Source organism: Phytohabitans rumicis (assembly GCF_011764445.1).
GTDB classification, from domain to species: Bacteria; Actinomycetota; Actinomycetes; order Mycobacteriales; family Micromonosporaceae; genus Phytohabitans; species Phytohabitans rumicis.
Genome location: NZ_BLPG01000001.1, coordinates 5668918 through 5840000, shown reverse-complemented (window position 1 = coordinate 5840000; position 171083 = coordinate 5668918). Strand labels below are relative to the sequence as shown.

Here is a 171083-nt window from a genome sequence, read left to right as displayed (position 1 = left end):
AGCGGCCACATGCCGGCCTCCGCGCTCGACTGCCCGAGCAACGCGAAGAAGAGCCCGAACAGCGCCCCGGCCAGCAGCGACAGGCCGATCAGCCGCGCGGTGACGGCGGACCGCCCAGCACCAGGGCCCAGGCTGACGAGCGCGATGGCAACGACCGCCAGTCCGGCGCCGCCGAGGGCCATCGCTCCAGGGGTACGGTCCGTGAGCAGTCCCGCCGCGATAGGTACGACTGCCGCGGTCACCGCCGTCACCGGGGCGACCACGGCCATGGCGCCTGCGGCGAGTGCCCGGTAGAGCAGCACGATCCCGGCGAAGCCCGCCAGGCCGGCGCCGGCGCCCCAGGCCAGATCGGCTCCCGTGGGCGTGCCCGGCACGAGCAGCACGCACACCAGCAGCGCCGGCAGGCAGAGCAGTTGCGAGACGACGGTGACCGTGAGCGGCCGCGCGCGCTGCGACGCCTTGCCACCGGAGAAGTCGGCGGTGCCCCACACCAGGGCGGAAACGGCGGCGAGCACAATGGGAGTCACCGTGCAGTCGTACCATAATGTTGACCGCGAAGGACAATGAATTGACCGATACTGTGGCGGCCCTCACCGCGGCGGTCGCGGGGCACGTGCGCGCGATGCGCACCGCCCGCGGCTGGTCACTGGACGAGCTCGCCGGCCGGTCCGGGGTCAGCAAGGGCATGGTCGTGCAGATCGAGGCGGCCCGTACCAACCCGAGCGTCGGCACCCTGGTCCGGATCGCGGACGCGTTCGGCGTGACCGTGGCGCGGCTGCTGGAGCCGGCCGAGGAGCGCACCGTACGCGTCTCTGCCGCCGCCGACGCACCGCTGCTGTGGCGCGGCGGCCAGGGTGGGTTCGGGCGGCTGCTGCGCGGCATGAACGACCCGAACTTCGTGGAGCTGTGGGAGTGGTCCTTCGCCCCCGGCGAGCGGCACAACTCGGCCGAGCACGCGCCCGGCACCCGCGAGGTGCTGCATGTGCTGTCCGGCGAGCTGAGCGTGACCGTCGACGGCGGCGAGCACGTGGTGAGCACCGGGCAGACGATCGACTTCCTCGCCGACCGGTCACACGTCTACCGGAACAAGGGCGCCGAGCCCGTACGCGTGCTCATGGTCGTGGTGGTGCCGTCCGGCGAGTGGGACCGGCGAGCCTAGCCAGAGCTAGGCGGTCTTTTCCTCGCGGTGCTCGCGCCGGCGGCGGCCGGTGAACTCGCGGGGCACGATCGTCGGGTAGACGTTTTCCATCACGACCTCGCGGGTGATCAGCACCCGGGCCGCGTCGGGGTTGCTGGGCACCTCGTACATCACGGAGAGCAGGACCTCTTCCATGATCGCCCGCAGACCACGGGCGCCAGTGCCACGGAGCATGGCCTGGTCGGCGATGGCCTCCAGCGCGGCGATGTCGAACTCCAACTCCACGCCGTCGAGCTCGAAGAGCCGCTGGTACTGCTTGACGTAGGCGTTGCGCGGCTCGGTCAGGATCTTGATGAGCGCCTGGCGGTCGAGGTTGCGCACCGTCGTGATCACCGGGAGCCGGCCGATGAACTCCGGGATCAGCCCGAACTTGAGCATGTCTTCGGGCATGACCTGGCTGAAGATGTCGTCGGTCGACCGGTCGGAGACCGCCCGCAGGTGGGCGCCGAAGCCAAGCCCGCCCTTGCCGACGCGCGACTCGATGATGCGGTCCAGCCCGGCGAACGCGCCGCCACAGATGAACAGCACATTGGTCGTGTCGATCTGGATGAACTCCTGGTGGGGGTGCTTGCGACCGCCTTGGGGCGGCACGTTCGCGACGGTGCCTTCCAGGATCTTCAACAGGGCCTGCTGCACGCCCTCGCCAGAGACGTCACGGGTGATCGACGGGTTTTCGCTCTTTCTTGCGATCTTGTCAACCTCGTCGATGTAAATGATGCCGGTCTCTGCGCGCTTGATGTCGTAGTCAGCCGCCTGGATGAGCTTGAGCAGGATGTTTTCGACGTCTTCGCCGACGTAGCCGGCCTCGGTCAGCGCCGTGGCGTCCGCGATCGCGAACGGCACGTTGAGCATGCGGGCGAGCGTCTGGGCCAGGTGCGTCTTGCCGCAGCCGGTGGGGCCGATCAGCAGGATGTTGGACTTGGCCAGCTCGACCGTCTCGCCACCGGACCCGGGCGCGCCGGCCGCCTCGGCCTGGATGCGCTTGTAGTGGTTGTAAACCGCCACGGCGAGGGCCTTCTTCGCCTGGTCCTGGCCTACGACGTACTGGTCGAGGAACTGGCAGATCTCCATGGGCTTGGGGAGCTCTTCCCACTTGACCTCGCCAGACTCGGCCAACTCCTCCTCGATGATCTCGTTACAGAGATCAATGCACTCGTCGCAGATATACACGCCGGGGCCCGCGATGAGCTTCTTGACCTGCTTCTGCGACTTACCGCAGAACGAGCACTTGAGTAGGTCGCCACCGTCGCCGATCCGTGCCACCTACGTTCTCCCTGCGCTCATCGGCCGGTGTGCCGGCCCTGGCCTGAGGACGGTCTTGCCTCATTGATCACGATCGCCTGTGCTGTGCACCTCGACGTTACCCGCTGCTCGGGGTTTCTCCGACCCCCAAATTGGGTGTGTCAGGGGCCGCCAGTGTAAGCCCACCGGCCGACCCCTGACTCCAGGTCGCGTCAGCTCGCGCTGGACGCGGCGACGAGGCCCTTCTTACGGCTGGCGAGCACGGTGTCCACCATGCCGTACTCCTTGGCCTCATCGGCCGTCATGATCTTGTCGCGGTCGATGTCCTTGCGGACCTTCTCGATCGGCTGGCCCGAGTGAGTCGCGATCATGTCCTCGAGCTGGGTGCGCATCCGCATGATCTCGCGGGCCTGGATCTCGATGTCCGAGCCCTGCCCGTAGCCGCCCTCGGTGGCCGGCTGGTGGATGATGATCCGCGAGTGCGGCAGCGCCATCCGCTTGCCCGGCGTACCGGCGCCGAGCAGTACGGCCGCGGCACTGGCCGCCTGGCCCAGGCACACCGTGACGATGTCCGGGCGGACGTACTGCATGGTGTCGTAGATCGCCGTCATCGCCGTGAACGACCCGCCGGGCGAGTTGATGTACATGGTGATGTCGCGGTCTGGGTCGGTGCCCTCCAGCGTGAGCAGCTGCGCCATCACGTCGTTGGCCGAGGCGTCGTCGACCTGCACACCGAGGAAGATGATCCGGTCCTCGAACATCTTGTTGTACGGGTTGGACTCCTTCACCCCGTACGACGTGCGCTCCACGAACGAGGGAATGATGTACCGGTTGTGGACCTCGCGGAGGCCCGCCGGGATCTGAAGCTCAGTCATGGTGTCTTCCTCAGCTCAACGTGCCGGCGCCGGAGGGGACCTGGGTCGCCCCGGTGATCACGTGGTCGATGAACCCGTAGTCCCGGGCCTCCTGTGCGGTGAACCAACGGTCGCGGTCCGAGTCGGCCTCGATCTGCGGCTGGGTCTGCCCGGTGTGGAACGCCACCCGCTCCTGGAACATCCGCTTCGTGTAGAGCATCTGCTCCGCCTGGATGGCGATGTCGGACGCGGTGCCGCCCATGCCACCCGACGGCTGGTGCATCATGATCCGCGCGTGCGGGAGCGCGAACCGCTTGCCCCGGGTGCCGGAGCAGAGCAGGAGCTGGCCCATCGACGCCGCCATGCCCATCGCGATCGTCTGCACGTCGTTGTCGATGAACTGCATGGTGTCGTAGATCGCCATGCCCGAGTAGACCGAGCCGCCTGGCGAGTTGATGTAGAGGTAGATGTCCCTGGTGGGGTCCTCCGCCGCGAGCAGCAGGAGCTGCGCGCAGATGCGGTTGGCCACCTGGTCGGTCACCTCGCTGCCCAGGAAGACGATCCGCTCCTTGAGCAGGCGGTTGTAGACCGTGTCGTCGAGGTTGCCACTGAGTGCGTCGCCACCGCGGGCCTCGATCGCCCGCGTGGGCATCGCTGGGAAGTGCTGATCGGTCATGGCAAGCCCTTCGCAATTGTCTCCGTACGACCGACCTTATCCACTGTTGGTAGCCACGGCCGCCACGTTCGCTCTCAGCGCACGCGGCAGGTCGTACCCGTCAGTGGTCGTGGTCGTGATCGTGCTCGTCGGCGCTCCCGCCGCGCAGCTCGTCCATGCTCAGCTCGTTGCCGGCGGAGTCCTTGATCTTCACGCGCTCCATGACCAGCGCGAGCGCCTTGCCCCGACGGACGTCGCCGAAGACGGCGCCGGCGGTGCCGGACCGGACCAGCTGGTCGTAGTACTGCTGCGGCTGCACGCCGGCGCGCTGCGCGCGGTGCATGATCTCGTGGCCGAACTCGTCGTCGGAGACCTGGACCTCTTCGGCGTCGGCGAGCGTGTCGAGCAGCAGCTGGATCTTGACGCCCTCGGTCGCCGCCTCGGTGAGCTCGGTGTCGACCTGCTCCTCGGTCTTCTCCTCGGCCGCCAGGTATTCCTCCAGCGAGGCGCCGATCCGCTCCAGCTGGTCGACCATGGCCTGCTTGCGGTGGTCGACCTCTTCCTTGACTACGCCCTCCGGCGCCGGCACGTCGGCGGCCTTGACCAGCTCTTCGAGGGCCTTGTCGCGGGCCGCGTAGAGCTGCTCCACCTTCTTGACCCGGGTGACCCGCTCGCGGAGGTCGTTGCGCAGCTCCTCCAGCGTGTCGAACTCGCTCGCCAGCTGGGCGAACTCGTCGTCCAACTCGGGCAGCTGCTTCTCCTTGACCGTGCGGACCGTCACCGAGACGTCCGCGTCACGGCCGGCGAAGTCGCCGCCCACCAGCTGCGTGACGAACGACGCCGACCCGCCCGCCGACATCCCGACGAGGACCTCGTCGAGGCCCGGGAGCAGCTGCTTGCTGCCCACCTCGTGGGAGATGTTGGTGGCCGAGCCGCCCGGCACCTCGGTGCCGTCGACGGTCGCGGCCAGGTCGATCTGGACGTAGTCGCCGTCCTGGGCCGCCCGTTCCGCGGTCTTGAGGGTGGCGAAGCGCTCCCGCAGGCCGTTCACCTGGTCGTCGATCTCGGTGTCGCCGACCTGCAGCTCGTCGACGGTGATCTCCACGCCGGTCAGGTCGGGCAGCGTGATCTCCGGCCGCACGTCGATCTCGGCGGTGAACACCAGCGGCTCGCCGTCCTTGACCTCCGGGAACGCCTCCAGCTCCGGCCGGCCCAGCATCTTGACGTCGTGCTCGCGGACGGCCGCGAGGATCTGCGCCGGGATGGCCTCCTGGATGGCCTCATTGATCACGGCCTCACGGCCGACCCGCTGGTCGATCACGGCCGCGGGCACCTTGCCGCGGCGGAAGCCTGGGATCTGGACCTGGGATGCGATCTCCCGGTACGCCTTCTTGAGGCTCGGCTCAAGCTCGACGAACGGCACCTCGATGGCGAGCCGCACCCGAGTCGGGCTCAAGGTCTCGACGGTGCTCTTCACAGGCGTACTCCTCGATGGATCTTCTGACTTCCGGCATGCGTCTGGCGTGACGACGGCTCGGTCGAGTGTAGAACCGACTCGCCGGGCACGCGGCGGCCGGGCTCCCCCCGCACGGCCGCACAGATCACAGTCGGGGTGGCGGGATTTGAACCCACGGCCCCTCGCTCCCAAAGCGAGTGCGCTACCAAGCTGCGCTACACCCCGTGCGCGACAAAGTGTATGCGGTCCCCCTCCTCCTCCCATCCCGCACCCTCCTCCCTTCCTCCCCGCTTCCCGGCCCCTGTCCCCGGCCTCCCGCCCCTTTCCACGGCCTCCCGCCCCCTTTCCACGTCGATCAAGGCCCCTTTCCACGTCGATCAAGGACTTTCCACGTCGATCAAGGGCAAATGATCGTGCTTTGATCTCCGATCCACGACCTTTTGCCCTTGATCGACGGGAAAGTCCTTGATCGACGTGGCGGCGCGCCCGGGGTGGCGCCCCGGATACCGGACGCGCCGGCGCACACCGACCCAGTACGCTAGGTGCCGCACCCCGGACGGTCGGGGCGCACGCGGGCGTAGCTCAATGGCAGAGCTTCAGTCTTCCAAACTGACGGTGCGGGTTCGATTCCCGTCGCCCGCTCTCTTGCTCCTGCAGTGACCCATGAGGTGCGTGTGGGACGCGACGGGCGAGCCTGTCAGCGCCCGGCCAGCACGGCAACGATCGTGACGAGTGCCCCCACGATCGCGGCGACCTCGGCCGCGATCGTCAGCCTGCTCCGGCCGGTGCGGGCCTCGGTTGACGCCGTGGTGCTGGAGCCGGCTGCCGGTGGCGGGCCGACGCTGGCGGGACCTCTGCGCCGAACGACGCTCCTGACCAACAAGACCACCAAGATCACCAGCAGGACGAACGCGAGCGAGAAGATCCATCCGCCGAAGATGTCCATGCCTCGCCCCTCGATCCGACGCGCTCGGGCTTACCGTAGCCAGACCTGACGCCGAAAGCAGCCCTGCGCAGGACGGTCGCCGTCGGCGCGCTGCGGGCGGGTGGGAAGCCATCGCCGGCCGTCGGCGACGCCGGAGTAGATCGGGGCGCCCCTCACCGGCATGGGGGGCGCCCCGATCGCCGGTGGGTCAGGCGGCTCGGTGGGTGAGTTGGTAGGTCGCGTCGACGCCGTCCGCCTCCAGGATGACCGTCGCCGGGCCCGCCGGCAGCGGGCACGTGAACGTCCGGTCGGTCGACGGTGCGCTGCGGCAGTACCGGATGCCGGTGCCGTCGAACACCGACACGGTGGCGTCGCCGGTGCCCGCCGTACGCCGGAAGGTGAAGACCTCCCGGGCCGCGTGCTCGTCCGCCGGGATGGAGAAGCAGGCGGCGAACCGGGCGGCGCTCGTGTCGACCGTGGCGCCGTCGGTCGTACGCGGCAGGACCGGGCAGGCGGGTGCGCCGTCGATGCGCGGGAAGGCCACCTCGTACGCGCCGGTGGGGTACCCGCCGGCCGTACTGAGCACCGCGTAGAACGGCGCCGTGCCGGTCAGTTCACAGGATGCCTGGCGCAGGCCGTACGACGAGTCGCAGACCCAGTTTCCGGTCGAGTCCATCACTGTCACCATCGGTTGTCCGGCGCCGGTGGCGTTGCCGGGCAGGAGCTCGATCACCTTGGCGCCGGCCGGGCTGGACAGCTCCAGGCACTGGATCTGTCCGGCGCCGGTGAATTCGCCCCGATGTCCGGCGATCGCGGTGGCGTCGTCGGACACGCGCGGGCAGAGCGACGGAACGGCCGGCAGGAAGACCGTGGCGTACTCGAAATCGTTGTCGATCACGGTGTTGGTCTGCGAGCCCAGCAGGACCATCGTGTACCTGCCCGGCGTGGCGAAGTTGCACTGCGGGCTGCCGCAGACCCGCTGGCCCGCGCTGTCGTACACCTGGGCGTAGGTCTCGTAGTTCCGCACGTCGACGGCCTTGACGAGGTAGCTGCCCGGTGCGGTGACGTCCAGGATCCGGCAGCGGATGCCGCTCGGGACGGGGGTCAGGCCGTACGAGCCGGCCGTCCGGGTCGGGCACCCCTCGGGCGTGGAGAGGCGCCGGACCTGCAGCTTGTACGTGGCGTCCGCGCCCTGCTCGCCCCACTCCATCACGTACGAGATGACGCGGTAGCGGCCGGTGGCGGGGAGCACGCACCCGTCTTCGCCAGTCCAATCAGGACAGACCTCGGTGCCGGTGCTGTCCACGAGCCACGCGTAGACCTGGCTGTACACGGTCGGGGCGTAGTACGTGATGATGCGGTCGCCGGCGGTGCCGCGGATCGGCTGGCAGTTCGTCTGTACGCGCGAGGTCTGGTGCACCAGCAGCGCGGCCTGATCCCAGGAGGTGCCGGTGGTCGTGGCGCAGCCGGCGTTGGCGTAGAGCGCCGGTACGGCCACCTGGTACGTGACGGGGTCGCCCCACGTGTTCTGGTTCCGCACGAGCAGGGTGTAGCTTCCCGCGGCCGGCAGCCGGCAGGTGCGGCCGTTGGGGAGCTGGTACTTCTCGCAGATCGGCTGGCCGGCGTCGTCGTACAGGATCCACGAGACGTCCTGCAGCGGCTCGATCCGCATGCCGATCAGGCCGGCGGCCGGCGCCCTCAGCTTGTGGCAGGTGACGTTGGTGGACACGGTCGCGGTGGCGGCGGCGCTGCCCGGGTCGCCGAACCTGGTGGGCCGGATGACCGGGCAACCGACGGACTGGGAGAGCCGGGACAGCTTCAGCGTGTAGTCGCTCGCGTTCCCGTACGACTCGGCCAGGATGACCCGGTAGGGCCCGGGCCCGGTGAGCGTGCACGTCGTGGGCGCGTCGATGGGGCAACCCATCGGCTGGTACTGCGCGTCGAGGATCTGGCCACGCACGTCGCCGGCGCCACCGGGGTCGGACAGGTAAAGGACGGACCCGGCGGGCTGGTTGAACCGGAAGCAGGTGGCCGCCGTCCCGAACGGCAGCGTCCCCGTGACGCCCGGCGAGGCGAAGGAGAAGAACGCGTTGTCCAGCCGGGTGCAGGTGGACGGGGTGCGCGCCGACTCGACGGAGAGCGTGTAGCTGTTGGTGCCGAACCCCCACGCGAGCGACACCGTGATCGTGTACGTGCCCGCGGCGCCGACCTGGCAGGCCGAGGCGTAGTCGTCGGCCCTACAAACAATCTCGCCGTCGGGGCCGGTGAGCGGGGCGCTGAGCGGGTCCCCGGACCCGTCGATGAGCCTGGCGTAGAGCGTGTCCGAGTCTCGCCGGGTGGTCACCGTGAAGACGTGCTGCTGGTCGTCGGTGATCGCGGAACAGGTCACGATCTGGCCGAACGGCAGGGCTCCGCCGCAGTCGTCGGCCTGCCGGGCGGAAGCGGGAGCGGGAGCGGATGCGAGAAGAATCGCGAGCAACGCGAAAAATGACAGGGCAAACCGACTTATTCTCATGTGGACTCCCCGTTTGCTCCACGCCCCTGCGCGGAGCGAGAGCATGATGTCACGGCTGTCTATCGATGGAACACCCCCGATCGATCGCCCGGACGGTCGGATGATCGGGCGGGCTCACCCGACCGTCATGGCCGGGCGAGCCCGCCCGCGTTGACCCTGGGGCCCTAGCTACAGGTCAGGGTCGGCACCGAGTTGGTGCCGTTCCAGCTGCCGAGGAAGCCGAACGTGGTGGACTGGCCGGCCCCCAGGTTTCCGTTGTACGACAGGTTGCGCACGGTGTGGCTCGCGCCGCTCGCGGTGTCCGTCGCGTTCCAGATCTGGGTGATGGTCTGGCCGTTCGCGAACGTCCAGGCCACCGTCCAACTGGTCCGGGCGGTGGTGCCGTTCGTGACGGTCACGCCGGCTTGGAAGCCGCCGGACCACTGGTTCGCGATCGTGTACGTCGCGGTGCAGCCGCCGGTGCCGCCCCGCCGCCGGTCGTCGTGGTGACGGTGACCGCGGGCGAGAACGCGGATGTGTTGCCGGCCGCGTCCCGGGCCCGCACCTGGTACCGGTACGTCGTGCTGGCCGTCAGGCCGGAGTTGGTGAACGACGTGGTGGTCGACGTGCCCACGCTCGCGAACGCGCCACCGCTGGCGCCGGGCGCGCGGTAGATGTCGTACCCGCTGACCCCGACGTTGTCGGTCGACGCCGTCCAGGACAGGGTCGCCGCCGACGCGGTCACGTTGGACGCGGTGGGCGTACCCGGTGTGCTGGGTGCCTGGGTGTCGGTGCCGCCACCGCCGCCGGCGTCCAGGGCGGCGTTGACCGCGTCGTACACCGATTTGCGGTTGTAGCTGGCGTCCCACAGCAGGGCCGCGCCCTGGCCGCTGAACGTGCTCGGCACCCAGGAGTGCCCATCGTCGATGCCCCAGATCGTGATGCCGGCGCACGCCGTCACCGCGATGCAGGCGTTCACCACGTTGGTGTAGTAGGTGATCTGGGTCTGCGTCTTGGTGGCGTCCATCGGCAGGACGCTGCGCACGTCCAGTTCGGTGACGCGCACCTGCACGCCGAGGTCGGCGAAGCGCTGCATGTTCTGCTGCACCTGGCTCGGGAAGCCGTACTGGGTGCCCAGGTGGCCCTGGAAGCCAACGCAGTCGACCGGCACGTTCTGCGCGCGCAGCGACTGGACGAGGTTGTACATGGCGTTGCTCTTCGCGCCGATGCCCTCGACGTTGTAGTCGTTGATGCACAGCCGGGCGTCCGGGTCCGCGGCGCGGGCGTACCGGAACGCGTCCGCGACGTAGCTGTCACCGAGGGTGTTCTGCCAGAAGGACGCGCGGCGCGTGCCATCCTCGTTGAAGATCTCGTTGACCACGTCCCAGGACTGCACGGCCGGGTTGCTGGCGTACCGGCCGACGACGGTCGCGATGTGGTCCTGCATCGCGGTGCGCATCGCGGTGGCGGACAGGCCCTGCACCCAGCCCGGCGTCTGGCTGTGCCACACCAGCGTGTGACCGTGCACGACCTGGGAGTTGGCCTGGGCGAACGCAACGACCTGGTCCGCGCCGGCGAACGAGTACTGGTTGTCGTTGGGCTCGGTGGCGTCCCACTTCATCGCGTTCTCGGCGGTGACCTGGTTGAACTCGGTCTGCGCGATGGAGCGGTAGGAGGCGTCGTTCGTCAGCAGGTTGGTGGCGGCGGCGAAGCCGATGAACTTGCCGCGCGTCGCGGCCGCGAGGCGCAGCGTCGCCGCGGCGCTCGCTGACTGAGTGATCAGGAAGGGCGTGACGAACGCGGCGGCACAGGCCAGCGCGAGGACCGGGATGGCAAGCCGGCGTGTTCGACCGGGTTTGAGAGGCATGATGTTCCTCCGAGGACATGGGAGCGTTCCCATATCGTCGTGGGTCAATATCACGCCTGTCAATCGGCCAGAGACTCCTCCAGCGCGTACACGGCGTGCGCGCGGTGCAGGTCGAGCGCCTCCACGGCACCGTCGGCGTCCCGCCGGCGCAGCGCCCCCAGCAGGGAGCGGTGCTCGTGGACGACCCGCTCACGGTTCTCACTCGCGCCGTAGTACATGGACCGGTACGCGTCGGTCGCGTCCCAGAGGCTCCGGATCAACCGGAGCAGGCGCGGCATCTTCGCGTGCTCGAAGAGCATCAGGTGGAACCGCCGGTTGGCGGCCGCCATCTCGGGCACGTCACCCAGCAGGCTGGCGCGCTCCACGTCCAGCTGCGCCTCGTCGAGCGCGTCGAGGTCCGCGGGGGTGAGGTTAGGCACCGCCTTGCGGATCGCCTCCGCCTCCAGGATCTGGCGGATCCGGTACGCCTCGCGAAGGTCCTCAAGGGACAGTGTTTCCACGAAGTACCCGCGGTGCGCCTGGTAGTTCACGAGCCCCTCGCCCTGGAGGGTCTTTAGCGCCTCGCGCAGCGGGACCCGGCTGACGCCGAGCTCCTCGGCGAGCGCGTCCTGCTTGATCGGGGCGCCCGGACGCAGCACGCCGGCCGTGATCGCCCGCCGCAGCTCCTCCAGGACGAACTGCTGCGCGGTCGGCGGCCTCCGAAGTCCCTCACCCAGACTCATGGATCCAACATCTCACGTATTCGCTCGCCGTCCTGCCCCAGGCGCGGCGGCGCGAGGCGGTACTCGGGCGGCGTCAGGTCCAGGCCGATGGGGTTGGCCACCTGCCGTACCGGCTGGTCGCGGCGCGGGTCGGCCACCTCGGCGACCGGAGCCAGGCCGAGCGAGTCGGCCAGGTCGAAGGCGGCCGCCAGGTCGTTGATCGGGCCGCACGGCACCCCGGCGGCGGTCAGCGCGGCGAACCACGCGTCCGCCGTGCGCACGGACAGGGCCTCGGACAGCGACCGCACCAGCGGTGTACGCGCGGCCACCCGCCCGGCGTTGGTCGCGTAGCGCGGGTCGGCCGCGAGGTCGGGCCGGCCGAGCACGCGACACAGCGCCGCGAACTGGCGGTCGTTGCCCACCGCGATCACCAGCGGGCGGTCCGCTGCCTCGAACACCTCGTACGGCGCGATGCTGGGGTGCTGGTTGCCCATCGCGCGGGGCACGACGCCCGCCGCGACGTACGCCGAGGCGTGGTTGGTCAGCGCCGACAGCAACGACGACAGCAGCGAGACGCTGACCCGCTGACCCGCGCCGGTGCGGTCCTTGTGGCGCAGCGCGGCCAGCATGCCGAGCGCCGCGTGCAGCCCGGTGATGACGTCGACGAGGGCGACACCGGTCTTCGTCCCGGAGCCGTCCGGCTCGCCGGTCACGCTCATCAGGCCGCCGACCGCCTGCGCCAGCAGGTCGTACCCCGGCATGGCCGCGCCCGGGCCCGCGCCGAAGCCGGTGATCGAGCAGTAGACCAGGCCGGGGTTGACCGACCTGAGCTGCTCGTAGCCGAGGCCGAAGCGGTCCATCGCGCCGGGCCGGAAGTTCTCCACCAGGACGTCGGCGCGAGCCGCCAGCCGCCGGGCCACCTCGTTGTCTACTGGATCCAATAGATCCAATGCGATAGACCGCTTGTTGCGGTTCACGCCGAGGAAGTACGTCGCCTCGCCGTCCGCGTACGGCGGCCCCCAGGAGCGGACGTCGTCGCCGCCGCCCGGCCGCTCCACCTTGACCACCTCGGCACCGAGGTCACCCAGCAGCATGGTCGCGTACGGCCCGGCCAGCACCCGGCTGAAGTCCGCGACGAGCAGGCCAGCGAGCGAGCTCATCCGGGGGCGCCGAGGTAGACGGTCACCGTGTGGGTGAAGAACTCCCGGGCCGCGCGCCCCTGCTCCTTCGGGCCGTACCCGCTCAGCCCGCGCCCGCCGAACGGCACCCACGGGAACGTCCCGGCCGACTCCGAGTTGACGTGCAGCACGCCCACGTCGAGGTGGTCGACGGCCTGGAGCGCCACCCCGAGGTCGCGCGTGAAGATGGCCGCGGACAGCCCGTGGTCGCTGAGGTTGGCCAGGCGCAGCGCCTCGTCCGGGCCGCTCGCGCGGACCGCGCCGACGACCGGCCCGAAGAGCTCGTCGCGCCAGAAGTCCAGACCGGTGCCGGGCAGGTCGAGCACCGTCGGCGGGGCAAACCACCCCGTCGCGAGATCTCCATCCGGGTACGGTGTGCCGCCCGCCAGCGCCGTGGCGCCCTGACCCAGCGCCCGGCTCACCCCGGCGGCGACCCGCTCGCGGGCACCGCCGCTGACCAGGGGGCCCATCTCCACGCCCGCATCGAGCGGGTCGCCGACCACGAGGCTCTCCGCTCGGCGGGCGACTTTATCCAGGATCTCGTCGGCGACATCCGCCTCGACGATGAGCCGCGACGTCGCCGTGCACTTCTGCCCGGTCGACCGGAACGCCCCGGCGCAGATCTGCTCGGCCGCGTGGTCCAGGTCGGCGTCGGCGAGCACCACGGCCGCGTTCTTGCCGCCCATCTCGGTCTGTACGGGCTTGGCCAGCTCGCCGCAGCGGGCGATGACCGCCCGGCCCACCGCGGTCGAGCCGGTGAACGAGACCGCGTGCACGCCGGGGTGCTCGATGATCGCCGCGCCGGCCTCGGCCTCGCCGTACACCAGGTTGAGCACGCCGTCCGGCAGCCCGGCGTCGACCAGCGCCCGGGCCAGCCGGTAGGCCAGCAGCGGTACCAGCGAGGACGGCTTCCACACCACCGTGTTGCCGTACGTGAGCGCGGGCCCGATCTTCCACGCCGGGATGGCGATCGGGAAGTTGAACGGAGTGATCACGCCGGCCACGCCGATCGGGCGGCGCACCACGAGCAGCCGCTCGCCGGGCCGGGGCGAGGCGTAGATCTCGCCGCTGTCCCGGTCCGCCTCGGACGCGTAGTAGCGCAGGATCCGCGCCGCGCCGCGTACCTCGGCGACGCCCTCCGGCAGGGTCTTGCCCTCCTCGCTGGTCAGCTCCCGGCCCCACGCCTCGGCGTTGCGCTCGATGATCTCGGCGGCGCCGGTGAGCACGGCCGCCCGCGCGTGGTGCGGCGTGGCGGCCCACCCGGGTGCGGCCTGCGCCGCGGCGCCGATCGCGGCCTCGACCTCGTCCGCGCCGGCGAAGTGGCCGCGCGCCACGATCTGCGCCGGGCGGGCCGGGTTGGCGTCGGTGAACGGGTCACCGGATCCCTCGATCCAGCGGCCGTTGACGAGATTCAGCAGGTCCATGACTACCGGACACTACGTCACGGATCTTGGCTATTCAATACTGGATCCAATATTCGATCTATGGTGTAGTGGCTCCATGAGCACCCATCCCGCCGCCCTCTTCGGCATCGACGACCTGCTCACCGACGAGGAGCGCGAGATCCGCCAGGCGGTACGCCGGCTGTGCGACCGCGAGGTGCGCCCGCACGTGGCCGAGTGGTTCGAGCAGGGCCAGATTCCCGCGCGCGACCTCGCCCGCCAGCTCGGCGAGTTGGGCGTGCTCGGCATGCACCTGGACGGCTACGGCTGCGCCGGGCTCGGCGCCGTGTCGTACGGGCTGGCCTGCCTCGAACTGGAGGCCGCCGACTCGGGCCTGCGCAGCCTGGTGTCCGTGCAGGGCTCGCTCGCCATGTACGCGATCTGGGCGTACGGCTCGGAGGAGCAGAAGCGGGAATGGCTGCCGGCGATGGCGGCCGGCGAGCGCATCGGGTGCTTCGGGCTGACCGAGCCGGATTTCGGATCCGATCCGGCCGGGATGCGCTCCCGGGCCAAGCGGGACGGGAACGACTGGGTGCTCGACGGCACCAAGATGTGGATCACCAACGGGTCGGTGGCCGACGTCGCGGTGGTCTGGGCGCGCACCGACGACGGGATCCGCGGCTTCCTCGTACCGGCGGGCACCCCCGGCTTCACCGCCCGGGACATCCCGCACAAGCTGTCCCTGCGCGCGAGCGTGACCAGCGAGTTGGTGCTGGACGGCGTACGACTGCCGGCGGACGCGCTGCTCCCCGGCGCCACGGGCCTCGCCGGGCCGATGGGCTGCCTCAACGAGGCCCGCTTCGGGATCATCTTCGGAGCGATGGGCGCCGCCCTGGACTGCCTGGAGACCGCGCTCGCGTACGCCCGGGAGCGGGAGGTCTTCGCCCGGCCGCTGGCGTCGTACCAGCTCACCCAGGAGAAGCTCGCCGACATGGCGCTGGAACTGGGCAAGGGCCTGCTGCTGGCCGTCCACCTTGGACGGCGCAAGGAGGCCGGCACGCTCACCCCCGAGCAGGTCAGCGCCGGCAAGCTGAACAACACCCGGGAGGCCATCCAGGTCGCCCGCACCTGCCGCACGATCCTCGGGGCGAGCGGCGTCACGCTGGAGTACCCGGTGATGCGACATGCGAACAACCTCGAGTCGGTGCTGACGTACGAGGGCACCGCCGAGATCCATACCCTCGTCGTCGGCCGTGCGCTGACGGGCATCGCGGCGTTCCGCCATGGGTGAGCTGACTCAGGTGCGCCGGCTGGTCACGTCCGTGCCCGGACCGCGCTCGGTGGAGCTGATGGCCCGCCGGCAGCGGGCGGTGTCGGGCTCGCTCGGTCACGTGCTGCCGGTCTTCGCCGCCGCCGCGAGCGGCGGGGTGCTGGTCGACGTGGACGGCAACTCGTTCATCGACTTCGCCTCCGGCATCGCGGTGACGAGCGTCGGCGGCTCCGACCCGGCCGTGGTCGCCGGCGTGTCCGCGCAGGCGGCCGCCTTCACCCACACGTGCTTCCTGGTCACGCCGTACGAGGGGTACGTCGAGGTCTGCGAGCGGCTGAACGAACTGACGCCGGGCGACCACGAGAAGCGGTCGATCCTGGTCAACTCCGGTGCCGAGGCGGTCGAGAACGCCGTCAAGATCGCACGGGCGTGGACCCGGCGCCCGGCGGTCGTCGTCTTCGACCACGCGTACCACGGCCGGACCAACCTGACGATGGCTATGACGGCCAAGAGCATGCCGTACAAGAGCGGCTTCGGCCCGTTCGCCGGCGAGGTATACCGCGCGCCGATGTCGTACCCGTTCCGGGATGGGCTGAGTGGCCCGGAGGCCGCGAGGCGCGCGATCGACCTGATCGAGGCGCAGGTCGGCGCGGCCAACGTGGCGTGCGTCGTGCTCGAGCCCATCCAGGGCGAGGGCGGGTTCGTGGTGCCGGCGCCCGGCTTCCTGCCCGAGATCGCCGCCTGGTGCCGGGCCAGCGGCGCCGTCTTCGTGGCCGACGAGGTGCAGACCGGGTTCTGCCGCACCGGCGACTGGTTCGCCTGCGCCGCCGAGGGTGTCGTGCCCGACCTCGTCATCACCGCCAAGGGCATCGCCGGCGGGCTGCCGCTGGGCGCGGTCACCGGGCGGGCCGAACTCATGGACGCGGTCCACGCGGGCGGGCTCGGCGGCACGTTCAGCGGCAACCCGGTCGCCTGCGCGGCGGCGCTCGGCGCGATCGCCACCATGTCCACACTGGACCTGTGCGCGGCGGCCCGCCGCATCGGCGACACCATGCTGCCCCGGTTGGGCAAGCTCCGGGAGCGGGTGCCGGCCATCGGCGACGTACGCGGCCGCGGCGCCATGGTCGCGATCGAGCTGGTCCGCCCCGGCACCGTCGAGCCCGACGCCGACCTGGCGCGGCGGGTGTCCCAGGCGTGTCACGCCGAGGGCCTGCTGACGCTCACGGCCGGCACGTACGGCAACGTCCTGCGCTTCCTCCCCCACTCGTCACACCGCCCGACCTGCTGGCCGAAGGCTTGGACGTGCTCGAAGGTGCGCTGACCTAGCGCCCCCGCGATCAAGGCTTTTGCCGTCGATCAAGGGCAAACGGCCGTGGATCGGAGATCAAACCACGACCATATGCCCTTGATCGACGCGGAAAGCCTTGATCGACGCCGGACGCCGGACGCCGGGCACCCGGCGTCGGGTGCTGGGTTAGAAGAGTTGCCAGGTTGATGGGGTGGCGGTGCAGGGGCCGCCGCGGTGGGCGTACACGCGGGCCGACCGGACGTCGAGGGCGATCGTGGCGAGGGTTTCCCAGCGTTGGTGGAACGGTTCGGCCGGGTTGGCGTGGGCGCAGACCGGCCCGCCGACCTCGTGGCTCAGCATCGCTCGGGCGCGCGCCGTTAGGTCGGCCGCCACCAGGCCGTCCGCCTGGTCGCGCAGGTGCTCCAGGCGGGCGTACGTGCCCGGTCGCTCGGTGCCCAGCCGCTCCCCCGTGGCCAATGACGGATCGAGGAAGTGGTTGGTGTGCAGGAGCAGACCGGCCACGGGCACCACGGCCACGCCGGCCGGGCACAACTCGAGCGACGCGGCGGCGCCCTCGGTGACGACGGTGATGACCGTCGAGGCGGACAGCCGGGCGGAACGCGCGATGTCGGCGGCCTCGGCCACGGTACGGGCGTCGTCGAGGATGCGGCGGGCCACCAGGTGTACGGGGACGCCGATCCGGTCGCTGTCCGAGGCGTGGCGCAGGATGTTGAAGTGCGCGCCGAGGCCGGCGCTGTTGACCCCGATCTTGCCGAGCACGCCGAACTCGGTGAAGGTGCGCACGGTGTGGCCGGGCCGTACGTCGTACGACCACAGGATCGGGGCGCCGCCGAAGCGGTCGTGCCAGTCCCACGTCTGCATCGTGCGGGGCGCCTGCCCGTCCACGGGTAGACAGACCACTGTGGAGCATTCGCCCTCGCCGGTCACCCGCAGGGCGGCCAGGATCTCGGTACGGGCGTTGAGCGCGGCGATCCGCCAGGTCTCCAGCCCGGAGCCGGACGCGATGCCGGCCATCTCGTCGGCCAGCTGCGGCGCCCAGTCGGCCGTACGCGCGAACGCCTCCTCCGCCCACGCACGCGTGCGCGCGGGACAACCGCCGTGCGCCGCGAAGAGCGCCTCGTACGCCGAAGCGGTGGCGCGCACCTCGTCACGCCAGACGGTCCCGAACTCCCGGCCGCGGGAGAAGGGCAGGACGGAGGACGACGCGAAACCGGGGAAGGTCACACGTCCTCCATCAGGCGCGCCAACGCCGGGGGCGCGTCCGCCGCGACCCGGGCCCGCGTCGCGGCGTCCTGGTCCTGGCTCAGCTTGAAGACGCTCCGCTCGGCCGTCACCCGTACCCGGAAGGCCACCACGCCCCGACGATGTCCGCGAACCGCGCGCGCGACGCAGGGCTGGGCACCCATTGCGGGGTACGCGTCGACTCCATCGCCCGCACGGTCCGCTCCACCACGTCGAGCGTGCCGCCGGTGTCCGGGATCACCTCGATCGTGCCGGTCAGGTGGACGGCCGCGTAGTCCCACGTCGGGACGGCCGGATCGGTGCGGTACGCGGTCGGCGAGACGTAGCCGTGCGGGCCGGCGAAGACCACCAGCACCGCGGGCGCGCGCTCCCAGCCCTGCCACTGCGGATTGGCGTGGGCCAGGTGGCCCAGCAGGGTAGCGCCGACGAACGAGGTGTCCACAGCGGACTCGACGAGGACGGGAGCGTGGGTGGCCAGGGGCACGCCGCCGTCAGCGCTGACCACGAGGGCGAACGGGTGCCGGCGTACCAGGTCGACCGCGTGTCGCGGGTCGACGGGGAAGCGCGGGGAGACGTACACGCCTCACTCCGCCGCGCAGAGGATCGCGTCCCAGGCGACCTCGGAGGCGAGGGCGCCGAACCCGGTCGGCTTCAGCCCGTCCAGGTCGACCTCGTCGGTGGTGAGGGCGAAGAGCACGTCGCCGTCGGTGTCGGTGTGGAACGGCTGGATGCCGCGGTGCATCGAGCTGTGCACCTGGCGGGCCAGCTGACTGAGCTCACGGTCAGCCAGCCGGACGTTGGTGACCAGGACGGTGAGGGTCGTGTTGCCCGAGACCCCCGCCGACGCGCTCGCCGCGTAGTCGACCGACGGGTGCCGGCGCCCACCCTCGGACAGGTGGTAGTTGCCGCGCACGATCTCGCCCTGCCGGTCCACGATGACGCCGACCGCGTTGAGCACCGTCGCCACGAGCACCTTGGCGGCTCCGAACGTGCCGAACGCCGCGCCCTGGCCGCCGTACTCGGCGCGGGCGAAGTCCACCTTGCCCACGGTCGCGCTCCGCCCGGCCCCGCACCGTCCAATGGGGAAGAAGCCCTCCTCGGCGTGGCGCAGGGCGGCTCGACCGAGGGCGGCGTCGGGGTAGACCGCGTTGTCGCGCGCGGAGAAGTCGTATACGACCGCGCCCGAGACGATCTGCAGCTCGTCCCACTTGACCCTGTTCTGCCGGCGGGCCAGCAGCTCGGCGCTGACGCCGGCGGCGGCCTCCAGGCCGTACACCGAGCCGCCGGCCAGGCAGATGGCGTGGTTGAAGTCGTACCCGCCGCTGAGGCCGACCGCACCGCCACGGGCGTCGACCGCGGTCCGCGCGCCCGCGGGTACATGTACGACCGTGCAGCCGGTGGGCCCTTCGGCGTACTCGGCGGTGCCGACGTACACGCCCGGGATGTCGAAGGCGACGACCCCGTGCCCAGGGCTGCGCAGCGGCGTCAACGCCAGGTCGGCGTTGCTGGGTACGCCGGGCGCGAAAGCCGACGCGGTCGCGAGCCGGGGTGCGCTCATAGTGCCTCCAACAGTTTCTTCGAGTACTCGTGGGTCGGAGCGGTGTAAAACGTCTCGGTGTCGGCCGTTTCGACCACCTCGCCGCCGCGCATGACCGCGATCCGGTCGGCGACGTAGCGGACCACCCCGAGGTCGTGCGAGATGAACAGCGCGCTGAAGCCGAACTCAGCCTGCAGGTCCTTGATGAGGTTCAGGATCTGCGCCTGCACCGACACGTCCAGCGCGCTGACCGCCTCGTCGAAGACGATGAACCGCGGCTGCGTGATGAGCGCGCGGGCGATGGACACGCGTTGCTGCTGGCCGCCGGACAGCTCGTGCGGGTATCGGGTGGCGAGGGCCGCCTCCAGGCCGACGCGCTCCAGCATGTCGGGCACGCCGTCCGCCCGGCCGCCGAGGATGACCGCCGGCTCGGCGACGCTCTGCCCCACCCGCATCCGCGGATTGAGTGACCAATGTGGATGCTGGAGCACCGCCTGCATGCGCCCGGCCAGCTGGCGCCGCCGCTTCGGGAAGGGGCGGCCCTCAAAGCGTACGGCGCCGGACGCGGGGCGCTGGAGGCCGAGCGCGACCCGCCCGGCCGTGGTCTTACCGGAGCCGGACTCGCCGAGCAGGCCCAGCGTCTCGCCCGTACCGACGTGGAGAGAGACGTTGTTGAGCGCGCGCACCACGTGGCGCCGCGGCGGCAGGCCGGAGGAGAAGGTGACCATCACGCCGTCCAGTTCGAGGGTCACGAGAGGTCTCCCGCCCGGTGGCACAGCACCAACTGGCTGTCGACGCGTACCGGCGGCGGGCGCTCGGTGGTGCAGCGCTCCACGGCGAACGAGCACCGCGGCGCGAACCCGCAACCGGCTGAGCGGCCGGTCAGCACCGGCGGCCGGCCGGGCACCGGCACGAGGCGGGTGCCGTAGGCCGTACCGGCCGGCACCGAACGGGCCAGCGCGGCCGTGTACGGGTGCGCCGGCCGGCCCAGCACCTCCTTCGCCGGCCCCTCCTCCACGACCCGGCCGGCGTACATGACGGCGATCCGGCCGCACCGCCGGGCCACGGCGGGTAGGTCGTGACTGAGCCAGACGATGCTCGTGCCCGCCGCGGCGGCGAGCGTGAACACGACGTCCAGCACCTCCTGGCGTACCTGGGAATCCAGCGCGGCGGTCGGCTCGTCCGCGACCAGCAGCTCCGGCTCCTTCGCCATCGCGATAGCGATGGCGACCCGCTGCGCCATGCCGCCGGAGAGCTGGTGCGGGTACAACCGGGCGACCCGCCGCGGGTCGGCCAGCCGGACGCGGTCCAGATGCGACAGTGGGTCCCCGCCCTTGCCCAGCACCAGCTTGAGCTGTGCGCCGATCCGCATCGTCGGGTCGAGGGAGGCGATCGGGTCCTGGAACACGAAGCCGAGCCGCTCGCGCCGCAGCCGCCGCAGGCGCGCCGCCGGCAGGTCCACGATGGACTCCCCGGCGACGCGGATCGCACCCTCGGCGTACCGGGCGGTGCGGGGCAGCAGACCGCCGATGGCCGCGCCCAGGGTGGACTTGCCGGAGCCGCTCTCGCCCACGATGCCCACGGTCTCCCCGCCGCCACGGCCAGGTCGGCGCCGTCGAGCGCGCGTACGACGCGGTCACGCGCCGCGTAGTCCACCGCGAGGTTCTCCACCGCCAGCAGGGTGCTCATCATGTCAGCGACCTCGTCTCCTTGGGCTCCAGCCGGTCGCGCAGCCCGTCGCCGACCACGTTGATGGCGAGGATGGCCAGCACCAGCACGACACCCGGCCCGACGATCAGCCACGGGGCCGCGATCATGTACGTGCCGCCCTGCTGGATCAGCACGCCGAGGGACGCCTGCGGCGGCTGTACGCCGAGCCCGAGGAAGCTCAGCCCGCCCTCGACCGCGATGCCCACCGACAGCGCGTACGTGCCCTGCACCGCGACCGTGCCGGCGACGTTGGGCAGCACGTGGCGGCCGAGGATGCGGGGCAGGCGGGCGCCGCTGATGACCGCCGCGGTGACGTAGTCGCGCTGGGAGACGCCCACAGCGGCGGCGCGCACCAGCCGGGTCATCAGCGGGATGGTCACCAGCACGATGCTGGCAAGCGCGGCGAGCTGACCCGGGCCGGCGACCGCGGCCACGAGCACGGCGAGCACGATGGCCGGAAACGAGTAGAGCACCTCGACCAGGCGCGACACCACCTCGTTGACCCAGCCGCCGCGATACCCGGCCAGGATGCCCAGGCCCGCGCTGAGCGCCGCGGTGAGCACCACGGCGGTCGAGGAGAGCAGCAGCGTGGTGCCGACGCCCTCCATGACGCGGGGCAGCATCGACCGCCCCAGGTTGTCGGTGCCCAGCCACCACTGTGGACCGGGTGGTTGCAGGCGCGGGCCGACGATCGCGTCCGGGTCACCGGCGAGGTGCACAGTGGACCCGAGCGCGAAGACCACCAGGAGGGCGAGGCACCCGAGCCCGCCCCAGGAGAGCCAATCCAAGCGGAGTCGTCTCATGCGGTCCTCCGGCGGGTGGCAAGCCGCGGATCGATGAGCCCGACCAACAGGTCCACGAGGGCGTTGAGGGTGATGAAGACGGTCGCGGCGAGCAGCACACCGGCCTGGACCACCGCGTAGTCGCGCCGGCCCACGGCCTGCACCACGTACGAGCCAATCCCGGGGAGGTTGAACACGTACTCGACGACCAGCGCGCCGCCGAGCAGGTACGCCGCGATGGTCGCCGTGAGCGTGACGACCGGGGCGGCGGCGTTGCGCAGCACGTGGTGCCGGATGACGAACCACGGTGACTCGCCCCGCGCCACCGCCGCGGTGATGTACGGCTCGACCAGCACGCCCAACACCGCGTCCCGGGTGGTGCGGGCGGTGACCGAGATGGCGAAGAGGGACAGCACGATGCCGGGAAGCACGACGGATCCGCTCACCGGGATCCCCGGCACGTAGCGGGAGAACAGGAACACCACGAGGCTGCCCAGCACGAACTCCGGCACGCTCACGCCCAGCCCGCTGGCGAGCCGGCCGAGCGCCCCGCCGCCGCCGGGCCGGGCCCGTACGGCGGTCAGGACGCCCAGCGGCACGCCGAGCAGCAGCGCCAGCGCCACCGCGAAACCGGTCAACCGCGCGGTCACCGGGAGGCGCGCCCACAGCTCCGACGCCACCGGCTCGCGACTGATCATCGACGTACCGAAGTCGCCGCCGACCGCGGCGGACAACCAGTGCCCGTACTGCGCGAGCACCGACTGGTCCAGGCCGTACCGCTGCGCCATCTCGGCCTTCTGCTCCGCCGTCGCGAACGGCCCGAGGATGGTCTCGGCGAAGCCGCCCGGCATGAGCCGCAGCGCGACGAAGATGAGGATCGACACGCCGAGCAGCGTCACCGCTGAGCTCAGCAGCCGGCCGGACCACCACAGTGCGAGGCGCATGGCGGTGTCAGGCCGCCGGCTTGCGGAAGTCGGACAGCAGCCGCAGCGGGTTGCCGTACCCCTCGACGGCGTACAGGCTCACGCTCGCCGCGTCCGTGCGGAGGGCCACAGTGGACGGCCGGGTGACGAGCGGGATCATCTGGGCGTCCTCGTCGACCTTCGTGCAGACCTGGGCCAGCGCCGCGTCCCGCTGGCCGCCCACCGGGAGCTTGTTGGCCGCGTCGATCAGCCCGCTCAGGCCGGCGTCGGTCTTCATGAAGCCCTTGTTGAAGAACGACACGTCGGGGTTCCACCACTTGGTGACCATGCCCGGGTCGGCGTACCCCGCGAACCAGGACAGCGCCGCGTCGAAGGTGGCCGGCGCCGCGCCGTACACCTTGCCGGCCCAGCTCGCCTCGTCCATCTGCTCGATCTCCACCTTGATGCCGACCTGCTGCAGGTCCTGCTGGATCACCTGGGCCACCGCCGGCGCCGGCTGCGTGGCGAAGATGCTCAGCTTGAACGTCAGGTCCGGCGCGCCCGCCTCGGCGAGCAGCTTCTTGGCCTCGTCCTGGCTCGCGGTCGCCGACGGCAGCTTCGCCGGGTCGCAGGAGCCGGGCAGCCCGACCGGGGTGACGGCCGTCGCCTTGCCCTGGCCGCCGAGCGCGATGTCCGCGATCCGGGTACGGCTGGTGGCGATGTTGATGGCCTTGCGCACCCGCGGGTCGGCGAACTTCGAGTTCGGCGCCTGGGTGTTGAGCATCAGGTAGTAGAAGTCGGTGGTCGCCTGGGTCAGGACCTCCACATTGGACGCCCCGGCCAGCATGGTGCGGGAGTCGACGTTGCCGAGCGTGGCGACGGACGCCTTGCCGTTCTGCAGCGAGGCGACCCGGGCCGCCTCCTCCGGCGCGATCGTCACCTCGACGCCGGCCAGCGACGGCTTGCCGGACGCCCAGTACTGGTCGTTGCGGGCGAAGCTCCACGACACGTCCTGGCGGTGGGCGGAGACCTTGAACGGGCCGGTGCCGAGCATCGCCTTCGTGATGTCCACCGACTTGTCGTCGATCTCCTTCATCGGCAGGATCGCGGCCGGGACGTTCGCCAGCGCCGCCAGGAACGGCGTGTACGCCTCGGACAGCGTGACGGTGACCGTCTTGTCGTCGGTCTTCGTCACGTCCTTGACCGGTCCGAGCTGGCCCCGCCACACCGACTGCGAGGCGAGCAGCCGCTTGAGGCTGCCGACCACGTCGTCCGCGGTCATCGCCCGCCCGTTCGAGAACTTCACGCCCTCGCGCAGGTGGAAGACGTACGTGGTGGGGGTCGGCGTCTCCCAGCTCTCGGCGAGGGCCGGCTGCACCGAGAAGTCGGCGCCGACGGTGACCAGCGTCTCGTACACCAGGGAGAGCAGTTGCCAGGACGAGGCGACGTCCGCCACCTGCGGGTCGAACCCGGTCGCGCCGGCGATGTCGAGGGGCAACTCCAAACTCAACGTGCCGCCGGACGGCAGCTTCTCGTCGACGACGGAGACGTACCCCGGCTTGGTGTTGCTCGTGGCCGGCGCGGACGCCGGCGGGGCCGAACAGGCCGAAGTGGCGAGCAGAGCGGCCACGACGCCGCCGGTCAAAAGGGGGTGGCGCACGAAATCATCTCCTAATGGGGGCACTGGCAGGAGGAGCCGCCACAGCAGCCGGCCGTGGTCGGGGGACGTCGAGCGTCGGGTTGCGGTCGAAGAACCCGACCGGGCGCAGCGTGAATCCACAGGTGTCGACGGGCATGACCGGCCAGTCCTCCGGCCGCGGGAAATGGGTGAGCCCGAACGTGTGCCAGAGCACGATGTCCTGGCCGTCGATGTCGCGGTCGGCGGCGGCGTAGCGGGGTAGCCCGGCGCCGCCCGGGTGCTGGTTCACCAGGTCGCCGGCCGGGTAGCGCTCGCTCGGGTCGTACCGGGTGACCCAGAGATGCCGGGTGGCGAACGCCGCCCGGCGGCGGACGGACGACCCCTCGCTGGCGAGGAGGGTGGGCTTGTCCTGGGGGAAGAGGGCGTAGCCGACCGGCTGGCCCAGCCTGTTCCGGACCGCCGGGTTGACGACGTGCCAGGTGCGGTCGCGGCTGCCGGCCGCGTCCCGCTGGGCCTCGCTCTCGGTGCGCAGCCGGGTGATCGCGCGGCCGAAGGCGTTGCCGTACGGGTTGGCCGCGTCCATCGGGCGGGTCACGACGTCGACCTCGTCGACCGCGTTGGCCACGCCGTCCACGGTCATGTCCAGCCGGGCGCTGAACAGGTGCTGGTGGTACGGCGCCGCCAGCCCCGGCGCCACCTGCGAGCCGTACGGCGCGGCCCGCTCGTCGTACACGCCGGTGAAGACGATGCCGGTGGCCTTGACCTCCAGCTCGATCGTCCCGTCGAGGTACAGGTACCAGTAGAAGCCGTAGTCGTAGTTGCCGACCGTGACGAAGAACGAGATCACCAGGCGGCGCTGGCGCCGGGTCTCCCGCGAGCCGTTGGCCGGGTCGGTGTGCTTCCACAGCACGCCGTAGTCCTCTTCGTGCATGCAGATCGCGTTCTTCAGGACGAGGGGCGCCCCATCGTCCCCGGCGATCGTGGCGTCGAAGTAGGTGATGTCGCCGAGGCAGTCGCAGCCCAGTTCGAGGGCGTTGGCCAGCTTGCCGAGCTGGTATTCCCCGGTGTCGAAGTAGTTCTGCCAGAAGCGCACCCGGCTCGGGTCCCCGTACGGCACGACCATCTCGGCCACCGAAGCCCGGTAGACCACCGGCCGGGTACGCCCGGCGTCGTCGAAGCCGATCTGGTGCAGGACGAGCCCTTCGCGCATGTCGTACCCCAGCCGCAGGCTCCACTTCTCCCACGTGACGAGGTTGCCGTCGACGGTGAAGCTGGGTCCTTCCGGCTGCGTTATCTCGATCGGCCGCTGCGTCGTGCGCCGCGGACCGAACACTTCCGGATCATGGTAATCACCGGACTCGGACGGAACGGACAGAACGCCCGTGTCGACGATCTCCAGTACCGCGCCCTTGACCAGGTCGACGTAGGCCACCAGGCCGTCGATCGGGTACGCCCACGGCAGGCTGTCGGGGGTCGGCTGGAGATGCGCGAGCACGCGGACCACCCGCCGGCCCTCCTCGTGCGGCAGGTCGTAGTGGCCGGCGGTGAGCGCGGCGACGTACACCTGATCGGGCTCGATCCCGCGGCGGGTGAGGGCCGCGATCCAGCCCGCGTCTTCGCGCAGGACGCGGCGGACGAGGCCGTGCTCCTCGGTGAGAAGCGGCACCTGCCCGTCCTTGACCGGGTCGAGCACGGTGCGCGCGTCGACCCGGCGGTCGGTCAGGGAGACGACGACGTCCTCGCCCTCGCCGGTGGCGAGGTCGAGGAGGAAGGCCCGGGCTCGGCGCTTACTGCCCGCGGTTTTGAGGACCTCCGCTTTGGGCGGCTCTTCCAGACCGAGGTACGCCACCCGCGTCGACTCCGTGAAGACGCCCTCGCCGGCGAGGATCTCCCGGACCGCGAGGATCTCCTCCGGGCCGAGCGGGTCCAGTGGGTGGGGGCGCTCTCCGGGGCCGAGCGTGCGCACTCGATCTCCTCTCACCTCGGCTTGCCGGAACGTTCCGGCAATGCCGCTGACCGTACTTCCGCACGCGCTCGCAGGCAAGGGTTAAGTGTTAGGAAGGGCCCCCTGCTATGCATAAAGCGATAACAGGGGCCCTTCCTTGCATCTCTAAGCTGGGACGCCAGCCTTCTTCATGGCGTGCTCCATGAGGGCAATAAGCACCTCTTTGCCCGACTTAGCCTGGCGTGCATCACACAACAACAGCGGCACATCCGGGTCCAGGTTGAGGGCGAGCTTGACGTCGTCGACCTGGTAGTTCGGGGCGTCGTCGAAGCAGTTCACCGCGACGATGAACGGCGTGCCCCGGCGCTCGAAGTAGTCGATGGACGGGAAGCTGGCCGCCAGCCGCCGGGTGTCCGCGAGCACCACGGCGCCCACCGCGCCCAGCGCCAGCTCGTCCCACACGAACCAGAAGCGATCCTGCCCCGGCGTACCGAACAGGTAGAGCACGACCTCGTCGGAGATGGTGATCCGGCCGAAGTCCATGGCCACCGTGGTCGTGGTCTTCGTCTCGACACCGGAGGTGTCGTCGACGCCCACGCTCGCCTCGGTGATGACCTCCTCGGTGCGCATCGGGCGGATCTCGCTGACCGCCCCGACCATCGTGGTCTTGCCGACACCGAAGCCGCCCGCGATCAGCACCTTGATCGCCATGGGCAGGTTGGGGTCGCCCTCCGGGAAGGTCTCAGAGAGAGCGGAGCCCATTGATCACCGCCTTGAAGATTCGCTCTGGTGGCATGTGGGTGGCCGGCTGCGGCTCCCGGGCCAGGATGTAGCCCTTGTCGAGCAGGTCGCCGAGCAGCACCCGGACGATGCCGAGCGGCAGGGTCAGGTGGCCGGCGACCTCCGCCACGGACAGTGGACGCTGGGCCAGCCGCATGATCGTGATGTGCTCGGGCTGCAACCCGGCCGCGATGGACGGCACCGAGCGCGTGGCCACCACCAGCGAGATCAGGTCAAACTCGCCGCGGGCGGGCGCGGTCCGACCGCGGGTCATCGCGTATGGCCGGACGACCGGCCCGGCTTCGTCGTCGTGCCAGATGTCCTCGTCTGGCGCCGCGGTGGAATCCATCGGTCACCTCCCGTCGGGCGAGCTCACGGTGGACCGCGACGGCGTCGTCAGGTACTGGCCGACGCGGGTGACGAGCATGGCCATCTCGTACGCGACGAGTCCGACGTCGGACTCCTCGGTGCCGAGTACGGCGAGGTTGGCGCGCTGGCCGGCCGCGGTCACGAAGAGGAAGAGGGTGTCCATCTCGATGATGGTCTGGCGCACGTTGCCGCCCCGGAACTGCCGCCCGGCGCCCCGAGCCAAGCTCTGGAACCCGGACGCGACCGCGGCCAGATGCTCCGCGTCCTCACGACTCAGGTCGCGGGACGCGGCGATGAGTAAGCCGTCGGCAGACAGGACGACGGCCTGCTTGACCTCCGCCACCCGTTCGACCAGATCGTCCAGCAACCACGCCAGGTCACCGACGGAGCTTGTCGTCTGCACCACTAGTTGTCCTCTTTCTGCGGGTCACCGTCGGGATCGGCCGACCCCGGCGGCGTGCTCAGCTGCCGCTCCGCCTCGGCCCGCCCGCGGCGCGTCGCCGACTGGTACGCCGCCATCATGCTGCGGGTCTGGTCCGGCGTACGCGTGGCCGGCGGCTCCACGTCCTCGTCCCCGGGTGGCGGGCTTTCCCGCAGCGGGGCGGCGAGGCTCGCCTGGCGTACCCGCCATGGCAGCCCGGACGGCGTCAGCGTGACGGGCGCGGCCGGCTGGGGACCGGGGTGCGGCTCCGGCTGCGGTTCCGGTTGCGGCGCGACGCGTACCCGGGCGATGACCGGGGCCGGTGAGACCGGCGCCGGCGAGATCGGCGTGACCGGCGCGACCTCGGCGTCCGGAGCCGGCGGCTCGGTGTCCTGGGTGGCGCGCAGCGACTGGTACGTCCGCACCCGGCGGGCCGGTTCCGCTCCCTCCGCTGTGGACGGTGCGACCTCCTCCGGCTCGCTCGGCTCCGGCTCGGCGACCACCAGCGTGGCCGGGATGAGGACGATCGCCATCGTGCCGCCGTACGGCGACCGGCGCAGCTGCACGTCGATGCTGTGCCGCTCGGCGAGCCGGCCGACCACGTACAGGCCGAGCCGGGCCGTGCTGGACAGGTTGAACTCCGGCGGGTGGCGGACCAGCTCGTTCGCCGCGGCCAGCTCCGACTCGCTCATGCCCAGGCCGCGGTCCTCGATCTCCACGACGAAGCCGTTGGCCACCTTCTGCCCGCCGACGTTCACCATCGTGTACGGCGGGGAGAACGACGCGGCGTTCTCGATCAGCTCGGCGAGCAGGTGGATCACGTCGCTGACCGCCCGGCCGGACAGTGACGAGCTGTCGATCGGCAGCACCGCCACCCGGGTGTAGTCCTCGACCTCGGCCACCGCGCCGCGTACGACATCGACGAACGGGACCGGGTTGCGCCAGCGGCGGCCGGGCACGGAGCCGGAGAGCACGATGAGGTTTTCCGCGTTGCGCCGCATGCGGGTGGCGAGGTGGTCCACCTTGAAGAGGTCGGCCAGCTCGTGGGCGTCGGTCTCGCGCCGCTCGATCTCGTCGAGCACCTTGAGCTGGCGGTGGACCAGCGCCTGGTTGCGGCGGGCCAGGCCGAGGAAGAGGTCCCGGACCCCGTTGCGCAGCTCGGCCTGCTCGACGGCGACCCGGATCGCGGTCTCCTGCACCGCGTTGATCGCCTGGCCCACCTGCCCGATCTCGTCGCCGCCGAAGGTGAGCGGTGGCGACTCGGCGGCCACGTCGACCTTTTCGCCCTGCCGCAGCCGCTCGACCACGCCGGGCAGTCGCTCGTTGGCCAGGTCCCAGGCGGCGGTGCGCAGCCGCTCCAGCTGGCGTACCAGGGCCCGGGCCGTGGTGATCGACATGATGATGGAGGCGACGAGCGCGCCGAGGCCGAGACCACCGGCGAGCACCAGCCGCACGACGACCCCGACGGACACCGGGATGGCCCGCGCGACGATGTCGTCGCCACCGACGACGATGACCTCCCGGTACTGGGTCAGGACCGGCTTGAGCGCCGCGTCCCACTCCCCCGGGTCCACGCCGCCGGTCGTGCCGTCGGCGGCCTCGGCCAGGCGCTCCTCCAGCCCGCGCAGGATGGCGAAGCTCGAGCCGTTGACCAGGTCGTCGTACCGGGCGCGGTCCTTTTCCGGCAGTTCGGCGCCGGCCAGCTCGGCGTAGAAGCGGTGTGCCCCGACGATCTGGTCGACCCGCTCGCGCTCGCTCGCGGTGAGCCGCCCGGCGGCCAGCGCCCCTGCCACCAGCGCATCCTCCTGGGAGATGAGCTCCCGGGACCGGTCCAGGCCGATGAGCATGCGGATGTCCTTGGCCAGCTCCTTGTCGTCCAGGGTGGCCAGCGCGTCGAAGAGGTGCTGCACGGCGGCGACAGTGGTCGTGAACCTGTCGGCCGCGACAGCACGGGCGACGCCACCCCGGGCGTCGATCTCCCGCCGGCTCTCACCGAGCTCGGCGAGCCGGTCGGAGACCGCGTCGATCCGCTGCTCCAGCTCGCTGCTCGCCAGCGCCCGTACGCCGCCCGTCGTGGCCTTCGACGCGAAGTCCGCCGCCGCCTCGTCGGTGCGCTCGCGCTGGGCGTCCAGCGCCTCCCGCTGAGGCGGGCCGGGCTTGCCCAGGTAGACCAGCGTGAGCCGGCGCTCCTCCTGGAGCTCCAGAACGAGTTGCTCGCTCGGTTGGGAGACGCCGCTGTCCAGCTGGCTCACGGCCAGCAGGTTCAACCCTTCGCGCAGCGTGACGTACGCGGCGAAGGCCCACAGCGCAAACAGCGACAGAAGCAGAGCAACGATCTTGGTCCGCACATTTGAGCTGCGGAATCTCATCGCACCAGTCCCAACCGACGGTGAGGGTGAGTGACCCGGGCACCCTAGCAACGCCGTGAGCCTCGCCTCAAGCCTCAGATGTCTACATCGGACTAACCACCAGCTCCAAAAAGGATCATGAAAAGGAGCGTTGTGCCTGGTGCACGGCGGCGAGTACGGCGGCGCGCACGATCGCCCTCGGCAAATAGAGATCTTTGTCGTGCCACATCGCCGGGTCAGCCGATCCGCCGACCGAACGGCGCCGAACGGCCCCCACGAGATGTGGGTACCCACGCGCCACGGCCCGTCCGGAGGCTTCGTCCGGTCGCGCCAGCAGGACGCGCACCGCGTACGCGGTCTCCTCCGCCGTACCCCGCCACCACCCCCACGATCCGTCCGCGCGCTGGGTGGAGATGACCCAGTCCACCGCGCGGCCCACCGCCTCGGTCGCCGCCGGGCCGCTACCGAACCGGGCCAGTGCCGGCGCGCAGCAGGCGGTCGCGTAGTAGGGCGACGCATGCCACCGGTCCCGCCAGGCGCCGTCGGCCTCCTGGTTCGCGTGCAGCCACGCGGTCAGCTTCTGGACCGCCCGGCCGTAGCGCGGCGCGGCGTCGGGCCGTTCGGCCACATAGTGCCCGAACGCCTCGAGCACGTGCGCGTTGACCGTGGCCGAGCGGCCCTCCTCGCCCGGCCAGGTACAGAAGTGCGTCTCCGTCTCGTACGCCCACAGGCTGTCCGGCTCCCGTTCCCGACCGAGCTGGGCCAGGGCGTACAGCGCCACGGCGGTGGTGTCCGCGTCCTGGGGCAGCCCCGGTCCGGCCGGGGTGCCGTTGGCGCCGACGGCATCCGCGAGCTCGCGCAGGACCACGTCCGGCACCGTCACCGGTACGCCCGCCTCGGCCAGCCAGCTTAGCGTCCAGGCCCGCTCGAAGACGGTAATCGGGGTCGCGCACGGCACCGGGCCGCCGTAGCGCCGGACCGCCGCCTCCAGGTACTGCCGGGCGGTGCCGGTGGCGTCGGGTGCTCCCCGGCCACCCAGCCACGCCGCGGTGGCGGCTGGTGAGGCACCGACGGTGCCGGGCGGCTGCGGGCGGACATCGGGCGCCGCGCCACCGACCACCTCCCAGGCGTGCAGCAGCTTTTCGGGAGCCGGGCGGCCGGCCGCCAGCGCCGCGCGCACCGCGCCGAGCCGGGCACCGTCGATGCCCGCCGGCAGCGGAAGCCGGGGCCGGTCGTGCCGGTCGAGGTGGTCGTTGACCAGTTCGGTCAGCGCGGGCACGATCAGCTCGATGGCTGGCATGTCCGGAATGGACTGCCGTACGCCCCGCCCCCACCTGGTCAATGCGGCCAGCCCGCGTTCGGCGGCAGCGCGTACCCGGTCGCCGTCGCCGGTCGCGAGCAGCGCCTCGGTCGCACTCAGCGTCGGCACCAGCGCGTACCCGTCCGGGCCGCCCCAGCCGCCGTCCGCTCGTTGGGTGCGCAACAGGAACGCGATCCGCTGCCGGTGGCCGGCGAGCCACGGCGCCAGCGTGACGAGCCGGCCCGTCTCGTACACCGACGGGGTGACCCGGCCCCACGGCTCGGCCACCAGGCCGGCGACCAACTGCCGCGCGGCGCCGCCGACATCGACCCTCACCACGCGCCCCAGTAGTCGGTGACACCGTAGAAGCCGACGCAGAAGTCCATCTGCCGCTCCAGATAGTTGGCCAGCGCCGGTTGGCTGTCCCGCAGGGCACGGACCAGGTCACGGGCCTCGGCGGCGAGAGCCTCGGCCCGCTGGCTCACCTCTTTCCTGGTAGGACCGAGCAGCAGCGCGTTGAGGTCGCCCCAGCGCACGTCCCGCTCGTACGTCGCGAGGTCGTTCAGCAGCCGGATCACGCGCTGCACCGCCCGGCTCGCGGCGCGTACCCGGGCGATGTCGGCATCGGCCGGCGGCGGGCTCGTGAAGAGCCAATGCGCCGCGAACACGAACGAGAAGCCGAGGTTGTCGGCGTTGTCCAGGTACTCCGCGAAGGAGGGCAGGGCCGCACCTTCGGCCTTCCAGTCGTGCTCGCGGACCATCGCGTCGAGCATCCGGCGCAGCTCGTCGCGCCAGACCGGGCCCAGCACCGGGAACGCCTCGGCGGCCGCCAGCTCCGCGCGGATGTCGGCCAGGAAGACGGTCAGGTCGTCGCCGTCCCCGGCGCGGCGCCGTGCGCCACCGCGAGACACCGTTCGGCGATGGCGGCGGCCCCGGCACGCGAGGTCGCGACGTAGTCGACCAGCCAGTCGAGCCCGAAGCACCACAGCGTCGTGCGGTTGGCCATCCGCTGCTGTGCGCTGTCCAGCCACGGGCCGCTGAACGCCGTGGCGAGGGCCAGCGTGCTGAACAGGGCCGGGTCGAACTGCTTGGCCGAGAAGAGTCTCGGGTACGCCTTGGCCCACTCCCGCATTTCCCGCTGGCTCTGGCCCGCGACCGCGCAGATGCGCCCGCTCTCCGTTGCCGGATCCATCCGCTACGCCGCGAGCCGGCGCTGGACCGGGCGTAGCGTCATCTGGACCCGCCGTTCGGGCAGCAGGGTGGCCGCCACCTGTGGCGGCGGTACGTCGGACAGCGCCGGCCCAGGGCGGAACCGGGTGAGCATGGTGGCCACGATGAGCTGCGCCTCGACCTGAAAGAGGTGCTTGCCGATGCATTGGTGCGGGCCGCCCCCGAACGGGAAGTAGGCGTACCGGTGGCGCTCCGCCGAGCGCTCCGGCAGGAAGCGGTCCGGGTCGAAGACGCCCGGCCGGTCCCAGTACATGTCCATCCGCTGGGTCAGGAACGGGCTGATCAGCACGGTGGCGCCGGCCGGGATCCGGACCCCGCCGACGTCGGCCGACTGGGCCGCCTTGCGCGGGAGTATCCAGCCGGTGGGGTACAGGCGCACGAGCTCGTCGAGGACCGCCCGCAGGTAGTGCAGATCGGGCAGGTGTGAGCGCTGCACCGGGCCGCCGCCGACCACCCGGTCGACCTCCTCGCAGAGCCGGACGGCCACGGCTGGCTGTGCCCCGAGGTTCGGCCACAGCCAGGTGAGGGCGAGCGACGTGGTCTCGGTCGCCGCCACGAACATGGTGACGACGTCGTCGCGGATCTGCTGCTCGGTCAGCGCCCGGCCCTCGCTGTCGCGCGAACGGCAGAGGGTCGCGATGATGTCGTCGCCGTCGTCCGGCTCCCGGCGGAACCGGTCGATCGCCGGCAGCAGCACCTCGTCGATGATCTGGGCACCGCGGCGGAACACGCGGTCACCCGGCATCGGCACCGCGTTCGGCACCCAGGGCAGCACCATGCGGAAGACGAACGCCTTGGCGATGTCGTGCAGCGCCGGGATGATCCGGTCCGCCTCGATCACCGACACCCTGTCCGCGAAGAACACCCTGATGACCGTCTGGTTGACGATGCGGCCCATCTCCGTGCTGACGTCGAAGGGCTCCCCGGACCGGGCGAACTGGTCGAGTCCCGCGACCGCCTGCTCCACCGCGTCGCTCATCCGGTCCATCAGGGCATCGATGCGCTTCGCGGTGAGCATGGGCTGGAGGGTACGGCGGCTCCACTCCCACGCCGGACCGTCGGTGAGGATCGCGCCACCGAGCAGCCGCTCCAACGGCGTCCAGAACATCCCTTCGCGGACGAAGGTGCCGGCGTGGTCGCGCAGGACCTGGTGCACGTGCTCGGGATCGGTCACCAGGTACGGGCGGAACAGGCCGAGGTTCAGCCGGACGATTTCGCCGCCCGTCTCCTTGGCGATCGCCTGCAGGCCGCCAAGCGGGTCGCGGATCAGTCGGGGGATCGTCCGGTAGACCGGGATCCGCCGGGCCGAACGAGGGCGCGCGGCATCGACGCCAGACGACATGATGGTGACCTCCCGGAAGCCACCCCCGTGACTCGTTGCGCTTCCATGGTCACCTAACGCGATCTAGAAAGTCCTCTGTCGAAAGTTGATTGAGCACGCAGTCAAACAACAGACATTTACCGCACCTCGTTGGCCGATACGCCCCACGGGCGTTCCCGCGTCGACCAAGGAATTCCCCGCCGATCAAGGGCAAACGGTCGCGGAAAAGAGATCAAAGCACGACCGTATGCCCTTGATCGACGCGGAAAGCCTTGATCGACGCGGAGAGGCGACCGCGGGCCGTCTCAGGCCGAAGGGCGGAGCGGGCGGGGGCGGGCGTTGCGGAGGCGGATGCCGCTGAAGGCCACCGTGCTGGCAATCACCTCGTCCCAGAAGGGCCAGAGGTTGTCCAGGACGCGCAGCTGGATGCCGGCCTCCTCGTGCAGGGCGAGCAGGTCCCCGACCGGCTCCGCGGGGCCGAGCGGCGTCACCGGCTCGGTGGCCACCATCGCGTACCGGTCGGTCGGGCTGATGTGCTGGAACGGCGCGGCGGGGAGTCGGTAGGCGTACAGCCGGACGGCCTGGATGGCGGGCAGCCAGCCGTACTCGATGGCATGGACCCGGGCGCCGGACCCGGCGCCGATGATGCGCTCGCGGTCCGCGTGCGTCGTGGTGGGCACGGCCCAGGCCATCCCGCGCGGGCACTGCCGGGGAAACCAGTAGTCCGGGCAGCGGGCGTGGTCGACGGCCCAGACGTACGGCTCGGTCTGCGCGGACGTGGCGGCGACGTGCGGCACGAACCGCTCGATCGTCGGGTCTTCGGAGAAGTGCATGACCTCGCCCGGGCCCGGCCGCACGTCAGAAGAGCCCTCGGACCCAGTTCCACACGTCCATGACCCACTCGGTCTGGCGCAGGTACGCCACCCCCACGCCGATCAGGAACACGGCGGCCACCAGGTGGGCGCCCTTCGCGCTGCGGCGGACCCGGCCGAGCTGGCGTTCGAGCACGACGCGGCCGACCAGCCGGGTCAGCGCGAACAGGCCCGCCGCGACCGCGAGCGTGAGCACGAAGGTGAGGGCCGGGCTGACCAGGTCGCCGCCCTGGGAGAGCACCCAGATGCCCCAGCACACGAACGCGAACAGCCCGCCGAACACGCTCCAGCCGCTGCCGATCCGCAGCTGCCGGGCGTGGTAGCCGGGCGGCATCCGCTGCGGCTCCGGGGCCGGCTGGGGCCATCCGGTGCCGGTCGGCTCGTACGTCGGCGCCGGGACCGGGTCCCTGGGCCCCACCTGGGCGACCCCGCGCTGGAACGGATGTGGCTGCGGCACCGGTTGCGGCGAGAGGTCAACCGTCCGCTCGACCCACGGCTGTGTGGGATCTGCCATGATCTCCTCCCCCGGGAACTACCTCTCCCGTCCGAGAGTAGCGAGCCGGCAAACCGGTCGCCGAGCCCTCGCGGGATGGCGTAAACAGAACGGATGACCGAACTGCCGATCCGGCCCGGCACGCCCGAGGAGCGCCTGGCGATCTCCACGATGCTCTTCGCCGCGTTCCACCACACGTTGGACGAGGACGTGCTGGAGCTCGACCGGCTGGTCTGGGAGCCGGAACGGTCCCTGGTCGTCGACGACGAGGGCACCATCGTCGGGCACGCGGTCGCCGCGACCCGGGACCTGAGCGTGCCGGGCAACGTCGTACCGGCGGCGCACGTCACCGGCGTGGCCGTGGCGCCTACGCACCGGCGGCGCGGCCTGCTGACCCGGATGATGACGCGGCAGCTCCAGGACGTGCGCGCGGCCGGGCGGGAGCCGATCGCAGCGCTGTGGGCCAGCGAGGGCCGCATCTACCCGCGGTTCGGGTACGGGCTGGCCGCGTGCCGGCTGGAGCTGGCGGTGGACACCCGGGAGGTGCGCCTGCCGGCCGCCACCGCCGTGCCCCGGCTCCGCGCCGGGCTGCCGGCCGATCTGCGCCCCGAGCTGGCCAAGGTGTACGACCAGCTGCGCCCCGACCGGCCCGGCTGGTCCAGCCGGGACGACGGCTGGTGGTCCCAGGTGCTCGGCGACACCGCATGGCACCGGCGCGACGCCACCCCGCTGCGCGCGGTCCTGCACGAGGGTGACGGCGGCGTCGACGGGTACGCGGTGTGGCGTACCCGGTCCGGGTGGACGCACCTCGGCCCGGACGCCGAGGTGCGGGTCCGCGAGGTGGTGGCCGCCGACCCGCAGGTGTACGCGGAGCTGTGGCGCTTCCTGCTCGGCATCGACCTGGCGCGCACCGTGTCGTACGACTTCGCCGCGCTGGACGATCCGCTGCTGCACCTGGCCAACGAGCCGCGCCGGCTCAACGCCCGGATGACGGACAGCCTCTGGATCCGCGTGGTCGACGTGGCCGGTGCGCTGTCCGCCCGGCGGTACGCCATCCCGCTCGACGTGGTGGTCGAGGTCGCCGACCCGTTGCTGCCGGAGAACGCCGGCCGCTGGCACCTGACCGGCGGCCCGCACGGCGCGCGCTGCGTACCCACGCCGGCACCGGCCGACCTGGCCTGCGACGTGCTCGACCTGGGCGCCGCGTACCTCGGCGGCACCTCGCTGGCCGCGCTGGCCGCCGCCGGCCGGGTCCAGGAGCTGCGCAGGGGCAGCCTGGCCGAGACCAGTACGGCGTTCGGCTGGCACCGCCAGCCCGCTCCCCTGGAGGTCTTCTAACCCCGTGTACCGTCGGCGCATGGGCGAACCTGAGCGACGGCGACGCCGGCTGCGGCAAGGGCCGACCGGGCGGCCGGCCCGGCCACGCCCGCCCGACGAGGCACCGGTGGAGGAGGGCGTCACCGCGGTGACCGCCGAGGTACTCGACCCGGAGCCGCCCGTGGCCCGGCCCGCCGCGGGCGAGGATCGGGAGACCGAGCGCGGGCTGCGCGGCCTGGTCGGCTCGGGCTCCTCGCAGGTCGGCATCAGCGCCGCGATGCGGGCCCGGGACGCGGCCCGGCCCACCGACGCCGACCTCGCCGAGGCGGAGGAGCGGCTGGTGATCGTCCGCCGCAACTGGGTGCCCCGCGACGAGCCGCCCAAGCGCTAGCGCCCTAGGGCAGCGGCGGGAGCTCGCCGGACTTCTCGTACTCCGCCACCTGCGCGATCCGCCGGGCGTGCCGCTCGTTGCCGGAGAAGAGGCTGGTCACGAACGCCTCCACGATCGCGGTGGCGTCGTCGATCGTGTGCTGGCGGGCGCCGATGGCCACCACGTTGGCGTCGTTGTGCTGCCGGGCGAGCTGGGCGACCTCGGTGTTCCAGGCCAGCGCGGCCCGTACGCCGGCGACCTTGTTGGCCGCGATCTGCTCGCCGTTGCCGGAGCCGCCGATCACGATGCCGAGGCTGCCCGGGTCGTCCACCACGCGAGCGCCGGTGTGCAGGCAGTACGCGGGGTAGTCGTCGTCCGGGTCGAACGCGTGCGGTCCGACGTCGATCGCCTCGTACCCCTGCTTGCCGAGGTAGTTGACGAGGTGCACCTTCAGCTCGTAGCCGGCGTGGTCGGCTCCCAGGTAGACGCGCATGTTGGGCAGTCTGTCAGGCGATCACGCCAGGGCGGCGCGCAGCCCGGCCGCGACCTGGTCGGCGGCCGGCCCGGCGGCGTCGAAGAGCGCCAGCTTGCGCGCCCAGCCGTGGTTGACGCCCAGGTACCGCACCACGACCGTGGGCACCCCGGCGGCGAGCAGCAGGTCGCCGTACCGCTCGCCCTCGTCGCGCAGCACGTCGTACTCGGCGGTCAGGATCAGCGTGGGTGGCATGCCGGCCAGGTCCGCGGTGAGCGGCGCCACGTCCGGGCTCAGCCGGTCGCCGGCGTCCGGCACGAACAGCGTCCAGAACAGGGCCGCCGCGGTGGCCTCGACGCCGAGTTCGCCGAACTCCGCGAAGGACGCCGACGACATCGTCGGGTCCAGGCACGGATTGATCAAAACTTGGTACGCCAGCGGCGTACCCGCGTCGCGCTGGCGCCTCGCGACGACGGTGGCCAGCTGCGCGCCGGCGCTGTCGCCGCCGACCGCGAGCCGGGTGGTGTCGACGCCCGGCGCGGTGGCCCGCAGCCACCCGAGGGCGGCCTCGGCGTCCTCGATCGCGGCCGGGTGCGGGTGCTCGGGCGCGAGCCGGTAGCCGACCGAGAGGATCGCGCAGCCGGAGCCGGCGGCGATCCGCCGGCAGAGCCGGTCGACGGTCTCCACGCTGCCCGTCGCCCAGCCGCCGCCGTGCAGGTAGAGCAGCACGGGCGCGCCGGGCGCGGGGACGTAGAGCCGGCAGGGTACGCCGTTCGCGTCCACGTCGGACACCTCGGCGACCGGCGCAGGTGGCCCGCACTCCCGGTCCACCGCCGCCTCCATGGCCGCCCGGGTGGCCAGCAGCTGCGCCATCGGGTCGGTGGCGATCTGCTCCTGCGTCGGCCGGGGCCGCGCCGCTAGGGACGCGGCCACCTGCGGGTGGAGCTTCACGACAACTGCGCCAGGACCAGACCACCCCGCGCCTTCGGAGTGAACCAGGTGCTCTTGCGCGGCAGCTTGAGCCGGTCCAGGTTGACGGTGACGAAGTCCTCGACGGTCACCGGCGCGATCAGGATCGCCATCTCGGCGTGCCCCGCGTCGACCTCGCCGGCCAGCCAGCTCGCCGGGTAGTCGCCGCCGACGTACGTGATCCGCTTGTCGCCCGGGTCCAGCCCGAGCGCGTCCCGCAGCACCACCCGTTCGACGAGCGCGTGGTCGAGGTTGTCCACGTCGCTCGCGCCCGGGGTGGGCGGCAGCGCGACCGCGTGCACCTTGCCGCCGGCGTACAGGTGAATGGTGCCCCCGGAGGCCGGCACCGTCGGCGGGCCGTCCATCGGGTAGACCGACGCGCCGCGCGCGCGGAGCCGCTCCAGCATTTCGGGCACGGTCATGGTCAGCTCGCTGACCAGCCGGTTGTACGGCTGGATGGTCACCGAGTCGGGCGTGGTGATCACGGCGAGGAAGCGCGGCAGCCCGCCGGTCTGGGCGGCCAGGCTGCGGTGGTTGCCGTCGGCCACGACCAGGTCGCCGCCGCCGGCCAGCTCGCACAGCTCGTCCTGGACCGGGCCGGGGCCGACCAGCCAGATGGCGTGCGTGCGCCCGGCCTGGTCGGCATCGGTCGCGGCCGGGGGCCGGCGGCCTCGACCGCCGCGGCGAGCGCCTCGTGCAGCGCCTCGCCGTTGCCGGTCTGCAGCAGGAGTACGGGAGACAGCAGGTGGCCGGTCGCCTTGGCCAGCGCCACCCGTTCGTGCACCTTTCCGATGAAGACGTCCTCGTTGCGGATCACCAGACCGGGCTCGTCAGCGCTGGTCGAGATCTGGTCGGTGTCCACCATGCCGAAGAACCCGTACGCCGGCTCGTCGCCCGGCGCGCTGATCCGGTAGAGCGCGATGACCCGCTCGGCGGGCGTGTAGCTGCCGTCGGCCTTGGCCTCGCCGAGCCGCTCGACCGCCGCCGGCAGGGCATCGCTGAATGAGGTGCCAAGGCTCTCCGGTGCCCGGTGGGGCATCTCGACGGCCAGGGCACTGTGCGGGTTATCGGCAATGATGGACGTGATTTCGGCGTCGTCGGCGAATTCATCGTAGTTTTGTGCGCCGGTGCCACCAGTGGTGATCCAGGCCCGGGCGATCGGATGCACGATCGTCATACTGCGTGACGCTACCGTCGCTGGTTGGTGTGACGCCCGACACCCTGCATGCTGTCCCACCTGCAAGGAAAGGGCTCCCTCAATCGAAGATCGGCTGGGCGTCGCGGGTGCGCTTGATCTCGTAAAAGCCGGGGGTACCGGCCACGAGAAGGACGCCGTCCCAGAGCCGGCCGGCGGCCTCGCCCCGCGGCGCGGGCGTGATCACGGGGCCGAAGAACGCGATCTTCTCACCGTCGACCGGGCCGGGGGCGTGGATCACCGGCGTGCCGACGTCGAGACCCACCGGCTTCATGCCGGCGTCGTGGCTGGCGCGCAGCGCTTCGTCGTACTCGGAAGAATCGCCCGCCTGGGCGAGCTCGGGGTCGAGGCCGGCCGCGGCGAGCGCCGCCCGGTAGAGCTCCGGCCCGCGCTCCTGCTTGCCGGGGTGGATCCGGGTGCCCAGCTCGGTGTAGAGGCCGCGCAGGACCTGCGGGCCGTACTTCTGCTCGGCCGCGACGCAGATCCGCACCGGCGCCCAACTGGTGTCCATCATCCGCCGGTAGTTGCGGGGCAGCTCCCGACCCTCGTTGAGCACGGAGAGACTCATCACATGGAACTGGATGTCGATCGGGCGGACCTTTTCCACCTCCAGCAGCCAGCGGGAGGTCAGCCACGCCCATGGGCAGATGGGATCAAACCACATGTCAACAGATGAACGCTCAACCATGTCCTCATCGTCTCCCAGCGATGCGCCAACGGCACCTCGGGATACGGTGACCTGGGCCACGCCTCTTTGAGGCGAGCATGAAACACTCTTTCGACGGGGCTGACAACAACGCGCGGCCCACCACGAGCCCGTCGACGACGACGGGCTGGAGAGAGGCGGGAGACCGTGGCCGGAGTGCGCAACCTGACCCAGGTCGAGGCGGCCGAGCGCGCCCGCCTGCTGGACGTGACCGGATACGACATCACCCTGGACCTCTCCGGCGCGGGCTTGGGCGACCAGACCTTCCGCTCGACCACCGAGATAACGTTCCGCTGCGCGGAACCGGGGGCCACCACCTTCGTCGAGCTGGCCGCCCAGCGGGTACGCGGTGCCACGCTCAACGGCGCCCCGGTCGACACCTCCGACTGGTCCGCCGAGACGGGTCTCGTGCTCCCCGGCCTGGCCGGCGAAAACACCCTCGTGGTGGACGCCGACTTCTTCTACTCCGCCAGCGGCCAGGGCATGCACCGCAGCGTCGACCCGGTCGACAAGGAGGTCTACCTCTACAGCCAGTTCGAGACGGCCGACGCCCAGCGGGTGTACGCCTGCTTCGACCAGCCCGACCTCAAGAGCGTCTACACCTGGCACGCGATCGTGCCGGCCCACTGGCGGGTCGTGTCGAACTCCCCGGTCGCCGACGTCGACTCCTCGGATGACGTCAAGACCGTTCACTTCGCCACGTCGGCCCGGATGAGCACGTACATCACGGCGCTGTGCGCGGGGCCGTACCACGAGGTGCGGTACGAGCACGACGGAATCGACCTGGGCTACTTCTGCCGGGCCTCGATGGCGCGGTACCTCGATCCGGACGAGCTGCACACCATCACCACGCAGGGCTTCGACTACTTCCACGAGCAGTTCGGGGTGCGCTACCCGCTGCCCAAGTACGACCAGATCTGGGTGCCGGACTTCAACGCCGGCGCGATGGAGAACTTCGGCTGCGTCACCCACGCCGAGGCGCACTACGTCTTCCGGTCGCAGGTCACCGACTTCGAGCACGAGCAGCGGGCCAACACGATCCTGCACGAGCTCGCCCACATGTGGTTCGGCAACCTCGTGACCATGCGCTGGTGGAACGACCTGTGGCTCAACGAGTCGTTCGCCGAGTGGGCCAGCCACTGGTGCAACACCAACGCGACGCGCTTCACCGACGCGTGGACGACGTTCCTGTCCGTCCGCAAGAACTGGGGCTACCGGCAGGACCAGCTCTCCTCCACCCACCCGGTCTACTGCGAGATGCCCGACCTGGCCGCCGTCGAGGTCAACTTCGACGGCATCACGTACGCCAAGGGCGCCAGCGTGATCAAGCAGCTGGTCGCGTACGTCGGGGAGGACGCCTTCCTGGCCGGCCTGCGCTCCTACTTCGCCCGGCACGCCTGGGGCAACGCCACGTTCGACGACCTGCTCAGCGAACTGGAGGCCGCCTCCGGCCGGGAGCTGCGCAAGTTCGCCGCGCAGTGGCTGGAGACCGCGCAGGTCAACACGCTCCGCCCTTCCCTTACGGTCGCTGCGGACGGCACCTACGAATCGGTGAACGTGCTGCAGGAGGCGCCCACGGACTACCCCGTGCTGCGCACCCACCGCCTCGGCGTGGGCCTGTACGACCTGGTCGACGACCGCCTCGTGCGGCGCGAACGGCTGGAGATCGACGTCACCGGCGAGCGGACCTCGCTGCCCCTGACCGGCGTACGCGCCGCCGACGTGCTGCTGTTCAACGACGACGACCTGACGTACGCCAAGCTGCGGCTGGACGACCGCTCGATGGCCACCGTCGTGCAGCACGTCGCCGGCTTCGAGTCGTCGCTGGCGCGGGCGCTGTGCTGGGCGGCCGCCTGGGACATGGTGCGCGACGCCGAACTGGCCGCCCGCGACTACGTGGCGCTGGTCGTCGCCGGCCTGCCCGCCGAGGGCGACATCAACCTGATCACCGCCACGCTGCGGCAGGCCCAGAGCACGCTGTCCTTCTACGCCGACCCGGCGTGGGCGCCGGAAGGGTGGGCCGCGCTGGCCGGGGCCGCCCGCGCGGCGGTGGCGGCGGCCGAGCCGGGCAGCGGCTTCCAGCTCGCCTGGGCCCGCGCGTACGCCTCCGCCGCCCGCAGCGCCGACGACCTGGCCGTGCTGCGCGGCTGGCTCGACGGTGTGGGCGTGCCGGACGGCCTGACCATCGACACCGAGCTGCGCTGGTCGCTGGTGCAGTCGCTGACCGCCAAGACCGTCGTCGGGCTCGACGAGATCGAGGCCGAACTGGCGACCGACCGTACGGCCAGCGGCGAGCGGGAGGCCGCGTACGCGCGGGCACTGCTGCCCACGCCCGCCGGCAAGGCCGAGGTGTGGCGCCGGCTGGCCGGTGGCGACGCCCTGCCCAACTGGGAGCACCGGGCGCTGTTGCAGGGCTTGCAGCACCCGACCCAGGTCGAGCTGACCGCGCCGTACGTCCAGCCGTACTTCGACGCGGTCGGCGACGTGTGGGCGCGGCGGGACAGCGAGCCGGCGCAGGAGTTCGTGATGCTGGCGTACCCGGCGTACCAGGTGGACGCCGCCACCGTGGCCGCCACGGACGCCTGGCTCGCCCAGGAGGGCCACCCCGCCCCCCTACGCCGCCTGGTAGCCGAAGGCAAAGACGGCGTAGTCCGCGCCATCAAGGCCCGCGCCCGCGACAGCGCGGCCCTTTAGGCGCGCGGGCTTTTGGGCGCGCGGGCTTTTGGGCGCGCGCCGCTCGGCGCGCCCTCCTCTCCCGTCGATCAAGGGCATATGGCCGTGGTTTGATCTCAAATCCGCGGCCGTATGCCCTTGATCGACGTGAAAGTCCTTGATCGACGGTCGTTGAGCGTGGCCTTCAGCGTCGCCACGAGGCGGTCCGGCGCCCGGTACAGGTCGACGTCCGTGAAGTAGCGCATCCGCCACCCCCGGGTCTCCAGCCAGTTGTGGCGCTGCCGGTCGTTGCGCAGCCGCATCCGGTCCAGATGGGACGCGCCGTCGAACTCGACGCCGACCTGCTCCTCCTCGTACCCAAGGTCCAGCCGGCAGCGCTCCACGCCCCACTCGTCGACCACCACCAGCTGTGGCCGCGGCGCCGGCAGCCGTCCATCGTGGATCACCAGCCGGAGGTGGCTCTCCTGCCGGCACTCCGCGAGCGGGGTGGCGAGCGGCACCAGCTCACGCGCCTGGCGTACGCCGCGCAGCCGGTCGTGCCGCAACACCTCGGCGGCGAGCTCCGCCTCGGTGCAGGCGCCGGCGCGGAGGGCGGCGTCGAGCGTCGCCAGCGCGTCCGGGCGGCCCAGCTGCCGGGCGAGGTCGACCGCGCACCGCGCCGGCGCGAGGCAGGTCAGCCCGAAGACCTCCCGCACGTCGTCGAACGGCAGCACCGCCTCGTGGACGCGTACGCCCCGACGCTGTGGCACGGCCGCGCCGGCGGGGACGGCAACGTGCACCGCCTCGGTGGGCACGACGCCGAAGCCGTACAGCAGCGCCGCCGTGTGGTGGGCGAGCGCCGCGTCCGGCGGGAGCACGAGCGCGGCAGCACGCAGCACGTCGAGCAGGTCCGCGGCTTCCGCACCGTCGACGTACACCTCGTGGAACGGGTGGGACAGCCGGCCCTTGGCCCGCGCCCACCGGGTCGCGCTGCGGGACTGGCGCATGTCCTGGACGCGGTGCGACTCCCGCATGCCGCGCAGGAGTCGGGGCAGGGCCGCGGCGTCGTCGTACAGGTCACTCATGGGCGACAGGGTGGCGACCGCCCAGACCTATCCGCCACCGCCGTTTGAAGATCTGTGGACAACCGGGGCGCCTGCGGAAAACGCCCTGATCATGCCGTCGTGTGGTATGCGGTCCAGGTCGCCGGCGCCACCTGCACCGCGTACGGCAGCTCCGCCGTCACGCACTGCCCGGGATTGACGCTGCGGTGCAGCTCGTAGTGGCCGGCCGCGGCGCGGTTGTAGAGGTGCGCGACGGGCCCGTTGCTGGTGCGCTCGATCCGCCAGTACGACTCGATGCCCGCCTCCGCGTACAGGCCGGGCTTGACGTAGCGGTCGAAGCGGCGGCTACTCGGGCACTCCACCTCCACGACGAGCGCGACGTCGGCGGGGTCGGCCCAGGTGGCGCCGGGCGCCGTACCCGGGCGCAGCACGGTGATGTCGGGCGTGAGGTAGCTGGCCCCGGAGTGCAGTCCGATGCGGCTGATCGCGTGCCACCCGGGCAGTACGGCCGTGCGCAGGTCAGCGATGACGCCGTCAACAAGGCGCTGGTGGTCACCGTCGAGCGGGGCGCTGACGTGGAGGGCACCGTCGATGACCTCGTACCGGTGATCGTCGTGAGGAAACGCGCGCAGGTCGGACTCGGTCCACGGCCGGTCCGGGGCGGCGAGTGGGGGTGCCACGCTGAACCACCTCCTCCCGCTCCACCCTACCGACGCGCCGGGCAATCGCCCGCCGATCAAGGACTTCCGCGTCGATCAAGGGCCTCCCCGCCGATCAAGGGCATATGGCCGTGGTTCGATCTCCATTCCACGACCGTTTGCCCTTGATCGACGGCGGAGTCCTTGATCGGCGCGCTGGGGGTGCGGGGAGGTTGCCCACTTGGCGGCGGACGCCGGCGAATAGGGACCCTGGGCCCGATACGAGGTGTGACCCGCGAGTAGGGGTCCCCTCCTGGGGACGGGCCGTGAGTGGGGCGCCCCTATTCAGCTCCGCGCGGGTATTACGGCGCCCTCAGGGCCAGGCAGCGCGAGACGCGTCGCCGGTGACCGCGCCGTTCCCTGACCACTCGGACGCTAGCCCGACTGCCGCGGGTGATCATGGAGTTAGCAGCAGGGCAAGCGCTCTCCCCGACGCTAACCTCATGATCACCGCAGGCTGGCGTCGATCCCAGGAACCCTTGACTACCCGGCCTTGAGGGCGCCCCACCCACGCCGGGGCTCGCCAACCCAGCGCCGGCCCGCCGAGCCGCCCACCCCGCCGATCAAGGATTTCCGCGCCGATCAAGGGCATACGGCCGTGGATCGGAGATCAAAGCACGACCATTTGCCCTTGATCGACGCGGAGAGGGGGCGGCGAGGCGAGGGGGCGGCGACGCGGCGAGGGGCGTGCAGAAGCGCGCGGCGAGGCCGCAGGGCGAGGGGGGCACCGGGGCGAGAGGCTGCGCGGGGGTGTGCCCGGGGCCGGGTGGGGAGGGGGTTATGCGCGGCCGGCGTGGGTGGCTAGTTGGTCCAGGCCGCTGATGATGCCGCCGGCCAGGTCGCCGCCGCCGAAGGCGGCCACCATCGACAGCGCGGCGAGCTTGGCGTCGCGGTCGAGGATGCGCTTGCGGGCGGTCGCGCCCGTCACGATCTCCAGCGCCCGCTGGTTGGGCGAGACCGCGACCATGACGGAGCGATCCGGGTCGGCGAGCTGGGAGTGCAGCTTTTCGGCGTGAGCCCGGACCGGCTCGTCCAGGTCGCCGAGGTACACGCTGAAGGTCAGCCCGGTGGAACGGTCGGCCACCCGCAGCGCCTCGTCCAGGCGCAGCAGCTGCCTGGTCGAGAACGGGCCGTCGAGCACGTCGGGCCGGGTGCTGACATCGGTGCCCTCGGGCGCCTTTTCACCAACGGTCACTTGCGCCTCCCGTCGGATTGATCCGAGCCGGCGTCGCCGCCGTCAACTCGGCACGCGACGAACCCGCGGGCAACGCCGCGTGGTCGCTGCCGGATACGCCGGCCAACTGCTCCGGCGCGGCCAGGAACCACACCGGGGCAAAGTCGAACGGCCGCCCCGGCCGGTAGCGCTTGGCACTGCGGCCGCCACCCAGCGCCGCCAGGCCGGCGACCACCAGGATGATCGCGGCCGGTATGCCGGCGAAGACGAGCACCGTCTCGGTAACAGACACGGACAACACCCCTGACTCAGACGCCGTTCACGGTAGCGGAGGGCGCGGCCCGCCAGATCTCGGGGTGCCGGTCACCCCAACCGATGGACGCCTCGAGCTCGGCGGCGGCGGCGAGCAGGCGCCCATCTTCGCCGTACCGGCCGGTCAGCATGACGCCGACCGGCATCCCATCGGCCAGGGCGACGGGCAGCGAGACCGACGGCTGGCCCGTGACGTTGAACACCGCGCAGTACGGCGAGAAGCGCCGCTGCCGGTCGAAGTCGTCGGCCGGGTCGCCGGCCCCGCTGAACCAGCCGACCTTGGCCTGCGGCGTCGCCAGCGTGGGGCACAGCAGCAGGTCGTACCCGGCGACGGCGCGCATGCCCTGGCGCACCTGGAGCTGTAGCTGGGACAGCGCGCCCATGAGCGTCGCCACACCAACCGCGTGGCCGCGCTCACGCATGAGCCGGGTCAGCGGCAGCAGCTCCGCCTCGCGCTCCGGCGGCACGGGGGCGAGCGCCAAGACGTACCAGATCGTCTCGAAGAGCGGCCAGACGTCGGGGCCGAGCGGCGGTGCGACGTCGACCACCTCGTGGCCGGCGCCGGCGAGGGCGGCGGCCGCGGTGTCGACGGCGGCCAGGCACGCGGGGTCGACCGGCTGGTCGGCCGCGAGCATCGGCGCGACGAACCGCCCGACCCGCAGCCGGGGCCCGGGCCGCCGGGCCGCGGCCAGATAGCCGCCGTCGGGCAGCGGCGGCGACGCATAGGGCTCACCAGGCATCGGAACGGCCATCGCGTCCAGCATCGCGGCGGCGTCGGCGACGGTGCGGGTGATCGGGCCGGGCGTGGGCAAGCCGAAGCCGCCGAAGCCGAACGGCCCGCCGGACACCACGCCGCGGCTGGGCTTGTAGCCGACCAGCCCGCACAGCGCCGCCGGGATGCGCACCGAGCCGCCGCCGTCGGAGCCCTGGGCGAACGGCGCCAGCCCGGCCGCGACCGCCGCCGCCGAGCCACCGCTGGAGCCGCCGGCGGTGAAGTCGAGCCCCCACGGGTTGCGGGCCGGCGGGGCGACCCGGCCCTCCGAGTAGAGCGAGATGCCCAGCTCCGAGGTCGTGGTCTTGCCGAGGCTGACGGTGCCGGCCGCGCGCAGCAGGGTGACCACGTCGGCGTCGACCGGCGGCACGTAGTCAGCCAGCGCCGCGGAGCCGAACGTCGTGCGGACGCCGGCCGTCATGGTCAGGTCCTTGAGGACGGTGGGCACGCCGTGCAGCGGGCCGCGCTGGTCGGCCGGCACGTCGTCGGCGGCCTTGGCCTGGGCGCGCGCCTGGTCGGCGGTCACCGTGACGAACGCCCCCACGGCGTCGCTCAGCGCCTCGACGCGGGCCAGGTAGTGCGCGACCAGCTCGGCGCTGCTCAGCTCACCGCGGCGGATCGCGTCGGCCTGCTCCAGGGCGGTCAGATCATGCGGCTCGGCCATGCCTCTAGTTTGTATCCCGTGACCGACATTCTCGCCCGCGATCTCGACGCCGCCGATCCTCTCGCGCGCTTCCGCGACCGCTTCGTCATCGAGGACGAGCTGATCTACCTGGACGGCAACTCGCTGGGCCGGCTTCCGCTGTCCACAAGGGAGCGCCTGCATCGGGCGATCGGCGAGTGGGGCACCGACCTGATCCGCGGCTGGGACCGGTGGATCACGCTGTCCCGGGAGGTCGGCGACGTGCTGGCCACCGGTGTGCTGGACGCCACACCGGGCGAGGTGGTGCTGTCCGACTCGACGAGCGTCAACCTCTACAAGCTCGCCGCCGCGGCCTGTGCCGCCCGCCCCGGGCGACGGGTGATCGTCACCGACGACGACAACTTCCCCACCGACCGGTACATCCTGCAAGGGCTGGTTGAGGCCCGCGGGATGGAGCTGCGGGTGCTCAAGACCGACATCGACCTGGGCGTCTCCGCCGAGGCGGTGCGGGAGGCGCTCGACCCCGACGTGGCGCTCGTCTCGCTCTCGCACGTCGCGTACCGGTCCGGGGCGGTCGCCGACCTGCCGGCCATCACCGCGGCCGCCCACCAGGCCGGCGCGCTGGCGCTCTGGGACCTGAGCCACTCGGCCGGCGCGGTCCGCGTCCCGTTGCGGTCCGCCGGGGCCGATCTCGCCGTCGGGTGTACGTACAAGCACCTGAACGGCGGGCCGGGCGCACCCGCGTTCCTGTATGTGCGGGCCGACCTGCAGGCGGAGCTGCGCCAGCCGATCTGGGGCTGGTTCGGGCAGCGGGACCAGTTCGACATGGGCGTCGAGTACGACCCGGTGGAGTCGATCGACCGCTTCCAGGTCGGCACGCCGCCGGTGCTGGGGGCGTACGCGGCGCTGGAGGGTGCCCGGCTCACCGCCGAGGCGGGCATCGACGCGGTGGCGGCGAAGGGGGCGGCGCTCGGCGCGTACGCGATCGAGCTGTGCGACACGTGGCTGGCGCCGTACGGCGTCGTGGTGGCCTCGCCCCGTGCGGACGCCCGCCGGGGCGCGCACGTCACGCTCCGCCACCCGCGGGCCTGGCAGCTCAGCCAGGCTCTGCGCGCGGCGGGCGTGATCCCGGACTTCCGCACCCCGGACCGGCTGCGGCTGGGGTTCGGCGCGCTCTACACGCGCTTCGTCGACGTGTACGCCGGCCTGGCGCGGCTGCGGGACATCCTGACGGCCGACTCGCACCTGGCGTTCCCGGAGCGGCACGCGCGCGTAACTTGACCGGTTTTTCGGTATTTGTTGTAGCTCGGTGCGAAGATCCCTCTCATGAGGACTTTCGCAGCAGCCGCCGCGCTTGCGTTTGTCGGTCTCCTTGCCGCCCCGGTGCCCGCTTACGCGGACGGGGCGTGGGTCGAGGTCAACCCCAGCAGCATCCAGGCCGGTTACCGGGTGGGCATCCGCGGCAGCTGCCAGGAGAACCTGAACGACGCCATCGCCAAGTCGGACGCGTTCGGCGAGGTCAAGATGGCGCCGGAGCACGGCTTCGTGGTGGCCGCCGTGACCGTCCCGGCCAAGACCCGGCCGGGCGACTACAAGGTCAACCTGTCCTGCAAGAACGGCAGTTCGGCCACCACGACCATGTACGTCCTCGGCATGGACCACCCCAGCAAGGGGCCGGCGACCGGCGGCGGCGGTACGGCGCGCGACGCCACCACCCCGCTCGCGGTCACCGGCGCCGGGGTGGCCGCGGTGGTCGCCGGGCTCGGCCTGCTGGTGCTGCGCCGCCGCCGTACGTAGATGCCGCGTACCGGGGTGATGCCGAGTACCCGGGTGCTCGCCGGCGCCCTGGTGCTCGTGGGCGTCTTCGCGACCGGGCTGGGACTCGGCCAGATCGAGCTGCCCGCCTGGTGGGCGCCCGAGGGCAAGGCGCCGCCCCGGGAGTTTCCGGTGCTGGAGCCCAGCCGGCCGACCCGGATCGCGATCCCGTCGATCGGCCTGCGCGCGCCGGTGCACAGCGTGGGGCTGGCCGGCGACGGCTCCATCGCCGTACCGGCCGCGACCCGGCGGCACGAGGCCGGCTGGTACGAGGACGGCCCCACCCCGGGCCAGTTCGGGCCGGCGATCATCGTGGGGCACGTGGACACCCGTACCGGGCCGGCGGTCTTTCACGACCTGCGCGAGCTGCGCCCCGGCGCGACGATCGAGATCAGCCGGCGGGACGGCTCGGTGGCCGTCTTCGAGGTCAACTCGGTGGAGCGCTTCGGCAAGGCGCGGCTCCCGGCCCGGCGCGTGTACGGCGACTTCAGCCGCCCCGGCCTCCGCCTGATCACGTGCGGAGGGCGGTGGGTCGGCGGCGAGACCGGGTACGCCGACAACGTGGTCGTCTTCGCGTCCTTGGTCCGCGCCAAGCTCCCGTGATCTTGCAAGGAAGGGCACCTTGCTATGCAAAAAGCGATAACAAGGTGCCCTTCCTAAACCCGGAGACGAAGAAAGCGGCGCCTAGGCCGCTTCGGGGAGATCGAGCCAGTCGGCCCAGCGTGGGTCCGGCGCGCGGTGGCCGAGTACCCGCCAGGCCATTCCTTTGGGTGCGCCGGGCAACGCGTGCAGCCGCCACCCCAGCTCAGCGGGCGTCTTGTCGCCTTTGGTGTGGTTGCACCGGGCGCAGGCGGCCACCACGTTCTCCCAGGCGTGCCGACCACCGCGACTGCGCGGGAACACGTGGTCGATCGTCTCGGCCGGGCCGCGGCAGTACGCGCAGCGCCAGCCGTCCCGGGCGAAGATGGCCCGCCGGGAGAGCCCGACGTGGCTGCGGTACGGCACCCGCACGTACCGGGTCAGGCGCACGACGGACGGGACCGGCAACTGGCGCCGGACGCTGTGCAGGATGCCCTCGCCGTCGGCGACGCACACGGCTTTGGCGGATAGGACGAGGATCGCGGCTCTTCGCACTGACACGACACACAGCGGCTCGTAGGTGGCATTTAGGACCAATGCGCCGGAGCCCACCGTCGGTCGTATGTCAGGCATCGCGCTCACCTCTCCAGGTCGTGCAGACCAGCTCCCTGTCAGCCAGCACGCCGCGGGCCGTCGGTGACCGCGGCCGACGTCGGCGGATCACCGACGTCCGTGCGCCAATAGTCCCCGATGGGTAACTGAATTGCACGTACTATTCGGAGCCTCTCTCATGAAGCTTCGGTGACGTGCGGCAAGATGACCTGTTCTGTCGGGTTAGCCACGGGGGCGGACCCGGGCATGCCGGCACGATCGCCGTGCGGTACGAAGGCAAACGTGATTGCCGCTCTCCTCGCCCAGCCGACCCCCGACCCGTCCCCGACCGTAGGGGCGGACTGCAGCGCGGACGCCCTGTGCCAGCAGGTGTTCGACTGGACCGGCATACCCTGGCTCGCGGAGAGCAGCTTCTGGATCTTCGTCAAGCCGCTGCGCATCCTGCTGATCTTCGCGATCGCCCTGCTGATCCGGTGGATCTTGCACCGCACCATCAAGCGGCTGGTCCGGACGTCGACCAACACCAGCGTGCCGACCATCCTCAAGCCGCTGCGCGAGCGGATCCCGAGCGCCCCGGCCGACCCGACCGCGGTGGTGCCCGAGCGGCGCCGCCAGCGGGCCGAGGCGATCGGATCGGTGCTGCGCAGCACGGTGACCGCGGTCGTCTTCGCGATCGCCGGGCTGCTGATCCTCAGCGAGCTGAACTTCAACCTGGCGCCCCTGATCGCCAGCGCCGGTATCGCCGGCGTGGCGCTCGGCTTCGGCGCACAGTCGCTGGTCAAGGACGTGCTCTCCGGCATCTTCATGCTGCTGGAGGACCAGTACGGCGTCGGCGACACCGTCGACCTCGGCGAGGCGACGGGCGTCGTGGAGGCGGTCGGGCTGCGCATCACCACGGTGCGCGACGGCCGGGGCGTCCTCTGGTACATCCGCAACGGCGAGATCATCCGGGTCGGCAACAAGAGCCAGGGCTGGGCCATGGTGATCATCGACATGCCGATCGGATTCGCCGGCGTCGAGGAGGCCACCTCGGTGATGCGTGCCGCGGCGGCGTCCGTGGCCGAGGACGCCGACCTGGCGGCGAACCTCGTCGAGCCGCCGGACGTGCTGGGTGTGGAGCAGATCACCGTGGACGGCGCGGTCATCCGGACGATCGTCAAGACGACCGCCGACGGCCAGTTCGAGGTGGGGCGTGAGCTGCGGCGCCGGCTCACCGAGGCGCTCGACGAGGCCGGCATCACCGCGCGGATCGCCGCGACCCGGATGTACCCGCGGCCGGCGGCTCCCAACGGCGAGGGCGACACGCGCGGAGGTGCTACCTAAGTCGGGCAACCGACACCGAAGAGGGAATGGGTCGCGCACCGCGCGGACAGTCAGGTATCGTCCGTTCGTTCAGTCGGAGAGGCGACGGACCAACCGTTCGCCCTAGCCAGATGTCAGACGATCGGGCAGAATTCGTGAATAGCTCCATGGCGGAGCGTCACGACAACCTCGCCTTTCCGTCTAGTTAGGCGTTCCCGCCGGCCGCCATCAAAAGTGGCCGTCGGTGCGGACGATGGAGGCCCCCGGTGTCCGACGAGGCACACGCCGCCGAACGGCAGGCCACGTTCCGTGAGGTGTTCGGCCAGCCCGAGTATCGCGCGGTATACCTCGCCAGCACGCTGTCCTGGCTAGGCGACTACCTGGCGAAGGCGGCACTCACCGTGCTGGTCTACGACCAGACCAAGTCGGTGGCGATGTCCGCGGCCGCGTTCGCGGTCAGCTACCTACCGTGGTTGCTGGGCGGCCCGCTGCTGGCCACGATGGCCGAGCGCTACCCGTACCGGACGGTGATGGTCACCTGTGACCTGGTCCGGATGACGCTCGTCGGCACGATCGCGCTCCTCCCGCTGCCGGCCCCCGTCGTACTCGTCGTGATCTTCCTGAACACGCTGGCCAGCCCGCCGTCGCAGGCCGCACGCTCGGCGCTGCTGCCGTTGATCCTCGGCGGCGACCGGCTGGTCGTGGGCCTGTCTGTCAACCTCACCACCGGGCAGGCCGCGCAGGTCCTGGGCTACGTGGCGGGCGCGGGCATCGCGGCCGTCAACCCGCGCCTGGCCCTGGCCATCGACGCGTCCACCTACGCCGCGTCCGCGGTGCTGATCCGCCTGGGGGTACGCGCGCGCCCGTCCGCCATGACCAAGGCGCACCGCAGCCACCTGCTCCGGGAGACCGCGGACGGCTTCCGGATGGTCTTCCAGACGCCGGTGCTGCGCTCGATCGCGGTCCTGGTGTTCGCCGCCATGCTCTTCGCGGTCGTGCCCGAGGGCCTCGCGGCCGCGTGGGCGACCTCACTGTCCGACTCGGAGGCGCAGCGGGGCATCTCCCAGGCGCTCATCATGGCCGCGAGCCCAGCCGGCTTCATCATCGGCGGCCTCGTCACCGCCCGGCTGATCCGCCCGGACCTGCGGCGCGCCCTGATCCGGCCGTTCGCGGTCCTCGCGCCGCTGTCGCTGGTGCCCGCGCTGCTCGGCCCGTCCGCCGTGGGCATCGCGGTCATGGCGGGGGTCTGCGGGTTCGCCGTCGCCGGCATGATGCCCGCCGCCAACGGCCTCTTCGTCCAGGCGCTCCCGCACGGGTTCCGGGCCCGCGCGTTCGGGGTGATGCAGAGCGGCACCCAGGTGATGCAGGGCGCGGCCGTGCTGGCCACCGGCCTGCTGGCCGAGCACAACTCGATCCCCACGGTGGTCGGGCTGTGGAGCCTCGCCGGCGTCGGCCTGATCCTGCTCGCCTGCACCCAGTGGCCGCGCGCCGACCGGTTCAACGCCGCGGTGGCGGTGGCCACCCACACCCAGCCGGCGGACGCCTCCCGCATCGACATCCCGGTACACCAGAACGGCGCGAACCAGGGCGAGACCTCCAAGATCGTCGAGCGGCTCCGGCTGCCTGGCAAGATAGAGCGGTGAACTTCTTCGACGCGGTCGGTGGCGAACCGACCTTTCGCAAGCTGGTCGACGAGTTCTACGCGGGGGTGGCCACCGATCCCGTGCTCCGCCCGCTGTACCCCGAGGAAGACCTCGGGCCGGCGGCCGAGCGACTGACTCTCTTCCTGATCCAGTACTGGGGCGGGCCCAACACGTACTCCGCCCAGCGGGGGCACCCGCGCCTGCGGATGCGGCACGCGTCGTTCCGGGTCGGTCCGGACGAGCGGGACGCCTGGCTGGCGCACATGCGGCACGCCGTGGACAGCCTCGACCTGCCCGCCGATCTGCACACCACGCTGTGGGACTACCTGGAGCGGGCGGCGTACTTCATGGTCAACACCATGGACGAGCCGGGCCCGGCAAATGGGTTGAATACCGCATAACGCACCCCCGGGCGGCCCTCGGTCGTTGGTCAACGCGTACCCAACGCCCATCCGCCGAGGGAGTACGCGCATGCGCCGCCGCCTCTTCGCCGTCGCCGCCGTGGCCGCCGCCGCGGTCGCCGGCGTCGTGCCCGCCGTTGCCCAGGTCGCCCAGCCGACCGTGGTGTCCGCCGACCCGGTCGACTGGTCCCCGCACGTGCTCGACGGCACCGTGCACGCGATCACCGTGGTCGGCGACACCGTCGTGGTCGGCGGGGACTTCTCCGTCGTGGCCAACAACCGTGGCTTCCGCTACCGGCGCGACTACCTCTTCGCCTTCGACGCCCGCACCGGCGCCCTCCGCTCCTTCGCGCCCTACCTGGACGGTCCCGTCTACGCGCTCGCCCCGGGCGCCGACGGCACCGTCTACGCCGGCGGCGCGTTCCGTTCCGTGAACGGGGCCGCGCAGCGCGGCCTGGCCCGCCTCTCGCTGGGCAACGGCGCGCGGACGCCGGGCTTTTCGGCCAGCGTCAACTGGGGCGACGTCCGGGCCTTGGCCGCCGCCGGCCGATGGCTTTACGCCGGGGGTACGTTCAGCGCCGTCAACCGGGTGCCCCGGGCGGCTCTCGCCCGCCTCGACGCCGGCACTGGCGCGGTGGACGCCGGCTTCGACGCCCGCCTCGCCGCAGCCGAGGCCACCCGGCCCAAGGTCGAAGACTTCGCCCTCACCCCGGACGGCCGCCGGCTCGTGGTGGCTGGCGCGATCAGCCACGTCGCGGGCGTACCCCGGGCCCAGCTCGTGCTCCTCGACACCGGCGGACCGCACGCGGTCGTCGCGAACTGGTACACCGACGCCTACCGCCCGACCTGCAACGGCACCTACGACACCTACCTGCGCGCGGTCGACTTCGCCCCCGACGGGTCGTACTTCGTGGTGGTGACCACCGGAAACGGCTCCGGGCCGACGCAGATGTGCGACACGGCGGCACGCTTTTCGACCGCCGGCGCGGGGCGGCACGCCCCGGCCTGGGTCAACCACACCGGCGGCAACACCCTGCTCGCAGTCGCGGTGACCGGCAGCGCGGTGTACGTCGGCGGCCACCAACAGTGGCTGGACAACCCGCACGGCAACAAGTCGGCCGGCCCGGGAGCGGTCGAGCGGCCGGGCATCGGGGCGATCGACCCGCGTACCGGAAAGGCGCTGGCCTGGAATCCGACCCGCAGTCGGGGGGTGGGCGTGCGCGCCTTCCTCGCCACCGCCAGCGGCCTGTGGGTGGGGTCGGACACCGAACGCCTGGGCGGCGAGTACCACGGCCGCCTAGGAATGTTCCCTCTATAGAAGGGCTCCTTCGTCGTGGAGCCAGTCCACGAAGGAGGTGGCGACCGCCGCGCCGCAGTCGAGCAGCTCCACGACCAGCGCGTCGTGCGCGCCGGAGCTCAGCGGCACCTGCAGCTCGGCGTAGATCGGCAACATGCCGCGCTCGGTCGGGTCACCCACGTACGCCTTGCAGAAGCGCCGGGTGTGGTTCCACTCGTTGACCACGCGATAGGCCCGATCCGCCCAGTCCGGCGGCACGGTGGAGTGGGGGCGGGCCCGCATGACCAGGATCTCGTCGTCGGGGCCCTCCAGCGTGAAGAGCACCGCGTGCCGCTCCCACATGGCCAGCAGGCTCCCGTCGCCGTCGGCGAGGTAGCGCACATCCAGCAGGTCCAGGGCGTCGCCGATGCGGCGCAGCGTGACCGGGGCGACCTTGACGGGGATATCGTCGTCCAAAGTGGACACATCGCCCGCGCTGCTCACCTGCTCGCCTTCGCGCTGCGACGGCACGTTTACGCGGCGTACCGTACTGCGCTGTACGCCGCGGATACCGCTTCCGGTCTCCGGCTCTCCGCCACCGGTGTGACCCGGGCGCCATTGCCACCACGGCATCGCTTGTGCACCTCACTCCCCAGCGGATCCACTTGCCTACGTTGCGTTGGACCCGACGCACGACGGTACCCGGACAGCCGGGCTACGGCATCCCCCAACCACCCCACCAAACCAGAAAGATGATTCGCCATCAACTCTTCGTACGAGCCACGGCTGGTCGTACCGCGAATTGACTCACGGGAAGTAGCCACGCAACGCCATATGGTGCGGCCAATCCGACCCATCGGCCGACCGTTTGTACGCGCACCGTTTCACCCTCAGCCTGGTCCGAACGGCCCAGGAACCCCATCCGTGCGACGCCTTGGACGAGCCGTTGCGGCACCTCCACGCGCATGCCACCGGTGGTGACCACGATCGCGACGTGATCCAGCAGGGCGTCGCGCACCGCTCGCTCGCCCACCGGCCGGCCGCCGACGCCGTGCTCGCTGGCGGCCCGCAGGGTGCCCGCGGCCGCCGCCGCGATGCGGCGCAGGTCCGTCGCGGGCAGGCTCTCCACGACCCGGGCCCCGGCCGGCGGCAACGGCCACCGCCACCCCTGGTCGCGCCGCTCCGGCAGCGCGTCGCCGCCCCGGCCGATCTCGGCCAGCAGGTCCGCGGCGGACACGGTCGCGTCGTCCGGTCCGGCACCCGCGACGGTACGGCTTGCGAGCACCGCCCACGGCAGCCTCGCCCAGAGCGCGGTGCGGTCGTCGGCCACCCGCTTCAGCCGTACCACCGCGTGCGGGTCGAGCCGGGTGAGTCGGGCCAGGAAGGCGCCGGCGTCCTGGGTGTCGAACATCACGCGTACCCGCTCAGGAAGCTCCGCTCCGCGTCGCTGAGCCGGCGAGGGCGCTGCTCACGCAGGTTGTACGGGGCGCACACCGACCGGGCCCGGCTGGCCACCGCGTCGCCGTCGAACAGCTCGTACGCCACCGTGAACCGGGCCGCCCGGATGTCCTCGATCCACGACTCGATCCGTACCGGGTCTCCGTAGTCGATCGGACGCAGGTAGTCGATCTCGTGACGGGCGATGATCACGCCCTCTTCCAGAGAGGTGATCCCGACCTCCCGGGCGGCGAGGAACATCATCGCCACCCGGGCCTCCTCGTAAAGCGTGAGGAACCGCGCGTTGTTGACATGTCCGTACGCATCCATGTCGGACCATCGCAACGCGCAGTGGTAGATAAAGCGGTCAGTCACGTGTCAGCTTGCGGTAGGTGACCCGGTGCGGCCGGGCAGCTTCCGCGCCGAGCCGGTCGATCTTGTTCTTCTCGTACGCCTCGAAGTTGCCCTCGAACCAGAACCACTTCGACGGGTTCTCGTCGTCGCCCTCCCAGGCCAGGATGTGCGTGGCCACCCGGTCCAGGAACATCCGGTCGTGGGAGATGACCACCGCACAGCCGGGGAACTCCAGCAGCGCGTTCTCCAGGCTGGACAGCGTCTCCACGTCCAGGTCGTTGGTCGGCTCGTCGAGCAGGATCACGTTGCCGCCGATCTTCAGCGTCAGCGCGAGGTTGAGCCGGTTGCGCTCGCCGCCGGAGAGCACCTTGGTCGGCTTCTGCTGGTCTGGACCCTTGAAGCCGAACGCCGCCACGTACGCCCGGGACGGCATCTCGACCTTGCCCACCATCAGGTGGTCGAGCCCGTCGGAGACGAGCTCCCAGACGGTCTTGTCACCGGACAGACCCTCCCGGTTCTGGTCCACATAGGACAACTTGACCGTCTCGCCGACCTTCACCGTGCCGTCGTCGGGCTGCTCCATCCCCACGATCGTCTTGAAGAGGGTGGTCTTTCCCACACCGTTCGGGCCGATGATGCCGACGATGCCGTTGCGCGGCAGCGAGAACGACAGATCGCCGATCAGCACCCGGTCGTCGAACCCCTTGACCAGGTGCTGCGCCTCGATCACCGTGTTGCCCAGGCGCGGGCCCGGCGGGATCTGGATCTCCTCGAAGTCGAGCTTGCGGGTCTTCTCCGCCTCGGTGGCCATCTCCTCGTACCGGTCCAGGCGGGCCCGCGACTTGGTCTGCCGGGCCTTGGCGTTCGAGCGCACCCAGTCCAGTTCCTCGGAGAGGCGCTTCTTCATCTTGGCGTCCTTGCGCCCCTCGACGGAGAGGCGGAGGGCCTTCTTCTCCAGGTACGTCGAGTAGTTGCCCTCGTACCCGATCGCCCGGCCGCGGTCCAGCTCCAGGATCCAGCCGGCCACGTTGTCCAGGAAGTACCGGTCGTGGGTGATCGCCAGCACCGTGCCGGCGTACTTGGCGAGGTGCTGCTCCAGCCACTGCACGCTCTCCGCGTCCAGGTGGTTGGTGGGCTCGTCGAGCAGCAGCAGGTCCGGCGCCTCCAGCAGCAGCTTGCAGAGCGCGACCCGGCGCCGCTCACCACCGGAGAGCAGGGTCACGTCGGCGTCCGGCGCCGGGCAGCGCAGCGCGTCCATCGCCAGCTCCAGCTTGGAGTCGATGTCCCACGCGTCGGCGTGGTCGAGCTCCTCCTGGAGCTTGCCCATCTCCTCCATCAGCTCGTCGGAGTAGTCGGTGGCCATCTGCTCGGCGATCTTGTTGAACCGCTCCAGCTGGGCCTTGGTCTCCGCGACCGCCTCTTCGATGTTGCCGAGCACGGTCTTCGCTTCGTTGAGCCTCGGCTCCTGCGCCAGCAGACCGACGGTGTACCCGGGCATGAGCCGGGCCTCCCCGTTGCTGGGCCGGTCGAGCCCCGCCATGATCTTGAGCAGGCTGGACTTGCCGGCGCCGTTCGGGCCGACCACACCGATCTTGGCGCCCGGCAGGAAGCTCAGCGTCACGTTGTCCAGCACGACCTTGTCGCCGTGCGCCTTGCGCGCCTTTTCCAGGACGTAGATGAACTGGGCCACGGTGCGGCCTACCTCCAATGGGTCTTGCTGTCTTTGTTCCGGCGAACGCCACCGTCAATCCTGACAGGTCCAACACCCACCCCGCACATCCCCCCGCTCCCCCTCCCGCCGCCCGCGCCGCGGCCTCGCCGCCGCCTCGCCCGTCGATCAAGAACAAACGGTCGTGCTTTGATCTCCAAACCACGGCCACATGCCCTTGATCCGCGCGAAAGTCCTTGATCGACAGAGCTGGGCGGGGCCGGTTGGCGGACGCCGCGTGGCACCCACCTCATGAGCGTGACGACTGACCAAGATCCGCTCTAAGCACTCAAAGCCACAACCCAGTGGGGCGATATGCCGCAGCCAACTTGGTAGATCTTGGTAGCTAACCGTCGCCAGAGCGACGGTAATTTACCAAGATCTATGTGATCGCTACGTCCCAAGAGGGGACCCCTCTTGGGACGCGCGGCGTGAGCAGGGGTCCCCTTTGCCCGTCCAGAGAGGTATAGGGGGCACCCTTCTCACGGCGCGACGCCCAATAGGGGTCCCCTACTGGGGCGTAACGCCACGCACAAAGAGACACGCACGGACCAAGGAGCGGCGGGTGCTCAGCCGGCGCCTAGGAGGTAGCCGATGCTGGCGCCGATGAGGGCCAGCAGGATGGCGGTGACGATCACCTGGACGCGGACGCTGGGGGGCCATCGCACCCCGCCAGGATCTCACCACCCTTGAATGTCTCGCTACGACTCCACCGCGGGCTGGGTCTCCGTCGAGCCCTTGGGCGGTTGGATGATCAGCTCGTCGGGCGACACGCGGTACTCGGTCGTGGTCCCGCCGGCCGAGTTGCGGGCGCGGTAGCCGTAGTCGGTCTGCTCGACATCGGTGAGGAAGAGGGCGTTCTCCTTGTCGACGAGCTCCTCACCGGGCTGCCCGGCGTGGCCCTGGTAGAAGAGGGTCCCGTCCGCGTCGGCGCAGATCCACACCTCGGACAGGGCGGTACGCAGGTACAGCACCTGGGTCAGCTCGCGGCCGGCCAACTCCTCCGTGGAAGCCGGGCAACGCGCCGCAGGGGTGGACGAAGGGGATGGAGAGTACGAAGGCGATGAAGGTGACGAACGTGGGGGCGACGAGTCGCCGGTCATGGCGAGGATGAAGCCCACCGACCCGCCGATCACCGCGAGGAGGACGAGGGCGATCAGCAGCGGCCCGACGATGCGGGGACGGGCTTGTGACGGGTCGGACACGGTTCCAGCCTCCCACGACGCGGCAACGAAACTCCGGACAAGTAGGCTCTGCCTGGGACCCGTTGACACCGGAGGTGTACGGAGCGTGACGGTTCGAAGTTCGTTCGTCGTTGTCGCCAACCGCCTACCTGTCGACGAGGTGATCACACCAGAGGGGCGCCAGTGGCGGCGCAGCCCCGGTGGTCTGGTTACCGCGCTCCACCCGGTACTCGCCCAGCACAAGGGCACCTGGGTCGGCTGGGCGGGTGGCGTCGGCGAGGCGCCCGAGCCCTTTGACCTGGAAGGCATCCGGCTGCACCCGGTGGCGCTGAGCGCGGAGGAGCTGGAGCGGTACTACGAGGGCCAGTCCAACGCCACGATCTGGCCGCTCTACCACGACGCTGTCGAGACGCCGGTCTACAAGCGGCGCTGGCGCGAGGCGTACCGCATCGTGAATGCCCGCTTCGCCGAGGCGGCCGCGGAAGTGGCGGCGGACGGCGCGACGGTCTGGGTGCAGGACTACCAGCTGCAGCTGGTGCCGGCGATGCTCCGCGAGCTGCGCCCCGACCTGCGGATCGGGTTCTTCCTGCACATCCCGTTCCCGCCGATCGAGCTCTTCATGCAGATGCCGCTGCGCGCCGAGGTGCTGCGCGGGCTGCTCGGCGCCGACCTGGTCGGGTTCCAGCAGCGGCTCGCCGCGCAAAACTTCGTCCGGCTGGCGCGACACCTGCTCGGGCTGCGGTACGAGGGGCAGACGATCGAGGTGGACGGCCGGCGGGTCAAGGCCGGCGCGTTCCCGATCTCGATCGACGTGGCCGAGATGGAGCGGATGGCGGCCGACCCGATGGTGCAGGCCCGGGCCAAGCAGATCCGGGCCGAGCTGGGCGACCCGAAGACGGTGGTGCTGGGCGTCGACCGGCTCGACTACACCAAGGGCATCGAGCGGCGGCTCAAGGCGTTCCGGGAGCTGCTGGCGGACGGCAAGCTGAGCGTGCCGGAGGCGGTCATGGTGCAGGTGGCGACGCCGAGCCGGGAGCGGGTCGAGCACTACCAGGCGCTGCGGGTGAAGGTGGAGCGCGAGGTCGGCCGGATCAACGGGGAGTTCGGGCGGGTGGGCGTGCCCGCTGTGCACTACCTGCACCAGTCGTACAGCCGGAGCGAGCTGGCCGCGCTCTACTGCGCCTCGGACGTGATGATGGTGACCCCGCTGCGCGACGGCATGAACCTGGTCGCCAAGGAGTACGTGGCGTCGCGCTCGGACACCGGCGGCTCGCTGGTGCTCAGCGAGTTCGCCGGGGCCGCGGCCGAGATGCGCCAGGCGTTCCTGTGCAACCCGCACGACCCGGAGGGGCTCAAGGACGCGCTCCTGCGGGCCGCCCACGTCGACAGCGTGGAGGCGCGCCGCCGGATGCGCATCATGCAGCGCCATCTGCGTACCCATGACGTCGGCCACTGGGCTCGCTCATTCCTCAACGAATTGGGCGTGCCTGAGGCACAGTGAGCCTCATGGTCCTCGACCTTGACCACCGCACGGTCGGCGAGATCGACCCGGATCTGCGTTCCGCCATCGGCCGCATCGCCCGGGTGCCGAACCTGCTGATCGCGTGCGACTACGACGGCACGCTCGCGCCGTTCGTCGTCGACCCGACGAAGGCCGTGCCCCTGCCGGAGGCGGTGGCGGCGATCCGCGCGCTCGCCGCGCTGCCGCAGACCACGGTCGCGGTGGTCTCCGGCCGCGCACTGCGTGACCTGGCCGCGCTGTCCCGGCTGCCCTCCGAGGTGCATCTGGTCGGCAGCCACGGGTCCGAGTTCGACATCGGCTTCGTGGAGCGCCTGGCGCCCGAGCTGGTCGAGGTCCGCACGCGGCTGCAGACCGCGGTCCGCGAGATCGTCAAGGGCCAGGCCGGGGTACGTCTGGAGGCGAAGCCGGCGAGCGTGGCGGTGCACTACCGGGCGGCCGAGGCCGACGTCGCCGAGCGGGTCGTCGACGCGCTCCGCACCGGGCCGGCGGTCTGGCCCGAGGTGACCGTCACCAACGGCCGGCAGGTCATGGAGCTGTCCGTGCTGCCCACCAACAAGGGCGCCGCGATCGACCAGCTGCGTACCCAGATGTCGGCGAGCGCGGCGCTGGTGATCGGCGACGACATCACCGACGAGGAGGCGTTCGCCCGGCTGCACGGCCCCGACGTGGGCGTCAAGATCGGGCCGGGCGGGACGGCGGCGGCATACCGCGTCGCCGAGCCGATCGAGGCCGCCCGGATGCTGGCCCTGCTCCTGCAGATCCGGCGCACCTGGCTCTTCGGCGAGCGGGCCGTCCCGATCGAGCGGCACTCGATGCTGGCCAACCGCCGTACCGTCGCGCTGCTCACCCCCGAGGCGAAGGTGACCTGGCTGTGCCACCCGCGGGCGGACTCGGCGGCGCTCTTCGCCGACCTGCTGGGCGGCAACCCGGCCGGGCACTTCACCGTCGCCCCGGACAAGGGTGGCATCCCGCTGGGGCAGCGCTACCGGTCCGGCACGATGACGGTGGAGACGCGCTGGTCCGGGCTCACCGTCACGGACTGGCTGGCCACGCCGGAGAAGGACGGCGACTCCACCCTCGTACGCGTGCTGTCCGGGCACGGCCGGGTGCGGCTGGAGTTCGCCCCGCGACCGGAGTTCGGGCAGGTGGGGGTGCGGTTGCAGCATCTCGGCGACGGCTTGCTCGTGCTGGGCTCCAACGAGCCGGTCTCGCTCTACGCGCCCGGCGTGGACTGGGACGTGACGACCGACGGCAACTACGACACCGCTCGGGCGGTGTTCGACCTGTCCACAGCCGACGGGCCCTTGGCGCTGGAACTGCGGTTCGGGTCGCAAAGCCTGGCGCGGCACGCCGTACCCGTGCGGGAACGCCAAGAGGCGGCCGAGCAGCCGTGGCGGGAGTGGGCGGCCGGCCTGCGGCTGCCGTCGGTGGCCCGCGACCTGGTGCTGCGCTCGGCGCTGACGCTGCGCGGGCTGTGCAACGACGTCACCGGCGGCATCCTCGCGGCCGCGACCACCTCGCTGCCCGAGGAGGTCGGCGGGGTACGCAACTGGGACTACCGGTACTGCTGGCTGCGCGACGCCGCGATGACCGCCCGCGCGCTGGTCGACCTGGGCTCGATCGACGAGGCCGAGGCGTTCCTGCGCTGGGTGGACGGCTGCGTCGAGCGCACCGGCGGCCACCCGGAACGGCTGCACCCGCTCTACACCGTGGAGGGATACGAGCTGGGCGCCGAGGCGGTCATCGAGACGCTGCCCGGGTGGGCCGGCTCCCGCCCGGTACGCGTCGGCAACCTCGCCAACCACCAGCTCCAGCTCGACGTGTTCGGGCCGGTGGCAGACCTGCTCGCCGCGGTGGCCGACGTCCGCGGCTCGGTGCGCCCGGACGAGTGGCGGGTGCTGGAGGCGATGGTCCAAGCCGTCGAACGGCGCTGGCACGAGCCCGACCACGGGCTGTGGGAGGCGCGCCTGCCACCCCGGCACCACGTGTACTCCAAGGTCATGTGCTGGATGACCGTCGACCGGGCGCTTCAGGTGCTGCGCACCCACGGCGCCGGCCGGCACGCCCGACCCGACTGGGTGGAGCTGCGCGAACGGATCGGCCACAACGTCCTGGAGCACGGCTGGCACGACGGCGCCGGCGCGTACACGGTGGCGTACGGGGACGACGAGATGGACGCCTCCAGCCTGTGGATCGGCCTGTCCGGGCTGCTGCCGGACGACGACCCGCGCTTCCTGGCCACCGTGCTCAAGGTCGAGGCCGACCTGCGCAGCGGCCCGGTCGTCTACCGGTACCGCTGGGACGACGGCCTGCCGGGGCGGGAGGGCGGCTTCCACGTGTGCACGGCGTGGCTGATCGAGGCGTACCTGCGCACCGGCCGGCGCGGCGACGCCGAGGAGCTCTTCCAGCAGATGCTGGACACGGCGGGCCCGACCGGCCTGCTGCCCGAGCAGTACGACCCGCTGGCCGAGCGCGGCCTGGGCAACCATCCCCAGGCGTACTCCCACCTGGGCCTGATCCGCTGCGCCCTCCTCCTGGACTCCTAACCCGGGAGTATGCCGACGACCTCGCCGACGACGACGATCGCGGGGGTCGGAAAGTGGCCGCGTCGTCGGCAACAGAGCCCAACGTGGTGCGGACCACGCGCTGGGCGCCCGTCGTGCCCTCCTGGACCACCGCGGCCGGCGTGTCCGGGGCTCGGCCGTGCGCCAGCAGGGTCGCGGCGATCTTCGGCAGGTTCTTCAGGCCCATCAGTACGACGAGCGTGCCCCGCATCCGGGCCAGCGCCGGCCAGTCGACCAGCGACGTCGGGTCGTCCGGCGCGACGTGCCCGCTGACCACGGTGAACTCGTGCGCCACGCCGCGGTGCGTCACCGGGATGCCGGCCACCGCGGGCGCCGCGATCGAGCTGCTCACCCCTGGTACGACGGTCACCGGCACGCCCGCCTCGGCGCACGCGATGGCCTCCTCGCCGCCGCGCCCGAAGACGTACGGGTCGCCGCCCTTGAGCCGTACGACCTTGAGGCCGGCGCTGGCCCGCTCCACGAGGATCCGGTTGATCTCCTCCTGCGCCTTCGCCGGCCCGTACGGGATCTTCGACGCGTCCACCAGCTCGACCTCGGGGCGTAGCTCGTCCAGCAGCAGCCCGGGCACCAGCCGGTCGGCGACCACCACGTCGGCCTCGGCCAGCAGCCGCCGCCCCTTGATCGTGATCAGCTCGGGGTCGCCGGGCCCGGCGCCGACCAGGACGACCCGGCCGCCGCTGACCACCTCGCCGGCCGGCGCCGCCGCGCCGGTGAATTCAGGCGTCGCGCAGCCCGGCAGCGTCCCGTCCAGCAGCCCTTCCCGGATCGCGTCCCGGATCACCACCGCCCGAGGCGGGTCGCCCCCGGCCGTGACGGCGACCGTCACCGGCCCGTGCCGGGTCACCGCGGGCGTCCACGCCGTGGCCGCGTGCCGGTCGTCGGCACGTACGCAGAAGACCCGCCGTTCCAGGGCGGCCGCGCTGACCGCGGCGGCCGCGAACGGGTCGTTCACCGCCACCTGGACCAGCCATGCACCGTCTACATCGGACGCCTCGAAGCGCCGCTCCGCCCAGTGCACCCGGCCGGCGTCGACCAGGGCGCGCAGGGCCGGCGTGAGATGAGGGCTGACCAGCACCACCCGGGCGCCCGCATCCAGCAGCGCGGGCACCCGCCGGCTGGCGACCGCGCCGCCGCCGACCACCAGCACCCGGCGCCCCTCCAGGCGCAACGCGAGCGGATACAGGTTCATTTTTCGGATACCCCTGCCGAGTCGAACGTCGCCACCTCGTGCAGCACGCGCACCGCGCTCGCCACGATCGGCAGCGCCAGCACCGCCCCGGTGCCCTCGCCGAGCCGCATGCCCAGGTCGATGAGGGGTTCCAGGCCGAGGTGGGCGAGCGCCACCGTCGCGCCCGGCTCGGCCGAGCGGTGGCCGGCCACCATCGCGCCGACCGCGTCGGGCGCGAGCGCCGCCGCGGCGAGCGCCGCCGACGCCGCGATCACCCCATCGAGGATCACGGGTACGCGCCGGGAGGCCCCGCCGAGGATGAAGCCGGCGATCGCGGCGTGCTCCAGGCCGCCCACCGCGGCGAGCACACCGACCGGGTCGGCGGGGTCGAGCGTGTGGTGGGCCAGCGCCGCGCGCACCACGGCCACCTTGCGGGCGTACGTGTAGTCGTCGATGCCCGTGCCGCGGCCGGTGACCGCCTCGGGCTCCGCCCCGGTGAACGCCGCGATCAAGGCGGCCGCGGGCGTCGTGTTGGCGATGCCCATGTCGCCGGTGAGCAGCGCCCGCGCGCCCTCGTCCACCAGCCGGAACGCGACCCGCGCGCCGGCCTCCAGCGCGGCGGACACCTCGTCGCGGGTGAGCGCCGGCTCGGTGGTCATGTCCCGGGTACCGGCACGCACCTTCGCCGCGATCAGTCCCGGCCCCTCGCCCAGGTCTTCCAAGACGCCCACGTCGACCACGGTCACCGACGCGCCGACCTGCCGGGCGAACGCGTTGACGACCGCCCCGCCGGACAGGAAGTTCGCCACCATCTGACCGGTGACCTCCTGCGGCCACGGCGTGACCCCCTGGGCGTGCACGCCGTGGTCGCCCGCGAACACGGCGACCGCCGCCGGCTCAGGCAACGGCGGCGGGCACTGCCCGGCGAGGCCCGCGAGGCGTACCGAGAGCTCCTCCAGCGCGCCCAACGAGCCCGCGGGCTTGGTCAGCCGCGCGTGCAGCGCCCGGGCGGCGGACATCGCGCCCTCGTCCAGCGGACCAATGCCGTCGATCATCACGCCTCCACTATCTTCGCCAGGGTCGCCACAAAACCGTCGGTGGTGGCAGTGTCTCGCACCGCGATACGCAGCCAGTCGGCGCCCAGCCCTGGGAACGTGTCGCCGCGCCGCACCGCGTACCCCTGCTCACGCAAGGCCAGCCGGACGCGGACCGCGTCCTTCAAGCGGACCAGGACGAACGAGCTGGCCGGTCGTCCCGCGACCGCGACGCCGGGCAGGCCGCGCAGCGCGGCCACCAGGTGGTCGCGGTCGGCGGCCAGCCGCGCGGCGATCTCGCGCTCCGCGGCCACGGCGACCGGGCTCGCGCACGCGGCCGCCGCGGCGAGCGCCGGCGTCGAGACGGCCCACAGCGGTTGTACGGCGGACAGCCGCGCCAGCAGGTCGGGCGCGCCCAGCAGGTAGCCGATGCGCAGTCCCGCCAGGCCCCACGTCTTGGTGAGGCTGCGCACGACGACGAGCCCGGGCAGGTCACGGCGCCCGGCCAGCGACTCGGCCTCGCCGGTCGTGTCCGCGAACGCCTCGTCGACCACCAGCACCCGGCCGGTACGCGCGAGCGCCGCGACCTGCGCGGCCGGGTGCAGGACGGACGTGGGATTGGTGGGGTTGCCGATGACGACGAGGTCGGCGTCGTCCGGGACCAGCGCCGGGTCCAGCGCGAAGCCCTGCGACTCCGGCAGGATCACGCGCGTGACGTCCACGCCGGCGTTGCGCAGCGCCAACTCCGGCTCGGTGAACTGCGGATGCACGACGACCGCGCGGTGCGCCCCGCGCAACGCCTGGGCGAGCAGCACGAACCCTTGCGCCGCACCGGCGGTGAGCAGCACCTCGTCGGCCGGGCGGCCATGCCGGGCGGCCACCGCGGCGCGCGCCGGACCAGGATCGGGGTACGCCGCGAGGTCGGCGAGCGTGGCCGTGATCGGCTCGGCGAGCCACGGCGGCATGGGTGCCTGGCGCACGTTGACCGCGAGGTCGACGAGCCCGGCCCCAACTTCCGCGTCACCATGAAAACCGAGATCCACGCGATCAATCATCTAGCAAAGGAGGCCGGCAAGTTTTGGCGCTTTAGATCATCTCATTTCGTCCTTTGTCCTACCTTTGTCTAGTGATGACGCGCGTACTCTCCGCAACCAGTCGACTCGCGCCCCTCCTCCGCGCCGGCCTCATCGCCGGCGTCATCGTCGCCGGGGTGTCATATCCCATCGCCGCGGTGGGTGGGCTGGGCGCGAAGGCGACCGCCGACCTGGTGGGCAAGGTGCCGTCGGTGCTCGACGTGCAGCCGCCGGCCCAGACCACCTACGTGTACGCGGCGGACGGCAAGACGCTCATCACGATGTTCTACGAGGAACATCGCAAGTACACGCCGATCGACGAGATGTCGCCGAACATCCAGCAGGCCATCATCGCCTCCGAGGACTCGCGCTTCTACCAGCACAACGGCGTGGACGCCAAGGGCATCGCGCGCGCGTTCGTGGCCAACCACCAGGGCGGCGAGGTGCAGCAGGGCGCGTCCACGCTGACCATGCAGTACGTGCGCATGGCGCTGCGGGACAGCGCCCGCACGCCGCTTGAGGTGCAGGAGGCGACCGAGCAGACGAGCAAGCGGAAGGTCCGGGAGATGCGCATCTCGGTCGAGCTGGAGAAGAAGCTCACCAAGAAGGAGATCCTGGAGCGCTACCTCAACTCGGCGTACTTCGGGCACCGGGCGTACGGCATCTTCGCCGCCGCGCAGGTCTTCTTCTCCAAGGCGCCCAAGGACCTCACGATCGTCGAGGCGGCCACGCTCGCCGGCCTGGTCAAGGCGCCGTCCGCGTACGACCCGGCGAGCAAGGACAAGCGGGCCGCCACGGAGCGCCGCAACTACGTCATCGACCGGATGGTCGACCTGCGCTACGTCACGCCCGCCAACGCCGCGAAGGCAAAGGCCGAACCGATCAAGCTCCGCCTCACCACCCCGGCCAACGACTGCATCTCCGTGCCGTCCCGGTACAACAACTGGGGCTTCTTCTGCGACTTCTTCAAGACCTGGTGGAACGAGCAGAAGGCGTTCGGCGGCAACCCGCAGGAACGCGAGGACCGGCTCCGCCGCGGCGGCTACCGCATCGTCACCTCGCTCGACCCCAAGGTGCAGTCGATCGCGCAGCGGCACATCGCCGAGAAGGAGGGCAAGCGCAGCCGGTTCGCGCTCGGCCTGGTGGCGATCCAGCCCGGCACCGGCCTGCTCAAGGCGATGGCGGTCAACCGGACGTACTCGCTGGACCAGAAGGGCAACGGCTCGCACTCCGACCCGTACAAGAACGGCCGGAAGAAGGGTAACTACCCGAACACCGTCAACCCGCTGCTCGGCGGCGGCGACATGCCCGGCTACCAGGCCGGATCGACGTTCAAGATGTTCACGATGCTGGCCGCGCTGGACGCCGGGATGCCGATGTCGACGTCCTTCTACGCCCCGCAGCGGTACGTGTCGCAGTACCTGGCCGGACCGGGCGAACCGGGCAGCTGCGGCAGCCGATGGTGCCCGGTCAACGCCAGCGGCTCGATGACCGGCCGGCACGCCATGTGGTCCGGCTTCGGCAAGTCGGTCAACACCTACTTCGTCCAGCTCGAGCAGAAGGTGGGCGCCGACAAGGCGGTCCGCATGGCCGAGCGGCTGGGCCTGCGCTGGCGCACCGACATCGACCGGCTCCAGGCGTCGCCGAAGAAGGCCAAGGGCTGGGGCGCCTTCACCCTCGGCGTGTCCGACGTGACGCCGCTGGAGATGGCCGGCGCGTACGCCACGGTCGCCGCCGACGGCAAGTACTGCGAGCCGCTGCCGGTGCTGTCCATCGCGCTGCCGGACGGCTCCCAGGCCCAGTACAACGGCACCGACGTGGCGCGGTCGCGCTGCAAGCAGGCGGTCACCCCGGCCGTCGCCCGCGCCGCCGCCGACGCCGCGCGCTGCGTCACCGGGTACGGGGCGGCACGCGGCTCCTGCGGCGGCTGGTCCACCGCGCCCGGCGTGTACGGCATCGTGAACCGTCCGGTGGCCGGCAAGACGGGCACCACGGACAGCACCCGGGCCGCCTGGTTCGTCGGGTTCACGCCCGACCTGGCCGCGGCCAGCTTCATCGCCGACCCGGACTACCCGAAGAACGCGGTAGGCGACTGGCAGTCCCTCAAGCCCATCAACTCCGTCGCCGAAACCCTGAGAGACGCGTTGCGCGGTCAGCCAAAGCGCACCTTCACCCCACCCCCCGCTCCATCCTCCGCTAACAGTGCCCCTCTCCCCGCCCTGCCCCCTTGCCGTCGATCAAGGGCATATGGTCGTGCTTTGATCTCCAAACCACGACCGTTTGCCCTTGATCGACGCCGAATCCCTTGACCGGCGGGGCGGGTAAGGCGTGGGGGTTGAGCTCCAGTAGGGGTCCCCTATTGGTGGCCGCGACGTGAGTAGGGCGCCCCCATACCCGCGCCGAGCTGTACAGGGGCGCCCCACTCACGGCCGGGTCCCCAGGAGGGGACCCCTACTCACGGGTCCCACGCTGCTCGGGTGGCGCCGCGCTCTCCGGGGTAGGCGACGTCGGGGGACATTGCCCTCGACCGCTACCCGAACCCGGGACCCACTCAAGCCCGGCGCGACGGGCAGGCGAGGGGCGGCGCGCCGCAGCGCCACTTGCCGCGCCGATCAAGGCTTTCCCCGCCGATCAAGGGCATACGGTCGTGGATCGGAGATCAAAGCACGACCATATGCCCTTGATCGACGAGCGAGCCCTTGATCGACGACGCGCGGCGAAGCACGAGCACGACCAAGCGCGGCGAAGCGCGGGCGGGGTTAGCTGACGTCGGCCCGGACCAGGGACCAGACCTCCAGGTCGACGCGACCGCTGTGGACGTGGCCGGCGTTGCGTAGCAGCCCTTCGTACGTGAAGCCGGCCTTCTCGGCCACCCGCCGGGACGCCGTGTTGCCGGGCGCCACCCGCAGCTCGACCCGCTGGAAGTCGTGCTCCAGCAGCAGCGCGATCGCCAGCGCGTCAACCGCCTCGGCGGCCACCCCGAAGCCGCGGGTGTCGGCCGCGATCGCGTACGCCACCTCGGTCACCCGGCCCACCCAGTCGGTGCGCTTGGTCCACAGGCAGCCGATCAGCCGGTCGTCCTCCCGCCGTACGACGGCGTAGTGGTCGCCGTTGCCGCTGTCCCGCCGCTCCTGGGCCATCTCGGTGCACCACGCGCCGCCCTCGATCTGCCCGTACTCCTTCGGAAAGGGCAGCCAGCGCTGGGTCTGCTTGTCCACGAAGATCTCGGTGACCGCCTTGGCGTCGCCGAACTCCGCCGGACGTACGTGCACGCGCGGCGTCGACACGGTCAACGACGGAAACCGCCGCACCGCAACGTGTCCGCTCATCGGCTCGCGCCTCCCCTGGACCTAACCCCAAAAGGGCAGCCCTGTTGTCGTGTGGCGCGGTATACGGGAGCCCTTTTCAGAGTTCCGACCCAAAAGGGCTGCCCTTTTGGGAAGAGGGCAGGGTGCGAGCTCACGCGTTCACCTCGCCGGTGGGGCTGTTTGACGTCGCGTCGGCCGGTACCGGGGGCGCGGCGGGCGAGACCGGTGCGGGTGGCGGTGCCGGGGCGGCGGGCGGGCGGCGGCGGCCACCAGGCGGTGGGCGATCTCCGGGGCGCCGGCCCAGTGCAGCATGAGCTGGGACGCGTGCACCCGCCGGGACACGAAGCCCTCCGGCGAGCTGCCGCCCCAGGTCCACGCGGGCGACTGCCCGGCCCGCGGGTTGACCACGCCGCGGTGCTGCTTGTAGCCGACCATCCGGGTGCCGAGCTGCGCCACCGGCGTCGAGGCCCGGGCGGTCGCCTCGCGGTACCCCACGATCATCTGGTCGGTGGTCATGCCGGTGGCGTCGATCACGCCGCACATGGGCCGGCCGTCGTACTCGCGGGCCAGCCACAGCAGGCCCGCCCCCTCGGCGATCACCGGCTTGCCGGCCAGGGCGAGCGCGGCCACCTCCGTACACAGTCGACGGTTGGCGGACAGCTCCTCGGCGAACGACTCGGGCAGCCCACCGCCCACCACCAGGGCGTCCGTGTTTTCCGGGAGCTGTTCGTCGCGGAGGGGGTCGATCGGCACCACCAGGGCGCGCGCCGCCGTAAGAAGTTCAGCCGTCTCCGCGTACGAATAAGAGGTGGTCGGACCGCCGGCGAGGGCGACGACCGGACGGCGGCCGACCGCCACGGCGGGGGTTTCTCCGCGCGCGGACCAGGGCTCGACCGCGAGTTGGGGTGCGGAGCGCGCCAGCGCGAGCAGGCGTTCCATGTCGACGGCGCCGGCGATGCCCTCGCCCAGGCGGCGCACGCCGCGGGCGGCCTCGACGCTGCGGTGTACGACGGGCACCACGCCGTCGTGCCGCGAGGGCAGGGCGGCGGGCAGGTCGCGGCGGCGCAGCGCACCGAAGACGGGCACGCCGATGTCGTCGAGCGCCTCGCGCAGGAGCTGCTCGTGGCGTTCGGAGGCGACCCTGTTCAGGATCACGCCGCCGAGCCACAGCATCTCGTCGTACGCGCGGAAGCCGTGCACCACCGCGGCGACCGACTGGCCCATCGCGCCCACGTCGACGACCAGGATGACCGGTGCGCGCAGCGCGCTGGCGACGCCGGCGGTGGAGTGCGTGTCGGCGCGGCCGGTGAGGCTGTCGAACAGGCCCATCGTGCCCTCGACGACCGCGATGTCGGCGCCGTTCGCGCCGTGGACGAAGAGCGGCGCGACGCGCGGCGCGCCGACCAGCCGGGGGTCGAGGTTGCGGCCGGGGCGTCCGGCGGCCAGGCCCAGGTACGCGGCGTCGGTGTGGTCCGGGCCGATCTTGAAGCCGGCGGCGCGCATATTGCGCGCGGCGAACGCGGAGAGGAGGCCGACGGCCACGGCGGTCTTGCCGTGCCCGGACGACGGCGCGCTCACCACCAAGCGCGGTACAGCGGTCATCGTCGGCTCCTCCCACTTACGGCCGGGCACTAGCGTAGTGCCTGAGATCACACGGGTAGCCTCGTGCTGTGTACCGGTTCCTGCTCACCCCCCGCTGGCTGGCCTTCGCCGCCCTCATCGGCGTGGCGGCCACGGTGATGGTGCTGCTGGGTAACTGGCAGTTGCACCGGTACGAGCAGCGCAGCGCGGTCAACCACCGCATCGACGCGGCGACCGGCGGTACGGCGGCGCCGCTGCCGGCGACACCGCCGCAGGCATGGACCCGGGTCACCGCCACCGGCCGCTACGACACCGCGAACGAGATCCTGGTACGTGGCCGCACGGTCGACGGCAAGGTCGGCTTCGAGGTGGTGACCCCGCTGGTCCGGGCGGACGGCTCGGCGGTGCTGGTCGACCGGGGCTGGGTGCCGCCGGCGCCGGGCGGGGCGGTCGCGACGCCACAGGTGCCGGCCGCGCCCACGGGCGAGGTGACCGTGGTCGGCCGGGTGCACGAGTCGGAGAGCCGGCCGGACTCGGTGATCCGGCGCGCGGGCCGCATCGAGGTACGCCGGATCGGCATCGCCCGGCTCGCCGAGGAGCTGCCCTACCCGCTGTACGGCGCGTACCTGCTCGCCGAGGACCCGGCAGCGGGCCTGACCGCGATACCGATCGAGCACGAGAACTCCTGGCAGAACGCCGGGTACGTGGTGCAGTGGTGGCTGTTCGCCGCGCTGGCGGTGGCCGGGTTCGGCTGGGTGGCGTACCGGGAGGCGCACCCTAAGGACGAGCGGGACCGGGCATTAGTGTGATGGCATGTCTGACACGGTCGTCGCGCTCATCGGCGAGATCGCGGTAACCCCGACGACCGTGCGTACGCCCGCCGGCGAGATCCCGCTCGCGCAGTCGAGCTGGCAGGTGTCGGACTACTGGCAGACCGAGCAGAAGACGCCGACCTGGGCGATCGTGGCGGCGATCCTGGGCTTCTGCGTGCTGACCGTGTTCAGCCTGTTCTTCCTGCTGGTGAAGCAGACGGTCTACCGGGGCACGGTGCAGGTGACGGTGACCAACGGCCCCCGGCAGTACGTCGCCCGGATCCCGGTGACCGCCGAGGCGCAGGTGCTGCAGATCCACCAGCAGGTCAACTACGTGCGTTCCCTAGCGGCCCTCTGATCGGAAACTCCGCGGGCGGCACCGCCCTGCCGAAGTGCCAGCCCTGCGCCGTGTCGCAGCCCAACTCGCGGAGCGCGTCCGCCTGTCCGGACGTCTCCACGCCCTCGGCGATCACGGTGAGCTTCAGCTTGTGGGCGAGCCCGATGACCGCCGACAGGATCTCCTGGTCGACCTGGTCGGGCCCGCCCGGCGAACGCAGCCCGGACATGAACCTTCCGGCCAGCTTCAGCGCGTGCACCGGCAGGTCGCGCAGGTACGCCAGGTTGCTGTAGCCGGTGCCGAAGTCGTCGATCGCGATGCGTACGCCCAGGTCGGCGAGTGCGTGCAGGGTGCGCAGCGGCTGCCCGGCGCTGCCCATCACGGAACTCTCGGTCACTTCCAGCTGCAGCGCGCTCGGCTCGAGTTCCGTCTCGGCGAGCACCTCCTTGACCGCGTCGACGAACCCGGCGTCCCGCACCTGGCGGACGGCGATGTTGACGCTGATCAGCAGCTGCTGGTCGGGGTGCGTGCCACGCCAGATCCGGGCCTGCCGGCACGCCTGCGTCAGCACCCATCGGCCCAGCTGCCCGATCGCCCCGGTCTCCTCGGCCAGCTCGATGAAGTCGTTGGGGCCGACCACCCCGAGGTCCGGATGGCGCCACCGGACCAGCGCCTCGGTGCCGGTGAGCACGCCGTCATCGAGGCGCACCAACGGTTGGTACTCCACAAAAAACTCGCCCCGGGCCAGCGCCTCGGGCAGCTGGCCGGACAGCTGGTACCGGCTGACGTCGGAGGCGTGCCGCTCGGCGTCGAAGACCGCACACCGGTCCCGCCCGTCGGCCTTGGCCCAGTAGAGCGTGGTGTCGGCGGCCTTCATCAGCTCGGCCGTGTCGGTGCCGCCCACCGGCCGGTCCACCACGCCCACGCTCGCCGAGACGTTGAGCACGTGCCCGCCGAGGTGCACCGGCTCCCGTACCGCGGCGAGGGCGTCCTCAGCGACCTCCACCAGGGCGGCGGTGCCGCTCACCCGCTCGACGAGCACCACGAACTCGTCGCCGCCCATCCGGGCCACCAGGCGCGGGGCGAGCCGGAACGCGAGCCGGCTGGCCACCGTACACAGCAGCTGGTCGCCCACGTCGTGGCCCAGCGTGTCGTTGATGGCCTTGAATCCGTCGAGGTCCAGGTAGCAGACGCCGACCCGGGCGTCCGTGTCGGCGCTGTCCAGCGCGGCGCCCAGCCGCTCGAAGAAGAGCGTGCGGTTGGGCAGGTCGGTGAGCGGGTCGTGCAGGGCCTGGTGGCGCAGCTGGGACTGGAGGTGGCGGCGCTCGGTGACATCTTCGACCATGGCGACCGTGTAACGCGGGGCGCCGTCCTTGCCCCGGATCACCGAGAACACCAGGTCGGCCCAGATCTGGCCGCCGTCCCGCCGGCGGTACGACTTCTCCACCCGGAAGTGATCGCCGCGCCTCAGCCCGGCCAGGTCGAGGAGGTCGTTGGCCGGCGTGTCCAGGAACTCGTCGCGGGTGTAGCCGAACATCTCACACAGCGCCCGGTTGACCTCCAGCAGGCGGCCGTCGAGGGCGGCGATGCCGATGCCGATCGCGGCCTCCGAGAACACCGCCTGGAAGCGCGCCTCGCTGGCCCAGCGCGCCTCGTCGGCTTCGAGCCGGGCCGCCATCGCCGCCGCGTAGATGTCCTCCTGCTCGGCGAGGGTGCGCTCGCGCAGCGCCTGGGCGTACCCGGCGGCCAGCGCCCCCTGCAGGAACCCGAGCCGCGGGCCGCGACCCAGCTCCTCGGCGTACGGCCCGAGGTGCTCGCCGAGCACGACCAGGGTGCGGTCGAGCGACGTGGGCTGGGTGAAGTGCGCCGCGACCAGCGCGCCGCCGATCTCGTGGGCGACCCGGCCGTCGGGCTCGTCGGCGGTCAGCGCGTCGAGAAAGCGCCCGGCCGGCCCGGTCAGGTGCACGGCCAGCTCCGGTGTCGTCATCGACACGAAGCTGGTCCAGGCGATGGCCCGGGCCCAGTGATGGGCGAGCTGCTCGGCGGAGAGCACGGGCGCCTTTCGGGCAGGCGGGCACATTTAGCCATCAGCATAGGTGCAAAACACCGTTGCGTGGAACTTTCACGTTCTGTTATGGAGGGCCCGCACAGCGTCGATCGTGTCGGCCTCGGCGGCCGTCTTGTCGTCGCGGTAACGCAGCACCCGCGCGAACCGCAGCGCCACCCCGCCCGGGTAGCGCGGGCTCGCCTGCACCCCGTCGAACGCGACCTCGACCACCTGCTCCGGTCGTACGTGGACCACCCAGTCGCCCTTGGCATCATGCTGGCGCTGGTCCTCGCGTCGCGTACCCGCGACGCCAGGACCAGCGCCCGGAGAACCGATTGCCAGCTCCAGGAAGCGTTCGGTCTGCCAGCGCAGCAGCTCGTCGGTGAGCCCCTTGAACGTCTTGCCCAGCATCACGAACCCGCCGGTCTCCGGGTCGCGGGCGCCCAGGTGCAGGTTGGACAGCCAGCCCTTGCGCCGGCCGTGTCCCCACTCGACGGCCAGCACCACCAGGTCGAGCGTGTGCCGCGGCTTGACCTTGACCCAGGCCGCGCCGCGCCGGCCCACGTCGTACGCGGCGTCCGGGGACTTCACCACCACGCCCTCCTGGCCCGCGGCCAGCGCGGCGGCGAACGCCTCCGCCGCCTGCGCCGGCGTCGTCACCGTGGTGCGGCCGACCAGCAACGGCGCCGGCACCGCCCCAGCCAGCGCGGCCCAGCGCTCCCGGCCGGGCGCGTCCAGCAGATCCGCGCCGTCGAGGTGCAGCACATCGAAGAAGTACGGCGAGAGCACGGTCACCGGGGCGCCGCGGGTGGCCGCCCGGCTGGCCGTCTCCTGAAACGGTCGCGGCCGGCCCGACGCGTCCAGCGCCATGGCCTCGCCGTCGAGCACGATCTCGCGGGACGGCAGCCCCCGCACGGCGGCCACCACCTCGGGCAGCCGCGCGGTGATGTCGTCGAGGCTGCGGGTGAACACGGCCACCTCGTCGCCCGACCGGTGCACCTGGATGCGGATGCCGTCGAGCTTGACGTCGACCACGGCCGGCACCCCGGTCGCGGCCAGCGCGTCGTCGACGCTGGCGGCACTCTGCGCCAGCATCGGCGCCAGCGGCCGCCCGACCCGCAGCGTGAACTCGCCCAGCGCCGCCGCGCCCCCGGTCAGGGCGGCCTCCGCCACGGACTTCAGGTCGCCGGCGAGCAGCAGCGCCCGCCGCACGAGCGTGACAGGCACCTCGCCGGCCCGCGCGATCGCGTCGACCAGCAGCCCGGCCTGCGCACCCTGGCGCAGCTCGCCGCCGAAGAGCGCGACGAGGATGCGCTGCTCGTCCATGGTGGCGGCGCCGAAGAGCGCGCCGACCAGGTCGCGCCGGCGGGCCTGGGAACCGGCGCCGCCGACCCGGGAGATCTCCTCGATGGCCCGGTCGACGCCCGCCACGGTCAGCGTCGGCTCGGCGGCCGGGGGCGGCGCGTCGCGCAGCGTCGCCCAGCCCACCCCGGTCTGCCGCTGCCGCAGCTCACCGGCCAGGTAGGCCGACCCGGCCAGGATCTCGTCCGGCTCCAGCCGCCGGAGGGCGTCGGCGAGCAACTCCACCTTCGCCTTCCGGCTGGCGGTGGCCGCGACCGCGGCCGACACGGCCGCGACATCCACGAATCGCACCCCGCCATCCTCCCCCGCGGGTACGACGCTTTCCCCCGCGCGCCTTCCGCGCCCGCGCCCCCGCTCCGCGCCCCCGGCGCGCCCCCTTTCCGCGTCGATCAAGGGCATATGGCCGTGCTTTGATCTCCGATCCACGACCTTTTGCCCTTGATCGACGCGAAAGTCCTTGATCGAACACGCGGTGTCCGCCGGAAAGCTGATGACGCTCCGCGTTCTGGATAAGTATCGTCCAGGATCGTGAGGATGAACGAGGGCGTGGAGTGGGCGCTGCACAGCTGCCTCAACCTGTCGTGGGTCGAGCCCGACCGGGCCGTGACCGCAGCGAAGCTGGCCGCCTTCTACAACCTGCCCACCGCCTACCTCAACAAGCAGCTCCAGGCGCTGGCCCGGGCCGGCATCCTCTCCTCCACCTCCGGCCCGAAGGGCGGCTTCCGGCTGGCCCGGGCACTCGACGCGATCACCCTGCTCGACGTGGTCATCGCCATCGAGGGCGCGGACGAGGCGTTCCGCTGCACCGAGATCCTCAAGGACGGCCCCGGCGGCGACCCCACCGTGGACTACCGGGAGACCTGCGTGCTGTCCCAGGCCATGCGCAGCGCGGACCTGGCCTGGCGGCGGGAGCTGGCGGCGCGGACCATCGCGGACATCAGGGCCACCGTCGAGGCACGCTTCCCCGGTACGCCGGAGCGCACCCGCGACGCGCTGGTGCCATAGACGATCTGTTCGATCAAGGCTTTCTGCGTCGATCAAGGACGAATGGTCGTGGAAGGGAGATCGAACCACGAACATATGCCCTTGATCGACGGGCGAGCCCTTGATCGGGGGACGCGGAGGGTGAGGCCGCGGGAGCAACGGTCGAGACCACGACGCACGTCGCGGCAGCTCGCATCTGTCTCTTGGAACAGATCGTCTAGGCGAGCGCGTTGATGTCTGTTGGATCCAGGATCCTCTTAGGAGCACCCTGGCGCGCGACGTTCAGCATGGCGAGACCGATCCGCTCGGTCGTCGTCATCTGCTTCGGGAAGAGCCGCATGATCAGTGGTACGACCGGAGAGACGATCCGGTACATCACCCGGTAGAGCCGGGTCCGGGAGGTGGCGCCGTGCATCGCCCGGATGAACCCGGGCCGGAACATGTACGCGTTCGGGTACAGGGCCAGCAGCGCGTCCTCGGTCTGGCCCTTGACCTGCGCCCACATCGCCCGGCCGCCGGTGCCGGCACCGGACACGTAGATGAAGGTCAGGTCGGGGTTCGCCGGCGCCAGCGCGTGCCCGGCCGCCATCGTCACGTCGTACGTGATGCGCCGGTAGTCGGCCTCGCTCATCCCCGTCGACGAGACGCCCAGGCAGAAGAAGCACGCGTCCTGGTCGCCCAGGTCGTCCTGGATGCTGGAGAGGTCCAGCAGGTCCTTGTGGACGATCTCGCGGAGCTTCTCGTGCCGCTGCCCGGTCGGCGCCCGGCCGATCGACAGCACACTCTCGACATCGGGAGCGAGGAGGCACTCGCGCAGCACACCCTGCCCGATCATCCCGGTGGCGCCGAAGAGGACGACTCTCACAGGAAGACCGTACCGGCAGCTCCCGGGTGGACGAAGCCCAACAGCCGTTCGCCCTCCTGCGCGACCGCCGACCGGTCCCGCTTGGACAGCCCCCCGAAGGGCCGGATCTCCAGCCGCCGCTTCGCGATCGTCCAGGTGCCGGCCACGATCCCGTCCACGAGAACCGCGCGGACCAGCCGGTGCTTGGCCATGTACGCCCGATGCGCGTCGGCGATGACCCGTGTGCGGTCGTCGTGCGAGACCAACAGGTTGTCGAAGTCCGGCAGGAAGCGCACCGGCGCCGGGGTGTCCGGGTCGGGCCGGGGCGCGTCCGGCAGGTCGAAGAGCTCCCGGCCCGCCTCGTCCCGAAAGCGGGCCAGCGGGAGCCGCTCGACCACCTCGCGCAGCCCGGTCAGCCCCGACCAGGTCTGTGCATCCTGGACGGTCGCCGGCCCGAACGCGCCGAGGTAGCGGGTCACCATCGAGCCCGGGTCCATGGCGGCGAGCGGGCGCCCGAGCCAGGACTCCGCGGTGGTCAGCACCGGCTGGCCGCTGCGGCCCCAGAGCCCGCGCGGCGGCACCTGCACCAGGGGCAGCAGGTCGCGCAGGGCGTACGCCAGCGAGGCGCCCGGCCGGTCCGGCCACCGCTCGGCGAGGAGCGCGCTCAACTGCGTACCCGTGCGGGGTTGGGCCTCGACGAGCTCGCGCCCGGCGGCGGCGACGGCCGGCAGGTCGAGGCCACGCAGCGCCGGGCCGTGCAGGACGTTGGTACGCAGGTCGCGGTCGTAGATCGGCTGGGTCAGCGGGCGCAGCGCCAGCGCGTCGGCGGCGGTGGCGAGATGGACCGTGCCACGCATCAGGGCGATCCGTACCACCGCCCGGTCCAGCAGCAGCTGGCTCAGCGCCTGCGGGTCGAACGTGGACAGTCGCGTCCACAGCCCGATGTACGGCGCGTGCGGCGCCTGACCCTGCATGCCGACGAGGTGCTCGATGGCCTGTCGAGCCGGCATGTCCGAGCGGCGCAGCAGGAGCTGGCGGGCGAGCGTGGCGCGCCCGAGAGCGCGCCACGTCAAGACCTCGCTCACTTCAGTCCACTGTAGAAGTCGCGGATGTCCGCGGCCAGTTCCGCCGTCGCCAGGTGGGCCGCGTAGTGCCCGCCGGGCGAGTCGTACGCGTGCCACGACCGGATGTCGAGGTGGTCGCGCTCGGCGAAGGTGCGCATCGAGACGAAGTCACCCTGGAACATCGCCAGGCCGAGCGGCACCGTCGTCGGCCCGGTGGGCGTCTCGGCACGCGCGTCCTCGTAGTAGAAGCGGGTCGCCGAGGTGGCCGTGCCGGTCAGCCAGTACAGCATCGTGTTGGTGAGGACGAAGTCGGCGTCGAGGTCCTCGCCCAGGATCTGCGCGTTCCAGCCCAGCAGGCCGGCGGGCGAGTCGAAGATGGCGTACGACAGGGTCTGCGGCTGCTGCGAGTGCAGGACGTTGTACGCCATCTTGTTGTCGTAGAACCACTGCAGGACCTCGAGTCCCTTGTGCTCCTCCGGGGTGAGCTTCTCGAACTCGGCCGGGTCGCCGGATGGAAACGAGAAGACCTGCGTCACGTGTACGCCGACCACGTGCTCCGGGTCGATCCGCCCCACCTCGGGCGAGACGAACGAGCCGGCGTCGTTGCCGACCGCGCCGTACCGGTCGTAGCCCAGTCGCCGCATCAGCTCGGCCCACGCCTTGGCGGTGCGGTACCGGTTCCAGCCCTTGTCCGTGGTCGGGCCGGAGAAGCCGAAGCCGGGCAGCGACGGAATCACTAGGTGGAAGTCCTCGGACAGCGGGGCGATCGCGTCCAGGTACTCCACAATGGAGCCGGGCCAGCCGTGCGTGAGGATCAGCGGCAGCGCGTCCTCGCGCGCCGACCGGACATGCAGGAAGTGGATGTTCTGCCCGTCGATCGTGGTAGTGAACTGCGGGAAGGCGTTCAAGCGAGCCTCCCAGGCCCGCCAGTCGTACCCGGAGCGCCAGTAGTCGGCGAGCTTCTTCACGTACGCCACCGGCACGCCGTAGTCCCAACCCGAGCCCGGGATCTCGTCGGGCCAGCGGGTCCGGTCCAGGCGGTCGCGGAGGTCGTCGAGGTCCGCCTGCGGTACGTCGATGCGGAACGGCTTGATCTCGGTGTTTTCGCTCATGACAGATACGCTACGGACCCTTCCGGTCAGGTCCTGTCCTAAAGCCCTGGCAGACTTTCGAGAATGCTGGAGACCTCCGCGAGACTGCTTCGCCTGCTGTCGTTGTTGCAGGCCAAGCGGGACTGGTCCGGGGCGGCCCTGGCCGAACGGCTGGAGGTGAGCGAGCGCACCGTCCGGCGCGACGTCGACCGGCTGCGCGACCTCGGCTACCCGGTGCACGCCAGCCGCGGCACGGACGGCGGCTACCGGCTCGGCGCCGGCGCCGCCATGCCGCCGCTGCTGCTGGACGACGACGAGGCCGTCGCGGTGGCGATCGGGTTGCGCACCGCCGCGGGCGGCACGGTCGCCGGCATCGAGGAGACCTCGGTACGCGCGCTCGCCAAGCTCGAACAGGTGCTCCCGGCTCGGCTACGGCACCGGGTGAACGCGCTACAGGCGTACACGGTGCCGGTGCCGCCGGACCGGCCGGGCCCCACCGTCGACCCGGGCGTGCTGACCACCTTGGCGGCGGCGTGCCGCGACGCGGAGCGGCTGCGGTTCGACTACCGGGGCCACGACGGATCGGCCAGCGTCCGGGCGGTGGAGCCGCACCGGCTGGTGTCCTGGGGACGCCGCTGGTACCTGGTCGCGTGGGACGTCGACCGCCAGGACTGGCGCACGTTCCGGGTGGACCGCATCGACCCGCGTACGCCGACCGGCCCGCGCTTCGCGCCGCGCGAGGGGCCGGAGGGCGGCGCCGCGGCGCACGTGGCCCGGGGCGTCTCGGCCGCGGCGTGGCGCTGGCGGGCACGGGTCCTCGTGCACGCCCCGGCGGAGGTGGTGACCGAGCGGATCAACCCAGCGGTCGGCGTGGTCGAGGCTGTCGACATTGGCTCCTGCATTTTGGATACAGGAGCCGACAGCCTCAATACTCTCGCCGTGTACCTGGGCATGCTCGACCTCGACTTCGAGGTCACCGATCCGCCCGAACTGGTCGCCTACCTGCGCACGCTAGGAAGCCGCTACGGCCGCGCCGCTGACGTTGGCGAGAAGTAGCGCCTCCGCGAGGCACACCCGCGCGAACTCGCCCAGGTGCAGGCTCTCGTTCGGCCCGTGCGCCTGCGAGCTCGGGTCCTCCACGCCGGTCACCAGGATCGCCGCGCCGGGAAACATCTCCTGGAAGGTCGCGATGAACGGGATCGACCCACCCACCCCGATCTCCACCGCTTCCACGCCGTCCCAGGCGTCCCGGAAGGCCGCCCGCGCCGCGTCGTACATCGGCCCCGTCGCGTCGATCACGCACGGCGCCCCGTCGTGCTCGAACGTCACCTCGACCTGGGCGCCCCACACCGCGTACTGCTCCAGGTGGGCCTTGACCGCCAGGTACGCGCTCTTGGGCTCGTCGCCCGGCGCCAACCGGACGCTCAGCTTCGCCTTGGCCTTCGGCACGATCGCGTTGGGCGCCTCCGACGTACGCGGGGCGTCGATGCCCAGCACCGCCAGCGCCGGCTTGGTCCAGATCCGCTCGGTGAGCCGGCCGGTGCCCACGAACTGCACCCCGTCGAGCAAGCCGGCCTCGGCCCGGAGCCGGTCTTCGGGGTAGTCGACCGGCGCGCCGCCCTTGCCGACCAGCCCGTCGACCGCCACGTCGCCGTTGTCGTCGTGCAGCGTGGCGAGCAGCTTGGCCAGCACGGTCAGCGCGTCCGGCACCGCCCCGCCGAACATTCCACTGTGTACGGCGTGCTCCGCCGTGCGCACCTCGACGAACATGTTGACGATGCCGCGCAGCGAGGTGGTGAGCGCCGGTACGCCGATGTCCCAGTTGCCCGAGTCGGCGATCACGATCACGTCCGCGGCGAGGTCGTCCCGGTGCTCGTCGAGCAGTCGCTCCAGCGACTCCGAGCCGAACTCCTCCTCGCCCTCCACGAACACCACCACACCGACCGGGAGGTCGTCCCCGTACGCCCGCAGCGCCGCGACGTGCGCCATGACCCCGGCCTTGTCGTCGGCGGCGCCCCGACCGTAGAGCCGCCCGTCCCGCTCCACCGGCTCGAACGGCTCACTCTCCCAGAGCGAGAGATCGCCCACCGGCTGGACGTCGTGGTGGGCGTAGAGCAGGACGGTGGGCGCACCGGGCGGCGCCGGACGCTTGCCGATCACCGCGGGCTGGCCGCCGGAGCGCACGATCCGCACCTCGAGCCCGCAACCGCGCAGCAACTCGGCGACCGCCTCGGCTGACCGCTCGACGGGCGAGTGGTCGAAACCGTCGAACGCGATGCCCGGGATGCGGACCAGGCGTTCGAGATCGGCACGCACTCCGGGCAACTCGCGCGTGATCGCCGCGCGCAGCTCAGGCTCGCTCAAGGTCATGAGCCGAATACTACGTCTCGGTCGAGTCCTGACCGTCGCCGTCGCTGTCGCCGTTGCCATTGCCGTTGCTCGGCGGCGGTGGCGTCGTGCGCCGCTCACCGCGCGCGGCCCGGCCGGCCGCCTCGCCCGCGGCGCCGAACCACGCCCGAGCCTTTCCGGCCGCCCCGCCGGCCCACTCGCCCATCTCGCTGGCCCCGTCGCCGAGCCGGCGCAGCAGCCCGACCAGCGGGTCCTGCGTACGCCCGAACGCCTCCCGGTAGGACTCCGCCGCGGCCTTGACCTCGGTCGTCACGGAGGCGGTGCTGTCGTCCTCGCGACGCGGGTAGTCGCCCTCCAGGATCCGCGCGTAGTCGCCCGAGTCGATCCAATGCCGCAGGGCGGCCGCGCGCGCCACCGGCACGGGGTGGGTGGACCACAGGGTCATCCGGAGCTTGTGGAGGCTGTCCCGCAGGTCGCCGCCCCCGTCGTACTCCGCCGCCTGCTCCAGGAACGCCGCGGTATCGACCTGGGAGAGGTCGCCGCCGCCGGCCATCTTCATCAGCAGCCGCAGCGAGGCGGCCGGGTCCTGGCCCGCCAGCAGGCCCGCCCGGTCGGCGGACAGCTCGGCCTTGCGCCACCACTCCATCATCGCCCCGATGATCGCGCGCAGGGCGAGCGCGCCGACCGGGAGCCAGCTCAGGCTGGCCGCCCACCGGGTCAGGATGATCAGGATGGTCTTGTAGACGGCGTGCCCGCTGCGCACGTGGCCCAGCTCGTGCCCGAGCAGCGCCCGCAGCTCGTCGTCGTCGAGCTGCTGCACGCTCGCCGTCGGAAGGACGATGAACGGCTTGTCGAGGCCGATCGCCTGCCCATTGAGGAACGGGTCCTGCTTGACGTACAGCTCCGGCAGCTCCGGCACATCGAGCGAGGTCGCCGCCTCCGCGTACAGCTGGTAGACGCGCGGGTACTGCCGGTGGTCGACGCGGATCGCCGACGCGAGATACGCCAGCCGGAAGCCCCGCTCGTTCCACATCCCGAAGAACGCCTTGACCACGTCGTCGAAGCCACGCAGCTCACGCAGCGCGGTCAGCGCGCCGCGGTCGGCCGGGTGCTCCCAGGCCCGCGAGCTGATCCCGGTAAGCACCACCCGGCGCCGCGCCGGCGGCGTCGCAGGTGTCGCAGTACCGCCTTCATCGCTTGACGTCATGGCCGCTCCCCCGGGTGTGTGATGTCGCTCATGCCGATGGTGCCTGAGCCGATGCCCGGCGTCTATGGGCCATACCCCGGATATCCCCCCTAGGGTCTGCCACGACGTGGCAGACCCTAGGGATGGGGGGTGGTGTCCACCACCAGATCGGCGTGGTGGGCCGTGGCGTCCGCGGCAAAGTGCGCGTCCTCGCCCCGCCGCCATTCTTCGAGGTACGCCGAGAGCGTCCCGCCGTCTCTCTCCTGCGCCCGGCGCACCCTCGTCGCGAGCGGGGCGGTGACGAACACCGACAGGGTCAGCTCCGGCCTGATCCTCGCGCGGGCGGACGTGACGCCTTCGAGGATCACCACGGGGGCCGGCTCGACCACCGTCCACTCCGGACCAAAGCACCCCGCTTCCCAGTCGTACGTCCGGTAGCGCCCCGGCCGGCCCGCGCGCAGCGGCGCCAGCACCCACTCCTCCAGCCGGGGCCAGAACGTCACCTGGTCGCCCCACCCGTCGAGCAGGTCATCGGTGTGCACGACCGGGACGGCGGGGCCGAGCGCGGTGGCCAAGCGCCCCGCGAACCGCGTCTTCCCCGCCCCGCTAGGCCCGTCGACGGCCACCAACCGCGTCCCTCCCAACCGCGCCGCCCGCCGCCAAACCTCCCCCGCAATCTCCCCATACACCCCTCATCCTCCCCTCTACCCCTCACCCCGCTCCCACCGTCGCTCCCCGCTGCCGCGCTCACCCCGCCGCCGCGCGCACCCCGCCGCCGCGCGCACCCCGCCGCCGCGCGCACCCCGCCGCCGCGCGCACCCCGCCGCCGCGCGCACCCCGCCGCCGCGCGCACCCCGCCGCCCTCCGCGTCGATCAAGGACTTCCGCGTCGATCAAGGGCATACGGCCGTACTTTGATCTCCAAACCACGACCGTTCGCCCTTGATCGACGCGGAAGTCCTTGATCGACGCAGCGCAACGAGACGGGGCGCGGCGAGGGCGGGGCGGCACGGCGCCCGGGCAGCGCACTCGAACGCGTCAGGCGCGGTTAGGCGGGCGCGGGTGCTCCCGGCGGGATGAAGGGCAGGCCGGGCGGTGGGCCCGCCTCGACCAGGCGCCACAGGGCATCCGTGTCGAGGTGCTCCTCGACCAGGTCGCCGAGCAGGTCGAGGGTGCGTTCGCGGACCGCGGCGAACGCGGTGTCCGGCGCGACCAGAAAGCCGTGCCGCCCGGCGAGCCGCGCCGCCTCGGCGAGGAACCGCCGGCGGAACTCGTCGGACTCGAAGGCGCCGTGCCAGTGTGTGCCGAAGACGTTGCCTTGGGCGGCTCCCTCGGCGCGGCCGTCCGTGTACTGGATCAGCGGGGCGAGCGACGGGTCGGCGCGGGAGACGTACCCGTGATGGATCTCGTAGCCGTGCACCGGGACCGACCCGAACGCCGTGCCCACCGACTGCGCCAGGGTCTTGCGCGGGCCGAACGTGACCTCGACCGGCAGCAGGCCGAGCCCCGGCACGGTGCCGCGCCGGCTCTCCACCTCGTCGTGGATCAGCGTGCCGAGCATCTGGAACCCGCCGCAGATGCCCAGGACGGGCCGGCCGGACGCGGCGTGGGCGGTCACCGCGTCGGCGAGGCCGGTGTCGCGCAGCCATGCCAGATCGTCCACGGTGGACTTGGACCCGGGCAGTACGACGAGGTCGGCGTCGGCCAGCTCGGCCGGCTCGATCGTGAGCCGCACCCGCACGCCGGGCTCGGTGGCGAGCGCTTCCGCGTCGGTGGCGTTGGAGATCCGGGGCAGCCGTACGACGGCGACCCGTAGCCACTGCGTGCCTCGCGGTGGCGCCGGCCGGCCGAGCACCCGCCCGTACGCGAGCGAGTCCTCGGCGTCGAGCCACAGGTCCAGGTGCCAGGGCAGTACGCCGAGCACCGCCCGCCCGGTCACGGCGGTGATCATGTCGAGCCCCGGGCGGAGGAGGCCGGGGTCGCCGCGGAACTTGTTCACGACGAAGCCGGCCACCAGCGCCTGGTCTTCGGGCGACAGCAGCGCCACGGTCCCGAACAGCGCGGCGAACACCCCGCCCCGGTCGATGTCGCCGACGACGATGGCGGGCAGGCCGGCGTGCCGGGCCAGCCCCATGTTGACGAAGTCGCCGTCCCGCAGGTTGATCTCGGCGGGGCTGCCGGCGCCCTCGCAGACCACCACGTCGTACTCGGCGCGCAGCTCGGCCAGCGTGTCGAACACGGTGGTGGCGAGGCGGTGGCGCAGCGACCGGTAGTTCGCCGCGGTGACCGTGTCGACCGCCTCGCCCAGCAGGACGACCTGGCTCGACCGGTCGCTGCCCGGCTTGAGCAGCACCGGGTTGAAGCGGACGTCCGGCGCGACGCCGCTCGCCGCCGCCTGCATCGCCTGCGCCCGCCCGATCTCACCCCGCCGGCGACCACCGCCGAGTTGTTGGACATGTTCTGTGCCTTGAACGGGGCGACCTTCACGCCCTGCCGCCGAAGCCACCGGCACACCCCTGCGGTGACCACGGACTTACCCGCGTCGGATGTGGTCCCGGCGACGAGGAGTCCCCTCATTTAGCGCCCCGCACGGCCGCCACCACGCCCGCGAGGGCCACCGCGGCGAGCCCGACGGCGCCGGAGAGCCGGGCCGCGCGGCGGATGTCCAGCGCCACCGGACGTGGTCCGTCGCCGAGGAACGGGCGGGTCTCGGACCGTCCGAAGTAGACGTTGCGGCCGCCGAGGCGTACGCCCAGCGCGCCCGCCATCGCGGACTCGCACTGGCCCGCGTTGGGGCTCGGGTGGTCGGCCCCGTCCCGCCGCCAGATGCGCCAGGCGTTCGCCGGGTCGCCGGCGACGAGCGGGGCGGCGGCGACCGTCAGCGCCGCCGTCAGCCGGGACGGTACGAGGTTGAGCCCGTCGTCCAGCCGGGCCGCCGCCGTGCCGAACCGGGCGTACCGCGCCGAGCGGTGGCCCACCATCGCGTCCAGCGTGTTGGCCGCCCGGTAGCCGACCAGCCCCGGCAGCCCCGCGACCGCGCCCCAGAAGAGCGGCGCCACGACGGCGTCCGAGGTGTTTTCGGCTACCGACTCGACGGTGGCGCGGGCCAGCTCCGGCTCATCCAGACTGGACGGATCGCGGCCGCACAGATGGCTCAGCCGGGCGCGTGCGGCGGGCAGGTCGGCCCGTTCCAGGGCGCCGGCCATGATGCCCGCCTCGCTGCGGAGCGTACGGGCACCGAGCACCGCCCACGTGCCGGCGGCCACCAGGACCGCGCGGGCCAGCGGGCGCCGCCGGGTGGCCACGGTCGCGGCGACGGCGGCGGCCACCGGCGCACCCACGGCGAGCGCGGTGAACGCCGCCCCGGCCGTACGCCCGGGCCGGTAGAGCCGGCGTTCGAGGGCGGCGGCCGCCTGGCCGAAGCCGGCCACCGGGTGGTACCGGCGCGGATCGCCCACCAGCGCGTCCACGGCGTACCCGGCGAGCAGGCCCACGGCGTTGGGCAGGCTCATCGCGCCCCGCTCCGCGCCCGCATGGCGATCACCCCCGACGGGCAGCCTAGCGGGGGCGGGATGGCCGACCGGACGGCACCGACCACCCCGCCTGCGCTTACGCCGGCACCGGCGTACGGCCGCGGCCGCGCCGGGCCCGCCCGGTTTCGGCCGAGGCGGCCGGGTCGAGCACCACCGGGTCGGGCTCCGCGCCGTCACCGGGGAGCGCGTCCAGCTCGCCGCTCCCGGGGGATCCGGGGTCGTCCGGGTCCAGGTCGTCGTCCGCGTCCTCGGACACATCCGAAGACGTGTCCTCGGATGTGTCCTCGCCGAAGCCGCCACCGCCCCGCATCTCGGCCAACGCGTCGTACCCGGGTGCGGGCGAGATCGGCGCGTCGCTGAAGTCCGGATCGTCGAGCGTGTGGTCGCCGAAGTGGGTGGGCGCCTCGTCCGCCGGCACCGCCTCGGTGGCCTCGCCGCGCACCCGGGTGTCGGCCTCGGCGTCCTCCACCGCGCTGGTGGCCATCACCGCGCGGTTGCGGGCGAACCGGCCCCGGCCGCGGGCCAGGTCGTGGCCGACCGCGACCGCCTCCATCTCGTACAGCGTGCGGTGGTTGCCCTCGCCGTCGGTCCAGTCCCGCGTGTAGAGCCGGCCGACCACGATGATCGGGTCGCCGACCATGACGCTGGCGGACACGCCCTCGGCGAGCTTGCGCCAGCACGTCACCCGTACCCGCAGGCTGTTGCCGTCGATCCAGCGGCCGGTCTCCCGGTCGAGGCGGCGCGCGGTCGAGGCGACCTTGAACTTGGCGACCAGCGAGTTGGTCTGGGTCGTGCGCCGCCAGTCCGGGGCGGTCATCACATTTCCGACAATTGTGACGTAGGTATCGAACATCGCGTCTCCCACAGGGGCTCGAAGGGCTTGCGGTGCGAGTCGACTCGGGCCACAGCGTGAACCCAGGAAGGCAGCCGCGCCACCCCACGCACCCCCGGCTGTGGATAACTGGGGCGCCTGTGGAAAACGCCCTGATCAAGCTCTGATGTGCTATGGGCTACCAGCCGGTACCGTGCAAGCGTGGAACCGGACGTGTTGGGAGCGCCCTACCAGAGCCAGGTCATCGACCTGGGGCGCGACGACGAGGGCCCCGTGGTGGCCACCCTCGTCAGCCGGCGTGCGCAGCAGCCCACCGGGCGCGCTGTGCTCTATGTGCACGGCTTCGTGGACTACTTCTTCCAGACCCACCTCGCCGAGTTCTACACCGACCGCGGCTGGGACTTCTACGCGCTCGACCTGCGCAAGTACGGCCGCAGCCTGCTGCCGCACCAGACGCCCAACTTCTGCCACAACCTCACCGACTACTACCCGGAGCTCGACGCGGCGGCCCGGATCATCCGCGCCGAGGACGGCCACGACACGCTGCTGGTCAACGGCCACTCCACCGGCGGCCTGATCACCTCGCTGTGGGCCCACGACCGGCGCGCCGACGGCATCGTGGACGGCCTCTTCCTCAACAGCCCGTTCTTCGACTTCAACGCGCCCTGGTTCGTCCGCCGCCCGGTCGCGGCCGCCGTCGCCCGGGTCGGCCGCGGCGCGCCGTACCGGATCGTCCCGCTCGGCCTCTCCCAGGTGTACGGCCAGAGCCTGCACGTCGAGCAGCGCGGCGAATGGGCGTACGACCTGACCTGGAAGCCCCTGCTCGGATTCCCGGTACGCGCCGGCTGGCTGGACGCGATCCGGCGGGCGCACCTGCGGCTGCGGGCCGGGCTCGCGATTCCCGGCCCGATCCTGCTGGCCTGCTCCGAGCGCAGCTTCCGTGGCTCCCGCTGGGACGACTCCGCCGCCCTCGCGGACGCCGTCCTCGACGTCGAGCACATCGTCCGATGGGCGCCCCGCCTCGGCAGACATGTGACGGTCGTCCGGTTCGACGGCGGGAAGCACGACCTGACCCTGTCCGGCCCGGCCGTACGCGATCAAGTCTTCCGTGAGCTGGACCGATGGATGGGCGCGTACGTCGGCCGGCCCCTGCCGGCCGACGAAGCAACCGCCTGACAGACCGACACCGACATCGGTCGTTAAGCCGGTGCTCGTCATGCTGACGCATGGAAACCTAATATGTGCTGGCCAGACCTAGCGCTCGTAGCTCAGCGGATAGAGCAGCTGCCTTCTAAGCAGTTGGTCGCAGGTTCGAATCCTGCCGAGCGCACCCCGCCTCCCCGACGGGCGGCACCGCCTGGTCCGATCACCGCCAGACGCCGGGCGCCCCGGCGGAGATGATGATCGGGTGCTGGACTTCGAGACGTCGTACCGGGCGATGTCGAGCCGCGATCCGCGGTTCGACGGCCGGTTCGTCGTGGCCGTGACCAGCACCGGTGTCTACTGCCGGCCGAGTTGCCCCTCGCGCACCCCGCGCCCGGAAAACACCCGCTTCTTCCGCCTGCCCGCGGGCGCGGAGACGGCCGGCTTCCGGGCCTGCCGCCGCTGCCGGCCCGACGTCGCGCCGTCCTCCCCCGAGTGGAACGTCCGCGGTGATCTCACCGCACGCGCGCTGCGCCTCATCTCCGGCGGGACCGTCGATCAGGAGGGGGTGACCGGGCTGGCCCGCCGCCTCGCCGTCAGCGAGCGGCACCTGCACCGCCAACTCGTCGCGGAGGTCGGCGTCGGCCCGCAGGCGCTGGCGATCAGCCGCCGCGCGCAACTGGCCCGGATGCTGGTCGAGTCCAGCGCGCTGCCGCTGGCCGAGGTCGCGTTCGCCGCCGGCTACTCCAGCGTCCGCCAGTTCAACGACGGCGTCCGCGCGGCGTTCGGTTGCCCACCCGGCGAGTTACGGCGTCGCCGCCCCGCCGAGGCCAGCGGCGACGGCCGGCTCACCCTCCGCCTGGCGTACCGGCCGCCGCTCGCGGTCGAGCCGCTGCTCGCCTGGCTCGCCGCCCACGCGCTGCCCGGCGTCGAGGCCGTCACGGACGGCCAATACCACCGGACGCTGCGCCTGCCGCACGGTCCGGGGCGGGTCGCCGTTTCATTCGATCGGGTACGCCGAAGCGTGTCACCCGGGTTCGCGACGGTGGGGTTGGCCCTGACCGACGTGCGGGACGTCGCCGCCGCGGTGCAACGCTGCCGCGACATCTTCGACCTGGACGCCGACCCCGCGCTGATCGAGGAGGACCTGCTGCCCGATCCGGTGCTCGGGCCGCTGATGCGCGCCCGTCCGGGGCTGCGGGTGCCCGGTTGCGCGGACGGGTTCGAGCTGGCCGTGACGGCGGTGCTGGGCCGCCGGGCGGGCCGGCTCGCGGACATCACGCCCGAAGCTCTGCTCGACGCCGACGTGCCCGTCACCGTGCGCGCCCTGGCCCAGGCGGTGGTCGACAAGGGACTCACCCTGGATCGCGGCGCGGACCGGGACGAGGCGGTCGCCGTGCTGCGCGCGATCCCGGGGATCGGCCCGCAGACCGCCGGCTACATCGCCATGCGAGCGCTCGCCGACCCCGACGTATTCCCCCTACGCGACGCGAAACTGCGCGCTACCGCCCGCCGGCACTGGCGCCCTTGGCGCTCGTACGCCGCGATGCACTTATGGAGTAGTTGATGCGGCAGTACGTCCAGGTCCTCCGGAACGCGGACTTCCGTCGACTGTGGACCGGCTCGACGGTGTCCACACTGGGCGATGGCATGACGTTCGTGGCGCTGTCGTGGCTGGTGCTCTCCCGGCCCGGCGGCACCGCCCAGCTCGGCCTGCTCGGGATCTGCTACACGGCGCCGGTCCTGCTGGGTGGGCTGGCGGTGGGGCCGCTGCTGGACCGGTTCGACAAGCGGGCCGTGCTCATCGCCGACAGCCTGCTGCGCGCCGTCGCGGTCGCGTCGATCCCGCTGACCGCGGCGCTCGGGGCGGTGCCGGGGTGGCTGCCGTTCGCCGTCGCCGCCACGTACGGGCTGCTGAAAATGGTGCCGCTGGCCGGGTTTCCGGCGGCGATCCCGCAACTCGTGGAGGAGTCCGATTTGGACCCGGCCAACGCGCTGGAGTCGCTGAGCTTCAGCGTCGCCGGCGTGGTCGGCCCGGCCGCCGCGGGCCTGCTGATCACCCAGATCGGCGCCGCCAACGTACTCCTGATCGACAGCGCCTCGTTCCTCGTCTTCGCCCTCGCCGCGGCCCGGGTACGGCGCCCGCTGCGCGCCCAGCCGTCCTCGGTTCCGGCGAGCCGCCGGCCGGTGCTCCGCAGCCTGGTCCGCGACCGGGTCATCGTCGGCACGACGCTGGCGTTCATGGCGTTCAATGTCGCCGAAGGCATGCTGATGGTGACCGCCCCCTGGCTGGCCAAGCACCACCTGCCCGCCGGCGCCGCCGCGCTCGGCGGCCTGCTGTCGGCGCTGGCCGCCGGCGAGATCGTCGGAGCCGCGTTCGCCGGCCAACGCCAGCCCGTCGGGTCCCGGGTACGCGCCATCGGCGCCGTCCAGGCCGTCGCCGCCCTGGGGTTCCTGGCCCTGCTCGCCAGCCCGCACCAACTCCTGGTGGGCGCCGGCTTCTTCGCGATCGGGCTGCTCAGCGCGCCGATGACGGTGTGGGCCCAGTCGCTGCGGATGCGCCGGATCCCACCGGAGCTGCACGGCCGGGCGTTCGCCACCCTGCGCACCCTCATGCAGGCCACCCCGCCCATCGGTTCCGCGCTGGCGACACCGCTGCTCGTGGGCGGCCGGCTGACCGCCGCCGCGGTCGTGATGACCCTCGTCGCCGGCCTACCCGCGCTGTACCTGATCGGCGACGTGCCCGCGCCCGACCGCACCCCGGTCGAGTCGTAGCCCCGGGCGCCACCGACCGTTACTCTGCACTCACATCTTCCTATATAGGAGGTCACGAGTGGCCAAGGGAAAGTTCGAACTGGTGTTCATGGCCGGCGGGCTGCTACTCGACGTGGTGGCCAACCGGCTGCGCCGGGCGCCCGCGACGCCCCGGGAGGCGGTCGGCGCCGCCATGCACGCGCTCACGTACGCGTTCGAGCAGAAGCGTGACGAACTGGCGGAGGCGGACGCCGGAGCCATCGATGCGCAGCTCACCGCGATCCGCGAGGAGCTGTGCGCCGACTCGCCGCACCGGCTGCTGCTATCGGCGTACCTCGATGAGCTGGCCGAGCGGGTCAAATCGGACGACGAGCTCACCGCGGACGTCGAGCGGGTACGCGAGAAGGTTGCGAGCTGGCTGGGTTGATCTTCCGGGGCGGCTGCCGTCAGGCGCGGGCCGGGCCCTGGTAGTCGGGCGACACATAGACCGGCAGCCGCTCCCCGCCGCCGCGTGCGAACCGCCGGATGTAGGTGACGCAGTCGACGGCATCGGCCCTGGTGGTCACGTTGAAGTGGGTCGGCAGCGCGTCCAGGCCGCGCGAGAGCCGACCCGGCAGCACCTCATGCCGCTGCCCGTGCCATGGTCCACCCAGGAAGAGAACTCGCATTCGGTCATCTTCTCGTGATCCGGGCTCGACGTACAGGGCGTGGTACGGTCGTTCAGTTGCAGTTTTGACCGCCAGACGCTCTTTTGTGTCACCGGGTGAGTTCCGGTACGAAGGTTGATCAAACGCGGCGACGCGGTGCCCCGCGCAGTGCGGGGCTCCATCAGCCTCATCCAAGGAGTAAAGATGGCTGTCGGCACGGTGAAGTGGTTCAACGCGGACAAGGGATTCGGGTTCATCTCGCAGGATGGGGGCGGCCCGGACGTGTTCGCCCACTTCTCCCACATCGCGACCAGCGGTTACCGCAGTCTGGACGAAAACCAGCGGGTCGAGTTCGACATCGAGCAGGGCCAGAAGGGTCCGCAGGCGACCAACATCCGCCCGCTCTGATAATTCACCTCGACGAGGTCCACCTGGCCGAGGTGCCAATGGTGCCGGAGGTTCGCCTGTTCCTCGCCGAGGACGCGATCCTTCTGTGGGCGCACCTAGAGGCAAAGGCCGGGCAGGCCCTGCCACCACCATTCTGGGCTTCGGCCTGGATGGGCGGGCAGGCGCTTGCCCGGTACGTCCTTGACCACCCGGACATCGTCGCCGGCCGGCGCGTGCTCGATCTCGCGTCAGGCTCCGGCCTCGTCGCGATCGCGGCCGCGCTGGCCGGTGCGCGGGTCGTCGTAGCCAACGACATCGACCCGTACGCCATCACGGCGATCGAGGCCAACGCGCGGGTCAACGACGTTGACGTGACGACCCATCTCGGCGACATGCTCACGGGCAGCGGTGACGATGCCGATGTCGTGCTCGCCGGGGACGTCCTCTACAACCCGTCGCTGGCCGGGGCGGTCCTGCCGTTCCTGGCCCGCGGCGTGGCCAGGGGCGCACGCGTGCTGGTCGGCGATCCCGACCGCGGCCACGTGCCTCGTCAGTTTCTGGAAACCGTGGCCACGTACCGCGTCCCGGTGACCGGGGCGCCGGAGGACGCGCAGATCAAGTTCGTCGACGTGCTCGCGCCCAAGCTGGCGGACATCTAGCCAAAGCTCGCCGCGAGTCGGCGTAGACCCGCACCGATCCGGTCGTACGGGATGGCGCCGTAACCGATCACCAGTCCTGGCCGGCCGGGCGGGTCGCCATGGTAGGCCGCCAGGGACTGCACCGCTACGCCCGCCGCGCTCGCGCGCGCCACGACGGCATCCATGTCGGACGGCACGCCGGGCGCGGCGAGGGCACACAGGTGCAGGCCCGCGGCCGACGGCACCACGCGTAGCCAGTCACCGAAGTCGTCCCGCAGGGCCGCCACGATCCGCCCATGGCGGGCCGCGTACTGGCGGGTCGCCTTGCGGACGTGCCGCGCCAGCAGCCCTTCGTCGATGAACCGCGCCAGCGCGCCCTGGGTCGGCTGGTCGCCGTGCCAGTCGGTGAGCCGCTTGGCGGTCCGCAGCGCCGGCCGCAGTGACGCGGGCGCGACCAGAAACCCGAGCCGCAGCATCGGCAACAGCGTCTTGCTGAACGACCCGACGTACACCACCCGGCCGCTGCGATCCAGGCTCTGCAACGGTTCGAGCGGTCGATCCTCGAAGCGGAACTCGCTGTCGTAGTCGTCTTCGATCACCACCCCGTTCCGCCGCTCCGCCCAGGCCAGCAGCGCGGCACGGCGGGCCAGCGACAGCGGCGTACCGAGCGGGAACTGGTGCGACGGCGTCACATACACCAGCCGGGCGGCCGCCGGGATCGCCGCGACGTCCAGCCCTTCGCCGTCAACGGGTACGCCGACCACCCGCGCGCCGAGCGAGCGGAAGAGCAGCCGGGCCGGCCAGTAACCGGGCTCCTCCACGGCGACCGTGCTGCCGGGCTCGATGAGCACCCGTCCGACGAGGTCGAGGGCCTGCTGCGCGCCATGTGTGACGAGTACGTCGTCCGCGCCCGCCCGTACCGACCGGGCGACGCCGACGTGCCGGGCGATCGCCGCACGCAGGCCGGCGTGCCCGGCCGGGTCGCCGTAGCCGGCCGCGCGGACGGTCGAGATGCGCAACTCGTGGGCCACCAGCCGGCGCCAGGTCTCGAACGGGAACAGTCGCGCGTCCGGCACACCAACGGAAAAGTCGTACTCCACTGTGGATGGTGTCTCGGCCGGCACCGGCAGCGTGCGCCACACGTCACGCGGCTGCACGCCGGACCCGACCGGCGCCGCCCGGGAGCGCGCCTTGGCGAGCCGCTCGGCGGACACGTACGTGCCGGCGCCGACCCGGCCCACCAGGAAGCCCTCCGCGGTCAGCCGCTCGTACGCCACGGCCACTGTGTTGCGTGACACGTCCAGCCGCTGGGCCATCTCCCGGGTGGGCGGCAGGCGCTCGCCGGGGCGCAACCGGCCGTCCAGGATCGCGTCGAGGAGCTGCCGGTAGATGCCGGCGGCCAGCTCGCGTCGCCCGGCGAGACTGACGTGGAAGTCCATGACGATTGGCCCACCAATCCACGCTGAGCTGCCACCTTACACCAGTCCAATAGCGGCCCGCGCCGGATCACGGCAGCGCTCGCCGATGCTGGCCGATGCTCGCCGATCAAGGACTTCCCCGCCGATCAAGGACTTCCTCGCCGATCAAGGGCAAACGGCCGTGGAAAAGAGATCAAAGCACGGCCGTACGCCCTTGATCGACGCACAAGTCCTTGATCGACGCGGCGGGCCCGGCGGGCGGCGCGTAATCCAGCGTGGGAGCGCTCTCACGAGCGTAAGAGTCGGCGTTCGTAACGTTCTGAGAGCGCTCTCTTGACAAGACCGAAACGAGCGACGACTCTCCTGTGAGAGCGCTCTCAGGGAGCGCGTGCACGGAGAGGGGCACCCATGCGCGTCACTTCCCGCGGTCGCCGGTTCACGGCCGTGGCCGTCGCCGTCACGACGGCGACCTTGCTAGCCGCCTGCGGCGGCGACGACGAAAGCAGCAGTGGCGATGGCGGACCGATCACGTTGACGGTCGACGTCTTCGGCCAGTTCGGATACGACGAGCTCTACCGGCAGTACGAGGCGAGCCACCCCAACGTCAAGATCGTGGAGCGGGGCACCGGCAGCAACCTCGATGAGTACTCCCCAAGCTCACCCAGTGGCTCGCCGCCGGGAAGGGCGCCGGCGACGTCGTCGCCATCGAGGAGGGCCTGCTCGTGGAGTACAAGGCCAACCCCGGCCACTTCGTGAACCTGCTCGACCACGGCGCCGCCGAGCTCAAGGGCAACTTCATGGAGTGGAAGTGGAACCAGGGGCTGACCGCCGACGGCAAGCAGCTGGTCGGGCTCGGCACCGACGTGGGCGGCATGGCGATGTGCTACCGCAAGGACCTGTTCGAGAAGGCCGGCCTGCCCACCGAGCGGGACGCGGTGTCCAAGCTGTGGCCGACCTGGCAGGACTACATCAAGGTCGGTGAGCAGTTCAAGGCCAAGAACACCGGGGCCGCGTTCCTCGACGCCGCCACCAACACGTTCAACACGATCGTGCTGCAGTACGCCGGCGCCGCGAGCGGCTACCACTACTACGACACCAACAACAACCTCGTGGTGGACAGCAACCCGGCCGTGCGGCAGGCGTGGGACACCACAATGGACATCATCGACTCCGGCCTGTCCGGCAAGTACGGCGCCTGGTCCGACGAGTGGGTGGCCGCGTTCAAGCAGGCCAAGTTCGCCACGATCGCGTGCCCGGCGTGGATGACCGGCGTCATCGAGGGCAACGCGGGCGCAGGCGCCTCCGGCAAGTGGGACATCGCCAGCGTGCCCGGCAGCGGCGGTAACTGGGGCGGTTCGTTCCTCGCCGTTCCCAAGCAGGGCAAGCACCAGGCCGAGGCGGTCGAGCTGGCCAAGTTCCTGACCAGCCCGCAGGGCCAGATCGGGGCGTTCAAGGCGAAGGGCCCGCTGCCCTCGTCGCCGCAGGCGCTCGACGACCCGGCGGTGACCGGAGCGACCAGCGCGTACTTCAGCAACGCGCCGACCGGTCAGATCTTCGGTGCCGGTGCCAAGAGCCTCAAGCCGGTCTACATGGGACCGAAGAACCAGGCGGTCCGGACCGAGGTGGAAAACGCGGTGCGCACGGTCGAGTTGGGCAAGCGCAGTCCCACAGACGGCTGGAACGACGCCGTGACCAACGCGAAGAAGGCTGCGGACAAGTAAGTGGCCACCAGCCTAAAGATCCGCACCGAGCCCGGGACGCCGGTCACCCACCGGCGTCCCGCGCCGCGACATCGGCTGAGCCGGCTGGACATCAAGCTGTCGCCGTACCTCTACATCGCGCCGTTCTTCGTCCTCTTCGGAGTGTTCGGCGCCTACCCGCTCGGCTACACGCTGTGGGTCTCGCTGCACGACTGGGATCTGCTCGCCGAGGACCACCCGTTCGTGGGGCTGGCGAACTACTCCGAACTGCTGGGCGACGCCGACTTCTGGAACGCCGTCGTCAACACCCTCGGCATCTTCGTCATCTCCACCGTGCCCCAGCTGTTGCTGGCGCTGTGGCTGGCGAACATGCTCAACCGCCAACTCCGCGCCCGCACGCTCTTCCGGATGGGCGTACTCATCCCGAACATCACCTCGACGGCGGCCGTGGCGATCGTGTTCGGCCAGCTCTTCAGCCGCGAGTTCGGCCTCATCAACTGGGCGCTGGACCTGGTCGGCATCGACGCGATCGACTGGCGGGCCAGCCGGCTGGGGTCCTGGGTCGCCATCTCCACGATGGTGGACTGGCGCTGGACCGGCTACAACGCGCTCATCTTCCTCGCCGCGATGCAGGCCATCCCCCGCGACCTGTACGAGTCGGCCGCGATCGACGGGGCCCGGCCGGCAAGGCAGTTCTGGTCCATCACGGTGCCGATGCTCCGGCCGACGATCATCTTCTGCGTCATCATCTCCACGATCGGCGGCCTCCAGCTCTTCACCGAGCCGCTGCTCTTCAACTCCGGCACCAACCCGATCCGCGGCGGGCCGACGCGCGAGTCACAGACCATGACCATGTACATGTTCGAGAACGCGTTCGCCCCCAACTTCAACTTCGGGTACGGCGCGGCGATCGCCTGGATGCTCTTCGCGCTGATCGCGATCGTGGCCGTCGTCAACGTTCTGATCATCCGAAGGGGAGGTCGGTCGACGTGAACGGCGGGCTCTGGAAGGGCACCCGGCTGACGTACGCGGCCCTGGTGGTCGCCTGCCTGATGTCGGTGTTTCCGATCTACTGGATGTTCGTGGTGGCGACCCGGTCCAGTGACGCGATGGGCGAGGTGCCGCCGCCGGTCACCCCGGGCGGCAACCTGCCGGGCAACGTCGACAACCTCTTCGGGAACGCCGACGCCCACTTCGTCACCGGCCTGCTCAACTCGGCGATCGTGGCCGGCTGCGTGACCGTGTCGGTGGTGCTGTTCTCCTCGCTGGCCGGGTTCGCGTTCGCGAAGCTGCGCTTCCGGGGGTCGAACGCGCTGCTCCTGGTGATCATCGCGACCATGATGGTCCCCACCCAGTTGGGCATCATTCCGCTGTACATGCTGATGACCGACCTCGGCTGGAACGACCGCCTCCAGGCCGTCATCGTGCCGGCCCTGGTGACCGGCTTCGGCGTGTTCATGATGCGGCAGTACGCCGCCCAGGCCATCTCCGACGAGCTGATCGAGGCGGCCCGGGTGGACGGCTGCGGCACGTTCCGGGTCTTCCGCAGCGTCGTGCTGCCCGCGCTGCGGCCGGCGGCCGCCGTGCTGGGCCTGCTCACGTTCATGACCACCTGGAACGACTTCCTGTGGCCGTACGCGGTGCTCAACGACCCGGAGAACCCCACCGTGCAGCTCTCCCTGCGCGCCCTGTCCAACGGCTACTACCAGGACATGTCGCAGGTCTTCACCGGTACGGCCGTGGCCACGCTGCCGCTGCTGGTCGTGTTCATCGTGTTCGGGCGGCAGATCATCGGCGGGATCATGGAAGGCGCGGTCAAGGCGTGACCGCTGCCCGCGAACGCCCGACGCTGGAGGAGGTGGCGCGGCGGGCGGGGGTCTCGCGCGCCACCGCCTCCCGCGTCGTCAACGGCTCCACCACCGTCGCACCGTCCATCCAGGACGCTGTACGCCGGGCGGTGCGCGAGCTGGGCTACGTGCCCAACCTGGCCGCCCGCAGCCTCGTCACCCAACGCACCGAGTCGATCGCGCTGGTCCTGCCGGAGACAGCCACCCGGGTCTTCTCCGACGATCCCCTCTTCCCCGGCATCGTGCGCGGCGTCAGCCAGGAGTTGGAGGCGGCCGAGCGGCAGCTCGTGCTGATGATGGCCGGCTCGGCCGCCAGCCACGACCGCATCGAGCGGTACGCCATGGGCCGGCACGTGGACGGCGTCATGTTCGCCTCGATGCACGGGATGGACCCGCTCCCCGGCGTACTGGCCCGGATCGGCATGCCCACCGTGTGCAGCGGCCGCCCGCTGGCCGCGACGGCGAGAGTGCCCTATGTGGACGTCGACCACGGGGCCGGGGTGGCGAGCGCGGTACGCCATCTGGTGGCCGGCGGGCGGCGGCGGATCGCCACAATCGCCGGACCGCAGGACATGGTCGCCGGCATCGACCGGCTGGCCGGCTACCGGACCGCGCTGCGGGAGTCGCGAAACCGGTCCATCGTGGCGGTCGGCGACTTCACCCGGGAGTCGGGCGCGGTCGCCATGCGCCAGCTCCTCGACGACGCCCCCGCGCTGGACGCCGTCTTCGTCGCGTCCGACCTCATGGCCGACGGCGCGCTCCGTACGCTCCGCGAGGCCGGGCGGCGGGTGCCGCACGACGTCGCCGTCATCGGCTTCGACGACGCCGAGTTCGCCCGGTACACCGACCCGCCGCTCACCACCGTCCGGCAGCCGATCATCGAGATCGGCCGGGAGATGGTGCGCCTCCTGCTCGCCGCCGATCCCCGAGCTCGGTCATCCTCCCCACCGAACTGGTGATCCGCGCGTCGGCCTAGGGCACGTCTTCCAGGGGCAACAGCACCGTGAACGTGGTGTCGCCGGGCGTCGAGGCGACCCGGATGTCGCCGCGGTGCTTGTTGACCACGATCCGGTACGAGATGTCCAGGCCGAGCCCGGTGCCCTCACCCACCGGCTTGGTGGTGAAGAACGGCTCGAAGATGCGCGGCCGGATGTCCGGCGGCACACCCGTGCCGGTGTCGTGAATGGACACCGCGACGTGGTCGCCGTCCAGCTCCGTGCGGATGGTCAGCGTGCCACGCTCGCCCATCGCGCCGAGCGCGTTGTCGATCAGGTTGGTCCACACCTGGTTGAGCTCGGCCGGGTACGCGGGGATCTCCGGCACCGTAGGGTCGTACTCCTTGACCACCGTGACGTCCGGCGGGATCTTGGCGGTGAGCATGACCAGCGTCGAGTCGAGCAGCCCGTGCACGTCGACAATCTGGTGCGGCGCCCGGTCGATTTGGGAGTACTGCTTCGCGGCGCCGACGAGGGCCGAGATCCGGGAGACCGAGTCGTCGATCTCGCCCATGAGCAGCTCGGTCTCGATCGTGTACGCCAGCCAGCTCACCGCCGCCTGACGGTCGCTCTCGTCGACCGCCTCGGCGACCAGGTCCAGCCAGGCCACGTTCGCGTCACCGGCGACGAGCGTGGCGGCGTGGTCGTACTCGAAGCCGGGCGACAACCCGCGGTCCTCCAGCCACTCGACCACCGCGTCCTCGGCCTCGGTGGTCTCCAGCGGGGACAGCTTCGGCGGATTGGCCGCCCGCTTCACGGCCGTCTCCTGCAACTCGACCAGCCGGTGCAGCTGCTTGACGTTGATCTTGCCTTCGGCGATCATCGCCAGCTTGTGCCGCATGCCGGCGACCTTGTCGCGCAGGGTGGCGGTGGCGCGTACGGCGGCGGAGGCGGGGTTGTTGAGCTCGTGCGTCAGCCCCGCCGACAGCGAGCCGAGCGCCAGCAGCCGCTCCCGCTCGCCGGTCGCGGCCTGGGTGGCCCGCATGCCGAAGAAGAGCCCCTCCAGCATGTGCATCGCCATCGGGAACCACTTGCGCAGGATCTGGCCGAACTCGCCCGCCGGCAGCTCCAGCACCCGCACCGGGGTGACCGGCACCATCGTGTTCATGTAGCGCTGCGGGACCCGGTCGCCGAGGTACGCCTGGGTGTTCCCGCCGTACACGCCCTTCTGGTCGGTGCGGCTGACCTCCACCTCCTGGCCGTGCACCAGCCGGGTCAGCGCGACCGCGCCCTCCAGCAGCACGACGAAGCAGGTCGCGTCGTCGCCCTCGGTGTAGACCTTCGCGGGCGGCTCGTACTCGACCACGGTCCCGTGCTCGACGATCCACTGCAACTGGTCGTCGGCCAGCGCCTCGAAGAGGAACAGCTCGCGCAGCTCATCCTTAGTGATCATTGGCTCTCCAGATACCTGTGCACGAGCGTGACCGCCATCGCGCCCTCGCCCACCGCCGATGCCACCCGCTTGACCGAGTTTGCCCGTACGTCGCCGGCCGCGAACACCCCGGCGATGCTCGTCTCCAGGTGGTACGGGTCGCGGTCGAGCCGCCACCCGGCCGGCCGCTTGCCCCCGATCACCAGGTCCGGACCGGTCACGACGAAGCCCTGCCGGTCCCGCTCGACCATCCCGTCCAGCCAGCCCGTGTGCGGCTCCGCGCCGATGAACACGAACAGCCAGGACGCGTCGACCTCCCGCGTCTGTCCACTGTGGCGATCGCGCAGGGTCAGCCCCTCCAGGTGCTCCTGGCCGTGGCCGGCGACGACCTCCGTGCAGGTGTGCACCTGGATGCGCCCGATGGCCTCGATCTGGTCGATCAGGTACGCCGACATGGACTGGACGAGGGACTCCCCTCTCACCACGAGGTGCACCCGCTGGGCGTACCTCGAAAAATAGACCGCGGCCTGGCCGGCCGAATTGGCCCCGCCCACGATGTAGACATCGGCGCCCGCGCAAGCGGGTGCCTCGGTGGCCGCAGATCCATAGTAGACACCGCGACCGGTCAGCTCGGCGAGCCCGGGAACGGCCAGCAGCCGGTACGAGACGCCGGTGGCCAGGATGACCGTGTGCGCGGCGATCTGCGGCCCGCCGGCGCAGGTGAGCACCCGGGCCGAGCCGCGCACGTCGAGGCAGGTGACGTCCTGCGTGGTGAGGATCTCGGCGCCGAAGCGCTGCGCCTGCCGGCGGGCCCGGTCGGTGAGCTGCGCGCCGGAGACCCCGTCCGGAAAGCCGAGGTAGTTTTCGATGCGGCTGCTCTGGCCGGCCTGGCCGCCGGTCGCGCGGCGCTCGACGAGCACGGTGCGCAGGCCCTCGGAGGCGCCGTAGACGGCGGCGCCCAGCCCGCCCGGCCCGGCGCCCACGACGGCCAGGTCGTAGAAGTCCGCGGCCGGGGTGGTGGTCAGGCCGACGTGCGTGGCCAGCTCGGCCTCGCTCGGCCGGACCAGCGACTTGCCGTCCGGCGTGATCACCAGCGGGATCTCCGACTCGGTGCTCCCGGCGGCGGCGAGCAGCCGGCGGCCTTCCGGCTCGTCCGACAGATACCAGCGGTACGGCACCATGTTGCGGGCCAGGAAGTCGCGGATCTCGAACGACTCGGCCGACCAGCGGTGCCCCACCACCCGGGTGTCCGTCTCCGGCGACGCCGGGGTGGCCCGCCACGCCTCGATCAGGGAGTCGAGCACCGGGTAGAGCTTTTCCTCCGGCGGGTGCCACGGCTTGAGCAGGTAGTGGTCGACGTCCACCAGGTTGATCGCGTCGATCGCGGCTTCGGTGTCCGCGTACGCGGTCAGCAGCACCCGGCGCGCCAGCGGGAAGAGGTCCATGGCGGCTTCGAGGAACTGGATGCCGTTCATCTGCGGCATCCGGTAGTCGGCGAGCAGGACCGCCACCTGCTCGCCGCGCAGCTTGATCTCCTTGAGCGCGTCGAGCGCCTCGCCCCCGGAACTGGCCCGCACCACGCGGTACTCCTGCCCGTAGCGACGCCGCACGTCGCGAGCGACGGCTCGGGACACCGCCGGGTCGTCGTCGACCGTCACGATCGCTGGGTTGGCCATGGTCCCAATACAACCACGCTCAGGCTTCGAGTCGCTCCTCGCGCGTTTTCTCCCACCGCTCCAGCAGCTCGAGCATGCCCTCCTGGATGAAGATGTAGAACTCGTACATCTCGGCGAGCCGGGTGCCCGCGGCCGACTCGCGGGAGCCGACCGCGCCGAGTCCTTCCTGCACGAGGTCGGCGATCTTCTTGTACGCGCCGCCGCGGACCGCACCGGCGGTGTACCACGGGTCGGCCGGGAGCCGGTAGTGGTCGCTCCGCGAGCCAGCGACCGGCTCGCGGACAGCGAAGTTGACTTGCAGCAGGTAGCGCACGGCCCCGGAGACGGCGGCCGCGCTCACCCCGAGCTGCTCCCCGATCTCGCCAGCGGTGAGCCCCTTGGCGTCGGTGACCATGAGGACGGCGAGCACCCGCGCCGGCATCCGGGGGAAGCCGAGGTCGTTGAAGGTCATCGCAAAGTGCTCAACGAAGCGGCGAACCGCGTCCTCGTCCCGCTGATTTTCCATGGTTCACCACCTTGTGAAGGTCACGATACGCGGTCAGGTTGCCAGGTCGCGTCGCCGGAAGAGAGCCAGACCCGCCGCTGCGAGCGCCAGCGCGACGGCGGCCAGGGCGAGCATTGGGCCCGCTGACGCCTCGGCCGCCGGCAGCGCCGGGACGTGGGCGAAGGGCGAGAGGTCCCGGACCGCCTGCGGGAGGTTGAGCAGGTCGCCGAGCTGGCCCAGGATCAGGCTGAGTGCGAGGGCGGCCCAGGCCAGCCCGATCGACAGCCGCGGCAGCAGCCCGAACGCCGCGACCGCGAACCCGGCGAAGATCAACGCCGCGGGCAGCTGCACGACCGCCGCACCCGTCATGTCGGCCAGCTTGCCGGCGGTGTCGCCGGTGCTCACCCCGTACACCAGGCCGGTGCTGACGCCGGCGAGCAGCAGGAGCACGGCCGCGCCCCCGACGGCGATCGCCAGGTGGCTGCCCAGCCAGCGCAGCCGGCCGGTGGCGGTGGCGAGCACGGCCTCCCCCGCCCCGGTCTCCTCGGAGCGCAGCCGCAGCAGGGCCTGGACGACGTAACCGGCGGTCAGCGCGCCGAAGATCCCCATCATCGCCGCGAAGTAGGTGTCGGCCAGGGAGCCAGCCGCGCCCCCGGCGAGCTTTTCGATCGTGTTCGCCGCGCCCTCGTTGTCGAGGAACGCCTGCTCGACGGTTTCGCCGACCGAGCCGACCGTCGCGCCCAGCACGGCCACGCCGACCGCCCAGCCGATGAGCGTGCCCCGCTGCAACCGCCAGGCCAGGCCGAGCGGGCTGAGCAGCGCCGGCCGGCCCGTCGCCGGACCCGGCCGGGCCGGGATCATGCCTATGCCCACGTCGCGGCGGGCGGTGAGAGCGAACGCCACCCCGACGCACGCGGCAAAGAAGACCAGCGGAAACGCCAGCACCCACCACCGGTCCCCGGCGAACGGGCGCACGTGCTCGGTCCAGCCGATCGGCGACAGCCAGGACGGCCACGCGCTCACGATCGAGTACCCGTTGGCCTGCACGTCGCCGAACGCGTCGGCGAACCCGCGCAGGAAGTACGCCAGGCCGATCACCGCGGCGGCGATGCCGTTCGCCGCCCGGGACGTCTGCGTCACCTGGGCCGCGACCGCCGCGATGCCGGCGAAGGCCAGGCCGGTGACCCCGACCGCCGCGCCGGCGGCGACGGCCCCCGCCGCGGGCAGCCCATAGCCGATCAGGACGAGCGCGAGCAGCATTCCGAGTACGGCGTTCGCGCCGGCGACGACCACGAGCGCGGCGGTCAGCCCGGCGCGCCGCCCGACCACGGTCGCGCCGACCAGCTCCGAGCGGCCGGTCTCCTCGTTCTGCCGGGTGTGCCGGACGACGGCCAGGGTGCTCATGAACCCCGCCAGCACCGCCAGGAACGTGAGAATCTGGAACATCGCGACCGCGCCGACGGTGACCTCGGTGGGGGCGGCGCGGAAGATCAGGATCGTCGGGTTGTCGACGACCGTGCGCAGCACCTCGACGCGGTCGGCCTCGGTCGGGTACTGACTCTTCGCGGCCGAGACGGCGGTGACCAGCATGAGCGTCGTGCCGAGGATCCAGAGCGGCAGTTGTACGCGGTCGCGGCGGACCGCCAGCCGGGCCAGCCGCGCGGTGCCGGTGTACGCGCTCATCGGACGGCCGCCAATTCGTCGCCGTAGTGGCGCATGAACAGCTCCTCCAGCGAGGGCGGGGCGCTGGTCAGCGCGCGCACCTCGAACCGGGTCAGGTGGCGCAGCACGTGGTCCAGTTCCTTGGCGTCCACGTCGAACTTCGCGCGCGTGGTGTCCAGGTCGGCGTCGTGCACGCCGGGCAGCTCCACCAGGCCGGTGATCGGGTGCGTGGTCTCCACCTTGATCGTCGTACGGGTCAGGTGGCGCAGGTCGGACAGCGTGCCGGACTCCACCGTGCGGCCCTGCCGGATGATGCTCACCCGGTCGCACAGGGCCTCCACCTCGGAGAAGATGTGGCTGGACAGCAGCACCGTGCGGCCCTCCGCCTTCACCTTCCGCACGCAGTCCTGGAAGACCGCCTCCATCAGCGGGTCCAGGCCGGACGTCGGCTCGTCCAGGATGTAAAGCTCCACGTCCGACGCGAACGCCGCGACGACCGCCACCTTCTGCCGGTTGCCCTTGGAGTACGCGCGTGCCTTCTTGCGCGGATCGAGCTGGAACCGCTCGATCAACTCGTCCCGGCGGCGGATGTCCAGACCGCCGCGCAGCGCCCCGAAGAGGTCGATGGCCTCCCCGCCGGTCAGGTTGGGCCACAGGTTCACGTCCCCCGGCACGTACGCCAGCCGGCGGTGCAGCGCCACCGCGTCCCGCCACGGATGCCCGCCGAGCAGGCTCACGTCGCCCGCGTCGGCGCGCAGCAGACCCAGCAGTACGCGGATGGTGGTGGACTTTCCGGCGCCGTTCGGACCCAGGAACCCGTGCACCTCGCCGGTCGCCACGGACAGGTCGAGCCCGTCCAGCGCGCGGGCCCGGCCGAAGGTCTTGACCAAGCCGGACACCGAGATCGCAGTAGTCATACCCGCGAACCTACGCCCATTTCACAACTTTGTGAAACCTCGGAAGCGTATGAATCTCGTCAAGACCCGCCCTCCCCCGCCGTCCCCGCCTTTCCCCTCTCCCCGCCTTCCCCTCTCCCCGCCTTCCCCTCTCCCCGCCTTTCCCCTCTCCCCGTCGATCAAGGGCATATGGCCGTGGTTTGATCTCCGATCCACGACCGTTTGCCCTTGATCGGCGGGGAAATCCTTGATCGGCGCGCGCCTAGGGCGGCGGGATGCGGACGTGGGCGCTGCCGCGGGAGGACCACGTCCGAGCGCAAGATCCCACCGCGCCCACGAAGTCGCTCGGGGCAGGCGTGAGTAGGGCGCCCTCAAGGCCGGGTAGTTAAGGATTCCTGGGCGCTGTCAAGCCGCGCGGCTGATCGCTTGCCCAGCGTTGGAGCCGACGCCAGCCTGCGGTGATCATGAAGTTAGCGGCAGGGAAAAGGGCTCTCCCCGGGCGTCAACTTCATGATCACCACAGGAGCCGGGTCACACCGTCCGGGTGATCGGGAACGGCGCGGTCACCTGGCCCTGATGGCACCCCCGGTCACCGGATAGCGCACAACAGGGGCGCCCTCAAGGCCGCAACATCAGGGGGCCGGTGCGGACGTCAAGGCCGCGACGACGAGGCGGGGTAGATCTAGACGAGGTACGGCTGACATCGAGCCCTAACTCGTCTAGATCTACTGCCAGCTTCGACTTGGCTAAGGGGTGGGCCGGGCCTGCACCCGGATGTATCCGATATAACCGGCCGCTGGATCTGGGTCCACCCACCGGGCCGGTGATGTGATCGACGGCGGGCCCGACGTACGCCGCGACCGTGGCGAACAGTTGCCCCTGGAAGGGCAACTTCTCGACACAGTCACCAAAGTCGAGGGCGACGGCCGCGTCACATCAGCGCTCGACATGGACCTGATTCCCTTAACCACCCGGCCTTGAGGGCGCCCCTGTACATGCCATGGCGGGCATGGGGGCGCCCTACTGGGGCGAGGACGCACGCGCACCACCCACCCAGCCCGAGCCCACCGATCAAGGACTTCCACGCCGATCAAGGGCATACGGTCGTGGATCGGAGATCAAACCACGGCCATATGCCCTTGATCGACGCACAGGAGGGGCACGGGACGGGGCACGGGAGGAGGGCGGGGGTTAGGGGACGACGTTGCCCAGTCCTGAGGCGACCAGTTCGTCGCGGATTACGGCGGCGTCGCCCTCGACCACCAGGGTCAGCCCGCTCGGGTGCAGGTGCGTGGCGGCCGCCGCCGAGACCGTCTCGACGTCCGCCTCCAGGAGGGCGGTACGCAGGTTGGCGTGGTAGTCGTCGGGCAGGTCGTGCACCACGAGCGTGGCCAGCGCGCTGGCGATCGCCCCGGGCGTCTGCAACTCCACCGAGAGCTGCCCGGCCCGCCAGGAGCGCGCCACCGCCAGCTCCGGCTCGGTGATCCCGCCGGCCTGCGTACGGGCGATCTCCCCGACCGTGTCGATCAGGGCGGGCACCGTCACCGCGGTCTGCACGCCGGAGCTCACCAGGAACCGCCCGAACCGCCGCGACTGGCCGAACTCGCCCCGGATGCCGTACGTGTAGCCGCGCACCTCGCGGATGAGGTGGTTGAGGCGGGACGTGAACGCGCCGCCGAGCACGGTGGCGGCCAGCGTCATCGGCACGTAGTCGGGGTGCGACCGGTGCACGGCGGCGTGACCGAGCCGCAGCGTCGACTGCACCGAGCCGGGCCGGTCCACCAGGATGATCCGGCGCTCGGCGCGGGTGGCCACCGGCAGCGGCCCGCCGGCGCCCGCCACCGGCGTACCGGCCCCGGCGAAGACCGCGGCGCCCAGGGCGTCGAGGTCGACCGCGCTGAGGTCGCCGGCCACCAGGAGCGTGCCGGGCTGGCCGAACCAGTCGCGGTGGTAGCCGACCACGTCGTCGACCGAGACCGCCGCGACCGAGTCGGGGTCGCCGTGCAGGGGACGGCCGTGCCGCTGCTCCGCGCCGAAGATGTCGGCCCGCAGCGCCGCCTCCGCCCGCGGCCCCGGGTCGGCCCAGTCCATCCGCAGCGCGGTCGCCTCGTCGTCGCGTACCCGGGCCACGTCGTCGGGGTCCAGGCGCGGGGTCCGCACCGCCTCGGCCAGCAGCGCGACCGCGTCCGCCAGCCGGTCGGTCGGGGCCTGCACGCCCACCCGGAACGAGTCCCAGTCGACGCTCGCGAACAGTTCCGCACCGAGCCCTTCCAGGGCCAGCGCGTACGCGGTCGAGTCGCGCGCCGTCGTACCCTCCTCAAGGGCCTTGGCCACGACGGAGGCCACGCCTTCGCGCCCGGACGGCTCGCGGCCGGCGCCGGCGTCGAGCAGCAAGGTCGCGACGGCCAGCGCCTGACCCGGGAGGTGCGCGGCGACGACCCCGCCGCGCCGGATGACCTCAGGAAAATGGTACGGCCGGGCCGCGCCCGCCCCCGGACGCTCGCTCACCAGGGTCATCAGGACTCCTCGGGTACGTAGGAAAGGGTGACCCGGGTCTCGGGACGCAAGACTTCGGCGGCGACCTCGGCCACGCCGGCGAGCGTGACGGCCTGCCACGCCGGGAGCCGGTCGCCCGCGCTCGCCGCGTCGCCGAACTGGGTGGCATAGCGGCTCAGCGTGTCCGCCCGACCCGCCACAGTGGACATCTGCCGCCACCACATCGTGGACAGCAGCGCCTTGGCCCGGTCCAGTTCCTCGGCGGTGATGCCGGCGGCCAGCTCGTCGACGACCTCGACCAGGCCGTCCTCCAACTCGGCGGCGCTGACCCCGTCGCGGGCGGTCGCCGTCACGATGAGCGGGGCCGGGGCGTGCGCGAGGTCGACGCCGTACGCGGACACGTAGTCCGGCTGGGCGAGCCGCGCGCCGTCGGCGAGCCGCTGGTAGAGCCGGCTGCCGCGGCCGGTGCCCAGCGCGATGGCGAGCACCGTGACCGCGTCGTACGCCGGGCTGCCGAACGGGTGCGTGCGGTGGGCGAGGTAGACCCGCGGCGCGGGCACCTCGGCGACCACGTCCTCGCGTACGGCGGCGGTGGCCGGCGCGGGCGCGGTGCCGTCCGGGGCGGGCGGGATGTCGGGCCGGGCCGGGAGGCCACCGAAGTACTTCTCGGCGAGCGCGAAGACCTCGCCCGGCGCGGCGTCGCCCACCACGGAGAGGACCGCGTTGTTCGGCGCGTAGTACGTGGTGTGGAACGCCGAGAACGTGGCCAGGTCGGCCGCGTTGAGGTCGGCCATCGAGCCGATCGTGGCGTGGTGGTACGGGTGCCCGGACGGGTACAGCAGCGGGAGCAGGCGCAGCCAGGCGTCGCCGTACGGCAAGTTCTCGTACCGCTGGCGCCGCTCGTTCTTGACCACTTCCCGCTGGTTGTCGAGCGTTTCCTGGGTGAGCGCCGGCACCAGGCCGCCCATCCGGTCCGCTTCGAGCCACAACGCCAGCTCCAGGTGCTCGGCCGGCACGGTCTCGAAGTAGTTCGTGCGATCCGGGTTGGTGGTCGCGTTGAGCGAGCCGCCTGAGCCCTGGATCAGTCGCATGTGCTCGGTCTTCGCCACGTGCACCGAGCCCTCGAACATCAGGTGCTCGAACAGGTGAGCGAAGCCGGTCTGGCCATCGGGCTCGTGGCGCGACCCGACGTCGTACCAGAGATTGATGGCGACGACGGGTGCGGTGCGGTCCTCGCTGACGACGACGCGGAGGCCGTTGTCGAGGCGGGTGGTTTCGATTGGCCACGGGTAGCCGGTGGACGACATGCGCTCGACGGTAACCGATCTACAGCAGCCTGAGGTCGCCGGTCACCGCATCCACGTCCGGCGCGGCGGCCGGGCCGATGCCGACGCACGTGAGCGTGCCGGCGGCGACCTGGGTCAGGCCGCGGTCGCGGACCGGCGCGACGGGCAGGCCGGCCGCTTCGGCCCGCGCGCACACGTCCGCCAGCTCGGCCTCGCCGGGCACCTGGAGCACGACCTTGGGCATGCCGTCGGCCCGCCAGCCCTCGACCCAGGCCGGGCGCATCCGGTACGCCTTCTCCACTCCGAGTACGGCCGCGTGGGCGGCTTGCGCTGCGATCTTGCCCGCACCCATCCCAAGATCACGGCGCACGACGATCACCTGCTTGAACGCGAACATCGGTACCGGATACTACGGGCATGCTGTGTGAGCCGTACCTGCTCGATCCGCGGCCGGACGGGATCCACGTGGTCTGGCACACCGAGCTTCCCGGCTCCGCACACTTCGTGCTGGTGGGCCCCGGCGTCGCGGAGATGTCCGACGAGCAGGCCCGTACCGCGCCGAGCGAAGGGCCGGGCTGGCGCCGGTTCGCCGCGACCACCCACGCGATGAGCCGGACCCGGGAGGACCAGGAGTCGTCGGTGCCGGGCCGGACGTACGCGGGCGTGACGCGCCGGGCGGTCTACCGGCAGCTCGCCGCGGTCACCGGGTTGCCGGCCGGGCGCACGCCGTACCGGGTGGTGTCGGACGGCACGGTCACCCCCGTCTACACCCTCGCCCCCGCGGTGCCGCCGGACCAGCCGGTACGCCTGCTGCTCAGCAGCGACCACCAGCTCAAGCCGATGGTGCCGGCCAACCTGGCGAAGGTCGCGGAGACGGCGGGCGTGGCCTTCGACGGCGTACTGATGGCCGGCGACCTGGTGAACGCGCCGGACCGGGCGAGCGAGTGGTTCGACAGCACGGCCGAGCCGGCGTTCTTCCCGACGTTCGCGCGGATCCTGCCGCACTCGCCGCTCTTCCCGACGATCGGCAACCACGACGTGATGGGCCGCTGGTCCGACACGGCGACGCTGGACGAGCAGTTCAACGACCCGCAGCCGGACGACTGGGACGTCACCACGTACGAGGAACTGTTTCCGGTGCCACGCAGCGAGCAGGGCGGACCGCGCTGGTGGTCTCGCACCATCGGCGACGTGCACGTGATCTCGCTCTTCGTGACGCAGGTGTGGCGGCCGCCGGAGCTGACGGGGCGGGGCAGGTTCCAGGAGGCGCGCGAAGACGTCGACACCCCGGACCGGTGGGGCTACGGCCAGTTCATCTTCGAGCCGGTCACCCGCGGTTCGCGCCAGTACGCCTTCCTCGCCGCCGAACTGGCCGCCACGGCCGCGCGCCGGGCCCGCTACCGGGTGGTCATGTTTCACCATCCCAGCCACGGGCTGGGGCACGGGTCGGTGCCGCCGTACACGGATCCGATCCCGGTCAGGCGCGACGGGACCATCACCTACGACTACCCGCTCGCCGACGACCACATCCTGCGCGACGTCGAGCCGCTGGTGTCCGAGGCCGGCGTCCACCTCGTCCTCAACGGACACTCCCACGTCTGGAACCGCTTCCGCAACGCCGCGGGCGTGCACTGGCTGGACACGTCCAATGTGGGCAACAGCTACGGCGCGTTCGACGTGACGTCCGGCTTGTCGCGCGGCATGCCGCCCGGGTACGTCCAGCAGGGCGACCCGGGCGGTCTCACCCCGATCGTGCCCACCCTCGCCCCGCTGCGGAACGCCGACGGGGTGCCGCTGCCGTACGTGGCGAGCAACGACATCACCGTCTTCTCGCTGCTCGACTCGGCCGCCGGCGTGGTGCGCTCGTACCGCCACGACACCCGCCAGCCCGACTCCCCCGCCGTGCTCTTCGACGAGTTCTCACTCCGGTAGCGCCCACTCCTCCACGCCCGCGGGAATGTCGACCGGATCCTGGCCGGGGAGTTGGACCCGCCACGGCGCCGGTGCGCCGGTACGGCGTACCCGGGTCCCGTCAACCGTGAAGCTGGCCGCCACCTCGCCATCGAGCGCCGGGACGTCCACCCTGGTCCCGTCGACCGGTGAGAACAGCCGCAGCGTCACCCCGTCGGCGTACGCGTAGTCCGGCCGGTCCTCGCGCGCGCCCCACGGCAGCATGGTCCCCGGGCGCACGTACACGGGCACCGTGTCGAAGCCGCAGGTCTCGGTGACCCAGCGCGGCCCCTCGACGACCTCCCCGGTGAGCAGGTGGGTCCACCGCCCGGCCGGCACGTAGTACCTGGTCTGGCCGGACGCCGTGAAGACCGGCGCGACCAGCAGGCTGTCGCCGAGCATGTACTGCCGGTCCAGGTACGGGCACGCCGGGTCGTCGGGAAACTCCGCCACCATCGGCCGCATCACCGGCACGCCCTCCCGGTGGGCGGTGACGGCCGCGCCGAAGAGGTACGGCATGAGCCGCGCCTTCAGCCGGGTGAACGCCCGCAGCACGTCCACGGCCTCGTCGTCGAAGAGCCACGGCACCCGGTACGTCGAGTTGCCGTGCAACCGGCTGTGCGAGGAGAGCAGTCCGAAGGGGATCCAGCGCTTGAACACGGCCGGATCGGGTCGGCCCTCGAAGCCGCCGATGTCGTGGCTCCAGAAGCCGAAGCCCGACATGGCCAGGGACAGCCCGCCGCGCAGGCTCTCCGCCATGGACTCCAGTGTGGACTCACAGTCGCCGCCCCAGTGCACCGGAAACTTCTGCCCGCCCGTGGTGGCTGAGCGGGCGAACAGCACCGCCTCCCCGGCACCCCGGTGCTCGCGCAGCAACTCGAACACGGTCTCGTTGTAGAGGTAGCTGTAGTAGTTATGCATCCGCTCCGGGTCGGCGCCGTCGTGCCACACCACGTCGGTCGGGATGCGCTCGCCGAAGTCGGACTTGAAGCAGTCCGCGCCCATGTCCAGGAGGGCGCGCAGCTTGCCGGCGTACCAGTCCCGGGCCGCCGGGTTGGTGAAGTCGACCAGCCCCATGCCGGCCTGCCAGCGGTCCGTCTGCCAGACCCCGCCGTCCGGCGTGCGCACGAGGTAGCCGGCGGCGGCACCCTCGGCGAAGAGTGCCGACCGCTGGGCGATGTACGGGTTGATCCAGAGGCTGATCCGCAGTCCGCGCTCCTTGAGGCGCTTGAGCATGCCCGCCGGGTCGGGGAACGTGCGCGGGTCCCACTCGAAGTCGCACCAGTGAAACTCGCGCATCCAGAACGTGTCGAAGTGGAACACCGACAGCGGCAGGTCGCGCGCGGCCATCCCGTCGACGAACCCGGTCACCGTCTCCTCGTCGTACGACGTGGTGAACGACGTGGTCAGCCACAGCCCGAAGGACCACGCCGGGGCAGCGCGGGGCGCCCGGTGAGCGCGGTGTACTTGCGCAGGATCTCCTTGGGCGTGGGCCCGTAGATGACGAAGTACCGCAGCGCCTCGCCCGCGACGCTGAACTGCACCCGGGAAACGGCCTCGGAGCCGACCTCGAAGGACACCAGCCCGGGGTGGTCGACGAACACCCCGTACCCGGCGTTGGTGAGGAAGAACGGCACGTTCTTGTACGCCTGCTCGCTGCTCGTGCCGCCGTCGGCGTTCCAGATGTCGATGGTCTGGCCGTTCTTCACCAGCGGGCCGAAGCGCTCACCGAGGCCGTACACGCACGTGGCGACGCCGAGCCCCAACTGCTCCCGGACGTAGCGCCGGTCGCCGTCCTCGATGAGCGCCATCGCCTTGTAGCCGCTGGCGGTCAGCACCTGCCCGCTGGCCAGGAACTCGACCCGCCAGGGGTCGCGCTGGAACCGGACGGACAGGGACCCCGACGTCAGCGACAGGTCGTCTACGGACGCGACACCGTCCACGGTCGACAGCGCGAAGTGCGGTCCCGGCGATACGCCACCGGAGAAGTGCGACACCGTCACCCCGATGACGTCGGGCAGCGGCGCCGAGGCCCGCACCGTCACCAGTGGACGGTTCAGCGTGTCGCCACGGCCCTCGATGCGGGCGGTGGGCGCGTACACGGTGAGCGAGTCGCCGTCCGCGATGAGGTCGTGCACCTGCGCCGGGTAGAGCGGCTGTACGCCCTCGCGCATGTGCCAGTAGCCGTCGGTGAACTTCAACGGTGCTCCTACTTACTTGACGGCCCCGGACATGATGCCGCGGGACAGGGTTCGCTGGAAGATGAGGAAGAACAGGACGGCTGGCGCGATGCCGAGCAGCGCCGAGGCGCTCGTGGTGGTGGCGTCCATCAGCCGGTCGCCCTGCAGCACGCCGAGGGCCACCGGCACGGTCTGCTTGTCGTTCGAGATGAGGAAGACGAGCGGGAGGAAGAACTCGTTCCACGTCCAGATGAAGAAGAACGTGAACAGCACGGACAGGCTCGGCCAGCTGATCGGCACCACCACCCGCCACAGCGTGCGCACCTTCCCGGCGCCGTCGATCGCCGCCGCCTCCAGCATCTCGCGCGGGAACACGGCGTACACCGACGAGAGCAGGTACGTGCCGAAGGCGCTCTGGATGGCCGTGAAGATGATGATGACGGCCGTCTGGGTGTTGTAGAGACCGACCTCTTTGGACAGGTAGTAGAGCGGGTACACCAGGGCCTCCTGCGGCAGCAGGTTGGCCAGCAGGAAGAAGATCAGGAACAGGCTCCGGCCGCGCACCCGGCCGATGCCGAGCGCGTACGCGTTGAGCACCGAGACGATGACCGCCAGCACCGCCACCGACCCGCTGATGAAGAAGCTGTTCCAGAGCTTCTCGCCGAAGTCGACCCGGATCCAGAAGTCGGTGAGTCCCTTGAAGTACAGGCTGTCCGGCAAAGACAGCGGCCCGTTGGTGGCGTAGTCCGCCGGGCGCTTGAACGCGTTGAGCGCCACCAGCGCGAACGGCGAGAGCACCAGCAGCACCAGCACGGTGAGCGTGGCCAGCACGGCCGGCCGGATCGCCCGGTTCATAGCGCGTCCTTCTGTTCGCCCCGCGCCTGGATGCGCAGGAACACCACCGAAAGCGCCACGATGATGAGGGTAAGCACGGTCGCGATCGCCGAGCCGTAGCCGACCTGCGCCTTCTCGAAGAAGTTCTGGTACGCGAAGTACGACGGCACGAGCGTGGCGTTGCCCGGCCCGCCCCGGGTCAGCACGAAGATCTGCCCGAAGACCTTCAGCGCCGCGATCGTCGTGGTCACCAGCACCACGTAGATCTCCGGCTTGATCTGGTACACGGCGATCCGGATGAACCGCTGCCACCAGTTCGCGCCGTCGATGGACGCCGCCTCGTACAGCTCCGGGTCGACCCGCTGCAGCCCGGACATGAACATCACGACCGGGTAGCCCACCTGGAACCAGATCAGCATCACCATGACGCTGTAGAGCGCGTACGTCGGGTCGCCGAGCCAGTTCTTGGCCAGCGCGTCCAGGCCGGCGTTGGTGAGGATCGCGTTGAGCGCCCCGAAGCTGGGGTTGAGGATCCAGCCCCACACGATGCCGGTCACCGCGACCGGCAGCACCTGCGGCAGGTAGAAGCCGGACCGGAACGCGCTGGCCGTACGCGGGCCGACCCGCTTGGCGACGTAGTCGAACAGGACCGCGGCCAGGACGAGCCCGATGGCCGTCGGGATGACGGCCATCGCGAAGATCAGGAAGATGATGTTGCGGAAGGACGCCCAGAAGTTGTCGTCCTCCAGCAGCCGGCTGTAGTTGTCCAGCCCGATCCACTCGGGGGTACCCACCCCCTGCCACCGGGTGAAGCTGATGGCGACGTTCATCACCAGCGGCACCACGATGACCACCAGCGACAGGATCGCGCCGGGGATCAGGAAGGCGGCGTACCCCCGATTGGATCTCATTTGCCGAGGCTGGTCAGGTTGTCGTTGTACGGCTTGGCGATCTCGTCGAGCACCGCGGTCGGGCTCTTGGTGCCGTTGATCAGGTGCTGTACGCCGGCGACCAGCACGTCGTAGTACCCGGGAGCCGGCCAGTCCGGGTAGAACGCCAGCCCGTCCGTGGAGGTGATCTTGTTGAAGTTGTCGATCAGCTCCTTGCTCTTCGGATCGGTGATCCCCGCGGGGTCCGCGAGCACCGGCACGCCGCCGGAGTTGCCGAGCAGATTCTGGATCTCCGGCTTCATCGTGATGTCGATGAAGTCGTACGCCAGGCTCTTGTTCTTGGATTTCTCCGGCACGACCCAGATGTTGCCGCCGGAGCCGGGGTGCAGCGTGTTGCCCGGGAAGAGGAACGTGCCCCACTGGAAGCTCTTGGCCTCGGCGACGAACCGGCCGTACCACCAGCTGCCGGAGATGACCATCGGGAACTTGCCCTGGGTCCAGGCCACGCCCATCGGGTCCGCCTTGATGCCGGCGGAGTTCTTCGGGATGTAGCCCTTCTTCACCCAGTCGGCGAACGTGTTGGCCGCGTACGTGAACTCCGGCCCCTTGAAGTCCACCTTGCCCTTGTACAGCTCGTAACTGTCCACAAAGGAGCGGTTGGCCTTGGAGAGCGCCAGCTCGTAGAAGATCTGCTGCGCCGGGTACTCCGCGCCGCCCACCGACAGCGGCGGGACCCCGGCCTTGACGAACGTGTCCATCGCCGCCTCGAACTCGGCGAGCGTGGTGGGCACCTGGACCTTGTGCTTCGCGAAGAGGTCCTTGTTGTAGTAGACCATCACGTACTCGGCGTAGTTCGGCACGCCGAACCACTTGCCGTCGCCCATGATGCCATCGGCGTCGTAGCGCGACGTGGTCTGCAGGCTCGGCCCGATCTTGTCCCAGCCGCGCTTGCTGGCCTCGCCGGTGAGGTCGGTCAGCAGGCCCTGCTTGGACAGCAGGCCGGCGGTGGCGTTGCCCTTGTTGTACTCCATGATGTCGGGCGCTTCGTCCGAGTTGAGGATCATGCCGGCGTTCTGCCGGATCTGCTCGAACTGCTTGTCCTCGAACTGGACCTTCACGCCGGGGTGCGACGCCTCGAACTGCTTGATCGCCTCGGTCCAAGCGACGCCCATGGCGCTGTTGGGCCCCTCGTAGTGCCAGAGCTTCAGGGTCTTGCCGTCGCCGGTCGCGGTGTCGTCGTCGGCGTCGGCACCGCAGGCGGCCAGGACCAGGGACGCGGCGGCGAGTACGGCAATGGTGCCCGCGCGCACGCGCGTCAGTGAAATGGACACTGCTGCCTCCACGTGGGTGAGAGGTAGCTTGTCGAAGCGTTTCGACAAGCTAGCGCTCAGCTAAACGGACGAGCCGCAGCGTGTCAACGGGGTCAATCAAGGATTTCGCCCTTATTTCGTATGGCGTCCAAACTATTGACAGTCATGAGCTGCGTCGGCGAGGGTCACCCACGTGCGAGCACTCACCGCCTGCCTGGCTGCCATACTTCTGGTGGCGCCCGCGACCCCGGCGCGCGCCGCTGACCCGACGTACCCCTTCCGCGACCCCGACCTCCCCGTGGCCACGCGGATCGACGACCTGGTCGCGCGCCTCACGCTGGACGAGAAGATCTCGCTGCTGCACCAGCACCAGCCGGCGATCCCGCGGCTGGGCATCGGGCCCTTCCGGACCGGTACGGAGGCGCTGCACGGCGTCGCATGGCTCGGCGAGGCGACCGTGTTTCCGCAGGCCATCGGGCTCGCCACGACGTGGGATCCGGAGCTGATGCGGCAGGTCGGCACCGCGGTCGGCCGGGAGGCGCGGGGCTTCCACGCCAAGGACCCGGCGGCCAACGGCCTCAACCTCTGGGCGCCCGTGGTCAACCTGCTGCGCGACCCGCGCTGGGGCCGCAACGAGGAGGGCTACTCCGAGGACCCGTACCTGACCGGCGCGCTGTCCACCGCGTACGGCAAGGGCCTGTCCGGCGACCACCCCACCTACCTGCAGGCCGCGCCGACGCTCAAGCACTATCTGGCCAACAACAACGAGGTAAGCCGGGAGACGACGTCCTCGATGCTGCCGCCCAGGCTGTTGCACGACTACGAGTACGCCGCGTTCCGTCCCGCCATCGCGGCCGGCGCGGCGACCGGCGTGATGACGTCGTACAACCTCGTCAACGGGCGACCGGCCACTGTGGAGCCCTCGCTCAACACGGATGTACGGCGGTGGACCGACCGCGACCTGCTGGTGGTCAGCGACGCCTTCGCGCCGGGCAACCTGACCGGGCCGCAGCAGTACTACGCCACCCAGGCCGAGGCGAACGCGGCCGCCCTCAAGGCCGGCGTGGACAGCTTCACCCAGGACGGCTCCAGCAACGGGTCGACCATCGCGGCGGTCACCGCGGCCGTACAGCAAGGGCTGCTGACCGTGTCCGATGTGGACCGCGCGGTGCGGCACATCCTGTCCATCCGGTTCCGCCTCGGCGAGTTCGACCCGCCCAGCCGCAACCCGTACGCCGCCATCACGCCGGACGTCATCAACTCCCCGGCGCACCAGCGGCTCGCCCGGAAGGCCGCCGACGAGCAGATCGTGCTGCTGAAGAACAGTGCGGGCACGCTACCCCTGTCGCCGTCGCGCACCCGCAAGGTCGCCGTGGTCGGCCCGCTCGCGGACACCCTCTACACGGACTGGTACAGCGGCACCCTCCCGTACGCCGTCACACCGCGCCAGGGCATCCAGGAGCGGGTCCCGGGCTCGACTGTGGTCGGCGGCGAGGGCGTGGACCGGATCGCGCTGCGCGACCTGGCCACCGGCCGGTACGTCACGGCCACCGGCACCACCGACGCGAACCCGGTGAACGTGACCGGCACGGCGGCCGGGGACGCGGCGCAGTTCGACGTCTTCGACTGGGGCCAGGGCCTGCTGACCCTGCGCAACGCCGCCAACGGCAAGGTGCTCGGCTACAACTGGGGCCCGTTCGTGACCCGCGACGCCCAGCCCAACAGCTGGTTCGTCCAGCAGCAGTTCAAGCTGGAGCAGCAGCCAGACGGTTCCTACGTCATCCGGTACGCCGGCTACGAGACCCGGGAGCCCTGGTTCCCAGCCGAGCGCTACCTGACCGTCGACTCAGCCGGCAACCTCGCGCTCGGCGCCCAGACCGCGGCCACCGCGGCCCGCTTCGCCAAGGAGACCGTCAGCAGCGGCATCGACAGCGCGGTCGCCGCCGCGACCGGCGCCGACGTCGCGGTCGTGGTGGTCGGCAGCATGCCGTTCATCAACGGGCGGGAGACCAACGACCGCGTCTCGACCGCCCTCGCCGACGGCCAGAGCGCCCTCATCAAGGCGGTACGCCGGGCCAACCCCAACACCGTCGTCGTGGTGGAGAACAGCTACCCCACCACGCTCAACTGGGAGCAGGAGAACGTGCCGGCGATCCTGTGGACCACGCACGCCGGCCAGGAGACGGGCCGGGCGATCGCCGGCGCGCTCTTCGGCGACACCAACCCGAGCGGCCGGCTCACCCAGACTTGGTACCGCTCCGACGCCGAACTGCCGAGCATCCTGGACTACGACATCGCCAAGACCGGCATGACGTACCTCTATCACCGGGGCACGCCGCTCTACCCCTTCGGGTACGGCCTGAGCTACACGACGTTCGCGTACTCCTCGCTGCGGCTGGATGCGAACAGCGTCACGCTCGACGTCACCAACACCGGCAGGCGCGCCGGGGCGGAGACCGTGCAGCTCTACACGCACCAGCGCAAGTCCCGGGCGGTCCAGCCGGTCAAGCAGCTGCGCGGGTTCGCCCGGGTCGACCTCGCGCCCGGCCAGACCAAGACGGTCCGGATCCCGCTCAAGGCCAGCGACCTGGCGTTCTGGGACGTGACCCGCGGCCGGCCGGTCGTGGAGAGCGGCGCGTACGACGTACTCGTCGGGGCGTCGGCCACGGACATCCGGCGGACCGCGACGCTGACGGTCAAGGGCGAGACCATCCCGCCGCGCGACCTGCGCCGGCCGACGCCGGCTTACACGTTCGACGACTACGCGGGTACGACGCTCGTGGACACCACCAAGGCCAGCGGCACCGCCGTCGCGGCGACCGCCGCCGGCCAGTGGGTGAAGTTCGCCGACGCCGACCTGGGCAGCGGCGTCGGCGCCTTCACCGCTCGGGTCTCGGCATCCTCCCCGTCCACCATCCAGGTGCGGCTCGGCGGCCCGACCGGTCGCCTGCTCGGCACCTTGAGCGTGCCGGCCACCGCCGACCGCTACACCTGGACCACCGCGTCAACCCCGCTCCGGGGCGCGGCCGGCCGGCAGGACGTCTACCTGGTCTTCACCGCCCCCGCCGCGGTCGACAGCCTCACCCTGTCGTGATCAGGGCGTCCTTCAAGTCGTTATAGCGACTTGAAGGACGCCCTGATCACGAGGGGGCGAGCGTCGGGTATCCTCGGGTGCGTGACCCGATGGTATGCATGGTTTACGAGGCCGGCGCTGGCGCCGGCGACTCGGCCATGAGCCCATCGCGCGCATGACCTAGGTCACCACCCGCCAGAGCCGGCACAGGGCAGGACACCGCTCCTGCCCTTTCGCGTGCAACGACGACGCAGCCGGCTTTGGCCTCGGGACGCCGGCCCCGGGGTCAGCTGGCGGAAGGAAACCCCACCGTGACACTCCCAAGCGTGCAGCGGGTCAGTGACCAACGCATCGACAAGGTCGTCCCGCTGATGACCCCCGCACTGCTGCACCACGAGCTGCCCCTGGACGACGACCTGTCGGCCGCCGTCCTCGACGGGCGGCGAGCCGTCGCCCGCGTGCTCGACGGGGAGGACGACCGGCTGCTGGTCGTCGTCGGTCCCTGCTCGGTGCACGACCCCGCCGCCGCCCTGGAGTACGCCGACCGGCTCGCCGAGACGGCCGCCCGGCTGGCCGACGACCTGCTGATCGTCATGCGCGTCTACTTCGAGAAGCCCCGCTCGACCGTCGGCTGGAAGGGCCTGATCAACGACCCCAGCCTGGACGGATCCGGCGACGTCAACACCGGCCTGCGTACCGCCCGGTCGCTGCTGTTGCAGGTGCTGCGCAAGGGGTTGCCGGTGGGATGCGAGTTCCTCGACCCGATCACCCCGCAGTACATCGCGGACACGGTGGCGTGGGGCGCGATCGGCGCGCGCACGGTGGAGAGCCAGGTGCACCGGCAGCTCGCTTCCGGCCTGTCCATGCCGATCGGGATGAAGAACAGGCCGGACGGCTCGATCTCCACCGCCGTCGACTCGATCCGGGCGGCCGCGGTGCCGCACGTCTTCCCCGGCATCGACATGTCCGGCACGCCGGCGATCCTGCACACCCGCGGCAACGCGGACTGCCACCTCGTGCTGCGCGGCGGCGGGGACGGGCCGAACTACGGCGCCGAGGACGTGGCCGGGGCGCTGGCGCTGCTGGAGAAGGCGGGGCTGCCGCAGCGCCTCGTCGTCGACGCCAGCCACGCCAACAGCGGCAAGGACCACAACCGCCAGCCCCTGGTCATCGAGGACGTGGCCGCCCAGCGCAAGGCCGGCCAGAAGGGCATCGTCGGCGTGATGCTGGAGTCCTTCCTGGTCCCCGGCCGCCAGGACCTCGACCCCACCAAGTCCCTCGTGTACGGCCAGTCGATCACCGACGCCTGCATGGGCTGGGACACCACCGTCGAGGTCCTGGAGAGCCTCGCCAGCCGTTGACCACTACGCTGTCGAGCGGCGCGCTCCGGTGAAGCGCGCCGCTAGCCAGACGAACAGGATGGCCAGCGCGATCTGGATAGCATGACGGATCCAGTCGATGCCCCTGGTGTCGCCGACGCCCAGCCAATCGGCCAGTACGCCGCCGAGCAGCGCGGCGGCGATGCCGACACCGATGGTCACCCACACGGAAATGTTCTGCCTACCGGGCAACAGGAGCCGCCCTAGCATGCCGACGATGGCACCGCCGATGATGGCCCACAGAATCGTTCCGATCATGAGGGGAGCGTAGGCGCGAATCTGCCCTAAAAGTGCCGGATTGCCACGATCGCTGTCGTCTGCCGAAGTGAAAGAGCTGTGAAGATTCGCCCCCCACGCAACCAAGGTCCCGGAGCCGTACGTCTTGCGAAGGTGACGCGTAATCGCAAGCTGGTGCTCAACTCCGCGACCCTCGTCCTTTGCGGTCTCTTGGCCGGCCTCGTCGTCGCCGCCGCGGCCTTTCCCGCCGTGGCCGTCTCGGGCCTCGCGGCGAAGGCCGGCGCCGAGTCGTTCGAGAAGTTGCCCAGCGAGCTGACCACCACCCGCGCGCCCCAGGCGACCGAGGTCTACGCGTCCGACAACAAGACGCTCATCTCCCGCTTCTACGACGAGAACCGCCAGGACGTGAAGTTCGAGGCGATCGCCGAGCACATGCGGGAGGCCATCATCGCGGCCGAGGACCACAACTTCTACAAGCACAAGGGCGTGGACGCCAAGGGCATCGTCCGGGCGTTCGTGGCCAACAGCTCGGGGGAGACACAGCAGGGCGCGTCGACGCTCACCATGCAGTTCGTCCGGATGTCGATCACGTACACGGCGACCGACAACGAGGCCGTCGTGGCGGCCGGCGAGGACACCACCGGCCGCAAGATGCGGGAGGCCCGGCTGGCCTTGCAGGTGGAGAAGAAGTTCACCAAGGACGAGATCCTGGTCCGATACCTGAACATCGCGCCGTTCGGCCACAACACGTACGGCGTGTACGCGGCGAGCCAGTTCTACTTCGGCAAGCAGCCCAAGGACCTCACGATCGCCCAGTCCGCCATGATCGCCGGGCTGGTCAAGTCCCCGTCCTACTACGACCCGCTGACCAAGGGCGGCGAGGCCCGCACGCTGGAGCGGCGCAACTGGGTGATCGGGCAGCTGGTCGAGATCGGCGCGATCACCGCGGCCGAGGCCGAGACCGCCAAGGCGGAGAAGCTGACCGTCAAGGGGCAGCGCCCGCCCAACGGCTGCACCGTCGTCAAGCCCAATCACTGGGGCTTCTTCTGCGACTTCTTCCGCCGCTGGTGGCTGGAGCAGGAGGCGTTCGGCGGCAACGAGTACGACCGGGAGCGGCGCCTGAACGGCGGCGGCTACCGGGTGGTGACCACCCTGGACCCGAAGGTCCAGAAGGCGGCCAAGGACAACGTCGAGAAGCGGCTGGAGACCGGCAAGCGGGACGCCCTGATGGTCGCCGCGCTCGAGCCCGGCACCGGCCGGGTGCGCGCGCTCGCGACCAACCGCACCTTCAAGCTGGACGACCCGGCCAACCCGAAGAACAAGCCCTCCTCCAACCCGAAGAGCAAGGGCAAGCGGGGCTCCTACCCCAACACCACCAACCCGCTGCTCAGCGGCGGCGGTGGCTACCAGGCCGGCTCGACGTTCAAGATCTTTACGCTGGTCGCGGCGCTGCAGAAGGGCTACCCGCTGGCGTACTCGATCAACGCGATCGACCCGTACCCGTCCAAGTACCACGGGGCGACCGGCACGTCCGCCTGCCCCGGCACCGACCGGTGGTGTCCGGGCAACGCCAGCAAGAGTCTGGTCGGCGTGCACAACGCCTGGAGCGCCTTCGGGAAGTCGGTCAACACGTACTTCGTACCGCTGGAGGAGCAGGCCGGGGCCGCGAACGTGGTCGCGGCGGCCCAGAAGCTCGGCATCCGGTTCCTCAACGAGCTGGACATGCAGATGGCCAACGACCAGGAGTCGGCCGACGCCTGGGGCTCGTTCACGCTGGGCGTCTCCAGCACCACGCCGCTCGACCTGGCCAACGCGTACGCCACGCTCGCCGCGGACGGCAAGCACTGCGAGCCGATCCCGGTCACCGAGATCCGCGACCTCGACGGCAAGAAGCTCGACGTCGCCAACCCCCGGTGCGACCAGGCGATCGACCGCGAGGTGGCGCGGGCCGCCATCGACGCCGCCCGCTGCCCGGTGGGCGACCAGTCCGCGTTCGGCAGGTGCGCGGGCTCGACCGCCAGCGCCGCATACCGGGATATCAAGCATCCGATCGCCGGCAAGACGGGTACGACGGACAGCAAGCGCACCGCGTCCCTGGTGGTCACCACCCGGTCGCTGTCGGTGGCCGGCATCCTGGGCGACCCGGACTGGCCGGAGACCACCAACAACATGAGCCACGACATCGTCAACCCGGCCGTCTACGAGACGCTCGCCGACGCGATGGCGGGCAAGCAGAAGCAGGACTTCGCCAAGCCCAGCGACAAGATGGCGTACGGCAGCCAGCGCTCGATCCCGGACGTGGCCTGCCAGGCGGTCGAGCAGGCCCGCTCCCGGCTGGAGGGTGAGGGCTTCCGGGTCCAGGTCGACCCGACGCCGGTCCCGTCGCCGTGCCCGGCCGGCTCGGTGGCCCGCACCGATCCGGGTGACCGCACGATCGAGGGCGGCCTTGTCATGATCCGGGTAAGCGCCGGCGGAGGGGCTCCCACGACCCCTCCGGCCAGACGTTAGGTGTCGGTGTGCAGGTCGCCTCTCGGCGAGTGGCACGACGCGGCTCCAGCCGAACGGTATTCCGCGAAGGCAAATAGGTGAGGCCCGGGGACACTGGACACACCGACAGTTAGCTCAACGAGCCACCCCGGCCGGGTGTTCCGCCGGCCGGGGTGTCGCACGCCACACCCGCCCGCGCGCATGCCCAAGCCCTCTACGACGGCACGTCGGAGCGCGCCGGTACGCTCGGCATCATGAGGCGGCTGTGGACACCGGCGTGGATCGCGCGTCACGTGATCGCGGTCGGGCTCGTGGCCGGCTTCCTCGCCCTGGGCTGGTGGCAGATGAGCCGCGCCGCCGACGGCAACACGCTCAGTTGGGCGTACGCCTTCGAGTGGCCGCTGTTCGCCGCGTTCGTGGTCTTCATGTGGGTGCGGGAGGCCCGGCTGACGCTGCGCGGCCCGGCGCAGGCCGCGCCAATCGAGAAAACCCAGCCCACCACGGCCGTCCGGCGTCCGGTCCGGACCGCGCGGCGACCCATCGGGTACGACGACAGTGGCGACCCGGAACTCGCGGCGTACAACCGGTATCTGGCCTGGCTGAACGAGCACCCGGGTGCCCGGCCGGCGGACTATCCGGGCTGAGAAGAAGGAGCGTGACCCCAAGTGGGCGGAGCCCTGCTGCGGTACCGCGCCATCGCCTACATCGTGGGCGTGGTGCTGGTCGTGCTGGTCGTGATCGGCATGCCGCTGAAGTACGGCTGGGACGAGCCGAGCGTCGTCGAAACCGTGGGGCCGGCGCACGGCTTCCTCTATATCGTCTACCTGGTGGCCGTGTTCGACCTGGCCCGCCGTACCCGATGGGGCCTGCGCCGCATGATCCTGGTCATGCTGGCCGGCACCATCCCGTTCGTGTCCTTCTACGCCGAGCGGGTGGTGACCCGCTGGGTGCGTGAACCGGCGGCCGTCAGCAGGTGAGGTCGCCGGCCTTCAGGCCGGTGCAGAAGTTTCGCCAGGCGGCCGCCGTGAACTCGACTACCGGGCCTTCCGGCGCCGCCGAGCTGCGGACCGCGACGCGGCCGGCGCCGACGGCCACTTCGACGCATGCGTGCGATTCGCACTGTCTGCTTTTACGCCAGCTCGTCGGTCGATCCGCCACCGCAAACCTGCCCCTCCGCTGGGTCGGGTGCCCGCCGGCCACGACGGCACCACCCCGCACCTACGCTGCTATCAAATGTTCCATGGCCGGGCCACCCACAGAAAGAAGAGCCGCGTGAATGAATTGTGGCTCCACTGCAAAAAGGGCATCCGCTTGGATGCCCTTGATCTGGTACTGAGGAAAGCTTCCCCGGGGTATAAGACCCCGGGGAACGGGACCCTACCGAAGGTCGAACTGCCCGGCGCGTACCCCACTGATGAACGCGGCCCACACGGGCCGTGCGAACGCGAGCTCGTCGTCCGGGACCGCGCTGTTGCGAATAGCAACCTCGTCGGTGCGCTCCGCCACCTCGACGCAGTTGTGCGCCTCGCAGCGTGCGCTCTTCCGCCATGCGTCGATGACGGAATCTGTCTGGGCCATCCGGTGCTCCTCTGAAAGCAGCCGCAGCGATCGTCTCGGCCAAGCGCCGTGACGCCACACTGTAGCGCATGAAGACGGGACCTATGCCCCCATACCGCCATACTTCCGGTCGAGTCGGAAGCGCACCTTTGGCGGATGCCCTCGCACCCCCATTGCGATGGTGGAAAAGCTAGCAGGGCAGGTGTAGCCTTCACAAGACTAGCTAAATGGCAGGTCGCGTCTAGCCAGGTGGCATTCTGCAAGCGTCCACGGCTGTAAGGGTTCGTGGTTGCAAAGGTTCACGGTTGCAAGGGTTCATGGCTGCAAGGGTTGGCACTGCATCGCGCAGCCAGGGAGGGTCACCGATGACGACGGTGCATGGGCCAACGGTCGGCCGGCGCCGGCTGCGGTCCGCACTGCGCCGGGCCCGAGACGCGGCAGGGCTGACCCAGGAGCAGGTAGCGGCGGCGATGGATTGGTCGCTGTCCAAGCTGATCCGCATCGAGGCCGGCTCGGTGTCCATTTCGACCAATGACGTCAAGGCGCTCCTCGGCCACTACGAGATGACCGACCGGCAGCAGATCGACGAGCTGGTCGAGCTGGCCCGGGTGTCCCGGCGCCGCACCTGGTGGTCGCAGTACCGGGACACGCTGCCCAGCGCCTACGCCTCCTACATCGGCCTGGAGACCGAGGCGTCCGGGCTCTCCTTCTTCCAGTCCTCAGGCATTCCCGGCCTGCTGCAGACCGAGACGTACGCGCGGGCGGCCGTCACCGCAGCGTCCACCACCGTGGCCGCCACCATCGACGAGGCCGAGATCGAGGTGCGGCACGCCATCCGGATGCGCCGGCAGCAGGAGGTGCTCGACCGCCCGGATCGGCCCGACATCGACGTCGTGCTGGACGAGGCCGCGCTGCACCGCCAGACCGGCGGCCCCGCCACCCTCCGCGAGCAGCTGCGGCACCTGGTCACGGTCGGCCGGATGCCCCGGGTGACGATCCAGGTGCTGCCGTTCACCGCCGGCGACTACGCGCCCCAGGGACCATTCGTCATCCTCCACTTCCCGGACCAGGACGACGCCGACGTCGTCTACCTCGAGGGCGTGCTCGCCCAGGACGTGCTCGACCGCCCGACTGACGTCACGGCCTACCGGCAGACGTTCGAGCGGCTGCGCGAGATGTCCTTGGGGCGCGAGGCATCCCTCGACAAGATCGCTACGGTGGCGGGCCAGCTCGGCTGACCGCGAATTACCAGGAGCACAAGATGAGCGCGGTACACGGACCGACCGTCGGGCGGCGGCGGTTGAGGTCCGCGCTGCGGGCGGCCCGCGAGGCGGCCGGGCTCACGCAGGAGCAGGTGGCGGCCGAGATGGAGTGGTCGCTGTCGAAGATCATCCGGATCGAGGCGGGGGCGGTCGGCGTCTCCCCCATCGACACCCGCGCCCTGCTCAAGCTGTACGGGGTGACCGCGCAGCCCCGCGTCGACGAACTGGTCACGCTCTCCCGGTCCACCCGGGCGCGCCGGTGGTGGTCCTCGTTCGCCGGCGCCCTTCCCGCGTCGTACATGGCGTACATCGGGCTGGAGGCGGAGACGTCGTCGGTGCTGTGTTACACGCCGACCAAGCTGCCCGGGCTCTTCCAGACCGAGGCGTACGCGGAAAAGGCGTCGCGCCGCGACCGGACCGGCACCGACGAGCAGAGCCGGGTCGAGGTGCGGCTGACCCGCCAGCGCGAGGTGCTGGGCAAGGACGACCCGCCGCACATCACCGCCGTCATCGACGAGGCCGTCGTACGGCGCATCGCCAGTGACCCGCGCACCAAGCGGGAGCAGTTGGAGCGGCTCGTCTCGCTCAGCGGCGAGCCCAACATCACCATCCAGGTGCTGCCGTTCACCGTGGGCGTCGACGCGTTCCCCAACCCGTTCGCGATCCTGCAGTTTCCCGACCCGGCCGACGACGACGTGATGTTCGTGGAGAGCGGCCTCGCCGACGACGTGGTCGACCAGCCCGAGTTGGTCGGGCCCTACCGCGACGAGTTCGAGCGGCTGCGCGAGTTGGCGCTCAGCCCGGCCGACACCCGTGACATGATCAAAAAGATCGTGGGCGAGCTCGACTGAGCCCGCCCACGATCGGTGTGGCCCCCGGCCCCACCCGCGCCCGTCGTCCGGCACGAAGACCGAACTGTGGGCGAAGTCGGCTACTTACTTACCCATGCGCCACACGTTCATGGAGACCACCGGATCGCCGATCCCGCCGAGCCTTGCCGCCTCCTGGGCCCGCACCAGCGCGCGGGTGACCTGGCCGTACTGCCGCTCCTCGTCGCTGCTGAACAGCAGCACCGTCATCCCCCGGAACTCGCCCCACAGCTCGAACGCCCGCGGCCGCAGCCGGTGACCGAGGGTCGCCACCACGAAGGGGACGAACGCCACGGCGGTCAGCGCCAGGTAGGTCTGCGCGCTGAGGCGATTGAGCTCGGTGGTCAGGCCCAGCGTGATGCCGATGCCCCCCAGCACGATGGCGGTCACGGTGACCCACCTGATCGTCAACTGGTGGTGCGGTCCCCGCGCCGTACGCAACTGCCGCAGCTCGCCGACCGGAAACCGGCGACCCGCGACGATGAACCAGTCCTTGGTCACCAGGATGCCGGGCTGGCGGTACAGCGGTGGAGTTAGTTTCCGGCTTGTTACGTCTGCGGGCGTTACGGACTGTGGCGCTGGTGAGCGCGCGGAGTCGCGAGTAGTGTGCACTTTATGCCTCCTACGGCTCGTGAGGCGGGCTGGTGTGGATGGTCCTGAGATCGGCACCTGGTGGCAGCCAGGTGCCGATCGTCTTTTTCTCGCTCCGATGCCGCTACAGCTATTGTGCGAGATGCCATCTAGTCAGGGGAAGGGGCGCAATCAGCCACCTGGCAGATTGGCAGCGGGCACCTAGCTTTACGGACGTGTTTTCGCCCCGGCTGTCCGCTTTGTGACCCCCGACCCTCGGGGGTGCGTAGACGGACATATCGCCCGTCACTCTTCCGCGCCGTGGGCCGCACGCGCGGGCTAGAGCTTCTCGTAGCAGGGCCGGTCCAGCGTGTAAGCACCCGCTGTCGGGCCGGTGAAGAGGTCCTTCACCTGGCTCACTCCCGTCGGTGCGGCCCGGTCGGCCTTGTAGATCGCAGTCACGCGTACGGCGCCCTCGTTGGGGCCGCCCGCGTAGTTGCCGGCGCCGCTCGGCAGCATGCCCTCGTAGTCCACGGACGCCAACGACTTCGCCGCGTTGAGCAGACCGGCCCGGGTCAGGTCGCCGTTGTCGAACGCCTTCTGCAGCGCGGCCTTCATCGGGTACGACCACACCCAGCCAGCGGTGTAGCCGTCGTTGGGCGTGACCCCGGGCAGCGCGTCGCGCATCGCCTTGTGCCCCGGCGTATCGGTGCCCCAGGCGTTCCACGGCGCGGTCTGCTCGTAGAGGGCGAGCAGGGCCGGTGCGGCGGCGCTCTGCAGCAGGGCCGGGTTCCACGTCGGGCTGGTGCCGATGAACCGTCCCTTGAAGCCGCGCGCCGCGGTCTGGCCGATGATCACCGCCGCGTCCGCCGGGCCGGTCGTCAGGATCACCACGTCCGGCTTGCCGGTGAGGATCGCCTGGATCGCGCCGGCCTGCTTGTCGGCGCCCGAGTCGGTCTTGACGTCGGTGAAGGTCATCCCGAGCGCCTGGGCGCCGAGCTTGGCCCCGGCCGCGGCGTCGTCGCCGTAGTCGCCGGCCAGGTGCACGGCCATCACGCTCTTCGGGCTGTACGTGTCCTTCGCGTAGTCCAGCGCGTTCATCGACTCGACGCAGTAGTTGGCGCCGGACTCGACGATGACGTCCTCGAACGCCCAGCCCGAGGTCCACGAGGCCGGGGCGGCGACCACGCTGCTGGACTTGAGGTCACCGATGATCGCGGCCGTGGTCGGCGAGCCGAGCGTCTGCGCCAGCCCCAGCACGTTCGGCTTGATCTCCTGGTAGACCTGGTTGTGCGTCTGCGGGTTGTACTTGTTGTCGCGGACGTACTTGGTCACGTCGACCTCGTAGTCGCCGATGCCGCCGGCCTGGTTCACCCGCTTCCAGAACGCCTTCTGCGCGTCGGTGATCGGCACGGCCAGGGCCCGGAACGGCCCTTCCGTCAGGTCCGAGATGATGCCGAGGTAGATGCAGCCCTTGTTGCTGTCCACCGCCCCCGGGCACGGCTCGGACGTCACGCCGGTGTCCGTCTTGACGCCACCCTCCTGGGTCTCGGCGTCGCCGCCCCGGCAGGCGGTCAGCGCGCCGGACAGCAGCAGAAGCGCCGCGGCGCCCAGTGGTCCCAATCTCTTCATGGCTAACCCTCACAAGGTCAGTACGAGAACGGCCACGCCTTCCAGTAATTGCGGGCACGCACCCAGAGCCCGAACAGGCCCCGCGGCTCGAAGATGAGGAAGACGATGATGAGTGCGCCGTAGAGGATCGTCTCCACCTGGAAGACGTTGGGCACCTCGTTCGGCTGGGTGCTGATGAACGGCACCCACGCCTGCAACTCCCGGGTGAGCCGGGGCAGCAGAGTGATGAAAAACGCCCCGGCGATCGCGCCGGAGATCGTGCCGGCCCCGCCGATGAGCACCATCGCGATGTACTGCACCGACAGCAGCAGGCTGAACGAGCTCGGGTCGAAGAACCCGCTCACCGTGTAGAGCAGCGCCCCCGCGCACCCGGCGTAGAACGACGACACCGCGAACGCGATCGTCTTGTACCGGGCCAGGTTGACGCCGATCACGCCGGCCGCGATGTCGCGGTCGCGGATCGCCGTGAACGCCCGGCCCACCTTCGAGCGGGCCAGGTTGCGGGCGGCGAGCGCGAAGATCAGCAGCAGGAGGAGCATGAGCCAGAAGAGCTTCTGGTCCTTGGTGGCGTACGCGTCCGTCACCGCGAGCTGGTAGCCGAAGACCTCCAGCGTGGCCGCCGGCCGCCCGACGCCCACCCCGCCGGTCAACGCCGACCACTCGTTGAAAATGTGCTGCCCGATGAAGACCAGGCCGAGCGTGACGATCGCCAGGTACAGCCCGCGCAGGCGGGTGGCGAGCGGCGCCACGAGCACCCCGGCCGCCGCGGCGACCAGGCCGGCCGCGGGCAGCCAGACCAGCAGGTTGGTCACCCCGAGACCGATCGCGCGGCCGTCCGGATCACCGCTGATGGCGGCCCCGGTGTACGCGCCGATCGCGAGGAAGAACGCGTGCCCGAGCGAGATCTGGCCGGCGTACCCGGTGACGAGGCCGAGCCCGATCGCGCCGATCGCGGCGACGCAGCACACGGCGAGCAGTTGCAGGATGTCGTCGGTGAGCAGGAACGGCAACACGGCCGCCAGCGCCAGCAACGCGGCGAACCACACCTTCTTGGTACGCGTGTTGAGCAGCGCCATCTCGCTGGCGTACGACGTGTAGAGCAGCGGCCGCCCCCTCATACCCGTTCCACCTCTCTGGTGCCGAACAGTCCGTAGGGGCGCACCAGCAGCACGACGAACATCAGCACGTACGGGGTGATGACCGAGACGTTGCCGCCGAGCCAGGACACGTGGTGCTGGTACGTGGCGGCCAGTTCCTGCAGCACGCCCACGGCGAGCCCGCCGATGACCGCGCCGGGCAGCGAGTCCAGCCCGCCGAGGATGATGACCGGCAGGGCGGTCAGCGCGATCAGCCAGAGCGCGGCGTCCACACTGGACCCGGCGGCGGCGAACGTGCCCGCGACCGCGGCCAGCCCGCCCGCCAGCGCCCAGGACAGCGCGAACACCGTGCCCACGGAGACGCCCATGGCGAGGGCCACCTCCTGGTCGTACGCGGCGGCCCGCATCGCCAGGCCCATCCGGGTGAAGCGGAAGAACGCGAACAGCGCGGCGACGAGGAACGCGGTGGTCAGGAACGCGGCCAGGTGCCGCTGCTGCATCTCGACGCCGCCGAGGCCCACCGTGCGCAGCCCCCACGGGTCGAGCACGTTGCGCACGTCCAGGCCGATAAAGGCGTTCACGACGACCCGGACCGCGACGTCGACGCCGAGCGTGATGATGGCGACGATGAACGCCGGCCGGCCGACCATCGGCCGCACCGCCACCCGCTCCACGCCGAGGGCGAGCAGCCCGGTGAGTACGGCGGCGACCGGCACCGCGACCCAGAAGCTCACCTCCAGGACCAGGTACGTGACGAGCGTGACGCCGGCGAGCATGAACGCCGGCTGGGCGAAGCTGATCACACGCGTGGCCTTGTAGATGATGACGAACCCGAGGGCGAGCAAGGCGTAGACGCTGCCGGTGCCCAACCCGCGCAGGACGGCCTCGGTCAGTTCAGCCATACATCTCCTCCACCTGGTCGGCGAAGAGCTCGGCGATCGCGGCCCGCTTCACCTTCTGCGTGGCGGTCAGCTCGCCGTCCTCGTGGTCGAGCTCCTTGGGCAGCATGGTGAACGTCTTGACCTGCTCCACCGTGGAGTACCGGGCGTTCACACCGTCCACGATGGACCGCACGAGCGCGAGCACCTCCGGCTTGTGGGACAGGTCGCGGTACGTGGTGTACGCGAGGTTTCGCCGCTGCGCCCACTCGCCGACCGTGTCCAGCTCGATCCCGATGAGGGCGGTCAGGTACGGCCGGCGGTCGCCGATGACGACGGCCTCCTTGACGTACGGCGACGCCTTCAGGGCGTTCTCGATCTCGGAGGGCGCGATGTTCTTGCCGCCCGCGGTGATGATGATGTCCTTGGCCCGGTCAGTGATCTTGACGTGGGTGCCGCCGACCCATTCGCCGATGTCGCCGGTGCGCAGCCAGCCGTCCTCGGTCATGGCCGCCGCGGTGGCGGCCGGATCGCGGAAGTAGCCGACGAAGTTGCCCGGGTGCCGGGTGAGGATCTCGCCGGTCTCCTCGTCGAGGCGTAGTTCCACGCCGTCCTGCGGCTCGCCGACCGTGCCGAGCTTGACGCGACCGGGCCGGTTGGCGGTGGCGATCGCGGTGTTCTCGGTCATGCCGTACACCTCGTGCATGGGCACGCCGATGCCCATGAAGAAGCGGAGCACGTCCGGCGCGATCGGCGCGGCACCCGAGGCGGCGTACCGCACCCGGCCGACGCCCATCCGCTCCCGCAACGCGCGGAAGAAGAAGAGCCAGCCGGCCGCGTACGCCAGCCGGGTGCCGAGCGTGTGGTTGCCCTCGGTACGCACCAGCGTGGCCCCGATCCGGTCGGCCACCCGCAGCCACAGCCGGGCGTTCAGCCGCTTGAGCGGGGACGCGCTCGCCAGCCTGATGGTGACCCCGGCCAGGATCTTCTCCCAGATCCGCGGCACGCCGAAAAGGATGGTGGGCTGGACCTCCCGCAGGTTGGCCTGGATGGTCGCGATGGACTCGGCGAAGTTGATCTGCACCGCCGCCCCCGCGCTGAACCACGTCGTGAAGATGCGCTCGGCGACATGGCACAGCGGCAGGTACGACAGCAGCAGGTCGGCCGGGCTGGGCGGCGGCGAGGTGAAGCCGCCGGCGTCCACCAGCACGCTGATCGCGAAGTCCACGTTGGACACCGACAGCATGGCGCCCTTGGGCGGCCCGGTGGTGCCGGAGGTGTAGATGAGCGTGGCGATGTCGTCGGACCGGGCGGCGGCCATCCGCTCGGCCACCGCGTCCGGGTTGGCGTCCCGGTGGGCCACCCCGAGCAGGACGAGGTCGTCCCAGCACAGCAGCTTGGGGTGGTGGTACCGATGGCGGATGCCGCGCGGCTCCAGGTACACGATCCGTTCCAGGTCGGGACACTCGTCGAGTACGGCCAGCGCCTTGTCCACCTGCTCCTGGTCCTCGGCGATGAGCACCCGGGCGCCCGAGTGCGAGAGCAGGTAGCCGACCTCGGGTGCCGGGTTGGTCGGATACAGCCCCACCGTGGTGCCGCGCACCGCCACGGTCGCCACGTCGGCGTACAGCCACTCCCGGCGGTTCTCGGAGTGGATCGCGACCCGGTCGCCCGGCTGTACGCCGAGGGCCAGCAGCGCGTGCGCGACGGTCTGCACGGTGTCCCAGTAGTCGGCCCAGCTCACCTCCTGCCAGATGCCGAAGTCCTTCTCCCGCATGGCGATCCGATGTGGACCGGCGAGCGCGTGGTCGCGTACCCGGGAAGCGATGGTCGTGGCCGTGCGGGTCTGGGTCGTCGCCGTCATGTGGGCTGCACCTCCCCGAGGTAGGCGCGGATGACGTCGGGGTCGTGCTGGATCTCGGCCGGCGCGCCGGTGGCGATCGGCCTCCCGAAGTCGACCACCAGCACCCGGTCGGCGAGGTCCATCACGAGACCCATGTCGTGCTCCACGAGCAGGATGGGGATGTCGAGTTCGTCGCGGATGTCGAGGATGAAGCGGGCCATGTCCTCGGTCTCCTCGCGGTTCATGCCGCCGACCGGCTCGTCGAGCAGCAGCAGCTTGGGTTCCATGGCGAGCGCCCGGCCGAGCTCGACCCGTTTCTGTACGCCGTAGGGCAGCAAACCGACCGGCAGGCGCCGCCACTGCTCCAGTTCGAGAAAGTCCACAATGGTCTCGATGGCGGCCCGGCTGGCCAGTTCCTCCCGCCGGGCCCGCCCGAGCCACGCGATCGCGGACAGCGGCCCGTACCGGATGTGGTTGTGCCGTCCGAGCATCAGGTTGTCCAGGACGGTGAGGTTCGCGAAGAGCTCGACGTTCTGGAACGTGCGGGCCATGCCCTGGGCGGCGATGGCGTGCGGCCGCTTGCCGGCGATGTCGGTGCCGTCGAAGACGACGCGGCCGGACTGCGGGCGGTACACGCCGGAGAGCACGTTGAAGATGGAGGTCTTGCCGGCGCCGTTGGGCCCGATGATGGCGAAGAGCTCCCGGCGCCCGACGCTGAAGCTCACCCCGTCGATGGCCTTGACGCCGGCGAAGCCGAGCCGCAGGTCGTGGCACTCCAGAATCGTCACGAGAGCCACCGCTTCCGCCGCTTGTAGTGTTTGACGTCGCGAAAGCTCTCCCGGGTGAGTCCGAGGTAGAACTCCCGGATGTCCTCGTCGGCCAGCAGCTGGTCGGCCGGCTTGTCGAGGACCACCTTGCCGGTCTCCAGGACGTAGCCGTGCGCCGCGATGGACAGCGCCATGGTGGCGTTCTGCTCGACCAGCAGGACGCCGGTGCCCCGCTTGTTGATCTCGACGATGAGCCCGCGCACCTGCTCCACCAGGCGCGGCGCCAGGCCGAGGCTGGGCTCGTCGAGCAGCAGATAGCGGGGCTCGGCCATGAGCGCGCGGCCCATCGCGAGCATCTGCTGCTCGCCGCCGGACAGGTAGCCGGCGGTGCGCCGCCGGCGCTCGGCCAGGACCGGGAAGAGCGTCAGGACGTCCTCCATGCGCGCCTTGATGGTCCGCGGGCTGGTGTGGCCGCCGATGCGGAGGTTCTCCTCGACGGTCAGCTCCGCGAAGATCCGCCGCCCCTCCATCACCTGGCAGATGCCGCGCCGGACGAGGGCCGCCGGGCGGAGGTGGTGGACGGGCTCGCCGTCCAGGGTCACCGAGCCCTTGGTCACCTCGCCGTCGTGCACGTCGAGCAGGCCGGTGATCGCCCGCAGGAGGGTGGTCTTGCCCGCGCCGTTGGCGCCGAGGAGGGCGACGATGCCACCCGGCGGCACCGCCACGCTCACACCGCGCAGGACCAGCATCACGTCGTCGTAGACAACCTCGAGGTTCTGCACCTGGAGCATCGGCGGCTCCTGTGTTTCACGTCACAAGTTACCGATCATTTAACTAAACCTCACAGCTAGGTCAAGCGACGGTTTGGTCTCGGTTGGTCACCGTCAGTAATTCATCCGACCAGCACTTTCACCTGCCCGATGATCACGTTAGGTTGGAGCCGCTGGTCCGGTCGTCAGTCATCCCCCGGGTGGCACCGGCCCGGTGCCGCCGAATCGCTGGATGATCACTGTCCGTAAGCGAACCGGGGACCCAACTCGAGTAATGGGGTGAATCCGCGCCACGCGCGGAAGGGCGTTCTTCCCGCCCGAACCCGTCAGCTAACTCGGTAGGCGGCGTTGCGGAAGAAGGGTTCGCGTTTGTCCCCCGCGCGAAAGCTGCTGCGCGCCCTCGTGCTGGTCGGACTCGGAATCGGGCTGACCGTGCCGGCCACGGCCGCCCAGGCCGAGCCGTCGGCGAGTGAGCTGACCCAGCAGATCAACAAGTCGTCGACCGAGCTGGAAAAGGTCGTCGAGTCCTACAACAAGCTCAACGAGCAGCTCAAGGACACCAAGGCCGCCTCGGCCGCGCTGGCCGCCAAGATGGCCCCGCTGGAGCAGCAGGTCGCGAAGGCCGGCGCCGACGTCGGGCAGATGGCGGCCGTGGCGTACCGGACCGGTCAGGTGGGCGAGGCGAGCGCGCTGCTGGACGGCAGCGGCCCGCTCATCGACCGCCTGGGCATGCTGGACCAGCTCGCCCGGGACCGGCAGGAGCAGGTCGCCGGCTACACGGCGGCTCAGCGGCAGTACGCCGATGAGAAGGCGAACCTGGACACCACCGAGGCCAAGCAGACCGCGCAGCTCAAGGAGTTGGCGGCCGGCAAGAAGAAGATCGAGGCCGACCTGGCCAAGCTCTACGAGATGCGCCAGAAGGCGTACGGCTCGGCCACGTCGTCCAGCGGCTCGTACACCGGGACCATCCCGTCCGTCTCCGGCAAGGCGGGCGTGGCCGTGCGGTTCGCCTACAACGCCATCGGTACGCCGTACGTCTGGGCGGCCGACGGTCCGGACGGGTACGACTGCTCGGGGCTGACGCTCGCGGCCTGGAAGGCGGCCGGCAAGACGCTGCCGCACAACGCCGCCATGCAGTGGGACGTGGTGGCGCACATCGGCCGCGGCTCCCTGCAACCCGGCGACCTGGTCTTCTACAGCGACCTGGGACACGTGGCCATCTACGTGGGCAGCGGCAAGGTCATCCACGCCCCCAGCCCGGCGAGAGTGTCAAGCTCTCGACGGTCGACATGATGACCCCGTACGGCTACGGGCGCGTCCGCTAAGGCAATCCCCGTTGATCTTGGAGTTGTCAGGTTCCATACCGGACATCTGAACCTGATAACTCCAAGATCGCCGTCGGGAGGCGGGGAGTGTCACACCTCGGGTTCAGGCTCAGCGCATGAGTATCCGTGTTGCTGAGCCGTACTCGTTCGAGATGTCGCTGCGGGCGCTTGCTGGGTTTGCGCCTTCCGCCGGTGGTCACCAGGTCGTTGGGGGGCGGGTGCGCAAGGCGTTCCGCCTCGGCGCGGAGGCGGTCGTCGCCGAGCTCGGGCCCGACCTCTCGCTTGGCGTCCACTCCGGTCGGGCGCTCGCGCGCGAGGAGCGGGCGGAGATCGAGCGCGCCGTCTCGCGGTGGCTGAGCCTCGACGACGACATGTCGGGCTTCCTCGCCAGCGCCGAGCGGGACGGCCCGATGGCGCACGTCGTCCGGGCCGCCCACGGCCTGCACCAGGTGCGCTTCGCCTCGCTCGCCGAGGGCACCGTCTACTTCACCCTGACCCAACGCAGCACCCAGTGGTACGCGACCGCCCGCAAGCGCCGCATCGCCGCCGAGCTCGGCCCACGGCTCACGGTGGACGGCGTCGACCACGTCGCCTTCCCGTCGCTGGCCACCATCGGCGCGCTCGGCGACGCGGAGCTGATCGGGTACGCCGGCAACCGGCAACGCGCCGACCGGCTCCGCACCGTGGTGGCCGGGGTGGCCGCGCTCGACGAGGAGTGGCTGCACACCGGGGCGTACGACGAGGTGCGCAAGGCACTCCTCGCCGTGCCGGGGATCGGCGAGTTCACCGCCCAGGCACTGCTGCTGCGGGTCCTCGGCCGCCCCGACGACGCACCGCTGGGCATGGCGCAGTTCGAGGCAGCCGCCCGCGCGGTGTACGGCGAGACCCCGCCCGGTCCCGCCGAGTTGCGCGCGCACTACGGCCGCTGGGTCGGCTGGTGGGCCTACTACGCTCGCACCGCGTCGTCCTGGGTCGCCGAGCCGCTCCCCGTGGCCGCATAACACCACGTCTGTGGTCGTCTCGCACCACGCCGCCCTACGCTGTTGGGTAATCCCGGAGGAGGGCGACGTGGTCACACTGCACCTGCCGGCCGTCGAGGTTTGGACGGTCGACGCCATCAAGGATCTGCCGCCCGAGCTGCGCTACGAGCTGCACGACGGGAGTTTGTTGATCATGTCGCCGGCCAGGTTCTGGCACCAGGAGATCGAGAGAAGGATTTGTAACCTTCTCCGCGCTGCGAACCGTATCGCGTCGCAGCAGGTCGGTGTCCTCAACACCGTGCGCGATACGCGCGTGCCCGACGTGGCAGTGTTCAACGCGGAGCCGGAGGACTGGGACGTCACCTGGCATCTCGCCGCCGCGATCGCGCTCGTCGTCGAGGTGTGGTCGCCAGGCTCCGACGGCAAGGACCGCGACACCCAGTGGTACGCCGAGAGGGGCATCCCTGGCTACTGGCTCGCGGAGCCCATCGAGGGTGACAAGAAGAACGCCTTGATCACGATGCACGAGCTGAAGGCCGACGCGAACACCTACGTCGTTACCAGTCAGGCCACGCTCGCCGAGTTGGAAGAGCGCGGGCTCTCCTGACTGTCACAAAACGGCCGGCGCCCTGGGGGACGCCGGCCGTTCGCGGTACGAGTGGGGAGAGTTACGCGGCCTGCAGGCCCTCGGCCCGAGCCAGCTCGCGGAGCCGGCCCAGCGCCTGGATCTCGAGCTGCCGGATCCGCTCCCGGGAGAGGGAGAAGCGCGACGCGACCTCGGTCAGCGAGTGCTCCCGCCCGTCCTCCAGGCCGTACCGGGCGCGCATGATGCCGGCGGACCGGTCGTCGAGGTGGTTGAGCAGGCCCTCGATGCGCTGCCGCTCCAGTGCGGTCAGCACGACCTCTTCCGGAGACGGGGCGTCACTGTCGGCCACCAGGTCGCCGAGGTTGGTGTCGCCGTCGTCGCCGACCGGGGTGTCGAGCGACACCGTGTCCTGCGACCAGCGGACCAGCTCGTGGACCCGCTCGACCGGCACGCCGAGCGCCACCGCGATCTGCTCCGGCTCCGGGTCGGAGCCGAGCTCGCGGGTGAGCTGCCGGGCGACGTTGCGCATCCGGTTGACGTCTTCGACCAGGTGCACGGGCAGCCGGACGGTGCGCTCCTGCTGGGCGATCGCCCGGCTGATGGCCTGGCGGATCCACCACGTCGCGTACGTCGAGAACTTGAACCCGCGCTCGTAGTCGAACTTTTCGACGGCGCGCACCAGGCCGGTGTTGCCCTCCTGGATCAGGTCGAGCATCGGCATGCCGGACCGGACGTACCGGCGGGCGATCGAGACGACCAGCCGGAGGTTGGCCCGGATGAAGAGGTCCTTGGCGCGCTCGCCCTCGATGACGAGGCGCTCCAGCTCCTCGCGGCCCACGCCCTTCGGGATCTGGCCCTCGTCGAGCAGGTGCTCGGCGTACAGCCCGGCCTCGATGGCCTTAGAGAGGTCGACCTCGGTGGCGGCGTCGAGCAGTGGCGTGCGGGAGATCTCGTGCAGGTAGACGCCGACCAGGTCGCGCTCCTCGGCGACCTCGTCCGTGCGCATCACCACATTGCTTTCCACGTTGCTCACGATCCCCTCGCTCGCCCCAGTTGCCCTGTTCCTTGCGGTCCCCACGTTCATCAGCCCTCCCCCGTAACTTCCGCTCTGCCCCGCGGTGCTGACACCTACACAACAGATGAGACGCGTAAGGGATTCCGTCTCCTGAGTCGAAAGTGTCACGAATGCCTGTGTACTAGCTGAGAGTGCGGTGCATAGTTGCTGTGCACTGTCCCTCATCAGGGCTTCGGAGTCCGACCTAGGGGCGGATTGCGCGGACGCTGCGCATACTTCGCCCGAATAATGAGAACATCCGGGCTCCAGCCTCCACAGCGATCCGGGTCACTACCTGTCTGCGATCCTCGTCACTTCACAGTACGCACGTACGCCGTAGGCGGTTCACTGTCAGATCAAGGATTACCCGGGCGATGGGCGCGCTAACTCAAAAGCGACAGCGCGCCTCGGACCTGTCCGGCCGAGCGCGCCAACGCGGCTCGGGAATCGGCGACACCCGCCCCGGAAACGAGCGCCACGAGAGCGGTCTTCAGGTCGCCGTTCGCGTCGGCGAGGGCGCGGCGGCAGAGCTCTTCGTCCATCCCGGTCGCCTCGATCAGGATCGAGATCATCCGGCCACGCAGCTTCGCGTTCGTGGCCACCATGTCGATCATGAGGTTGGAGTAGACCCGGCCGAGGCGGACCATCACCGCGGTGGAGAACGCGTTCAGGACGAGCTTCTGCGCGGTGGCCGCCTTCATCCGGGTGGAGCCGGTGACCACCTCGGGCCCGGTGTCCATCCCGATGAAGACGTCGACCTCGGTGGCCGCCGCCGCCTCCGGGTCGGCCGCCACCAGCACGCCGCGGGCGCCGATCGTCCGCGCCGAGCGCAGCGCGCCCAGGACGTACGGCGTACGCCCGCTCGCCGCCAGCCCGACCACCAGGTCGCCGGGGCGGACACAGCCGGCCGCCTCGCGCGCACCGGCGTCCACGTCGTCCTCGGCGTCCTCGACGGCCCGGAACATCGCCTCGTCGCCGCCGGCCAGGTGGGCACAGAACCAGTCGTCCGGGGAGTTGAACGTCGGCGGCAGCTCCGCGACGTCGATCACACCGACCCGGCCGGACGTGCCCGCGCCGAAGTAGTGCACCCGGTGCCCGCCACGGATCGCGGCGACAGCCAACTCGACTGCGGCGGTGATCTCGTCGAGGACCCCGGCCACCGCGGCCGGCACCGTCCGGTCGGCCTCGTTGATCACGCCGAGAACGTCCCGAGTGGACATCAGGTCGAGGTCGACGCTGCGAGGATTGCGCCGCTCGGTCGGCGCGGCGACGCGGACCACAGCCTTGTCGATGGTCACGCAGCCAACTCCCGGCTCAACGCGCGGAACGGCGGGAGGACGTGACGCGGTGGCTCTGGACGGCCTCGGCGGTGACTTCCAATGCCCGGCGCGTCTTGGCGCGGTTTCGCGCGGCAACGCCGACGAAGAGGCAGTCGATGACCGTGAGTTGGGCCAGGCGGCTGGCCATGGCGCCGGAACGGTACGTGGTCTCGCGGGCGGCCGTCGTCAGGACGAAGTCGGCCACCTCGGTGATCGGCGATCTCGGGAAGTTGGTCAGCGCGACCGTTGTCGCCCCGCGCGCCCGGGCCTGCTGCAGCACCTCGACCACGTCGGAGGTGGTGCCGGAGTGCGAGATGCCGACCGCCACGTCGCCCTTGCCGAGCAGCGCGGCCGAGGTGAGCGCCTGGTGCACGTCCGACCAGTAGAACGCCGTACGGCCGATGCGGTGCAGCTTCTGCTGGAAGTCGGAGGCGACGAAGCCACTGGCGGCGGCGCCGTAGATGTCCACCCGACCGGCCCCGTTGATGGCCTCGACGACCTGTTCGCAGACGGCGGGGTCGAGCTGCTCGGCGGTCTCCTCGACCGCGCGGGCGTCGTTGAACGCGATCGTGGCGATGATCTGCGCCAGGTCGGCACCGGGCGGGATGTCGCCGCCGACCACGCGGGCGTCCGGCGGCTCGATCCGGCGGGCGGCCTCAGCGGCGAGCCGGATGCGCAGCTGCGGGTAGCCCTCCATGCCGACCGACCGGCAAAACCGGATGACGGTGGCCTCGGACGTCTCGGCGGCGGTGGCGAGGTCGGTGATGGTACGCCGGGCGGCGTCGGCGGGATCGGCCACGACGAGGCGGGCGACGCGCTGCTCGGCGGGCGACAACGAGGGCAGCAGGCCGCTGATGTGCACGATCAGCCCGCTCGACTCGTGGGTCGCAGAAACCTTCGTCGTCTTCGCCACGGATGAAACTTACTTTCAGAAAGGCCGGACCGTCAACCGTGGCCTCGGGTACCTGCGACGGTACGCCCAAGCAGGCACCGGCGGGCGACACTCGGCCCATCCGAGCGTGCCATTCCGGCAGCACGTTCGGCTCATCCGGGTCGGCGATACGGTACTGGAATGGCTGATCGCAGCGTGCTGGTGACCGGAGGTACGGGCGGGCTCGGCGGCGCCGTGACGGCCGCTTTCATCGAGGCGGGCTGGCGCACCGTCGTACCAGTGCGCAAAAAAACCTCAGCGGAATCCAGGTCGGGCGCCGTCGGGCGCGGCCCCGGCTCCAATCGGGATCCGAAGGCGACTCCGGCGGAGGGTGACGCGGTCTATGTGAGCGCGGACCTGACGGATCCGGCGTCGGTCGACGCGGCGGTGGCGGTCGCGGCGGGCGAGCCCGCGGCGCCGCTGCGGGCCGTCGTCAACCTCGTCGGCGGGTACGCGGCCAGCGGGCTGGTGCACGAGACGCCGATCGAGGATTTCGAGCGGATGCTCTCGCTCAACCTGCGCCCCACCTACCTGGTCACCCACGCCGCGCTGCCGCACCTGCTCGCGGCCGGCGGCGCCGTGGTGTGCGTGTCGTCGCGGGCGGCTGTGGCGCCGTTCGCCGGGGCGGCGGGGTACGTGACGGCCAAGGCCGCGGTAGTGGCGTTCGCGAACGCGGTGGCGGTCGAGTACCGGCAGCGCGGCGTGCGGTGCAACACCGTGCTGCCGAGCGTCATCGACACCCCGGCCAACCGGGAGGCGCAGCCGGACGCCGACCACTCGCGGTGGGTGGCCCCCGCGGACATCGCGAAGGTGATCCACTTCCTGTGCGGCGACGAGTCGGCGCCGACGACCGGCGCGACGATCCCGGTCTACGGGCGCGCGTAGAGCGCGGCCGGTAAGAGCCGCTCCTGGATCCGCGCGGTCACCTCGTCGAGGGTGCCGTTGGCGTCCACCACGACGAACGCACCGAACTCCGGCAAAGACCGGTACGCCGCGTCCGCCGTGGCGAGGAAGTCGACGCTCTCGTGGTCCTCGCCGCGCAGCTCGATCCGCCGGTACGCCGCGCCGGGGTCGACCGCGAGGAAGAACGTGACGTCCGGGCGAGGAAACAGGCCGTACGCCAGGCGGGCCAGCCGCTCGGCCGCGCGGCTGCCATCGTGCGCGCGGATGCTGGCGTACTGGCAGACCGCGTACCGATCCATCACGGCGACCCGGCCGCGCAGGCGGGAGCGGACCAGCGCGCGGGCGATGGCCAGCCAGCGCAGGATCGACTCGACCAGGAGCAGGCCGCCGCGTCCCAGCAGGCGCTGCGCGTCGGGGCGGCCCAGGCGCCCCGCCAGCCGGCCGAACCAGCGCCGCCCGCCGGCGTTCTGCCAGTAGGTCGCCGGCAGGCCGCGCTCGGTCAGCGCGCCGGCGAGCCGGTGGGCCTGGGTGGTCTTGCCGGAGCCGTCCACACCGACGAGCGCGATGACGCGAGGCCGCCGGTGAGCGGGGTGGGGCCCGGAAGTGACCATGATTACCAACGGTACCGGGCTAGCGCAACATCGTACTTTCGGCTAGATTTTCGCGGGCCGTTTGGTCTAAGGTGAATTAGCTGATCGGTTAGCACACCGCCGGACGGCAGGTCGGAACCCAACCAGGGAGGACCCACCGTGACCGCGACACAGGTGCACGCAAGCGACATGTTGGTGGTGCTCGGCTCACTGCCGGCGCACCACCCGTCCCGGCCCCGGGTACGGGACGAGGTCATCGAGGCGTGGCTGCCGCTGGCGCAGCACCTCGCCAACCGGTTCGCCGGGCGCGGCGAGCCCATCGAAGACCTGGTCCAGACCGCGACGGTCGGTTTGATCAAGGCGGTCGACAAGTTCGACCCGGAGCGCGGCGTCGAGTTCGCCGCGTACGCGATCCCCACCATCATCGGTGAGATCAAGCGTCACTTCCGGGACCGCACCTGGGACATCCGGGTGCCGCGCCGGCTGCAGGAGCTGCGGCTGAGCATCTCCGAGGCGACCAGCACGCTGCTCCAGACGCTGGGCCGCTCCCCGACCGTCGCCGACATCGCCGGGCACATCGGGATCAGCGAGGAAGAGGTGCTGGAGGGGCTGGAGGGCGCACGCGCGTACAACGCGGTGTCGCTGTCCATGCCGACCAGCGACGGCGACCGCTCCACCGAGCTGGGCGACCTGCTCGGCAGCGAGGACGGCGAGTTCGAGCTGGCCGAGCTGCGGGTCGCGCTGGGCCCGGCGCTGGCCGCCCTCGACCGCCGCGAGCAGCGGATCCTGATGCTGCGGTTCTACGGCAACATGACCCAGTCCCAGATCGCCGACCAGATCGGCGTGTCCCAGATGCACGTGTCCCGACTGCTGGCCCGTGCACTGGCCAAGCTCCGCGGGCACCTCGGCGAGGACGCCGCCTAGCGCACGTTTCCGCACACCACGCCACGGGTACCCGGTATCCATGGAATTTCTTCTGTGGATTCTCGCGGTGGTACTGGTGGTCGCCGGCGTCCTGGCGCTCTTCCGCCGGCAGGTCCTGTGGGGCATCGTCCTCATCATCATCGGGTTTCTCGTCGGCCCGGGCGGCGTCAGCATCTTCACGTAAACCCCCAAAACCCCCGAATCAAACGATCGATCAGGGAGTCGGGTTTTCCCGGCTCCCTGATCAACTGTTTCGCACAGCCTGTCCGCCCTGGTCAGCCGCTTTCGTGGCGCAATTCGTACGTGGCTGAGATACACCACCTGACCTACGGCGCGGTCAACCCCGTCGTGGCGTACATAATCTCGTTCCTCGGATCGCTGCTCGGCCTGGTCTGCACGACCCGGGCGCGGGCGGCCCCTACACCTGGCCGGCGGGCCCGCTGGCTGGTCCTCGCCGCCATCACCATCGGCGGTGCCGCCATCTGGCTCATGCACTTCACCGCGATGCTCGGCTTCGACGTGCCCGACAGCCCGGTCCGGTACAACCCGTGGCTCACCGCCTTCAGCCTGGTCATCGCGATCGCCACCGTCGGGGTCGGGCTCTTCATCGTCGGGCACGGCCCGCGGACCACGCTCCGGATCGCCGGGGGCGGGCTCCTGACCGGCGCCGGCGTCCTCGTCATGCACTACACCGGCATGGCCGCCGTCCGGGTGTCCGGCCGCATCGAGTACGACCCGGGGCTGGTCGCCGCGTCCGCGGTGATCGCGGTGGTGGCGGCGACCACGGCGCTGTGGTTCACCGTCACCATCAAGGGTTGGCGAGCGATCATCGCCGCCGCGGTCATCATGGGCATCGCCGTCTGCGGCATGCACTACACCGGGATGGCGGCGATGCGGGTGTACCTGTCGCTGCCCGGTGAGACGCCGGTCGAGGGATCACCACCTCGCTCCTGATCGTCCCGATCACGCTGCTCACCGCGACCGCCCTGGTCGGTGTCGCGCTCAGCGCGCTGCAGGCGATGACGGAGGAGGAGTTCACCGACGACTACCCCTCCCCGCGCGCCAAAAGGGCAGCCGTTTGGGCGCTCAATCCCCAAGAGCGCTCCCCTGTTCCCGCGTGGACGGGAAGAGGGAGCCCTATTGGGGCAGGCGCGGCCTACACGAGCGCGGCGGCGCACACGAGCGCCACGCGCACGTGGTCAGCAGCGCGGGACGCTGGGGATGAAGCCGTCGTAGCCGGTGTAGACGTACGCGTCGGACACGAACCGGCCGGTGCCGATGCGGTCCCAGATGTTGCTGGTGCCGTACGTGCCGGTCACCGTGGTGCCGGTGGTCTGGCAGTAGATGGTGACGGTCGCGCCGTCGGCCACCGTGCCGACCGCCGTGTAGCTCGTGCCCGGTCCAGATCGGACGGTCAGCGGCGAGCCAGCCGTGTTGACCGTGCCCGAGCCGGTGTTGCTGCCTGAGCAGGCATTGTCGCTGGTGTACGTCTTGGTGCCCCAGTACAGCGCGAGCGCGCCGTTGAAGCGGATCTGGATGTCGCTGCCGTCCAGGCGCTGCTCGAAGTGCAGGTGCGGGCCGGTGGAGCCGCCGGTGGTGCCGACGTAGCCGATGACGGAGCCGTAGCCGACCGTCTGTCCAACGGAGACGTTGAACGCGGACAGGTGCGCGTAGTACGTGGTGTAGCCGCTGCCGTGGTTGATGCGGACGTACTTGCCGTAGCTCGTGCCGCCCAGGTCGGTGACCCGGTCGACGGTGCCGGGGCGCTGGCCACGACCGGGTCGCCCACGTCGTCGGTGCGGTTGAAGTCGATGGCGTACGCGGGACTGTGGTCGCTACGGGTCTGGCCGGACCACGCCTGTCCACAGGGGAACGGCACCTTGAACGTGGGAGCGGCCTGTGCTGAGCCGGCTTGCACGAGCACCGCGGCGGCCACGGCGGCGGCTGCGGCGAGCAAGCTGAGTACCCGTCGGGTCATCCAGTTCCTCCAATGTCGGAATCCTTCCACCCCGAGCCGGAGTTTGACAGAAAGCTTCAGTACGCGAAAGAGAGGCGGCGGAAATTAGCGCGATCCGGTATACCTAGGCGCCATGTCGCCGCCGCCGTTCCTGCGATCCATGCCGTTGCACGCGATCACCGAGGTGTACGGCGAGACCGGCCTCCGGCAACGCTTCGCCCTGGAAGTCGCCCGCTTCGGCGTACCAGATCAAGAACGTCTGGCGGCGGCGCTGGACCTGGCCGCGGAGCTGCACCGCGACGATCGCCGGGTCCGCGAGCCCTACCTCAACCACCTGCTCCGGGTGGCCATCCGGATCATGTCGCACTACGGCGTCGACGACGTCGACGTGGTCGTGGCGGCGCTGCTGCACGACGCCGTCGAAGACCACCCCGACGAGCTCGGCGGCGGGACCGAGGCGGCGCTCGCCGAGCTGGCCCGGCGGTTCAACCCGCGGGTGGCCGACCTGGTCCGGGCGGTGACCAACCCGGAGTACGACCCGGCGCGCGACAAACACGAGCAGTACCGCGCACACGTGGCGGAGAGCCTCGACCGGGACCCCTGGGCACGGGTGATCAAGGTGTCCGACTTCACCGACAACGGCGTGGGCGTCATCCACACCACGGGGCCGAAGGTGCGCAGCTCAGCGATCAAGTACCGGCCGTTGGTGCCGGTGTTCCGGGAGCTGATGCGGCGGGCGGACACGCCGCTATCCGGCGCGGCAAAAGCGCATATTCTTGGCCAATTGGACCTTGCCGAGGAACGGTTTTCGACTATCCTCGATGATCATGGGAGCGCTTCCAACGTTTCCTAATCGTTACGGCTTCCTTACCGGAAAGCCTGGACTAAAGATCCGTGCAAGCGCTTACATGTGTAGACGCCCCAAGTCGGGACCGGCACGAGGGCCAGGCGGCTATCGGCGTGCCGGCGAGGAAGGAGGACGGCATGGCGGTCTTTCCCAGACGACGCCAAGCCTTCGTGATCGCCACCGTGGTCGGGCTGGCGCTCAGCGCCACCGCGTGCGGAGATGGCGACGACAATGGAAGTGGCACCGGAAGCTCGGCGGAGTGCGCCGCCTTTGACAAGTACAGCGGCAACGACGGCAAGAAGGTCACGATCTACGCGTCCATCCGCGACGCCGAGGCCGACCTGCTGGAGCAGTCCTGGAAGTCGTTCGTGGACTGCACCGGCATTGAGATTGACTACGAAGGCAGCGGCGAGTTCGAGGCGCAGCTGCAGGTGCGCGTGGACGGCGGCAACGCGCCGGACATCGCCTTCATCCCGCAGCCGGGCCTGCTCGCGACCTTCGCGAACGCCGGCAAGCTCAAGGCGGCTCCGGCCGACACGAAGTCCTCGGCCGAGGCCAACTACCCGGCCGACTGGTTGAAGTACAGCACCGTCAACGGCACCTTCTACGGGGCGCCGCTCGGCTCCAACGTGAAGTCCTTCGTGTGGTACTCCCCAAGGCGTTCTCGGAGAAGGGCTACCAGGTCCCGAAGACCTGGGACGAGCTGATCTCCCTGAGCAACAAGATCGCCGACAGCGGGACGAAGCCGTGGTGCGCGGGCATCGAGTCCGGTGACGCCACCGGCTGGCCGGCCACCGACTGGCTGGAAGACCTCATGCTGCGCACGCAGACGCCCGAGGTCTACGACCAGTGGGTCACTCACCAGATTCCGTTCAACGACCCGAAGGTCGCCGAGGCACTCAACAAGGCCGGTGAGATCCTCAAGAACGACAAGTTCGTCAACGGCGGCTACGGCGGCGTGAAGAGCATCTCCACGACGTCGTTCCAGGAAGGCGGCCTGCCGATCCTGGACAACAAGTGCTTCATGCACCGCCAGGCGTCCTTCTACGCCAACCAGTGGCCAGAGGGCACCAAGGTGGCCGAGGACGGCGACGTGTTCGCGTTCTACTTCCCGGCGGTCGACCCGAGCAAGGGTGAGCCCGTGCTCGCGGCCGGCGAGTTCACGGTCGCCTTCGCCGACCGGCCCGAGGTCCAGGCGGTGCAGAACTACCTGGCCACGCCCGAGTACGCCAACAGCCGGGCCAAGCTCGGCAACTGGGTCTCCGGCAACCGGGGCGCGGACCTCAACAATTTCGCTAACCCGATCGACAAGCTGTCGGTCCAGATCCTCCAGGACAAGACCAAGGTCCTGCGCTTCGACGGCTCGGACCTGATGCCGTCGGCGGTCGGCGCGGGCACCCTGTGGAAGGGCATGGTCGACTGGATCAACGGCAAGGACACCGCCAGCACGCTCTCGACCGTCGAGAGTTCCTGGAAGTAAGAAGTTAGGCGGCCGGTCCGACTTGCCAGGTCGGGCCGGCCGATCCCCTCGGGAGGGCGGATGGACTTCGCGGATATTTCCCCAAGCTCACCGTGCTTGTGTACGGCCTCGTCGCGTTCGTCGTGGTCGTCGGTGGGCTGCTTTTACTGCTTGACGTCGTACCCACGTACTTCGCCCGCCGGCGCGAGCGCCAACTGCTCGCGATCGCGGCCGGCGAGATACCCGCACCGCCCTCCGGGCGCGTCGGGAAGTCGCGCGAGTGGGGGTTCGCGCTCATCTTCCTGCTGCCGGTCCTGATGCTGCTCGCGATCGGGCTGGTCGTGCCGCTGGTCCGGACCACCCTGCTGTCGTTCAAGAACGGTGGCAGCACGGATTGGGTCGGGTTGGAGAACTACGGCTGGATGGTCACCGACGACGGCATCCTCGGCGTGCTGTGGAACAGCCTGCTGTGGGTGGTGCTGGTGCCGCTGGTGGCCACCTCGGTCGGGCTGCTCTACGCCGTCCTGGTCGACAAGGCCCGCTTCGAGTCGGTCGCCAAGTCGCTGATCTTCCTGCCGGTGGCGATCTCGTTCGTCGGCGCGAGCATCATCTGGAAGTTCGTCTACGCGTACCGGTCGGAGGAGCAGGACCAGATCGGTCTGCTCAACCAGATCGTGGTGTGGCTGGGCGGCACGCCGCAGCAGTGGCTGCTCGACTCGCCGCTCAACACGCTGTTGCTGATCGCCGTGATGGTCTGGATCCAGGCGGGCTTCGCCATGGTGATCCTGTCCGCGGCGATCAAGGCGATCCCGGCCGACATCGTCGAGGCGGCCCGGCTGGACGGCGTCACCGCCTGGCAGATGTTCTGGCGGGTCACGATGCCGAGCATCCGGCCGGCGCTGATCGTCGTGGTGGTCGCCATCACGGTCGCCACGATGAAGATCTTCGACATCGTGCGGACCATGACGAACGGCAACTACGACACCAACGTGATCGCGCTGGAGATGTACAACCAGGCGTTCCGGTATCAGCAGGTCGGGCAGGGCTCGGCGCTGGCCGTGTTCCTGTTCATCCTCGTGATCCCGATCGTCATCTTCCAGATCCGCAACCTGCGCCGGCAGCGGGAGGGCTGACATGGCTACCACCACTCCGGTCCTGCCCGGCACGAGCGCCGAGCCGATGCCCAAGACCGTCGCGGGTCGGGTGCGCCGCCGGCTCAACACCCGCGCGGCCACCGTCGTCTCGATCCTCATCGCGCTGCTGTGGACGGTGCCCACGTTCGGGCTGTTCATCTCGTCCCTGCGCCCCGAGGACGCGATCAAGACCACCGGCTGGTGGACGTTCTTCAGCGATCCGCAGCTGACGCTGGACAACTACAACGAGGTGCTCTTCGGCCAGTCCGCCTCGTCCGGCCAGCTCGCCAACTACTTCGTCAACTCGATCGTCATCACGATCCCGTCGGTGCTCTTCCCCGTCGCGTTCGCCGCGATGGCCGCGTACGCGCTCTCGTGGATCAACTTCCGCGGCCGGGAGTGGGTCTACATCGGCATCTTCGCCCTGCAGATCGTCCCGCTGCAGATGGCACTCGTGCCGCTGCTGAGCTTCTTCTCCCGCGGCGTCTCGCTCGGCGGCATCACGCTGATGCCGGCGTGGCAACTGGAGGACGAGCAGAAGTTCATCCAGGTGTGGTTCGCGCACACCTGCTTCGCCCTGCCGTTCGCCGTGTTCCTGCTGCACAACTTCGTGTCGCAGCTGCCCGGCGAGCTGATGGAGGCGGCCCGGGTCGACGGCGCCAGCCACGCGAAGATCTTCCGCACGATTGTGCTGCCGCTCATCACGCCGGCGCTCGCCTCGCTGACCATCTTCCAGTTCCTCTGGGTGTGGAACGACCTGCTGGTCGCGCTGATCTTCGCGGGCGGTGGGGATGAAACGGCACCATTGACGGTACGGCTGGCGGAGCTGGCCGGCACCAGAGGCAACGAGTGGCAACGGTTGACCTCCGGCGCGTTCGTGTCGATCGTCGTCCCGCTGATCGTCTTCCTGTCCCTGCAGCGGTACTTCGTTCGCGGCCTCCTCACGGGCAGCGTGAAGGGCTGAGGCACGTCGTTTGTGGCGGGTGACCCACGGTCGCCCGCCACAACGGCGAAGCGACGGAGGGTGCCGCATGACGAGAATCGACGATGTCGCGCGGCTGGCCGGCGTATCGACGGCCACCGTTTCCCGGGCGCTGCGCGGCCTGCCGACCGTCTCCGAGTCGACCCGTGACCGGGTGCTGGCGGCGGCCGCCAAGCTCGGTTACACCGCCTCCCCGAGCGCCTCCCGGCTGGCCGGGGGCAAGACCGGCGCGGTCGCGGTCGTCGTACCGCGGATCACCCGGTGGTTCTTCGCCACCGTGGTGGAGGCCGCCGAGGACGCCCTGCACCAGGCCGGGTACGACCTGCTGCTGCACAACCTGGGCGGCAGCGAGCACGAGCGGCAGCGGTTGCTGCACACCGCCGCCCTGCACAAGCGGGTGGACGCGCTCGTGCTGGTGGCCACGCCGCTTCAGGGGCCGGACTTCGCCGCGGTCACCAACCTGGCCCTGCCCGGGGTCACGGTCAGCTCCGGCACCGGCGTGCCGGGGTGGCCCAGCATCCGCATCGACGACGTCGCCGCCGCCTGCACCGCCACCAGCTACCTGATCGAGCAGGGCCACCGGCGCGTCGCCCACATCTCCGGCGACCCGTCCGACGAGCTGGCCTTCACCACCCACATCGACCGCCGGCGCGGCTACCGGGAAGCGCTGCGGATCGCGGGGATCGAGCCGGACCCGGCGCTGGACGTGGAGGCCGAGTTCACCGTCTCCGGCGGCGAGCGCGCGGTCGCCGAGCTGCTACGCCGCGGCCCCGCCCCACCGCCGTCTTCGCGGCCTGCGACGAGATGGCCATGGGCGCCATGGCCGCGCTGCGCCAGGCCGGGCTGCGGGTGCCGGACGACGTGAGCGTGATCGGCATCGACGACCACGACCTGGCCGGTGTGGTGGGGCTCACCACGGTCGCCCAGCCCGCCGCCGATCAAGGCCGGCTCGCGGTGGCCACGCTCCTCGGGCCACTGACCCAAGGCGACCCCTCGGTAACCGAGACCGTGATCCTGCCTACACGCCTGATCGTTCGCGAATCCACCGGCCCGCCTCGGGCACACTAGGACCCATGTCTGAGCAGACGTCTGACTGGTGGCGCCACGCGGTGATCTACCAGGTTTACCCCCGCTCCTTCGCCGACTCGAACGGTGACGGCATCGGCGACCTGCCCGGCATCACAGCCCGGCTGGACCACCTCGTCGAGCTGGGCGTGGACGCGGTGTGGCTGTCCCCCTTCTACCCGTCGCCGCAGGCCGACGCCGGGTACGACGTGGCCGACTACCAGGGAGTAGACCCGATCTTCGGGAGCCTGGAGGACGCGGACAAGCTCCTCGCCGCGGCCCGTGAGCGCGGCCTGCGGGTGATCGTCGACCTGGTGCCCAACCACACCTCCGACCAGCACGCGTGGTTCCGCGCGGCGGTCGAGGCCGGACCGGGCAGCCCGGAGCGGGCCCGCTACGTGTTCCGCCCCGACAAGCCCAACAACTGGCAGAGCGTGTTCGGCGGCCCGGCCTGGACCCAGGTGCCGGACGGCGAGTGGTACCTGCACCTGTTCGACCCCGGCCAGCCCGACCTCAACTGGGACCACCCCGAGGTGCGCGCCGAGTTCATCGACATCCTGCGCTTCTGGCTCGACCGCGGGGTCGACGGCTTCCGCGTCGACGTGGCGCACGGGCTGATCAAGCAGGCCGACCTCGCCGACTGGCACTACCCGGTCGAGCCGCTCACCGGCCCGGGCACCGAGGGCATCCGGCCGCCGATGTGGGACCAGGACGGCGTGCACGAGATCTACCGCAGCTGGCGGCGGGTGGTCGACGCGTACCCCGGGGACCGGGTCCTGGTGGCCGAGGCGTGGGTGTCGCCCGCGGAACGGCTCGCCGCGTACGTGCGGCCCGACGAGATGCACCAGGCGTTCAACTTCGAGTACCTGGAAGCGTTCTGGACCGAGTCGGCCCAGCGCGCCGTGATCACCCGGTCGCTGGCCGCCGACGCCGCGGTCGGCGCACCGACGACCTGGGTGCTCTCCAACCACGACGTGATCCGCCATGCGTCCCGCCTCGGGCTGCCGGTGGGCACCCGGCGCCCGCGCGGCATCGGCGCCGACGACCCCCAGCCGGACAACGTGGTGGGCCTGCGCCGGGCCCGCGCCGCCACCCTGCTGATGCTGGCCCTGCCCGGCTCCGCCTACCTCTACCAGGGCGAGGAGCTGGGCCTGCCGGAGCACACCACGATTCCGGACGAGGTGCGGCAGGACCCGACGTACGTCCGTACCGATGGGGAGGAGAAGGGCCGCGACGGCTGCCGGGTGCCGATCCCGTGGGAGGCGGACGCGCCGTCGTACGGCTTCGGGCCGACCGCCGCGAGCTGGCTGCCCCAACCGGAGGTCTGGGCCGAGCTGGCCCTGGACCGCCAGCGCGGCGTGCCCGGCTCGACGTACGAGCTGTACCGGGCGGCGCTGCGGCTGCGCGCCGAGCGCGGCCTCGGCCTGGGGACGCTGACCTGGGCCGAGGCGCCAGACGACGTGCTCGCCTTCCGCAACGGCGACCTGTTCGTGCTGACCAACTTCGGTGCCACCCCGGCCGACCTGCCCGCCGGCCTGACCCCGCTGCTGACCAGCGCCCCCCTCGACGGCGATGGCCGCGTCCCCCAGGACGCCACCGTCTGGGCGGTCTGAGAGATGCAAGGAAGGGCACCTTGTTATCGCTTTTTGAATAACAAGGTGCCCTTCCTTGCATCTTCGGCGCGCTGCGCGAGGAGTTGGTGTACGTCGGCGATGTCGCGGGGTGAGGTGCGCGAGGCTAGCCAGTACATGATCCCGGTCGGCACGAAGAAGAGCTGGAACGCGGCCAGCCCGAGCGCATAGTTCAGCGGCGGCGGGAACGGCCCCTGCAACGCCCGGAACACCACCCCGACCAGGCCGTTGCCCACCGCCCGGCCGACCCCGTTGGTCAGGTTGCCCAGGCTGTAGACGGTGCCCCGGTGCTCGGGCGGGTTGACGTCGGCGATCAGCGCGAACCAGTTCGGCGAGTTCGCCGAGGTCAGCGCGAGCGCCACCAGCGCGATGAGCAGGCTCAGCCCCACCGTCGGCTCGGTCACCACGCTGCCCAGCACGCCCCGGACCACCGCGCCGGTCCCGGCGCCGTCGGGCACGTCGATGCGGATCGGGACGGAGAACAACACCAGGTACAGGGGCACCGCCGCGAGGATGCCCACCGCCGCGACCAGGGCTCTGCCTCTCGGGGTACGCCGCTGCAGCCGGTCGCCGACCAGGCCACCCACGATCGACAGCGCCCCGCCGAGCTGGAAGAGCGTGGCGAAGATGCTGCCGACCACAATCGCGGTGTCCTCGCTGTACCCCTGGGTCTCGGCCCGCTCCCGGAAGAGCACCGGCAGCCACACCAGCGAGCCGAACGCGACCTGCGCGGTCAGCCCTTGCAGCACCAGCCACACGTTGGTCCGCCGGCCGAGGATCACCGGCAGGTCGGCGCGGCTGATCCGGTAGTCGTACTCGCCGCCGCCCGCGAGCGCACCGGCCAGCTCCGCGTCGCTCTGCCCGCGCCGGACGTCGTACGTGAAGGCGTACGCCAGCGTGGCGACCAGCCCGACCGCGGTGAGCACGAAGAACGGCAGCCGCCAGTCGGCACGCCCGAGCAGGCCACCGACCAGCACGCCGGCGAGCGTGCCGATCCCCTGCGACAGGCCCCAGAAGCTCATGACCAGGCCGCGCCGGCGGGGCGAGATGAGGTCGCTGACCACGGAGAAGCCCACCGAGGCGACCGCGCCCAGGCCGATCGCGGCCAGCACCTGGGCGGCGAAGAACGCCGCGTACCCGCCGGACAGGCCGGTGCCGGCCGTGCCGGCCGCCCAGAGCAGCGTGCCGACCATCAGCAGCGGCTTGCGGTTCGTGCGGTCGCCGGTGTACGCCCAACCGACCGCCGCGACCGCGCTGACCAGGAACGACACGGCGGTGACCAGGCCGATCGCGCTCTCCGGCACGTCCAGCGAGTCGCTGACGCTGCCGTACAGCGGGGGACCAGCCCGATCGCCACGTTGTCGAGCGAGGCCAGGATGACGAACACCACGACGCTGTAGATCCGGTGCCCGCGACCGCCGCTTCCCATGCCCGGACCCTAAGCCCTGGCGGATCTAGGGCGCGTCTGGTGGATCTTGTGGGTGCGAGGCGAGGTCCAGGCGGCGTCCGGTGGTGCCGGGCGGAAGGTCGCATACCGGTGTTGTATGTGGCCTTTCGCCCGGTGCCGCTGGTCGCCGTCTGGGCCCGCCGCAGCCCCACAAAGATCCACCAGACGCGCCCTAGAGGAATCGGCTACCTACAATGGCCACGGGGAGCGGGCGACCGGAGGCGGGGTAGGGGACGTGCCACCAGGCGGGAGCGGCGAGACGCAGACCGCGCTGCAGCAACTCCGCGAGTTCTTCATGAGCTTGAACGACTGGATTCCGGGCGCCGGCACGTTCTTCGTCGAGATGGTCCTCATGTTTCCCGAGGCGGACCATGAGCGGCTCTTCGACCTCTCCGACGCGTACGCCGACGCCGTCGAGCTGTACGCCGACCACCTTGACGAGCTGTCGCCGTACATCACGGACCTGACCGTGTGGCAGGGCGACGGCGCGGCCGCGGTGGTGCACGCCGAGCTCCAGGCGTACCAGGAGCAGCTGGTCGGCATGACCGAAGCCATCAGCGCCATGCAGACGTCCGTCCACGGCAAGGCGCTGGAGATCGAAGCAGCCGTCTACATGGCGATCATCAACCTGATCATGGCGGGCATCGCCCTGGTTCAGCTCCTGCTCACGGCGTGGACCGGCATCGGTGCCGTCATCGGGGGCGGCGCGGTCGTCGGCTTCCGGATAGCCATCGTTCAGGGGATGAAGTTCCTGCTGCAGCGGATGTGGCAGCAGACCATCAAGGCCGCCATCCGGCGCACGATCCAGGCCGGCTGGCGCGGTGCCGGCCGCGCCGCGCTGCGCGGCGGCCTGATGTACGCCGGCTTCATGGGAGTCTCCAAGGGCACGATCACGCTGATCCAGGCCCTGGAGGGGCACGACCCGTTCACCGAGGACTTCGCCGGCCGGTTCGCCCGGGAGATGGTCGACGGCTTCATCTCCGGCGCCCTCGGCGGCCCTCTGCAAATGGGCATCAACAACCGGCTCGCCGGCGGGCTCGCGTTCATGGGCGGCCAGGCCGGCAGCAACATGCTCCAGATCGGCCGGGACAGCCTGATCGACGCCTTCGGCGGCCGCGAGTGGGCCCAGCGAAACGGCCTTTACAGCGGAATGACCTGGGGAAACGTCGCGCACGGGCTGACCCCGCCGCCCTCTTCGGCGCGATGATCACAGACTTCGGCGGGTACGGCCGGGCCGGCCTGCGCGCGGACCTCGCCGCCTGGCGCGGGGACGTCAACCTCTTCGGCGGCCGGGTCGACGCGCCCGCGCCCGCGGGGCTGCCCAACTCGCTGGGCGACGGGGCTCGGGTGGACCTGCCCGGCGCGGCGGGCGCGCCGACGCTGGCCCCCTCCCACCTCGGCGAGGGCGGCCCCCAGCAGGGCGGCGCCAACCAGAACAGCGGCGGCACCCGCACCCAGGGCGGCACCAGCACCACGACCTCGGGCGGCGGCCAGGGGCGGGGCGCCGACGGCACCGGCCGTACCGGCGACGCGAGCACCGCGACCCCGGACGCCCCGCGGGCTGGCGAGACGGGCCGCGCCGAGACCACCGCCCCCGACACCGCGCGCACGGAAACGACGGCGCCCGACTCCACGCGTACCGAGACCGCCCCTCCCGACACCGCCCGGACGGAGACCGCGCCCCCGACACTGCCCGCACTGAGACCAGTAGCCCGGAGCCGGTACGCACCGAGACCAGCAGCCCCGAGCCGGCCCGCACCGAGACCGCCACCCCCGAGCCGGTGCGTACCGACGCGCCGCCCCCGGACACGGCCCGGACCGAGCCGACGCACGTGGAGCCGACGCATGCCGACCCGGTCCGCACCGACGGCACGCCGGCCGAGCCCGGCCGGGTGGACACGCCGCACCAGGCGGACGGTCCCCGCGCGGAGGTCCCGCACCAGGCCGATGCCCCGCGCGCCGAGACGACCAGCCACCCGGACGCGCCCGCGGCCGAGGGCAGCCGGGCGCCGGAGAGCCGTACGACGGCGGACGGCTCCTCGCCGGACGTCGGCACGCTCGCCGACGGGCGCCCGCCCACGGACGGCTCCACCACGGTGGACGGTCCACACGCGACCGACGGCGGGCAGGCGCGGGACGGGGTTTCCGGCGACCGGCAGGCCGGCCACCCCGCGGACGCACCGCCGGACACGGCTCGGCAGGACGCCCCGGCCGGCGAGCGCGGCGGGGACCCGCCCGGCGGCCCGCCGGTCGTGACCCACGGCGAGTCCGCTTCCTCGACGCAGCCGCGCGCCGACTCTGCCCACAGCGGACGGTCGGACGCCGGGCGTACCGACGCCGCGGGTGACGCGCCCCGCCGCGAGTCGCGGTACGCGGAGTGGCGGGCGCGTACCGAGGCACGCCTGGAGCAGCACTACGGACGGGCGGTCGGCGAGCGCCTCGGCCCCGCGCCGGACGGCGGCCGTACGCCCGGCACCCGGCTCACCCCGGAGCAGGTGCAGCGCGCCCTGGACACCCCGCCGGAGCGGCTGAACGCGTACGGCAACCGGCTGCGCGACTTCCTGGAGCAGCACTTCACCCACGTCGACGAGGCCACCGGCGCGCGCCGCCCGCTGGACTCGGCCGCGATCGACGCCAAGCTGAAGGAGCTGCGCGGGGACGCACCACCGGCCCAGGCGCCACGCGACACCGAACGGGCACCGGAGACCGCGCACACGCCCGAGCCGACCCGGGACGCGGAAGGCGTCCGCGAGCCGGCGCGCGAAGGTGCTCCGCCACGCGACCCGGTGACCACGCCCGACCGAACCACGCCCCCGGACACCGCCCGCACCCCGGAGCCGCCCCGGGACGCAGAGACACCTCGCACCCCTGAGCCGACCCGGGACGCAGACACCGCCCGCGACGGAGACCCTCCGCGCGATGGGGACCCGCCCCGCGACGGAGACCCTCCGCGCGATGGGGACCCGCCCCGCGACGGAGACCCGCCGCGCGACGGGGAGCGCACGCGCGCGCCCGAAACGCCGCCCCGGGACGGGGAGAGCGTGCGCGAGCCGGACGGCCGCCGGAGCACGACCCCCGAGCCGCCGCCACCCGGCGATACGCCACGCAACAAGCTGATGGACCGCGTCCGCGCCCGGCTGCACGACCTCTTCGGCCGGGAGCGGGTCGACGAGGCGCAGGCGCAGCGCGACCAGGCCGAGCGCGACCACTACGAAGCGAACATGCGGGAGGCCCGGCGCCAGCTCGCCGAGACCGTCGAGCAGGACCCCCGGGTACGGCAGGCCCGGCAGGACGCCCAGCAGCACGCCCTCAACGAGCAGCACGCCCGCGCCGAGGCGGCCGGCCGCCGGGCCGAGGCCGACGCCGCGCGCGCCGACGCGAACTCCGGCCGCCACCAGGCCCAGCAGGCCCGTCACCAGGCAGACCAGCTGCCGCCGAACGATCCGTACCGGGACTCGCTGCGCCAGTACGCGGACCAGCTCGACCACTGGGCCAACCAGCGGGCCGCGGACGGGCAACGGGCGGACGCCGACGCCGGCAAGGCCGACCAGCGGGCCGTCGACGCCCGCCGGCAGCACAACGAGGCCAACGCGGCCGCCGACAAGGTGACCCGGCAGATCCGGGCCGACCACGTACAGCAGTGGCACTACGCGAACGTCGACATCGAGGGCCAGTACCGGATGGTCGACAACAACCATCCGGGACCGCGGATTTCCGCGGTGACCGGGCACGACGTGCCGCCCCCGGTCTGGGCGAACCGGCCGTACGGCGCCGAGGGCGGCCTGCGGCACGTGCTGCACGCCGACCAGGCCCGGCTGGAGAACGCGCTCCGCGACCCCCAAGGTGGCTACCAGCGCGCGCCCGACCCCAAGGGGCCGTGGCTGAAGCTGCTGAACTCGTTCGGCATCCCCGCCGACCCGACCCGCACCCAGAACTGCCTCGACACCGTCGCGTCGCTCTTCGACACGTTCGTGCACGGCCGCCCGACCGTCGCCGCGCCGCGCACGTTCGACGGGTACTCGCGGGGCAACCCGGACCTGCCGTGGTCCGGCGAGCGGGGTGGCCCCGGCCGCATGGAGGACCTGACCGGCGGCCGGTACCAGGCGCTGCTCGGCGACGTGTCGCGGCAGTCGCCCGCGCAGGCCATGCCCAAGGTGCACGACGCGTTCGACCAGATCCGGCAGCAGTTGCTCGCCGGCGGGCACGGCTCGTTCAGCTCGATCATCACCGGGTGGCGTGGCGGCGGCTCGCACGCGTGGGCGGCGGTCAACCACAACGGCGTCGTGCACTACATCGACCCGCAGGCCGGTCGCGTGGTCACGGCGGTCGACGGACCGGGCGGCGTGCACTACGTCGACGCCGACACCGGCAAGACGGTCCCGCACCCGATCCACGACCAGGGCCAGATCACGGCCCTGGACGCGCTCGTGGTGGACGGCAACGCGCGGCCGGTACCCTTCGCCGACCGGCCCGCCGGCCACTGGAACGACCGGCCCCTCACCCCGAGTACATGGCCCACCAGTCCCCGACGTACGCGCCACGCACGACGCCGGGGTCGACCACGGGGCGGCCCGCCACGAGCACGACCAGGCCACCGCGGAGACGAACCGCGCGAACCAGGCCCGCCAGCAGGCACAGCAACACGCCGCCGATGCCGCGCACGCGCGTACCCAGGCACAGGAGGCCGCGAACCGCGCGGCCCAGCACCAGAATCAGCGCGACGCGGCCTGGGCCGAGGCGAACTGGCGCGACCAGACTCAGCAGCACCATGAGGCATACGCCCAGCGGTACGCCGAGCGTCAGCACCTGGGGCCGGAGCAGGCCGCACAGGCACGCCACCTGGAGGAGCAGCACCAGGCCCAGGCCCGGCAGGCCCGGTACGAGGGCAGCCAGTACCGCCAGCAGGCGCACATGCAGGAGGGCCTGCGCCAGCAGGCGGAGGTCCAACAGCACCAGGCCGCCGACCGGACCAGCCAGGCCGAGGCCCGCCGGCAATATGCCGAGAACGCCGCCCACCAGCACGACCAGGCGGCGCGCGCGCACGAGCAGCGCGCCAATCAGCACGAACAGAGCTACCAGCAGCGGGCCGACCGGGCCGCGAACACCCACGACCAGGAGGCGGCCCGCGCGCAGGCCGAGGCCAACCAGCACAAGCAGCAGGCCCAGCAGCACGCCCAGAACGACCCGCTCCGCCAGTTGGAGGAGCGCCGCGCCCAGCACCACCAGGAGGTGGCCGACCGCGCCCGGACCGCCGCCGACCAGTACCGGGGCGCGCGCGACCGGCAGCAGTCCGCTCTGGTGCACGACCACCGGGCCGACCAGCACGCGCAGCAGGCCGCGCAGCACCGCCAGCAGGCGGCCGCGCACGACCAGGCGGCGCACGCCGCCGAGCAGCGCCGCGCCGCGGCCGAGAACGCGCACAACCAGTGGTCCAAGGTGGACCCCAAGGTGGCGGACCAGCACCGGGCCACGGCCGACCAGCACGCCAGCGACCGCGACGCCGCCCAGGCGCGGGCCACCGCCGAGCGCCAGGCCGCGCACGCGTCCGAGCAGGCCGCGGCGGCCGAGCGGGCCGCCGCCGCCGCGGACCGGACCACGCGCGACGCCTTCCACGACGCGGCCGAGAGCTGGCACCGCAGTCTCGGCCACGAGCGCCTTCAGGATCCGGGTACGCCGGCGCCGGAGGGCGGGCCGCGACCGTTCCGGCCGGAGGACCTGCCCGACGGGCTGCGGGCCCGGTACGAGGCGCTACAGGATCCGCGCGCCCGCGAGCAGTTCGAGCAGATGTACGAGCGGATGGGCGGCAACGAGCGGCATCTGACCGGCGCGCTGGACGGCATCGAGCGGCGGGCCCATGCCAACGACGGCACCCTGGAGCAGGCGCTCGTCGACAAGTACGAGCAGACCCAGCAGGAACAGGCCGCTGAGCAGGCCATCCAGCCGCCGAGCCCGGAGATCCTGCGCGAGATCAACAACCAGCTCGACCACCTCGACGACCTGCGCGGACGGATCGAGGCGTACGCCCGGGAGCACCCCGAGGTGCGGGGCACCGAGCGGTGGCTGAAGACGCTCAACTCGGAGGCCAACAGCCTGCGCGAGGAGGCCCGTGGCCTGCACGACCCGTCCGTCCAGCGGGCGCAGGACCACGGCAACAACGTCCGCGGCATCGAGGGCGAGGTGGAGCTGGCGGCGCGCTCCCACGGCGTGACGGAGGTCGGCCTCAAGGTCAAGGTGACCACGCCGGACGGGAAGACGTACAAGACCGACGTGGACGTGGTGGCCGAGGGCGGCCGGGTCTGGAAGGACAGCAAGAACTACAACTGGTTCCCCAAGGACAGCACCACGTTCGACCACCTGAAGGAGCAGGTCACCCGCCAGCTACGCATCCTCGCGTTCGACACCGCACACCACGTCGACGGCCAGCCGCCGCGCCTGGAGTGGCACTTCTCTCGCGGAGTGAACCCCGAGGTCGCCCGGGCGCTGGAGGCGATCCGGATCGTCGACCCGGTCACCGGGCTCGACCTGCCACACCGGGTCACGGTCGTGGACGGCACCGCAGGCGGGCCCCCGCCGCACAGCCCTACTCCGGACAGCCCTCCGCCGGACTCGACCCCGCCGGACAGTACGCCGCCGGACGCGCCGGGTAGCGCGCACGGCGACCCGCCGTCGAATATGCCGCACGAGTGGCCGTCCGACCCGGTCAACGGGTACGTCATCCACGATCGCGACCTGGACTTCCTGGGCCTCACCCGGGAAGACGTGGAGCTGTGGATGGCCCGCGAGGCGCCGCTGGGCATGACGCCGGAGCTGTACCGGGAGTGGCGCACGTCGCTGCTCGACGCGCTGCAGCGGGACGGGATATCGCCGGAGCACGTGGACATCCGGCTGCGCGGTTCGGCGGCCGACTTCTTCTCCGGCGTACACAAACAGCTCCCGACGCACGGTGACCTGGCCGGAAACCTGGACGCGGCGCAAAGGCTGCGGGACTGGATCGGCGATGACCCGAGCCGCCCGACCAGCCGGCCGTTCGACTCCATGCACCGGCTCGGCTTGGAGGAGCCCAGCGACTACGACATCAACATCTCCTCGGGCAGCATGTTCGAGCATGCGGCGGCGCAGTGGGTGCCCGGCGAGCACGCCGGTCCCCTGACCAAGGACCACGGCTACCTGAACAAGGCGCTCGTCCGGAACGCGTTCCCGCACCTCGCCGAGTGGGCCGACGCGTGGACCGCGCGCACCGGGCGGGACATGTCGTACGCCGTGTTCGACCACATGGGCCCGGCGGACATGTCGCACCTCGGCTTCAACGTGCACTTCCGGGAGAGCGACTGGGTGGTCCAGCATCCGCCGGAGCACCCGACCGATCAGCCGACCCCGGCCCCGGAGCCGCCGCCCGCCGACGCGCCGGGCGGGGCGCACCCGCCGGAGCCGCCGGGCGGCGATCCGCCGGGCACGGCGTTCGCGGAGCCGGGCGGCCCCGACCCGATCAAGGCGCTCATCGACGCCGAGGTCGGGCCCCACTCACCGGAGCTGGCCTCCGTGATCAACAAGCTCCTCGACGACCCGCATCCGCTCAACCTCACCAAGTACCTGGAGGACCCGGCGACGCGGGACGCGGTGGTGCGGATCCTGGCCGAGATCGGCGAGGGCGCCGCGCTCCGGCCGCACGACGGATCGCTGGCCGAGTTCCTCGCGGAGCACCAGGGCCGCGGGCCGCTCTTCGATCCGCCGCCGCGGGACGCCAACTACACCACGCGTCCGGACGGCACCGAGTCCTCGCGGCTGCACGACTACGTGGACGCCGCCAAGCAGCAGGACCCGGCGCTGCGCGTGGGCCGCGAGCCGACGCCCGAGCAGCGCGCTCAGGTGGACGAGTACGCGGCGCGCCTCAAGCACGACGTCGAGCCCGCGGTGCGGGAGGAGCTGTCCCGGATCGCCGACGACCTCCGGCGGGAGTTGGGCGGGCAGGTCGAGGTGAACAGCCGGGCGAAGGACGGGGACGGCCTCATCGACAAGGTCCAGCGGATGACGGCGGGGCGCGAGGGCGCGCCGGGACGTCTCGGGTACGAGGTCGGCAACGTCATCGACGCCGTGGGCGCCCGGATCACGGTCGACAGCATGCAGGCCCTCGAAGGGCTGTACGACCGGATCGTCGCGCGCTTCGGCGTCGGAGACGGCGGGCGGATCATCGAGATCGAGAACATGTACGCCGAGCCAAAGGCCAAGAATCCGGCCTACCGTGTTATCCCGATGGTGGTCTCGATTGAGGTGGGCGGCCGGCCGTACACGTTCGAGCTGCAACTGACGACGCTGCGCGCGTCGGTGGCGGCCGACCTGGAGCACAACTCGATCTACAAGCCCTACGTGTCGGCCTCGGCCGCGGAGCAGGACGCGGTGCGGGAGGCGCTCCGCGAAGCCGCAGCGCTCGACCAACTGGAGGCCGGCCGTGACTGACGCGGTGTACACGTTCCACATCGGCGAGGCGTACGACGACCTGCGGCCCGCCTTCGCGATCGACAGCCGCGAGTACGCGGACCCGGCGGAGCTGGCGGCCCACCTGGCGGCCGCGTCGGAGTTCCTCCGCGAGCGCCACATCATCACGGAGCGGGAGACCACTGTTCCGGCCGCGCCGACGTCGCTGCCGAGCTGGCGGGAATGGCGGGAGAAGTACGTCGTACGCGGTGAGCCGCTCCCGGTCCGCCCGCAGCCGGCCAGGCCGGAGGTGCCCGCGGGGTACGACGCCATGTGGGAGTGGCTGACCAGCGAGCACACCTGGCTGCGTGATCAGGTCTTCGCCGCCGCCCGAGCCGTGTCGCCCGCCCGCGAGCCCGAGATCGGCCGCGACATGGACCCGCGGCGGGTCACCTCCGGTTCGGTCGACCTGTCCGAGGAGCGGTACGCCTCGACGATCACGATCGACATCGCGACATCCAGCGACGACGCCGTCGCCGAGGTACGGGCGGCCGCGGCCGCACTCGCGGCGCAGGGCTGGGACGTCGGCGAGCTGACGGCCGGCGACCCGTACGTACAGCTCACCACCCAGGCCAAGGGCCACACCATCACCGCGCTCATGCGGCACGGCCGGAAGCGGCTCACGCTGACCGGCGACTCCAGGGTGGTGGGGGCGGCCGACTTCGCACCCACGCCCCCGACAGAATGAGCGGTATGCGGACGTTCACCGCCCCGGCGGGCTGGCCGGCGCTGCGCCACGGTCTCGCGTCGCGCCTGCCCGAGCCGACGCTCGCGGCGCTCGACCCGGCGGTGGAGTTCGCGGTGCGCTGCCACGGCGACCAGACCCGCCCGGCCGGCGAGCCGTACGTCGAACACCTGCTGGAGGTGCTCGACGTCCTGGTGGAGGGCGTCGGCGTCGACGACCCGGACGTACTGCGCGCCGCGATCCTGCACGACACCGTCGAGGACACGCCGTGCACCCTGGCCGAGATCAGCGAACGCTTCGGGCCGGGCGTCGCCACGCTGGTCGACTGGGTGACCAAACCGGAGCCCGGGGCGGGTCAGGACCGCGACGAGGCCCGCCGCGCGTACCTGGCCCGGCTCCAGGACGCGCCTGCGGACGCGCTCGTCCTCAAGCTCGCCGACCGGCTCAGCAACGTGCAGCGGCTCGACTCGCATCCATCCCCGGCCAAGCGGCGCCGGTACTTCCAAGAGACCGTCCGCTGGATCGTCCCGCTGGCGCAGGGCCAGCCCTGGTTCCGCCAGTGGTACGACGAGTGGCAGCGCAAGCACCAGCACCTGGGCGAGGAGGCATCCTGATGGCGTTGACGCGGCGACTGTCCGTGATCATGCAGGGCGGTCTGGACCAGGCCAGCCTGGAGGCCGTACGCCAGGCGCTGGGCCTGTCCCGGCGCGGGCGGCTGACCGACCAGGAGGACATGGAGTTCGGGTACGCCTACCTGAACGGCGAGGGCGAACCGCACGTCGTGGTGACCCTCTGGCGGTACGCCGACGACCGGTGGGGCGTCACACTCGACGCGGACCCGCGCGTGGACGTGTCCACACCGGACGTAGAACGGTGGGCCGCCCAGGCCGAGGCCGCCGCGACCGAGGCCGGGCTGACCGTGGTCGAGCGGGACACCGACCCTGCCGCACGCCGCGAGGTACGCCGGCTCTTCGTGCTCCTGCGCGGTCAGATCGACGAGTCCCGCCTGAACGAGCTGCGGACCGCGCTCGGCCTGGAGCCCGCCGGCCGCCTGGACGACCCGTCGGCGTGGGAGCTGGGCGCCCGCCGGCTGGACGGCGGTGCCGTGCTCCGACTCGTACGCCTGGACGGCACCTGGGGCGTGGCCATCGACGCCACCCCCGACGCGGCGATCGCCCCATCCGACCTGGCCCACTGGGCCGAACGCGCGACCGCGGCAGCCACCGTCGCCGGCCTCGCGCCGGCCGCCCCAGTCCTGCGCTAGCCCTCTGGGCTTACCCGTCGATCAGGGGCTTGCCCGTCGATCAAGGGCAAACGGCCGTGCTTTGATCTCCTTTCCACGACCATTCGCCCTTGATCGCGGCGAAAGTCCTTGATCGGCGGCGCTGAGCCCGTGAGTAGGGTGCCCCGAGGCCGGCCCGATTGCTGCGGTGATCATGAAGAGTGCGGCATCCATGAACGTGAAGGATTTGGGTCGCTGGGGCGACTCGAATCCTTCACGCAAATCCCGCAGCCGCTGATGTCGGGAAGTTGGGCCGCGATCCTGAGCGAGACATGGGTCCGCGGTGCTGGAGTGGGATGCCGGCACCCGGTCCGACCCCGTCGATCAAGGACTTTCACGGCGATCAAGGGCGAATGGTCGTGGAAAGGAGATCAAACCACGACCGTTTGCCCTTGATCGACGGCGCGCGGGCGGCGCGCGGGCAGCCGCGGGGGCGGGGCACGGCGGGGCGCGGCGAAGGGGCGGGCGGTGAGGGGGCGCTAGGGGGCCAGGGGGGTTAGGGCTACTAGTTCGTCGCGGCGGGCTTGGGGAGGACGCCGAAGAGGTGGGTCTCGATGGTGGCGCGGGCTTGGGCGTTGGCGACCGCCAGTGCGCGTTCCGGCGCGGGTGCGTCGGCCAGCCGGCTCGCTCGCCGGGCCGCCCCGAGCCGTCCGTCTCGTCGGGCTCCGGGCGGGCGGACAGGGCCCGCGTCAGCAGTTCGGGATCCGTGAAGCCGCCGGCGAGCAGCAGGCGTACGGTCTCGGTGCCGACCTGCCAGGCCATCAGGAAGTCGGGCCACGTCTCGGTGGCCAGCAACGCCGCGTACCGGGCCGTCGCCTCCTGGATGGCCGGCGCGAGTGCCGCCTGCGCGGGAGCGGGCACGAGCGTGGCGAGGCCGTCCGGGATCGGCCGCCGGCCTTCGAGCAGCCATCCCGGGGCAGCGGGTAGACCCGGCGGGCCCCGACGAACGACTCCACCGTGGGCCCGGCCAGGTCGAAGGGGTACACGTCGCGGGTGACCCGGTCGACGATCCACCCCGGCGCGTCGTACCGGACGGCCTCGGTGTCGCCGGGGTTGACGGTCGGCCGGCCGACCGGGCGGATCTCCTCGGGCGGGACGTCCCAGCGGACCCGGTAGACCAGTTCCAGGGCGTCGACGGCGAAGCCGGGATCGCCGTCGACCGTCATCTGGTACGACCCAAACGGCTCGTTCACCTGCTTGCGTACCAGGTCGACGGCCTCGATGGGCGTGCCCACCGGTGGGGGCGGCGGCGCCAGGGTGGGGCCGGGTGGCCGGCCGCCCGGGGCAGCAGCTTGCGCGGGATGCCGGGGCGAGCAGGGCGAGCGCGTTGTCGTCGAACGGCTGCGACGGGCCCATCGGCGGCCCGGCGGCGGCCTGGTCACGCTCCAGGATGACCACGGCCCGCAGCAACGGCGGCAGCGCGGCGAGCTGGCGCAGGTAGGCGCTCTGGGCCAGGGCCATCGAACGCGCGCCGGCCGGCGCCATGGCCAGCACCATGGCCTCGGCCCAGCCGATCGGGCGAGCCAGGTCGATCAGGGCGGCTCGGGCGCTGAGCAGCGCCCCGTCGTACCAGGGCAGGGCGACCGCGGCGGCGAGCAGCTCCGGGTCGGGGGGTGCCTCCTTGGCCAGCGCGGTCGCGGTGCCCACGCCGATGTCGAGCAGGCGCTGGTGGCGAGGCGACCACGCCGGCTGACCGAACCGCGCCCGCCCGATCAGGTCGAGCACGAGCCCGCCGAACCGGTCCCGGTCGGAGCGGGACACCGCCTTGGTCAGCTTGCGCCCGGCCTTGGCCCAGGCGTCCGGGTAGCCGGCTACGGCCATCGGTGCTGTCCGCTGCCGCCGAAGAAGAGCCGCCCGCCGGTGATCGGGAGCTCGTCGCGGGGTGCGACGGTCAGCCTGGGCTCCACGCCGTAGTCCAGCTTGCCGGCCAGGTAGAGCAGGCCGAAGCGCTGGTGCAGCAGCGCTTCGCCGTCGACGGTCAGGACGTCGAACTCCCGGTCGGCGACGTGGCGCAGCAGGTCGTGGACGCGGCGGGTCTGCATGAAGGCGACCTCGAGGTCCGGCGTGAGCGCCGCGCATGCCTCCCGGAACGCGCGTACGACGGGAGGCTCGTCCAGATCCTGCTGGTCCACGAGGTCGTACTGCTCGAAGGCCAGCACCAGGACGGTGTACTCGTCGAGGTCCAGCACCCGGGCCTCGCAGCTCAGCCCGCCCCAGTCGGTGATCTCGAAGATGCGCGGGTCGCTGGGGCCGGCGGTGGCGAACAGGCCGATCCGGGTGAGCGTGTCCGGCAGCCAGACGTAGTGCAGGTTGGCCGGCGTGCGCGGCAGGAAGAAGGCCGCTCCGAGCGGGCGCTTGATGGCCCCAGCGGGAGCAGGTCGTCCGGTTCGGTGGCGGGCGGCGGCTGCCACAGCGGCTGCCGGCCGTTGCCGGGCGCCACCCGGCGGGGGCGGCGACCGGTGACGAGCACGTCCAGCGCCTCCTCGACGGTGTCGCCCAGGAGCCACTCGCCGGTCGGGTCGACCGACACGATCTTGCCGCTGTTGGTGATGGCCAGGACCGCCTCGTCGAGCCCTTCGACGCCCAGGGGGTAGAGCAGGGTGCCCATGGCCCGACCGACGTCGATGAGCGTCTCCACGCTGCCGGCGGCCAGCGTCGGGTCCAGCACGAACGGGCGCGGGGCGAGATCGACGCCGTCCCGGCCACCGTCGATGACCAGCCCGCCGAACTCGGCCAGCACCGGGTCCGCGGCGTTCGAGTCGTCCAGCCGGCCGCCGAACGTACCCATGCGGTCGGCCACCGCCCGGCGCATCGCCGCGATGTCCTCGGCGGGCAGCCGCCGGTCGGGCGTCCAGCCCGCCTCCCGCAGCGCGGCGTCGACCTCCGGACTGAACCGCCCGCTCATGCCGCGCCCTCCGGGCCTTGCAGCGCGAAGCCGAAGTGGCGCAGCAGGGCCTGGCACGAGACGCACGGCGGCGTCGGCTCGCCGGCGGTCGGATCGCCGGGCTCCCGGATCCGGTACGTCACGAGGTCCGCCCCGCGGAAGACCTCGGTGCGCGCGGAGTCCAGCGACACGTCGGCCGACCGCTTGGCCTCCTCGGCGTACAGCGCGTCGGAGACGGCGGCGACCTCGGAGCAGCGCTCGTAGCCGCGCTCCCGGTACGCCACCGGCAGCTCGTCGAGGAACTGCGCGACCAGGCGGTGCGGCCGCGGCGTGCCCTCGCCGCGCATGCTGTGTGAGATCCGTACGCGCCCGTCGGGCAGGCGCAGGTGGGTGGCGTTCTCCGGGAAGGCGGCGCGCACCCGCAGGTGCCGCGCCCGCACCACCGGGTCCCAGGTCAGCGTGGCCACCGGCACCTGCTCCCGGTACGCCCGGTACTGCTCGACCACCTCGGGGACGGGCACCGACGGCCAGTACGTCAGCTCGCCGTTGCGCCGGTCGACGACCGCGCGGCCGGAGCCGACGTCTTCGGACTCACCCGGCGGCAGCACCCGCCAGAACACGTACCCGAGGTCGAACTCGTGCACGCCGGCGGTCCGCACCAGTCCCACCGATTTGTCCTGGTTGACCCAGGGGGCCGCGATCAGTTGCGCCTCCCACTGATCGATCACACCGCCACTTTACTGGTGACGATGCCCAGTTCGTCGGCGCGCTCCCACACGGGGCGCAGGGCCGCCTCGGGGTCGCGGTGGAAGACGCTGGCCCGCAGGCGTACGAAGACGCAGTTGCCGACGCGTTCCAAAATGGCCTGTCGGCGCAGGTCCTGCGCGAACGCCTCGGCGCCGTGATAGCTGTCGCCGTCGCACTCGATGGCCAGCCGCCGCCCGTCCGGCGCGGCGACCATGAAGTCGACGGTGAACGTGCCGATCCGGAACTGCGGCACCGGTCGCAGCCCCGCGTCGGTGAACCGGCGCAGCACCGCCCGCTGGAAGTCGGTGACCGGCTCGCCGCCCACCGCCACCGGTGCCGGCGGCCGCTGGGCGTACGCCAGCAGCGCCGCGCGCGCGTCGTCGGCGTGCAGATCGGCCAGCGTCACCGAGTGGAAGACCCACATCTGGTCGCGGGCGCGGGAGGCCGCGACGTTGATCCGGCGGTGGAAGTCGCGCTTGGTGAACGCGCCGATCGCGCCGTCCGCGCTGGACACCACCATCGACGCGAGCACCACATCGCGCTCGTCGCCCTGGAACGTGTACGGGTCGCCAACCCGCAGCTCGCGGCGCTCCAACTCGTCCGGCCCGATCTCCTCGCGCAACCGGTGCTGCAGGTACGCCGCCTGCCCGCTGCCGGACAGCAGGCTCACCACGCCCAGCGAGCGCCCCTCGTACGACGGGTCGGCGACGATCGCCGCGACGCGGGCCACCAGGGCTTCCGCCTCGGCGACGTTGACCTCGCCGTACTCCGGCAGGACCGTGCGCCGGCCGGTGGGCACGTGCACCGCGACCACCGCGCTGTCCAGGCCGCTGCGCGAGGCCCGCAACGGCTGGATCTTGCCGTCGTAGTACACGCCGCTGGAGAAGCCGATGATGCCGGGCACGCTGCGGAAGTGCTCGGTGAGCAGGATCCGCTGGGGCGAGCGGCGGACCGCGTGGTCGTACAGGCTGCTCTCGGTGTCGAAGTGCTCCGCCGACGGCACGCCGGCCTCGTGCAGGTGGGTGGCGGCCAGCGCGTTGACCCGGTCGGTCGGCACGCCCACCAACTGCGGGCCGATCTGCTGGTCGTCGCCGACCACGACCGCGCGCCGGGCCAGGGTCAGCACGGGCAGCGCGAAGACGTCCGCCTGGGACGCCTCGTCCACGATCACCACGTCGAAGATGGGCGGGGAGCCCGGGAACTGCTCCAGCGCCCGGTCGATCGACATGATCCAGACGGGCACGGCGGTGACCGCCTCGGCCATGGCGCGCTGGGCGGCGGCCTGCCAGTGCGCGGCGCTCTTGCCGGTGCCCTTGCCGATCTTGCGGAGCGCGGCGGTCCAGTCGGCGAGCGCGGCCTTGCGCCGGTCGTCGAGGGTGAGCGAGACCTCCAGCCAGGCCGACGTCACCACCAGGTTGGCGGTGAGGCGGCGGATCTGGTCCCGCGCCCGCTCCAGCCGGCGGCCCAGGTCGGCGCCGTCGACGTCGCCGACCACCGAGTCGAACCAGGTCTGCGCCTGCCGCCACTGCCAGGCCCGGAGCGCGGCCGCGCCGTCGAAGTCGGCGGCGCCGGCATCGATCGCGCCCGCCCACTGTGGCGCGACGGCGGCGAGCCGGGCGTGCAGCGCGGCGTACCGGGTGGCGTCCGCCCGCAGCGTCCACAGTCGACGGATCTCGGCGAGCGCGGTGTCCCAGCCGGCCAGGTCGTCCCGGTCCCAGGCGGCGGCCAGCGACTGGAGCAGCGGCGAATGTGCGGCAGCTTCCCGAAGCCAGCCCGACATCGCCTCGCGCTCGGCCGCCAGCCGGTCGGCGAGGAAGACGTTGCCGGCGGCCTCGACCGCCCCGGCCAGCTCGGCGATCTGCCGGGCGTCCGCGTCGCGGGAGTAGCGCGGGAAGGCGGTGGTCAGCGTGGCGTGCAGCTCCGGCCAGCGGCGGCTCTCCCAGTCGAGCGCCTCCTGGGCGGAGCTGAGCAGCCGGCCGGCCCACAGCTCCGGCTCGTCAGCTGGGCCAGCTGGCGCTCGCTCCGCTCGCGCGGGTCCCAGAGCCGGCACCGGGGCGTCCAGGCGGGTGCGCCACTCGTCCCAGCGGGCGGCGAGCTGCTGGCGCA

Annotated in this window: 145 protein-coding genes, 3 tRNA genes, 12 pseudogenes and 1 riboswitch (2 of these 161 only partly in view); of the genes and pseudogenes, 60 read left to right on the top strand and 100 right to left on the bottom strand. The window is 71.3% G+C overall.

Going from position 1 to position 171083, the window contains the following annotated elements; genetic code table 11:
* Positions 1-527: the 5' portion of an EamA family transporter gene (locus tag Prum_RS26580; RefSeq protein ID WP_173078966.1), read on the bottom strand. 307 nt of this gene lie to the left of the window's left edge; 527 of the gene's 834 nt are visible here — the first part of the coding sequence; its start codon is at positions 525-527; its stop codon lies beyond the left edge, outside the window.
* A 41-nt stretch (positions 528-568) separates the two neighbouring features.
* Here Prum_RS26580 and Prum_RS26575 point away from each other — a divergent pair, with 41 nt between their 5' ends.
* Positions 569-1159: a helix-turn-helix domain-containing protein gene (locus Prum_RS26575; protein ID WP_173078965.1), complete on the top strand. Its 591-nt coding sequence runs from the start codon at positions 569-571 to the stop codon at positions 1157-1159.
* A gap of 6 nt (positions 1160-1165) precedes the next feature.
* Here the strand turns inward: Prum_RS26575 and clpX are convergent, their stop codons facing one another.
* The 5 genes from clpX to Prum_RS26550 all read right to left on the bottom strand — a co-directional run bounded on the left by clpX (position 1166) and on the right by Prum_RS26550 (position 5630).
* A complete protein-coding gene (gene clpX / locus Prum_RS26570) occupies positions 1166-2461 on the bottom strand; it encodes an ATP-dependent Clp protease ATP-binding subunit ClpX (RefSeq protein ID WP_173078964.1) in 1296 nt (431 codons plus the stop codon).
* 191 nt (positions 2462-2652) lie between these two features.
* Entirely contained in the window at positions 2653-3315 is a 663-nt protein-coding gene (locus tag Prum_RS26565) for an ATP-dependent Clp protease proteolytic subunit (RefSeq protein ID WP_173078963.1), read from the bottom strand.
* A gap of 10 nt (positions 3316-3325) precedes the next feature.
* The gene (locus Prum_RS26560; protein ID WP_173078962.1) at positions 3326-3970 is read right to left on the bottom strand and encodes an ATP-dependent Clp protease proteolytic subunit; all 645 of its coding nucleotides are present in this window, start codon (positions 3968-3970) and stop codon (positions 3326-3328) included.
* 100 nt (positions 3971-4070) lie between these two features.
* A complete protein-coding gene (gene tig, locus Prum_RS26555) occupies positions 4071-5426 on the bottom strand; it encodes a trigger factor (RefSeq protein WP_173078961.1) in 1356 nt (451 codons plus the stop codon).
* Between the two features lie 130 nt (positions 5427-5556).
* Positions 5557-5630: transfer RNA gene (locus Prum_RS26550), tRNA-Pro, on the bottom strand.
* 346 nt (positions 5631-5976) lie between these two features.
* On the opposite strand from Prum_RS26550, the gene Prum_RS26545 reads away from it, so the two are divergent.
* Positions 5977-6047 (top strand) — tRNA-Gly (locus tag Prum_RS26545).
* 55 nt (positions 6048-6102) lie between these two features.
* On the opposite strand, the gene Prum_RS26540 is transcribed toward Prum_RS26545, so the two are convergent.
* From Prum_RS26540 to Prum_RS26515, 7 genes are all read right to left on the bottom strand, one after another.
* Positions 6103-6351, bottom strand: a complete 249-nt coding sequence (locus tag Prum_RS26540) for a hypothetical protein (RefSeq protein WP_173078960.1) — start codon at positions 6349-6351, stop codon at positions 6103-6105.
* A gap of 187 nt (positions 6352-6538) precedes the next feature.
* Positions 6539-8809, bottom strand: a complete 2271-nt coding sequence (locus Prum_RS26535; protein WP_173078959.1) for a hypothetical protein — start codon at positions 8807-8809, stop codon at positions 6539-6541.
* A gap of 200 nt (positions 8810-9009) precedes the next feature.
* On the bottom strand, positions 9010-9243 hold the full coding sequence (locus Prum_RS51930) for a cellulose binding domain-containing protein (RefSeq protein ID WP_246278111.1): 234 nt from the start codon (positions 9241-9243) through the stop codon (positions 9010-9012).
* Complete coding sequence (locus Prum_RS51925) at positions 9240-10691, bottom strand: glycoside hydrolase family 10 protein (protein WP_246278110.1); 1452 nt, start codon at positions 10689-10691, stop codon at positions 9240-9242. Before Prum_RS51925 ends, Prum_RS51930 begins: the two co-directional genes overlap by 4 nt.
* Before the next feature lie 59 nt (positions 10692-10750).
* Positions 10751-11413 (bottom strand): GntR family transcriptional regulator, encoded by a 663-nt coding sequence (locus Prum_RS26525; RefSeq protein WP_173078958.1) that lies wholly within the window; start codon positions 11411-11413, stop codon positions 10751-10753.
* The gene (locus tag Prum_RS26520) at positions 11410-12552 is read right to left on the bottom strand and encodes a CaiB/BaiF CoA transferase family protein (protein ID WP_173078957.1); all 1143 of its coding nucleotides are present in this window, start codon (positions 12550-12552) and stop codon (positions 11410-11412) included. The genes Prum_RS26525 and Prum_RS26520 overlap by 4 nt, the downstream gene beginning before the upstream one ends.
* The gene (locus Prum_RS26515; protein WP_173078956.1) at positions 12549-13994 is read right to left on the bottom strand and encodes an aldehyde dehydrogenase family protein; all 1446 of its coding nucleotides are present in this window, start codon (positions 13992-13994) and stop codon (positions 12549-12551) included. The genes Prum_RS26520 and Prum_RS26515 overlap by 4 nt, the downstream gene beginning before the upstream one ends.
* Positions 13995-14070: 76 nt before the next feature.
* On the opposite strand from Prum_RS26515, the gene Prum_RS26510 reads away from it, so the two are divergent.
* Entirely contained in the window at positions 14071-15243 is a 1173-nt protein-coding gene (locus Prum_RS26510) for an acyl-CoA dehydrogenase family protein (protein ID WP_173078955.1), read from the top strand.
* Positions 15236-16548: pseudogene (gene gabT, locus Prum_RS26505) on the top strand (4-aminobutyrate--2-oxoglutarate transaminase). Before Prum_RS26510 ends, gabT begins: the two are co-directional and overlap by 8 nt.
* A gap of 148 nt (positions 16549-16696) precedes the next feature.
* Here gabT and Prum_RS26500 read toward each other — a convergent pair.
* The 20 genes from Prum_RS26500 to Prum_RS26415 all read right to left on the bottom strand — a co-directional run bounded on the left by Prum_RS26500 (position 16697) and on the right by Prum_RS26415 (position 35443).
* Positions 16697-17755 (bottom strand): C45 family autoproteolytic acyltransferase/hydrolase, encoded by a 1059-nt coding sequence (locus Prum_RS26500; RefSeq protein ID WP_173078954.1) that lies wholly within the window; start codon positions 17753-17755, stop codon positions 16697-16699.
* A complete protein-coding gene (locus tag Prum_RS53905) occupies positions 17752-17886 on the bottom strand; it encodes a hypothetical protein (protein ID WP_281368975.1) in 135 nt (44 codons plus the stop codon). The genes Prum_RS26500 and Prum_RS53905 overlap by 4 nt, the downstream gene beginning before the upstream one ends.
* Positions 17862-18353 (bottom strand): FMN-binding negative transcriptional regulator, encoded by a 492-nt coding sequence (locus Prum_RS26495; RefSeq protein WP_173078953.1) that lies wholly within the window; start codon positions 18351-18353, stop codon positions 17862-17864. The genes Prum_RS53905 and Prum_RS26495 overlap by 25 nt, the downstream gene beginning before the upstream one ends.
* A 3-nt stretch (positions 18354-18356) precedes the next feature.
* The gene (locus Prum_RS26490; protein ID WP_173078952.1) at positions 18357-19331 is read right to left on the bottom strand and encodes a P1 family peptidase; all 975 of its coding nucleotides are present in this window, start codon (positions 19329-19331) and stop codon (positions 18357-18359) included.
* Positions 19328-20062, bottom strand: a complete 735-nt coding sequence (locus Prum_RS26485) for an ATP-binding cassette domain-containing protein (protein ID WP_218577347.1) — start codon at positions 20060-20062, stop codon at positions 19328-19330. The genes Prum_RS26490 and Prum_RS26485 overlap by 4 nt, the downstream gene beginning before the upstream one ends.
* A complete protein-coding gene (locus Prum_RS26480) occupies positions 20059-20892 on the bottom strand; it encodes an ABC transporter ATP-binding protein (protein ID WP_281368974.1) in 834 nt (277 codons plus the stop codon). Before Prum_RS26480 ends, Prum_RS26485 begins: the two co-directional genes overlap by 4 nt.
* A gap of 106 nt (positions 20893-20998) precedes the next feature.
* Positions 20999-21823, bottom strand: coding sequence for an ABC transporter permease (locus Prum_RS26475; RefSeq protein ID WP_173078951.1), 825 nt, complete (start codon positions 21821-21823; stop codon positions 20999-21001).
* Complete coding sequence (locus Prum_RS26470; protein WP_173078950.1) at positions 21820-22746, bottom strand: ABC transporter permease; 927 nt, start codon at positions 22744-22746, stop codon at positions 21820-21822. The genes Prum_RS26475 and Prum_RS26470 overlap by 4 nt, the downstream gene beginning before the upstream one ends.
* 7 nt (positions 22747-22753) lie before the next feature.
* A complete protein-coding gene (locus Prum_RS26465) occupies positions 22754-24364 on the bottom strand; it encodes an ABC transporter substrate-binding protein (RefSeq protein WP_173078949.1) in 1611 nt (536 codons plus the stop codon).
* Positions 24365-24368: 4 nt separating this feature from the next.
* A complete protein-coding gene (locus tag Prum_RS26460; protein ID WP_173078948.1) occupies positions 24369-26309 on the bottom strand; it encodes a primary-amine oxidase in 1941 nt (646 codons plus the stop codon).
* A gap of 144 nt (positions 26310-26453) precedes the next feature.
* Positions 26454-27050 carry a GTP-binding protein gene (locus Prum_RS26455; RefSeq protein WP_173078947.1) on the bottom strand — a complete coding sequence of 199 codons (597 nt, stop codon included), beginning with the start codon at positions 27048-27050 and terminating at the stop codon, positions 26454-26456.
* Entirely contained in the window at positions 27031-27417 is a 387-nt protein-coding gene (locus Prum_RS26450) for a DUF742 domain-containing protein (RefSeq protein WP_173078946.1), read from the bottom strand. Before Prum_RS26450 ends, Prum_RS26455 begins: the two co-directional genes overlap by 20 nt.
* Positions 27418-27420: 3 nt before the next feature.
* Positions 27421-27843 (bottom strand): roadblock/LC7 domain-containing protein, encoded by a 423-nt coding sequence (locus Prum_RS26445; RefSeq protein WP_173078945.1) that lies wholly within the window; start codon positions 27841-27843, stop codon positions 27421-27423.
* Positions 27843-30206 (bottom strand): sensor histidine kinase, encoded by a 2364-nt coding sequence (locus Prum_RS26440; RefSeq protein ID WP_281368973.1) that lies wholly within the window; start codon positions 30204-30206, stop codon positions 27843-27845. The genes Prum_RS26445 and Prum_RS26440 overlap by 1 nt, the downstream gene beginning before the upstream one ends.
* A 136-nt stretch (positions 30207-30342) precedes the next feature.
* On the bottom strand, positions 30343-31842 hold the full coding sequence (locus Prum_RS26435; protein ID WP_246278109.1) for a prenyltransferase/squalene oxidase repeat-containing protein: 1500 nt from the start codon (positions 31840-31842) through the stop codon (positions 30343-30345).
* Positions 31839-32417 (bottom strand): terpene synthase family protein, encoded by a 579-nt coding sequence (locus Prum_RS26430; protein ID WP_218577345.1) that lies wholly within the window; start codon positions 32415-32417, stop codon positions 31839-31841. Before Prum_RS26430 ends, Prum_RS26435 begins: the two co-directional genes overlap by 4 nt.
* A complete protein-coding gene (locus tag Prum_RS49710) occupies positions 32369-32698 on the bottom strand; it encodes a hypothetical protein (protein ID WP_218577344.1) in 330 nt (109 codons plus the stop codon). Before Prum_RS49710 ends, Prum_RS26430 begins: the two co-directional genes overlap by 49 nt.
* Positions 32699-32701: 3 nt before the next feature.
* Complete coding sequence (locus Prum_RS26425) at positions 32702-34078, bottom strand: cytochrome P450 (protein ID WP_173078943.1); 1377 nt, start codon at positions 34076-34078, stop codon at positions 32702-32704.
* Between the two features lie 284 nt (positions 34079-34362).
* Positions 34363-34914: a DUF6886 family protein gene (locus Prum_RS26420; RefSeq protein WP_173078942.1), complete on the bottom strand. Its 552-nt coding sequence runs from the start codon at positions 34912-34914 to the stop codon at positions 34363-34365.
* A gap of 1 nt (position 34915) precedes the next feature.
* Positions 34916-35443 (bottom strand): hypothetical protein, encoded by a 528-nt coding sequence (locus tag Prum_RS26415; protein WP_173078941.1) that lies wholly within the window; start codon positions 35441-35443, stop codon positions 34916-34918.
* Positions 35444-35536: 93 nt separating this feature from the next.
* Here Prum_RS26415 and Prum_RS26410 point away from each other — a divergent pair, with 93 nt between their 5' ends.
* Together Prum_RS26410 and Prum_RS26405 are read left to right on the top strand one after the other, a co-directional pair.
* A complete protein-coding gene (locus Prum_RS26410) occupies positions 35537-36760 on the top strand; it encodes a GNAT family N-acetyltransferase (protein ID WP_173078940.1) in 1224 nt (407 codons plus the stop codon).
* 19 nt (positions 36761-36779) lie between these two features.
* Positions 36780-37130, top strand: coding sequence for a hypothetical protein (locus Prum_RS26405; RefSeq protein ID WP_173078939.1), 351 nt, complete (start codon positions 36780-36782; stop codon positions 37128-37130).
* A 4-nt stretch (positions 37131-37134) separates the two neighbouring features.
* Here the strand turns inward: Prum_RS26405 and Prum_RS26400 are convergent, their stop codons facing one another.
* The 4 genes and pseudogenes from Prum_RS26400 to Prum_RS26385 all read right to left on the bottom strand — a co-directional run bounded on the left by Prum_RS26400 (position 37135) and on the right by Prum_RS26385 (position 40433).
* Positions 37135-37602, bottom strand: a complete 468-nt coding sequence (locus Prum_RS26400; RefSeq protein ID WP_173078938.1) for a ribose-5-phosphate isomerase — start codon at positions 37600-37602, stop codon at positions 37135-37137.
* Between the two features lie 21 nt (positions 37603-37623).
* Complete coding sequence (locus tag Prum_RS26395; RefSeq protein WP_246278108.1) at positions 37624-38532, bottom strand: alpha/beta hydrolase; 909 nt, start codon at positions 38530-38532, stop codon at positions 37624-37626.
* Positions 38529-39727: pseudogene (locus Prum_RS26390) on the bottom strand (DUF1015 family protein). The gene Prum_RS26395 and the pseudogene Prum_RS26390 overlap by 4 nt, the downstream one beginning before the upstream one ends.
* Before the next feature lie 79 nt (positions 39728-39806).
* Entirely contained in the window at positions 39807-40433 is a 627-nt protein-coding gene (locus Prum_RS26385; protein WP_173078937.1) for a mycothiol-dependent nitroreductase Rv2466c family protein, read from the bottom strand.
* Between the two features lie 174 nt (positions 40434-40607).
* On the opposite strand from Prum_RS26385, the gene pepN reads away from it, so the two are divergent.
* Positions 40608-43145, top strand: a complete 2538-nt coding sequence (gene pepN / locus Prum_RS26380) for an aminopeptidase N (protein ID WP_173078936.1) — start codon at positions 40608-40610, stop codon at positions 43143-43145.
* 95 nt (positions 43146-43240) lie between these two features.
* Here the strand turns inward: pepN and Prum_RS26375 are convergent, their stop codons facing one another.
* The 5 genes from Prum_RS26375 to Prum_RS26355 all read right to left on the bottom strand — a co-directional run bounded on the left by Prum_RS26375 (position 43241) and on the right by Prum_RS26355 (position 47787).
* Entirely contained in the window at positions 43241-44188 is a 948-nt protein-coding gene (locus Prum_RS26375; protein ID WP_173078935.1) for a type IV toxin-antitoxin system AbiEi family antitoxin, read from the bottom strand.
* 89 nt (positions 44189-44277) lie between these two features.
* Complete coding sequence (locus Prum_RS26370; RefSeq protein WP_173078934.1) at positions 44278-44847, bottom strand: Uma2 family endonuclease; 570 nt, start codon at positions 44845-44847, stop codon at positions 44278-44280.
* A gap of 796 nt (positions 44848-45643) precedes the next feature.
* The gene (locus tag Prum_RS26365) at positions 45644-46060 is read right to left on the bottom strand and encodes a DUF5130 family protein (protein WP_173078933.1); all 417 of its coding nucleotides are present in this window, start codon (positions 46058-46060) and stop codon (positions 45644-45646) included.
* On the bottom strand, positions 46047-46331 hold the full coding sequence (gene ctaJ, locus Prum_RS26360) for an aa3-type cytochrome oxidase subunit CtaJ (RefSeq protein WP_443094363.1): 285 nt from the start codon (positions 46329-46331) through the stop codon (positions 46047-46049). Before ctaJ ends, Prum_RS26365 begins: the two co-directional genes overlap by 14 nt.
* Before the next feature lie 16 nt (positions 46332-46347).
* Positions 46348-47787, bottom strand: a complete 1440-nt coding sequence (locus Prum_RS26355; RefSeq protein ID WP_173078932.1) for an amidase — start codon at positions 47785-47787, stop codon at positions 46348-46350.
* Positions 47788-47805: 18 nt separating this feature from the next.
* Here Prum_RS26355 and kynU point away from each other — a divergent pair, with 18 nt between their 5' ends.
* The 3 genes from kynU (at position 47806) to Prum_RS26340 (ending at position 50184) form a co-directional block, all read left to right on the top strand.
* Complete coding sequence (gene kynU / locus Prum_RS26350; protein WP_246278107.1) at positions 47806-49047, top strand: kynureninase; 1242 nt, start codon at positions 47806-47808, stop codon at positions 49045-49047.
* 102 nt (positions 49048-49149) lie between these two features.
* A complete protein-coding gene (locus Prum_RS26345; protein WP_218577343.1) occupies positions 49150-49563 on the top strand; it encodes a hypothetical protein in 414 nt (137 codons plus the stop codon).
* Entirely contained in the window at positions 49564-50184 is a 621-nt protein-coding gene (locus tag Prum_RS26340) for a class F sortase (protein WP_173078929.1), read from the top strand. It abuts the gene before it with no gap.
* An 81-nt stretch (positions 50185-50265) separates the two neighbouring features.
* On the opposite strand, the gene Prum_RS26335 is transcribed toward Prum_RS26340, so the two are convergent.
* Positions 50266-50793 carry an HNH endonuclease gene (locus tag Prum_RS26335; protein ID WP_173078928.1) on the bottom strand — a complete coding sequence of 176 codons (528 nt, stop codon included), beginning with the start codon at positions 50791-50793 and terminating at the stop codon, positions 50266-50268.
* Between the two features lie 225 nt (positions 50794-51018).
* Here Prum_RS26335 and Prum_RS26330 point away from each other — a divergent pair, with 225 nt between their 5' ends.
* The 4 genes from Prum_RS26330 (at position 51019) to Prum_RS26315 (ending at position 55436) form a co-directional block, all read left to right on the top strand.
* Complete coding sequence (locus Prum_RS26330) at positions 51019-52095, top strand: mechanosensitive ion channel family protein (RefSeq protein ID WP_173078927.1); 1077 nt, start codon at positions 51019-51021, stop codon at positions 52093-52095.
* Between the two features lie 245 nt (positions 52096-52340).
* Positions 52341-53717: an MFS transporter gene (locus Prum_RS26325; protein ID WP_173078926.1), complete on the top strand. Its 1377-nt coding sequence runs from the start codon at positions 52341-52343 to the stop codon at positions 53715-53717.
* Entirely contained in the window at positions 53714-54118 is a 405-nt protein-coding gene (locus tag Prum_RS26320) for a globin (protein WP_173078925.1), read from the top strand. The genes Prum_RS26325 and Prum_RS26320 overlap by 4 nt, the downstream gene beginning before the upstream one ends.
* Before the next feature lie 70 nt (positions 54119-54188).
* Positions 54189-55436 carry a PKD domain containing protein gene (locus tag Prum_RS26315; RefSeq protein WP_173078924.1) on the top strand — a complete coding sequence of 416 codons (1248 nt, stop codon included), beginning with the start codon at positions 54189-54191 and terminating at the stop codon, positions 55434-55436.
* On the opposite strand, the gene Prum_RS26310 is transcribed toward Prum_RS26315, so the two are convergent.
* From Prum_RS26310 to Prum_RS26290, 5 genes are all read right to left on the bottom strand, one after another.
* Complete coding sequence (locus Prum_RS26310) at positions 55431-56027, bottom strand: type III secretion system chaperone family protein (protein WP_173078923.1); 597 nt, start codon at positions 56025-56027, stop codon at positions 55431-55433. The genes Prum_RS26315 and Prum_RS26310 overlap by 6 nt on opposite strands.
* Positions 56028-56157: 130 nt before the next feature.
* Positions 56158-56805, bottom strand: a complete 648-nt coding sequence (locus tag Prum_RS26305; protein WP_173078922.1) for a DUF8185 domain-containing protein — start codon at positions 56803-56805, stop codon at positions 56158-56160.
* Positions 56805-57206, bottom strand: coding sequence for an acyl-CoA thioesterase (locus Prum_RS26300; RefSeq protein WP_173078921.1), 402 nt, complete (start codon positions 57204-57206; stop codon positions 56805-56807). Before Prum_RS26300 ends, Prum_RS26305 begins: the two co-directional genes overlap by 1 nt.
* Positions 57199-58875 (bottom strand): energy-dependent translational throttle protein EttA, encoded by a 1677-nt coding sequence (gene ettA, locus Prum_RS26295; RefSeq protein WP_173078920.1) that lies wholly within the window; start codon positions 58873-58875, stop codon positions 57199-57201. Before ettA ends, Prum_RS26300 begins: the two co-directional genes overlap by 8 nt.
* Before the next feature lie 719 nt (positions 58876-59594).
* Positions 59595-60098, bottom strand: a complete 504-nt coding sequence (locus Prum_RS26290; protein ID WP_173078919.1) for a hypothetical protein — start codon at positions 60096-60098, stop codon at positions 59595-59597.
* 85 nt (positions 60099-60183) lie between these two features.
* On the opposite strand from Prum_RS26290, the gene Prum_RS26285 reads away from it, so the two are divergent.
* Positions 60184-61578 (top strand): alpha,alpha-trehalose-phosphate synthase (UDP-forming), encoded by a 1395-nt coding sequence (locus Prum_RS26285; protein WP_173078918.1) that lies wholly within the window; start codon positions 60184-60186, stop codon positions 61576-61578.
* A gap of 5 nt (positions 61579-61583) precedes the next feature.
* Entirely contained in the window at positions 61584-64145 is a 2562-nt protein-coding gene (gene otsB, locus Prum_RS26280; RefSeq protein WP_173078917.1) for a trehalose-phosphatase, read from the top strand.
* Here otsB and cobA read toward each other — a convergent pair.
* From cobA to cobC, 3 genes and pseudogenes are all read right to left on the bottom strand, one after another.
* A pseudogene (gene cobA, locus Prum_RS48850) lies at positions 64142-65373 on the bottom strand (uroporphyrinogen-III C-methyltransferase). The gene otsB and the pseudogene cobA sit on opposite strands and share 4 nt — an antisense overlap.
* Positions 65370-66407: a nicotinate-nucleotide--dimethylbenzimidazole phosphoribosyltransferase gene (gene cobT / locus Prum_RS26275; RefSeq protein WP_173078916.1), complete on the bottom strand. Its 1038-nt coding sequence runs from the start codon at positions 66405-66407 to the stop codon at positions 65370-65372. The pseudogene cobA and the gene cobT overlap by 4 nt, the downstream one beginning before the upstream one ends.
* Entirely contained in the window at positions 66407-67429 is a 1023-nt protein-coding gene (cobC, locus tag Prum_RS26270; RefSeq protein ID WP_246278105.1) for an Rv2231c family histidinol phosphate aminotransferase CobC, read from the bottom strand. Before cobC ends, cobT begins: the two co-directional genes overlap by 1 nt.
* Positions 67430-67512: 83 nt before the next feature.
* Here cobC and Prum_RS26265 point away from each other — a divergent pair.
* Positions 67513-69639 (top strand): annotated as a pseudogene (locus tag Prum_RS26265) (transglycosylase domain-containing protein); the annotation flags it as partial.
* Positions 69640-70218: 579 nt separating this feature from the next.
* On the opposite strand, the gene Prum_RS26260 reads toward Prum_RS26265, so the two are convergent.
* Together Prum_RS26260 and Prum_RS26255 are read right to left on the bottom strand one after the other, a co-directional pair.
* Positions 70219-70788: a GNAT family N-acetyltransferase gene (locus Prum_RS26260; RefSeq protein ID WP_173078913.1), complete on the bottom strand. Its 570-nt coding sequence runs from the start codon at positions 70786-70788 to the stop codon at positions 70219-70221.
* Positions 70789-70926: 138 nt separating this feature from the next.
* Entirely contained in the window at positions 70927-72369 is a 1443-nt protein-coding gene (locus Prum_RS26255; protein ID WP_173078912.1) for a cobyrinic acid a,c-diamide synthase CobB, read from the bottom strand.
* Between the two features lie 68 nt (positions 72370-72437).
* Between Prum_RS26255 and Prum_RS26250 the strand changes: the two genes are divergently transcribed.
* Entirely contained in the window at positions 72438-73157 is a 720-nt protein-coding gene (locus tag Prum_RS26250) for an SURF1 family cytochrome oxidase biogenesis protein (protein ID WP_173078911.1), read from the top strand.
* 4 nt (positions 73158-73161) lie between these two features.
* Positions 73162-73518 (top strand): hypothetical protein, encoded by a 357-nt coding sequence (locus Prum_RS26245; protein ID WP_173078910.1) that lies wholly within the window; start codon positions 73162-73164, stop codon positions 73516-73518.
* Here the strand turns inward: Prum_RS26245 and Prum_RS26240 are convergent.
* Together Prum_RS26240 and Prum_RS26235 are read right to left on the bottom strand one after the other, a co-directional pair.
* On the bottom strand, positions 73487-75577 hold the full coding sequence (locus tag Prum_RS26240; protein WP_173078909.1) for a putative bifunctional diguanylate cyclase/phosphodiesterase: 2091 nt from the start codon (positions 75575-75577) through the stop codon (positions 73487-73489). The two genes, Prum_RS26245 and Prum_RS26240, sit on opposite strands and share 32 nt — an antisense overlap.
* 42 nt (positions 75578-75619) lie before the next feature.
* Complete coding sequence (locus Prum_RS26235; RefSeq protein WP_173078908.1) at positions 75620-77197, bottom strand: ATP-dependent DNA ligase; 1578 nt, start codon at positions 77195-77197, stop codon at positions 75620-75622.
* 243 nt (positions 77198-77440) lie between these two features.
* Here Prum_RS26235 and Prum_RS26230 point away from each other — a divergent pair, with 243 nt between their 5' ends.
* Positions 77441-77911: an RrF2 family transcriptional regulator gene (locus tag Prum_RS26230; RefSeq protein WP_173084165.1), complete on the top strand. Its 471-nt coding sequence runs from the start codon at positions 77441-77443 to the stop codon at positions 77909-77911.
* A gap of 196 nt (positions 77912-78107) precedes the next feature.
* On the opposite strand, the gene Prum_RS26225 is transcribed toward Prum_RS26230, so the two are convergent.
* From Prum_RS26225 to Prum_RS26215, 3 genes are read right to left on the bottom strand one after another with little or no spacing between them, the layout of a single operon-like run.
* On the bottom strand, positions 78108-78755 hold the full coding sequence (locus Prum_RS26225; RefSeq protein WP_173078907.1) for an NAD-dependent epimerase/dehydratase family protein: 648 nt from the start codon (positions 78753-78755) through the stop codon (positions 78108-78110).
* Positions 78752-79819 (bottom strand): winged helix DNA-binding domain-containing protein, encoded by a 1068-nt coding sequence (locus tag Prum_RS26220; protein ID WP_246278104.1) that lies wholly within the window; start codon positions 79817-79819, stop codon positions 78752-78754. Before Prum_RS26220 ends, Prum_RS26225 begins: the two co-directional genes overlap by 4 nt.
* The gene (locus tag Prum_RS26215) at positions 79816-80910 is read right to left on the bottom strand and encodes an epoxide hydrolase family protein (RefSeq protein ID WP_173078906.1); all 1095 of its coding nucleotides are present in this window, start codon (positions 80908-80910) and stop codon (positions 79816-79818) included. Before Prum_RS26215 ends, Prum_RS26220 begins: the two co-directional genes overlap by 4 nt.
* 63 nt (positions 80911-80973) lie before the next feature.
* On the opposite strand from Prum_RS26215, the gene Prum_RS26210 reads away from it, so the two are divergent.
* On the top strand, positions 80974-81945 hold the full coding sequence (locus tag Prum_RS26210; protein WP_173078905.1) for a helix-turn-helix transcriptional regulator: 972 nt from the start codon (positions 80974-80976) through the stop codon (positions 81943-81945).
* Here the strand turns inward: Prum_RS26210 and Prum_RS26205 are convergent.
* From Prum_RS26205 to Prum_RS26180, 6 genes and pseudogenes are all read right to left on the bottom strand, one after another.
* Positions 81901-83253: a dipeptidase gene (locus Prum_RS26205; RefSeq protein ID WP_371871388.1), complete on the bottom strand. Its 1353-nt coding sequence runs from the start codon at positions 83251-83253 to the stop codon at positions 81901-81903. The genes Prum_RS26210 and Prum_RS26205 overlap by 45 nt on opposite strands.
* 16 nt (positions 83254-83269) lie before the next feature.
* A complete protein-coding gene (locus Prum_RS26200) occupies positions 83270-84445 on the bottom strand; it encodes a M48 family metallopeptidase (RefSeq protein WP_173078903.1) in 1176 nt (391 codons plus the stop codon).
* Positions 84446-84561: 116 nt separating this feature from the next.
* Positions 84562-85050: a uridine kinase family protein gene (locus Prum_RS26195; RefSeq protein WP_371871263.1), complete on the bottom strand. Its 489-nt coding sequence runs from the start codon at positions 85048-85050 to the stop codon at positions 84562-84564.
* Between the two features lie 421 nt (positions 85051-85471).
* Positions 85472-87000, bottom strand: a pseudogene (locus Prum_RS26190) (cobyric acid synthase).
* Positions 86997-87935: a cobalamin biosynthesis protein gene (locus Prum_RS26185; RefSeq protein ID WP_173078901.1), complete on the bottom strand. Its 939-nt coding sequence runs from the start codon at positions 87933-87935 to the stop codon at positions 86997-86999. The pseudogene Prum_RS26190 and the gene Prum_RS26185 overlap by 4 nt, the downstream one beginning before the upstream one ends.
* Before the next feature lie 97 nt (positions 87936-88032).
* Positions 88033-88809, bottom strand: coding sequence for a single-stranded DNA-binding protein (locus tag Prum_RS26180; protein ID WP_173078900.1), 777 nt, complete (start codon positions 88807-88809; stop codon positions 88033-88035).
* A 180-nt stretch (positions 88810-88989) separates the two neighbouring features.
* Between Prum_RS26180 and Prum_RS26175 the strand changes: the two genes are divergently transcribed.
* From Prum_RS26175 to Prum_RS26155, 5 genes are all read left to right on the top strand, one after another.
* On the top strand, positions 88990-89964 hold the full coding sequence (locus Prum_RS26175; RefSeq protein WP_173078899.1) for an alpha/beta hydrolase: 975 nt from the start codon (positions 88990-88992) through the stop codon (positions 89962-89964).
* Between the two features lie 81 nt (positions 89965-90045).
* Positions 90046-90118 (top strand) — tRNA-Arg (locus Prum_RS26170).
* 108 nt (positions 90119-90226) lie between these two features.
* Entirely contained in the window at positions 90227-91498 is a 1272-nt protein-coding gene (locus tag Prum_RS26165; RefSeq protein ID WP_173084161.1) for an AlkA N-terminal domain-containing protein, read from the top strand.
* Positions 91498-92706, top strand: coding sequence for an MFS transporter (locus Prum_RS26160; RefSeq protein ID WP_173078898.1), 1209 nt, complete (start codon positions 91498-91500; stop codon positions 92704-92706). The genes Prum_RS26165 and Prum_RS26160 overlap by 1 nt, the downstream gene beginning before the upstream one ends.
* Positions 92707-92764: 58 nt before the next feature.
* Complete coding sequence (locus Prum_RS26155) at positions 92765-93112, top strand: hypothetical protein (protein ID WP_173078897.1); 348 nt, start codon at positions 92765-92767, stop codon at positions 93110-93112.
* 19 nt (positions 93113-93131) lie between these two features.
* Here the strand turns inward: Prum_RS26155 and Prum_RS26150 are convergent, their stop codons facing one another.
* A complete protein-coding gene (locus tag Prum_RS26150; protein ID WP_173078896.1) occupies positions 93132-93353 on the bottom strand; it encodes a hypothetical protein in 222 nt (73 codons plus the stop codon).
* 183 nt (positions 93354-93536) lie between these two features.
* Here Prum_RS26150 and Prum_RS26145 point away from each other — a divergent pair, with 183 nt between their 5' ends.
* Both Prum_RS26145 and Prum_RS26140 read left to right on the top strand, forming a co-directional pair.
* Positions 93537-93740 carry a cold-shock protein gene (locus tag Prum_RS26145; RefSeq protein WP_173078895.1) on the top strand — a complete coding sequence of 68 codons (204 nt, stop codon included), beginning with the start codon at positions 93537-93539 and terminating at the stop codon, positions 93738-93740.
* A gap of 38 nt (positions 93741-93778) precedes the next feature.
* On the top strand, positions 93779-94378 hold the full coding sequence (locus Prum_RS26140; protein WP_173078894.1) for a class I SAM-dependent methyltransferase: 600 nt from the start codon (positions 93779-93781) through the stop codon (positions 94376-94378).
* On the opposite strand, the gene pdxR is transcribed toward Prum_RS26140, so the two are convergent.
* The gene (gene pdxR, locus Prum_RS26135; RefSeq protein WP_173078893.1) at positions 94375-95796 is read right to left on the bottom strand and encodes a MocR-like pyridoxine biosynthesis transcription factor PdxR; all 1422 of its coding nucleotides are present in this window, start codon (positions 95794-95796) and stop codon (positions 94375-94377) included. The genes Prum_RS26140 and pdxR overlap by 4 nt on opposite strands.
* 387 nt (positions 95797-96183) lie before the next feature.
* Between pdxR and Prum_RS26130 the strand changes: the two are divergent.
* From Prum_RS26130 to Prum_RS26115, 4 genes and pseudogenes are all read left to right on the top strand, one after another.
* Positions 96184-97496 (top strand): annotated as a pseudogene (locus Prum_RS26130) (ABC transporter substrate-binding protein).
* Between the two features lie 18 nt (positions 97497-97514).
* Positions 97515-98468, top strand: coding sequence for a carbohydrate ABC transporter permease (locus Prum_RS26125; RefSeq protein ID WP_173084159.1), 954 nt, complete (start codon positions 97515-97517; stop codon positions 98466-98468).
* 59 nt (positions 98469-98527) lie between these two features.
* Positions 98528-99301, top strand: a complete 774-nt coding sequence (locus Prum_RS26120) for a carbohydrate ABC transporter permease (protein ID WP_173084156.1) — start codon at positions 98528-98530, stop codon at positions 99299-99301.
* A pseudogene (locus tag Prum_RS26115) lies at positions 99298-100298 on the top strand (LacI family DNA-binding transcriptional regulator). Before Prum_RS26120 ends, Prum_RS26115 begins: the two are co-directional and overlap by 4 nt.
* Here the strand turns inward: Prum_RS26115 and Prum_RS26110 are convergent.
* The 8 genes from Prum_RS26110 to pth2 form a co-directional block, all read right to left on the bottom strand.
* Positions 100295-101710, bottom strand: a complete 1416-nt coding sequence (locus Prum_RS26110; RefSeq protein ID WP_173078892.1) for an ATP-binding protein — start codon at positions 101708-101710, stop codon at positions 100295-100297. The pseudogene Prum_RS26115 and the gene Prum_RS26110 sit on opposite strands and share 4 nt — an antisense overlap.
* On the bottom strand, positions 101707-103365 hold the full coding sequence (locus tag Prum_RS26105) for an NAD(P)/FAD-dependent oxidoreductase (protein ID WP_173078891.1): 1659 nt from the start codon (positions 103363-103365) through the stop codon (positions 101707-101709). Before Prum_RS26105 ends, Prum_RS26110 begins: the two co-directional genes overlap by 4 nt.
* Before the next feature lie 19 nt (positions 103366-103384).
* Positions 103385-103870 (bottom strand): GbsR/MarR family transcriptional regulator, encoded by a 486-nt coding sequence (locus Prum_RS26100; protein ID WP_173078890.1) that lies wholly within the window; start codon positions 103868-103870, stop codon positions 103385-103387.
* A gap of 33 nt (positions 103871-103903) precedes the next feature.
* Positions 103904-105532, bottom strand: a complete 1629-nt coding sequence (locus Prum_RS26095; protein WP_173078889.1) for an ABC transporter permease — start codon at positions 105530-105532, stop codon at positions 103904-103906.
* On the bottom strand, positions 105529-106428 hold the full coding sequence (locus Prum_RS26090; RefSeq protein WP_173078888.1) for an ABC transporter ATP-binding protein: 900 nt from the start codon (positions 106426-106428) through the stop codon (positions 105529-105531). The genes Prum_RS26095 and Prum_RS26090 overlap by 4 nt, the downstream gene beginning before the upstream one ends.
* Before the next feature lie 1170 nt (positions 106429-107598).
* Positions 107599-108924, bottom strand: coding sequence for a M16 family metallopeptidase (locus tag Prum_RS26085; RefSeq protein ID WP_173078887.1), 1326 nt, complete (start codon positions 108922-108924; stop codon positions 107599-107601).
* Positions 108924-110210, bottom strand: coding sequence for a M16 family metallopeptidase (locus Prum_RS26080; protein ID WP_173078886.1), 1287 nt, complete (start codon positions 110208-110210; stop codon positions 108924-108926). The genes Prum_RS26085 and Prum_RS26080 overlap by 1 nt, the downstream gene beginning before the upstream one ends.
* A gap of 19 nt (positions 110211-110229) precedes the next feature.
* Positions 110230-110586 (bottom strand): peptidyl-tRNA hydrolase Pth2, encoded by a 357-nt coding sequence (gene pth2, locus Prum_RS26075; protein ID WP_173078885.1) that lies wholly within the window; start codon positions 110584-110586, stop codon positions 110230-110232.
* Between the two features lie 20 nt (positions 110587-110606).
* On the opposite strand from pth2, the gene Prum_RS26070 reads away from it, so the two are divergent.
* On the top strand, positions 110607-112121 hold the full coding sequence (locus tag Prum_RS26070; RefSeq protein ID WP_173078884.1) for a metallophosphoesterase family protein: 1515 nt from the start codon (positions 110607-110609) through the stop codon (positions 112119-112121).
* On the opposite strand, the gene yicI is transcribed toward Prum_RS26070, so the two are convergent.
* The 5 genes from yicI to Prum_RS26050 are packed head-to-tail and all read right to left on the bottom strand — an operon-like array spanning position 112110 to position 117374.
* Positions 112110-113549 (bottom strand): alpha-xylosidase, encoded by a 1440-nt coding sequence (yicI, locus tag Prum_RS54545; protein WP_308785438.1) that lies wholly within the window; start codon positions 113547-113549, stop codon positions 112110-112112. The genes Prum_RS26070 and yicI overlap by 12 nt on opposite strands.
* Complete coding sequence (locus Prum_RS54540) at positions 113546-114340, bottom strand: hypothetical protein (RefSeq protein ID WP_308785376.1); 795 nt, start codon at positions 114338-114340, stop codon at positions 113546-113548. The genes yicI and Prum_RS54540 overlap by 4 nt, the downstream gene beginning before the upstream one ends.
* A 12-nt stretch (positions 114341-114352) precedes the next feature.
* Positions 114353-115174 carry a carbohydrate ABC transporter permease gene (locus Prum_RS26060; RefSeq protein WP_173078883.1) on the bottom strand — a complete coding sequence of 274 codons (822 nt, stop codon included), beginning with the start codon at positions 115172-115174 and terminating at the stop codon, positions 114353-114355.
* Positions 115171-116064, bottom strand: a complete 894-nt coding sequence (locus Prum_RS26055) for a carbohydrate ABC transporter permease (RefSeq protein ID WP_173078882.1) — start codon at positions 116062-116064, stop codon at positions 115171-115173. Before Prum_RS26055 ends, Prum_RS26060 begins: the two co-directional genes overlap by 4 nt.
* The gene (locus tag Prum_RS26050) at positions 116061-117374 is read right to left on the bottom strand and encodes an ABC transporter substrate-binding protein (protein ID WP_246278103.1); all 1314 of its coding nucleotides are present in this window, start codon (positions 117372-117374) and stop codon (positions 116061-116063) included. The genes Prum_RS26055 and Prum_RS26050 overlap by 4 nt, the downstream gene beginning before the upstream one ends.
* A gap of 172 nt (positions 117375-117546) precedes the next feature.
* On the opposite strand from Prum_RS26050, the gene Prum_RS26045 reads away from it, so the two are divergent.
* Positions 117547-120447, top strand: a complete 2901-nt coding sequence (locus Prum_RS26045; RefSeq protein WP_218577341.1) for a glycoside hydrolase family 3 protein — start codon at positions 117547-117549, stop codon at positions 120445-120447.
* Positions 120448-120716: 269 nt separating this feature from the next.
* Positions 120717-121787, top strand: coding sequence for a 3-deoxy-7-phosphoheptulonate synthase (locus tag Prum_RS26040; protein ID WP_371871387.1), 1071 nt, complete (start codon positions 120717-120719; stop codon positions 121785-121787).
* 3 nt (positions 121788-121790) lie between these two features.
* On the opposite strand, the gene Prum_RS26035 is transcribed toward Prum_RS26040, so the two are convergent.
* A complete protein-coding gene (locus Prum_RS26035) occupies positions 121791-122063 on the bottom strand; it encodes a GlsB/YeaQ/YmgE family stress response membrane protein (RefSeq protein ID WP_173078880.1) in 273 nt (90 codons plus the stop codon).
* 132 nt (positions 122064-122195) lie between these two features.
* Here Prum_RS26035 and Prum_RS26030 point away from each other — a divergent pair, with 132 nt between their 5' ends.
* From Prum_RS26030 to Prum_RS26020, 3 genes are all read left to right on the top strand, one after another.
* Complete coding sequence (locus Prum_RS26030; RefSeq protein ID WP_173078879.1) at positions 122196-124550, top strand: penicillin-binding protein; 2355 nt, start codon at positions 122196-122198, stop codon at positions 124548-124550.
* A 233-nt stretch (positions 124551-124783) separates the two neighbouring features.
* Positions 124784-125173: a hypothetical protein gene (locus Prum_RS26025; protein WP_173078878.1), complete on the top strand. Its 390-nt coding sequence runs from the start codon at positions 124784-124786 to the stop codon at positions 125171-125173.
* 21 nt (positions 125174-125194) lie between these two features.
* Positions 125195-125506 (top strand): DUF3817 domain-containing protein, encoded by a 312-nt coding sequence (locus Prum_RS26020; RefSeq protein ID WP_173078877.1) that lies wholly within the window; start codon positions 125195-125197, stop codon positions 125504-125506.
* On the opposite strand, the gene Prum_RS26015 is transcribed toward Prum_RS26020, so the two are convergent.
* Both Prum_RS26015 and Prum_RS26010 read right to left on the bottom strand, forming a co-directional pair.
* Positions 125496-125687, bottom strand: coding sequence for a DUF397 domain-containing protein (locus Prum_RS26015; RefSeq protein ID WP_173078876.1), 192 nt, complete (start codon positions 125685-125687; stop codon positions 125496-125498). The two genes, Prum_RS26020 and Prum_RS26015, sit on opposite strands and share 11 nt — an antisense overlap.
* A 219-nt stretch (positions 125688-125906) precedes the next feature.
* Entirely contained in the window at positions 125907-126107 is a 201-nt protein-coding gene (locus Prum_RS26010) for a DUF397 domain-containing protein (protein WP_173078875.1), read from the bottom strand.
* A 344-nt stretch (positions 126108-126451) separates the two neighbouring features.
* Here Prum_RS26010 and Prum_RS26005 point away from each other — a divergent pair, with 344 nt between their 5' ends.
* Complete coding sequence (locus tag Prum_RS26005; RefSeq protein ID WP_173078874.1) at positions 126452-127324, top strand: helix-turn-helix domain-containing protein; 873 nt, start codon at positions 126452-126454, stop codon at positions 127322-127324.
* Between the two features lie 23 nt (positions 127325-127347).
* Positions 127348-128199, top strand: coding sequence for a helix-turn-helix domain-containing protein (locus Prum_RS26000; RefSeq protein WP_173078873.1), 852 nt, complete (start codon positions 127348-127350; stop codon positions 128197-128199).
* Between the two features lie 84 nt (positions 128200-128283).
* Here the strand turns inward: Prum_RS26000 and Prum_RS25995 are convergent, their stop codons facing one another.
* The 7 genes from Prum_RS25995 to Prum_RS25965 form a co-directional block, all read right to left on the bottom strand.
* Positions 128284-128718, bottom strand: coding sequence for a DUF6232 family protein (locus Prum_RS25995; RefSeq protein WP_246278101.1), 435 nt, complete (start codon positions 128716-128718; stop codon positions 128284-128286).
* 408 nt (positions 128719-129126) lie between these two features.
* Complete coding sequence (locus Prum_RS25990; protein ID WP_173078871.1) at positions 129127-130419, bottom strand: ABC transporter substrate-binding protein; 1293 nt, start codon at positions 130417-130419, stop codon at positions 129127-129129.
* Between the two features lie 17 nt (positions 130420-130436).
* Positions 130437-131537, bottom strand: a complete 1101-nt coding sequence (locus Prum_RS25985) for a branched-chain amino acid ABC transporter permease (RefSeq protein WP_173078870.1) — start codon at positions 131535-131537, stop codon at positions 130437-130439.
* Positions 131534-132418 carry a branched-chain amino acid ABC transporter permease gene (locus Prum_RS25980; RefSeq protein WP_173078869.1) on the bottom strand — a complete coding sequence of 295 codons (885 nt, stop codon included), beginning with the start codon at positions 132416-132418 and terminating at the stop codon, positions 131534-131536. Before Prum_RS25980 ends, Prum_RS25985 begins: the two co-directional genes overlap by 4 nt.
* Entirely contained in the window at positions 132411-134258 is a 1848-nt protein-coding gene (locus Prum_RS25975; protein ID WP_173078868.1) for an AMP-dependent synthetase/ligase, read from the bottom strand. Before Prum_RS25975 ends, Prum_RS25980 begins: the two co-directional genes overlap by 8 nt.
* Positions 134255-135025 (bottom strand): ABC transporter ATP-binding protein, encoded by a 771-nt coding sequence (locus Prum_RS25970; RefSeq protein WP_173078867.1) that lies wholly within the window; start codon positions 135023-135025, stop codon positions 134255-134257. The genes Prum_RS25975 and Prum_RS25970 overlap by 4 nt, the downstream gene beginning before the upstream one ends.
* Complete coding sequence (locus Prum_RS25965; protein WP_173078866.1) at positions 135022-135795, bottom strand: ABC transporter ATP-binding protein; 774 nt, start codon at positions 135793-135795, stop codon at positions 135022-135024. The genes Prum_RS25970 and Prum_RS25965 overlap by 4 nt, the downstream gene beginning before the upstream one ends.
* Positions 135796-135982: 187 nt before the next feature.
* A riboswitch (cyclic di-AMP (ydaO/yuaA leader) is annotated at positions 135983-136134 on the top strand.
* A 9-nt stretch (positions 136135-136143) separates the two neighbouring features.
* Between Prum_RS25965 and Prum_RS25960 the strand changes: the two are divergent.
* From Prum_RS25960 to Prum_RS25950, 3 genes and pseudogenes are all read left to right on the top strand, one after another.
* Positions 136144-137099, top strand: a pseudogene (locus Prum_RS25960) (C40 family peptidase).
* A 116-nt stretch (positions 137100-137215) separates the two neighbouring features.
* Positions 137216-138100 carry a DNA-3-methyladenine glycosylase family protein gene (locus Prum_RS25955; protein WP_173078865.1) on the top strand — a complete coding sequence of 295 codons (885 nt, stop codon included), beginning with the start codon at positions 137216-137218 and terminating at the stop codon, positions 138098-138100.
* Between the two features lie 67 nt (positions 138101-138167).
* The gene (locus Prum_RS25950; protein WP_173078864.1) at positions 138168-138686 is read left to right on the top strand and encodes a Uma2 family endonuclease; all 519 of its coding nucleotides are present in this window, start codon (positions 138168-138170) and stop codon (positions 138684-138686) included.
* 61 nt (positions 138687-138747) lie between these two features.
* On the opposite strand, the gene Prum_RS25945 is transcribed toward Prum_RS25950, so the two are convergent.
* The 3 genes from Prum_RS25945 to Prum_RS25935 form a co-directional block, all read right to left on the bottom strand.
* Complete coding sequence (locus Prum_RS25945; protein ID WP_173078863.1) at positions 138748-139749, bottom strand: sigma-70 family RNA polymerase sigma factor; 1002 nt, start codon at positions 139747-139749, stop codon at positions 138748-138750.
* A 353-nt stretch (positions 139750-140102) separates the two neighbouring features.
* On the bottom strand, positions 140103-141017 hold the full coding sequence (locus Prum_RS25940) for an N-acetylmuramic acid 6-phosphate etherase (RefSeq protein WP_246278099.1): 915 nt from the start codon (positions 141015-141017) through the stop codon (positions 140103-140105).
* Positions 141018-141033: 16 nt separating this feature from the next.
* Entirely contained in the window at positions 141034-141951 is a 918-nt protein-coding gene (locus tag Prum_RS25935; RefSeq protein ID WP_173078862.1) for a MurR/RpiR family transcriptional regulator, read from the bottom strand.
* A 159-nt stretch (positions 141952-142110) separates the two neighbouring features.
* Between Prum_RS25935 and Prum_RS25930 the strand changes: the two genes are divergently transcribed.
* The gene (locus Prum_RS25930; RefSeq protein WP_173078861.1) at positions 142111-142854 is read left to right on the top strand and encodes an SDR family NAD(P)-dependent oxidoreductase; all 744 of its coding nucleotides are present in this window, start codon (positions 142111-142113) and stop codon (positions 142852-142854) included.
* Here the strand turns inward: Prum_RS25930 and Prum_RS25925 are convergent.
* A complete protein-coding gene (locus Prum_RS25925; protein ID WP_173078860.1) occupies positions 142839-143483 on the bottom strand; it encodes a dTMP kinase in 645 nt (214 codons plus the stop codon). The two genes, Prum_RS25930 and Prum_RS25925, sit on opposite strands and share 16 nt — an antisense overlap.
* 168 nt (positions 143484-143651) lie before the next feature.
* On the opposite strand from Prum_RS25925, the gene Prum_RS25920 reads away from it, so the two are divergent.
* From Prum_RS25920 to Prum_RS25910, 3 genes are all read left to right on the top strand, one after another.
* The gene (locus Prum_RS25920) at positions 143652-144386 is read left to right on the top strand and encodes a SigB/SigF/SigG family RNA polymerase sigma factor (RefSeq protein ID WP_173084148.1); all 735 of its coding nucleotides are present in this window, start codon (positions 143652-143654) and stop codon (positions 144384-144386) included.
* A 40-nt stretch (positions 144387-144426) separates the two neighbouring features.
* Entirely contained in the window at positions 144427-144570 is a 144-nt protein-coding gene (locus Prum_RS25915) for a GPGG-motif small membrane protein (RefSeq protein ID WP_173078859.1), read from the top strand.
* 119 nt (positions 144571-144689) lie between these two features.
* Positions 144690-145340, top strand: coding sequence for an MHYT domain-containing protein (locus Prum_RS25910; protein ID WP_246278098.1), 651 nt, complete (start codon positions 144690-144692; stop codon positions 145338-145340).
* A gap of 245 nt (positions 145341-145585) precedes the next feature.
* Here the strand turns inward: Prum_RS25910 and Prum_RS55885 are convergent, their stop codons facing one another.
* The gene (locus tag Prum_RS55885) at positions 145586-146089 is read right to left on the bottom strand and encodes a M23 family metallopeptidase (RefSeq protein WP_503826943.1); all 504 of its coding nucleotides are present in this window, start codon (positions 146087-146089) and stop codon (positions 145586-145588) included.
* 387 nt (positions 146090-146476) lie between these two features.
* Between Prum_RS55885 and Prum_RS25900 the strand changes: the two genes are divergently transcribed.
* The 7 genes and pseudogenes from Prum_RS25900 to Prum_RS25875 all read left to right on the top strand — a co-directional run bounded on the left by Prum_RS25900 (position 146477) and on the right by Prum_RS25875 (position 153442).
* Positions 146477-147196 (top strand): HD domain-containing protein, encoded by a 720-nt coding sequence (locus Prum_RS25900; RefSeq protein WP_173078858.1) that lies wholly within the window; start codon positions 146477-146479, stop codon positions 147194-147196.
* 131 nt (positions 147197-147327) lie between these two features.
* Positions 147328-148670: pseudogene (locus Prum_RS25895) on the top strand (ABC transporter substrate-binding protein).
* A gap of 92 nt (positions 148671-148762) precedes the next feature.
* The gene (locus tag Prum_RS25890) at positions 148763-149782 is read left to right on the top strand and encodes a carbohydrate ABC transporter permease (protein ID WP_173078857.1); all 1020 of its coding nucleotides are present in this window, start codon (positions 148763-148765) and stop codon (positions 149780-149782) included.
* Position 149783: 1 nt separating this feature from the next.
* Complete coding sequence (locus tag Prum_RS25885) at positions 149784-150746, top strand: carbohydrate ABC transporter permease (RefSeq protein ID WP_173078856.1); 963 nt, start codon at positions 149784-149786, stop codon at positions 150744-150746.
* A gap of 67 nt (positions 150747-150813) precedes the next feature.
* A pseudogene (locus Prum_RS25880) lies at positions 150814-151476 on the top strand (LacI family DNA-binding transcriptional regulator); the annotation flags it as partial.
* Positions 151386-151832: pseudogene (locus Prum_RS55180) on the top strand (substrate-binding domain-containing protein); the annotation flags it as partial. The pseudogenes Prum_RS25880 and Prum_RS55180, both read left to right, overlap by 91 nt.
* 5 nt (positions 151833-151837) lie before the next feature.
* On the top strand, positions 151838-153442 hold the full coding sequence (locus tag Prum_RS25875; RefSeq protein WP_173078855.1) for a glycoside hydrolase family 13 protein: 1605 nt from the start codon (positions 151838-151840) through the stop codon (positions 153440-153442).
* A 23-nt stretch (positions 153443-153465) separates the two neighbouring features.
* On the opposite strand, the pseudogene Prum_RS25870 reads toward Prum_RS25875, so the two are convergent.
* Positions 153466-154993: pseudogene (locus Prum_RS25870) on the bottom strand (MFS transporter).
* 149 nt (positions 154994-155142) lie between these two features.
* Here Prum_RS25870 and Prum_RS25865 point away from each other — a divergent pair.
* The 6 genes from Prum_RS25865 (at position 155143) to Prum_RS25840 (ending at position 165328) form a co-directional block, all read left to right on the top strand.
* Complete coding sequence (locus tag Prum_RS25865) at positions 155143-156114, top strand: WXG100-like domain-containing protein (protein ID WP_173078854.1); 972 nt, start codon at positions 155143-155145, stop codon at positions 156112-156114.
* Between the two features lie 574 nt (positions 156115-156688).
* Positions 156689-159679, top strand: a complete 2991-nt coding sequence (locus Prum_RS25860; protein WP_173078853.1) for a toxin glutamine deamidase domain-containing protein — start codon at positions 156689-156691, stop codon at positions 159677-159679.
* A 139-nt stretch (positions 159680-159818) separates the two neighbouring features.
* Complete coding sequence (locus Prum_RS25855; RefSeq protein WP_173078852.1) at positions 159819-163361, top strand: nucleotidyltransferase family protein; 3543 nt, start codon at positions 159819-159821, stop codon at positions 163359-163361.
* Positions 163354-164067 (top strand): hypothetical protein, encoded by a 714-nt coding sequence (locus Prum_RS25850; RefSeq protein ID WP_173078851.1) that lies wholly within the window; start codon positions 163354-163356, stop codon positions 164065-164067. The genes Prum_RS25855 and Prum_RS25850 overlap by 8 nt, the downstream gene beginning before the upstream one ends.
* 5 nt (positions 164068-164072) lie before the next feature.
* Positions 164073-164678 carry an HD domain-containing protein gene (locus Prum_RS25845; protein ID WP_173078850.1) on the top strand — a complete coding sequence of 202 codons (606 nt, stop codon included), beginning with the start codon at positions 164073-164075 and terminating at the stop codon, positions 164676-164678.
* Entirely contained in the window at positions 164678-165328 is a 651-nt protein-coding gene (locus Prum_RS25840; protein ID WP_173078849.1) for a hypothetical protein, read from the top strand. The genes Prum_RS25845 and Prum_RS25840 overlap by 1 nt, the downstream gene beginning before the upstream one ends.
* A 342-nt stretch (positions 165329-165670) precedes the next feature.
* Here the strand turns inward: Prum_RS25840 and Prum_RS25835 are convergent, their stop codons facing one another.
* The 5 genes in view from Prum_RS25835 to Prum_RS25815 are tightly spaced (at most 14 nt apart) and all read right to left on the bottom strand, a layout consistent with a single transcriptional unit that may run on beyond the window.
* Positions 165671-167167 (bottom strand): hypothetical protein, encoded by a 1497-nt coding sequence (locus tag Prum_RS25835; protein ID WP_173078848.1) that lies wholly within the window; start codon positions 167165-167167, stop codon positions 165671-165673.
* Positions 167158-167535 (bottom strand): hypothetical protein, encoded by a 378-nt coding sequence (locus Prum_RS25830; protein WP_173078847.1) that lies wholly within the window; start codon positions 167533-167535, stop codon positions 167158-167160. Before Prum_RS25830 ends, Prum_RS25835 begins: the two co-directional genes overlap by 10 nt.
* A 14-nt stretch (positions 167536-167549) precedes the next feature.
* Positions 167550-168251, bottom strand: coding sequence for an SUKH-3 domain-containing protein (locus tag Prum_RS25825; RefSeq protein ID WP_173078846.1), 702 nt, complete (start codon positions 168249-168251; stop codon positions 167550-167552).
* Positions 168248-168958: an SUKH-4 family immunity protein gene (locus Prum_RS25820; RefSeq protein WP_173078845.1), complete on the bottom strand. Its 711-nt coding sequence runs from the start codon at positions 168956-168958 to the stop codon at positions 168248-168250. Before Prum_RS25820 ends, Prum_RS25825 begins: the two co-directional genes overlap by 4 nt.
* Positions 168955-171083, bottom strand: the 3' portion of a protein-coding gene (locus Prum_RS25815; RefSeq protein WP_173078844.1) for a PDDEXK-like endonuclease domain-containing protein. Its footprint extends 2125 nt past the window's final position; 2129 of the gene's 4254 nt are visible here — the last part of the coding sequence; its start codon lies beyond the right edge, outside the window; it ends in the stop codon at positions 168955-168957. Before Prum_RS25815 ends, Prum_RS25820 begins: the two co-directional genes overlap by 4 nt.

Excerpts from the sequence above, each read along its gene's own strand:
- Prum_RS25985 (WP_173078870.1), bottom strand. The coding sequence starts at position 131,537 with ATGAGGGGGCGGCCGCTGCTCTACACGTCGTACGCCAGCGAGATGGCG.
- Prum_RS25955 (WP_173078865.1), top strand. The coding sequence starts at position 137,216 with ATGAGTATCCGTGTTGCTGAGCCGTACTCGTTCGAGATGTCGCTGCGG.
- Prum_RS26560 (WP_173078962.1), bottom strand. The coding sequence starts at position 3,970 with ATGACCGATCAGCACTTCCCAGCGATGCCCACGCGGGCGATCGAGGCC.
- Prum_RS26210 (WP_173078905.1), top strand. The coding sequence starts at position 80,974 with ATGCTGGAGACCTCCGCGAGACTGCTTCGCCTGCTGTCGTTGTTGCAG.
- Prum_RS25835 (WP_173078848.1), bottom strand. The coding sequence starts at position 167,167 with ATGGCCGTAGCCGGCTACCCGGACGCCTGGGCCAAGGCCGGGCGCAAG.
- Prum_RS26120 (WP_173084156.1), top strand. The coding sequence starts at position 98,528 with ATGTCGGTGTTTCCGATCTACTGGATGTTCGTGGTGGCGACCCGGTCC.
- Prum_RS26095 (WP_173078889.1), bottom strand. The coding sequence starts at position 105,532 with ATGAGCGCGTACACCGGCACCGCGCGGCTGGCCCGGCTGGCGGTCCGC.
- Prum_RS26105 (WP_173078891.1), bottom strand. The coding sequence starts at position 103,365 with ATGGCCAACCCAGCGATCGTGACGGTCGACGACGACCCGGCGGTGTCC.
- Prum_RS26315 (WP_173078924.1), top strand. The coding sequence starts at position 54,189 with ATGCGCCGCCGCCTCTTCGCCGTCGCCGCCGTGGCCGCCGCCGCGGTC.
- Prum_RS26450 (WP_173078946.1), bottom strand. The coding sequence starts at position 27,417 with ATGGATTCCACCGCGGCGCCAGACGAGGACATCTGGCACGACGACGAA.
- pth2 (WP_173078885.1), bottom strand. The coding sequence starts at position 110,586 with ATGTTCGCGTTCAAGCAGGTGATCGTCGTGCGCCGTGATCTTGGGATG.
- Prum_RS25925 (WP_173078860.1), bottom strand. The coding sequence starts at position 143,483 with ATGGTCACTTCCGGGCCCCACCCCGCTCACCGGCGGCCTCGCGTCATC.
- Prum_RS26055 (WP_173078882.1), bottom strand. The coding sequence starts at position 116,064 with ATGAGATCCAATCGGGGGTACGCCGCCTTCCTGATCCCCGGCGCGATC.
- Prum_RS26035 (WP_173078880.1), bottom strand. The coding sequence starts at position 122,063 with ATGATCGGAACGATTCTGTGGGCCATCATCGGCGGTGCCATCGTCGGC.
- Prum_RS26110 (WP_173078892.1), bottom strand. The coding sequence starts at position 101,710 with ATGATCACTAAGGATGAGCTGCGCGAGCTGTTCCTCTTCGAGGCGCTG.
- Prum_RS25875 (WP_173078855.1), top strand. The coding sequence starts at position 151,838 with ATGTCTGAGCAGACGTCTGACTGGTGGCGCCACGCGGTGATCTACCAG.
- Prum_RS26415 (WP_173078941.1), bottom strand. The coding sequence starts at position 35,443 with ATGGCAGATCCCACACAGCCGTGGGTCGAGCGGACGGTTGACCTCTCG.
- Prum_RS25825 (WP_173078846.1), bottom strand. The coding sequence starts at position 168,251 with ATGAGCGGGCGGTTCAGTCCGGAGGTCGACGCCGCGCTGCGGGAGGCG.
- Prum_RS26070 (WP_173078884.1), top strand. The coding sequence starts at position 110,607 with ATGCTGTGTGAGCCGTACCTGCTCGATCCGCGGCCGGACGGGATCCAC.
- Prum_RS26150 (WP_173078896.1), bottom strand. The coding sequence starts at position 93,353 with ATGCGAGTTCTCTTCCTGGGTGGACCATGGCACGGGCAGCGGCATGAG.
- Prum_RS26100 (WP_173078890.1), bottom strand. The coding sequence starts at position 103,870 with ATGGAAAATCAGCGGGACGAGGACGCGGTTCGCCGCTTCGTTGAGCAC.
- pdxR (WP_173078893.1), bottom strand. The coding sequence starts at position 95,796 with ATGGACTTCCACGTCAGTCTCGCCGGGCGACGCGAGCTGGCCGCCGGC.
- Prum_RS25885 (WP_173078856.1), top strand. The coding sequence starts at position 149,784 with ATGGCTACCACCACTCCGGTCCTGCCCGGCACGAGCGCCGAGCCGATG.
- Prum_RS26230 (WP_173084165.1), top strand. The coding sequence starts at position 77,441 with ATGAACGAGGGCGTGGAGTGGGCGCTGCACAGCTGCCTCAACCTGTCG.
- Prum_RS26085 (WP_173078887.1), bottom strand. The coding sequence starts at position 108,924 with ATGACCCTGGTGAGCGAGCGTCCGGGGGCGGGCGCGGCCCGGCCGTAC.
- Prum_RS26310 (WP_173078923.1), bottom strand. The coding sequence starts at position 56,027 with ATGCCGTGGTGGCAATGGCGCCCGGGTCACACCGGTGGCGGAGAGCCG.
- Prum_RS26215 (WP_173078906.1), bottom strand. The coding sequence starts at position 80,910 with ATGAGCGAAAACACCGAGATCAAGCCGTTCCGCATCGACGTACCGCAG.
- Prum_RS26165 (WP_173084161.1), top strand. The coding sequence starts at position 90,227 with ATGTCGAGCCGCGATCCGCGGTTCGACGGCCGGTTCGTCGTGGCCGTG.
- Prum_RS26470 (WP_173078950.1), bottom strand. The coding sequence starts at position 22,746 with ATGCGCCTCGCACTGTGGTGGTCCGGCCGGCTGCTGAGCTCAGCGGTG.
- Prum_RS26255 (WP_173078912.1), bottom strand. The coding sequence starts at position 72,369 with ATGACCGCTGTACCGCGCTTGGTGGTGAGCGCGCCGTCGTCCGGGCAC.
- Prum_RS25920 (WP_173084148.1), top strand. The coding sequence starts at position 143,652 with ATGTTGGTGGTGCTCGGCTCACTGCCGGCGCACCACCCGTCCCGGCCC.
- Prum_RS26060 (WP_173078883.1), bottom strand. The coding sequence starts at position 115,174 with ATGAACCGGGCGATCCGGCCGGCCGTGCTGGCCACGCTCACCGTGCTG.
- Prum_RS26510 (WP_173078955.1), top strand. The coding sequence starts at position 14,071 with ATGAGCACCCATCCCGCCGCCCTCTTCGGCATCGACGACCTGCTCACC.
- Prum_RS26425 (WP_173078943.1), bottom strand. The coding sequence starts at position 34,078 with ATGTCGTCTGGCGTCGATGCCGCGCGCCCTCGTTCGGCCCGGCGGATC.
- Prum_RS49710 (WP_218577344.1), bottom strand. The coding sequence starts at position 32,698 with ATGGATCCGGCAACGGAGAGCGGGCGCATCTGCGCGGTCGCGGGCCAG.
- Prum_RS26140 (WP_173078894.1), top strand. The coding sequence starts at position 93,779 with ATGGTGCCGGAGGTTCGCCTGTTCCTCGCCGAGGACGCGATCCTTCTG.
- Prum_RS26540 (WP_173078960.1), bottom strand. The coding sequence starts at position 6,351 with ATGGACATCTTCGGCGGATGGATCTTCTCGCTCGCGTTCGTCCTGCTG.
- Prum_RS26180 (WP_173078900.1), bottom strand. The coding sequence starts at position 88,809 with ATGTTCGATACCTACGTCACAATTGTCGGAAATGTGATGACCGCCCCG.
- Prum_RS26400 (WP_173078938.1), bottom strand. The coding sequence starts at position 37,602 with ATGCGCGTCTACCTGGGAGCCGACCACGCCGGCTACGAGCTGAAGGTG.
- Prum_RS26410 (WP_173078940.1), top strand. The coding sequence starts at position 35,537 with ATGACCGAACTGCCGATCCGGCCCGGCACGCCCGAGGAGCGCCTGGCG.
- Prum_RS26375 (WP_173078935.1), bottom strand. The coding sequence starts at position 44,188 with ATGAGTGACCTGTACGACGACGCCGCGGCCCTGCCCCGACTCCTGCGC.
- Prum_RS26025 (WP_173078878.1), top strand. The coding sequence starts at position 124,784 with ATGAGGCGGCTGTGGACACCGGCGTGGATCGCGCGTCACGTGATCGCG.
- Prum_RS26090 (WP_173078888.1), bottom strand. The coding sequence starts at position 106,428 with ATGACTACTGCGATCTCGGTGTCCGGCTTGGTCAAGACCTTCGGCCGG.
- Prum_RS25975 (WP_173078868.1), bottom strand. The coding sequence starts at position 134,258 with ATGACGGCGACGACCCAGACCCGCACGGCCACGACCATCGCTTCCCGG.
- Prum_RS26245 (WP_173078910.1), top strand. The coding sequence starts at position 73,162 with ATGTCTGACACGGTCGTCGCGCTCATCGGCGAGATCGCGGTAACCCCG.
- Prum_RS25945 (WP_173078863.1), bottom strand. The coding sequence starts at position 139,749 with ATGAACGTGGGGACCGCAAGGAACAGGGCAACTGGGGCGAGCGAGGGG.
- cobT (WP_173078916.1), bottom strand. The coding sequence starts at position 66,407 with ATGATCGACGGCATTGGTCCGCTGGACGAGGGCGCGATGTCCGCCGCC.
- Prum_RS26260 (WP_173078913.1), bottom strand. The coding sequence starts at position 70,788 with ATGAGCGGACACGTTGCGGTGCGGCGGTTTCCGTCGTTGACCGTGTCG.
- Prum_RS26200 (WP_173078903.1), bottom strand. The coding sequence starts at position 84,445 with ATGACGTCAAGCGATGAAGGCGGTACTGCGACACCTGCGACGCCGCCG.
- Prum_RS26080 (WP_173078886.1), bottom strand. The coding sequence starts at position 110,210 with ATGTCGTCCACCGGCTACCCGTGGCCAATCGAAACCACCCGCCTCGAC.
- Prum_RS25840 (WP_173078849.1), top strand. The coding sequence starts at position 164,678 with ATGGCGTTGACGCGGCGACTGTCCGTGATCATGCAGGGCGGTCTGGAC.
- Prum_RS26455 (WP_173078947.1), bottom strand. The coding sequence starts at position 27,050 with ATGGGCTCCGCTCTCTCTGAGACCTTCCCGGAGGGCGACCCCAACCTG.
- Prum_RS25855 (WP_173078852.1), top strand. The coding sequence starts at position 159,819 with ATGCAGGAGGGCCTGCGCCAGCAGGCGGAGGTCCAACAGCACCAGGCC.
- Prum_RS26475 (WP_173078951.1), bottom strand. The coding sequence starts at position 21,823 with ATGAGACGACTCCGCTTGGATTGGCTCTCCTGGGGCGGGCTCGGGTGC.
- Prum_RS26525 (WP_173078958.1), bottom strand. The coding sequence starts at position 11,413 with ATGAGTCTGGGTGAGGGACTTCGGAGGCCGCCGACCGCGCAGCAGTTC.
- Prum_RS26405 (WP_173078939.1), top strand. The coding sequence starts at position 36,780 with ATGGGCGAACCTGAGCGACGGCGACGCCGGCTGCGGCAAGGGCCGACC.
- Prum_RS26565 (WP_173078963.1), bottom strand. The coding sequence starts at position 3,315 with ATGACTGAGCTTCAGATCCCGGCGGGCCTCCGCGAGGTCCACAACCGG.
- Prum_RS25930 (WP_173078861.1), top strand. The coding sequence starts at position 142,111 with ATGGCTGATCGCAGCGTGCTGGTGACCGGAGGTACGGGCGGGCTCGGC.
- Prum_RS26305 (WP_173078922.1), bottom strand. The coding sequence starts at position 56,805 with ATGTTCGACACCCAGGACGCCGGCGCCTTCCTGGCCCGACTCACCCGG.
- Prum_RS25915 (WP_173078859.1), top strand. The coding sequence starts at position 144,427 with ATGGAATTTCTTCTGTGGATTCTCGCGGTGGTACTGGTGGTCGCCGGC.
- Prum_RS26185 (WP_173078901.1), bottom strand. The coding sequence starts at position 87,935 with ATGAGCCTGCCCAACGCCGTGGGCCTGCTCGCCGGGTACGCCGTGGAC.
- Prum_RS26335 (WP_173078928.1), bottom strand. The coding sequence starts at position 50,793 with ATGCCTGACATACGACCGACGGTGGGCTCCGGCGCATTGGTCCTAAAT.
- Prum_RS26340 (WP_173078929.1), top strand. The coding sequence starts at position 49,564 with ATGCCGCGTACCGGGGTGATGCCGAGTACCCGGGTGCTCGCCGGCGCC.
- Prum_RS26490 (WP_173078952.1), bottom strand. The coding sequence starts at position 19,331 with ATGAGCGCACCCCGGCTCGCGACCGCGTCGGCTTTCGCGCCCGGCGTA.
- Prum_RS26520 (WP_173078957.1), bottom strand. The coding sequence starts at position 12,552 with ATGAGCTCGCTCGCTGGCCTGCTCGTCGCGGACTTCAGCCGGGTGCTG.
- Prum_RS51925 (WP_246278110.1), bottom strand. The coding sequence starts at position 10,691 with ATGCCTCTCAAACCCGGTCGAACACGCCGGCTTGCCATCCCGGTCCTC.
- Prum_RS26355 (WP_173078932.1), bottom strand. The coding sequence starts at position 47,787 with ATGGCCGAGCCGCATGATCTGACCGCCCTGGAGCAGGCCGACGCGATC.
- Prum_RS26515 (WP_173078956.1), bottom strand. The coding sequence starts at position 13,994 with ATGGACCTGCTGAATCTCGTCAACGGCCGCTGGATCGAGGGATCCGGT.
- Prum_RS25900 (WP_173078858.1), top strand. The coding sequence starts at position 146,477 with ATGTCGCCGCCGCCGTTCCTGCGATCCATGCCGTTGCACGCGATCACC.
- Prum_RS26240 (WP_173078909.1), bottom strand. The coding sequence starts at position 75,577 with ATGTGCCCGCCTGCCCGAAAGGCGCCCGTGCTCTCCGCCGAGCAGCTC.
- Prum_RS26010 (WP_173078875.1), bottom strand. The coding sequence starts at position 126,107 with ATGGCCCAGACAGATTCCGTCATCGACGCATGGCGGAAGAGCGCACGC.
- Prum_RS25980 (WP_173078869.1), bottom strand. The coding sequence starts at position 132,418 with ATGGCTGAACTGACCGAGGCCGTCCTGCGCGGGTTGGGCACCGGCAGC.
- Prum_RS26385 (WP_173078937.1), bottom strand. The coding sequence starts at position 40,433 with ATGGTTGAGCGTTCATCTGTTGACATGTGGTTTGATCCCATCTGCCCA.
- Prum_RS26000 (WP_173078873.1), top strand. The coding sequence starts at position 127,348 with ATGAGCGCGGTACACGGACCGACCGTCGGGCGGCGGCGGTTGAGGTCC.
- Prum_RS26005 (WP_173078874.1), top strand. The coding sequence starts at position 126,452 with ATGACGACGGTGCATGGGCCAACGGTCGGCCGGCGCCGGCTGCGGTCC.
- Prum_RS25990 (WP_173078871.1), bottom strand. The coding sequence starts at position 130,419 with ATGAAGAGATTGGGACCACTGGGCGCCGCGGCGCTTCTGCTGCTGTCC.
- Prum_RS26330 (WP_173078927.1), top strand. The coding sequence starts at position 51,019 with ATGCCGGCACGATCGCCGTGCGGTACGAAGGCAAACGTGATTGCCGCT.
- Prum_RS25845 (WP_173078850.1), top strand. The coding sequence starts at position 164,073 with ATGCGGACGTTCACCGCCCCGGCGGGCTGGCCGGCGCTGCGCCACGGT.
- Prum_RS26145 (WP_173078895.1), top strand. The coding sequence starts at position 93,537 with ATGGCTGTCGGCACGGTGAAGTGGTTCAACGCGGACAAGGGATTCGGG.
- Prum_RS25965 (WP_173078866.1), bottom strand. The coding sequence starts at position 135,795 with ATGCTCCAGGTGCAGAACCTCGAGGTTGTCTACGACGACGTGATGCTG.
- otsB (WP_173078917.1), top strand. The coding sequence starts at position 61,584 with ATGGTCCTCGACCTTGACCACCGCACGGTCGGCGAGATCGACCCGGAT.
- Prum_RS26160 (WP_173078898.1), top strand. The coding sequence starts at position 91,498 with ATGCGGCAGTACGTCCAGGTCCTCCGGAACGCGGACTTCCGTCGACTG.